Source organism: Paraburkholderia sp. D1E, assembly GCF_052682275.1.
Map to the genome: position 1 here is coordinate 9,357,640 of NZ_JBQYMB010000001.1, position 200,820 is coordinate 9,558,459.

General features: G+C 62.3%; 180 protein-coding genes, 1 tRNA gene, 3 pseudogenes and 4 riboswitches (1 of these 188 only partly in view). Of the genes and pseudogenes, 103 read left to right on the forward strand and 81 right to left on the reverse strand.

The window, feature by feature from the left end:
- From ACUN0E_RS41980 to ACUN0E_RS41995, 4 genes are all read left to right on the forward strand, one after another.
- Positions 1-826: the 3' portion of a DUF2156 domain-containing protein gene (locus tag ACUN0E_RS41980; protein ID WP_408225995.1), read on the forward strand. The gene continues 212 nt to the left of window position 1, outside the view; 826 of the gene's 1,038 nt are visible here — the last part of the coding sequence; the start codon falls outside the window, past its left edge; it ends in the stop codon at positions 824-826.
- An 11-nt stretch (positions 827-837) separates the two neighbouring features.
- Positions 838-2,154: an NAD(P)/FAD-dependent oxidoreductase gene (locus ACUN0E_RS41985; RefSeq protein WP_445570252.1), complete on the forward strand. Its 1,317-nt coding sequence runs from the start codon at positions 838-840 to the stop codon at positions 2,152-2,154.
- A gap of 16 nt (positions 2,155-2,170) precedes the next feature.
- Positions 2,171-3,328, forward strand: a complete 1,158-nt coding sequence (locus tag ACUN0E_RS41990) for an acyl-CoA dehydrogenase (protein WP_408226001.1) — start codon at positions 2,171-2,173, stop codon at positions 3,326-3,328.
- Positions 3,329-3,434: 106 nt separating this feature from the next.
- Complete coding sequence (locus ACUN0E_RS41995; RefSeq protein ID WP_408334849.1) at positions 3,435-3,815, forward strand: phosphopantetheine adenylyltransferase; 381 nt, start codon at positions 3,435-3,437, stop codon at positions 3,813-3,815.
- Positions 3,816-3,867: 52 nt separating this feature from the next.
- Here ACUN0E_RS41995 and ACUN0E_RS42000 read toward each other — a convergent pair whose 3' ends face one another.
- The 8 genes from ACUN0E_RS42000 to ACUN0E_RS42035 form a co-directional block, all read right to left on the reverse strand.
- Entirely contained in the window at positions 3,868-5,577 is a 1,710-nt protein-coding gene (locus tag ACUN0E_RS42000; RefSeq protein ID WP_445570253.1) for a thiamine pyrophosphate-binding protein, read from the reverse strand.
- 75 nt (positions 5,578-5,652) lie between these two features.
- Positions 5,653-7,041 carry an L-serine ammonia-lyase gene (locus ACUN0E_RS42005; protein WP_445570254.1) on the reverse strand — a complete coding sequence of 463 codons (1,389 nt, stop codon included), beginning with the start codon at positions 7,039-7,041 and terminating at the stop codon, positions 5,653-5,655.
- A 28-nt stretch (positions 7,042-7,069) separates the two neighbouring features.
- A complete protein-coding gene (locus tag ACUN0E_RS42010) occupies positions 7,070-8,200 on the reverse strand; it encodes an alginate lyase family protein (RefSeq protein WP_445570255.1) in 1,131 nt (376 codons plus the stop codon).
- 116 nt (positions 8,201-8,316) lie between these two features.
- Positions 8,317-11,253 carry an aminomethyl-transferring glycine dehydrogenase gene (gene gcvP / locus ACUN0E_RS42015; protein ID WP_445570256.1) on the reverse strand — a complete coding sequence of 979 codons (2,937 nt, stop codon included), beginning with the start codon at positions 11,251-11,253 and terminating at the stop codon, positions 8,317-8,319.
- 95 nt (positions 11,254-11,348) lie between these two features.
- Positions 11,349-11,729, reverse strand: a complete 381-nt coding sequence (gene gcvH / locus ACUN0E_RS42020) for a glycine cleavage system protein GcvH (RefSeq protein WP_408226019.1) — start codon at positions 11,727-11,729, stop codon at positions 11,349-11,351.
- 63 nt (positions 11,730-11,792) lie between these two features.
- Entirely contained in the window at positions 11,793-12,911 is a 1,119-nt protein-coding gene (gcvT, locus tag ACUN0E_RS42025) for a glycine cleavage system aminomethyltransferase GcvT (RefSeq protein ID WP_408226022.1), read from the reverse strand.
- Between the two features lie 81 nt (positions 12,912-12,992).
- Positions 12,993-13,164: riboswitch (glycine riboswitch) on the reverse strand.
- 34 nt (positions 13,165-13,198) lie between these two features.
- A riboswitch (glycine riboswitch) is annotated at positions 13,199-13,299 on the reverse strand.
- A 152-nt stretch (positions 13,300-13,451) separates the two neighbouring features.
- Complete coding sequence (locus tag ACUN0E_RS42030) at positions 13,452-13,805, reverse strand: hypothetical protein (protein WP_408226025.1); 354 nt, start codon at positions 13,803-13,805, stop codon at positions 13,452-13,454.
- Between the two features lie 195 nt (positions 13,806-14,000).
- Positions 14,001-15,050, reverse strand: coding sequence for an oxidoreductase (locus ACUN0E_RS42035; protein WP_445570257.1), 1,050 nt, complete (start codon positions 15,048-15,050; stop codon positions 14,001-14,003).
- Between the two features lie 420 nt (positions 15,051-15,470).
- On the opposite strand from ACUN0E_RS42035, the gene ACUN0E_RS42040 reads away from it, so the two are divergent.
- Positions 15,471-17,561, forward strand: a complete 2,091-nt coding sequence (locus ACUN0E_RS42040) for a UvrD-helicase domain-containing protein (RefSeq protein WP_408509270.1) — start codon at positions 15,471-15,473, stop codon at positions 17,559-17,561.
- 82 nt (positions 17,562-17,643) lie between these two features.
- On the opposite strand, the gene ACUN0E_RS42045 is transcribed toward ACUN0E_RS42040, so the two are convergent.
- The gene (locus tag ACUN0E_RS42045) at positions 17,644-18,543 is read right to left on the reverse strand and encodes a c-type cytochrome (protein WP_408390934.1); all 900 of its coding nucleotides are present in this window, start codon (positions 18,541-18,543) and stop codon (positions 17,644-17,646) included.
- Between the two features lie 286 nt (positions 18,544-18,829).
- On the opposite strand from ACUN0E_RS42045, the gene ACUN0E_RS42050 reads away from it, so the two are divergent.
- Positions 18,830-18,905 (forward strand) — tRNA-Arg (locus tag ACUN0E_RS42050).
- A gap of 65 nt (positions 18,906-18,970) precedes the next feature.
- Here ACUN0E_RS42050 and ACUN0E_RS42055 read toward each other — a convergent pair.
- The 3 genes and pseudogenes from ACUN0E_RS42055 to ACUN0E_RS42065 all read right to left on the reverse strand — a co-directional run.
- Positions 18,971-19,231, reverse strand: a pseudogene (locus ACUN0E_RS42055) (tyrosine-type recombinase/integrase); the annotation flags it as partial.
- A 55-nt stretch (positions 19,232-19,286) separates the two neighbouring features.
- A complete protein-coding gene (locus ACUN0E_RS42060) occupies positions 19,287-19,562 on the reverse strand; it encodes a BrnA antitoxin family protein (RefSeq protein ID WP_115781380.1) in 276 nt (91 codons plus the stop codon).
- Positions 19,534-19,815: a BrnT family toxin gene (locus ACUN0E_RS42065; RefSeq protein WP_445570258.1), complete on the reverse strand. Its 282-nt coding sequence runs from the start codon at positions 19,813-19,815 to the stop codon at positions 19,534-19,536. The genes ACUN0E_RS42060 and ACUN0E_RS42065 overlap by 29 nt, the downstream gene beginning before the upstream one ends.
- A gap of 399 nt (positions 19,816-20,214) precedes the next feature.
- Between ACUN0E_RS42065 and ACUN0E_RS42070 the strand changes: the two genes are divergently transcribed.
- Entirely contained in the window at positions 20,215-20,571 is a 357-nt protein-coding gene (locus ACUN0E_RS42070; protein WP_445570259.1) for a helix-turn-helix domain-containing protein, read from the forward strand.
- Between the two features lie 95 nt (positions 20,572-20,666).
- A complete protein-coding gene (locus tag ACUN0E_RS42075; RefSeq protein ID WP_445570260.1) occupies positions 20,667-20,969 on the forward strand; it encodes a hypothetical protein in 303 nt (100 codons plus the stop codon).
- A gap of 111 nt (positions 20,970-21,080) precedes the next feature.
- Here the strand turns inward: ACUN0E_RS42075 and ACUN0E_RS42080 are convergent, their stop codons facing one another.
- Complete coding sequence (locus ACUN0E_RS42080; protein WP_445570261.1) at positions 21,081-22,100, reverse strand: NADP-dependent oxidoreductase; 1,020 nt, start codon at positions 22,098-22,100, stop codon at positions 21,081-21,083.
- 162 nt (positions 22,101-22,262) lie between these two features.
- Positions 22,263-22,434: riboswitch (yybP-ykoY riboswitch) on the forward strand.
- Between the two features lie 100 nt (positions 22,435-22,534).
- Between ACUN0E_RS42080 and ACUN0E_RS42085 the strand changes: the two genes are divergently transcribed.
- Positions 22,535-23,545: a sodium:calcium antiporter gene (locus ACUN0E_RS42085; protein ID WP_445570262.1), complete on the forward strand. Its 1,011-nt coding sequence runs from the start codon at positions 22,535-22,537 to the stop codon at positions 23,543-23,545.
- A 92-nt stretch (positions 23,546-23,637) separates the two neighbouring features.
- Here the strand turns inward: ACUN0E_RS42085 and ACUN0E_RS42090 are convergent, their stop codons facing one another.
- Positions 23,638-24,696 carry an HAD family hydrolase gene (locus ACUN0E_RS42090; protein WP_445570263.1) on the reverse strand — a complete coding sequence of 353 codons (1,059 nt, stop codon included), beginning with the start codon at positions 24,694-24,696 and terminating at the stop codon, positions 23,638-23,640.
- Between the two features lie 623 nt (positions 24,697-25,319).
- Here ACUN0E_RS42090 and ACUN0E_RS42095 point away from each other — a divergent pair.
- The 7 genes from ACUN0E_RS42095 to ACUN0E_RS42125 all read left to right on the forward strand — a co-directional run bounded on the left by ACUN0E_RS42095 (position 25,320) and on the right by ACUN0E_RS42125 (position 35,972).
- A complete protein-coding gene (locus ACUN0E_RS42095) occupies positions 25,320-26,114 on the forward strand; it encodes a hypothetical protein (RefSeq protein WP_408226075.1) in 795 nt (264 codons plus the stop codon).
- Between the two features lie 24 nt (positions 26,115-26,138).
- Complete coding sequence (locus ACUN0E_RS42100) at positions 26,139-27,554, forward strand: DUF1254 domain-containing protein (RefSeq protein ID WP_445570264.1); 1,416 nt, start codon at positions 26,139-26,141, stop codon at positions 27,552-27,554.
- 28 nt (positions 27,555-27,582) lie between these two features.
- Complete coding sequence (locus tag ACUN0E_RS42105; RefSeq protein ID WP_445570265.1) at positions 27,583-29,070, forward strand: DUF1254 domain-containing protein; 1,488 nt, start codon at positions 27,583-27,585, stop codon at positions 29,068-29,070.
- A 100-nt stretch (positions 29,071-29,170) separates the two neighbouring features.
- A complete protein-coding gene (locus tag ACUN0E_RS42110) occupies positions 29,171-30,139 on the forward strand; it encodes a SphA family protein (protein ID WP_445570266.1) in 969 nt (322 codons plus the stop codon).
- 15 nt (positions 30,140-30,154) lie between these two features.
- The gene (locus ACUN0E_RS42115; protein WP_445570267.1) at positions 30,155-31,351 is read left to right on the forward strand and encodes a BamA/TamA family outer membrane protein; all 1,197 of its coding nucleotides are present in this window, start codon (positions 30,155-30,157) and stop codon (positions 31,349-31,351) included.
- A gap of 152 nt (positions 31,352-31,503) precedes the next feature.
- Positions 31,504-33,486 carry an alkyl/aryl-sulfatase gene (locus tag ACUN0E_RS42120; protein ID WP_408226090.1) on the forward strand — a complete coding sequence of 661 codons (1,983 nt, stop codon included), beginning with the start codon at positions 31,504-31,506 and terminating at the stop codon, positions 33,484-33,486.
- Positions 33,487-33,593: 107 nt separating this feature from the next.
- Entirely contained in the window at positions 33,594-35,972 is a 2,379-nt protein-coding gene (locus tag ACUN0E_RS42125) for a carbohydrate-binding family V/XII (RefSeq protein ID WP_445570268.1), read from the forward strand.
- Between the two features lie 103 nt (positions 35,973-36,075).
- Here the strand turns inward: ACUN0E_RS42125 and ACUN0E_RS42130 are convergent, their stop codons facing one another.
- The 6 genes from ACUN0E_RS42130 to ACUN0E_RS42155 form a co-directional block, all read right to left on the reverse strand.
- Positions 36,076-36,738 (reverse strand): acetyltransferase, encoded by a 663-nt coding sequence (locus tag ACUN0E_RS42130; protein ID WP_408390909.1) that lies wholly within the window; start codon positions 36,736-36,738, stop codon positions 36,076-36,078.
- Between the two features lie 32 nt (positions 36,739-36,770).
- Complete coding sequence (vioA, locus tag ACUN0E_RS42135; RefSeq protein WP_408390908.1) at positions 36,771-37,919, reverse strand: dTDP-4-amino-4,6-dideoxy-D-glucose aminotransferase VioA; 1,149 nt, start codon at positions 37,917-37,919, stop codon at positions 36,771-36,773.
- Positions 37,920-37,964: 45 nt separating this feature from the next.
- On the reverse strand, positions 37,965-40,325 hold the full coding sequence (locus tag ACUN0E_RS42140; protein ID WP_445570269.1) for an O-linked N-acetylglucosamine transferase family protein: 2,361 nt from the start codon (positions 40,323-40,325) through the stop codon (positions 37,965-37,967).
- A 253-nt stretch (positions 40,326-40,578) separates the two neighbouring features.
- Entirely contained in the window at positions 40,579-40,893 is a 315-nt protein-coding gene (gene fliT, locus ACUN0E_RS42145; RefSeq protein WP_445570270.1) for a flagellar protein FliT, read from the reverse strand.
- Between the two features lie 4 nt (positions 40,894-40,897).
- Complete coding sequence (gene fliD / locus ACUN0E_RS42150) at positions 40,898-42,415, reverse strand: flagellar filament capping protein FliD (RefSeq protein WP_408520550.1); 1,518 nt, start codon at positions 42,413-42,415, stop codon at positions 40,898-40,900.
- 157 nt (positions 42,416-42,572) lie between these two features.
- On the reverse strand, positions 42,573-43,721 hold the full coding sequence (locus ACUN0E_RS42155) for a flagellin (RefSeq protein WP_408390904.1): 1,149 nt from the start codon (positions 43,719-43,721) through the stop codon (positions 42,573-42,575).
- A gap of 269 nt (positions 43,722-43,990) precedes the next feature.
- On the opposite strand from ACUN0E_RS42155, the gene ACUN0E_RS42160 reads away from it, so the two are divergent.
- Entirely contained in the window at positions 43,991-44,932 is a 942-nt protein-coding gene (locus tag ACUN0E_RS42160; protein WP_445570271.1) for an aldo/keto reductase, read from the forward strand.
- Positions 44,933-45,291: 359 nt separating this feature from the next.
- Complete coding sequence (rpsU, locus tag ACUN0E_RS42165; protein ID WP_006050883.1) at positions 45,292-45,504, forward strand: 30S ribosomal protein S21; 213 nt, start codon at positions 45,292-45,294, stop codon at positions 45,502-45,504.
- A gap of 156 nt (positions 45,505-45,660) precedes the next feature.
- Here rpsU and ACUN0E_RS42170 read toward each other — a convergent pair whose 3' ends face one another.
- Together ACUN0E_RS42170 and ACUN0E_RS42175 are read right to left on the reverse strand one after the other, a co-directional pair.
- On the reverse strand, positions 45,661-46,086 hold the full coding sequence (locus ACUN0E_RS42170) for a hypothetical protein (protein WP_408226126.1): 426 nt from the start codon (positions 46,084-46,086) through the stop codon (positions 45,661-45,663).
- A gap of 308 nt (positions 46,087-46,394) precedes the next feature.
- A complete protein-coding gene (locus tag ACUN0E_RS42175; protein WP_445570272.1) occupies positions 46,395-46,991 on the reverse strand; it encodes a DNA-3-methyladenine glycosylase I in 597 nt (198 codons plus the stop codon).
- Between the two features lie 140 nt (positions 46,992-47,131).
- On the opposite strand from ACUN0E_RS42175, the gene ACUN0E_RS42180 reads away from it, so the two are divergent.
- Both ACUN0E_RS42180 and ACUN0E_RS42185 read left to right on the forward strand, forming a co-directional pair.
- Entirely contained in the window at positions 47,132-48,013 is an 882-nt protein-coding gene (locus ACUN0E_RS42180) for a BadF/BadG/BcrA/BcrD ATPase family protein (RefSeq protein WP_445570273.1), read from the forward strand.
- An 87-nt stretch (positions 48,014-48,100) separates the two neighbouring features.
- Positions 48,101-48,922 (forward strand): Cof-type HAD-IIB family hydrolase, encoded by an 822-nt coding sequence (locus tag ACUN0E_RS42185; RefSeq protein ID WP_445570274.1) that lies wholly within the window; start codon positions 48,101-48,103, stop codon positions 48,920-48,922.
- 69 nt (positions 48,923-48,991) lie between these two features.
- Here ACUN0E_RS42185 and ACUN0E_RS42190 read toward each other — a convergent pair whose 3' ends face one another.
- From ACUN0E_RS42190 to aqpZ, 3 genes are all read right to left on the reverse strand, one after another.
- Positions 48,992-49,294 (reverse strand): PXPV repeat protein, encoded by a 303-nt coding sequence (locus tag ACUN0E_RS42190; protein ID WP_408226137.1) that lies wholly within the window; start codon positions 49,292-49,294, stop codon positions 48,992-48,994.
- A 285-nt stretch (positions 49,295-49,579) separates the two neighbouring features.
- Positions 49,580-50,275 (reverse strand): histidine phosphatase family protein, encoded by a 696-nt coding sequence (locus ACUN0E_RS42195; protein WP_445570275.1) that lies wholly within the window; start codon positions 50,273-50,275, stop codon positions 49,580-49,582.
- Positions 50,276-50,418: 143 nt separating this feature from the next.
- On the reverse strand, positions 50,419-51,159 hold the full coding sequence (gene aqpZ, locus ACUN0E_RS42200) for an aquaporin Z (RefSeq protein ID WP_408334698.1): 741 nt from the start codon (positions 51,157-51,159) through the stop codon (positions 50,419-50,421).
- 290 nt (positions 51,160-51,449) lie between these two features.
- On the opposite strand from aqpZ, the gene ACUN0E_RS42205 reads away from it, so the two are divergent.
- Positions 51,450-51,752, forward strand: a complete 303-nt coding sequence (locus tag ACUN0E_RS42205; RefSeq protein ID WP_408226146.1) for an H-NS histone family protein — start codon at positions 51,450-51,452, stop codon at positions 51,750-51,752.
- A gap of 293 nt (positions 51,753-52,045) precedes the next feature.
- On the opposite strand, the gene ACUN0E_RS42210 is transcribed toward ACUN0E_RS42205, so the two are convergent.
- Positions 52,046-53,110 (reverse strand): glycosyltransferase family 4 protein, encoded by a 1,065-nt coding sequence (locus tag ACUN0E_RS42210; protein WP_445570276.1) that lies wholly within the window; start codon positions 53,108-53,110, stop codon positions 52,046-52,048.
- 705 nt (positions 53,111-53,815) lie between these two features.
- Here ACUN0E_RS42210 and flhD point away from each other — a divergent pair.
- The 20 genes from flhD (at position 53,816) to ACUN0E_RS42310 (ending at position 76,247) form a co-directional block, all read left to right on the forward strand.
- Positions 53,816-54,136 (forward strand): flagellar transcriptional regulator FlhD, encoded by a 321-nt coding sequence (gene flhD / locus ACUN0E_RS42215; protein ID WP_408226149.1) that lies wholly within the window; start codon positions 53,816-53,818, stop codon positions 54,134-54,136.
- Between the two features lie 51 nt (positions 54,137-54,187).
- A complete protein-coding gene (flhC, locus tag ACUN0E_RS42220) occupies positions 54,188-54,748 on the forward strand; it encodes a flagellar transcriptional regulator FlhC (protein WP_408226152.1) in 561 nt (186 codons plus the stop codon).
- A gap of 237 nt (positions 54,749-54,985) precedes the next feature.
- Positions 54,986-55,846 carry a flagellar motor stator protein MotA gene (motA, locus tag ACUN0E_RS42225; RefSeq protein ID WP_408226155.1) on the forward strand — a complete coding sequence of 287 codons (861 nt, stop codon included), beginning with the start codon at positions 54,986-54,988 and terminating at the stop codon, positions 55,844-55,846.
- 21 nt (positions 55,847-55,867) lie between these two features.
- Positions 55,868-56,875, forward strand: a complete 1,008-nt coding sequence (gene motB, locus ACUN0E_RS42230) for a flagellar motor protein MotB (protein ID WP_445570277.1) — start codon at positions 55,868-55,870, stop codon at positions 56,873-56,875.
- Positions 56,876-56,959: 84 nt separating this feature from the next.
- A complete protein-coding gene (locus ACUN0E_RS42235; protein WP_408226161.1) occupies positions 56,960-57,337 on the forward strand; it encodes a response regulator in 378 nt (125 codons plus the stop codon).
- Between the two features lie 99 nt (positions 57,338-57,436).
- Positions 57,437-59,752, forward strand: coding sequence for a chemotaxis protein CheA (gene cheA / locus ACUN0E_RS42240; RefSeq protein WP_445570278.1), 2,316 nt, complete (start codon positions 57,437-57,439; stop codon positions 59,750-59,752).
- A gap of 81 nt (positions 59,753-59,833) precedes the next feature.
- Positions 59,834-60,370, forward strand: a complete 537-nt coding sequence (gene cheW, locus ACUN0E_RS42245) for a chemotaxis protein CheW (RefSeq protein WP_408218826.1) — start codon at positions 59,834-59,836, stop codon at positions 60,368-60,370.
- A gap of 77 nt (positions 60,371-60,447) precedes the next feature.
- Entirely contained in the window at positions 60,448-62,313 is a 1,866-nt protein-coding gene (locus ACUN0E_RS42250; RefSeq protein ID WP_445570279.1) for a methyl-accepting chemotaxis protein, read from the forward strand.
- Positions 62,314-62,517: 204 nt separating this feature from the next.
- Entirely contained in the window at positions 62,518-63,528 is a 1,011-nt protein-coding gene (locus ACUN0E_RS42255; RefSeq protein ID WP_445570280.1) for a CheR family methyltransferase, read from the forward strand.
- Positions 63,525-64,292, forward strand: coding sequence for a chemoreceptor glutamine deamidase CheD (cheD, locus tag ACUN0E_RS42260; RefSeq protein ID WP_408226174.1), 768 nt, complete (start codon positions 63,525-63,527; stop codon positions 64,290-64,292). Before ACUN0E_RS42255 ends, cheD begins: the two co-directional genes overlap by 4 nt.
- 5 nt (positions 64,293-64,297) lie before the next feature.
- The gene (locus ACUN0E_RS42265; protein WP_408226177.1) at positions 64,298-65,386 is read left to right on the forward strand and encodes a protein-glutamate methylesterase/protein-glutamine glutaminase; all 1,089 of its coding nucleotides are present in this window, start codon (positions 64,298-64,300) and stop codon (positions 65,384-65,386) included.
- A 167-nt stretch (positions 65,387-65,553) separates the two neighbouring features.
- Positions 65,554-65,949, forward strand: coding sequence for a chemotaxis response regulator CheY (cheY, locus tag ACUN0E_RS42270; protein WP_408226180.1), 396 nt, complete (start codon positions 65,554-65,556; stop codon positions 65,947-65,949).
- Positions 65,950-65,986: 37 nt separating this feature from the next.
- Positions 65,987-66,661 carry a protein phosphatase CheZ gene (gene cheZ / locus ACUN0E_RS42275; RefSeq protein ID WP_408390953.1) on the forward strand — a complete coding sequence of 225 codons (675 nt, stop codon included), beginning with the start codon at positions 65,987-65,989 and terminating at the stop codon, positions 66,659-66,661.
- Between the two features lie 271 nt (positions 66,662-66,932).
- Positions 66,933-67,478: a DUF2844 domain-containing protein gene (locus ACUN0E_RS42280; protein WP_445570281.1), complete on the forward strand. Its 546-nt coding sequence runs from the start codon at positions 66,933-66,935 to the stop codon at positions 67,476-67,478.
- A 15-nt stretch (positions 67,479-67,493) separates the two neighbouring features.
- Positions 67,494-68,792, forward strand: a complete 1,299-nt coding sequence (locus ACUN0E_RS42285; protein WP_445570282.1) for a DUF3443 domain-containing protein — start codon at positions 67,494-67,496, stop codon at positions 68,790-68,792.
- 192 nt (positions 68,793-68,984) lie between these two features.
- The gene (gene flhB, locus ACUN0E_RS42290; protein ID WP_445570283.1) at positions 68,985-70,196 is read left to right on the forward strand and encodes a flagellar biosynthesis protein FlhB; all 1,212 of its coding nucleotides are present in this window, start codon (positions 68,985-68,987) and stop codon (positions 70,194-70,196) included.
- Positions 70,193-72,295, forward strand: coding sequence for a flagellar biosynthesis protein FlhA (gene flhA / locus ACUN0E_RS42295; RefSeq protein WP_408334686.1), 2,103 nt, complete (start codon positions 70,193-70,195; stop codon positions 72,293-72,295). Before flhB ends, flhA begins: the two co-directional genes overlap by 4 nt.
- Positions 72,296-72,639: 344 nt before the next feature.
- Positions 72,640-74,622: a flagellar biosynthesis protein FlhF gene (gene flhF / locus ACUN0E_RS42300; RefSeq protein ID WP_445570284.1), complete on the forward strand. Its 1,983-nt coding sequence runs from the start codon at positions 72,640-72,642 to the stop codon at positions 74,620-74,622.
- Positions 74,615-75,484, forward strand: coding sequence for a nucleotide-binding protein (locus tag ACUN0E_RS42305; protein ID WP_408226198.1), 870 nt, complete (start codon positions 74,615-74,617; stop codon positions 75,482-75,484). Before flhF ends, ACUN0E_RS42305 begins: the two co-directional genes overlap by 8 nt.
- Before the next feature lie 28 nt (positions 75,485-75,512).
- A complete protein-coding gene (locus tag ACUN0E_RS42310; protein ID WP_408226201.1) occupies positions 75,513-76,247 on the forward strand; it encodes an RNA polymerase sigma factor FliA in 735 nt (244 codons plus the stop codon).
- Positions 76,248-76,297: 50 nt separating this feature from the next.
- Here ACUN0E_RS42310 and ACUN0E_RS42315 read toward each other — a convergent pair whose 3' ends face one another.
- The 5 genes from ACUN0E_RS42315 to flgA form a co-directional block, all read right to left on the reverse strand.
- Positions 76,298-76,708 (reverse strand): type II toxin-antitoxin system HicB family antitoxin, encoded by a 411-nt coding sequence (locus ACUN0E_RS42315; protein ID WP_408226204.1) that lies wholly within the window; start codon positions 76,706-76,708, stop codon positions 76,298-76,300.
- Positions 76,705-76,887, reverse strand: coding sequence for a type II toxin-antitoxin system HicA family toxin (locus tag ACUN0E_RS42320; protein WP_408226207.1), 183 nt, complete (start codon positions 76,885-76,887; stop codon positions 76,705-76,707). The genes ACUN0E_RS42315 and ACUN0E_RS42320 overlap by 4 nt, the downstream gene beginning before the upstream one ends.
- Positions 76,888-77,195: 308 nt before the next feature.
- Entirely contained in the window at positions 77,196-77,642 is a 447-nt protein-coding gene (locus tag ACUN0E_RS42325) for a flagella synthesis protein FlgN (protein ID WP_408226210.1), read from the reverse strand.
- Positions 77,643-77,736: 94 nt separating this feature from the next.
- Entirely contained in the window at positions 77,737-78,090 is a 354-nt protein-coding gene (gene flgM / locus ACUN0E_RS42330) for a flagellar biosynthesis anti-sigma factor FlgM (RefSeq protein WP_408334675.1), read from the reverse strand.
- 198 nt (positions 78,091-78,288) lie between these two features.
- On the reverse strand, positions 78,289-79,836 hold the full coding sequence (flgA, locus tag ACUN0E_RS42335; protein WP_445570285.1) for a flagellar basal body P-ring formation chaperone FlgA: 1,548 nt from the start codon (positions 79,834-79,836) through the stop codon (positions 78,289-78,291).
- Positions 79,837-80,054: 218 nt separating this feature from the next.
- Between flgA and flgB the strand changes: the two genes are divergently transcribed.
- The 12 genes from flgB to flgL all read left to right on the forward strand — a co-directional run bounded on the left by flgB (position 80,055) and on the right by flgL (position 92,619).
- Entirely contained in the window at positions 80,055-80,549 is a 495-nt protein-coding gene (flgB, locus tag ACUN0E_RS42340) for a flagellar basal body rod protein FlgB (RefSeq protein WP_445570286.1), read from the forward strand.
- 95 nt (positions 80,550-80,644) lie between these two features.
- Positions 80,645-81,070, forward strand: a complete 426-nt coding sequence (flgC, locus tag ACUN0E_RS42345) for a flagellar basal body rod protein FlgC (RefSeq protein WP_408218876.1) — start codon at positions 80,645-80,647, stop codon at positions 81,068-81,070.
- Positions 81,071-81,080: 10 nt separating this feature from the next.
- Positions 81,081-81,812, forward strand: a complete 732-nt coding sequence (locus tag ACUN0E_RS42350; protein WP_408226221.1) for a flagellar hook assembly protein FlgD — start codon at positions 81,081-81,083, stop codon at positions 81,810-81,812.
- Positions 81,813-81,855: 43 nt separating this feature from the next.
- The gene (locus tag ACUN0E_RS42355) at positions 81,856-83,367 is read left to right on the forward strand and encodes a flagellar hook protein FlgE (RefSeq protein WP_445570287.1); all 1,512 of its coding nucleotides are present in this window, start codon (positions 81,856-81,858) and stop codon (positions 83,365-83,367) included.
- Between the two features lie 19 nt (positions 83,368-83,386).
- Positions 83,387-84,145 (forward strand): flagellar basal-body rod protein FlgF, encoded by a 759-nt coding sequence (gene flgF / locus ACUN0E_RS42360; protein ID WP_408226227.1) that lies wholly within the window; start codon positions 83,387-83,389, stop codon positions 84,143-84,145.
- A gap of 30 nt (positions 84,146-84,175) precedes the next feature.
- Positions 84,176-84,964, forward strand: coding sequence for a flagellar basal-body rod protein FlgG (gene flgG / locus ACUN0E_RS42365; RefSeq protein ID WP_408226230.1), 789 nt, complete (start codon positions 84,176-84,178; stop codon positions 84,962-84,964).
- 117 nt (positions 84,965-85,081) lie between these two features.
- Positions 85,082-85,780: a flagellar basal body L-ring protein FlgH gene (gene flgH / locus ACUN0E_RS42370; protein WP_445570288.1), complete on the forward strand. Its 699-nt coding sequence runs from the start codon at positions 85,082-85,084 to the stop codon at positions 85,778-85,780.
- 2 nt (positions 85,781-85,782) lie between these two features.
- Positions 85,783-86,988, forward strand: coding sequence for a flagellar basal body P-ring protein FlgI (locus ACUN0E_RS42375; protein WP_445570289.1), 1,206 nt, complete (start codon positions 85,783-85,785; stop codon positions 86,986-86,988).
- A gap of 12 nt (positions 86,989-87,000) precedes the next feature.
- On the forward strand, positions 87,001-87,999 hold the full coding sequence (gene flgJ, locus ACUN0E_RS42380; protein ID WP_408226238.1) for a flagellar assembly peptidoglycan hydrolase FlgJ: 999 nt from the start codon (positions 87,001-87,003) through the stop codon (positions 87,997-87,999).
- Between the two features lie 413 nt (positions 88,000-88,412).
- On the forward strand, positions 88,413-89,186 hold the full coding sequence (locus ACUN0E_RS42385) for a flagellar brake protein (protein ID WP_408226241.1): 774 nt from the start codon (positions 88,413-88,415) through the stop codon (positions 89,184-89,186).
- 222 nt (positions 89,187-89,408) lie between these two features.
- Positions 89,409-91,385, forward strand: coding sequence for a flagellar hook-associated protein FlgK (flgK, locus tag ACUN0E_RS42390; protein ID WP_445570290.1), 1,977 nt, complete (start codon positions 89,409-89,411; stop codon positions 91,383-91,385).
- Between the two features lie 10 nt (positions 91,386-91,395).
- Positions 91,396-92,619, forward strand: a complete 1,224-nt coding sequence (gene flgL, locus ACUN0E_RS42395; protein WP_408226247.1) for a flagellar hook-associated protein FlgL — start codon at positions 91,396-91,398, stop codon at positions 92,617-92,619.
- Positions 92,620-92,774: 155 nt separating this feature from the next.
- Here flgL and fliR read toward each other — a convergent pair whose 3' ends face one another.
- Genes fliR through fliL form a run of 7 tightly spaced genes read right to left on the reverse strand, consistent with a single transcriptional unit; the run spans position 92,775 to position 97,444 of the window.
- On the reverse strand, positions 92,775-93,557 hold the full coding sequence (gene fliR, locus ACUN0E_RS42400; RefSeq protein WP_408226250.1) for a flagellar biosynthetic protein FliR: 783 nt from the start codon (positions 93,555-93,557) through the stop codon (positions 92,775-92,777).
- Positions 93,558-93,603: 46 nt separating this feature from the next.
- Positions 93,604-93,873: a flagellar biosynthesis protein FliQ gene (gene fliQ, locus ACUN0E_RS42405; protein WP_028198519.1), complete on the reverse strand. Its 270-nt coding sequence runs from the start codon at positions 93,871-93,873 to the stop codon at positions 93,604-93,606.
- A gap of 51 nt (positions 93,874-93,924) precedes the next feature.
- On the reverse strand, positions 93,925-94,758 hold the full coding sequence (fliP, locus tag ACUN0E_RS42410) for a flagellar type III secretion system pore protein FliP (RefSeq protein WP_408334663.1): 834 nt from the start codon (positions 94,756-94,758) through the stop codon (positions 93,925-93,927).
- Positions 94,758-95,435, reverse strand: coding sequence for a flagellar biosynthetic protein FliO (gene fliO, locus ACUN0E_RS42415; RefSeq protein ID WP_445570291.1), 678 nt, complete (start codon positions 95,433-95,435; stop codon positions 94,758-94,760). The genes fliP and fliO overlap by 1 nt, the downstream gene beginning before the upstream one ends.
- Positions 95,432-95,896, reverse strand: a complete 465-nt coding sequence (fliN, locus tag ACUN0E_RS42420) for a flagellar motor switch protein FliN (protein ID WP_445570292.1) — start codon at positions 95,894-95,896, stop codon at positions 95,432-95,434. Before fliN ends, fliO begins: the two co-directional genes overlap by 4 nt.
- Positions 95,889-96,887: a flagellar motor switch protein FliM gene (gene fliM, locus ACUN0E_RS42425; RefSeq protein WP_408221464.1), complete on the reverse strand. Its 999-nt coding sequence runs from the start codon at positions 96,885-96,887 to the stop codon at positions 95,889-95,891. Before fliM ends, fliN begins: the two co-directional genes overlap by 8 nt.
- Before the next feature lie 50 nt (positions 96,888-96,937).
- Positions 96,938-97,444 carry a flagellar basal body-associated protein FliL gene (gene fliL / locus ACUN0E_RS42430; RefSeq protein ID WP_408484799.1) on the reverse strand — a complete coding sequence of 169 codons (507 nt, stop codon included), beginning with the start codon at positions 97,442-97,444 and terminating at the stop codon, positions 96,938-96,940.
- Between the two features lie 365 nt (positions 97,445-97,809).
- Between fliL and ACUN0E_RS42435 the strand changes: the two are divergent.
- A pseudogene (locus ACUN0E_RS42435) lies at positions 97,810-99,359 on the forward strand (IS3 family transposase).
- A 719-nt stretch (positions 99,360-100,078) separates the two neighbouring features.
- Here the strand turns inward: ACUN0E_RS42435 and ACUN0E_RS42440 are convergent.
- The 7 genes from ACUN0E_RS42440 to fliF all read right to left on the reverse strand — a co-directional run bounded on the left by ACUN0E_RS42440 (position 100,079) and on the right by fliF (position 109,062).
- Positions 100,079-101,628 (reverse strand): IS3 family transposase gene (locus tag ACUN0E_RS42440; protein WP_445565976.1). Its coding sequence is split into 2 segments (ribosomal slippage): positions 100,079-101,154 and positions 101,154-101,628, totalling 1,551 coding nucleotides; the frame shifts between segments, so codons are not numbered across the junction.
- A 284-nt stretch (positions 101,629-101,912) separates the two neighbouring features.
- Positions 101,913-103,418, reverse strand: coding sequence for a flagellar hook-length control protein FliK (locus ACUN0E_RS42445; protein WP_445570293.1), 1,506 nt, complete (start codon positions 103,416-103,418; stop codon positions 101,913-101,915).
- A gap of 61 nt (positions 103,419-103,479) precedes the next feature.
- A complete protein-coding gene (gene fliJ, locus ACUN0E_RS42450) occupies positions 103,480-103,929 on the reverse strand; it encodes a flagellar export protein FliJ (RefSeq protein ID WP_445570294.1) in 450 nt (149 codons plus the stop codon).
- A 2-nt stretch (positions 103,930-103,931) separates the two neighbouring features.
- Positions 103,932-105,623, reverse strand: a complete 1,692-nt coding sequence (gene fliI / locus ACUN0E_RS42455; RefSeq protein WP_445570295.1) for a flagellar protein export ATPase FliI — start codon at positions 105,621-105,623, stop codon at positions 103,932-103,934.
- Complete coding sequence (fliH, locus tag ACUN0E_RS42460) at positions 105,617-106,294, reverse strand: flagellar assembly protein FliH (RefSeq protein WP_445570296.1); 678 nt, start codon at positions 106,292-106,294, stop codon at positions 105,617-105,619. The genes fliI and fliH overlap by 7 nt, the downstream gene beginning before the upstream one ends.
- The gene (gene fliG / locus ACUN0E_RS42465; RefSeq protein WP_408226274.1) at positions 106,287-107,282 is read right to left on the reverse strand and encodes a flagellar motor switch protein FliG; all 996 of its coding nucleotides are present in this window, start codon (positions 107,280-107,282) and stop codon (positions 106,287-106,289) included. The genes fliH and fliG overlap by 8 nt, the downstream gene beginning before the upstream one ends.
- Positions 107,272-109,062, reverse strand: a complete 1,791-nt coding sequence (gene fliF / locus ACUN0E_RS42470) for a flagellar basal-body MS-ring/collar protein FliF (protein WP_445570297.1) — start codon at positions 109,060-109,062, stop codon at positions 107,272-107,274. The genes fliG and fliF overlap by 11 nt, the downstream gene beginning before the upstream one ends.
- Positions 109,063-109,300: 238 nt before the next feature.
- On the opposite strand from fliF, the gene fliE reads away from it, so the two are divergent.
- The 5 genes from fliE (at position 109,301) to ACUN0E_RS42495 (ending at position 112,542) form a co-directional block, all read left to right on the forward strand.
- Positions 109,301-109,636: a flagellar hook-basal body complex protein FliE gene (gene fliE / locus ACUN0E_RS42475; RefSeq protein ID WP_408226280.1), complete on the forward strand. Its 336-nt coding sequence runs from the start codon at positions 109,301-109,303 to the stop codon at positions 109,634-109,636.
- A gap of 295 nt (positions 109,637-109,931) precedes the next feature.
- Complete coding sequence (fliS, locus tag ACUN0E_RS42480) at positions 109,932-110,366, forward strand: flagellar export chaperone FliS (protein ID WP_408226283.1); 435 nt, start codon at positions 109,932-109,934, stop codon at positions 110,364-110,366.
- Positions 110,363-110,689, forward strand: a complete 327-nt coding sequence (locus ACUN0E_RS42485; RefSeq protein WP_408226286.1) for a flagellar protein FliT — start codon at positions 110,363-110,365, stop codon at positions 110,687-110,689. The genes fliS and ACUN0E_RS42485 overlap by 4 nt, the downstream gene beginning before the upstream one ends.
- A gap of 81 nt (positions 110,690-110,770) precedes the next feature.
- Entirely contained in the window at positions 110,771-112,180 is a 1,410-nt protein-coding gene (gene fliK, locus ACUN0E_RS42490) for a flagellar hook-length control protein FliK (RefSeq protein WP_445570298.1), read from the forward strand.
- The gene (locus ACUN0E_RS42495; protein ID WP_408226292.1) at positions 112,177-112,542 is read left to right on the forward strand and encodes an EscU/YscU/HrcU family type III secretion system export apparatus switch protein; all 366 of its coding nucleotides are present in this window, start codon (positions 112,177-112,179) and stop codon (positions 112,540-112,542) included. Before fliK ends, ACUN0E_RS42495 begins: the two co-directional genes overlap by 4 nt.
- Before the next feature lie 118 nt (positions 112,543-112,660).
- Here the strand turns inward: ACUN0E_RS42495 and ACUN0E_RS42500 are convergent, their stop codons facing one another.
- Together ACUN0E_RS42500 and ACUN0E_RS42505 are read right to left on the reverse strand one after the other, a co-directional pair.
- A complete protein-coding gene (locus ACUN0E_RS42500) occupies positions 112,661-114,079 on the reverse strand; it encodes a coniferyl aldehyde dehydrogenase (protein WP_445570299.1) in 1,419 nt (472 codons plus the stop codon).
- A gap of 91 nt (positions 114,080-114,170) precedes the next feature.
- Positions 114,171-115,856: an isovaleryl-CoA dehydrogenase gene (locus ACUN0E_RS42505; protein ID WP_445570300.1), complete on the reverse strand. Its 1,686-nt coding sequence runs from the start codon at positions 115,854-115,856 to the stop codon at positions 114,171-114,173.
- A gap of 465 nt (positions 115,857-116,321) precedes the next feature.
- Here ACUN0E_RS42505 and ACUN0E_RS42510 point away from each other — a divergent pair, with 465 nt between their 5' ends.
- On the forward strand, positions 116,322-117,971 hold the full coding sequence (locus ACUN0E_RS42510) for a GMC family oxidoreductase (protein WP_408226301.1): 1,650 nt from the start codon (positions 116,322-116,324) through the stop codon (positions 117,969-117,971).
- A 172-nt stretch (positions 117,972-118,143) separates the two neighbouring features.
- Positions 118,144-119,862, forward strand: a complete 1,719-nt coding sequence (locus tag ACUN0E_RS42515) for an OmpA family protein (protein WP_408226304.1) — start codon at positions 118,144-118,146, stop codon at positions 119,860-119,862.
- A 184-nt stretch (positions 119,863-120,046) separates the two neighbouring features.
- Here ACUN0E_RS42515 and ACUN0E_RS42520 read toward each other — a convergent pair whose 3' ends face one another.
- Complete coding sequence (locus ACUN0E_RS42520; RefSeq protein ID WP_408520562.1) at positions 120,047-121,006, reverse strand: LysR family transcriptional regulator; 960 nt, start codon at positions 121,004-121,006, stop codon at positions 120,047-120,049.
- Positions 121,007-121,076: 70 nt separating this feature from the next.
- Between ACUN0E_RS42520 and ACUN0E_RS42525 the strand changes: the two are divergent.
- The 12 genes and pseudogenes from ACUN0E_RS42525 to ACUN0E_RS42580 form a co-directional block, all read left to right on the forward strand.
- Positions 121,077-121,184 (forward strand): annotated as a pseudogene (locus ACUN0E_RS42525) (LrgB family protein); the annotation flags it as partial.
- A gap of 115 nt (positions 121,185-121,299) precedes the next feature.
- The gene (locus tag ACUN0E_RS42530) at positions 121,300-122,097 is read left to right on the forward strand and encodes a glycosyltransferase family 2 protein (protein WP_445570301.1); all 798 of its coding nucleotides are present in this window, start codon (positions 121,300-121,302) and stop codon (positions 122,095-122,097) included.
- A gap of 113 nt (positions 122,098-122,210) precedes the next feature.
- A riboswitch (S-adenosyl-L-homocysteine riboswitch) is annotated at positions 122,211-122,346 on the forward strand.
- Between the two features lie 33 nt (positions 122,347-122,379).
- Positions 122,380-123,801, forward strand: coding sequence for an adenosylhomocysteinase (gene ahcY, locus ACUN0E_RS42535; protein WP_325047491.1), 1,422 nt, complete (start codon positions 122,380-122,382; stop codon positions 123,799-123,801).
- A gap of 152 nt (positions 123,802-123,953) precedes the next feature.
- Positions 123,954-124,307, forward strand: a complete 354-nt coding sequence (locus tag ACUN0E_RS42540; RefSeq protein WP_028198543.1) for a phage holin family protein — start codon at positions 123,954-123,956, stop codon at positions 124,305-124,307.
- An 11-nt stretch (positions 124,308-124,318) separates the two neighbouring features.
- Positions 124,319-125,149, forward strand: a complete 831-nt coding sequence (gene metF, locus ACUN0E_RS42545; RefSeq protein WP_445570302.1) for a methylenetetrahydrofolate reductase [NAD(P)H] — start codon at positions 124,319-124,321, stop codon at positions 125,147-125,149.
- 218 nt (positions 125,150-125,367) lie between these two features.
- Positions 125,368-127,011 (forward strand): ABC transporter substrate-binding protein, encoded by a 1,644-nt coding sequence (locus tag ACUN0E_RS42550; RefSeq protein ID WP_445570303.1) that lies wholly within the window; start codon positions 125,368-125,370, stop codon positions 127,009-127,011.
- A gap of 204 nt (positions 127,012-127,215) precedes the next feature.
- Positions 127,216-128,844 carry an ABC transporter substrate-binding protein gene (locus ACUN0E_RS42555; protein ID WP_408390852.1) on the forward strand — a complete coding sequence of 543 codons (1,629 nt, stop codon included), beginning with the start codon at positions 127,216-127,218 and terminating at the stop codon, positions 128,842-128,844.
- A gap of 132 nt (positions 128,845-128,976) precedes the next feature.
- Positions 128,977-129,987, forward strand: a complete 1,011-nt coding sequence (locus ACUN0E_RS42560) for an ABC transporter permease subunit (RefSeq protein WP_445570304.1) — start codon at positions 128,977-128,979, stop codon at positions 129,985-129,987.
- 90 nt (positions 129,988-130,077) lie between these two features.
- Positions 130,078-130,995 (forward strand): ABC transporter permease subunit, encoded by a 918-nt coding sequence (locus ACUN0E_RS42565; RefSeq protein WP_408226322.1) that lies wholly within the window; start codon positions 130,078-130,080, stop codon positions 130,993-130,995.
- A gap of 93 nt (positions 130,996-131,088) precedes the next feature.
- A complete protein-coding gene (locus ACUN0E_RS42570; RefSeq protein ID WP_408226504.1) occupies positions 131,089-132,081 on the forward strand; it encodes an ABC transporter ATP-binding protein in 993 nt (330 codons plus the stop codon).
- Positions 132,078-133,097: a peptide ABC transporter ATP-binding protein gene (locus tag ACUN0E_RS42575; RefSeq protein ID WP_408226325.1), complete on the forward strand. Its 1,020-nt coding sequence runs from the start codon at positions 132,078-132,080 to the stop codon at positions 133,095-133,097. The genes ACUN0E_RS42570 and ACUN0E_RS42575 overlap by 4 nt, the downstream gene beginning before the upstream one ends.
- Positions 133,090-134,241: a TraB/GumN family protein gene (locus ACUN0E_RS42580; RefSeq protein WP_408334618.1), complete on the forward strand. Its 1,152-nt coding sequence runs from the start codon at positions 133,090-133,092 to the stop codon at positions 134,239-134,241. The genes ACUN0E_RS42575 and ACUN0E_RS42580 overlap by 8 nt, the downstream gene beginning before the upstream one ends.
- Before the next feature lie 2 nt (positions 134,242-134,243).
- On the opposite strand, the gene ACUN0E_RS42585 is transcribed toward ACUN0E_RS42580, so the two are convergent.
- From ACUN0E_RS42585 to pxpB, 6 genes are all read right to left on the reverse strand, one after another.
- The gene (locus ACUN0E_RS42585) at positions 134,244-136,043 is read right to left on the reverse strand and encodes a tetratricopeptide repeat protein (protein ID WP_445570305.1); all 1,800 of its coding nucleotides are present in this window, start codon (positions 136,041-136,043) and stop codon (positions 134,244-134,246) included.
- A 245-nt stretch (positions 136,044-136,288) separates the two neighbouring features.
- On the reverse strand, positions 136,289-137,245 hold the full coding sequence (locus ACUN0E_RS42590) for a DUF979 domain-containing protein (protein ID WP_408334612.1): 957 nt from the start codon (positions 137,243-137,245) through the stop codon (positions 136,289-136,291).
- Positions 137,242-137,991 (reverse strand): DUF969 domain-containing protein, encoded by a 750-nt coding sequence (locus ACUN0E_RS42595; RefSeq protein ID WP_408220998.1) that lies wholly within the window; start codon positions 137,989-137,991, stop codon positions 137,242-137,244. Before ACUN0E_RS42595 ends, ACUN0E_RS42590 begins: the two co-directional genes overlap by 4 nt.
- 264 nt (positions 137,992-138,255) lie before the next feature.
- The gene (gene pxpA, locus ACUN0E_RS42600) at positions 138,256-139,008 is read right to left on the reverse strand and encodes a 5-oxoprolinase subunit PxpA (RefSeq protein WP_408509231.1); all 753 of its coding nucleotides are present in this window, start codon (positions 139,006-139,008) and stop codon (positions 138,256-138,258) included.
- 19 nt (positions 139,009-139,027) lie between these two features.
- Complete coding sequence (locus ACUN0E_RS42605) at positions 139,028-140,080, reverse strand: 5-oxoprolinase subunit C family protein (protein WP_408226343.1); 1,053 nt, start codon at positions 140,078-140,080, stop codon at positions 139,028-139,030.
- On the reverse strand, positions 140,077-140,730 hold the full coding sequence (pxpB, locus tag ACUN0E_RS42610; protein WP_408520564.1) for a 5-oxoprolinase subunit PxpB: 654 nt from the start codon (positions 140,728-140,730) through the stop codon (positions 140,077-140,079). Before pxpB ends, ACUN0E_RS42605 begins: the two co-directional genes overlap by 4 nt.
- 207 nt (positions 140,731-140,937) lie before the next feature.
- Between pxpB and ACUN0E_RS42615 the strand changes: the two genes are divergently transcribed.
- Positions 140,938-141,450, forward strand: a complete 513-nt coding sequence (locus ACUN0E_RS42615) for a winged helix DNA-binding protein (RefSeq protein ID WP_054040851.1) — start codon at positions 140,938-140,940, stop codon at positions 141,448-141,450.
- Between the two features lie 56 nt (positions 141,451-141,506).
- On the opposite strand, the gene ACUN0E_RS42620 is transcribed toward ACUN0E_RS42615, so the two are convergent.
- Entirely contained in the window at positions 141,507-142,049 is a 543-nt protein-coding gene (locus tag ACUN0E_RS42620; RefSeq protein ID WP_445570306.1) for a 5-formyltetrahydrofolate cyclo-ligase, read from the reverse strand.
- Positions 142,050-142,126: 77 nt separating this feature from the next.
- On the opposite strand from ACUN0E_RS42620, the gene ACUN0E_RS42625 reads away from it, so the two are divergent.
- The 4 genes from ACUN0E_RS42625 to ACUN0E_RS42640 all read left to right on the forward strand — a co-directional run bounded on the left by ACUN0E_RS42625 (position 142,127) and on the right by ACUN0E_RS42640 (position 147,044).
- Complete coding sequence (locus tag ACUN0E_RS42625; RefSeq protein ID WP_408226352.1) at positions 142,127-144,094, forward strand: lytic transglycosylase domain-containing protein; 1,968 nt, start codon at positions 142,127-142,129, stop codon at positions 144,092-144,094.
- Positions 144,095-144,177: 83 nt separating this feature from the next.
- Positions 144,178-145,131: a complex I NDUFA9 subunit family protein gene (locus tag ACUN0E_RS42630; RefSeq protein WP_408509230.1), complete on the forward strand. Its 954-nt coding sequence runs from the start codon at positions 144,178-144,180 to the stop codon at positions 145,129-145,131.
- A 30-nt stretch (positions 145,132-145,161) separates the two neighbouring features.
- Positions 145,162-145,815, forward strand: coding sequence for a glutathione S-transferase family protein (locus ACUN0E_RS42635; RefSeq protein WP_445570307.1), 654 nt, complete (start codon positions 145,162-145,164; stop codon positions 145,813-145,815).
- Entirely contained in the window at positions 145,812-147,044 is a 1,233-nt protein-coding gene (locus ACUN0E_RS42640; protein ID WP_445570308.1) for a multifunctional CCA addition/repair protein, read from the forward strand. The genes ACUN0E_RS42635 and ACUN0E_RS42640 overlap by 4 nt, the downstream gene beginning before the upstream one ends.
- Before the next feature lie 790 nt (positions 147,045-147,834).
- Here ACUN0E_RS42640 and ACUN0E_RS42645 read toward each other — a convergent pair.
- Complete coding sequence (locus tag ACUN0E_RS42645) at positions 147,835-148,029, reverse strand: DUF2905 domain-containing protein (protein WP_179734906.1); 195 nt, start codon at positions 148,027-148,029, stop codon at positions 147,835-147,837.
- Positions 148,030-148,051: 22 nt separating this feature from the next.
- Positions 148,052-149,242, reverse strand: a complete 1,191-nt coding sequence (locus ACUN0E_RS42650; RefSeq protein ID WP_445570309.1) for a class I SAM-dependent methyltransferase — start codon at positions 149,240-149,242, stop codon at positions 148,052-148,054.
- Positions 149,243-149,255: 13 nt separating this feature from the next.
- On the opposite strand from ACUN0E_RS42650, the gene ACUN0E_RS42655 reads away from it, so the two are divergent.
- From ACUN0E_RS42655 to glmS, 5 genes are all read left to right on the forward strand, one after another.
- Complete coding sequence (locus ACUN0E_RS42655) at positions 149,256-150,074, forward strand: SDR family oxidoreductase (protein ID WP_408226367.1); 819 nt, start codon at positions 149,256-149,258, stop codon at positions 150,072-150,074.
- 97 nt (positions 150,075-150,171) lie between these two features.
- Positions 150,172-150,567: a dihydroneopterin aldolase gene (locus tag ACUN0E_RS42660; RefSeq protein ID WP_063497570.1), complete on the forward strand. Its 396-nt coding sequence runs from the start codon at positions 150,172-150,174 to the stop codon at positions 150,565-150,567.
- 3 nt (positions 150,568-150,570) lie between these two features.
- Positions 150,571-151,569, forward strand: a complete 999-nt coding sequence (gene ttcA / locus ACUN0E_RS42665) for a tRNA 2-thiocytidine(32) synthetase TtcA (protein WP_445570310.1) — start codon at positions 150,571-150,573, stop codon at positions 151,567-151,569.
- A gap of 143 nt (positions 151,570-151,712) precedes the next feature.
- Positions 151,713-153,074: a bifunctional UDP-N-acetylglucosamine diphosphorylase/glucosamine-1-phosphate N-acetyltransferase GlmU gene (gene glmU, locus ACUN0E_RS42670; RefSeq protein WP_445570311.1), complete on the forward strand. Its 1,362-nt coding sequence runs from the start codon at positions 151,713-151,715 to the stop codon at positions 153,072-153,074.
- A gap of 60 nt (positions 153,075-153,134) precedes the next feature.
- Positions 153,135-154,952: a glutamine--fructose-6-phosphate transaminase (isomerizing) gene (gene glmS, locus ACUN0E_RS42675; protein ID WP_445570312.1), complete on the forward strand. Its 1,818-nt coding sequence runs from the start codon at positions 153,135-153,137 to the stop codon at positions 154,950-154,952.
- A 91-nt stretch (positions 154,953-155,043) separates the two neighbouring features.
- Here glmS and ACUN0E_RS42680 read toward each other — a convergent pair whose 3' ends face one another.
- The 3 genes from ACUN0E_RS42680 to ACUN0E_RS42690 form a co-directional block, all read right to left on the reverse strand.
- On the reverse strand, positions 155,044-155,634 hold the full coding sequence (locus tag ACUN0E_RS42680; protein ID WP_445570313.1) for a hypothetical protein: 591 nt from the start codon (positions 155,632-155,634) through the stop codon (positions 155,044-155,046).
- 95 nt (positions 155,635-155,729) lie between these two features.
- Entirely contained in the window at positions 155,730-155,990 is a 261-nt protein-coding gene (locus ACUN0E_RS42685; protein ID WP_408226486.1) for a DUF6723 family protein, read from the reverse strand.
- Between the two features lie 262 nt (positions 155,991-156,252).
- Entirely contained in the window at positions 156,253-156,903 is a 651-nt protein-coding gene (locus ACUN0E_RS42690) for a glutathione S-transferase family protein (RefSeq protein WP_445570314.1), read from the reverse strand.
- Between the two features lie 100 nt (positions 156,904-157,003).
- Between ACUN0E_RS42690 and ACUN0E_RS42695 the strand changes: the two genes are divergently transcribed.
- The 6 genes from ACUN0E_RS42695 (at position 157,004) to ACUN0E_RS42720 (ending at position 163,307) form a co-directional block, all read left to right on the forward strand.
- A complete protein-coding gene (locus ACUN0E_RS42695; protein ID WP_445570315.1) occupies positions 157,004-157,987 on the forward strand; it encodes a helix-turn-helix transcriptional regulator in 984 nt (327 codons plus the stop codon).
- Between the two features lie 194 nt (positions 157,988-158,181).
- Positions 158,182-159,378 carry an alkaline phosphatase family protein gene (locus tag ACUN0E_RS42700; RefSeq protein WP_445570608.1) on the forward strand — a complete coding sequence of 399 codons (1,197 nt, stop codon included), beginning with the start codon at positions 158,182-158,184 and terminating at the stop codon, positions 159,376-159,378.
- 8 nt (positions 159,379-159,386) lie between these two features.
- Positions 159,387-160,658 (forward strand): cytochrome-c peroxidase, encoded by a 1,272-nt coding sequence (locus tag ACUN0E_RS42705; RefSeq protein WP_445570316.1) that lies wholly within the window; start codon positions 159,387-159,389, stop codon positions 160,656-160,658.
- 114 nt (positions 160,659-160,772) lie between these two features.
- Positions 160,773-161,414, forward strand: coding sequence for a lytic transglycosylase domain-containing protein (locus tag ACUN0E_RS42710; RefSeq protein WP_445570317.1), 642 nt, complete (start codon positions 160,773-160,775; stop codon positions 161,412-161,414).
- A gap of 175 nt (positions 161,415-161,589) precedes the next feature.
- Positions 161,590-162,276 carry a DUF2242 domain-containing protein gene (locus ACUN0E_RS42715; RefSeq protein ID WP_445570318.1) on the forward strand — a complete coding sequence of 229 codons (687 nt, stop codon included), beginning with the start codon at positions 161,590-161,592 and terminating at the stop codon, positions 162,274-162,276.
- A gap of 779 nt (positions 162,277-163,055) precedes the next feature.
- Positions 163,056-163,307 (forward strand): hypothetical protein, encoded by a 252-nt coding sequence (locus ACUN0E_RS42720; protein ID WP_408241133.1) that lies wholly within the window; start codon positions 163,056-163,058, stop codon positions 163,305-163,307.
- Between the two features lie 40 nt (positions 163,308-163,347).
- Here ACUN0E_RS42720 and ACUN0E_RS42725 read toward each other — a convergent pair whose 3' ends face one another.
- Together ACUN0E_RS42725 and ACUN0E_RS42730 are read right to left on the reverse strand one after the other, a co-directional pair.
- Positions 163,348-164,283, reverse strand: a complete 936-nt coding sequence (locus tag ACUN0E_RS42725; protein ID WP_445570319.1) for a DMT family transporter — start codon at positions 164,281-164,283, stop codon at positions 163,348-163,350.
- Positions 164,284-164,326: 43 nt separating this feature from the next.
- Positions 164,327-164,494 (reverse strand): hypothetical protein, encoded by a 168-nt coding sequence (locus ACUN0E_RS42730; protein ID WP_445570320.1) that lies wholly within the window; start codon positions 164,492-164,494, stop codon positions 164,327-164,329.
- A gap of 158 nt (positions 164,495-164,652) precedes the next feature.
- On the opposite strand from ACUN0E_RS42730, the gene ACUN0E_RS42735 reads away from it, so the two are divergent.
- The 4 genes from ACUN0E_RS42735 to ACUN0E_RS42750 all read left to right on the forward strand — a co-directional run bounded on the left by ACUN0E_RS42735 (position 164,653) and on the right by ACUN0E_RS42750 (position 167,889).
- Positions 164,653-165,345 (forward strand): MipA/OmpV family protein, encoded by a 693-nt coding sequence (locus ACUN0E_RS42735; RefSeq protein ID WP_445570321.1) that lies wholly within the window; start codon positions 164,653-164,655, stop codon positions 165,343-165,345.
- Between the two features lie 66 nt (positions 165,346-165,411).
- Positions 165,412-166,590, forward strand: a complete 1,179-nt coding sequence (locus ACUN0E_RS42740) for an SDR family oxidoreductase (RefSeq protein WP_445570322.1) — start codon at positions 165,412-165,414, stop codon at positions 166,588-166,590.
- A gap of 107 nt (positions 166,591-166,697) precedes the next feature.
- Positions 166,698-167,450, forward strand: a complete 753-nt coding sequence (locus tag ACUN0E_RS42745) for an IclR family transcriptional regulator domain-containing protein (RefSeq protein ID WP_408241145.1) — start codon at positions 166,698-166,700, stop codon at positions 167,448-167,450.
- Between the two features lie 226 nt (positions 167,451-167,676).
- Positions 167,677-167,889, forward strand: coding sequence for a hypothetical protein (locus ACUN0E_RS42750; RefSeq protein WP_408241148.1), 213 nt, complete (start codon positions 167,677-167,679; stop codon positions 167,887-167,889).
- 155 nt (positions 167,890-168,044) lie between these two features.
- On the opposite strand, the gene ACUN0E_RS42755 is transcribed toward ACUN0E_RS42750, so the two are convergent.
- Complete coding sequence (locus tag ACUN0E_RS42755) at positions 168,045-168,323, reverse strand: hypothetical protein (RefSeq protein WP_408241151.1); 279 nt, start codon at positions 168,321-168,323, stop codon at positions 168,045-168,047.
- A gap of 125 nt (positions 168,324-168,448) precedes the next feature.
- Positions 168,449-169,204, reverse strand: a complete 756-nt coding sequence (locus ACUN0E_RS42760) for a Mut7-C RNAse domain-containing protein (protein ID WP_408509216.1) — start codon at positions 169,202-169,204, stop codon at positions 168,449-168,451.
- A 94-nt stretch (positions 169,205-169,298) separates the two neighbouring features.
- On the opposite strand from ACUN0E_RS42760, the gene ACUN0E_RS42765 reads away from it, so the two are divergent.
- Together ACUN0E_RS42765 and ACUN0E_RS42770 are read left to right on the forward strand one after the other, a co-directional pair.
- Positions 169,299-170,168 carry an NAD(P)-dependent oxidoreductase gene (locus ACUN0E_RS42765; RefSeq protein WP_408241157.1) on the forward strand — a complete coding sequence of 290 codons (870 nt, stop codon included), beginning with the start codon at positions 169,299-169,301 and terminating at the stop codon, positions 170,166-170,168.
- 81 nt (positions 170,169-170,249) lie between these two features.
- On the forward strand, positions 170,250-170,885 hold the full coding sequence (locus ACUN0E_RS42770; protein WP_408509215.1) for a LysE family translocator: 636 nt from the start codon (positions 170,250-170,252) through the stop codon (positions 170,883-170,885).
- 286 nt (positions 170,886-171,171) lie between these two features.
- On the opposite strand, the gene ACUN0E_RS42775 is transcribed toward ACUN0E_RS42770, so the two are convergent.
- The 3 genes from ACUN0E_RS42775 to ACUN0E_RS42785 form a co-directional block, all read right to left on the reverse strand.
- A complete protein-coding gene (locus ACUN0E_RS42775) occupies positions 171,172-171,996 on the reverse strand; it encodes an OmpW/AlkL family protein (protein ID WP_445570323.1) in 825 nt (274 codons plus the stop codon).
- Between the two features lie 172 nt (positions 171,997-172,168).
- Positions 172,169-173,416, reverse strand: coding sequence for a DUF2957 domain-containing protein (locus tag ACUN0E_RS42780; RefSeq protein WP_445570324.1), 1,248 nt, complete (start codon positions 173,414-173,416; stop codon positions 172,169-172,171).
- A 107-nt stretch (positions 173,417-173,523) separates the two neighbouring features.
- Complete coding sequence (locus ACUN0E_RS42785) at positions 173,524-174,879, reverse strand: DUF2957 domain-containing protein (protein WP_445570325.1); 1,356 nt, start codon at positions 174,877-174,879, stop codon at positions 173,524-173,526.
- Between the two features lie 66 nt (positions 174,880-174,945).
- Between ACUN0E_RS42785 and ACUN0E_RS42790 the strand changes: the two genes are divergently transcribed.
- Entirely contained in the window at positions 174,946-175,173 is a 228-nt protein-coding gene (locus ACUN0E_RS42790) for a hypothetical protein (protein ID WP_445570326.1), read from the forward strand.
- 198 nt (positions 175,174-175,371) lie between these two features.
- On the opposite strand, the gene argC is transcribed toward ACUN0E_RS42790, so the two are convergent.
- From argC to ACUN0E_RS42805, 3 genes are all read right to left on the reverse strand, one after another.
- A complete protein-coding gene (argC, locus tag ACUN0E_RS42795; protein WP_445570327.1) occupies positions 175,372-176,319 on the reverse strand; it encodes an N-acetyl-gamma-glutamyl-phosphate reductase in 948 nt (315 codons plus the stop codon).
- Between the two features lie 276 nt (positions 176,320-176,595).
- The gene (locus tag ACUN0E_RS42800; protein WP_408509213.1) at positions 176,596-177,168 is read right to left on the reverse strand and encodes a flavodoxin family protein; all 573 of its coding nucleotides are present in this window, start codon (positions 177,166-177,168) and stop codon (positions 176,596-176,598) included.
- Positions 177,169-177,425: 257 nt separating this feature from the next.
- Entirely contained in the window at positions 177,426-178,028 is a 603-nt protein-coding gene (locus ACUN0E_RS42805) for a YbhB/YbcL family Raf kinase inhibitor-like protein (RefSeq protein WP_445570328.1), read from the reverse strand.
- A 266-nt stretch (positions 178,029-178,294) separates the two neighbouring features.
- Between ACUN0E_RS42805 and ACUN0E_RS42810 the strand changes: the two genes are divergently transcribed.
- The gene (locus ACUN0E_RS42810) at positions 178,295-178,984 is read left to right on the forward strand and encodes a response regulator (RefSeq protein WP_408241184.1); all 690 of its coding nucleotides are present in this window, start codon (positions 178,295-178,297) and stop codon (positions 178,982-178,984) included.
- 113 nt (positions 178,985-179,097) lie between these two features.
- On the opposite strand, the gene ACUN0E_RS42815 is transcribed toward ACUN0E_RS42810, so the two are convergent.
- Positions 179,098-179,784, reverse strand: coding sequence for an orotate phosphoribosyltransferase (locus tag ACUN0E_RS42815; protein ID WP_074281967.1), 687 nt, complete (start codon positions 179,782-179,784; stop codon positions 179,098-179,100).
- Positions 179,785-180,173: 389 nt separating this feature from the next.
- Between ACUN0E_RS42815 and ACUN0E_RS42820 the strand changes: the two genes are divergently transcribed.
- Together ACUN0E_RS42820 and ACUN0E_RS42825 are read left to right on the forward strand one after the other, a co-directional pair.
- Positions 180,174-181,406: an MFS transporter gene (locus ACUN0E_RS42820; RefSeq protein ID WP_445570329.1), complete on the forward strand. Its 1,233-nt coding sequence runs from the start codon at positions 180,174-180,176 to the stop codon at positions 181,404-181,406.
- A 303-nt stretch (positions 181,407-181,709) separates the two neighbouring features.
- Complete coding sequence (locus ACUN0E_RS42825; RefSeq protein ID WP_408485553.1) at positions 181,710-183,992, forward strand: NADP-dependent malic enzyme; 2,283 nt, start codon at positions 181,710-181,712, stop codon at positions 183,990-183,992.
- A 728-nt stretch (positions 183,993-184,720) separates the two neighbouring features.
- On the opposite strand, the gene ACUN0E_RS42830 is transcribed toward ACUN0E_RS42825, so the two are convergent.
- The gene (locus ACUN0E_RS42830) at positions 184,721-188,320 is read right to left on the reverse strand and encodes an indolepyruvate ferredoxin oxidoreductase family protein (protein ID WP_445570330.1); all 3,600 of its coding nucleotides are present in this window, start codon (positions 188,318-188,320) and stop codon (positions 184,721-184,723) included.
- A gap of 348 nt (positions 188,321-188,668) precedes the next feature.
- On the opposite strand from ACUN0E_RS42830, the gene ACUN0E_RS42835 reads away from it, so the two are divergent.
- The gene (locus tag ACUN0E_RS42835) at positions 188,669-188,875 is read left to right on the forward strand and encodes a hypothetical protein (protein WP_408241196.1); all 207 of its coding nucleotides are present in this window, start codon (positions 188,669-188,671) and stop codon (positions 188,873-188,875) included.
- Between the two features lie 136 nt (positions 188,876-189,011).
- On the opposite strand, the gene hppD is transcribed toward ACUN0E_RS42835, so the two are convergent.
- Entirely contained in the window at positions 189,012-190,109 is a 1,098-nt protein-coding gene (gene hppD, locus ACUN0E_RS42840) for a 4-hydroxyphenylpyruvate dioxygenase (protein WP_408509210.1), read from the reverse strand.
- Positions 190,110-190,355: 246 nt separating this feature from the next.
- On the opposite strand from hppD, the gene ACUN0E_RS42845 reads away from it, so the two are divergent.
- Positions 190,356-190,853, forward strand: coding sequence for an Lrp/AsnC family transcriptional regulator (locus tag ACUN0E_RS42845; RefSeq protein WP_408241202.1), 498 nt, complete (start codon positions 190,356-190,358; stop codon positions 190,851-190,853).
- 81 nt (positions 190,854-190,934) lie between these two features.
- Here ACUN0E_RS42845 and ACUN0E_RS42850 read toward each other — a convergent pair whose 3' ends face one another.
- The 8 genes from ACUN0E_RS42850 to paaA all read right to left on the reverse strand — a co-directional run bounded on the left by ACUN0E_RS42850 (position 190,935) and on the right by paaA (position 197,231).
- Positions 190,935-191,603, reverse strand: a complete 669-nt coding sequence (locus tag ACUN0E_RS42850; protein ID WP_408241230.1) for a GNAT family N-acetyltransferase — start codon at positions 191,601-191,603, stop codon at positions 190,935-190,937.
- 243 nt (positions 191,604-191,846) lie between these two features.
- Positions 191,847-192,455, reverse strand: coding sequence for a TetR/AcrR family transcriptional regulator (locus ACUN0E_RS42855; RefSeq protein WP_408241205.1), 609 nt, complete (start codon positions 192,453-192,455; stop codon positions 191,847-191,849).
- Between the two features lie 14 nt (positions 192,456-192,469).
- The gene (locus ACUN0E_RS42860) at positions 192,470-193,282 is read right to left on the reverse strand and encodes a DUF1835 domain-containing protein (protein WP_445570331.1); all 813 of its coding nucleotides are present in this window, start codon (positions 193,280-193,282) and stop codon (positions 192,470-192,472) included.
- 154 nt (positions 193,283-193,436) lie between these two features.
- A complete protein-coding gene (paaE, locus tag ACUN0E_RS42865) occupies positions 193,437-194,525 on the reverse strand; it encodes a 1,2-phenylacetyl-CoA epoxidase subunit PaaE (protein WP_445570332.1) in 1,089 nt (362 codons plus the stop codon).
- A 1-nt stretch (position 194,526) separates the two neighbouring features.
- Positions 194,527-195,069, reverse strand: a complete 543-nt coding sequence (gene paaD, locus ACUN0E_RS42870) for a 1,2-phenylacetyl-CoA epoxidase subunit PaaD (protein WP_408241214.1) — start codon at positions 195,067-195,069, stop codon at positions 194,527-194,529.
- A gap of 27 nt (positions 195,070-195,096) precedes the next feature.
- The gene (gene paaC, locus ACUN0E_RS42875) at positions 195,097-195,900 is read right to left on the reverse strand and encodes a 1,2-phenylacetyl-CoA epoxidase subunit PaaC (RefSeq protein ID WP_445570333.1); all 804 of its coding nucleotides are present in this window, start codon (positions 195,898-195,900) and stop codon (positions 195,097-195,099) included.
- An 8-nt stretch (positions 195,901-195,908) separates the two neighbouring features.
- Positions 195,909-196,193 (reverse strand): 1,2-phenylacetyl-CoA epoxidase subunit PaaB, encoded by a 285-nt coding sequence (gene paaB / locus ACUN0E_RS42880; protein ID WP_007179854.1) that lies wholly within the window; start codon positions 196,191-196,193, stop codon positions 195,909-195,911.
- Between the two features lie 39 nt (positions 196,194-196,232).
- Positions 196,233-197,231 carry a 1,2-phenylacetyl-CoA epoxidase subunit PaaA gene (gene paaA, locus ACUN0E_RS42885; RefSeq protein WP_445570334.1) on the reverse strand — a complete coding sequence of 333 codons (999 nt, stop codon included), beginning with the start codon at positions 197,229-197,231 and terminating at the stop codon, positions 196,233-196,235.
- A gap of 215 nt (positions 197,232-197,446) precedes the next feature.
- On the opposite strand from paaA, the gene ACUN0E_RS42890 reads away from it, so the two are divergent.
- Entirely contained in the window at positions 197,447-199,066 is a 1,620-nt protein-coding gene (locus tag ACUN0E_RS42890) for an NAD(P)/FAD-dependent oxidoreductase (RefSeq protein ID WP_445570335.1), read from the forward strand.
- 318 nt (positions 199,067-199,384) lie between these two features.
- Positions 199,385-200,653, forward strand: coding sequence for an SGNH/GDSL hydrolase family protein (locus ACUN0E_RS42895; RefSeq protein ID WP_445570336.1), 1,269 nt, complete (start codon positions 199,385-199,387; stop codon positions 200,651-200,653).
- Positions 200,654-200,820: the final 167 nt, after the last annotated feature.

Consider the following 200,820-nt stretch of genomic DNA (forward strand, 5'->3'; position numbering starts at 1 on the left):
CGATCAGCGCGCGGCGTTGCTCGACACCTTCTTGCTCTGGGCGCACCGCGAGGGTCGCAAGGTCGTAGCTGTGCAGATGCTGCACGAGGATGCTGAACTTTTCGCGAGCCGTGGTTTCAGTGTCAATCAGATCGGCGCCTCCTACAGTGTGCGGCTCGATCGGTTCAAAATCTCGGGTACACCGTTCATCAAACTGCGCAACAAGATTTCGCGCGCGCGGCGCAGCGGCGTCGCCGTGCTCGAACTCGGCGTCGACTTGCCGGCAAGCGGCGACGTATGGGACGCCGTCGCCGCTATAGACCGGGCATGGATCAAGGATAAGGGCACCAAGGAGTTGGCCTTTCTCATTGGCGAATTGGGTGCCCCCGAGGCGTTCGACCGTGCGATCAAGCGTCTTTTTATCGCCATGGCCGACGATGTGCCAGTGGCATACATCCTGTACACCGCGAGCTTCGGCCAACACGCCGGCTGGATGCACGACCTGAGCCGGCGCAACCCGGACACGGCGGCCGGCGTCATGGAGCTCGTCAACATTACCGCCATCGAACGCTTCAAGGCCGAAGGCGCGCCGATGCTGAACTTCGGCTTCACACCGCTTACCTCGCTTGCAGACAGCAACGAGTTGCCGGGCGCATACAGCCGCGCCACGGCGTGGGTTTTTCGCCAACTGGCGCAGCACGGCAGTGTTATCTATCCGGCTCAAGCGCAGTTGCAATACAAGCTGAAATGGGCGCCCGATCTGATTCAGCCCGAGTACATTGCGTTTCAAAAGGGCGCGACCGCGGGTGGACTGTGGCAGTTCCTCCGTCTCACGGGGGCAATCTAGTGACATTGAATATGTCCGCTTCCCTGGCATCTCGCCAGCCGTATTCGACGGTCTGGCTCCCGTTCCCGCTCGACGAGCTTGCGCCCGCGCCAAGCGGCCACCTGCGCTGCGACGTCGCGGTGGTCGGCGGCGGCCTGTCGGGCTTGTCGACCGCGCTGCATCTCAAGTTGGCCGCGCCCCAACTCGACGTCCTACTGCTCGAGGCGGGACGCATCGGTTACGGCGCGAGCGGCCTGAATTCAGGTCAATGCGCGCCGCGCATCGGACCGGCCATCGAAAACCAGGTGCGGTCACTGGGCGAAGAATTCGCGCGTGCGGCGTATGACTATTCGCTTGGCGCAGTTGAATTCGCAGCCAGGTTCGCGAAAGACCTGGCGATAGATTGCGAACTCCGCTGTGCCGGGCAATGGCAAGTCGCCCTCCGAGACGCCGATGCGCTCAAGCTCGAAAGGCGGGCGGCGGTGTATCGATCGCTTGGGCTCGACGTGCCATTGCTCGGTGCCGATGCGGTACATGCATCGTTGCCGGACGCATACCGCATACGCAACGCGCTCGTCTTTCCGGCCTGGTTGCTCAATCCGGGCCGATTATGTGTGGGGATGAAGCGAGCGGCTCTCGCCCAGGGCGTGCGCATTTTCGAACATGCACGAGTGGAGCGGTTGGAGCGCGACATCGGCACGCTGCACGTCGGCTCCAGCTCGATCCGGGCGTCGCGAATGGTGCTTGCAGTCGACGGTGCCATTGGCGGGCTGATCGCGTTTCGACGGAGTGTGCTGCCGGTCACAGCGTTCGCCGCCGTGACGCGCGCCCTTTCCTGCGCGGAGCGTTCAGCGATCGGCTGGACGCAGGGCCAGGGTCTCTACGATGCGCGCCCCATGTTCAATTTTTTGCGACCGATGGCCGATGGCCGCCTGCTGATTGGTGGCGACTATCGTTACGCGCGCGACACACAAGCCGGCGTCGCTCAGAAGCCGCAAGACGCGTCGCATTTGCTTGCACAGTTGTCCCTGTTCTTTCCATCAGTGCGTTCGATCACTGCGGACGTCGTCTGGCACGGACTGCTCGGCTGCACTCTAAATGAATGGCCGATTGTCGCCCCACTCGATCGCGACGGCCGCCACTGGCATATCGGCGCGTGGAATGGGCACGGCGTCGCACTTGCCCTTCGCGCCGGCCACGATCTCGCCTATGCAATGACAGGGCAAACCGCGCTGCCAGGCATTCCATGGCACTGCCCGAGAGCGGCGAATTTGCCACATAACCTGATTGCCATGCTGGTTCCCCTGTACCTCGAATGGCTTCGCCATTCGAGCCGAATGACCATTTGAAACGAGGTAACACTTCATGTTCTTGCAGGAATCACGCGCCGTATTGGCGCGCTACGCACCGGGGCTGGACGCCGAACTGACCCACCGTGGCCTGTCGGCCCTGGAGTCGATGGAGCCTCAGGCAATCAAGGCGCTGATCCACCAATACCGGCTGCCGCGCTTGTGGGTACCGTCCTCACTGGGCGGCGCCGCGATTTCACCGTACGACGGCATTCGTATGCAGCGCGCCATTGGCGCGAGCGCACCTTCAATGGCGCTCATGCTCACCATGCACAACTTCACGGTCAGCTTCTGCAATGCGCTCGCCGATCATGTACCTTCGTGCGCGCACATGCTGCACGACGTTGCTCACGACAATCTTCTGGTCGCGTCCGCTTTCGCGGAGGGCCGCCGCGGTGCCGGCATCCTGGACTCAACCGTTTTCATGACCCCCGACGGAGACGACTTCCGGATTAGCGGCAGCAAAAAGCCCTGTACGATGGCGAATTGCATGGACATCATCACGGTCGGCGTCGCGCTGCAGGGCGCGGACGGCGCCAAACATACCGGCATGGCAATTCTGCCTGCGGATGCAGCAGGTGTGACGCGGCGTGCGTTCTGGAACGTTCCGCTACTCGCTGCCGCGGACAATCATGAACTGTGCTTCGACAACGTGAAGGTGTCGGCTGATCAGTTGCTGCTTGCAACCGAAGACGACGCCGAGACCGCGCAGATAGTGGCCGTTGCCGAAGTGCTGGGCCTCTGCTGGTTCGAGATCGTCGCATCAGCCAGCTACCTTGGCGTGGTGAGCGGCATGGCTGCGCGGGTCGTGGCGGATCGCGGCGTGGAGGAGTCAGAGCGCGTGCTGCTTGGCAGCGAACTGGAGTCTGCGCAAGCAGCGCTCGATGGTGCAGTTCATCTGATGCAAACGTGCCCACCCGACGAGGCGTTGCTTGCCCGCGTCCTGATGATACGTTTTGGCGTTCAGCGCGCTATCGAGCGGTGCGCCATGCACGCGGCGGAGCTCGGCGGAGGTCTCGCATTCATCCGCGATGGTGAAATGATGACGCTGCTTATGGCAAGCCGATGTCTCGCTTTTCACCCAATCAGCCGAAAAGCGGCGCGCCCCATGATCGCAGCGTGGCTCGAAGCGGACGCTGGCGACGCACCCGACTTGCAACGGGCCGCGAACTGACACCAGTACGATTCGGCAAGCTGTGGCGCAGGCCGCTGCTTGCCGCATGACGGGCATGCGCTCCCGTATGCGCATGCCCGTCATGCTGACCTACCAGAGGCGAACCATGAAGTATCTCATTGTCGTATCGCTAGTGTTTGCCGGCGTCATTCATCTTTTGCCGCTCAGTGGGGCGCTCGGCGCGAGCCGCCTTGCGAGTCTTTACGGTATCGCGGTCGAGGAACCCAATCTTGCCGTCCTCATGCGCCACCGTGCGGTGTTGTTTGGGTTACTCGGCGCGTTTCTGATCTATTCGGCGTTCAACGCGGCGATGCAGCCGGTGGGGTTCGCCGCGGGCGCCATCAGCATTTGCGCGTTTTTGTGGCTGGCATGGTCGACGGGGCATTTGAATATGCATCTCGGGCGCGTTGTGATCGTCGACGTGGTGGCGCTGATGCTACTGATTCTTGGAGCGTGTGGGCGTTGGTGGTTGGTGAAGTCTGCTTGATCGCGGCGTTCGTGCGATCAAGCAGATCCTCGCACGCACCACGCTGCACGGCTCATTCCCCTCGCAGCTTCCGCCCCTGCTCCCGAATCTGCTCCAACGTCGCGCCTGGCGTGCTCGCCTCCTGCGGCATCCGGATCTCGATGAGCGCCGCGCACGGTGCTTCCATGGCGCGCCGCAAAGCCGGCAGGAAATCTTCTGTGTGCTCGACCGTCTCGCCGTGCGCGCCGAACGACCTCGCGAACGCGGCGAAGTCCGGATTCGTGAGACCGGTACCGTGCACGCGATTCGGATAGTGCCGTTCCTGATGCATGCGGATCGTGCCGAAGTGGTTGTTGTTCACGACGATAAAGATCACATGCAGGTCGTACTGCATCGCCGTCGCGAGTTCTTGTGCGGACATCATGAAACAGCCGTCGCCGGCTAATGCGACCACTGCACGTTGCGGATACATCGACTTCGCCGCGATCGCCGCTGGTACGCCATAACCCATCGCACCACTGGTCGGCGCAAGTTGCGAGCGGAAATGCCGATACGAGAAATGCCGATGCAGCCACGTCGCGTAATTGCCCGCACCGTTGGTGAGGATCGCGTCTTCCGGTAGATGTGCGCGCAACTGCTGGATCACTTCGCCCATTTGCACGTCGCCAGGAATCTGGCGAGGTTTGCGCCAGTCAAGATAGGCGCTATGTGCGTCTTGCGCCGTGCCCGCCCATGCGGGCTTGTCAGAAGAAGGCTTTAGTTGGGCAAGCAGCGCTGCCAGTTCCGGCATGCCGGACACGATCGGCAAATCGGCTGCGTACACGCGGCCTAGTTCTTCCGCGCCTTGATGGACGTGCACCAACGTTTGCTTCGTTTTCGGAATGTCGAGCAGCGTGTAGCCGTTCGTCGTGGCTTCGCCCAGACGCGGTCCAAGTGTCAGCAGCAGGTCCGCATCGCGGATACGTTGAGCAAGCGCGGGATTGATGCCGAGTCCGACATCGCCGGCATAGTTTGGATGCTCATTGTCGAGTGTGTCCTGGAAGCGGAACGCGAGGCCGACCGGCAATTGCCAGTTCTCCACGAAGCGCTGGAAGTCCGCGCATGCAGCGGGTGTCCAGCCACTGCCGCCGGCGATCACCATCGGACGTTGTGCGCCTTCGAGCAACTGGCGCAGCTGCTCGATCTGCCCAGCAGACGGCGACGCCGCGACTCGCTTGAATGCAGGCGCGCCGGCAACAAGGTCGCACGCATCGCTCAACACATCTTCCGGCAACGACAACACGACCGGCCCTGGCCGCCCCGACGTCGCCGTGTGAAACGCATGGCTCAGATATTCGGGAATGCGCTTCGGATCGTCGATTTGCGCGACCCACTTGGCCATCTGCCCGAACATGCGCCGGTAGTCGATTTCCTGGAAGGCCTCGCGGTCGAGATGCTCGCGCGCGCATTGACCGATTAGCAGGATCATCGGCGTGGAGTCCTGAAACGCGGTGTGCACGCCGATCGATGCATGCGTCGCGCCCGGTCCGCGCGTGACGATGGCGACGCCCGGACGCCCGGTCAATTTGCCGACTGCTTCGGCCATGTTCGCGGCCGCCGCTTCATGCCGGCAGACCACGGTCTGGATGCGGTCGGTTTCGTCGTGTAGCGAATCGAGCACGGCGAGAAAACTCTCGCCGGGTACACAGAAAACACGCTCGACGCCGTGTGTCAGCAAGGCATCGACGACGAGGCGCGCGCCCGTGGTTTGGGCGGCGGGAGAAGATTCAGAAGCGAGCGGCATTGCGATGAAGCCTCCATGCGTTGCGATGGGTACGACCGGTACAGTTGAGTCGTTGCCGCATCGGGTTTGCGTTTCTCAACATTCCACAATATTCACCGCTAGTCCACCGCGCGACGTTTCCTTGTACTTCGTCTTCATATCCGCGCCGGTCTGCATCATCGTCTTGATTACAGAGTCCAGCGACACGTAGTGGGTGCCGTCACCGCGTAGGGCCATTCGCGCGGCATTCACGGCTTTTACCGAGCCCATCGCGTTGCGTTCGATACACGGAATCTGCACCATCCCGCCGACCGGATCGCATGTCAGCCCGAGGTTATGTTCCATGCCGATCTCAGCAGCGTTCTCGACTTGAGCAGGCGTGCCGCCCATCACCGCCGCGAGCGCGGCCGCGGCCATCGAACAGGCCACGCCGACTTCGCCCTGGCACCCCACTTCCGCGCCTGAAATCGACGCATTCAGCTTGTACAGAATGCCGATCGCCGCTGCCGTCAACAGGAAGTCGATCACGCCTTGCTCGTTCGAACCCGGCATGAAGCGCGTGTAATAATGCAGCACGGCGGGGATGATGCCGGCCGCGCCATTGGTCGGCGCGGTGACCACGCGCCCGCCCGCGGCGTTTTCTTCATTCACGGCAATGGCGTAGAGATTGATCCAGTCGACCATCGACAACGGATCGCGTAGCGCCAGCTCAGGATTACCCGACAACGCGCGGTACAACTGCGGCGCACGGCGCTTCACCTGGAACGGGCCGGGCAAGTTACCGTCTGCACCCGGATTGTTGATGCCGCAACCGCGTGACACGCAGGACTGCATCACGTTCCAGATCTTCAGCAAGCCGGAACGTATCTCCTCTTCCGTACGCCAGACGCGTTCGTTTTCCCACATCAGTTGCGCGATGCTCTTGCCGGTCGAATCGCACAGTTCGAGCAATTCGTTGCCGCTGCGAAACGAATGCGGCAATTGTTCGACGGCGCTTAGCACCTTCGTGTTCGGCGCGCCCGCCGTCACCACAAAACCGCCGCCCACCGACAGATACGTCGACTCGCGCAGCGTCTCGCCCTGCGCATCGAACGCACGCAGTATCAGGCCGTTCGGATGCTCGGACAGCGCCTGGCGATAAAACGAAATGTGATCTTTCTGGACGACCGGTACGTCGTGCGTGCCGAGCAAGGCGAGCTTGCGCGACGCCTTAACTGCTTCAAGCCGTTGCACGATCGTGTCGGGATCGACCGTGTCGGGCGCATCGCCCATCAAACCGAGCATCACGCCGCGATCGGTGCCGTGCCCCTTGCCGGTCGCGCCGAGCGAACCGTACAGATCCACTTTCACCGACGCCGTCGCCTTAAGCAGCCCGTCGCGGTCGAGCCCTTGCGCGAACATCAGTGCCGCGCGCATCGGCCCAACCGTATGCGAACTGGACGGACCAATGCCGATTTTGAAGAGATCGAACACGCTGACTGCCATTTACTGCTCCCTGCTGATAAAAGTTAGTTTAGCGCGCCGGCAGCGGCAAACACACGGCGAGCCACGCGGGTGGCGTCGGTGCGAGCTGCAGCGCGATCGGCGTATAGCGTCCGTCGAGACGCGCCGCCAGGTGAAACAGTTCCGTCGCGTTTTTCGGGTCCCATTGACCCGAATAGCCAGGCAAACCGGCCTCGCGACGTCTGGCATCGAACGGAACGTTCGAATGCACGAATTCTTCATGCGTCTTGCTGCCGTCCGCGTACGGCGTGAGCCAGTTCAGTGCGACTGCCAGCGAGGCGCCGTTCGTCCCCTTCTCCGGCAACCAGTTGCGGTTGTGGCGGCGCGCGGCGAGCGCAGCGATCACGAGCGGCTGCAGGTCGTAGGTGACGTAGTGCAGCGCGTCGCGTTCGCCGAAGTCGAATGTCGAGCCGTCCGGCGCGATGTTGTCGCCGATATGCTCGTCGAACAGGCGCTGCGCCGCATTGATCATCTTGCGGTTATCTAGCGTGAACGCGGCCATCGAGATCAGTTTGATCCGGTGGCTTTGCCAGTTGTTCTTAAACGTGCCCTTGAGCGGGCGCGGCTGTGCATCGATCTGCCCGATGTAGCCGTTCGCGAGCTTCGTCAGGAACGCCATCGATGCATTGCGTGTCTTCACCGGTAACGCGCTCGCGGTCATGTCGTAGGCGAGGATGAGGCCTTCGAAATGGGTTTCGTCGATCGGATTGAAACTGGGTTGATAAGTCGTGACCCACGCATACAGCAAGCGGTCGACCAGCTTCAGATAACGGTCGTCGCTCGTTGCGCGCCATGCGAGCGCGGCGTCACGCAGCAGATCGAGATCCTTCTCCGCCTCGACGCTTTGATCGTAAATGCCTTCGTGCGGCAGCGTGCCTTCGGTATGCAGTTTCGCCAGCGCATGCGGCGGGTCGTTCAGATGTGCCTGCACATTGCTCACCAGTGCTTTGACCCCTGGATCGGCATTCGTGCGCTCGCTGGTTTGCAGCGCGGGCGCTGCACAAAAATTCATTGCGGCGTGCGCCTGCCGCAGCGGCAGCAGCACGGCTGCGCCTGCTAACAACAGTGTGCAAGTCTGCTGCCACGTCTGGACTCGCCTTGCTCCGGTCCGGCTTTGCATCAATCGCACCTTTCGCGCCATGCGAAACTCCTCGTTAGGCTGATTCGGTGTGTGATGTTAGCCGTTTGCGGACACAAGCGACAGAACCGCGCAACGCCTGCTTACAACCTTCAGGCGATGCGCGGTCAAGGCCATGCTTACTCGTAATCGGCTATCGGCACGCAGGAGCAGAACAGATTGCGGTCGCCGTACACATTGTCCGCTCGGCCGACCGGCGGCCAGTACTTCTTCGCGATCAGCGTGGGCAGCGGATACGCGGCGGTTTCGCGCGCATACGCATGCTTCCAGTCGTTCGCGATGACTACCGCTGCCGTATGCGGTGCGTGTTTCAGCGGATTGTCTTCGCGGTCCGAGCGACCTTCTTCCACAGCGCGAATTTCCTCGCGGATCGCGATCATCGCTTCGATGAAGCGGTCGAGTTCTTCCTTCGACTCCGATTCGGTCGGCTCGACCATCAGCGTGCCCGGCACCGGGAAGCTCATGGTCGGTGCGTGGAAGCCGTAGTCGGCGAGGCGCTTGGCGACGTCGTCGACAGTAATGCCACTGGTTTCCTTGATCGGGCGCAGGTCGAGAATGCATTCGTGCGCAACCAGTCCGCCCGGGCCCGAGTACAGCACCGGATAATGCGGCGCGAGTTTGTTCGCGACGTAGTTCGCGTTGAGGATCGCGGTTTCGGTGGCAGCCGTGAGGTTCTTCGCGCCCATCATCGCGATGTACATCCACGAAATCGGCAGGATCGACGCGGAACCGTACGGTGCGCCCGACACGGCGCCGATACCGTTCGGCGCGCGCTCATAGCCCGACGAAATCTGATTTGGCAGGAATTGCGCGAGATGCGCGCCGACTGCGACCGGACCGACGCCCGGTCCGCCGCCGCCGTGCGGAATACAGAAGGTCTTGTGCAGGTTCAGGTGCGAGACATCGCCGCCGAACTGGCCCGGCGCGCACAGGCCGACCATTGCGTTCATGTTCGCGCCGTCCACGTAGACCTGACCGCCGTGCGCATGCACGATCTCGCAGATTTCGCGGACGTTCGCCTCGAACACGCCGTGCGTGGACGGGTACGTGATCATGATTGCCGCGAGCTTGTCGGCGTGCTGATCCGCCTTCTTCTTCAGGTCTTCGATATCGACGTTGCCTTGCGTGTCGCAAGCCACGACGACCACCTGCATGCCGGCCATTTGCGCCGACGCCGGGTTCGTGCCGTGCGCCGAAGCGGGGATCAGGCAGACGTTGCGATGTGCTTCGCCGCGCGACGCGTGGTAAGCGTGGATGATCAACAGACCGGCGTACTCGCCCTGCGAGCCGGCGTTCGGTTGCAGCGATACCGCTGCATAGCCAGTTGCCGCGACCAGCATCTCTTCGAGCTGATCGATCATTTCGCGGTAGCCGAGGGTTTGCTCAGCCGGCGCGAACGGATGGATCTGGCCGAATTCGGGCCACGTGACCGGCAACATTTCCGACGTCGCGTTCAGCTTCATCGTGCACGAGCCGAGCGGGATCATCGAGCGATCGAGCGCGAGGTCCTTGTCGGACAGGCTGCGCAGATAGCGCAGCATTTCCGTTTCAGAATGGTGACGATTGAACACGTGGTGCGTGAGGTACGCGCTGGTGCGTTCAAGCGCGGCGGGTACCGACGCGGTGTTCGACGCGGCAAGGGCTGCGTCGAGTGCGTCGACTTGCGGCACGTCTTTGGCGCCTGCTGCTTCTGCGAAGAGGGCGAGCAGATCGGCGAGGTCACGGCGCGTCGTGGTTTCGTCGATCGACAGGCCGACTTGCGTGTCGCTGACACGGCGCAGGTTGATGCGCTTCGCCTTCGCGGCGTCATGCAGCGCTTGTGTGCGCGCGCCGGCTTCGAAAGTGAGCGTATCGAAGAAGGTTTCGTTGACGAGCGTATAGCCGAGTTGCTTCGCGCCTTCAGCCAGCAACGCCGCGATGCGGTTCACACGCAGCGCGATCGTCTTCAGGCCGTGTGGGCCGTGATAGACCGCGTACATGCTGGCCATGATCGCGAGCAGCGCTTGCGCGGTGCACACGTTCGAGGTCGCCTTCTCGCGGCGGATATGTTGCTCACGTGTTTGCAGCGCGAGACGCAGCGCCGGATTGCCTTGCGCGTCGACGGTGACGCCGACGAGACGGCCCGGCATCTGACGCTTGAATTCGTCGCGCACGGCGAGGTAAGCCGCGTGCGGGCCGCCGAAACCAACCGGCACGCCGAAACGCTGCGTATTGCCGACGGCCACGTCCGCGCCCCATTCGCCCGGCGGCGTGAGCACGGTCAGCGCGAGCAGGTCGGCGGCGACCACCACGTGGCCGCCCGCTGCGTGGATCGCATCGGCAAGTGCGCGGTAGTCGCGCACATCGCCGTTCACGCCCGGGTATTGCAGCAGCACGCCGAACGCATTCGCGGTCGCGGCGTCCGCAGCCGGGCCTACTTTAACTTCGATGCCGACCGGCGTGGCGCGTGTCTTCACCACTTCGATGGTTTGCGGCAGCACGTCGTCGGCGACGTAAAACACGTTCGATTTCGGTTTACCGACGCGTTGCAGCAGCGTCATCGCTTCGGCGGCGGCGGTGGCTTCGTCGAGCAGCGATGCGTTCGAGATCGCCAGACCGGTGAGGTCGACGATCATCTGCTGGAAGTTCAGCAGCGCTTCCAGACGGCCCTGCGAGATTTCCGGCTGATACGGCGTGTACGCGGTGTACCACGCCGGATTTTCCAGCACGTTACGCAGGATCACCGCCGGGGTGTGCGCGTTGTAATAGCCCTGCCCGATGTACGAGCGGAACACCTGGTTCTTGTCCGCCAGCTCACGCAACGCGGCGAGCGCTTCCGCTTCGCTCTTCGGCTGGGCGAAGGGGCCGAGCGGCAGCGTTTCGGTGCGGCGGATCGTCTTCGGAATGACGGCGTCGATCAGCGCGGCGCGCGACGCGAAGCCGAGGGCTTCGAGCATCGCATGCTGGTCGGCCGAATCCGGGCCGATGTGCCGTTCAGCGAAGGCGTCATGCACTTCGAGCGCGGCGAGCGAGAGAGGAGTGCGGTTCATCAGACGATCCGGGTGTTCGAGCTTCATGAGGTTGTTCCTGCCGGTGCGGGCGTCCGTTCGACGATTGAATCGGACGCGCCGCGCCTGTCGGGTTTAAACGTAATGGTGCAACTTGCGATGAATCAGGCGCCGATCGCTTTCGAATATGCGTCCGCGTCGATCAGGCGGTCCAGCGATGCGTCCGCGGCCGGCTTGATCTTGAAGAGCCAGTTGTCGTACGGCGCGCTGTTGACGCCATCCGGCGTATCGGTGACGGCCGGATTCGCTTCGATGATTTCGCCCGAAACCGGCGCGTAGATATCGGAAGCGGCCTTCACCGATTCGATCACGGCGACGGTGTCCCCAGCGTTGACGGTCTTGCCCAGTTCCTGGACTTCGAAGAAGACGATGTCGCCGAGCGCTTCTTGCGCATGGTCGGTGATGCCGACCGTCAGCGTGCCGTCCGCTTCGGTGCGGACCCACTCGTGCGATTCGGTGTATTTCAGATCGGCCGGGATGCTCATCGGATGCTCCTATGCGGTGTGATTCGGTAGTGACTTAAAAAGTTAGACGCGCGCGCCGGCTGCTTAAACTGCGAGCACCTTGCCGTTGCGCACGAACGGCAGTTTTACCACGCTTGCGGGAACGTTTTTGTCACGAATCTGGACATGAACGGTGTCGCCCGGCTGCACGCCTTTCGGCACGCGCGCAAAGGCGATCGATTCCTGCATCGTGGGTGAAAAAGTGCCGCTGGTGATTTCGCCAACGCCCTGCGGCGTGACGACTTTCTGGTGAGCGCGCAGCACGCCCGCTGCCTTGCCGTTTTCCTTCAGCAGGATCAGACCGACGAACGCGGCCTGCGAGCCGTCGGCTTCGAGCTTGCCCTTACCGACGAATTCGCGTGGCGAGGTCAGATCGACGGTCCAGGCGAGGCCGGCGTCGAGCGGCGAGACGTTGTCGTCCATATCCTGGCCGTACAGGTTCATGCCGGCTTCGAGACGCAGCGTATCGCGCGCGCCGAGACCGGCGGGCCGCACGCCTTGTGCTTGCAGCGCGTTCCACAGCGCTTCGACGTGATCCGCCGGAACGATGATTTCGAAGCCGTCTTCACCGGTGTAGCCGGTGCGGGCAACGGTGAGTTCGCCGAACGGCGTGTCGTCGACGCGCGCTGCATTGAACGGCTTCAATGCTTCAGTGGCGGCGCGCGCGGCCGGCACGGTTTGCCAGACTTTTTCGCGGGCGTTCGGGCCTTGCACGGCGACGATCGCGTAATCGCGGCGCGGCGTGATGGTCAGGCCGAAGCTGCCTTCGGCGTTGAGCTGGCCGAACCAGGCGATATCTTTATCGGCGGTGCCGGCGTTGACGACCACGCGGAAGTGATCTTCGCCGAAGTAATAGACGATCAGATCGTCGATCACGCCGCCATTCGGGTTCAGCAGACAGGAGTAGAGCGCACGGCCCGGCGTTTGCAGCTTGGCGACGTTATTCGCCAGCGCGTATTCGAAGAAGGCGCGCACGCGCTCGCCGGTAAAATCGACGACGCACATGTGCGAGACGTCGAACATGCCGGCGTCGGTGCGCACGGCGCGGTGTTCGTCGATCTGCGAGCCGTAGTTGACGGGCATGTCCCAGCCGCCAAAATCGACCATGCGGGCGTTGAACGCACGATGGGTGGCGTTGAGCGGGGTGTGTTTGAGTTCGGTCATGGGGCCTCGGGCATCTCGCGAAACAAAAAAGGCCACGCGGCGCTACGCCTCGCGGCCTGCTGGCTGCGAGCGATTGCGTTGCATGGCCCCTCTGTCCTCGATACCTGAGAGATTGCGCCGCCGTGCGATGGTGAAGCCGTGATCGCTACGGTGAAACGCGCGCCCCTTCGGTGGGCAGCTTGCCGGAATCTGCTCGACGTACGTTCGATGTACGCGGCGCAGATGGCTACTGCCGCTCTCCAGAGTGCGAAAAACCGGTGCCTTGATGTTGCCTGGGCGCGGGTTTTTCGACGCGGTCGGTCCTTTTGCCTGAGAGTTTGCGGGTGTGCCCCTTCGGCGGCGCGGCCTGCGATTTTCTGCTGCCAGCACGCTCTCCCGACGCGTGCGGCGAATGTACGCGAGGGTCGGGGGCTTGTCAAATAAAGGCCCGTAAGGGGCATGGGGGTGCCGCTGGGGGATCGCGAATGTCAAAAAAAGCGCGGGACGTGATGCCCGCGCTTCTTTGCTTCAGTGCCTGAACCGGCGCGATTGTTCGCCGATTTATTCGCCGATGGCGTGCGCCGCGTTGTCCAGTTCCTGATTCAGCACGCGCTGTTCGTCGCCGGACAGGCCGCCGCCGTGTTGCGCCGCCATGTCATGAGCTTCCTGACGGATCACGTCGAGGCGGTGATGCAGCGCGCCGCCTTGTGGGGGCGGGTAGTAGCCTTGGTTGACGCGAACGTCGATGCGGCGGCTCAGGTTGTCGATACGGCCGTTAACCTGGTTCAGGCGCTGGTCCGCGATCTGCTGCGGGTTCGGGCGCGGTGCCGGCGCGGGTTGCTGGGGGGCCACCACGCAGGCGGCCAGGGAGCTGAGCAATGCGCATGCTGCTACTGCGCGGACGATACGTGGCATGGACTCTCCGGAAGTCGTTGTCGTTTTGTGGTGCTACTGGGGTAGCAACGGATTGCCGGGGATTCGCGCTGACCGCGAACACGGGGTTATTTGTAACGTTATGTTCCTTTCGGGGTTGTCAGGCTTTTTGCCTTGGGCGGTGGCATTGCCAGTGTGCCGCCGCCAGATAGCGAGAAAGCGCCCCTTAGGCAAAATTTAGCGAATACGCTCAAACGGTAGCCGGGTGCCTTCTTCCGAACTCCTGGCGGCCAGCTCGATAATCGTCATCACGTCGACCGCGTCCTGAGCGCTGACCGGAAATTTCACGCCGTTCTGAATGGCGTCGGCCAAGGCAATATAAAAGCCGACGTATTCTCCGTTGCGCGTAGGCACTTCCCGCTCCACTTCCTGATCGCCTTGGATCACACGCAGTACCCCCGCCGCATTGCCGGCGCCGAACCCGTCATCGCCAGGCCGCAAGCCGGCTTTCAACTGATCTTCCTGCGTATCGAGCCCGTGTTTCACATAGCTGCCCTGCGTGCCGTGGATCGCAAACCTCGGTGCGACAAGCGCAGTCAACGCGCTTGCATGCAACACCACTTCGAACTCACCGTACCCCAGTTGAATGTGCACGTAGTCCGGCGCGCTGGCCTGGTCGCGATGCGTCCGAACGGTCGCGGACACGGTCTGCGGTTCGCCGAACAACGCCAATGCCTGATCGATCAGGTGCGGTCCAAGGTCGAATAGCAAACCGCCACCGCGCGAAGCCTCCTCGCGCCAACGCTGCCGAACCTCCGGCCGGAAACGGTCGAAATGCGATTCGTATTGCGTGACGCGCCCCAACTCTCTGCCGGCGAGCAGGTCCCGCACGGTCAGAAAATCACCGTCCCAGCGGCGGTTGTGAAAGGGGACGAACCGCTTGCTGCGAGCCAGTGCAATGTTGGCGAGCGTGTGGGCGTCGGCGGCGGTGAGCGTGACCGGTTTGTCGACCACCACGTGCTTGCCCGCTTCCAGCGCGCGGCGCGCCAGGTCGAAGTGCGTGTCGTTGGGCGTCGCGATGACGACGCAGTCGATTTCGTCGAGCGCCAGCAGGGCGTCGAGATCGGCCACCACCTTTGCGTGCGGGTAATCGGCCAGCGCGTGCTCGGGCTGGCTCGTCGCGATGGCTGCGATGCTGGCTCGCCCGCAGTGCTCGATCACCGGCGCATGAAAGGTCGCACCAGCAAAACCGTAACCCATCAATCCAATCTTCAGCGATGCGGACATGCGTGTCTTCCTGCAAAAACGGCGCGCCGCTTTGCCACCGCGGCGACGGCGCGCAACAGCGTAATTGTGGCATGTCCCGAAGGCGGACTGTCAGCATCGTCGCAGGCGTTTGTCGGCGGCGCCTGTTTGGCGGCGCTCGGACGGCAGTTGCGGCCACGACCGGGGCAACCGCGTTTTTGTCGTCGGGCGAGCCGCCCTTGCGGCCCCCTTTCCTGGCCGTCCGACAGCGGCGTCTGTCACGGCATCCGCTTCGGGCATCCGTGTTAACATCGCTCCTCTCGCGCGGATCGTAGCGTGCCGGAACGCCCCTCAGACTGAGGCACGCGCGCCAGCCGCCCGCCCCGTGCAGCATGCCCCCGGGCCTTCGGTCTCGCGATTCCGCACCCAAGCGCCCTCAACCGCATTACCCATCCACTGACGATGTCCGCAGGCCTGAACCCCGCTCAAAATGAAGCGGTCCGTTATCTTGACGGTCCGTGTCTCGTGCTCGCCGGCGCAGGCAGCGGCAAGACGCGCGTGATCACGCAGAAAATCGCCCACCTGATCGAGGCCAAAGGCTTCGAGCCGCGCCACATCGCCGCCGTCACGTTCACGAACAAGGCCGCGTTGGAAATGCGCGAGCGCGTGGGCAAGCTGCTCGAAGGCAAGACGCTCACGACGCCCGGCAAGGAAGGCCGCAAAGTGCCCGTCAACCAGTTGACGGTCTGCACCTTCCACTCGCTCGGCGTGCAGATTCTGCGACAGGAAGCGGAACACGTCGGCCTCAAGCCGCAGTTCTCGATCATGGATTCGGACGACTGCTTCGGCATGATCCAGGAACAGGTCGGCTCGACGGACAAGGGCTTCATCCGCAAGATCCAGTCGATCATCTCGCTGTGGAAGAACGGCATGATCATGCCGGAAGAGGCGATCTCGATTGCCGCGAACGAAGATGAACATCAGGCCGCGATCGTCTATCGCAACTACGTGGCGACGCTGCATGCCTATCAGGCTGTCGATTTCGACGACCTGATCCGTCTGCCCGCCGAACTGTTCGCGAAGAACGAGCCGGTGCGCGACCGCTGGCAGAACAAGCTGCGCTATCTGCTGATCGACGAGTATCAGGACACCAACGCGTGCCAGTACGAGCTGCTCAAGCAACTCGCCGGCCCGCGCGCCGCGTTCACCGCGGTGGGTGACGACGACCAGGCGATCTACGGCTGGCGCGGCGCGACACTGGAAAATCTCGCGCAGCTCGGCAAGGATTTCCCCAAGCTTCATCTGGTGAAGCTCGAGCAGAATTACCGTTCGACGGTGCGCATTCTCACCGCCGCGAACAACGTCATCGCGAACAATCCGAAGCTGTTCGAAAAGAAGCTGTGGTCCGAACACGGCATGGGCGACACGATCACCGTCACGCCTTGCAACGATGAAGAGCACGAGGCCGAGTCCGTCGTGTTCCGCCTGTCCGCGCACAAGTTCGAGCGGCGTGCGAATTTCCGCGACTACGCGATCCTGTATCGCGGCAACTTCCAGGCGCGCATTTTCGAGCAGGTTCTGCGTCGTGAACGGATCCCGTATGTGCTGTCGGGCGGCCAGTCGTTCTTCGACAAAGCCGAGATCAAGGATATCTGCGCGTATCTGCGCCTGATCGCCAACGCGAATGACGACCCCGCGTTCATCCGCGCGATCACCACGCCGCGCCGCGGCGTCGGCAATACGACGCTCGAAGCGCTCGGCTCGTTCGCGGGCCAGGCGAAGGTGTCGCTCTTCGAAGCAGTCTACATGGGCGGCATCGAGGCGCGCCTGTCGCCGCGCCAGATCGAACCGATGCGCGTGTTCTGCGACTTCATGCAGCGTCTCACCGACCGCGCCGAGAAGGATGCCGCCGGCCCGCTGCTCGACGAGTTGATGGACGCGATTCACTACGAAGCCTATCTGTACGATGCCTTCGACGAACGTCAGGCGCAGTCCAAGTGGCAGAACGTGCTCGAATTCATGGAATGGTTGAAGCGCAAGGGCACCAAGGCTGAGCCCGAGGGCTCAGGGAATAGCGAAGCAACCGGCTACGATACCGCCGACGGCCTCGGCGACACCGGCAAGAATCTGCTCGGCCTGATCCAGACTGTGGCGCTGATGTCGATGCTCGAAGGCCGCGAAGAAGATCCTGACGCGGTACGGCTCTCGACCGTGCACGCGTCGAAGGGGCTGGAGTATCCGCACGTGTTTCTGGTGGGCGTCGAAGAAGGCATCATGCCGCACCGTGGCGGCCCCGACGACGAGCCGATCGACGACGAGCGCATCGAGGAAGAGCGCCGTCTGATGTACGTTGCGATCACGCGTGCGCAGCGCAGCCTGCATCTGAACTGGTGCAAGAAGCGCAAGCGGGCGCGTGAAACGGTGGTGTGCGAGCCGTCGCGCTTCATCCCCGAGATGCTGCTCGACGACGCTCCGCCGCCGACGCCCGAAGAAGCGCCGATGTCGCCGAAAGACCGGCTTGCGAGTTTGAAGGCGCTGTTGCAGAAGCCTTGAATGAAAAAATCCCTGCCCGTGCTGTGACGGTGCAGGGATTTTGCGTTTTGCGACAACTGCCGGAGGCGATCCCGGAAGCGGCTTATTTCGCCGCGCTCACCATGTAATCGACGGCGGCCTTTACGTCTGCGTCGGAAGCAGTGGAACCGCCTTTGGGCGGCATCGCGCCCTTGCCATGCAGTGCGTAGTTGTAGACCGTGTCGATTGGGTCTTTCAGACGCGCTGCCCAGGCTTCCTTGTCGCCGAACTTCGGCGCGTTCAGCACGCCGGCCGCGTGACACGCCTGGCAAACCTGCTGATACAGCGCCTTGCCGGCTTGCGAGGCGTCCGCGCTTTGCGTGCCGCCTGCTGCCGGTGCGGCCGCTTGCGGCACGCTTGCCATGGCCGCCATCGCGGCGGCAGCCTGTGCGGCTCCTGCGTCCGAAGCGCCTGCTGGCGCCGCAGCGGCAGCGCCCGAGGCTGCTGCTGCCGCACCCGCTGCCGGTTGCGCCGGTTCAGGGAAACTCGCGCCGGCATTGTTCGCCATGTAAACCACCGCACGGGCGATTTCGAAGTCGCTGTAGTCGTCCGGGCTGGTGCCGCCGCGCGGGGGCATCGCACCCTTGCCGGCGAGGGCCGTGTGCCACAGCGTGTCGAAGCCTTGCGAAATGCGCGGCGCCCAGTCGGCGGTATTGGTGAATTTCGGCGCACCTGCCGCACCGGTCGCGTGACACGCCGAGCAAACGGCCTTGTAGACCTCTTCGCCGGTCTTGTAGACGCGCGGCGCATTAGCGTCGCGAATGTCGACCTGGGCGAACGGCTTGATGCGCGCGTTGACCTCGGCTTCGGAGAGACTATCTGTGCCGGCGCCAGTGCGTGTCGAATTATCGACGTAGATCACGAGCAGAACGATGATGACGATCGGTACCGCAAAACTGGCAATGATCGCGGCGATGAGCTGCCCGGGGGTTTTGATTGGGGCTTCGTGTGGTGCTTCGCTCATGCTTGTCTCGTCTCCGTGGGTATGTGAGCGGTACAGCGTGACGGCAACTTCTTTTTCTTAATTCAGGCACGGACGATTATAGACGCAAGGTTTCGATGGCGGCGAGGGGCGGCGGCGAGGTGTTCAGCAGGCGTTTACCCGCATCGCGGGGTGCGGCCGGCGCCGTCTGGGGAGCACCTAATCCCGCCATGCAGGCCGTCCGGTGGACGGTTTGGCCGAAACCGGGTATCCTTTCGGTCTCGCTTTGGCGTCGGTCCTGTTCAGGTTGCCGCGCTTTCGTGTTGAAGCGCCCGTAGCTCAATGGATAGAGTACTGCCCTCCGAAGGCAGGGGTTGCTGGTTCGATCCCAGCCGGGCGCACCAATAGCCGTAAGGCTTTCAGCGGTTTCTCTGCTTCATCGTTTACTCCCAGTACAGTGAAAATACAGTCAGCCGGCGGTCGTCTGTAGGTCGACGACCTGCGTGTGCGGCTGAACCCAGCGTGCCAAGTGATCGGCCGACAGGTGCGCGTAGCGTTGCACCATTTCCAGCGTTTCCCATCCTCCCAGTTCCTTGAGCACCTGTAACGGCGTGCCACGCTGCACATGCCAGCTTGCCCGAGTGTGGCGCAGATCGTGGCACCGGAAATTGCGAATACCGGCGCGCTTCAGCGCTTCTGTCCATTCAACAGTCACCCTCTGGTAGACCGGCTTGCTCATGCTTATCGTTTCCTGATGCTCGCTATCGGCACATCAGGATCACGCATCATGCGTGGTGTGTCTTGAGCCAGTCGCGCAGCGCGTCGTTCATGCGCGTTTGCCAGCCTTCGCCGCTTGCTCTGAAACGCTCGACTATCTCAGCGTCGTATCGAACCGTTACCGCGACTTTCGGGTGCGCGAGCTTCGGCCGGCCGCCGCGCGGCTTCATCTGTGCGAACTGTTCATCGGTCGGCTCAAACGTGTCAGGGTCGGCCGCGATGCCGCGAGCAATTGCGGCTTCTTCTTCGGGCGTGTTACGGATCAATTTGGGTTGCTTTTTCATAGCGGTCTATCTCCCGGTTGTTCGCCTTTCGCAGACTGATAACCCGAAAGGTTTCGCTGCGCTGCGTGAACACGACGCAATAGAGGCGGGCGTCGATCACGGCATAGCCAATTTCGCGCAACTCGCCGTAATCCTTGCGGTCGTCGGGTGCGCACCATACGGACGACCAATCAATCGCTTCAGCGTTGGACAGAGATACGCCGTGCTTCTGTTCGTTGGCGTCGCTCTTGGCTTGGTCGTGAGTCGTTTTCATACGGTTATTGTAGTTACAAAAACAAAGAGCCGCAACAGGTTTTTGTAACTACGTTTACTTGCTTGGCTTGCGAAAATGGTTTCGGTGTCGGTCACTCGTCGGGTCGTCGCGCGTTTCGAGGCACACGGCAACGACGCCTCGCAGACCTCGTGCGCTCACCCGTCAAGGTCGCGCAAGCCTGCCTCAGGGCAGCCACGCCAATGGCCCCTCGCGTCTGATGCGTTTCCGCTTCCTCCTGCGGGATGCCTGACATGAATTGGCCGTTCGGCTACAGACCTATCAGAAGGTTCAGAATTTGAATGACTTCGCATTTAAAAACTCCATTTCAGAGTAAGGCAGCCCACGAACCACCAAATCAGCGCTATCATCATGGCTGGACTTTCACCGCTGAACTTAGTCATGAATCCGAAGGATGAACAGTTTTTCAAGGCGTTGGGCTCGCGTATCGCCAGCGCCCGCAAGGCCCACAAGTTCACTCAGCAGCAACTTGCCGAGCAGCTTGGCATTGCCCAGCAGACCCTCGCCCACTACGAAGGCGCGCGGCTGCGGCCGCCCGTCTCACTGCTACCGGAGTTGACCAAAACGCTTGGGCTTTCATCCGATGAACTGTTGGGGCAGGACGTGACTCGAGATAGGAAACGCGGGCGGCCCTCTAAGCTTCAACAGCAGCTCGAGGCGATCAGCCGGCTACCGAAAGCGCGGCAACGCTTCGTATCCGAGATGCTTGATATGGTGCTGGCACAGACCCAGCAGTGAGGAAGGAAATTTGACGTAGTAGAAGAAGCGCGGGCCGCATGGGCGGCAACCCATACGGCCCGCTGACCACCACCAACTCACCGAAGGAGTTGACCATGGCTAACGCCAATCTTAAACCACGTCGCGCACGCGACGAACAAGTCACACGCATTTCCGTTGCGCTTGAAGCAGACCGCACGCACGAACACGGCAGGCGTACTGCCTTTCCCTGGATGCAGGTTACCGATGCCATGCTCGAACACGCCGGCTTTCTGCCGGGACACCAGGTCCTGTTCAGCATCGACTACCGGCTCGGACAGATCACCATTACCGCGGACTATGACTACAGGGTCGCCAGCAGGTACATGACGGCGCCGGAGACTGAGGCCATGCTGCAAAGACGCAGCAAACGGACATAAACAATCCACAAAAAGCAAACCCGGCCTCGGCCGGGTTTGCTTTTATTCGATCTCTAACGCGTTCAACTTTAACGTTATTAACATTGTCGGTTTTGACTCGGCCTCACACCTTCACACCCTTACCAGCAGCTTCCCAAGATTCTTCCCTTCGAACAGGCTATTAAGCGCGTTCGGCAACGCATCGAAACCATCGATGTACGTCTCCTGATAAACGATTTCACCGTTCTTCACCCACGGCGCGACGGTCTGCAGCATCTCGTCCATCCGATGCACGAAGTCGCGCGCCAGAATCCCCTGGATCGTCGCGCGCTGAAACAGCATGTGCTGCAGGAAGCGCGGTGCGAGGTCCGGCGTGTCCAGCCCCCCATCGTATTGGGCGATCGCACCGCAGATCACGATCCGTGCGCGGCGCTTGATGAGCGGAATCACCGCGTCGGTGATCATGCCGCCCACATTGTCGAAATAGACATCGACGCCGCCGGTTGCCGCTTGCAGCGCCGACTGCAAGCCTTCGAGCGTGGGATGCGCCCGATAGTCGACCGCGCCATCGAGCTTCAGTGTATCGGTCAAAAACGCGCACTTGTCCGGGCCGCCCGCGATCCCGATGACGCGGCATCCGGCGCGCTTGCCGAACTGTGCGACTAGCGAGCCGACCGCGCCCGCCGCACCGGACACGACCAGCGTGTCGCCCGGACGCGGCCTGCCCGCTTCCATCAAACCGAACCACGCGGTGCGTCCCGGCATCCCGAGCACGCCGAGCGCGGTCGAAACGGGCGCTGCGTCCGGGTCCAGTTTGGTCAGCTCGCTGTGATGGCACTTGGCGTATAACTGCCAGCCGCTATAGGCCGACACCCAGTCACCCTCCTTGAACAGCGGGCTTGCCGACGCCACCACTTCACCAACCACGCCCGCTCGCTGCACGATGCCAAGCGGATGCGGCACATCGTAAGTATTGCGTTCGTGCTGCTGGATTCGGATGTACGGATCGACGCTAATAATGCGCGCCCGAATCAGCACCTCATTCGATGACAAACTGCCGTCGAGCTCGCTTTCGCGCAACTCGTAATGCTCATCGTTAACGCGTCCCTCGGGGCGCTTGACGTAAAACCACTGGCGATTTTGATAACTCATGTGAGGACTCACTGCTGTCGTAGACGGTGATCGATCTTACCAGCGGGGCTGTCGCACGCGTGCGCACCTGACGTCGCATCCGGATGGACGTCGTCAGGCCGGGAGCCGACGGAACATGTGCCTGATCCCAAGCTTGTTGAAAGCCGCGCATCCCGTTAGAATCGCCCGGTCACTGGGGAGTAGCCTTCCTTCATCCATTGAAGGAGAGCGCGTCAACATACTTGGCCTGCGGGTCATGGCGCGTTCGACCGGGTCGGTTTGGCGAGACCATTGGCGTACTGCTTCGTTCTGGTCGGACGGGTCGCGGTGCGTCATTGGTTCGTCATCTACGTCCGACCGCGGAGTTGCCCTGTGAAACGTCGTAGTGCCCTGCCAGTCTCCCCGCTTGGCCATCCGTTGTGCCGCGTTCCCTTTGGATTTGCTGGGAGCCAAGCATGACCGGTCTCCTGTTCGAACTTGCCCTCATGCTGGTCGTCATTCTGGTGGCGGCCGAGCTCTTCACTAACGCACTCGAACATCTCGGCGAGCGCCTGAAAATCTCCGAAGGTGTGACGGGCTCGCTGTTCGCGGCGGTCGGTACCGCCTTGCCCGAGACGCTCGTCCCGTTGCTCGCGATTGCCGGTGGCACAGCTGACAGCGCGGTCAATCAGGAGATTGGCGTCGGCGCGATTCTAGGCGCGCCGCTCATGCTCTCTACCCTCTCCACCTTCCTGATGACGCTCGCGATTCTTGGCTCGCGCGGTATGGGCGGCTGGGTTACGCCGGAGCGCACGGGTTTCACGCGCGATCTGAACTATTTCCTGTGCGCCTTCGTGCTGGCGGCCGCGGCGATGTACGTGCCGCACGAACAGATGATCGTGCGGGCGCTGTTCAGCGCGGCGCTGGTCGGTGTGTACATCACCTATGTGGTGCTGACGTTCCGCGCATCGAACAAACTGGTCGACGCCGGCCACGGCACTGAAGCGCCGGGCAAGATGCTGCTGTCGCGTCTCGGCTTGCCCACCAATCTCGTGACCATCGTGGTGCAACTCGCGCTGGCGGTTGGATTGCTGGTGTGGGGCGCGGAAGGCTTCATCCACGGTGTGCGGGGTGTGTCCCAGGTGCTCGGCGTCTCACCGCTGCTGCTCTCGCTGCTGATTATTCCGATCGCCACCGAGTTGCCGGAGAAGGTCAACAGCATCCTGTGGATTCGCCGTGGCAAGGACACGCTGGCGTTCGGCAACATCACCGGCGCGATGGTGTTTCAGGGAACCTTGCTGCCGGCAATCGGCATTCTGCTGACGCCATGGACGCCGCGCATCGAAGTGGTGACCGGCATCGTGATTACGCTCGCCGCCGCCGCATGGCTGCGGATCAACGTGCGCGAACGCGGCGTGCCGGTGTGGGCGCTGCTGGTGTGCGGCGTGCTGTACGCCGGCTATCTGGTGATCACCCTGACCCGCTAGGCGAGTGATGAAAGGCCCGGGAGGCCGCGCAGAAACCGCAGCAAAGACTGCAGCGAACGCGGCCTAAGCGCGGCCTTCCCAACAAGCCGCCCTTAATTCGACGGTGCCGCAGTCGTTGCCGCGCTATCCGGCTTGAACACCGTGTTCCAGTCATCCTTCATATCGACGACGAGCCAGCCTTTCGCGCCGGCTTCGTCGAGGCCCTTGTCGAGCTTGCCGCTTTTCGCCGTGCGATCGTACGCATACTCCCGTTCGCCGTCAGTGTGGTGCAGCAGCGCCGCGAAGCGCGGCCCGTCGCCGGCCGAGGTCCATTCGAGCATCGGCACGTCGCCGTCCGCGTTGCCGAACGCGATTACCGGACGCCTGCCGATCACGCGGGCGATGGCGAGCGGTTTGGCTGCGCCGTCGACAAGCGTGTCGACCTGCGCAAGCCGGGTCAACGCGACGGCGCCATTCGTCTGGCTGTACTTGTATTTGACGGTGCTGCCAATCACCTGCTCGGGCGGAATGCCGTACACGCGCTGCGCCATGTCGCGGACGAACTCGACATCGCTGCCCGTCACCAGATAGGTCCTGAAGCCGTTGGCGCGCAGGTAGGCGAGCAACTCGAGCATTGGCTGATAAGCGAGGTCGGCGTACGGGCGGTTAAAGCGCGGGTCACTCGCGGAGTCGAACCATTCGTGCACGAGCGCGGCGAATTGATCGCTGGTCATGCCGGCATGCGCCGCCGCCAGCAGCCTCATCGAGCCGGCGTCGCCGCTCGCCGCGACACTTTTAAGATTGCCTCTCAGAATTGAGCGAAACGGTTCCTGCCGCTTCCATTCCGGATGCCGCCCGGCCACCGTCTTCACCCGTTGCAGCGCAAACACCAGTTGTACCGAGGCGGGCTGCTCCGGCCACAACGTGCCGTCATTGTCGAACACGGCGATCCGGTCGGCGTGCGCGATGAAATCCTTCGACTCGGGCGTGGTGACCAGCGTGACGAAGTCGACAATCGAGCGCTTGGTCGCGGTGTCGTTCCACGATGGGAGGGCGGCGGCGGTCGACGCGCCGGCCGGCGACTCGCTCGTATCGTGGCGCGGCGTAACGGTGCAAGCTGAAAGAACCACGACGGTCAAAGCAATGCAGTACCGGTGCATCGTGCGAATCATGAAAGCCTCATCAAAAGCGGTGGGTCAAACTTTGAGCGAGCGCCAGTCTAATGGGCCTAGGTGATTGTTGCAGCCCATTCTGTTGTTTTTTTTGAGCGGCCGCGTCAATGCCGGTGATTCGCAACGGCACATTCCGCCATGCGGTTACTTAAGCATTGAGCGAATAAATATTCAAAGCTACGGAGAAACTATGCAATGCGAATGGCTATAAAAATCTAATGCAGGCGGAAATTGACGAGCTTTCGATCGTGTTACAAATTTATCTCTGTAATTATCGGGAACGTTTGCTAGTATTCCGCAACGACGTCCCACGTTGTGCACTTTCTACTTTCCGCATGCCGCGGTTGGCGCGGCGTCTCTTTGGTTTGAAGGAGCGTCCATGCAAGCCCTGTATCCGGTCGTACCGTCTGTCCAGCTTGTTCGAGAGACTTAGCGCGATTTAATCGTGTGCCTCATCTGTCTCGCATATTTTCCCGGCTGCGCGTGGCTGCCGGGTGGGCTAACACGCGTCTGCGATTAGTTCGATTTAATTCGAAAATACGAATGCTGTTTCCTTGGTTTTATTTGCGTCGGGCAAAGGAATGCGTTCGCCTATAAGAAATGCCCATAGACGAGGTGTGGGAATGGGTTGTAAATGCGTGGTTTGGTCGGCAGCGTTATACGCCGCCTCGGTGATGTTGTCGCCGGCGTTCGCTCAGGCATCGGCCGACGAAGCCAATAAGAGTAATAATCCGCTCAATCTGGCCGCGTCATTCAACATCCAGAATTACTACACGCCGAGCGTGTTCGGCGCGAGCGCGCACACCAACGATCTGCTCTTGCGCCCCACCGTGCCGATCGGCCCGAACAGCCTGATCGGCGTGCCGGAAATTTTCCGCGCCACGCTGCCGGTCAGCACGCGGCCCGATCCGAGCGGTGGTTATAACACCGGCCTCGGCGACCTGAATCTATTCGACATCTTCCTGCTCTCCCAAGGCGACGTGCAGATCGGTGTCGGCCCGCTCGTGACCATGCCGACGGCCACTGACCCGAGTCTAGGTACCGGCAAGTGGCAGGCTGGCCTTGCCGCTGTCGCCGTAAGCGCGACCAAGGCGCGATTGCTCGGTGCGCTGGTGCAATGGCAACACTCGTTCGCGGGGCAAAGCAGCCGGCCGACTACGCAGTCGCTCACTGCGCAGCCGTTTGGCATCTTCAACCTGCCGGGCGGCTGGTACATCCGCTCGACCGGCACCTGGACTTTCGACCTGCAGCACGGCAGCTATTACATTCCGGTCGGCCTTGGCGCCGGCAAGGCGTGGAAGGGTGGCTCGACCATCTACAACGCGTTCATCGAACCGCAGTACTCCGTTGCCCATTCCGGCGCAGGGGTGCCGAAGTTCACGATCTTCGCGGGCTTGAATATGACGTTCGGCAAATAGACCAGAACCTGAGAGAAAGCAGTCATGACATTGCTTAAACGCCTGCAAATCGGCGCAGTCGTCGCCGGACTGTCGCTGACGATGTTGCCAATCACGCAAGCTGGCGCCCAGGCCGCGGCTTCGTCCGCGACCGTTACAGCCTCACCGGACGAAGCGCGCGCGATCGCCAAGGATGCGTTCCTCTACGCGTATCCCATGCTGTTCAACTACAAGACTCTGTACCAGCAGGCGCTCGATTCCAGCTCGAAGTCTTACGTGGGTGGTTTCGGCAAATTCCGGAATTACTCGCAGCCGTACGGTCCCGAGAACAAGGAAATCGTCACGCCGAATAACGACACGCCGTACTCGTGGGCATGGCTCGATCTGCGTCGCGAACCGTGGGTGCTGACGGTGCCCGCGGTGCCGAACGAGCGTTACTACGTGTTCCAGTGGATCGACCTGTTCACGTACAACTTCGCGTACGTCGGTTCGCGCACCACGGGCAACGGCGCGGGCCACTATCTGTTCGCCGGACCGAACTGGCAAGGCGACACGCCCAAGGGAATCGACAAGGTGTTCCGCTCGGAGACGGACCTGATCCTGACGCTCGGCCGCACGGCGCTCAACGGTGCGAGCGATGTGAAAAACGTTCAGGCGATTCAGAAGCAATACAAGCTCACGCCGTTGTCCGCCTTTGAGCACACGGCTGCACCGCCTCCCGCGGCGAAGCTGACGTTTCCGAAATGGGATGAAGCAAAGGCGACTTCGGTCGATTTCATCGCGTACCTGAACTTCCTGCTGCAGTTCACGCAACCGCCTGCACCCTCCGAGAAGGAATTGATGGCGCGTTTCGCGAAGATCGGCATTGCGCCGGGCGTCCCGTTCGATCCGGCCGCGTTGCCACCGGAAACCCGCGCCGCGCTCGAAGCGGGCGTCGCCGACGGCAAAGCCGCGTTGGCCGATGCGGAAAAACACACCACCGGCTCGTTCAACCTGTTCGGCAGCCGCGCGGATCTGAAAGGCGACTACACCACGCGCGCCGTCGCCGCGGCGATGGGTATTTACGGCAACACCAAGGAAGAAGCGGTGTATGTCGGCACCCACGTCAATGCGGAACACCAGCCGCTGCTCGGCTCGCAGCCTTACGTGCTGCATTTCGACAAAAAGGACCTGCCGCCCGCGAAGTTCTTCTGGTCGATGACGCTGTACGACCTGCCCGCCCGCCATCTGGTCGCGAATTCGATCAACCGTTACTCGATCGGCGATCGCACCAAGGGTCTGAAATACGGCGCGGACGGCTCGCTCGATATCTACGTGCAGCACACGTCGCCCGGTGCGGACAAAGCGTCGAACTGGCTACCGGCGCCGCCGGGCGCGTACGACCTTGTCATGCGTATCTATGGGCCCGATCAGACGGTGCTCGACGGCACCTGGAAATTTCCCGAGCCGCAAAAGCGCTAAACCGTGCATGGACGAACCTGAGAGCAATATGAACAAGAAAACCGCGACATGGGTCACGGCTGCCGTGCTGGCGGCGGTCGCCGCCCCCATTCTGGCGAAGACGCAACAGGGCCAGCCGAGCCATGCGACAGCCACCGTGCCGTCCGTGCCAGGCCCAGTAGCCGGCTACGCGATCTCTGAAGAATACGCACGGCTGGTGGCGCGCCAGACCTACTTCTGGGCGTGGCCGATGGTGAACGTCTATGGCCGTCTGCTGGCGATGAAGCAGGTGCCGCAACCGGGTCTGAACGGCGGCATCGTACCGGTCGCGCCGCCCAACCACCTGTCGATGCTGCGCGACTATATCCAGCCGCAGGAGCGATTTGTCGCGTGTCCGAATCAGGATGTGGTCTACGGCTCCGCGATCCTCGATCTGAACCAGACGCCGGTGGTCGTGCAGGTGCCTGATTTTGGCAAACGCTTCTGGGTCTATCAGGCCGTCGATCTGCGTACCGACGGTTTCGCGAGTCTGGGCAAGATGTACGGCACGCGTCCGGGCTTCTATCTGTTAGCGGGGCCTGACTGGCACGGCCAGGTGCCGAAGGGCATCCGCCAGGTGTTCCGCTCGCCGACCGGCGTCGGCAGCTTCATCCCGCGCGTTTTCATGGACGACACACCTGAAGATCGGGTGGCCGTGCAATCGGTGATCGCGAAGGTTGGCCTGTATCCGCTTGCCGCGTACGACGGCACGATCAAGGAGACCGACTGGTCGAAACTGCCGAGTTTCGGTCCGACCGGTGGTGCCGCGGGCGGCAACGCCGAAGAGATCAAGTGGGTCGATCCAAACCGGTTCTGGGACGAACTGCCCACGGTGCTCGACCAGACGCCGCCGCAACGCGGCGAAGAAGCGCTCTACGCGCAGGCGCGAGCGCTGATCGCGGCGGCGCAGAAAGATCCGGCGATCAAGACCGCGATCGTCGACGAAGCGGCCAAGGCCGATGCGGATCTGGTCACGCCACTGTTCAACTTCAACACCTTCGGCAAGCGGCTGCCCGCTAACTGGAACACCATCAGCAACGGCGCGGCATTCGGCACGGACTACTTCACGCGCACGGCGGTGGCGAAATCGAACATCTTCGTCAACAAGCCTAACGAGACCAAGTATTTCTACGGCGATGCCGACGCATCCGGTCAGCGTCTCGACGGCAACGCGCACTACACGGTGACGTTTGCTAAAGATAGTTTGCCGCCGGTCAAAGGGTTCTGGTCGCTGACCCTATACAACTCGCATCACTTCTTTTCGCCGAATGCGCAGAACCGCTACTCGCTCGGCACCAAGAATCGGGATCTGAAGTTCAATGCCGACGGCTCGTTGACACTCTACGTGCAGAACACGAGCCCCGGCGACGACAAACTCGCCAACTGGCTGCCGGCGCCGGCCAACGAAGCGTTCTCGCTATATGTGCGCGCGTATTGGCCGCAGCAACCGGCGCTCGACGGCAGCTGGACGCCGCCGCCGGTTGTGCGCCAGCCATGAGAACCACATTGTCGTCCACCCGTGCGGCTTGCCGCTGCACGTCGTCCATACCCTGGTCCGCGGAGTGAGAATGCGGAAATCTATTTTCATGAGGATGACTATGAGTCGCCCTAACCGTTTGTTCGCAAGCCGGTCACTCGCCAGGTTGTGCACGGGTGCGCTTCTCACTACCGCTGGCCTGGGTGTCTCCCAGCAAGGGTGGGCGACTGAAGGTGGCATCGGCAGGCCGATTACCGGCATGCAGGTTACGCCGTACGCCGGTGTCGTGCCGCCTACCGACGACTGGATCGTGTCAGCCACCACCATCTATTACGAAGGTTCGTTAGGCGCGAGCAAGACGATTCCGATCGCCGGGCAGATTACTGCGGGCGTTAACGTGACGGCGGTGTACACCATCGTCAATGCGGTCAAGACGTGGGGCATTACCGCGGGTGGCTGGAACTTTGCGTCCGCGTTCGGGGTGCCGTTCCAGTACACCGACATCTCGTCGTTTCACGGCCATTTGCCGAATGATCACAACACACAGTTCGCCGACTTGTTCTTCACGCCGGTGGTGGCCGGATATCACCTGACCAAGACCGACCACATCGCGTTCAGCGTGCAGATTTACGCGCCGACCGGTGGTTACAGCTCGAGCCGGCTGGCCAATGCCGGCCAGAATACGTGGACCTTCACGCCGACCGTCGCCTATACGAAGCTGTTCCCGAAAGAAGAGATCGAGTTGTCCGTGAACTACGGCATTGGGTTTTACACGGCCAACAGTGACACTCACTATCACAACGCGCCCGTCAGCGTGCTCGACCTCCTGGCGCTCAAGCGCTTCGGTGGCTGGGGCGTGGGCGTCGTGGGCGGCTATATCCAGCAGATCGGTCATGACAGCGGCGGCCTGGCCGATGTCACCGGCGGCAATCAGGGGCATTCGGTGGGCATCGGGCCGATGGTCACGTGGTCGGGCAAGGTTCAGAAAACGCCGGTGTCGGCGTCGCTGCGTTGGGTCAACGAGTTCAATGTCAGCAACCGGCCTAAGGGGAATGCGGTGGAGCTGTCGGTCAGTGCGACCTTCCAGTAACGGAGCATGCATCTGGTGATCCGTCGTTCCTTGCCTGTGCCGTGTCGTGTGCCGCGTCCCGTCGACGCCGCTTCGTCCATCAAGGTCGATGGACGCCGCCGCAGCGGCAGATTGCGCGCCTCGGCGGTGGCCGCGGCGGTGCTGCTCGTGTCGGTCCATGGCCACGCGGAATCGAAATTCACCGATCCCGAAGACGGCGCATTCGACCTGAGCAATCTGCTGCTGACGCATCGCGGCGTATTGCCTGTGCCGACGCTAATCACCGAGCCTGCGGTCGGCTACGGGCTGGGACTCGGCCTGCTCTATTTCTCGCTGCCGAAGAAAAGTGCCGACGCGCCCGACGATTCCAAGGCGCCGCCGAACATCACCGGCCTCGGCGGTTTTGCGACTGGTACCCATAGCTGGGGTGCCGCCCTGATGCACTTCCACACTTGGGACGACGACCACATCCGCTATCTCGGCGTGATCGGCAAGGTGGGGCTGCATCTGAACTACTACGGCATCCAGAATCAACCGCGCGCCTACCAGCTCGACGGTATCGCGCTCGTGCAGCAGGTGTTGTTCAGGCTCGGCAACAGCCACTGGTATGTCGGCCCGCGCTACACCTTCTTCGACGCGAGCACGCGCTTCGGTCCGATCATTCCGGAGGGGATTCGCCAGTTCGAGAAGGATCAGCGTGTCGCCAAGGGCGGTGTGGTGGTCGACTACGACACGCGCGACAACATGTTCTATCCGTCGAGCGGCACTTATGCGGAACTCGAAGCGGACCTCGCGCGGGGCGGTCTCGGCAGTTCCACCAACTTTCAGGAGCAGACGGCACGCGGCTACCAGTGGATTCCGCTCTCGAAGAGCTGGGTGCTCGGCCTGCGTGCCGACACCGGTTTCTCGCAAGGAAACATTCCGTTTTTTGCGCAGCCGTATGTGTCGTTGCGCGGTGTGTCCGATGCGAAGTTCCAGGACAACAACCAGCTCACCGCGGAAGCCGAAATCCGCTGGAACGTCACGCCGCGCTGGTCCGTGCTCGGCTTCGGCGGCGTGGGCAAAGCCTATGGCCATCTGCATTCGTTTTCGGATGCGCCCACCGCGTTCGGCTTCGGCACAGGTTTTCGCTATCTGATTGCTCGCAAGCTCGGCGTGACGATGGGGATCGACGTCGCGCATGGGCCGGGGCAGAACGCGTTTTACGTGCAGGTGGGCAGCGCGTGGCGCTGACCCGAACGATCGGCGTTGCCCGATCGAGGTTCACAAAGGAGACGGCTTATCCGCCCGGCAACCGCAGGCACGCCGGGTCGAAACAAGCCGCGATTCAGAGTTGTTTGGTTCGGCATGTTGTGCCGATGTTTTGTTGATTCGAGGAAATGACGATGGAAAAACAAAAACGCTATCAGCGGCTCACCGCTGTCACAGTCGCTGTCGCTACGCTTTGCTTCTCACACGCAGCAGTCTCGCAAACCGCCGCGCCTAACAAGGACGCAACGGTCATTACGAAGCAGGAAAACGCCGAGGTCTATAAGCAACTGCCGTTCGACGATAAGCAGGACTTCGAAGACGCGCAACGAGGGTTCATCGCGACGATCCCGAACGGCGTCATCAAGACCGACGACGGCGGCACCAGCTGGGATCTGAACAAGTACAAATTCCTGCAAGGCCAGGCGCCCGATACGGTGAATCCGAGCTTGTGGCGCAACGCGCAACTCAACATGTTCAATGGTCTGTTCAAGGTCACCGATCACGTCTATCAGGTGCGCGGCCTCGATCTGGCGAACATGACGATCGTCGAGGGCGACAACGGCATCATCATTATCGACGTGCTGGTCACGAAAGAGGCGGCGCGCGCCGCGCTCGATCTGTACTACCAGCATCGCCCGAAGAAGCCGGTGCTGGCCGTGATCTATACACATAGTCATGCGGACCACTACGGCGGCGTGAAGGGCGTGGTCGACGAAGCAGACGTGAAGAGCGGCAAGGTGAAGATCATCGCACCGGAAGGCTTCCTCGCCGAAGCCGTCAGCGAAAACGTGTTCGCCGGCAACGCGATGGGCCGCCGCACGCTCTATCAATACGGTGCGTTCCTGCCGGCCAGCCCGCGCGGTCAGGTCGATGCCGGCCTCGGCAAGACCACCTCGTTCGGCACGCTCGGGCTGATTGCGCCGACCGACACGATCAGCAAGACGGGCGAGACACGCACCATCGCTGGCGTCCAGTTCGAATTCCAGATGGCGCCGGGCACGGAAGCGCCGTCCGAAATGCTGATCTACATGCCCCAATTCAAGCTGCTCGATACCGCCGAAGACACGACCCACACGCTGCACAACCTGTATACCCTGCGCGGTGCCCAGGTGCGCGATGCGGCGAACTGGTGGAAGGTGCTGAACGAGGCGATCGTGCGTTACGGCGACAAGACCGACGTCGTTATCTCGCAGCATCAGTGGCCGACGTGGGGGCAGGAGCGTGCGGTCAGCTATATCGCCGGAACGCGTGACATGTTCAAGTACATCCACGATCAATCGCTGCGCCTCGCGAACGAGGGCTACACGATGACGGAGATCGGCGAGCAGATCCAGGTGCCGGATACAACCGGCAAGAAGTGGTACAACCGCGGCTACTACGGCTCGGTAAATCACGATTCGAAGGCGGTGTACCAGCGCTATCTCGGCTGGTACGACTCGAACCCGGCGAACTTGCATCCGTTGCCGCCGGAAGAAGAGTCGAAGGAATTCGTGCGTTACATGGGTGGCGCGGATGCGGTGATGGCGAAGGCGAAACAGGACTTCGACAAGGGTAACTACCGCTGGGTCGCCACCGCGATGAACAAGGTGGTGTTCGCCGATCCGGACAACAAGGCGGCGCGCAATCTCGAAGCGGACGCGCTGGAACAGCTTGGCTACCAGACCGAGAATCCGACGTGGCGTAACGAGTATCTGATGGGCGCGTACGAGTTGCGCAACGGCGTGCCGAAGGTGCCAGGCGTCAATACGGTGACGCCGGATGCGGTTGCCGCGATGAGTCCGTCGTTGCTGCTCGACTACATGGGCATCCGCCTGAACGGTCCGAAGGCGAACGGCAAGCATACGACCATCAACTGGGATCTCGGCAACGGCGAAAAGTATGCGATCGAGTTGCGCAATTCCGTGCTGGTCTACACGCAGAACGCGACGCTGCCGAATGCGGACGCCACGCTGACCATGAGCAAGGATGGGTTCGCATCCCTGCTGATGGGCGGCCAGACGCTCGACAAGGAAACGCAGTCGGGTAAGGCCAAGGTGGCCGGCGATTCGCAGAAAGTGACGGAACTGTTCAGCATGCTGGACAGCTTTAATCCGATGTTCAACATTGTGACGCCGTAACAGTCTGCATTGCAGATGGCGCGGGAGGCTTATAGCGAGCCGCCCGCGCTGACGTTTTCCGATTCACCGATGTCTATGCTGAAGGACCGTGCGCTATGAAAACCCCGATGAAGCGATCCGTACTGTTGCTCGCTGGCGTCTGCACGTCGCTGGCGGTGACGCTTGCCACGCCGGCTCAAGCGCTCGCCGCAGCCGCAGTGCAGTCCGCGATACAGCCCGCATTGCAGCCTCTGCCGACCGCATGGCCGCGCGATTTCGACAGCGCAGAACAGCGCATCGAGCTGTACCAGCCGCAGGTGGAAGTGTGGCAGGGCAACCGGATCGAAGGGCGTGCCGCCTTCGCGGTCGGGGCGAAGAGCGCGACACCGAACTACGGCGTCGCGCATTTCACGGCACGTGCTGAAATCGACAAGACCAGATCGACGGTGCAACTGCTTGATATCGTATTCGACCAGGTCGACATGCCGGCTACACCCGATGCCGCCGCCGGAGTGAAAGCGGCTTTGCAGGCGCGGGTTCCCGAAGGCGGCCTCACCACCTCGCTCGAACAACTACAGGCCAGTTATGCCAGCACTCACGAAGGAGCCGAACCCGGCCTCGCAGTGCAGAACAACGTACCCAACATCATCTTTGCCGAACGCCCCACGTTGCTCGTCCTGGTCGACGGCGACGCGAACTGGCGTGCGCTCGGTGACACGCACTATCAACGCCTGATCAATACGCGAGCGATGCTGCTCAAGGACGCGAGCGGCACGCTGCATCTGAACGCGGCGGGCTACTGGTACGACGCGACATCGCTCGACGGTCCGTGGCATCTGAACACAGCGCCGCCGCATGAGCTGGTCGCCGCGGCGAGCAAAGCGCAAACGAATCTGAAGTCCGACCCGATGTTGCCCGCCGACGGCAAGAAGCCTGCGCACGCGCCGGATGTGGTGGTCGCCGCGCAACCGGCCGAGCTGGTGGTGACGAACGGCAAGCCTTCATTGCAACCGGTGAAGGGGGTGAATCTGCTCTCTGTCACCAACGCCGACCACGCGCTCTTCGTCGAGCCGCGCGACAACCATTACTACCTGCTGCTGTCGGGCCGCTGGTTCAGCGCAGCGAGCCTTGCCGGACCCTGGACCTTCGTCGACGGCAAGAGCTTGCCCGCCGACTTCTCGAAGATCGCTGCCGACGATCCCCATGCGAACGCGCTTGTCTCGGTGCCGGGCACGCCGCAGGCGAAAGAAGCGGCGATCGCCGCAACCATCCCGCAGACGGCGACCGTGTCGCGCAAGACCACGACATTGACGGTCGCCTATGACGGTGCGCCGAAGTTTGTCGGCATCGCGGACACGTCGTTGTCGTATGCGGTGAACACGGCGACCCCGGTGATCCAGACGGCGCCTTCGCAATTCTTCGCGGTTGCCAACGGGATCTGGTTCACGGCGAGCGCGGCGAGTGGCCCATGGCATGTCGCCGATACCGTGCCGCCCGCGATCTATACGATTCCGGCGGCTTCGCCCGTGCATTATGTGACCTACGTGCACGTCTATTCGGCGACGCCGGATACGGTGGTGGTCGGCTATACGCCGGGCTACCTGGGCGTGGTCGTCAATGCGGACGGCACCGTTGTGTACGGCACCGGCTATGTGTACGCGCCATATGTCGGCGACGTTTATTACGGTTATCCGGCCACCTATGGCTATGGCGCGGGCTTCGCGCTCGGCACCACCGTGGGCTTCGCCTTCGGCTTTGCGATCGGCGCCACGTGGGGCGCGGCGTCGCCGTACTGGGGTCCGTATTGGGGCGGCGGTCCGTGGAGCTGGCAATACGCGAACGTCAACCAGGCCAATATCTACGGCCGCTGGGGACAGGGCACCGTGACCCACGCGAGCGGCTGGAACGGCTGGACCGGCAACAGTTGGGCGGGGTCGGCCGCGTCAGGTTTCAATCCCTACACCGGCGGCCACTTCCAGGCGAGCCGCGGTGCGGTCGAGAACGCGTACAACGGTAACTTCGCGGCCGGACGGCAAGGCTCGTTCAGCAATCCGTCGACGGGGCGCAGCGGCGCGGCCCGCGGCGGCGTGGCGGGCAACGAAGGTACCGGCGATTATGCGGCCGGCCGCCAGCGCGCGAGCTACAACGCACAGACGGGACGTTACGGCGCGGCTGAAGCCGGCGTGACCGGCAACGCGTATTCGGGCGATCACCAGGCGGGCACGAAAGGCATTGTGGGCAACAAGGACACGGGGCGCGCTGTCGCGTGGAATAACGGCAATGTCTATGCGGGCAGCGACGGCAACGTCTACCGGCATGATCAGGGCGGCGGTTGGGAGCAGCACGGCGCCGACGGTTGGCAGCCCGTGCAGCCGAACGCGAATCAGACCCAGCGGCTCGATTCGCTCAAGCAGGGTCATGACCTGGGGAATGCGCGGGCGAGCGGGCAGTTTCAGCCGCAGATGCAGCGGCGGTTTGGCGGCGGGGGCGGGCGGTTCAGGCGGTAAGGTGCGAGCGGTTGATCCGGGCGAGCGTCGCGCCGGATTCCGGCTTGCTGGATGTGCCTCGCCCGATGGGGCGTCTGCGGATTAAAAAACGTTCAGGCCCGGGCTAAAGATATTTGTCGCCCTGCTGGCGGTCCCGAATCTTTTTCGCGGGGTTTCCGTATGACACCGAAAAAGCCTCGACCGCCTTCAGGACGATTGATCCGGCGCCCACCACGCTGTGCTCGCCAACCGTGATTCCATGACGCAACACGGCGCCGATGCTCACGGCGGCGTGGCTGCCGATGCGGCAATTGCCGCCGGTCGTCACGCCCGGCGCGAGGCTCGAAAAATCTTCCATGATGCAATCGTGATCGAGCGACGCCTTCGTGTTCACGATGCAGAACTGGCCCACGCGGCAGTCAGCATTGATAACGGCTCCCGCCATGACGACCGTGCCGGCGCCGATATTTGCCCCTTTGCCGATGCTGGCTGACGGGTGGACGGCGCTGACGAACGGCAATTGCGGGCAGACATCGGCCACCTTGGCGGCCACATTCGCGCGAACGCTGTTATCCCCGATCGCAATGATCACGCCCTGCAGATCGTGTTCGGCGGTCAACCTCGTCAGATCGGATTCGCCGCCAAGAACCGGATAGCCGAGCGTCGCTTCGCCAACCGTTCGAAAGGCGTCGATCAGCCCAGCGATCCGGTAGCGCCCCTGCTTTTCAACAATGTCGATGATGACTTTTGCGTGGCCGGAAGACCCGACAAGCAAGATGTTTTGCATGGCATACGTCCGGCTTTTAGGGCCGGCTCAATTCATTGAATACCGGCGACGATGCTGACGATGCGTTCGACCTGCACCGGGTTCAGATCGGGAAAGATTGGCAGGCACAGGATCCGTTTTGAAGCCGCGCTCGCGGCGCTCAGATTGTCCTTGTGCGAGGACGGCAGGCCGCGATACATCGGGAATTCGGAAATCAACGGGTAGAAGTAGCGGCGCGCATAGATTTCGTGTTCCTTCAGGCGCTCATACAGTGCGTCACGGCTGATCGGAAAATTGTCTTCGACCTGAACGGGAAAGTACGCGTAGTTCGCGACTTTCTCGCCCGCGTCTGACAGGCAGCGAATGCCGGGCACGTCGGCCAGCAACTTGCGATACTGCGCGTCGATCGCCTTGCGTTTCGCCAATGCATTATCGACGTGCTGCAGTTGCAGCAGCCCGAAGGCTGCATTGATTTCGCTCATCTTGCCATTGATGCCGGCTGCCACCACCGTCACTTCGTCCACGAAACCGAAGTTCTTCAGATGGTCGATGCGCTGCTTGGTTTTCGCATCAGGACAGATGATGGCGCCGCCCTCAAACGTATTGAAGACCTTGGTGGCGTGGAAACTGACAATCGACAGATCGCCATGCTTGAGCACGCTGCCATCTTCAGTTTGCACACCGAACGCGTGCGCGGCGTCGTAGATGACTTTGAGGTTGTAGTTATCGGCGATCTTCTGGATGGCTTTCACATCGCAGGGATGGCCATAGCAGTGCACCGGCATGATCGCGGTCGTTTGCGGCGTGATCGCCGCTTCGATCTTCACCGGATCGAGATTGAGCGTGTCCGGATCGACGTCCACGAAGACCGGCTTGATGCCGTTCCAGAGGAGCGAATGCGCGGTGGCTGCAAACGAGTACGGTGTCGTAATGACTTCGCCATTGATGCGCAGAGCCTGCAGCGCGGTCACGAGGGCCAGTGTGCCGTTCGCGAACAGCGCGAGATGCTCGACGCCCAGATATTCGCAGAGCGCCTTTTCGAGTTGCTGATGGAACGGCCCACCATTGGTGAGGATTTTGCTGTTCCAGATCTTTTCGAGGTACGGCATGAACTCGGCCAGCGGCGGCAGATGCGGCTGGGTCACATAGATGCGTTCGTCGTCCAGCGACGTGATCGCACGAAGAGGCGCGCTAGAGCCCATGGTTTCCTCGCTGCTGTTTTTTAGTCCGGGTCACGGATGAATGCTTTATGCCGTGTGAGCCAGGTCGCTGCCTGTTGTTTGCGAATCGTCCGCGCTGAAGGCAGCCGGAGCGAGACCTTCGCGCCAGCGCTGCCACATGAGATGGAGTGCTTGTGAAAGGCTCGCCGCCACGACGTCAGGCTGAAACACGGCCGACGCTCTGCAGCGCTCGCGTAACCCTGTGCGCAGCGCGGCGAGTGCGGGGATGTTCGAGGCCAGCGCGACGCCCTTGGCGACGAACTCGTCCGTATCGGCGGCCACGAAGTCTTCAAGGCCGGTGTGGCTCAGCCACGCGGCGGCTGCACGACTGGCCATTGTCTTACCGGCGATCGTCAAGGTAGGCACACCCATCCACAGCGAATTCAGGACCGTTGTCGAACCGGTGTACGGAAACGTGTCGAGACAGATGTCCACCTGGAAGTGCTGCTGCAGGTAGACGGGCAGGGTCGAACGCGGACGGAAGCTAAGCCGGTCGCGCGAAATGCCTTCCTGCACGAACCAGTTGATCAACGTTTCGTCACCTTCGTCACCGGACATCGAGCCGAGCACCATCCGCGAAGTGGGGAGTTCGCGAAGCAGCTTCGCCCACACAGCGATCACGTCGGCACGCAACTTGTTCAGACGGTTGAAACTGCCGAACGTGATGTAGCCGTTGTGCATGGCCGGCAGGATGTTGACCGGCGGCGCGGTCTTTTCTGGCTGGAATGGTCCGATGGCGGCAAGGTGCACGAGTTTCTCGGAGAACTGGCGCTCGATATCGCCGAACGGCGTGAAGAAGCGATCGCTGAGGTAATAGTCCATCGCGTCGAGCCCGGTGGTCGCCGGGTAGCCGATCCAGCTGACCTGAATCGGCGCAGGTTTGCGCGCGAATGTCTGGAGCCGGTTGCGGCCGGTGTGTCCGGTCATGTCGATCAGGATATCGATCTTGTCGGCGCGAACCTTGGCGGCGAATTGCTCGTCGGTCATGCCGGCGATCATGTTCCACTGATCCGCGTGGCTGCGGAATCGCTGCGTATAGTCGTCCTCGACCACATGGTTGTAGTAGACGTGGAGCGTCAGGCTCCCGTCTTTCGCGAGCGGCTCCATGACCGGCATCAGATATGAGGAGACGGCATGCCGGAACAAGTCGCCGGAGACGATGCCGACCTGCAAGCGGCGGCCCGGCGTGCGGTTATTGGTGTGCTTTGGCCAGGTGGCGCGCATCGGCGCTTCGTGAATTCGGGCAAATTTGCGATGCTCGGCGTAGATCTGTTCAGTATCGACGTCGGGATCGTGCGCGAGACAGAAAAGCAGATTGCTGCGAGTGAGCGAGTTTTTCGGCTCCAGTTCGAGCGCGCGACGAAACGAGGGGCTCGCTTCCTGCGAAGCGCCGAGATCCAGCAATACCACGCCCAACGTACCGTGCGACTCGGGGTGCTCGGGCGTCAATGCGACCGCGCGCTTACACGAGGCGATTGCCTCGCGGTGCCGTCCGCGGGCGGCGAGCACGAGCCCCAACACGCGATGGCCTTCCGAGTAGCTGGGGTTCAGCTCAAGCAGGGTTCTGCACTCGACTTCCGCGGCGGCGTGGTTGCCGGTTAAGCGTAGCAAGTCAGCGAGCGCGTTGCGTGCTTCGGAGTCGTCGCTGCCCAACGAGATCGCTGTCCTGAGCGGTTCGATTGCCTCTACGTAATGCCCCGCGCGGTGAAAGGCAATGCCAAGGGAGCGCCACGCGATGCCGTGCGCGGGAAACCGTTCGGCCAGCTCGCGCGCGAGTTTGATGGCCTGTGACAAATGGCCTTTATTGAACAACGCGTTGAAGCGATTTATTTCCTGCGGGCTCGGGCGGCGCGTATCGATGACTGCGCGTTTGCCGTCGTCTGACCCGGCATCGGCGGTTTCAATAGTTTCGGCGCTATCCACGACAACGGAAGGCACCACGGCCGGCGCCACCGCGGTGGTTGGGAGTGCGGCGCCGTCGTACGCCATGCGTGTGATCAAACCATTGACGGCCGGTCCACTCAAGCCTCTTTGCTGACCCATCTCGAGTGCGAGCCATGCCGCCGGGATTTGCTCCGCGTCGATCAATGCGTTGATGTAGGCGACCCAGAACTGACCGTTATCCGGCGCGCCGCCCAAAGCGGCTTCAAGATAGGGCAGGGCGTCGACAGGCTGCTTGCGCTGCACGTGCAGCACACCGAGGTTGTATTGCACGTCCGTGTGATTGGGCCGCGCTTCGAGGATGGCCTGATACAGCGCTTGCGCGTCGTCCAGTTCTCCCTTGTGGTGGTGATCCAGCGCGCTTTGCAAAACGAGCAGAATGTCTTGCTCGAGCTGCTGTTCGGGCGTCAAGGGCTCAGCGGTCGGCTGCTCGTGAAGGAGAGTCATGGTCTCAGCGCAGAATGGTCTATGGCTGAAATTGTGCGGCGAGGCGGTTGTTTCCGATGCTCGGAGATGACGGGAAAAAGGCCGCCTGTTTGGCGCATGGCCCGCTAGCCTGGAAGACGGAATGGCCAGAAAAAGCCAGAAAAAAGCCCGCACGAGGCGGGCCGAGGGAACGAGCGCGCCTCATTTCAGCGCGTAGTTCTTATTATCTGGTTGAGCCGTTCAGCCGGTCGCGGCCTCTGGCAGGGTTCGTCAGTTACAGCCGGGCCATTCGCTGATATTCGCCGGCAGCCTTGGTGCGGCCCATCGCGGCTTCGAACTCGGTGTGCAGTTCGTTCTGGGTGGTTTCCGCATCGGCGAGCAGCGCTGCGTCGATGGCCTGGATCCGGCGGATCATGTCCAGTGCGGCTGGTTCCTGCTCCGCCGACAGCGACATCAGCAGCGGCGAGCGCGCTTCGGTCAGGCGCGCCGCTTCCGGCCAGTCGGCGAGTGAGGCGGCGTGTTCGATTTCCCGGGTCATCGACAGCAGCCGTTCGATCAGTTCGGTCTGGTTCATTTCGATCGGATCCATGGACTTAGGAGTTGTTGGCGGACGCCAGCGCGCCGGCACTGTTGGCGCCGCCGAACAGGGCGGTCAGGTATTGCGAATTGTTGTTCATCGTCGCCATCAGCGTGTCGAGCGCGGTGAACTGCGCCTGATACTGGCTCGTCAGTTGGGCCGTGTAGTCGGCGAGCGCGCTTTGCTGCGTGGTGATGCTTTTCAGATCGGTGTTGAGCGCGGTGTTGCGCGTATCGATGAGGCCGCCGGTCTGCGTGAAGTTGGTGATGCTGGTGTTCAACTGCTCGGCAATGCCGTTGGTCGGGTTGAAGAGTGCGGCGACGGTTGCCGGGCTGCTCGTCAGCGCGGTGCTCAGCTTCGTGCTGTCGACCACCATCGTGCCGTCCGCCGGGTCGTCCTTCAGCGTAATGCCGATCGCCGCCAGCGTGGTGCCCGTGGTGCCCGAGCCGACCGCGCCGCCGACGATATTGGCCAGCGAGTTCTGAATCGTCATCAGCGTCGAGTCGCCCAGCAGCGGGCCTTGCGACGAGGACGAGGAGTTGTATGACGTGAGCGTCGACATCGTCGTAACGACGGTGTTGTAGAGGCTGACGAAATTGTTGATCGCGGTGCTTTCCGCCGAGGTGTCCTGCGAAATGGTCAGCGTCTGCGTAGTGCCGGCAGACGCAGTGGCCAGATTCAGTGTGACGCCGGAAATGGCGCTCGTCACCGAGTTACTTGCGCTGCTGGCTGCGATGCCGCCGACCGTGAATTCCGCGTCCTGGGCAAAGCCGCTTTGCGACCACGCGCTGCTCGAATTCGCCGATGTGATCGACGATTGGCCGCCCGTGGTGCTGGCGGTCGAGGTCACGCCGAGGCTCGACAGGCCGGTGTCGGAGGTGATGTTGCTGGTCGAAACGTTGATGACGTTAGCTGCGCCGGAATTCGCCGCGCGCAGCACGAGGTGGGCACCATCCGTACCCGTCACGATAGTCGCCGTCACGCCGGGATTGCCGGTACCGGAATTGATCGCGGCGGCAATGCCGGAGAGCGTGTTGTTGGTGCTGTCGACATTGATGTTCATCGACTGGCCGCCGAGCGAGACCGTCAGCGTGCCCGTGCCCAGTTGCGTCGTGGCGCCGAAGGCTGCCGATGACAGGGCCTGCGAGCTGGCGACCTGCGTCACCGCCACCGAGTAGGTTCCGGCCACCGCGCCCGCACCTGCCGTCGCCGTCAGACCGGTGCCGCTGGCGGTTGCCGCGAAAGTCGACAGCGTGGTGCCGTTGGCGAGATTCGCGACGCTCGCCTGCAGCGCGCTCAGCGCGGAGCTCAGGGCGCCGTATGCGGACAGCGTGGTGTTGTCCGTGGTTTGTTGTGCCGTCAGCGCTGCGGCTTGTCCTGCGGTCTTCGCGTTCACGAGGGCCGTCACGAGCGTTCCCACATCCATCGACGTATTGCCGGTCGAGCCGCTGATGATCGACTGCGCGGCCGATTGCAGCGCGGCATTGGCGGCGGCGGTCGACGCCGCGGAGGACGTGTTTGAGATCGAGGACATGCGGAAGCTCCAGGCGTCTAGAAATCGGTGTTGGGTGCTGCGCGATCCTACATCACTTCTTGATCGGAATGCACAGCGGGAGGCATGCCTCCCGTTGTTCGAAACCCGGCGATGCGCCGCACTTGCGCGCGGCGCATCTCCGTTACTACGTCAGCTCTTATTGCAGGAGCTTCAGAACTTGCTGCGGGTTCGAGTTAGCTTGCGCCAACACCGAGATACCAGCTTGTTGCAGCACTTGCGCCTTGCTCAGGTTTGCCGTTTCTTGTGCGAAGTTGGCATCCGTGATTTGCGATTGTGCCGACGACAGGTCGGTCGACTCAGCTTGCTGCGACGTTGCGATTGCGGTGAAACGGTTTTGTGCGGCACCCAGCGAAGCTTGCAGGTTGTTGACCGTTGCCAGCGCGTTGTCGATCGAGACCATCGCTTCGTTTGCACCCGTGACCGTGCTGATGTTCAGGCCCGAAACGGTCGGCGGGGCGTTGATCGCGTCGATCTGCGCAACTGCTGCCGTTGCGGCGTTTCCTGCCGTTGCACCCATAGAAGTTGCGAGTGCCGCCGTCAGTGTCAGGTTCGTGATTGCGGTGCCGGTGCCTGCGCCCGTGCCTGCGCTGAAGATCGCGCCGACTGCCGTCGAGCTCAGAGCCTGGTTGTTCTGGTCCGTGAACGTGAAGCCGCCCTTGCCGTCCGACAGAACGTTGACCGACGTGATCGCCGCGCCCGTTGCCGTGTACGCACCGCTTGCGTCCGTCGACACAGCGACGGTGCCGACGGTTTGACCCGTTTGCACCAGGCCGCCGCCGATCTTCGCAGCCGACATCGACTGGCTCAGGTTCAGGCTGATCGTCTGACCGACGTTTGCGCCGACCTGGAACGACACGTTGCCTGCCGAGCCGTCCAGAATGTTCGTGCCGTTGTACGTCGTTTGCGACGCGATACGGTTCACTTCCGAGATCTGTGCTGCAACTTCCTGCTGCAGGGCTGCCTGGTCGCTCGACGACAGCGAACCGGTCGATGCTTGCACAGCCAGCTGGCGGATACGTTGCAGGCTCGAGGTCAGCGACGACAGTGCGCTCGATGCGGTTTGAATCATCGACACGCCGTCATTCGCATTCGACACGCCCTGATTCAGGCCGTTGATCTGCGTTTGCATACGCGTCGAGATTGCCAGGCCTGCTGCATCGTCAGCCGCGCTGTTGATGCGCTTGCCCGACGACAGGCGGGTGATGGCTTGCGAAAGGGCGCTTTGCGAGCCATTAAGGTTTTGCTGTGCAACCAGCGAGTTGATGTTGCTATTGATTCCGAGCATGGAAAATCTCCTAAATAAGCCTTGAGCCCAATACGCCACGTTGGCATCGGCGGAAAGCACTCGTTCATTGCTGGCCGCCTCAGTGAAGGTTGACGGCGCATCTAAAAAAAACTTGAGGAACTTTGTGCAATAGCGACCCAATTGTCTTTCGGGCCGGTTCAGCCGCCGCTTGCCTGTAAGCCGCTTGCAGCCTTGCTCGGGCGTTCCAATGCAGGTATTGAAAAGACGGCGTATTCTCTTTTTCTCTTGTGACAAACCCTGGAGAAATCATGCAAAAGCGCCGGATTGGACGTTCCGAATTAGAGGTCGCGCCGCTTATGTTTGGCGGCAATGTATTTGGCTGGACCGCTGATGAAGCCACCTCGTTTTCGATCCTGGATGCATTTGTCGATGCGGGGCTCAACTTTATCGATACCGCCGATGTCTATTCCGCATGGGCGCCGGGCAACCAGGGCGGCGAATCGGAAACCATCATCGGGAAGTGGTTCAAGCAGAGCGGCAAGCGCGACAGGATCGTGCTCGCCACCAAGGTTTCCAAGCATCCGCAGCGTAAGGGCTTGTCGGCGGCGAACATTCAGGCGGCAGTCGAAGATTCGCTACGGCGCTTGCAGACCGATTACATCGATGTGTATTTTTCTCACGACGACGACACCGAAACGCCTCTCGTTGAAACGCTCGGCGCCTACCAGAAGCTGATCGAGGCCGGCAAGGTGCGGGTGATCGGCGCGTCGAACTACAGCGGCGCTCGCGTCGAGGAAGCGCTCGCCGTGTCCCGCCAACATGGGCTGCCCGAGTACCAATTGCTGCAGCCTGAATACAACCTGTACGACCGAGCGGAGTACGAGCGTGAGACCGAACCGGTTGCGCTCGCCAATCAGCTCAGCGTGGTGGTGTACTGGAGTCTTGCAAGCGGCTTTCTGTCCGGGAAGTACCGTTCGCAGGCTGATCTGGCCAACAAGGCGCGCGGCAGCCGGGTTGAGAAATATCTGAACGAGCGTGGCTTGCGGATTCTGGACGCGCTCGACCGGGTCGCCGAGCGGCACGGCAGTACGCCGGCGACCGTCGCACTGGCATGGCTGATCGCCCGTCCGAGTGTAACGGCCCCAATTGCGAGCGCGACCTCGGTCGACCAGCTCAAAAGCCTTGCCGCCGCCGTTCACCTGATGCTGACTGGCGCCGACATCCGCGAACTGGACGAGGCGAGCGCGTGATTGCGCAAGGGACCTGGCGCGATCGCTAAACCCCTGGTAGGATGGGGAGTTTCCTGATATCATCGGGAGTGAATTGAGATCTTTGCCTGTTTTGTCAATGTTTTTCATTGATGAAAGGTTGGCGAAACAGCAGCAGGCGTGGGCTTTGGCATTACGTCTGTCCGCGTTCCGCGGTGAACTCCCCACCTCTCTTTTCCGGCTTCCGTGGCCGCTTTGCCTTTCGTTTCATTCGTGGTTTGGCCGGGTTCTACCCGCGTTTGCCTGTTACTGGCCATGAATCGGAACGACCGGAGGGCCGGCGCGTGAGCGGTATCCCGCCACGCAATTTACCCCTATCAAGTGATTGAGTTAGGAATTACATGACGACGATTCTTCTGAAAGAAAACGAGCCGTTCGAAGTGGCGATTCGCCGCTTTCGTCGCGCAATCGAAAAGAATGGCCTGATCGCTGAACTGCGTGAGCGTCAATCGTACGAAAAGCCGACTACGGCACGTAAGCGCAAGAAGGCTGCTGCTGTGAAGCGCCTGCACAAGCGCCTGCGTAGCCAGATGCTGCCGAAAAAGCTGCACTAAGTACGCTTTTCCGCGCTGCATTACGCGCATTTCGCATGCTGAACGGCGGTGTGAGCTTCGAAAGAAGCCACATCGCCGTTTTGCTTTTGGGCGTTGGTTTGCGTCGGGTTTTTGCGATGGGTTTTTTGCGGTTGGGTTGCCGGTTTGCTTTGGGCGTCAGGCAGCGCTCTTCAGGCGCTCGGCAGACAGGCCGAATTGCCGGGCGATCGAACTCAGACGCTCATGCCATTCCCACGTGCCGAACACATCGTGCACGTTTTGCAGACAACTGAGCAGAGTGATGGTGGCTGGGTCGTACACATTGAGACGGGCGCGCAACAGCGCCTTCTTAAGCGCAGATATGCCGGCATCCATATAAGCGGGCACCTCAACGGGCGCTTTGCCGATGTAGCGTACCGGAACGCCTTCCATCGCGGTCATGTAGTCGCGCGGCTTGATGAAGTTGCCGACCGGACAGCCGCCGCAGTAGCCGCGGTAAGCGCCGCCGCCGCGTGGCAGCAAGGCGGCGCGCTTCTGGCCGAGCAGATGGTCCACGGCCTGATCGAAAATCTCCTGATGTGTCAGGAAGCTAAGGGTTTTCATGGTTGGTCTCCCATGCGTTACGTAGCGGCTATTCGTTGTTTGAGCGCATGAATGGCAGTATCGGGCACGCGTCGATTAGCGAAGCCCGGACTAGCATGGCGAAAAGCCCTCAATTCCCGGGTTTGGCTCGTCAGCCGTTTATGCCGGCCTGGTGACACCGACCGCCCCCGCGGCAGCCAGCACTCATACCTCTCTAACGGCCGGGCGCGCGAAAAGCGTAGACGGGCTTTACCGGATACCCGAGGGTCGCTTGCGGTGAGAGCGGCGTCTCAGACGCGCTGGGCCACGCGGTGGCCACCGCTACAACCTCAGCCGGCTTTGCGATTGCGTCCCTTCTTGCCGAGCGCCGCGCATCGTGCGCGGCACATGCAGATCGCCTCATGGTCGTTCACCATGCCGACCGCCTGCATGAACGCATAGCAGATCGTCGAGCCGACGAACTTGCAGCCGTAGCGCTTCAGCCCCTTGCTGAGCGCGTCAGAAATTTCGGTCGATGCAGGCGCCTGTTTATACGACGCCCAATCGTTCTGGATCGGCGTCTGATCGACGAACGACCATACGAAGTTGGCGAGCGAGCCGTGTTCGGCCTGAATTTGCTGCACGGCGCGCGCATTGGTAATGGCCGACTCGATCTTGCCGCGATGGCGCACGATACTTTCGTCCAGCACCAGTGCATCGACGTGTTTGGGCGTAAAGCGCGCTACCTTGTCGATATCGAAGCCGGCGAATGCACGGCGATAGCCGGTTCGTTTGTTGAGAATCGTCGACCATGACAAACCCGCCTGCGCGCCTTCCAGCACAAGCAGTTCGAACAAATGCTGATCGTCGCGCGAGGGCACGCCCCATTCGGTGTCGTGGTAGTGTGCGAGCGCTTCGCTCGATACCCAGTTGCATCGCTGTGTCACTTTCGCGCTCCTCCGGTGTCATGTCGCCCGTCAGCATAGCGGAAGCCAGGCGCGCTGCAAGCTGGCCATTCGGCCGATTGCGGGATTGAAACTGACCTGCCACGCTATGCGTTATTCACCACTTGAACTCACTCGATTCGATGAATAAAGACCTCTTTCTGATCGGCATTGACGGCGGCGGCAGCGGTACGCGCGTTGTACTCGGCGACGCGCAGGGCCGCGAACTGGCGCAGGCGGCGAGCGGGCCGTCGGGTCTGGGCCTCGGCGTGGAACGCGCGTGGCAGGCCATCGGGGCCGGCTGTGCCGACGCGTTTGCACGCGCCGGCGTGCCGCTGGACTGGGCGCGCTGCGTACTCGGTTGCGGGTTGGCAGGGGTCAATAATCGCGACTGGCTGGCCGCGTTTTGCGCGCAGGCGCCGGCGGTAGCAGGGCTCGCGGTGGAAAGCGATGCCTACACTACCTTGCTCGGTGCGCACGGCGGCGCGCACGGCGTGGTCGTCGCGCTTGGCACGGGCAGCGTGGCAGCCGCGCTCGACGGCGAAGGCGAATGCCGAATCGCCAGCGGCTACGGTTACCCGTCCGGTGACGAAGCAAGTGGCGCGTGGCTTGGGCTACGAGCCATCGTGTATGCCCAGCAGTCTCTCGACGGGCGCGTGCCCAAAGACGATCTGGCGCAGGCGCTGCTTGCCCGCACCGGTGCGCATGACCGCGACGGCCTCGTGGTCTGGCTGTGCGAAGCCAATCAGACGGCTTATGCAAGGCTCGCGCCGATCGTCATCGCGCATCGCACGCATCCGTTCGCGGCGCGTTTGCTCGGCGAGGCCGGTGTGGAAGTGAGCAAGATGATTGCCGCGCTCGACCCTTCTGCGACTTTGCCGGTCGCGCTGTGCGGCGGTCTCGGCACACCCTTGCGCGAGTATGTGCCACAGATTTATCAGGCCCGTTTGCGCGAGCCGTTGGCGGACTCCGCACACGGCGGTTTGCAGTTGGCGCAGCGTGAAGCCGTTCGCCTCGCGGGTTGAGAATCGTCCCGCGCGCCGCGTACGATCTCACCGAGACGGCGCGCAACGGTAAAATGCGATCTTTGACGCTGCCCGGCTGCTCACACTATGTACAAAGTCATCGCCACGGATCTCGACGGCACGCTGCTCAACGCCGACCACCAGGTGGACCCGTTCACGGTTGCCACCGTGCGCAAACTGGAAACCGATGGGCTGCACTTCGTAATCGCGACGGGGCGCCACTACTGCGACGTCGCGGGCATTCGTGACCTGCTGGGCATCAGCGCGTATCTGATCACGTCGAACGGCGCACGCATTCACGCGCCGGACAACACGGTGATCCACGCTGATGACCTGCCTCCGGCCATCGTGCAGCGGCTGGTGCAGCCGGACATCGTCGGTGCGCATGGCCGCGTGATCGTCAATCTGTTTGCAGATCAGGCGTGGTTGATCGACCGGGATGCACCAGATCTGCTGAAATTCCATCAGGACTCCGGCTTCGCCTACGAGGTCACCGATCTGCTGAAGCACGACGGCGTCGATATCGCCAAAGTCCTTTACATCGGTGAGCCCGCCGATCTCGCGCACATCGCGGCCAACCTCGCGCGCGAATTCGGCGACGCGCTGTACGTCACCTATTCGCTGCCGGACTGTCTGGAGGTGATGACTTCGAATGTATCGAAGGGGCGTGCTTTGCAGATCGTGCTCGAGCGCCTTGGCGTCGATGCCTCGCAATGCGTGGCGTTTGGCGACAACATGAACGACATCGACCTGCTGGAGACAGCCGGCCATCCGTTCATGATGAACAATGCCAATCCCGATCTCATCACGCGTCTGCCGAACGTGCCGCGCATCGGCAATAATTTCGAAGCGGGCGTCGCGCACCATCTGCGCAAACTTTTCTCGCTCGACGACGAACTGATGTCCTGAAAACGGGACGGCCCGCATCCTCTTTCGTGGATGCGGGCCGGTTCTTCGAGACCCTACGCTGCGCTACGTTTAGCCGTGCCACCCGCCACGGCGATCGCCGCGGTCATCGTGACCCCAGTGGCGGTCGTTATGATTCCAGCCGCGGTTATACCCGTGGTCGCCGCGATAGTAGTCGCCGCGGTCGTAGCGATGGTCCCAGCCGCCGTTGCCGTAGTACACCGGCTGCGGCGCTGCGTAGACAGGTGCCGGCTGGGCATAAACCGGCGCGCCGAGCGAGAGGCCGATATTCAGATCCGTATGCGCTTGCGCGACGCCGCATGCGCCCGCCGCGAGTCCAGCAGCAACCAGCAAATGAGTGACGATGCGTTTCATGTTGTTCTCCTGTGAGGCGACGTATGTTTGTCGCACAGGACCAATCTACGCACTCCGGGCCTTCTCTACTGCGACGAGATGTTACGGACTGCAAGTATCGTCGCAGGCTTTGAAAGGCTATAGAAGGAACATTCGAACGTAGCACGTGGGGTGCGTTTTCCGCTCGAAGCCCCGCTACATAAGGCTCCTCGCCTCATCAGGACGAGCCGGCGCCCAGCTGCCGCCGCCCGCTGCAAAAATCGGTCAGCCGCGCTCGTAATCACGGCTTACATCTGTATTACCCGATTAATCAGCTGAGCTCGCGGAAGCGCCTGCCGCGGCCGCAGAAGGGGCGTTCGGCAGCGCCGCGCATGGGCAATCCGTCGCGCGGCCGTTCAGTCCCTGGCGGTCAAGCTTGAAACTGGCGTGGGCCGTGCCGTTTTGCCAGTCGAGGCGAACGATGTAAATACTGTCGAAGTCGTTGCTTTGCCAGTTGGGAACGTCGGCGGCATTACCGCCATGCGTGCTCATCATCTGACGCAACAACTTCACGATCAGCTTGTGCTCCCACGCGACGACAATCAGCTTGTTGCGATTGGCCGGACTGACGAGCGCTGTGCCGAGCTGGTCGATCTGGGCGAAACCGTACGGCGTTTGCACCGGCATCTGGAATTGGATGGCAGTCGGCTCGATGGTCGCAAGCGGCCGAATATAGTAATAGGGGTGACCGCTGTCGTCCTTTTGCTGGCCAGGATCGGGGGCGTAGATCGCATCCGGTTTGCCGAACTTGGCGGCGATCACTGCCGGCAATGCCAGCGCGCGGTTGAGTCCCTGACAATTGAGCTGGCCGTAACCCTTCGCGGGTTTCTCGCCGTGGCGCACGAATACGAGCGTTTCAGTGTTGCCGTCCGCCGCGTGGGCCGCGGGTAACGCCAATACGCCGGCGCACAGACCGCCGATGGAGAGTGCGACGCCATGCAGGAATCCGCGGAAACGGGTCATCGGTAGCACCTGTGCGAGCTTGGGAAGTCGCACGATTCTAGCAGCGGGCTATTGGCAGGCCATTGGCTGTCTGCATCGTGCGGACAAAACAAAACGGGCGCCGTAGCGCCCGTTTTGACTGCCAGGATACGCGCACTCGCCGATCAGTCGAGCGCCATTTCCTGCGAATTGCCGCGACGGCTTTCGGCGATGAGCGGGTACAGCACGCCGGCGATCACGGCGCCGATAATCGGTGCGACCCAGAACATCCACAGTTGATCCACCGCTGCGCCGCCGACGAACAGTGCCGGGCCGGTCGAGCGCGCCGGGTTGACCGACGTGTTGGTGACCGGAATCGAGATCAGGTGAATCAGCGTCAGGCACAGGCCGATGGCGATTGGCGCGAAACCGGCCGGCGCGCGTTTGTCGGTCGCGCCGAGGATGACGAACAGGAAGAAGCCGGTCATCACCACTTCACAAATGAAGGCGGCAGCGAGCGAGTAATGGCCTGGTGAGCGCTCACCATAGCCGTTGCTGGCGAAACCGCTGGCGACGAGGTCAAAGCCCGGCTTGCCCGATGCGATCAACGACAACACCAGCGCGCCCAGCACCGCGCCGACCACTTGCGCGACGATGTACGGCAGCAGGTCGCGAGCCGGAAAGCGGCCGGCGACGGTCAGGCCGACGCTGACCGCCGGATTCAGGTGGCAGCCAGAGATATGGCCGATCGCATAGGCCATTGTCAGGACAGTGAGACCGAATGCGAGCGAGACGCCCACGAAGCCGATGCCCAGACCGTGGACCGGGCCGGCGAAGTTAGCGGCGAGGACGGCGCTGCCGCAGCCCCCGAGCACGAGCCAGAAGGTGCCGAAAAGCTCGGCAGCAAGGCGCTTTGACAACTGCATGATTGGTAATCCTAAAATGTTTGACGCTTGGAGTGGCATGAATGCTAAGCGCAAGTGCATGCCATTGAGCGCGCAATTCTAGGGAAAGACGGCCAGATTAGGTGTCAAGAATTGTCAATGTGGAGTCGCCTTTACCTATTATTACCTGATAAAGATCTCGTTTTACAATTCATCGACGCTTAATAATTATCAGAGGATATCTTCCTAAATCGGTATTATTGTCCATTGCGAATTTTTATAATTACAGCTAGTCTGCGAGCGAATGAGTTCTAAAAAAGGGGAGAACCGAAATGTCTCAATATGCAGACCTCAAGGTACAGATCGCCAAATTGCAGGCACAGGCAGATGAAGCGCGTCGTACTGAAGTCGACAACGTGGTCGCCGACATCCGCCAAAAGATCGCTGAATACGGTCTAACAGCGCAGGACCTCGGCTTTGCGGTTGCCGCCAGACGTGGACGCCCACCGAAGAAGGCGCCGCTGCCGGCCAAGTACCAGGATCCGAAATCGGGCAATACCTGGAGCGGGCGTGGCAAACCACCCAAGTGGATTGTCGGCAAGAATCGGGAACGCTTTCTGATTGGCGCGGCTTGAATGCCCCGTTAGTCCGGGCGCAAGCTAACTGAAGGTTGATCGTTGCCTGGTTGTTTATTCGCGCAGCGCTAATCCAGGATGGAAGCGCATCCATTCCTGTATTAAAAAAGCCGCCTCTGAGAGGCGGCTTTTCCGGAGTAGAAGCAGGTTAACTCCCGCTAACCGCTCGCGCAAACGATTCACCAGGCAAATTTACTCATGATTGGCGTGCAAAGCGGAAAGCGACGGTAAGCGGGAGAGGCACGATTTAAGCGGCTGAGCGCATAAAAACATCAGCCGCTTAAGCGCGTCGCTCAGCCCACCGCTACCTGGCGCAACACCGGGCGGCGTGTTGCTTCGATCAGTGCTGAATAACCGTCAACGTAATTCTGAGCCATCGTTTTCGAACTGAAACGGCGTTCGAACTGCGCGCGAATTTCCGTGCGCGACAATTCGTCCAGGCGTTGCAGCGCGGCCACGGCACCTTGAACGTCCTCGACAATGTAGCCGGTCACGCCGTGGTCGATCACTTCCGGCACCGAGCCGCGGTTGAACGCGATCACCGGCGTGCCGCACGCCATTGATTCGATCATCACGAGACCGAACGGCTCCGACCAGTCGATCGGGAACAGCAGCGCCTTGGCGCCCGACAGGAACTCAGGCTTCTGCGCCTCGTTGATTTCGCCGACGAACTCCACGTGCGCCATGGAGAGCAGCGGTTCGATTTCCTTCCTGAAGTATTCCTGGTCGACCTTGTCCACCTTGGCGGCGATCTTCAGCGGCAAACCGCTTTGTGCAGCGATCTTGATAGCTGTATCGACGCGCTTCTCAGGACAGATACGGCCGAGGAACGCCAGGTATTCCGGCTTCTTGTGCGTCTGCGGCGTGAGCAACTGCTCAGGGAGGCCGTGGTAAATCGTGTTCAGCCAGTTGGCCTGCGGCAGCGGCGCGCGCTGGGAATCCGAAATCGACACCACCGGCACATTCGAGAATGCGTCGAACACCGGTTGCAGTTCCGGCAAGTCCAGACGGCCGTGAAGCGTGGTCACGAACGGCGTGTCCATGGTGGTAAAGAGCGGGAACGGCATGTAGTCGAGGTGAAAGTGCAGCACGTCGAACTCATGAGCGACCTTGCGCACCTTTTCCATCATCAGGACATGCGGAGCCAGTGCATCGCGGATCGTCGGGTCGAGGCGCAGCGCCCGAGGCCAGCAGGCGTCGAGGTTCGCGGAGGTGACCGAGTCGCCGCTCGCAAACAGCGTGACGTCGTGGCCGAGGTCGACCAGTGCTTCGGTCAGATATGACACGACGCGTTCGGTGCCACCATAGAGTTTCGGCGGGACAGCTTCGTACAGCGGCGCAATTTGTGCGATTCGCATGCGTTTCTCCTGTTCAAAACGGCTTCGCACAGCGGCGCTCGAGTAGAGCGAGGAGCGAATGCCTGACGGACGGTTGGGCGCGGTAAGCCGCCGCCCGGGGGTGCTCCGAACCTGCATCGGGTAATCCCTTAGCTTCATTATCGGGATTGGCGGCGCTAATTCGAGTTATTTTTCAAACGCTTAATGTTGTTACAGCGCGAAACATGATGCGTAACAGGTCGGCAGGAGCGCGGTCCCGATAGTCGGCAAGCACGACTGGGGGGCATTCAAACGCAGAGAAAACATGAACAAGGGGTGGTCCCGGGACTGGAGCGCGGCCCCTACAGCACGCGCGTTGCGCAGAAGTGAAAACGTCTTATAATTGTTTTTCACTGATGCAGGGTGCGAATCGCGAGCCACTCAGGACTCACCATCCGGTTCACATTTCCGCTGAATAATTATCCGAAGCGCATCGCGAATCCCAAGCTGCGCGCCGTTTCACCTATTTCACCTTCTTTCTGACCCACGCCGTGTAGGAAAAATTCCTACACGAATGACGGATTAATCCGTCAGGTTGGCAGGGTGTCTGTCCGATTTTCGTCCGCTCCCCCTTTAGACACAATGCTTGCAAGACCAGAAGCGAGCCGATTCGTGCGGTTTAAGTGCGCGCGTTCGAGCAAACGTTTCCGTAACGGCCTGACCAGCCAGATATACCCCGGGGGAATCATGAGCGCGACAAGCGAAATGCTCAATGAGATCAGAGAAGTCAACCTGTCTTATCTCCTGCTCGCGCAGCGCCTGCTGCGTGAGGACAAGCCGATGGGCATGTTTCGCATGGGGATTTCGGACCAGTTAGCCGACGTGCTCGCCAATCTGTCTTTGGCGCAGACCGTGAAGCTGGCGGCGTCCAACCAGGTGTTGTGCCGTTTCCGTTTCGATGACCATGCCGTGCTGTCCGCCCTTGCGGACAAAGGCAAATCCAGCGCCGTGGTTCAGGCGCATTCCGCGATCCTGATGGCAAGCCAGCCGGTCGAGCAACTCGGCTGATGGCAACGTGTAGTTCAAATAAAGCGATCAGGACGGGGGAAATGCACGCGGATGGCATATAAAAGTGTTGTGCAGGAAGTCAGGGAAATTACCCTGGCCATCGAGCTGATCGAGCTCGGCGCGCGGTTGCAATTGCTGGAGGCTGAGACCAGTTTGTCGCGCGACCGGCTTATCAAGCTCTACAAGGAACTGAAAGGGGTGTCGCCGCCCAAGGGCATGTTGCCGTTTTCGACCGACTGGTTCATGACCTGGCAGCCGAACTTTCACTCATCGCTGTTCTATAACATTTACCGTTTCATGGCCGACCACGGTGGCTGTGTGACGATCCAGTCGATCGTGAAGAGCTACCGGCTCTACCAGGAACATGTCCAGTTGCACGACGACGAGCCTGTGCTCAGTCTTACGCGCGCCTGGACATTGGTGCGCTTCTTCGACTCCGGAATGCTGCAAATGACCGCCTGTTGCCGCTGCGGTGGACATTTTGTCGCGCACGCGCACGATCCGCAGCACGCCTTCGTCTGCGGGCTGTGCCAGCCGCCTTCGCGCGCCGGTAAGACAAAGAAATTTGCCGACGCCCGGGCCCGCGAAAGCCTCGCTGCGCTGGAGATTTGAGCCGCGGGGCGGCGCCGGCCAGCCGCCCGCAACCCGGTGCACGCGCGCACACCCCCATTCGGCGGCCCCTGCGGCCCGACTGGCCGGTGCCGGGCCTTGCTGGGCCTCATCGAACCGGTTTAACCCGCCTGTGGTTTACACAGGAGTGACGCGCCGCTTTTCCGCCAAAGTTTTCTGCTCCGTTGCCGTAAACCAGATTAACGACGGTCACCGTCGCTTCTTTGTGAGGGCTCGGCAGTGCTGATTTTCGTGGGAACACTCGTGACGCTTTTGTCCGTTTTCGGCGGTTACGCGCTGGAAGGCGGTCATCTTGGCGCGCTGCTGCAGCCCGTCGAAGTGCTGATGATCGTCGGCGCCGGCGTCGGCGCGTTCATTCTCGGTAACGGGATGAAGACGATCAAGGCGACACTGCGCGTCATTCCAACCCTGTTCAAGGGCGCGAAATACGACAAGGACGTCTATATGGAGCTGATGGCGCTCCTTTACGTCCTGCTGGCCAAGGCACGCAAGGAAGGCACGCTGACGCTCGAAGCCGACATCGACGATCCGTCGAAGAGTCCGATCTTCACGCAGTATCCGAAGATCCTGGCCGACAAGCACATCATCGAATTCCTGACCGATTACCTGCGGTTGATGGTCGGCGGCAACATGAACGCGTTCGAGATCGAAAGCCTGATGGACGAGGAGATCGAGACGCATCACCAGGAAGGCGAAGCCCCGGCGCACGCGCTGACCAAGGTCGGCGACGCCATGCCGGCGTTCGGGATCGTGGCCGCGGTGATGGGTGTGGTGCACACCATGGCCTCGGCCGACAAGCCGCCGGCGGTGCTCGGCGAGATGATCGCCCAGGCGCTGGTTGGCACCTTCCTCGGGATTCTGCTTTCGTACGGCCTGATCAGCCCGCTCGCGAGCGTCGCCGAACAGCGCGTGACCGAGTCGACCAAGATGTTCCAGTGCATCAAGGTAACGATTCTCGCCAGCCTGAATGGCTATGCGCCGGCTATTGCCGTCGAATTCGGCCGCAAGGTGCTCTTCTCCACTGAACGTCCGTCGTTCGCCGAGCTGGAAGAGCACGTGCGCCGCGTCAAAGCCAAGTAACGGGCGCCGGGAACCGACTCGATGAACAAGGACAAAGACCGCGCCATTGTCGTCAAGCGTTCCGCGCCGGCCCGCAAGGGCCATCACGGCGGCGCGTGGAAGCTCGCGTACGCGGACTTCATGACTGCGATGATGGCGTTCTTCCTGCTGATGTGGCTGCTGAGTTCGGCCTCCACCGTGCAGTTGAAGGGCATCGCCGATTACTTCAACCAGCCGTTGAAGGTCACGCTGTGGGGCGGTGATCGCAGCGCCGAGGACTCGAGCATTCTGAAGGGCGGCGGTCGCGACATTTCGACCGACGCGCAAGGCGTCACGCGCGCGACTGACGGCACCAATAACCGCGCCGAGCGCAGCGTTTCGCATAACAACGAGGACTCGGTCAAACAGATGCAAGGCGAGCTGGAGCGTCGCGAACAGGTTCGCCTGCACGATCTGCAGGTCAAGCTGATGGCCGCGATCGAAGCGAACCCGGTGCTGCGCCAGTTCAAGCAGCAGATCCGCATCGACTCGACGCTGACCGGCCTGCGCATCGAAATCGTCGACTCGCAGAAGCGGCCGATGTTCGCGACCGCGAGAGACGTGGTTGAACCGTACATGCGCGACATCCTGCGCGAAATCGGCCACACGCTGAACGACGTGCCGAACCGCATCATCGTGCAAGGGCATACGGACGCCGCGCAGTACGCCGGCGGCGAGAAGGGCTACAGCAACTGGGAATTGTCCGCGGACCGCGCCAACGCGTCGCGTCGCGAGCTGATCGGCGGCGGCATGGACGAAGCGAAGGTGATGCGCGTGCTCGGTCTCGCGTCGACGCAGAACCTGAACAAGGCGGATCCGATGGACCCGGAAAACCGCCGCATCAGCATCATCGTGCTGAACAAGAGGTCGGAGGAGGCGCTTGACCACGACGACTCCACCACGACCACCTTGTCGGACGACGCAGCCGGCTCCAAGCCGCTGCTGCAAAGGCTTGCGCAACCGGCGACGGTTGCACCGAAGGTGCCGGCGGTAGCGCCGGCAGCCCAGTAACAGACAGCGATCGGCTGACTGGTCCATGCGCCGGGATGGCATGGGCGGCTAGCTGGTTCATAGCGTAAATGCAGCGAGGTTTTCATGATCAGGAACATCCTGGCAATCGACGACTCGGCATCGATGCGGCAAATCCTCGCCGCAACGCTGACGACGGCTGGCTACGAAGTGACGCTCGCGGCGGACGGCAATGAAGGGCTCGAAAACGCCCTCGCCATGTCGTTCGACCTCGTGCTGACAGACCAGCACATGCCAGGCAAGACCGGCCTCGATCTGATTACGGCGCTGCGCTGCAACCCGGCTTACCAGGCGACGCCCATCCTCGTCCTCACGACGGAATCGAGCGAGCCGTTCAAGGCAGCGGCGCGGGCCGCGGGGGCAACCGGCTGGATCGAAAAGCCGCTCGACCCCGACATGCTGACCGAACTGGTGGCGGCGTTAGCGGAACCGGACCACGCATGAGCGCGCCTATAAGCGCGACCTTTAGACAAGTTATAGAAGCTTTCGACGCGGCGGCCCAGCAGCCCAAGCCTAGACAGGAACTCTCGCGGTGACCCAGGCATGACACTCGACATCACTCAGTTCTATCAGACGTTCTTCGACGAAGCGGACGAACTGCTCGCGCAGATGGAGCAATTGCTGCTCAATCTGGATATCGCCAACCCGGACCCCGAAGACCTCGCGGCGATTTTCCGCGCGGCGCATTCGATCAAGGGCGGCGCGGCGACGTTCGGTTTTACCGCGCTGACGGAAACGACTCACATTCTCGAATCGCTGCTCGACCGCGCGCGCAATAACGAACTCGTGTTGCGCAAGGACATGATCGACACGTTCCTCGAAACCAAGGACGTGTTGTCGGGTCAGCTCGCCGATTACCGCGCGAGCGCCGAGCCGGATGCGGCGACCGCGAAGGCGATCTGCGCGAAGCTCGAGCAGTTGCACCACGAAAGCCGCTTCGGCGCCGAGCCGGCCACGGAGCCGGTGGCCGCCGCGCCGGTGGCAGCCACAGTACCAGTAGAAGCACAACAAACCGCAGTACAAGGCAGCACCCCGCCCGAGCACGTCGTCGAACAGGCGGTGCAGGCGGCGGGTGAATGGATTGACGGCGAACCGGCACAGACCGGTCAAGCCGGGGGCGCCGGTGAAGAAACCGGCTCTCATCTGGAAATTACGCTACGGGGCGTAGGTGAGAAGGACCAGGAACTGCTGGCCGAAGAGCTCGGCAACCTGGGCAACATCGTCGGGCAGGTCAAAAGCGGCGGCGATCTGACGCTGTGGCTCCAGACCGATGTGACCGCCGACGACATCATCGCCGTGTGCTGTTTCGTGATCGACGAAAGTCAGATCACGATCGGCCGCGGCACCGCACCGGCGGACGAGACGCAGCAAGGCGAACCTGGAACGCCGGACGCTGCCGATTCGACCCCGGTGCAAGCAGCACAAACAGCAGAGGCAGTACAGGCGGAGCACGCAGCATCGTCGGCACGAGTGGCCGACACCGCTGCCCCCGCTCAAGCTGCCGCTGCACACGGACTGTTCGACGCCTCGGCGTCGCAAGCGAATACGCCGGCGCCTGCCGCGGTGAGCGGTGCACCGTCAGCAAGCGCGGCAACAGGCGCGACGGCGAACAACGCACCGGCCGATCAGGACCGCAAGGCGGCGCGTCCGGCCGCGGCAGCGGGTGGCGCGGAAGGCAGCTCGATTCGCGTGGGCGTCGAGAAGGTCGATCAGCTGATCAACCTGGTCGGCGAACTGGTGATTACGCAGGCGATGTTGGCCGAGACCACCAGCACGTTCGATCCGGCTTTGCACGACCGGCTCTTCAACGGCATGGCGCAGCTCGAGCGCAACGCGCGCGATCTGCAGGAAGCCGTGATGTCGATCCGCATGATGCCGATGGATTACGTGTTCAGCCGCTTCCCGCGTCTGGTGCGCGATCTGGCCGCGAAACTCGGTAAGGAAGTGGAACTCGTCACCTTCGGTCAGGCGACCGAACTCGACAAGAGCCTCATCGAACGGATCATCGATCCGTTGACCCATCTCGTGCGCAACAGTCTCGACCACGGCATCGAAACCGTGGCGGCACGGCGCGCGGCGGGCAAGGATGCAACCGGCCAGCTGGTGCTGTCGGCCGCGCATCACGGCGGCAACATCGTGATCGAAGTGAGCGACGACGGCGCCGGTTTGCGCCGCGACAAGATTCTCGCGAAGGCCGCGAAGCAGGGCATGCAGGTCAGCGAAACGATGTCCGACGAAGAAGTCTGGAACCTGATTTTCCTGCCGGGCTTCTCGACGGCGGAGCAGGTCACGGACGTTTCGGGCCGCGGCGTCGGCATGGACGTGGTGAAGCGGAACATCCAGTCGATGGGTGGCCACGTGGAAATCACCTCGCATGCGGGCAAGGGCAGCACCACGCGAATCGTTCTGCCGCTCACGCTGGCGATTCTCGACGGCATGTCGGTCAAGGTCGGCAACGAGATCTTCATTCTGCCGCTGAACTTCGTGATGGAGTCGCTGCAACCGCGTGCCGAAGACATCTACACGGTGACCAATGGCGAACGCGTGGTACGCGTGCGCGGTGAATACCTGCCGCTCGTCGCGCTGCACGAAATATTCAACGTCGAAGACGCCAAGCGGGAACCGACGCAGGGCATCGTCACCATCATGCAAACCGAAGGGCGCCGCTTTGCGATGCTGATCGACGAGCTGGTGGGACAACAGCAGGTGGTCGTGAAGAATCTGGAAACGAATTATCGCAAGGTGCACGGCATTTCCGCCGCAACCATTCTCGGCGACGGCAGTGTCGCGCTGATCGTGGACGTGGCGGCGCTGAATCGCGAAACGCGCCATGCACATGGCGCGATGAGTCTCGCGTGACATCCGTAATGACATCCGTGAGGCACGCGGTTTTCGCAACACTCACTCAATTTATTTCATCCCAACCGTTTGGGGGCTAACGTGGCAGAAGTCCAATCCATCAATTCGAGCGTTTCGAACGCAAGCGGTACGAATGGCCGCCGCGACGCGCAGCAGGCAGACGCCGGCGGTCAGGAATTCCTCGTTTTCACGCTCGGCGCCGAAGAGTACGGCATCGACATTCTCAAGGTGCAGGAAATCCGCGGCTACGACAACGTGACGCGTATCGCGAATGCGCCTGAGTTCATCAAAGGCGTGATCAATCTGCGCGGCATCATCGTGCCGATCGTGGACATGCGCATCAAGTTTCACCTGGGGCGCGTCGAATACGACCACCAGACCGTAGTCATCATCCTGAACGTCGCGCATCGCGTGGTCGGGATGGTGGTGGACGGCGTGTCGGATGTGCTGACGCTCGCCGCCGACCAGATCATGCCGGCGCCGGAATTCGGCGCCACGCTGACGACCGAGTACCTCACGGGTCTGGGCACCGTCGACGGCCGCATGCTGATCCTGATGGACATCGAGAAGCTGATGACCAGCCGCGAAATGGCGCTGATCGAAACGCTTAGCGCCTAAGCGTCAACGCGCGTCGATACGTGTCGATACGTGTCGATACGCGCCGTACGAAAGATAGATCGAACAGGGAGCACGAGATGGTGAGCAGGTGGTCGATTCGCACATCGTTGACGATGGTGGGGATCATTCTGGTGGCGCTGACCGTTGTGGTCGGCGCGCTTGGTCTAACCGCACTGAACGGTGCGAGCCAGTCGCTCGACCGTATTACGCGCGGCGATCTGGTGGCCATTCACGCGCTCGACGATGCTTCGTCGTACCTGTTGCGTTCGCGTCTCGCGGTGGACCGCTTCAACACGCTGTCGGCCGCAGGCAATGCGGATGAAGCGAAGAAAGCGATCGATCGCGCGCAGGAGCTGCTGACCAAGGGCAATCAGAACTGGCAGATTTATCTCGATGCGCCGAAGAACGGCATCGATCAGGCGCTTCTCGACGACGTGGTCGCCAAGCGTACGGCGGTGATGCATGAAGGCGTCGATCCGGAGTTCGCAGCGCTCAACGCGAACGACATGGCCGCTTATCACGCGATTGCCGATACGAAGATCAGCCCGATGTTCATTGCCTACGACGGCGCCGCATCGGCGGTCATCAAGGCATTGCAGCAAGGCGCCGTGGATCAGCAGGCGAGCGCGCAATCGAACATTTCGCTGATGACCACGCTGATCATCGGCGTCACCGCAATCGCGCTACTGCTGGTGGTGGGCATTCGCTTCGCGCTGCGCGGCCTGATCGTGCAGCCGCTGAACGATGCAACGGCGTGCTTCGAACGGATCGCTTCGGGTGATCTGTCCGAAACAATCGAAGTATTCAGCCGCAACGAAATCGGCCGCCTCTTCGCCGGCATCAAGCGGATGCAGGACAGCTTGGCGACGATGGTGAGGGCAGTTCACAGCAGCACCGAATCGATCGACACCGGCGCGCGCGAAATCGCCATGGGCAACACCGATCTGTCGCAACGCACCGAACAGCAGGCTGCGTCGCTGCAGGAAACCGCATCGAGCATGGAGCAGCTGACCGGCACCGTGCGGCAGAACGCCGAGAACGCGCGTCAGGCGAGCCAACTGGCTGTCAACGCGTCCGATATCGCGACGCACGGTGGTGATGTGGTGAGCCAGGTCGTTACGACGATGCAGGGTATTGCGACCAGTTCGAACAAGGTCGTCGACATCATCGGCGTGATCGAAGGCATTGCATTCCAGACCAACATTCTTGCACTGAACGCGGCAGTCGAAGCCGCGCGGGCAGGCGAGCAGGGCCGCGGTTTCGCGGTGGTCGCAGGCGAAGTGCGCAGCCTCGCGCAGCGCAGCGCGAGCGCCGCGAAGGAAATCAAGGAACTGATCGGCGACTCGGTCGACAAGGTGCAAAGCGGCTCGGCACTGGTCGGCCGCGCGGGCAGCACGATGGAAGAGATCGTGCAGGCGGTGCGCCGCGTGACCGACATCATGGGCGAAATCAGCGCGGCTTCCGAAGAGCAATCGGGCGGCATCGAACAGGTGAATCGCGCGGTCGTGCAGATGGACGAAGTGACGCAGCAGAACGCCGCGCTGGTCGAACAGGCGGCAGCAGCGGCTGCGTCGCTCGAAGAGCAAACGCGTCAGTTGCAGGCGGTGGTGAACGGCTGGAAGGTGGCCGGAGGTCAGACGCGTAGCACGGCGGCTGCAGCCCTTCCGCACACTGCGGCACGCCCGAACGGCAGCAAGAGTGGCAGCCCGCACGTGCAGCCCGCCAAAGCGGCGCCGCAAACGCGCGCACACACGGCAACGCAACCCGCAGCAAACACAGCAACACGTGCAGCGCCGGCTGCGGCCACTCATGGTGCCGATGCCGCGCGTGTCGAACCGGCTCTCAAACCGAAAACGGCCCGCGCCGCTTCCGAATTCGCAGCACGTCCGGCCGCAGCAGGCGCGGCGACGGCAGGGTCGGACGCGGACTGGGAAACGTTCTAGAAAGCGGCACAACGACATGCGGTCATTCGACATCTCGCTCCTTGAGGGGCGAATCATCGAAGCACGCTTACAAAGCGTGTCGCGGGCCGACCGTGTGTTAGCAGAACTCGTGGGCAGGCGCGACCCCGCGAACATAATCCCTTTCGTCCAAGGCATTCCTTTGGGCGAAAAGCCGGATGGCTCGTATTGCAGGCAGGGACTTTCATGATGGCAACGCGCGCACAGCAACGTCCGCAACCGGCACGTCCGCAACCGGCAGGTCCGCAAGCGGCACCTCCGCAACCGGCACGTCCCGAGCGGATGGAACCGGCCAGATCCGGCGAGCAAGGTCGGGATTTCGAATTCACGTCGGCGGATTTCGCTCGCATTCGCGATCTGATTCATCGCGGTGCAGGCATTTCGCTGTCGGATCACAAGCGCGACATGGCGTACAGCCGTCTGGCGCGCCGGCTGCGCGCCCGCGGCCTCGAAACCTTCAAACAGTACCTCGATCTGCTCGAAGCGGAGAACGATCCGGCCGAGTGGGAAGCGTTCACCAATGCGCTGACCACCAACCTGACCGCGTTTTTCCGCGAAGCCCATCACTTCCCGATCCTTGCCGACTTCGTACCGCGCCGTGCGCAGCCGGTGTCGGTGTGGTGCTCGGCGGCTTCGACCGGTGAGGAGCCGTATTCGATCGCGATGACGCTGATCGAAGCGCTCGGCGACAGCGGCGCGCGTCAGGCCACCGTGCTCGCTACCGACATCGACACGCAGGTGTTGGCGAAAGCCGAAGCCGGCATGTATCAGTTCGATCAGGTGAAGCATCTCTCGCCTGAGCGGCTCAAGCGCTTCTTCCTGAAAGGCACCGGCGCGCACGCCGGGTTGGTCAAGGTGCGCCCGGAAGTGCGCGCGATGGTGCGCTTCGAACAACTGAATCTGACCGACCGCGATTACCAGTTGCGCTCGCAGTTCGACGCGATCTTCTGCCGCAACGTGATGATCTATTTCGACAAGCCGACGCAGGCGCAGGTGCTCGCGCGCTTCGAGCCGCTGATGAAATCGGGTGGCTTGCTGTTTGCCGGGCACTCGGAAAACTTCACGTATGTGACGCAGGCGTTCAAGCTGCGCAGCCAGACTGTCTACGAACTGACGCGCGACACGGGCGCTGCGCGCACGCCGGCGCGTGCCACGAGCCATGCCGGCAGCGCAACGACTAGCGGGGTGACAGTATGAGCAGCGCCTTGCCGATTGCCACCAATCTGTACTTCGACAACCACTTCAAACGCCCAGGCGTGAAGCTGTTGCCGAACGAGTTTTACACGACCGACCAAGACATGGTGCTGGTCACCGTACTCGGTTCGTGCGTCGCGGCCTGCCTCCAGGATCGTACGGCGGGCATCGGCGGCATGAACCATTTCATGCTGCCCGACGACGGCGCGGACGCCGGCCAGCCCGCGTCGGATTCAATGCGCTACGGGGCGTACGCGATGGAAGTGCTGATCAACGAGCTGATCAAGGCGGGCGGGCGGCGCGAGCGTTTCGAAGCCAAGGTGTTCGGCGGCGGTGCGGTGCTGGCCGGTATGACGACGATGAACATCGGCGACCGCAATTCCGAATTCGTGCGCCGGTATCTCGCGCTCGAAAAGATCCGCATCGTCGCGGAAGATTTGCAGGGCTCGCATCCGCGCAAGGTCGCGTTCATGCCGCGCACCGGTCAGGTGATGGTGAAGAAATTGCGCCTGCAGCAGGAAGCGGGTGTGGCCGAGCGCGAGCAGGCGCTCATGCGGCAGAGCGCCGAGGCGCGTGCCGAGCGGCTTGCTGCCGCGCGCAAGCGGGTCGAGTTGTTTTCGACGCCGGCAGCCGCACGGCCGAAGATCGAACTGTTCGGCGCGAATGCAGGCGGCGCGGCCGGCACAGCGAAGCCGCGCATCGAACTGTTCGGCGCAAGCTCGCGCCCGATTAATTCAAACAACGCCAGAACTACAGAGGAGGCGTGAGCGCTGTGCAAAAAATCAAAGTACTGTGCGTCGACGATTCGGCGCTGATCCGCAGCCTGATGACGGAAATCATCAACGGCCAGCCGGACATGACCGTCGTGGCGACCGCGCCCGACCCACTCGTCGCGCGTGAACTCATCAAGCAGCACAACCCGGACGTGCTGACGCTCGACGTCGAAATGCCGCGCATGGACGGCCTCGACTTCCTCGAGAAGCTGATGCGTCTGCGGCCGATGCCGGTCGTGATGGTGTCGTCGCTGACCGAGCGCGGCAATGAAATCACGCTGCGCGCGCTTGAATTGGGCGCAGTCGACTTCGTCACCAAGCCGAAGGTCGGCATTCGCGACGGCATGCTGGACTACTCAGAAAAGCTCGCCGACAAGATTCGCGCCGCCGCCCGCGCCCGCGTGCGCCAGACAGCACCGGTACATCACGCGGCGACGCACGCCGCGCATGCGCCTGCCGCTGCCACGCCGCTCTTCAACAACCCGCTGCTCAGTACCGAGAAGCTGATCATCGTCGGCGCGTCGACGGGTGGCACCGAAGCGATCCGCGAAGTGCTGGTGCCGCTGCCGCCGGATGCACCCGCCGTGCTGATCGCGCAGCATATGCCGCCGGGTTTCACAAAATCTTTTGCGCAACGCCTTAATGGTTTGTGCCGGATTACCGTTAAAGAGGCAGAGCACGGCGAACGCGTGCTGCCGGGACATGCGTATATCGCGCCCGGCCACGCTCACCTGTTGCTGGCCCGCAGCGGCGCGAACTATATCGCGCATCTGTCGGACGAGCCGCCGGTGAACCGGCACCGTCCGTCGGTGGATGTGCTGTTCCGTTCGGCCGCGCAGCATGCGGGCAAGAACGCGGTCGGCGTGATCCTGACCGGGATGGGGCGCGACGGCGCCGCCGGGCTGCTGGATATGAAAAAAGCGGGGGCGTACACCCTCGCGCAGGACGAAGCGAGCTGTATCGTGTTCGGCATGCCGCGCGAAGCGATTGCGCTTGGCGCGGCGGACGAAATTGCCTCGCTGCCGGAAATGAGCCGTCGTGTGATGGCGCGTCTGTCGTCGATGGGCGAGCGCGTACAGCGGGTATGATGCGCGCGCCTGACGGCGAGCGCCAGGCATGGGACCGGGGTAAGCAACTCCGGTCGACAGCCTTGCATGGGACCGGAGTAGCGCGCTAAAGCGCGAACTCCGGTCGACACGGATCGGATTGAACTGGCGGTCATGCGCCGCATCATGGATCAAGCAAAGGGAATGAAATGGATAAGGGAATGAAGATTCTGATAGTTGACGACTTTCCGACGATGCGCCGGATCGTTCGCAACCTGCTCAAAGAGCTTGGCTACTCCAACGTCGACGAGGCGGAAGACGGTCAGGCCGGTCTCTCGCGTTTGCGCGGCGGTACGTATGACTTCGTGATCTCCGACTGGAACATGCCGAATCTCGACGGTCTGGCCATGCTCAAGGAAATCCGCGCCGACGCCCACCTGACGCATCTGCCGGTGCTGATGGTCACGGCCGAGTCGAAGAAAGAGAACATTATCGCGGCGGCACAGGCCGGCGCGAGCGGTTATGTCGTCAAGCCGTTCACGGCCGCGACGCTCGACGAGAAGCTCAACAAGATTATCGAGAAGATGGCTAAAGCCGGGAGCTGATGTGAATCTGCCGACCAACGCGCAAGGCGCTGACGCGATGAGCGAGACCGGTGACTTCGCGTCCGACCGTATCCTCGCCCGTATCGGACAACTGACGCGCACGCTGCGCGACTCCATGCGCGAGCTTGGGCTCGACAAGCATGTCGAGCGCGCGGCGGAAGCCGTACCCGATGCTCGCGACCGTTTGAAGTACATCGCGACCATGACCGAGCAGGCAGCCGAGCGCGTGCTGTCCTCGATCGACGTCGCCAAGCCGATCCAGACGCAATTGCAGCAGGACGCGGGCGAGCTCGACGCGCGCTGGGAGCAGTGGTATGCGGCTCCGATCGAACGCGAAGAAGTGCGCGCGTTGATGAATGACACGCGGAGCTTTTTGCGCGGCGTGCCCGAGGCGACGGGCGCGACCAACGCGCAGCTCATGGAGATCATGCTGGCGCAGGACTTCCAGGATCTGACCGGTCAGGTCATCAAGAAGATTACGGATGTCGTGTACCTGATCGAGCAGCAGCTGCTCGGCGTGCTGGTCGAGAACATCGCGCTCGAGCGGCGCGAACAGTTCGCGGCGCATGCGGCGGCGCTGGCGGCCGAGCCCTCGTCCACCGGCAGCCCCGAACATCTGCTGAATGGTCCGCAGATCAATCCGGAAGGCAAGGCGGATGTGATGCAGGATCAGTCGCAGGTCGACGATCTGCTGGCGAGCCTCGGCTTCTGACCCGCCGGCCGCCCGCAAGGGCGCGAAGCCGGACCGGTATGTGCCGCAAGCCACGCTGCCGCGTGCGCTTGCTGCCTGCCGACACAAACCACAGGCATACTACGGGCTCAAGCAGCGGCACGGTGTGCCGGTGAGAAACATTCACCGGTCGGTGGCACGGTAAGGTATCCCCTCCTGAGTGCGACCGCAGCGGTGTCGTATGATCTGCATACATGCGGCCGGTTCGCACGAGGTGCGAGCCGAGCAGCAGCAGCTCGGGAGGAGCATTGTCATGTGGAGTCGTGTACGCCGCGCCGGTTTCGTTATGGCGCTTGCATTACCCTGTTCGCTGTCAGCCGTGCAGTCCGCTTATGCGGGACTGGGCGGCGCTCCGATGACACCCCCTGCGGATGCATCGGTTTCTTCCCGCACCGTGCAGCCCGGCACCAGCTCGGCAACGGCCGCTCAAAGCGTGATGCATTCTGCATCGGGCGCTGCGTCTTCCACCTCGGCTTCCGCGTCCTATACCGTGCGTGAAACCACGCTCGGCAACGGCACGGTGGTGCATGAATACCTCGCTGCGGATGGTTCGGTCTTCGGCATCGCCTGGCGTGGTCCGCAAATGCCGGATCTCAACGATCTGCTTGGCAGCTATTTCCCGCAGTACGTCGCCGGGGTAAAAGCCGCGCGTGCGGCGCGCGGAGGCGGTCATGGCCCCGTTGCGGTCGACCAGAGCAGCCTCGTGGTCCGCTCCGGCGGCCATATGGGCGCGTTCAACGGTCAGGCCTGGTTGCCGCCGGCGTTGCCCGCCGGCGTCAGCGGTTCCGACATCCAGTAAGGGCGAGGACGAACGATGCGAACCATGCAAAGTGCTGTGAAGCTCAGGGGCTGGATGCAGGCCGTCGTGGCCGTGGCGCTGCTGTCGGTGGTGGCCGCCTGCGGCGGCGGTGGCGGCAGCAGCTCCAGTTCCAATTCGCCGACCACGCTGAACGGCGGCTCGCTGCCGGCCAGCCCGACCCAGCAACCGATCGCCGCAACTGCGGCGAACACCGTGCCGATCACGGTCGCACAGGGTGTAAACGGCGTCATCAATATTCCGACGGTTAGCGTAACGGTATGCGCGCCGGGTTCGACGTCCAACTGTCAGACCATCAACAACATCCAGGTCGATACCGGTTCGTTCGGGCTGCGTGTGGTCAGCTCGGTGCTGAATGCGTCGTTGCTGCAAGCGTTGCCGGTCAGCACAGTGACCGGCAGCGGCGCGCAACTCGCCGAGTGCGCGACCTTTGCGGATGGCTACACGTGGGGCACGGTGCGCACGGCGACCGTGGCGATCGGCGGCGAGACGACAACCGCGGGCATCCCGGTGCAGATCATCGGCGACATGGCCTCAAGCACCGTGCCGTCGAAGGGCTGCAGCGGCTCGGCGGAAAACACCGTCAGCGATCTCGGCGCCAACGGCATTCTCGGCATTGGCACGGCGCTCATGGATTGCGGCGCAACCTGCGCGAATGCGACAACCGCCGCCACCTACAGTAATTATTTCGCGTGTCCGGGCGGCGCCTCCTGCGCCCGTACCGCGGTGCCGCTCACCCAGCAGGTCGCCAATCCGGTCGCCAACTTCGCAGCCGACAACAACGGCGTGATCGTGCAGATGCCGCCTGTGCCGAATACCGGCGCGCCATCGGCCACCGGCACGCTGGTGTTCGGCATCGGCACACAGTCGAACAATACGCTGGCGGCTACGCAGACCTTCACCACCGATGGCTACGGCGATCTGAACAACAGCGTCTATAACGGCACGACGGTGCAGGCGTTCTTCGATTCAGGTTCGAACGGCTACTTCTTCGCCGATAGCTCGCTCGCGCTGTGCAGCAGTAACTACGCCGGGTTCTATTGCCCGTCGACCGCGCAAACCCGGTCGATTACCCTGGCCGGCGCGAGCAGTACGACAGCCAGCGTCAGCATCGGCATCCTGAGCGCGGCCACGCTGTTCAGCACGAGCAGCAACTACGCGTTCAACGATCTGGCTGGGCAGATCGGCGGCAGCAGCAGCTTCGATCTCGGTTTGCCGTTCTTTTATGGCCGTCACATGTACTACGGCTTCGATCGGACGGCGAGCGGCGGTCAGGCGCCTTACGTCGGCTTCTAAGTCGGTCCGTCGCCCGGGCTGAGAATCGCCCGAACCCCACCGGCAAGCCGCGCCACGCGGCTTGCCGGCTGCTCGATCCCTCGAAATACCCCCCTTTCTCCGCCCTTATCCGCCGATCGTCGCTTGCGTCGACCGGGAATAATCGCTCTCACTGGAAAGAGGCGCCGTGCCTCAGCCGACTGGAGAGCGTTTGTGGCAGAGGATAGCGACCTCGAAAAAACCGAATCAGCCACTCCCCGGCGCCTGCAAAAGGCGCGCGAGGAAGGGCAGATCGTGCGTTCGCGGGAGCTGTCGACGTTTGCGCTGCTGGCAGCGGGATTCTTCGGCGTATGGGGCATGTCCACCAGCATCGGCGAGCATTTGCAGGGCATGCTGCGCTCGGCCTTCACGTTCGACCATGCCACCGCGTTCGAAACCCGCCGCATGATGATCGGGGCGGGCGCCGCGAGCCGCGAAGGCCTGTATGCGCTGCTGCCGGTTCTGGCCTTCACCGGCGCCGCCGCCCTGCTCGCGCCGATGGCGCTGGGCGGCTGGCAGTTGTCGTCGAAAGGACTCGAGCCCAAGTTCAACCGGCTCAATCCGATCGAAGGGCTGGGCAAGATTTTCTCGATCAACGGACCGATCCAGCTCGGCATGTCGCTGGCGAAGACGCTCGTGGTAGGCATCATCGGCGGCACGGCGATCTGGAATCGCCGCGAAGAAATTCTTGCGCTGGCCACCCAGCCGATCCAGCTTGCGCTCGCCAACACCGTGCATCTGATCGCAGTGTGCTGCGGCATGACAGTGGCGGGCATGTTCGTCGTGGCCGCGCTCGATGTGCCGTATCAACTCTGGCAGTTCCACAAGAAACTGCGCATGACGAAGGAAGAAGTGAAGCGCGAACATCGCGAAAGCGAAGGCGATCCGCACGTCAAAGGCCGGATTCGCCAGCAACAGCGCGCCATTGCCCGCCGTCGCATGATGACGCACGTGCCGAAGGCCGATGTGGTGGTGACCAACCCGACGCACTTCGCGGTCGCGCTGCAGTACACCGACGGCGAGATGCGCGCACCGAAGGTGGTCGCCAAGGGCGTGAATCTGGTGGCCGCGCGGATTCGCGAGATCGCCGCCGAGAACAACGTGCCGCTGCTGGAAGCGCCGCCGCTCGCGCGTGCGCTGTATCACAACGTCGAACTGAACCGCGAGATTCCGGGGCCGCTCTATGGCGCGGTCGCCGAAGTGCTCGCGTGGGTGTATCAGTTGCGGCGTTTCAACACCGAAGGCGGCGTCGCGCCGGTCGCACCGACCGACTTCGACGTGCCGGCGGACCTCGACAAGGGCGGCATATCGGACGATGAGGCCGAGCAGGAAGCCGCCGACACGCTTAACCCCGCTAACGACGACGCTCCAGGAGCCTCCGCATGAACGCTCGCGCCGGATTCCTGTCCCGACGGCCGGATGCCTTGAGCGGCACCAATTTGCGTGCCCTCGCCGGGCCGGTGCTGATCTGCATGATCCTCGGCATGATGATTTTGCCGTTGCCGCCGTTTCTGCTGGATCTGCTGTTCACCTTCAACATCGCGCTTTCCGTGATGGTGCTGCTCGTCAGCATGTACACGATGAAGCCGCTCGACTTCGCCGCTTTCCCAAGCGTGCTGCTGTTCTCGACCTTGCTGCGCCTGTCGCTGAACGTGGCGTCCACGCGGGTTGTGCTGCTCGAAGGCCATACCGGCCCGGACGCGGCGGGGCAGGTGATCGAGTCGTTCGGCCACTTCCTCGTGGGCGGCAACTTTGCGGTCGGTATCGTCGTCTTTATCATCTTGATGGTCATCAACTTCATGGTGATCACCAAGGGCGCGGGGCGGATCGCGGAAGTGTCCGCGCGCTTCACGCTCGATGCGATGCCCGGCAAGCAGATGGCGATCGACGCCGACCTGAACGCCGGCCTCATCAACGAAGAACAGGCCCGCAAGCGCCGTCTCGAGGTTTCCCAGGAAGCCGAGTTTTACGGTTCGATGGACGGCGCGAGCAAGTTCGTGCGCGGCGATGCGATCGCCGGTTTGCTGATCATGGTGATCAACATCATCGGCGGGCTGATCGTCGGGATGGTTCAGCACAACATGGACTTCGCGTCCGCGGGCAAGAACTACACGCTGCTGACCATTGGTGACGGCCTCGTCGCACAGATCCCGTCGCTCGTGATTTCGACGGCGGCCGGTGTGATCGTCTCGCGCGTCGCGACCAACGAAGACATCGGCACCCAGCTGACCGGCCAGCTCTTCACGAATCCGCGCGTGCTGGTGATCACGGGCTGCATTCTGGTGTTGATGGGCCTGATTCCGGGCATGCCGCATTTCGCGTTTCTGATTCTCGGCGGCGGTCTGATCCAGCTCGGTCGCACGATGAAAAAGCGCAGCGAGGCACGCAAGAACAGCGCGACGCTCGTCGACGTCGCACCGGCCGCAATGGCCCCGGTGGAAAACACCGAAGCGAGCTGGGACGACGTGACGATGATCGATACGCTCGGTCTCGAAGTGGGCTACCGCCTGATTCCGCTCGTCGACAAGAACTCGGACGGCGAACTGCTCAAGCGGATCAAGAGCATCCGCAAGAAGTTCGCGCAGGAAATCGGCTTCCTGCCGCCGGTGATTCACATCCGCGATAACCTCGAATTGCGGCCGAACGGCTACCGGATCGCGCTTAAGGGCGTCGAAGTGGGCGTCGGCGAAGCGTATCCGGGGCAGTGGCTGGCGATCAATCCGGGGCAGGTATCCGCCGCGCTGCCGGGCACGCCAACGCAAGACCCTGCGTTCGGTTTGCCGGCGATCTGGATCGATACGAATCTGCGCGAACAGGCGCAGGTGTATGGCTATACGGTGGTCGATTCGAGCACGGTGGTGGCCACCCACCTGAATCACCTGGTGGTCACGCATGCGTCCGAACTGCTCGGCCGCCGCGAAGTGCAGGCGCTGCTGGAGCGGATGCAGAAGGACACGCCGTCGCTGGTCGACGATCTGGTGCCGAAGTCGCTGCCGCTCACCACGCTGCAAAAGGTGCTGCAAAACCTGCTGGAAGAAGGCGTGCCGATCCGCGACATGCGCACGATTCTCGAAGCCCTGTCCGAACACACGCCGAAGATCACCGACGCGCACGATCTCACCGCCGCCGTGCGCCTCTCGCTGGGCCGCGCGATTACGCAGCAGTGGTTCCCCGGCGTGGGCGACATGCAGGTGATGGGCCTCGATTCGAATCTGGAGCGGGTATTGTCGCAGGCGCTTTCTACCGGCTCGAATCCGGGCCTCGAACCGGGCCTCGCGCACACGCTGCTGAACGAAACGCAGAAGGCTATGACGCGCCAGCAGAATCTGGGTCTGTCACCCGTGCTGCTGGTGCAGCACGCGCTGCGGCCGATGCTCGCGCGTTTCCTGCGCCGCAGCCTGCCGCAACTGAAGGTGCTGTCTTATGCGGAAGTGCCGGATACACGCAATATCAAGGTAGTGAATCTGATCGGCGCGCACGGTTAAATCCGGCCGGGCTGGACCCGACAGTCAGCCGCAGCTTTCCAGACCGATGGTTCCGCCGGCGCTCCCTGAGCGCCGGTTTTCATTTCGGCGTCTAACTTTTCGTGCCGCAAGCAGGCGGCGAAGGTCATGCTTCGCCCGCGGAAGCGCCGCCGGACGCGCACGGCGAGCCTGTTTAAAATTGCCATGCGCGTGACTTGCGGCGCGTTTCCATCGCCCGAATTACCCACCTTTAACGGTCTTTATCCATCGATCGTCACTCGACGGGTTTCGCAATAATGATCTCAATGGGAAGCGGTATGTTGCCGGTCCGTTAGTCAGTCCGTCTACCTCATCGGGGGTCCAGCTTGAACATTCGTAAATTTGTCGGCGCTACCAGTCGCGATGCTCTGCGTCTCGTGCGCGAAGCCTTGGGCCCGGATGCCGTCGTTTTGTCCAACCGCACGATGGACGACGGCCGCGTCGAGATCGTCGCAATGGCCAATAGCGACCTCGCCGCCATCACGCCGAAGGCGTCGCGCGGCAGCGCAGGCGCACCGCTGGCCGCGCCGATGAATGCGATGGCAGGACAACAGCCCGCGCCCGCCGCACAGCGCGCCAATCCGGTGATGCAAGCGAACCCGTATGCGAGCGGCATGCCCGATGTGTTCTCGTCGGTGTTCGGTGCAAGCCCGGAAGCGGGCGCCGAGAACATGACGTCGACCGCCGCTGGCGCTGCTTCAAACCCGGCTGCGAATTTCGTCGCAAGCGATGCGCCGCTTGCCGCCGCGAAGCCCGCCATTCCCGCCGCGCCGAAAGGCGCGCTGCCGAACGCTCCCAAAGCAGCGGTGGCACCCGCTGCAGCGCCGCTGTCGCAACCGATCAGCATCGAGCAACCCAGCGCCCGCGCTGCGGCGACGCGCCTCGCCGAAGACATCCGCGCCGACATGCTCAGAGCCGCCGGCGTGCCGGCAGCACCGGCGGCTGATGTGCCGCGCACGATGGCTGAATCGAATCCCTGGTTGATCGATCACGCCCGGCGCATCGCAGCCGAACAGCCGCAGCAAGGCGTGTACAGCGCGCGCGCCGCTGCGATGACGCCGGCTGCCGCGATGGCCAAAGGCCTCGGCGCCGCAGTCGGCCCCGCCGCAGCGCAACGCGCCACCCAACCGGCCTCGCGCGCCTCGCAACAGGCCGCGGGCCAACCGCTCATGCAGCAAGCCGCCGATAAGCCCGAGTGGGCCCGTGAAGCTGCGCAAATCGCCGCGCGCCGCGCCGCGCAGAAAGTGGCGCAATCACTGCCCGCCGGCGACGACGCCCGCGTGCCCAATTCAATCGCCGAAGCGATCAAGGCGCGCATGGAGCAGGTCGTCAACGACACCGTGATGAGCGAGCTGTCGTCGATGCGCGGGATGATGGAAGAACACTTCGCCGGCCTGATGTGGGGCGATCGCCAGCGTCGCACCCCGGCGCGCGCCGCGCTCACCAAGCACCTGTTCGCCGCCGGTTTCTCCGCGCAGCTCGTGCAGATGATGGTCGACAACCTGCCCGACGACGTCGAAAACTTGGACGGCGGCATGGAGTGGGTGCGTTCGGTGCTCGAATCGAACCTGCCGGTGATGGAAGACGAGGACGCGTTGATGGAGCGCGGCGGCGTGTTCGCGCTGATGGGCCCAACGGGTGTCGGCAAGACCACGACCACCGCCAAGCTCGCCGCGCGCTGCGTGATGCGCTTCGGCGCCAGCAAGGTGGCGCTCCTCACCACCGACAGCTACCGGATCGGCGGTCACGAACAACTGCGCATCTTCGGCAAGATTCTCGGCGTGTCGGTTCATGCTGTGAAAGACGGCGCCGATCTGCAACTCGCGCTCTCCGAGCTGCGTAATAAACACATCGTGCTGATCGACACGATCGGCATGAGCCAGCGTGACCGTCTGGTCTCCGACCAGATCGCGATGCTGTGCCGCGCCGGTCAGCCGGTGCAGCGTCTCTTGCTGCTCAACGCGACGAGCCACGGCGACACCTTGAACGAAGTCGTGCAGGCCTATCAGCGTGCGCCGGACCAACAGCCGCTCGCCGGCTGCATCCTGACCAAGCTCGACGAAGCCACCAATCTGGGCGGCGTGCTCGATACGGTGATCCGTTACAAGCTGCCGGTGCACTACGTGTCGACCGGTCAGAAGGTGCCGGAGAACCTGTACGTCGCGACGAAGAAATTCCTGATCAAGAGTGCGTTCTGCATTCCGCGCGACAACTCCCCGTTCGTGCCGCACGACGACGACATTCCGGCGTTGCTGTCCGCGCTGTCCGCGCGTTCGACGGCCGAACTGCACGAGGTCCGCTTTGGATAAGTTCATGTCCGATCAGGCAGAAGGACTGCGACGGCTGCTGGCGAGAAGCGGTTCGCGCGTGCTTGCGGTGACGGGCGGCTCGGCCGGCGTTGGCTGCACGACGACGGTGGTGAACCTCGCCGCGGCGCTCGCGCAGCAGGGCAAAGACGTGCTGGTGATCGACGAGTGTCCCGGCGAGAAATCGGTGAGCGCGATGCTTGGCGGCATGCGCAGCGCGGGCAATTTTGCGGCGGTGATGCGCGGCCAGATGACGCTCGACGAGGCCGCCACGCGGCACCCGCTCGGTTTCTCCGTGCTGACTGCCTCGCGCAATAACCGCGAAGGCCACGCGGTCGCGCAGTTCGGCGTGGTGTTGCGCGGTTCCGCCGACATCGTGCTGATCGATGCGCAACTCGACCAGCATGGCCACCTTTCGCCCCTCGCGATGCAGGCGCACGACGTGATGATCGTCACGCGGGTGGCCGCGCAAGCGATCACCGACGCGTACGCGTGCATGAAGCGTTTGCACTACGCACACGCCACCGGGCAGTTTCGCGTGCTGGTGAACCATGTACAGAGCGTGGACGACGCGCATACCGCCTTTGTCAACCTGGCCGGCGTGGCCGGACGCTACCTGACGGTGGCGCTGGAAGACGCCGGTTGTATTGCCGCCGATGCGCGGATGGCGCGAGCCCTGGAGTTGTCGCGGTGTGTCGTCGATGCTTTCCCATCGACACCGGCTGCGCGCGACTTCCGGCACCTTGCCGCCGAATTGCAGTACTGGCCGATGCGGCCAGCGATGTCGTCGCAAACGCCCTGGATGGCGCCTGCGACAGTTACAGCGGCGCAACACGCCGACCAACCGTCCGCGCAGCACGCCTGAGAGGCGGCACAAGGACAAGGGGAGCACGATGTATAACGCTCAGGGAAAGATTTCCCAAGCCGAAGTTCTGACGAAGTACGCACCGTTGGTGCGTCGCCTCGGCTTGCAGCTCGTAGCCAAGATGCCGGCGAGTGTCGATCTTGACGACCTGATCCAGGCCGGCATGATCGGACTGCTGGACGCGGCGAGCCGCTACAAGGAAGACCAGGGCGCGCAGTTCGAGACCTATGCCAGCCAGCGGATTCGCGGCGCCATGCTTGACGAGTTGCGCAGCAACGACTGGTTGCCACGCAGCTTGCGGCGCACTTCGCGCGAAGTCGAATCTGCCGTGCACAAGGTTGAACAGAATCTGGGCCGCTCAGCGAGCGAAACGGAGATCGCCGAGCATCTGCAAATGCCGCTCGACGAGTATCAGTCGATGCTCCAGGACCTGCACGGCAGCCAGCTGATCTATTACGAAGACTTCGACCGTTCCGCGGACGACGAGCCGTTTCTCGACCGTTACTGCGTCGATCATTCCGATCCGCTGTCGGCGCTGCTGGACGACAGCTTGCGCTCGGCGCTGATCGAGGCGATCGACCGCCTGCCGGAGCGCGAGAGGCTGCTGATGTCGCTGTACTACGAACGCGGCATGAACCTGCGCGAAATCGGCGCCGTGATGGAAGTCAGTGAATCGCGGGTGTGCCAGTTGCACAGCCAGGCCGTGGCGCGCCTGCGCACGCGCCTGCGCGAAATGGCCTGGGCGAACGCCGAGGCGACGTGAGTTTGACGGATTGATGTTTGACCGGCGGTGCGCAAAACGTCCGCCTTCTCTTACGCGTCCGCCATCTCATGCTCCGCGGCCAGCGCGAGAAACGCCGAGCGCGACATGCCGCGCGCCTGGGCATAAGCGTCGATATCGTGAACCAGCGCCTCGGGCAGCGAGATATTGATACGCACCGCTTTTTTCAGCGCCGGAATATTCCGCGTGGTGACAAAACCCCAAGTAAAACCCGCGTAGTCCGGATTGCGCCGATGTTCAGCCAGCGTCAGCCGGTCGGGAATCGGCAAGCCTTCGTCGAGCAGCGTGTCCAGATGCGCCTCAATCGCATCTTTCGCGTTCGCGTAGGCTTCCTCCAGCGAATCCCCCGCCGAATGACAACCCGGAATATCGGGAACGATCACGCCGAACGCATGGTGCGTGTCACCAGACTCGATCGCGATCGGGAAAATCAGGTTCTTCATTTCAGGCCTGCCTGTTTCAAGATGCTGTTCAGTGTGCCGGGCGGAAGATCTTTTTTCGGATGCGGGATGGTCACGAGACCGGTTTTTACCGCGTGCCGGAAATGATGGTGACTGCCCGATATTCGGATCAGCTGCCAGCCATCTGCTTGAATCACTTTGACGACTTCGGCACTGTTCATATTGCACTCCTCGAATCATACACACGATTACACAACCTCGCTAGTGGGTAACGCTCCGCCTGGCTCGTCTGACGCAGCGTCGAAACGCTGCTCATGACGGCGGAGAACCGCAGTGGGGGAACCCGTGATTTCAACGTGATGGAGGATTCCGCGCTACCTGGCCGGATGGCCAGCGCGCGTTGGAGGAGGGCTTAAGCGCCCTGTGCGGAAGGGGAAAAACAAAAGGGCTCGTCGACGACGAGCCCTTTCTGTTCAAAACAATCTATTCAATGCGTCAGCGCGTGAAACGCACTACGCGAGCCGAGTCTTCAAGCTGCCGGATGTGCCGGAATCCGCCCATCCGGTCCGTAGAAACCGGTCTTCTGCGGCACGGCCACCTGCAACGCCGTCAGCGCGCGCTGGTTGTAGTCCATTCGCACGCGGATCAGTTCACCGTTGCTCGTATTGAAGTGCCGCGCCCGGTCGGCTGCTTTTTGCAGCAGCGCCCATTGCTCGGCGACCCGCGTATCCGCGCCGGCCGCGAGTTCCATGCCGGGCCAGCCGGGTGGCAAGCCCATTTCCGCGAGCAGCGTATCGCGGGTGGTCTCGAGCGTGGCGAGCACACCGATCAGTTCGGTTTTCTTCTCGACGATCGGCGGCAGCAGTTCCAGCGGCGACAAGGCGGTCAGTGCCTTGGTCTCGAGCGCCAGAATCGAGGCGAACGCCTCGACGGCCGAATATTCTTCGATGAGGGTGGCAAGCAGGGCGTCTTTCATCTCAACAACTCGCTGAACACGACGGCTCGCGCATGATTCGCGAGCCGGGTTTGTCGAATGCCGCCCGGCAATTCACCGTACTTCGATGCGTCGATTAGTTGCCGGTCGACGAGGTTTTGCTTTGCAACAGTTCGCGCGCGGTATTCAGCACACCGTCGGCGATCTTGCTCGAATCCATCTGCAGCGAGCCGTCCTTGATGGCCGCTTTGATCGACTCGACGTGCGCCGTGTCGATATCGGCCGAACCGGACGCCGCGAGACTGCGCAGATGCTGCGACAGACCCGACAGGCTGACGCTGGCGTCGCCCGAACCGGTGGTGGTGGTCGGCGAGCTCGTGCCCGCATTCTGCGCGTTGCTGTTCGCAGTCGCCGCGTCGCTTTGCTGCGAGCGGGACAAGGCGTCTTTCAACGTCGGCAGATTCGAATTGGTTGTGGAATCGACTTTCACGATTGGCTTCCTGAACGATTTGATCCTGATAACGGCAGCTGGTGATCAAAACTTTAGCGCAATCGCTCCAGGTTTTGCCTTGTCTTTCAACACGATCCGGCCCCACGACGGGCTCGAAATCCACAGCACGGGCCGCTCCAGCCGTTGCGGCTGATTCCGCACCGGGGCGCCGGCTGCCAGACTGGTTGTCGCGCTGTGTCACAGTTGAATCTCCACCGTCGAACCATCCTTGACGATGCCGGAGATGATCTGGCCGTTAGCGGTCTTGACCCGCACCTGCTGCCCCGGCGACGCATTGTTCATCGCGCTCCCTTCGGCCGAAATCGCGAAACCTGCACCTGCTGCGACGACCCGCACCGTTTGTCCAATCGACACCGCCGACGCGCTTTTCAGCATGTCGCGGCGCAGCGGCATGCCGCCGGCGACGCGCACGAGCGACACCGAGCCAACGGCCTGCGACGGATCCGTGACGATTGCCTGCGGCAAACCGGTCAGGTCGCCGTCGCGCGCGACGAGGTCGGCGGCCGTGAGCACTTCGCCCGGCGCCATCGCGCGGGCGGCCAAATAGTAGGTGGCGTGCAGTGAAATGCGCGCTTGCAGATAGATCGTCCACGGCCGTTCGCCGGCGCAGCGCACGCCGACGGTCATGCGGCCCCACAGGCGCGCGCCGCTGGGCATGAAGGGTTCAAGCGTCGTGCAGACCGCGAGGCCGCGCGGAAACGCCGGCGCAACGGTGATTTCGACCTTGCCGGGCAAGCCCGCCGATTGCTGTTGCAGGAAGGCGAGGGCGGCACTGCGAATCGCTTCGGCGTCTTGCTGGCCAGCCGGCGGGGCGGGTTGCGCCACCGCTGCGGGGCGCAGATTCTGTTGCGCGACTGCTGGCGCCACCTGGCGGATCGACGGCGTGCGGGCGATCGTGGCGGGCGGCGTCGGCATCGGCGCGGGTGTCGGCGCAGGCTTTGGTGCGACTGCGGTGGTCACGACGGGTTTGCCGTTCGCGCCGAACTGAGGCGGCTCGCCACGCGACGCAAGATTGTCGAAGCCACCGGCCGTGGGTGTAGTGCCGATTGCGCTTTCGACACCGTTGCTGGGCGGATTGGCGGCCACCGGTTGCACGCCGGCACCTTGCCGCCCGGTGTTCAACGCTGGCGTCACCACGACCGGCACGACCTGACGCGAGCCTGGCACGACATTGACGCGTGTAATAACCCTGGCCGCGGGTTCGGCAGCAGCCACATTGGCGTTCCCCGGCGCGGGAATCGTCACGACCCCGTTCGCGTCGGGCCTGAAACTGGTGCGGATCATCTGCGGCGCGGCAGGCGGCTCGTCCGCGCCCGGAATGACGATCGAACCGCTTGCATTGGCGGCACGCGTGAATTGATCGGCGTCACGTGCCCCCGGCCCTGGCGTCAGCGACTGCGCGGTGGCGGCGGCAAGTGTCGCAGCGGACCCCGCGCGTTTCGCGGGCGTTGCCTGCATCTGCGCGGCGAGATCAGCGAGGGACGCCGGATTCTTTTCGCCCGGGCCCGGAATCACGATGGGGCCACTGGCATCCTGAGCCTGTTGAGCCTGCGTAGTGGCCGGCAGCAGCACGATGCCACCGGCAACCCATACCGCCAGGTTCACAACGAGGCGAGTCAGAAGACGGCATGACCCGCGCGAGGCGCGCCGGACCACGCCCACACCCACGCGATGCGCCGCCGCGCGGTTTGCGCGGTGCGTCAGGTCGAAGGTGGGCTGGTCCATCGGGTTTCTCCATCGAATGCATCGGTACGCCTTGCATTCTAGTGAGCGCCCCCATTGGGCAAACGTTGAATAGAAGCCCCCTTTCCCGGTTATTCGTCCGATTGCTACTTGCGTTCGGCCCATAAGATGCACTTCATGCAAAAAGGTCTTCCCGGCCGACGCAGGTCTTATGCGAGGCAAGCACGGGAAAACCTCGGGAACGTTCTCCGGAGATTTCTATGCTGGACAAACTCGATGCCGAATTCGCCTTTGGCCGCCAGGCGCTCGATGTGCGCGCTTACCGGCAGGAACTGCTGTCGTCGAATATCGCCAACGCCGATACCCCCGGGTACAAGGCACGCGATGTCGACTTCGCTTCGTCGCTGGCCGGCGCGCTGAAAAAGACTGACGGCGGGTCGGGCGCGGGCGCCTCGAACAATTCGACGCTCGCCATGACGCAACCCGCCGGGGTGACGAGCGGCATGTCGATGGTGTCGACCGCGCCAGGCCACATGTCCGGCAACGCGACGCTGACGCCGACCGGTGGCACCCCTGACGACTACGGCAATCTGCAATACCGCATTCCGACGCAACCCGCGCTCGACGGCAACACGGTCGATATCGATACCGAGCGGGTGCAGTTCGCGGACAACACGTTGCACTTCGAATCAGGCATGACGGTGCTGTCGAGCCAGATCAAAACGATGCTCGCGGCGATCACGTCGGGCTCGTAAATAACCGGCACCGCAAAAAAACACAGCAGTACGCAGAAACAATCGCTACGGGAATTAACTTGAAGCCGGGTCGAACCGGTCGGAGGTCAGGAAACATGCCATCCCTGATGAATATTTTTGGTGTTGCAGGCTCCGCGATGTCAGCGCAGTCGCAGCGGCTCAACGTGACGGCGTCGAATCTCGCCAACGCGGACAGCACGACCGGGCCGGACGGCCAGCCGTACAAGGCCAAGCAGGTCGTGTTCGCGGTCAGCCCGATCGGCGGTGCGCGCTCGGGCTCAGGCCAGCAGATCGGCGGCGTGCAGGTCACCGGCGTGGTCGACGACCCGACGCCGATGAAGACCGCCTACGACCCCGGCAACCCGGCGGCCAATTCGGACGGCTACGTCACGCTGCCCAACGTCGACCCGGTGCAGGAAATGGTCAACATGATCTCGGCCTCGCGCTCGTACCAGGCCAACGTCGAGACCCTGAATACCGCCAAGACACTGATGCTGAAAACGCTCACGATCGGAACCTGAGGAGAGCTCCTTGACCACCAACACCACCATCGGCAGCAGCGGCACGAACGTGTCGCAAACGCTGCTCGATACGATGAACGGCACGAGCAGTGCCTCGAGCGCGAGCAGTTCCACCAGCTCGACCGGCAGCACCTCGGGCACTTCGGCGACCGATCTGCAGAACACCTTTCTGCAACTGCTCGTCGCGCAGTTGAAGAACCAGGATCCGACCAACCCGATGGACAGCTCGCAGATGACGTCGCAGCTGGCGCAGATCAACACGGTGTCGGGCATCAGCCAGCTGAACACGACGTTGAGCTCGCTCGCCACGCAGATGTCGGCGGGCCAGCAGTCGCAAGCCGCGCTGCTGATCGGCTCGACCGTGCTCGCGCCGGGCAGCTCGGTGACGGTCGCGAGCGGCAAGGCCAGTTCGTTCGGCGTGCAGCTTGCCAACTCGGTGGGCGATCTGCAGGTGGTCGTGAAGAACTCGGCGGGCACGATCGTCAACACGATCGACCTCGGCAAGCAGTCGGCCGGCACGATTCCGGTGGGCTGGACGCCGACCGACACGGCCGGCAACACGCTGCCCGACGGCACCTACACGATCAGCGCGGTCGGCACGATCAACGGTCAGCAGGCTACAGCGACCACGCTCGCGGGCGCTACGGTGCAAAGCGTCGTCATGCAGAGCAACGGTACGCCGGGCCTCGTGCTGTCGAACGGTTCGACGGTGGGGTTGACCAGCGTCGCCGCCATCCTCTGATTCAGATTCAGTCAGTTACGACTTTCCAGATACGGAGACCGTCATGGGTTACCAACAAGGTTTGAGTGGTTTGTCAGCGTCGTCGAGCGACCTCGACGTGATCGGCAACAACATCGCCAACGCGAATACGGTTGGCTTCAAGAGCGGCGCGGCACAATTCGCCGACATGTACGCCAATTCGGTGGCGACCGCGGTGGGCAATCAGGTCGGCATCGGCACGAAGCTCTCCGAAGTGCAGCAGCAGTTTTCGCAAGGCACGATCACCAGCACCAATCAGGCGCTCGACGTCGCGATCAACGGCAACGGCTTCTTCCAGATGTCGAACAACGGCTCGCTGGTCTACTCGCGCAACGGCGTGTTCCAGCTCGACAAGAACGGCAACATCACCAACGCGCAAGGCCTGCAACTGATGGGCTACGCGGCGAATGGCGCGGGCGTCATCAACACCGCGCAGACCGTGCCGCTCAGCGTGCCGACCGCAAACATCGCGCCGCAAGCGACCACCAAGATCGTCGCCGGCCTGAACCTGAACGCGCAAGACCCGCTGATGCTCGGCACGCCGACCGTGACGCCGACCCTCGCCACGGGCAGCACGCTCACCACCACCGGCGCGACGATCACGAACACCGCTTCGGGCACGAACAACGACAGCTACACCGTCAACTTCACGAGCCCGACGACCTACACGGTCACCGACACCACGCTCGGCACGACAAGCGCGGCTGCTACGTACACGGCCGGCACGGCGATCCAGCTCGGCAACGGCCAGACCATCTCGTTCAGTGGCGCGCCGGCCAACGGCGACAGCGTCGCAATCGCGCCGACCCCGGTCGCGTTCAACCAGAACACCTCGTCGACGTACAACTACTCGACCAGCACGACGGTCTACGATTCGCTAGGCGGCTCGCAGACGGTCAACATGTACTTTGCCAAGACGTCGGCCGGTACGTGGAATGTGTACGCGGGTACGTCGACCGGCACGGCGAGCCTCGTCGGTCAGGCGAACTTCAATTCGTCGGGCACGCTGCTCGGCACGACCAACGCGGACGGCACCGCGACCACCACCCCGTTCGTGTTCAACTTCGGCATTCCGACCACGGATGGCTCGTCGACGCCGCAGAGCCTGACGCTGAACATCGCCGGCACGACGCAGTACGGCGGCAAGGACGGCGTGAATTCGCTGCAGCCCGACGGCTACGCAGCCGGCACGCTGACGAGCTTTACGATCGGCGCCGACGGTACGCTGACCGGCAACTACTCGAACCAGCAAACCGCGGCGCTCGGCCAGATCGTGCTCGCGAACTTCTCGAACCAGAACGGTCTCGTGAACCTCGGCAACAACGAGTTCCAGCAGACCGCCCAATCGGGCGTCGCGCAGATTGCGGTACCGGGCGCGACCAACCACGGCGTGCTGCAAGGCGGGGCGGTGGAAAACTCGAACGTCGATCTGACGAGCGAACTGGTGAATCTGATCACCGCGCAACGCAACTATCAGGCGAACGCGCAGACGATCAAGACGCAGCAGACCGTCGACCAGACCCTGATCAACCTGTAAGCGACCGGGACTTCCCATCATGGATCGGCTGATCTACACCGCGATGTCGGGCAGCACGCAAGCGCTCGAACAGCAGGCTATCGTTGCCAACAATCTGGCGAATGCGTCGACCACTGGCTTTCGCGCGCAGCTGGCGACGTTCCGCGCCGTGCCGATGGCGTTCGGCGACGGCAGCTCGATCGACGACAACACCACGCGAACCTTCGTGCTGTCGTCGACGCCGGGCGCCGACTATACGCCGGGGCCGATCCAGCAGACGGGCAATCCGCTCGACGTGGCGATTCAGGGTCCGGGCTGGCTGTCGGTGCAAACCGCCGACGGCAACGAGGCTTATACGCGAGCCGGCAATCTGCACGTCGACGAGAACGGTCAACTGGTGAACGCCACCAATCAGGTGGTGCTCGGCAACGGCGGCCCGGTATCGGTGCCGCCGGGTGCGGAAATCACAATCGGCAAGGACGGCACGGTGTCTGCGCTGACGCCAGGCGATCCGCCGACCGCAGTGGTGACGGTCGATCAGCTGAAGCTCGTGAATCCGGATCCGCAAACCATGACGCGCGGCGACGATGGCCTCTTTCGGACCGCCGACGGCAACGACGCCGACGCCGATCCCACCGTCACGCTGGCGCCGGCTTCGCTCGAAGGCAGCAACGTGAATCCGGTCAGCGCGATGGTCGCGATGATCACCAACGCGCGCCAGTTCCAGATGCAGACCAAGCTGCTGGAAAACGCCGACAAGAACGACCAGTCTGCCAACCAGCTGCTCAGTTTTAGCTAACGGGATGCTTAGGCACCCAGGAGAAGAATCGTGAATCGCTCACTCTACATCGCTGCTACCGGCATGAATGCGCAACAGGCGCAGATGGACGTGATTTCGAACAACCTCGCGAACGTCAGCACCAACGGCTTCAAGGGTTCGCGCGCGGTGTTCGAGGATCTGCTGTATCAGACCGTCCGTCAGCCGGGCGCGAACTCGACGCAAAACACCGAATTGCCGTCCGGCATCCAGCTTGGCACCGGTGTGCAACAGGTTGCGACCGAACGTCTGTACACGCAGGGCAACCTGCAGCAGACCGGCAACTCGAAAGACGTCGCGATCAACGGTCAGGGCTTTTTCCAGGTGCAGATGCCCGACGGCACGACCGCCTATACGCGTGACGGTTCGTTTCAGACCAACGCCCAGGGCCAGCTTGTTACGTCGAGCGGCTATCAGGTGATTCCGGCGATCACGATTCCGAATAACGCGACCTCGCTGACCATCGGCAGCGACGGTGTGGTGTCAATCACTGTCGCCGGCCAGGCCAACAGCCAGCAACTCGGCTCGATGCAGATCGCCACCTTCATCAATCCGGCCGGTCTGGATGCGAAGGGTGAAAACCTGTTCTCGGAAACCTCTTCGTCGGGTGCGCCGAACGTCGCGCAACCGGGCCTGAATGGCGCCGGTACGCTCAATCAGGGCTACGTGGAAGCATCGAACGTGAACGTGGTGCAGGAACTGGTGAACATGATCCAGACGCAGCGCGCTTACGAAATCAACAGCAAGGCCGTGACAACCTCGGACCAGATGCTGCAGACCCTCAGCCAGATGCAGGTTTAAGGCTTGGGGACTGGGAATTAAAAGCGCCCCCGAACCTGTCGCTTCGCGTCAGGCCCCCCAGGGGGGGACGAGAAGACTTGGGACGGCCCGGCGCTTTATCGAAAGGCAGTAATCAAGATGTCGCACTTCACTCGTAAGCCGGTTCATTCGCGCACCGCTCAGGCGCTCGTGCAGCTCACGCTGCTGGCGACGCTGGGCGGCTGCGGGCTCGTGCCGAAGCAGCCCATCACGCAGCAACCGATGACGGCGCTGCCGCCGATGCCGCCGCAGGCACAATCGCCGGGCTCGATCTACAACCCGGGTTACGCGGGCCGGCCGCTGTTCGAAGATCAGCGGCCGCGCAATGTCGGCGATATTTTGACTATCGTGATTCAGGAAAACGTCAACGCGACGAAGTCGTCGGGCGCGAATGCGAATCGCTCGGGCAGCACCAACTTCAACGTGCCGACCGCGGGCTTTCTCGGTGGACTGTTCGGTAAGACGAACCTGAGCGCCACCGGCGCGAATGTTTTCAACGGCACCGGCGGCGCCAATGCATCGAACACGTTTAACGGCACGATCACCGTCACGGTGACCGGCGTGCTGCCGAACGGCAACCTGATGGTGAGCGGCGAAAAGCAGATGCTGATCAATCAGGGTAACGAATTCGTGCGCTTTTCCGGGGTCGTGAATCCGAACACGATTTCGAGCCTCAACGCCGTGTACTCGACCCAGGTGGCCGACGCGAAAATCGAATACTCCGCGAAGGGCTATCTCGACGAAGCCGAGAATATGGGCTGGCTGCAGCGCTTCTTCCTCAACGTGTCGCCGTGGTGATCATGCGTACCGCCATCTCCCACCTTCGCCACGTCGTGCAACTCGACCGGTTCGGCCGCTTTGGCCACATCGGTCGTGCATTGGCCGTTGTCGCACTGGCCTGCGCGGCGCTGCCGGCAGCCACGCCCGCCCATGCCGAACGTCTGAAAGACCTTGTGCAGATCCAGGGCGTGCGCGACAACCCGCTGATCGGCTACGGCCTCGTCGTCGGTCTCGACGGCACGGGCGACCAGACCACGCAAACGCCGTTCACCACGCAGACGCTTGCCAACATGCTGGCGAACCTCGGCATCTCGATCAACAACCAGGCGGCGGGTTCGAGCAACTCGCAGTCGTCGCTGTCGAACATCCAGTTGAAGAACGTTGCCGCCGTCATGGTGACGGCGGTATTGCCGCCCTTCGCACGTCCTGGCGAAGCGATCGACGTGACGGTGTCCTCGCTCGGTAACGCGAAAAGCCTGCGCGGCGGCACGCTGCTGCTCACCCCGCTCAAGGGCGCCGATGGCCAGGTGTATGCGCTCGGCCAGGGCAACCTCGCGGTCGGCGGTGCCGGCGCAAGCGCGAACGGCAGCAAGGTGCAGGTGAATACGCTGGCCGCGGGCCGCATCACCGGCGGCGCGATCGTTGAACGCGCGGTGCCGACCTCGGTGTCGCAAGCGGGCACGATGCAGCTCGACCTGAACGATATGGACTACGACACCACGCAGCGCGTGGTGGCAGCGGTGAACAACGCGTTCGGCAGCGGCACGGCCATGGCGCTCGACGGCCGCACGATTCAGCTGCGCGCACCGTCCGATCCGGAGCAGCAGGTCGCCTTCATGGCGCAATTGCAGAACCTCGACGTCAAGCCGGCGCAAGCCGCCGCGAAGGTGATCCTGAACGCGCGCACCGGCTCGATCGTCATGAACCAGATGGTCACGCTGCAAAACTGCGCGGTGGCGCACGGCAATCTGTCGGTGGTGATCAATACGCAGCCGGTGGTGAGTCAGCCGGGTGCATTCTCGAACGGCCAGACGGTGGTGGCCAAGCAGTCGCAGATTCAGATGAAGCAGGACAACGGTGCACTGAAGCTGGTGACTGCCGGCGCCAACCTCGCCGAAGTGGTGAAGGCGCTCAACGCACTGGGTGCGACGCCCGCGGATCTGATGTCGATCCTGCAGGCCATGAAAGCGGCGGGCGCTCTGCGCGCCGACCTGGAAATCATCTAAGGAAGACGCAAGATGAATTCGGATACGACCAATTCCGCCAACGCGGCGAACGACCTGACCCAGCGCTTCGCGCTCGACGTGCAGGGCTTCGGCAAATTGAGTGCGCAGGCCAAGGCTTCGCCACAAGCCGGCATGAAGATGGCCGCACAGCAGTTCGACGCGGTGTTTACGCAGATGATGCTGAAGAGCATGCGCGAGGCGACGCCACAGGATGGTCCGTTCGATTCGCACGACAGCGCCACCTTCACGTCGATGATGGATCAGCAGTTGTCTCAGCAGCTATCGCAGAAGGGCATCGGCGTGGCTGACGCGATGCTCAAGCAGATGATGCGCAATCAGGGCCTGCAGGTGAGCGGCGCGAACGGCACAAGCGGCGGCCTGAGCGGCATGGCCGGGGCGTTGGGTAGCGGCAGTGGCGGCGACGAAGGCCAGACCGCGGCGCTGAACGCGCTCGCGAAGGCCTACGGTAATGCGCAGGCCAACGGTCAACTGGCAATGGGCAAAGGCTACTCGGCCAACAGCTCGCTGACGCCGCCGATCAAGGGCGACGGCACCTCGCCGAAGGTCGACGCTTTCGTCGACAAGCTCGCCCAGCCGGCGCAAGCCGCCAGCGCGGCAACCGGCATTCCGGCGCGCTTCATCATCGGCCAGGCCGCGCTCGAATCGGGCTGGGGTAAGAGCGAGATCAAAAAGGCCGACGGTTCGCCGAGCCACAACGTCTTCGGCATCAAGGCGACCAAGGATTGGACCGGCAAGACCGTTTCCACAGTCACGACCGAGTATGTGAACGGCAAGCCGCAGCGCACCGTCGAAAAATTCCGCGCGTACGACTCGTACCAGGACGCGATGACCGACTACGCGAGCCTGCTCAAGGGCAACCCGCGTTATGCGCAGGTAATCAATTCCGCGCATGACGTGAATGGTTTTGCCAACGGCATGCAGCGCGCGGGTTATGCAACCGATCCGCATTACGCGAAAAAGCTGATGTCCATTATGCAGAAAATGGGCTGAGCTGCCGTTAATAAGGGTGTGCGGTCGTAGTCGATCGCGCAATCGACCAGTTTGCAGTTTGATTTTCTCGAATAAAGAAGCATGCACGCGACGGGGCCAGGTGCATAACAAGACGGACGAGGCCGGCCGCCTGCGGGCAGCCGGTCCACCCGCATAACCAGTGTGATTGCCGCCTGCATTCGATGAGCCCGGATTTCACCGGCGGTATATCGGCGTTTTAACGTTTGCGGCAAATATTTCATTACATGCCCCTAAATTTTGGCTGAATGCTGCCGCTAATCAGTTAGACCCGATACCGGAAAGCGTTGTAATGTCCGGTTGAATGCGCGTGCTGCGGCTTCGATGAAGACCGCGCGAAAGCCCCGGCAGGAGCCTTGGCACGCGCCCGCAAGAACATGCATACCGGCAAGCCTATGGATACTACCCAGTCGCACGGCCAGGCCGAAGCACCCGGCCAGTCGCACGCCACGCTAGACGAAAGCGCACCTGATTTCGGCCGCCGCAATCCGCTGGAGATCGGCGTTCAGTTACGGAACCTCGTCAATCGAGGCGATTTCCTTACCGTTGAATACGCGGGCGGTCAGCTCGTCACGCGCCTGCTCGATGTCGACGTGCGCACGCGCACCTTCACTTTCGATTGGGGCGCGCTTTCGGAGCAGAACAAAGGTTTGTTGGGCGCATCGCGCTGTCAGTTTCATGCGTCGCCGGACGGCGTGCGCGCCGAGTTCGCGACCGGCACGCCGCGCGAAACCCGCTACGAAGGACTGCCTGCATTCGAGGCCGATTTTCCCGAAGTGCTGTTCTATGTCCAGCGCCGGGAGTATTTCCGCGTCGATGCACCGATTCTCGATCCGTATATGTGCGTCGGCCGTTTGCCTGAAGGCGATACGTTCCGCTTCGAAGTGCACGATCTGTCGCTCGGCGGCGTCGGTATGCGCACCACGGACGAGCGCGTGGCCGAATTGCCGATGGGCACGCGGCTGCAGGATTGCGAACTGTCGCTCGGCGCATTTGGCCGGCTTTCGCTCGATCTGCAACTGGTGTCGCACCGCTCCACCGCGTTGCCGAACGGTACGCAGCGCTATCAACTCGGTTTCCGTTTTCTGACGCTGCCGGGCAGCGCCGAAAACACGCTGCAACGTCTGATTACGCAACTGGAAATGAAGCGCCGTTCGCTGGTGCGTTGATGAAATGCCGCACGAGCGGCGCCTGAGGATGGCTCAATTTGCGCGCGGTTTTTGAGTTGCTGCGCATGAGGCAGAAAGCCCGGCAGCATAAGCCTCGCAAACGTTGAAACAAACGTCGAACAAGCATCGGAATGGCCCTCAATTTTTCCTTGTGAGAGCCGTTAAACAGGATGTTCAAGTAACGTGGTGGCATGTGGTCGGTGTCGCCCTTCAGGATGACGCATGTCGAGCAACCTCATCAATCTCGGACTCAGTGGACTGAACGCAGCCCAGTGGGGACTCACGACCACCGGCCAGAACATCAGCAACGCGTCGACGCCGGGCTATACGATCGAAACGCCGGTCTATGCGGAAAGCGGCGGGCAGTACACGGGTTCCGGCTATTTGCCGCAGGGCGTTTCGACCGTCACCGTGACGCGCCAGTACAGCCAGTATCTGACCACTGAGCTGAACAACGCGCAGAGCTCGGGCAGCTCGCTGTCGACGTACAACACCTTGATTTCGCAGCTGAACAATCTGATCGGCAGTCCGACTGCCGGCATTTCGAGCGCGATCACCAGCTATTTCACCGGTTTGCAGAATGTCTCGAACAACGCCTCCAGTCTGGCCACCCGCCAGACCGCGATGAGCGGCGCGCAGACGCTCGTGAACCAGATCAACGCCGCGGGTCAGCAATACGACGCCCTGCGCCAGAGCGTCAACACGCAGCTCACCAGCACCGTTTCTCAGATCAACAGCTACACGCAGCAGATCGCCCAGTTGAATGGCCAGATCTCCGCAGCCAGCACGCAAGGTCAGCCGCCGAACCAGTTGATGGATCAGCGCGATCTCGCTGTGTCGAACCTGTCGCAACTGATTGGCGTGAACGTTGTGAACACCAACGGCAGCTACAGCGTGTTCATGGCCAACGGCCAGCCGCTCGTCTCGTCCGGCAACAGCTACAACCTCGGCACGGCGCCTGCGACGGGCGACACGAGCGAACTGTCGGTGCAGTATCTTGGCCAAGCCGGCGCGAACCCGCCCGCCACGCCGCAAAATCTGCCCGACAGCAAAGTTACGGGTGGTGCGCTCGGCGGTCTCCTCGCATTTCGCAGCCAGACGCTCGATCCGGGCGAAGCACAGCTCGGCGCGATTGCGGTGAGCTTCGCTTCACAGGTCAACGCGCAGAACAGCCTCGGCGTTACGCTCTCGGGCGCCCAAGGCGGCGCGCTGTTCTCGGTGGGCAGCCCGACCGTCTATGCGAATACGCAGAACACCGGCAATGCCTCGCTGAACGTCTCGTTTGCGAATGCCGCGCAGCCGACCACCGGCGATTACACGCTGGCCTATAACGGCACCACCTACACACTGACCGACAATTCGACCGGCAGCGTGGTGGGTTCGGCGACCGACCTGAGCAAGCCGATCAACGGCCTGAATTTCTCGACCACCGGCACGATGAAGGCGGGCGATTCGTTCACGGTAGAACCGACCCGCGGCGCGCTGAACAGCTTCAACACCGCGACCACGGACCCGTCGGCGCTCGCCGCCGCGGCACCGGTGCTCGGCGCCGCAACGGCGAGCAATACCGGCACCGGTACGATCACGCAAGGCACGGTGACGGCCGGCTACACGATGCCGAATGCAACCACCACGCTGTCGTACAACGGCACCGGCCTGTCCGGCTTCCCCGCTGGATCGACGGTGACGGTGGCGGGTTCGCCCTCGACCACGTATCCGATCACCGACGCGACCACCGTGGTGCCGTATTCGTCGAGCACGGGTGCTGCGCTGACGATCAACAACACGACCGCCGGGCAGATGAACAACGTCTCGGTGACGATCAGCGGCGCACCGGCCGCCGGCGACACGTTCACCATCGGCCCGAACACCGGCGCGAGCAATGACGGGCGCAATGCGCTGGCACTGTCGAACCTGTCCGCGGCGAAGGCATTGGGCGGCGGCACGGTCACGCTGGCGGGCGCGTATGCGAACTACGTCAACCAGATCGGTAACCAGACCAATCAGATTCAGACTTCGAGCACGGCGCAGACCTCGCTGGTGACGCAGATCACCACCGCGCAGCAGTCGGTCTCGGGCGTAAACATTAACGAAGAAGCAGCCAACCTGCTTCAGTATCAGCAGCTCTATCAGGCGAACAGCAAGGTCATCCAGACCGCGCAGACCCTGTTCCAGACGATACTCGGCATCTTCCAGTGAGGCGTTGAACATGCGCATCTCAAGCATGCAGTACTTCAACATGAACGTGGCAACGATGAGCGATCAGCAAGCTCAGTTGTCGCAGTTGTATCAAGAGATCTCGAGCGGTGTCAGCCTCTCCACGCCGTCGGACAATCCGCTCGGCGCGGCGCAGGCGGTGCTGTTGAGCTCGACGGCGACGAGCCTGTCGCAGTACACGACCAACCAGACTTCCGCGCTCGCTTCGCTGCAACAGGAAGATTCGACGCTCGGCAGCGTCAATACGGTGCTGCAAAGCATTCACACGCTGGTGCTGAGCGCCGGCGACGGTTCACTGAACGACGGCGACCGCGGCTCGATCGCGACGCAATTGCAAAGCTTGCGCAGCCAGTTGATGACGCTCGCCAATGCGACCGATCCGCAAGGCAACGCCTTGTTCGGCGGTTATCAAAGCACGGCGCAGCCGTACACCACCAACTCGGCCGGTGTCGTGACCTATTCGGGCGACACCGGCACGCCTGCCATGCAAATCACCTCCTCGCACACCATTCAGACCGGCGACAACGGTATCGCGATCTTCGGCAGCGTTGCGTCAATCGGTACCAGCTCGGTGCCGGCCGCGACGACGGGCAACACGGGCACGGGCGTGATCAGCACCGTGAGCCTGACGAACCCGACCAATCCGGCCAATGCGGACACGTACAAGATCGCTTTCTCGTCGGGGACCACCTACACGGTGAGCCAGACCGATCCGGCCACCGGGGCGGTGACCACGAGCGCACCGCAAACGTTCACAGCCGGCTCGGCGATTACACTCGGTGGCCAGACGGTGAACATCACCGGCGCGCCGAACGCGGGCGACAGCTTCACCGTGACGCCGGCCACGCAAGGCAGCACGGATGTGTTCGCCAATCTGAACCAGTTGATCGCCACGTTGCAAACGCCGGTGTCGGGCGGCGCGTCGACGGCCAGTTTCCAGAGCGCGCTGACCACCAGCATGACCCAGCTCGAAAACACGATGAACAACGTCGTGACCGCGCAGGCCGCAGTGGGTGGCCGCGAGCAGGAAGTCCAGGCATTGCAGACCGTCACGCAGACCAACACCTTGCAGACGGCGAGCAACCTGGCGGATCTGACCCAAACCGATATGGCCAAGACGATCGGCCAGTACACGATGACGCAAAACGCGCTGCAAGCGGCGCAGCAGGCGTTTGTGAAGATTCAGAGCGTTTCGCTGTTCCAGTACCTGAATTAAGCAGACGAGCAGGTCGAAACAAAGAAGGGCGGAAGCCGGTGTGAGCCGGTTCCGCCCTTCTTTGTTCTGGGTGGCCGATGCGTGGCCAAAGTGCATGAGCGGCGCGCGTTGCTCGCATGGCTAGCGCGGCCAATCTCGCCGGTCCGGAAACGGTGCTACTTAAGCCCGGCCGCCACACGCCCCATCTGATCGATGCCGACGTCGAACAGGCGCATGAAGAACGGGATCATGTTCGGGATCATCAGTTGCAGGAGCAGCATGCCGATTAGCATCGTCAGCGGAAAGCCGATCTGGAACACGCCGATCTGCGGCGCGGCGCGGTTCAGGATGCCGAGCGCGAGGTTGGTGATCAGGAGCGCGACGACCACCGGCAGCGACAGCAGCAGGCCGGCGGAAAATACCGTGCTGCCGAAATTCGCCAGTGTGCGCCAGCCGGGCGCGCCCAGAATGTTCGCCGACACCGGCACCGACTGGAAGGTGGCCAGTAGTGCGCTGATCATCTGCAAATGGCCGTCGATCACCAGAAACACCAGCATCGCGATCGTGTTCATGTAGCTCGACAGCACCTGGCTCGAACTGCTTGCCTGCGCGTCGAAGAATGTCGCGAAACCGAGGCCCATGCCCAGACCGACGAAATCTCCCGTGGCGCTGATCGCCTGAAACACGATCTGCATTGTCACGCCGAGCGCGATGCCGATCAGGAACTGGTTGACGATGATCCATACGCCTTCGGCGGAAAACACCGTGACCTGCGGCAGTGCGCCGAGCGTGGGCGCGACGATGATCGTGATGAAGGCCGCGAGGCCGATTTTTACCCGCGTCGGCAGCGAACGGTTGCCGAGCACCGGCGCGGTCACCATCAGCGCGAGAATCCGCACGAACGGCCACAGGAACGCCGTGAGCCAGGCGTTCAGTTGTGCGTAGGTGACGGAGAACATGACGGTGGGAGAGCGCGGAAGCGCTGAGCGGAGGCCGGGGCCGCGCTCAGTTGACGAGCGACGGAATGTTGGTGAGCGTCTGACGCAGATAATCGAGCATGGTCGTCAACATCCACGGACCGGCGATCACCATGGTGATCGCGATCGCGAGCAGCTTCGGAATGAACGACAGTGTGGTTTCGTTGATCTGCGTAGCGGCCTGGAACAGGCTCACCACCAGACCGACGACCAGCGCGACCAGCAGCAACGGCGCGGCAAGCAGCAGGCCGACATACATGGCCTGGTGCGCGAGCGTCATGACGGATTCCTGATTCATGGCGTAGTACCGGAAGCGTGAAGGGTTGAGTGATGCAACTCAGTGACCCGGTTAAACAAAGCTCTGCGCGAGCGAGCCGAGCAGCAATTGCCAACCGTCGACCAGTACGAACAGCATCAGCTTGAACGGCAGCGAGATCGTGGCGGGCGACACCATCATCATCCCCATCGACATCAGCACACTCGCCACCACCATGTCGATGATGAGGAACGGGATGAAAATCGTGAAGCCGATCTGGAAGCCCGTTTTCAGTTCGCTCGTCACGAACGACGGCACCAGTAGCGACAGCGGCACGTCTTCCGGACCTTGCATCGGCGCGGCGTGCGAGATGCGGGCGAACAGCGCGAGATCGCTTTCGCGGGTCTGGCGCAGCATGAATGTCTTGAACGGGGCGAGGCCGCGGTTCACCGCCGTTTCCATCGGGATGGTGCCGTCGGAGAACGGTTTGTAGCCGTCGGTATAGGCCTTGTCCAGCACTGGCGACATCACGAACAGCGTGAGAAACAGCGCGAGACCGACCAGCACCTGGTTAGGCGGCGTCGTGGTCGTGCCGAGCGCCTGGCGCAGCAACGACAACACGATGATGATGCGCGTGAAGCTCGTCATCATCAGCACCATCGCCGGCAGGAACGACAGCATCGTGAGCAGCAGCATCGTCTGCACGCTCAACGAGTAGGTCGTGCCGCCGTTCGGGCCCGGACTCGTATTGAAGGCCGGCAAGCCGGCGGCTTGCGCGAACGACAGCGTCGGCAGCGCGAGCATCAGCGCCGGTAACACGACTGGCGCGACACGGCGCAAGACTGCAATGACTTTCGAGGTGGCGCAAGACATGCGAGTGGCGTGCGCGTGACGTACTGATTGCACTGATTGAAGACTGAACTGCATTACCGATCCCCGCTGCCTTGCCCATTGAAACGTTTGCCCACTTCGCCTTTTAAAGCATCGCGAAAGCGTTGGCCGAAGGTGCCGGGCAACGCTGCGCCTTTAACTGACGCATCCGATGCATCCGATACACCCGACGCGCCTGGTGTGACCGGTTGCGTGCCTGCGATCGGATCCGCGGCCGAACCGGCGGACATCGTATGCAGCAGACGCACATTGCCAGGCGCCGTGCCGAGCACAAGCCACGTATCGCCGATCTCGACCACGGCGACCCGCTCCTTGCCGCCGAGCGAGGCGCCGCCGATTGTCTTCACGAGGCCGCCGCGATTGGCCGGCTGCAAGCCGAAACGGCGCGCGAGCCATGCACAGGCGAACACCAGACCGATCACTACCAGCAGGCCGACGATGGTCTGCAACACCGCGCCGACGCCGAGCGCCGGAACGGCCGTGCCTGCGCCCACACCCGACGCGATTTTCGCGGCGTTGTTGACCGCGTTCATGTCGGCTGCGTGCGCGGCCGATGGGGCGAATGTCGCCACCGAGGTCAGTACGAACATCAGCGCCGACGTAGCCGCTGTCGTGGCTATAGTCGCCGCGAGTCCTGCGCGATGGCGAACATTGCGCGACGCATGTGACGCATGTGGCATATGCAATGCGGCGCGACCGGCAACACGTTTCATCGATTCAGCTTCCGGATGCGTTCGGACGGCGTGATGATGTCGGTCAGACGGATGCCGAACTTGTCGTTCACGACGACCACTTCGCCCTGGGCGATCAGGCAGCCGTTGACCAGCACGTCCATCGGTTCACCCGCGAGGCCATCCAGTTCCACGACCGAGCCCTGTGCGAGTTGCAGCAGGTTACGGATCGCGATCTTGGTGCGGCCGAGTTCGACGGTCATCTGGACGGGAATGTCCAGGATCATGTCGATGTCGTTGCGCGTCGAGGTCGATTCGACCTTCGAGAGCGGCTGGAACACGCCTGCGGTAGTCGGACTGACTTCCGTGTTGTCGTTCTGCTCGGCCAGCGCGCTGGCCCAGTCGGCCATCGCCGCGTCGTCTTCGGCGCCGGCTGCGTCGGCGGCCAACTGCGGCTCGCCGGTGGCCAGTTCGGCCTCAGTCTTTGCGTTCAGGTCACTCATATCCACCTTCCTTCATCGTGTCGGCTGCGCTGACCATTTTCTGGACCCGCAACGCATACTGACCATTGAAAATTCCGTAGCCACATTCCATCACCGGCACGCCATCGACTTTCGCCGTGATGTGTTCGGGGATGTTGATCGGCAGAACATCGCCCTTGCGCATGTTCAGGATCTGTTCGAACGTGACCGGCACCTGTGCGAGGTCGGCGGTCAGTTCCACTTCGGCTGCCTGCACCTGCTGCGACAACACGCGGACCCAGCGACGGTCGACCTCGAGCGCCTCGCCCTGGATCGGCGACGAGAGAATGTCGCGGATCGGTTCGATCATCGAATACGGCATGCAGATGTGCAGCGTGCCGCCCGTCGTGCCGAACTCGATCGAGAACTGCGTGACGATGACGATTTCGTTCGGCGTCGCCACGTTGGCGAACTGCGTGTGCATTTCCGAGCGCACGAATTCGAATTGCAGCGGGCGCACGCTTTTCCACGACGCCGCGTAGTGCTCGAACGTGAGATTGAGCAGCTTCATGATGATGCGCTGCTCGGTTGCCGTGAAATCGCGGCCTTCGACGCGGGTATGGAAACGCCCGTCGCCGCCGAACAGGTTATCGACCACGAAGAACACCAGGTTCGGGTCGAACACGAACAGCGACGTGCCGCGCAACGGCTTCACATGGACCAGGTTCAGGTTGGTCGGGATCGGCAGATTGCGGGTGAACTCGCTGTATTTCAGCACCTTCACCGGACCGACGGAGATTTCCGCCGAGCGCCGCATGAAGTTGAAGATACCGACGCGCAACAGACGCGCGAAGCGGTCGTTGATGATTTCGAGGCCGGGCATCCGGCCGCGGACGATGCGTTCCTGCGTCGCGATGTTGTACGGACGTACGCCTGAGCGGTCGGTCTGTTCGGCGACCGAGTCGGACTCGCCGGTGACGCCCTTGAGGAGGGCATCAACCTCCTCCTGGGACATGAACTCTTCGTGGCCCATTCCTTATTCCTCGTGCGTCCGGCGGTTAATGATGGCAGCGCGAAATGACTTCACTGCACGACGAATTCGGTGAACAGCACGTCCTGGACGTGGACCGGCGCGGCGCCCTTATCGGTCGGCTCTTCGATCAGTGTCTGGAGTTCGGTGGCCAGGGCGCGTTTGCCTTCGAGCGGTGCGAGTTCTTCCGGGTGTTTATTCGACAGTGCGAGGAGGATGCGGCTGCGCACTTCCGGCATATGGTCGGAGAGTTCCTGCTGGGTTTTCGGGTCGTTGAGCTTGAGCGTCAGGCCGATACGCAGGAAGTGTTGCTGACCGTCGTCCGATTGCAGGTTGACTGTCATCGATTCGAGCGGGAAGAAGAGCGGCACGGCTAATGGCGCCGGCGCGCTGGCGATTCCCGCTGACGCGGGAGCTGGGCCACGTTTGGACATGAAGAACCACACACCCGCGCCGGCAGCGCCTGCGGCGATGATCGCGATGAGGACGATCAGGATGATGCGCTTCAAGGGGCCCGGGGAAGCGGGCGCGGCTTGCTGGTTTGCGGTCGTGGCTGCCATGAGGTTTGCTTTACTTGCCTTTAGTGCTGGTGATGGTGATTGTTGTTTATTTGCCTGCGGCGCGATGGGTCGAAAAGAAGGGTTATTGAGGGCTATCTCTGGTTTTTGCCCCGTTCGGGGGTGGGGGCGGGGGTTTGGGGGTTTTTTGCCTTTGGCGGGGTTTGTTGATTTGTTTGCCTGCTTGGCGCGTCCTGTCTGACTGCCTGTGGCGTTGGCCTTTCCTTGAATTGTTATTGGTTGATTAGTGTCGCCCCTGTGCGGGGCAGGCACTTACTTCTCTTTGCCGCCGCCCCTCCATGTCAGGCTAGTTGTCGCCTCACCCGAACCGATTGATGTAAAGATGGGGGGCGGGCAGCGAATGGAAGATGAAACGCTATTCAGCGGAAACCCGGGAGTGGGTAATCCAGCAGATGATGCCGCCGTTCAATCGTGCGGTCATCGAGCTGGCGGGGGCGACGGGCATCACCACGGTGACGCTGCGGACCTGGCGGCAGCATGCAAGAGATACAGGGAAATTCATGCCGGGCAATGGCAAAACGGGCGATCAGTGGTCAAGCGCCGGGAAGTTCAGGGCGGTGCTGGAGACGGCGTCGCTCAACGAGATCGAGACCTCACAATACTGCCGCAGTAAAGGCATTTATCCGGAGCAGATCCGGCAGTGGCGCGAGGCGTGCGAGCAGGCCAACGCGGTGCCTGAAACGAAGCCCACGGCGGCCCGGCGCAACGAGGCGAAGGCTGCGCAAAAGCGCATCCGTGAACTGGAGCGCCAGCTCAAACGCGCTGACGCGGCCCGTGCGGAGGCGGCGGCATTGCTGAACCTGCGAAAAAAAGCCGAAGCGATCTGGGGCAAGGAAGAGGACGACTGATCAGCCGCCCGGATCGTGAAGAAGCCATGCAGCTGATCGATGAAGCCGTACAGCAGGGGGCACGCCGTGCGCGTGCATGCGAGCAGTTGGGACTCAGCGTGCGCAGCGTCCAGCGCTGGCGCCTGTCGCCGCAGGACGGGCGCGCTCAGGTGAAGCGTGCAGCGCCGCCCAACAGGCTGAGTGAGGCAGAACGTCAGGCCGTGCTCGATGCGGCCAACCGTCCGGGCTACGCGAGTCTGACGCCGCACCAGATCGTGCCGAAGCTGGCGGATGAAGGGATTTATCTGGCTTGCGAATCGACGTTCTACCGGATACTGAAAGCAGCAGGACAGGGCCAGCGCCGGGGCCGCGCGCGAGCCCCGCAACGACGCACGCTTACGACGCATTGTGCCGATGGTCCGAACCAGGTGTGGTGCTGGGATATCACGTGGATGCCGGGCACGGTCAGGGGCCGGTACTTTTACTGGTACATGATGAAGGACATCTACAGCCGCAAACTGGTGATGAACGAGGTGTGGGAGCAGGAGTCGGCTGAGCACGCGAGCGAGTTGCTGAACAAGGGATGTTTGCGTGAAGGTATCGCCGGGCGTCCGCTGGTGCTGCACTCGGATAACGGCAGTGCAATGAAAGGCGCCACGATGCGCGCGGCCATGATCGATCTGGGCGTGCAGCCTTCGTTCAGCCGGCCGCGTGTGAGCAACGACAACGCCTTTGCCGAGTCACTGTTCCGTACGGCCAAGTACTGCCCGTTATGGCCTGAGCAGCCGTTCGACACGCTGGAGGCGGCCCGCGCATGGGTGCAGCGCTTCGTCCAGTGGTACAACGAAGAGCACTGTCACAGCGGCCTGAAGTATGTCAGTCCGGGGCAACGGCATCGCGGCGAAGCCAACGATCTGCTGGCCCGCCGGTGTGCGCTGTACGAAGACGCGCGCAGGCAGAACCCCGCACGCTGGTCAGGTGCCATCCGCAACTGGCACCTGGCAGACTCGGTCTATCTGAACCCGGAGCGAACTCACGCGTCGGCCAAAATGTATAAGCACGCAGCGTAACGGTTCATGCGACAACTACCTTGACACACACCGCCGCAAAGAGAAGTAAGCAAGAGAAAGCGGCTCACACCGCTAATTCTTAAGCGGGTCCCCCGCGCAGCCACGGTAGTGGTGCATCTGGAATCCGTGTCCTCGCACATTCGACGCCAGTGACAAGGGCGTCATACTTCCGGCGGCGCTGCGCGCGCCGAAGCGCACTTCATAAAACCGATGGCTGCGTTTCGCGCTCGGGCTCCATTCGGCGTTCCGCCCAGGCGAAGCCGATGGCCCCCACTGTGCTTAAGCGAAGCCCCAGGTTTCTCACGCAACATCGTTGTCGCCGAGGCGGAGGCGATGGCTCCCTCGGTGCTCAAACGGAGCCCTAGGTTCTCGTGCAACTTCGCTGTCGCCGAGGCGAAGCCGATGGCTCCCTCGGTGCTGAAACGGAGCCCTAGGTTTCTCATGCAACTTCGCCGTCGCCGAGGCGAAGCCGACGGCCCCCACGGCGCCTCAACGAAGCCCCAGGTTTCCCAGGTAAACCCATCCGCGACGCACGCAGTGTGGAGTGGGAGCTAATGACTCCCTTGTCACTTACGCAGAATGTGCGCGGGCACGGATTCCAGATGCACCACTACCGTGGCTGTGCGGGGGACCCACTTAAGAATTAGCGGTGTGAGCCGCTTTCTCTTGCTTACTTCTCTTTGCGGCGGTGTGTGTCAAGGTAGTTGTCGCATGAACCGTTACGCTGCGTGCTTATACATTTTGGCCGACGCGTGAGTTCGCTCCGGGTTCAGATAGACCGAGTCTGCCAGGTGCCAGTTGCGGATGGCACCTGACCAGCGTGCGGGGTTCTGCCTGCGCGCGTCTTCGTACAGCGCACACCGGCGGGCCAGCAGATCGTTGGCTTCGCCGCGATGCCGTTGCCCCGGACTGACATACTTCAGGCCGCTGTGACAGTGCTCTTCGTTGTACCACTGGACGAAGCGCTGCACCCATGCGCGGGCCGCCTCCAGCGTGTCGAACGGCTGCTCAGGCCATAACGGGCAGTACTTGGCCGTACGGAACAGTGACTCGGCAAAGGCGTTGTCGTTGCTCACACGCGGCCGGCTGAACGAAGGCTGCACGCCCAGATCGATCATGGCCGCGCGCATCGTGGCGCCTTTCATTGCACTGCCGTTATCCGAGTGCAGCACCAGCGGACGCCCGGCGATACCTTCACGCAAACATCCCTTGTTCAGCAACTCGCTCGCGTGCTCAGCCGACTCCTGCTCCCACACCTCGTTCATCACCAGTTTGCGGCTGTAGATGTCCTTCATCATGTACCAGTAAAAGTACCGGCCCCTGACCGTGCCCGGCATCCACGTGATATCCCAGCACCACACCTGGTTCGGACCATCGGCACAATGCGTCGTAAGCGTGCGTCGTTGCGGGGCTCGCGCGCGGCCCCGGCGCTGGCCCTGTCCTGCTGCTTTCAGTATCCGGTAGAACGTCGATTCGCAAGCCAGATAAATCCCTTCATCCGCCAGCTTCGGCACGATCTGGTGCGGCGTCAGACTCGCGTAGCCCGGACGGTTGGCCGCATCGAGCACGGCCTGACGTTCTGCCTCACTCAGCCTGTTGGGCGGCGCTGCACGCTTCACCTGAGCGCGCCCGTCCTGCGGCGACAGGCGCCAGCGCTGGACGCTGCGCACGCTGAGTCCCAACTGCTCGCATGCACGCGCACGGCGTGCCCCCTGCTGTACGGCTTCATCGATCAGCTGCATGGCTTCTTCACGATCCGGGCGGCTGATCAGTCGTCCTCTTCCTTGCCCCAGATCGCTTCGGCTTTTTTTCGCAGGTTCAGCAATGCCGCCGCCTCCGCACGGGCCGCGTCAGCGCGTTTGAGCTGGCGCTCCAGTTCACGGATGCGCTTTTGCGCAGCCTTCGCCTCGTTGCGCCGGGCCGCCGTGGGCTTCGTTTCAGGCACCGCGTTGGCCTGCTCGCACGCCTCGCGCCACTGCCGGATCTGCTCCGGATAAATGCCTTTACTGCGGCAGTATTGTGAGGTCTCGATCTCGTTGAGCGACGCCGTCTCCAGCACCGCCCTGAACTTCCCGGCGCTTGACCACTGATCGCCCGTTTTGCCATTGCCCGGCATGAATTTCCCTGTATCTCTTGCATGCTGCCGCCAGGTCCGCAGCGTCACCGTGGTGATGCCCGTCGCCCCCGCCAGCTCGATGACCGCACGATTGAACGGCGGCATCATCTGCTGGATTACCCACTCCCGGGTTTCCGCTGAATAGCGTTTCATCTTCCATTCGCTGCCCGCCCCCCATCTTTACATCAATCGGTTCGGGTGAGGCGACAACTAGCCTGACATGGAGGGGCGGCGGCAAAGAGAAGTAAGTGCCCGCCCCGCACAGGGGCGACGCTAATCAACCAATAACAATTCAAGGAAAGGCCAACGCCACAGGCAGTCAGACAGGACGCGCCAAGCAGGCAAACAAATCAACAAACCCCCAACGCCGTAGGCAATCAAACAAACCCCGCCGAGCAGGCAAAACAAACACCAAGCGCCGCAAAGGCAAAAAAACATCAAGCAAAAGTATCGACCAACCCCACACTCCGCCGCACGGCAACATTAGCCACAACAGAATCAGAATCCGAACCAGCGCCGCTGCCAAAACCCCCCGCAGCCCCGCTGCTTCTCCCACCAGACCGCCCAGAATCAGCACGCTGCTGCTGCCCGCCCTGCCGGGCAAACCCATCGCTAACACTAGCGCTCCCCAACCCGATCCCGTTGGACTCCATCGCCTCACGAAGCTTCGGCAACGCTGCCTCGACAGCCTCCCGCACCTGCTGGTGCTGCGAAACAAACAACGCATGTGCATGGTTATCGGCAACCTGCAACACAACCTGTAGCGGCCCCAAATCCTTCGGATTCAAAGTTAGTTCGGCGCTCTGCGAATGCGCATTCGACAAAAACACCACCTTCTGACTCAACGCATCTTCCCAGTCGGTCGTGCCCACCTGCGGCGACAATGCATTCGCCACTTCCGCAGCACCGGCGTTACCCGTCGTTTGCACGGCCGCCGTCGTACTCGCGGCGCCCGCCGCGGCCTGACTGGCTGCCAGCGCAGCCGTCGCGGCATCGGTTGCACTCTTGAAGGTCGCCAGATCGTCAGCCTGCGTACCACCAGCAGCCGTCGCGCTCAGCGCGTCAGCCGCCGCCTTCGCCGCCGCTGAGGGATCCGCCACGGTCGTAGCCGCAGCCGTTAGCGCAGCCTTGCCGGCACTCGATCCCTTACCGTCGCCGAATAAACCGGCCGCAAGCGTCTTGCCGTCCGCCGATCCGTTCAGTCCGTTGCTCGCGCCCGTACCCATACCATTTGCCGCCGTCGCAGCGTTCGCAGCCGCGCCGCTTGCCAGGGCCTGTGCCGGCACCGCGCCCTGGCCGCTCGCCAGCGCGGCCAGGGCGGCTTGCAGGGCGTCCTGTAACGACTTCGGATCGGTCGCGCTAGTCTTTTTGCCCGTGGCGGTGCCCGTTGTGGTGTCCGTGCCGGGCGGTGTGGTCGCGGCGTCAGTCAGTGCCGTGGCGGGATCAGCGGTCGCCGGGTCGGTGGCATTGTTCGCGTTGGCCTGAGCTTGAGCCTGCGCAGCGGCGGCGGCCGCTGCCGCTGCCGTGTCCGCGTTGGTCTGCGTGGTCGTGTTGCCGGACTTCGGTGGCGTCGCGTTGCTCTTGTCGGTTGAGGCCTGTTGCGTGTTGGCCGACGAAGCCGACGCTGAAGCCGACGACGAACCGGATGAGGACGCGCCCGTCGAGTTGCTGTCGTCCGTGTTGCTGCTCGCGGCATCCGGGCTCTTCGTCGAAGGATCGGGCGGCGGTGGCGCGTCATGCACGCTCGACGACGAAGCAGACGAAGAGGAGGATGAAGCCGGCGGCTTGCTCGCACTTTGCGCGGCCGCGTTGTTTTGCAGATCGATGCTCTGCTGCAAGGTTTGCGAGAACGGCTTGGCGTTCGCCGCAGCGGCCATGGCCGCGTTGGTGGACGTGCTGCTGGCAGAGCCGAGCAGTGAACCGATCTGTGAAAGAAGCGACATAGGGAATCCTGTCAATCCGTCAAACGGGGTGTTCGGTCAATCGAGACAGCGCTCGGGCGGGTCAGACGCCCTCGGTGCGCATCCTCAGAATGCGGGCTGCGTGTTCGTCGGAATCGCGCTGATCGCGCCGCGCCACGACTTTCGCTTCGGCAGCGTCGCCGCGCGCCTGCAACACTTCATACGAGCCGAGCTTCTGTTTCTGGCGCTGCCAGTCGGGCTTGGCGGCCTCGACGCGCGCATTGGCCGTCACCAGCAGGTTGCGCTGCTGTTCGATGGCGGCGTCGAGCGTGTCGATAAATGCCTGGAAATTACGCATGTTGCCCGCGGGCATGCCCGTCTGGGCAGTCGCCGTGAAGCGCGCGTGATATTCGTCGCGGTATTGCACGAGTGCATTCAGCTGAGCCTCGACGTCGTTGCGCTCGCGCTGGGCGCGGCCCAGGCGTTGCGCGGCGGCGTCCACATCATCCTGGGCGAGGCCGATGAGGGTCTTGATCGGAAAGTGTTTCGCCATCGTCAGCCTCCTTGGGCAAACAGCGCGTCCAGCATCTCGAGACTTGGTTCAAAGTTCGCGCACTCGCGAAAACCTTGCTGCAAAAACGCTTCCATTCGCGGATACAGTGCAATCGCACGGTCGAGCAGCGCGTCGCGCCCGCTCGAATAGGCGCCGACATTGATCAGATCGCGGTTGCGCTGATAGCGCGACAGCATCTGCTTGAACATACGCGTCTTCTCGAGATGGTTATCGTCGATCAGCGCGGTCATTGCCCGGCTAATCGACGCTTCGATGTCGATCGCGGGATAGTGACCGGCCTCGGCGAGCGAGCGCGACAGCACGATGTGGCCGTCGAGAATCGCCCGCGCGGAGTCGGCGATGGGGTCCTGCTGGTCGTCGCCTTCGGTCAGCACGGTATAGAACGCGGTGATGGAACCGCCGCCCGCCGGGCCGTTGCCGGTCCGCTCGACGAGCGCCGGCAGTTTGGCGAACACCGAAGGCGGATAGCCTTTGGTGGCGGGCGGCTCGCCCACGGCCAGTGCGATCTCGCGCTGCGCCATCGCGTAACGGGTCAGCGAATCCATCAGCAACAGCACGTGCTTGCCCTGATCGCGGAAATATTCGGCGAGCGAGGTCGAATACGACGCCGCCTGCATCCGCAAGAGCGGCGAGACGTCGGCCGGCGCAGCGATGACGACTGAGCGTGCCAGGCCTTCCTCACCGAGAATCTGTTCGATGAACTCCTTCACTTCGCGGCCGCGTTCGCCGATCAGACCGATCACGATTACTTCGGCGCTGGTGTAGCGCGCCATCGTGCCGAGCAGCACGGATTTACCGACGCCCGAACCGGCGAACAGGCCCATGCGCTGGCCGCGGCCCACGGTCAGGAGCGCGTTGATCGCGCGCACGCCGACGTCGAGCACCTTGTGAATCGGCTCACGGTTCAGCGGGTTGATGACCGGTGAGGACAGCGGCGCATCGGCATGCGCGCCGAGCGGGCCGAGGCCGTCGAGCGGGCGGCCGGAGGCGTCCAGCACGCGGCCGAGCAGTTCCCAGCCGACCGGCAGGCGCTTCGCACCCGCCATCGGATCGGCGATGGGCGCGCTTTCGAGCGGGTACACGCGTGCACCAGGCAGCAGGCCGATCACTTCGGTGGTCGGCATCAGAAACAGTTTGTCGCCGGAGAAGCCGACCACTTCGGCTTCGGCCATCGCCAGCGAACTACCGAAGGGTAGTTCGATCATCACTTCGGCGCCCACCGACAGGCGCAGGCCGACCGCTTCGAGCACCAGACCGGCGGCGCGCGTCAAACGTCCGCAGGCACGCATCGGCTTGGCGATCGCATTACGCGCGCGCATCGCGTCGAGCCGGCCGCGCCAGGCTTGCATGTGGGGGTTGCTGTCGAGTGCGGGATCGTACGGAGCAAGGTCCGGAGGGGGTGCAGCGGGACCCGAAGAAACGGCGGACTCATGGTTTGCAGCGGTGGATTCGCGACTCGCCGCCGCGCCCTTCGCCGGGTGCCCGGCGGCGCCCGGATGTCCGTGAGCGGGATCCCGCAGCGCGGCGTCGATAGCTGCGACTGCGGCCGCAGCGGGTGTAATCGCAGCTGGCGCATCCGCCAGCGCCTCAGCGCCGAACGACGCCAGCGCCAGTTCGCGCTCGAGCGGCGTCAGATCGCTGGCGCGGATCTCTTCGAGCGTCGGCTTCACCATGTGCTCACCTTGCCGAGCGCGGCGGCGACGCGCTCCCAGCGCGTGTCGATGCCGGCGTCTACCTCGCCGGTGGCGGCTTGCGCCCGGCAGCCGCCGCGTTCGACCGACGGATCGGTACGCACGGTCCAGCCGCGCGTTTGCAGTTCTTCCATCAGATAGGCTTCGACGACCGGCAGGTCAGCGGGGCTGACGATCAACGCCGGCGCACCGAGCAGCGCCGGCTCGCTGGCCAGTACTTCGCGGGCGGCGGCAATCAGCGCGGCCGGATCGTGCTGCACATGCTGGCGTACCACCTGTTGGGCGATGTCCAGCGCCAAGGCCGCAAGTGTCTCGGAGATCGCACCTTGCGCGCCGTCGAGCGCTGCCTTGAAAGTCTCGGCCAGCACGGCAAGACGCGCCGCTTCTTCACGCGCTTCGCTCTGGCCCTGCTCGAAACCCTGTGCGTGACCTTGCTCGTAACCCGCCTGATAACCGAGCGCCTGCCCGGCCACGTGACCCGTCGCGACACCCTGCGCATGCGCGGTGTCGCGCAGACGTTCGAGTTCGGCTTCGAATGCGCCGTCGTCGACTTCGGGTTCGGGCGGTGCGGGTGGCACCGGGTCGAAGGAGGCCATCTCCCAGCGCTGGTAGGCCGAGAGGCTCTCCTTCGCTGCGGAGTTCTGATCAGACATATGCGTCTTCCGCCTTGCCGCCTAGAACGATCTGGCCGCTTTCCGCCAGATTGCGCACGATTTGCAGGATGCGGCGCTGCTGCGTCTCGACTTCGGAGACACGGACCGGGCCGCGCGCATCGAGGTCTTCGGCGAGCAGTTCGGCAGCACGCTGCGACATGTTCGACAGGAACTTCTGGCGCAGCGCGGGCGGCGCGCCCTTCAGCGAGATGATCAACGCCTCGGACTCGACTTCCTTCAGCAATAGCTGGATCGCGCGGTCTTCCAGATCGAGCAGGTTCTCGAACACAAACATCTGATCAATGATCTTCTGCGCAAGTTCCGCGTCGTATTGGCGAACGTTCTCGATAACGCCTTCTTCATGGTTGCTCGACATGAAGTTGAGGATTTCGGCCGCCGTGCGGATGCCGCCCATCGGGCTGCGCTTGAGGTTGTCGCTGCCGGACAGGAGGCCGGTCAGCACGTCGTCGAGTTCGCGCAGCGCGGCTGGCTGGATGCCGTCGAGTGTCGCGATTCGCAGCAGCACGTCGTTACGCAGACGCTCGCTAAAGCAGGCGACGATTTCCGACGCCTGATCGCGGTCCAGGTGAACGAGGATGGTCGCGATAATCTGCGGATGCTCGTTCTTGATCAGCTCGGCCACCGCGGCCGAGTCCATCCACTTGAGGCCTTCGATACCGCTGGTGTCGCTGCCCTGCAGAATCCGGTCGATGATCGCGCCGGCCTTGTCGCCGCCGAGCGCCTTGGTCAGCACCGAACGGATGTACTCGCTCGAATCGAGCGAAAGGGCGGTGTGCTGCTCGGCTTCACGCACGAATTCCTGCAACACCTCGTCGACCTGCTCGCGTGTCACGTTCTTCAGTGCGGCCATCGCGACGCCGATCTTCTGGACTTCGCGCGGCCCGAGGAATTTGAACACCTGCGCGGCTTCTTCCTCGCCGATCGACATCAGCAGGAGCGCGCTCTTCATTACGCCTTCAGCGCTCATCGGACACCCAATTTTTCACGACGGTTGCAACGATCTTTGGATCCTGGCGCGCGATATTGCGCGCGAACTCCAGATTCCGCTCGTATTTGTGTTTCTCGTTTTCGAACGCCAGCAGTTCGGTGTCGGTTTCCATTTCCGTGACCGCGCCCGCGCGCTCGGCGGCGGGGATGCCGTCCAGCAGGACCGGTTCGTCCGGCGACGGCAGCGCTGCGGCGACCTGCTCCGGCGGCGGGAAGGCGCGGCGCAGCGCCGGCTTCACCATCACGAAGTAGAGGAACAGGGCGACAAGGCCAATGCCGAGGTAGGTCGCGATCTGCTTGGCGAGCGCGATCATGTCCGGCGTGCGCCACCATGGCAGGTCGGCATCCGGGTCGACGTCGACGGTGAACGGGCTGTTGACTACGTTGACCGAGTCGCCGCGCGTGGCGTCGAAGCCCATCGCGTCCTTCACCAGCTGATTGACCTGCGCGAGCTTGTCGGCGGTGACCGGCTGCATCGTCGCGTGGCCCTTGGCGTCGACCACCCGCAGGTAGTTCACGACCACCGCCACCGACAGCCGTTTGATGCCGCCCATCGGTTGCTCCAGATGCTGCACGGTCTTGTTGAGTTCGTAGTTGGTGGTCGAGTCCTTACGGTCGCTGACCGGCGTCGTGGTCACGCCAGGCGTGCCGTTGCCCGCCGTGATCGGCGCGGAAGCCGGTTGCGGCGGCTGGTTCGACAGCGCACCCGGCACGCCGGAGGCACCGGCCTGCGACATTTCGGTGGAAGTGCTCGATTGCTGGCTGCGGATCGCCGCTTGCTGCGGGGTGCCGTTCGGGCTGTAGTTTTCCGAGGTCTGCTCGCTGCGCGAGAAGTCGATATCGGCGCTGACCTGCGAGTGCGCGTTGCCGGAACCGAACAGGGGCGACAGGATTGCGTCGATGCGTTGCTGGGTGTTGCGCTCGATCTGCTGACGATACTTGAGTTGTGAGGCGTCCAGGCCGCTGCCGGTGGACGGCTGCGTCAGCAGGTTGCCGTCCTGGTCGAGGATCGTCACGCCCTTCACCGGCATATCCGGCACCGCCGACGACACCATATGGGTGATCGCCAGCACCTGGCCTTCGTCGAGCGCGCGGCCCGGGTAGAGGTTCACCAGTACGGAGGCAGACGGCGCTTCCTTGTCGCGCACGAACACGGAAGGCTTCGGAATGGCCAGATGCACGCGCGCCGACTTTACCGATGAAATCGACTCGATCGTGCGCTCCAGTTCACCTTCCAGCGCGCGCTGGTAGTTGATCTGCTCGGCGAACTGGCTGATACCGAACTTCTGGTTGTCCATCAGTTCGAAGCCGACCGAGCCGCTTTTGGGCAGACCTTGCGAAGCCAGACGCAGACGCATTTCATGAACCTGCTCGGCCGGCACGAGGATCGCGCCACCGGCGTCGGTGAACTTATAGGGGATGTTGGCCGCCTGCAGCGCGGTGATGATGGCGCCGCCGTCGCGGTCCGACAGGTTGCTGTAGAGCACCTTGTAGTCCGGCGCGCGCGACCACATGAACAGACCCGCGATGATGGCGACCAGCAGCGCGACCGCGAAAATCAGCGGCGCGCGCGGGTTGCCGCGCATTTGCGCGAGACCGGACAGGCGCTGGCCGAAGTTGCCGCCCAGGTTGCTCCCCAGGCCGCCGAGGTCCGCGGCACCGCCGGCCTGGCCGGTGCCGGCAGCGCCTGCGCCCGGCTGTGCGCCGGCGAGGCCCATGCGGGCGTCGGGGTTGATCAAAGAGTTGGCTGACGAATCCATGCGTCGGGTATCTCCGGGATGCCTTTTGCGTTCTGCCGCTCAAACTCGCCGAGGGTCGGCGGGCGTGCGAACAGAGACTTTCACCATTGAAATTATCCGCAGCGCGGCTCAACCCGATTGCTTGAATAGAGCCGGGTTTCCCCCCTAGTTTCGGGGCTTTCCCGCATGGCCCACTGCTATGCTTTCGTTCAGATCGGTACGGTTTCTGGCATGCCGGTCGTCATTCCCTGGAGAGAACATGACTTTGCCCGTGAACGCGCTCTCGTCGGCGCTGCAACAGATGCAGTCGATGGCAGCGCAAGCGGCCGGCGCCAACAGCGCCGTAGCCGACCAGTCCGGTGCAGCAACCACCGGTGGTTTTGCCTCGGCGCTGAAGGCGTCGCTGGACAAGATCAGCGGCGATCAGACCAAGGCGGTCGGCGAATCTCAGGCGTTCGAACTCGGCGCGTCCAACGTCTCGCTGAACGACGTGATGGTCGATATGCAGAAGGCCAACGTCGGCTTCCAGTTCGGCCTGCAGGTGCGCAACAAACTGGTGTCGGCCTATAACGACATCATGCAGATGTCGGTGTGAGTGCGACTCGGGCGGCAGAGCTGTTCCGCCCGCCCGAACGCATGCGCCCAGATGCAACGCTGTGCGGCTGCACGGCAGGAAGTCCGCCCGGCGCGCCCTTGAGGCGCTTCGTGGCAGGCGGCCTTGCCGCGCTCAGCGCGATATTGCCCCCATCGGCCCCTTAATCCTCCTTACACCGGCCTAAAGCTTTCCCGCTGCCTATCCGATAACCAGGGTACAGGCAGAAATCCGAACGCGGCAACGTGTCCGGATGGGGTGCCACGACCAACCGCAGTGCAAGAGAGGAGGAGCGCCGATGTTTTCCCCAGGACACTCTGGAGCCAATGCGTACGCACGCGTCGGCGTCGAGACAGGGGTGATGGGCGCGAGTCCGCATCGTCTGATCGTGATGTTGTATCAGGGCGCCCGGCAAGCAATTGCGCAAGCACGCATGCATGTACAGCAAGGCAATGTGTCGGCGCGCGGCGAGGCGATCGGCAAGGCGATTCACATCGTCGAAAGCGGGCTGCAATTGTCGCTGAACGTTGAGGTGGGCGGCGAGATTGCAGAGCGGTTGGACGCGCTATATGCCTATATGTCGCGCCGGTTGCTCGAAGCCAACATAAAACAGAGCGAGGCGATGCTGGTCGAGGTCGATGGCCTGCTGGCGACGCTCGAAGAGGCATGGATCGGGATTGCCCCGGAGATCGCGCGGATGGCAACCCAGCCGGCCGCGGAAAGCATGAGATGACATCGAACGCAGAATATTTCGCCCGCTACGAGGCGATTGCAGCGATTTCCCGCCGCATGCTGATGGCTGCCCGGCGCGCCCTATGGAACGATCTGGTCCACTTGCAGGAGGAATACCGGAATCTGGTGGATGCGTTGAGAGACGCGGAATCCGCTGTCAGGCTGGACGATGCGGAGCGTCTGCGCAAATACGCGCTGATCCGTCAGATCCTGGCCGACGACGCCGCGATCCGCGATCTTGCGAATCCGCGCATGGCTAATCTGTCGGCGCTGTTTACCGGACGGCCGACTCGCGTGCTCAAGGAACTGTACGGGGCGCGCTGAGTTTGTCCGCGGGCAACACATTGCTCGAGACCGCCTGACTGGATTTGAACGTGCTGCCGCCAATGTGACTAAGGAATCGGTATGAACGGAATCGACACGGTCGTCACTTCGCTGCTCGCGAACCGGGTCGACAGTCTGCTCAATCTCGCGCCAGGCAGTGCGACTGCTTCGCAGACCGGCGCGGCGGGCGTCGATACCGCGCCCGTCACTGTCCCACCTGCCGCGTCCCCCGCGACACCGCAGGCTTCCGCACAAACCGCGCTGTCCGCCGTCGCGTTGACGCTCAACGCGATCGTGAGCTCGGGCGGCGAGGCGACGCCGGCGGTGCGCGGCCAGACGCCGATCTGGCCGGCGGCCCCGGCGCTCGACGTCGAGACCGGCGGCTTGCCGCTCTTCGATACGCCTGTCATTCCCGCTGCTTCATCCGCGAATCCAAATACCACCGGTACCGCGGCCACTGCCAATGTGGCGGCGGCTCAGGTGCCGGTCGCGGCGCTCGCGGCCGCGCTTGAACAGACGGTCAGCGACAGCGGCCTGTTTTACGAATCCCATCTCGCGCAATGGCTGGCGGGTCAGCGCTCGCCCGCCGCACTGGCCGGCGAGGCGCAAAACAAGCTGGTGGCCGCCGCGCAATTGCCGCTCGACTGGGCAAGCGACGCCGATCAGGCTGCCTCCTCTAACGCGACGCCCCGGCAGGGCATGGGCGCAACACCGAACGGTCCGGCCAACGGCACAGCGGACGGCAACGCGGCAACCCGCGCGATGCCGTCGATCCAGACCGCGCAAGCCGCGCGCTTTGTGGCCGGCGAGGTGCTGGCAAGTTCTCTGTCCGACCTGAACGGCCAGCCCGCGCACGCGAGCTTGCACAACGCCGCGGCGCAACTGGCCGACGGCGCAACGTCGCAAAACTCGCAATCGATGGCGGCCGCGGTTCATCCTGCGACCGTTCCTTTGGTGCGTCAGCAACTCGATATGCTCGCCACCGGGCAGTTTCGCTGGACCGGCGAAGCATGGCCAGGCGCCAGGCTCGACTGGACCATCGAGCAGGAGGGCGACGAATGGGACCGCAGCGGCGGCGGCACGGCGAGCGAGGACGATCAGCCGTGGCGTACGCGGCTGACGCTGTCGTTGCCGACGCTCGGCACCGTCGATGCGGACCTGACGCTGACTGGCACGCGGCTCGTCGCGCGGGTGCAGGCGAGTCCGGTGGGCGCGGCACGGCTGGCGATGCAGGGTGAGAGCTTTCGTCAGCGGCTTGCGGCAGCAGGCATCGAATTGAATGGACTGACGATTCGCGAGATCGGCGGCGGCGCGCCGATTACCGCGGCGGGTGCTGCCGCGACCGCGCAGGCGGCGTCGGCGTATGCGCGCTCGGCTTCGGCAGCCTCGGCGGCTGATAAGGCTGACAAGGCGTCGGCGGGGCGCCGCACCGCTGGCGGTGCACGCCCGGGAGCCGCACCGCTCGACGATTTCGATTGGGATATGGGATGAGCCGCAAAAATCGCCGCAGTGCGGCCGCGCTCGTCTACGACGCACAAGGGAGCGATCCCGCACCGCGCGTGGTCGCCAAAGGCTACGGCATGCTGGCCGAGATGATCGTGCAGCGCGCCAGGGAAGCCGGCCTGTATGTGCATGAGGCGCCGGAAATGGTCTCGTTGCTGATGCAGGTCGATCTGGATACGCGGATTCCGCCGCAGCTCTATCAGGCGGTGGCGGAGTTGCTCGCGTGGCTGCATCGGCTGGAAAGCGGCGCCGAGAATGAGCCGGAAAGCGGCGTGGCCGCCGCGCAGGATGTGACCGATGTGGTCGCGACGGACATTGCGGACGTTTCTGGTGGGGCGCCCGGGCGTTGAATGTTCGTCCCGCGGTTGCTTATCGAACGGTTCGGCCGCTCCGGGTTACCCGCCCCGTGGATGGCCGGCCCCCGGATGGCCGGATCCCGGATGGCCGGTCCCCGGATGGGCGGCCCCGTCAAAACCGCATCATCAACTTCAGCAGCGCATTCACCCGCTTGCCGTACGGCGGCGCGATCCAGCCGCGCGCGTTCAGGCGCGTCTGCGTCAGCACCGGCTTCATCTTCGAGAAAGTCACGAAGCCTTCGTAGCCGTGATACGCCCCCATCCCGCTCGCACCGACGCCGCCGAACGGCAGGCTTTCGCACGCCAGATGCATCAGCGTTTCGTTGATCGCCATGCCGCCCGCGATGGTTTCGTGCGTAACGCGCGCGATGGTCGCCGAATCGTCGGCGTAGAGATATAACGCGAGCGGACGGGGACGCGCGTTGATCCACGCGATTGCATCGTCGAGCGTGTCGTAGGGGATGATCGGCAGCAGCGGGCCGAAGATTTCCTCCTGCATCAGCGCGCTTTCATCCGGCGCATTCGTGACGGCGATTAGCGGGAAGCGGCGGCTTGCCTCATCCGGGGTGCTGTCGGTGAGCGTGTGCAGTTGCGCGCCGGTGGCCTGCGCTTCGTCGGCAAGACGGTGCAGCCGCGCAAAGTGCCGCTCCGAGATGATCGACGTGTAATCGAGGTTGTGCGCAAAGTCGGGATACATCTTCGCCATCCGCGCGCGCGCCCGTTCGATGAACGCCTGCTCCTTGCCGCGCGGCACCAGTACGTAGTCCGGCGCGACGCAGGTCTGGCCCGCGTTGAGCGTCTTGCCGGCGACGAGGTTATCCACTGCGTTGTCGAAGCGCGCATGCTGACCGATGATGGCCGGCGACTTGCCGCCAAGCTCGAGCGTGACCGGCGTCAGATGTTCGGCGGCGGCGCGCATCACTTCATGGCCGACCTTGGTCGAGCCGGTGAACAGCAGATGATCGAACGGTTGCGCGCTGAACGCGGCAGCCAATGCAGCATCGCCGTTCACCACCGCGACGTGGTCGCGCGCGAAGGTCTGGCCGATCAGCTGCTCGAATAGCGCCGAGGTGCGCGGCGTCAGCTCCGACATCTTGATGATGGCGCGGTTGCCGGCCGTCAGCGCGCTGATCAGCGGACCGACGGCGAGCAATACCGGGTAATTCCAAGGCACGATGATGCCGACCACACCGAGCGGCTGCGGCACGACTTTCGCACGCGCCGGCATTAGCCATTTGCTGGTGCTGCGGCGTTGCGCTTTCATCCAGCGTTTGCCGTGCCTCAGCGCGGCGTCGATCTCTTCCTTGACGAGCAGGAATTCGGCAAGCAGCACTTCCTGTTTCGCGCGATTGCCGAAGTCGGCGTTCATTGCGTCGGCGAGTGCGTCGCGGTTGTCGAGCATGACTTTGCGCAGTGCTTTCAGATGGCCGGCGCGGGCTTCCCACGACGGATACGGCGCGCGCAAATAAGCATGGCGTTGATCGCACAGCAGCGCTTCGAGCGCGGCGACCTCTGGCAGATCGTTCTTCATGTGTGTCCACTCCCTGATGGAAAACGGTACGCGTCGAGGCGCGCTTATTGGTGTGTTGTCACGTCGTGCGACGGTCTTGCGAAAGGATTTGTCACGCTGGGAATGCCCGCTCGATGATCGCCGCGTGGTCGATCGTCGCCGGCAGCGTGCCGTACACGCGGCCGCTTTCGCCGCAGCCATCGGCGAGACGCGTCGTGATGAAGGCATCGGCGATTTCCGGCGGTGCGTGCTTCACCAGCAAGGTGGCCTGCGCAATCAGCACGATCTGCTGCGCGATGCGTCGGGCGGATGCTTCGCGATGTTCGGCGGGTCCGTTGAGTGAGGCAGCGAGCTTGCCGAGTGCGGCGCTCAAAGCCGGATGCCCCTGCGCATCCGCTTGCCATTCAGCGAACAAGGCCTGCGCGGCTTCGGGCTCGCGCTCCATGGCGCGCAACACGTCGAGACACATCACGTTGCCCGAACCTTCCCAGATCGAATTCACCGGCGCTTCACGATAGAAGCGCGCCATCGGACCGGTTTCAACGTAACCATTGCCGCCCCAGACTTCCATCGCCTCGCCGGTGAATTCGAGCGTGCGCTTGCAGACCCAGTACTTCGCGGCTGGCGTGACGATCCGGCGCCACGCGCGCTCGGCGGGCGCGGCCGACGACGCGTCGGCTGACGCTTCGAAAGCGCGTGCGAGTCGCATGAACAGCACGGTCGCTGCCTCCGATTCCAACGCCAGGTCGGCGAGCACATTGCGCATCAGCGGTTGATCGGCCAGATGCCGGCCGAAAGCGCTGCGATGCCGTGCATGATGGATCGCCTGCACAAGCGCTGCGCGCATTAACGCCGCGCTGCCGATCACGCAATCGAGCCGCGTGTAGTTCGCCATTTCGATGATGGTCGGCACACCACGTCCTTCGTCGCCGATCATGATGCCGAACGCGTCGAAGAATTCGACCTCGCTGCTGGCATTCGAGCGGTTGCCGAGTTTGTCTTTCAGACGCTGGATCTGCACAGCGTTCTTGCTGCCGTCCGGCGCGAAACGCGGCACGAAGAAACATGAGAGGCCTTCGTGATCGTCGGTGCGGGCGAGCACCAGATGCGCGTCGCATTGTGGCGCGGAGAAAAACCATTTGTGGCCGACGAGGCGGTATTCCGCGCCGCGCCCGCTGCCGCGCGTGGCATACGCGTGGGTCTGGTTGCTGCGTACGTCCGAGCCGCCTTGTTTCTCGGTCATGCCCATGCCGATCATGGCCGAGGTTTTTTGCGTGAGCGGCACGTCGCGTGGATCGTGTTCGCGGGCGTAGAGCTTGTCGCGCAGCGTGGCGAACAATGCGGGTTCGCGTTGCAACACCGGGATGCTCGCGAAGGTCATTGTCAACGGGCAGAGGGAGCCGGATTCGAGTTGTGCGTGCAGAAAGTAGCCAGCGCAACGCGCGACCATCGCGCCGCGCTGCGGATCCGAAAACGGTAACGCGTGCAGGCCTTCGCGGCGCAACAGCGACAACAGCGTATGCCACGAAGGGTGAAACTCCAGCGCATCGATGCGTTCGCCGCGCGGGCTGTGCGTGACGAGTTCGGGCGTGTGGCGGTTGGCCAGTTCGGCAAGCGCGAGTGTCTCCGGCCTAGTGAGCGCCGCGCCGTGCCGCTGCAGCGCCTCGCGATGCCACGCGGCCCCTTCGCGTTGGAGGGCGGCGGATAGAGCCACATCGCTCGAAAACAGGTTGTAGTCCGCGAGCGGCGGCGGCTGATTGGTTACGTCGTGGGTGTGGCCGAAGCTGTGCCGTTCCATCTACTGTCTCCGTTCACCGGATGCGCGCCGCCGCCGATCGACGGTGTGCTGTTTTATCGCGGCGTGTCGTGCCGCACGCTCAGAGGACGGCGCACCGGGCGCCGTGTTTGAATGCCGTGCGCAGCGGCCTGGCGGGCGCATGCGCGTCTTTCATCATAGGGTCGCGGGAGGGCTTTCGTTTAGAGGGATCGCTCGGACATGAACCGGTCGTCGCGCCCGAACGCTCCTTACAATGCCGATAAAACATACGTAGACAAGTGTGCTGCAATCGCTTGCATGGGATCGGAGTAGCCAGCTTTGCATGGGATCGGAGTTCGCGCTTTAGCTGTCGGTCGGAGTTCGCGCTTTAGCGCGCTACTCCGATCCCATGCAAAGCTCGCTACTCCGATCGACAGCTAAAGCGCTAACTCCGACCGACAGAGACAGGGGCTGCGAGCAACGCGGCCTCCAATAGGAGGAGCGCGGATGCAATACGACTACATCATCGTCGGTGCGGGCTCAGGCGGCTGCTCGCTTGCGAGCCGTCTGGCGGATAGCTGCCCCGATGCAACGATCGCCCTGATCGAAGCCGGTCCGCATACGGACCGGAATCTATTCGTGAACATGCCGGTCGGCGTGGCGGCCGTCGTGCCGCACAAACTCAAGACCAACTACGGCTATCTGACGACGCCCCAGCCGGGGCTGGGCGGCCGTCAGGGCTATCAGCCGCGCGGGCGGGGCTTCGGCGGGTCGAGCGCGATCAACGCGATGATCTACACGCGGGGCCATCCGCTCGATTACGACGAATGGGCGCAACTTGGCTGTGACGGCTGGTCATGGGCCGAGGTGCTGCCGTATTTCCGCCGTGCCGAAGGCAACGAGCGCGGCGCCGACGCATGGCACGGCGCTGACGGCCCGCTAACGGTGTCCGATCTGCGTTATCGCAATCCGTTTTCGAAGCGTTTCGTGCAGGCCGCGACCGAAGCCGGTTACAAATCGAATGGCGACTTCAATGGCGCGGACCAGGAAGGCGTCGGTTTCTACCAGGTGACGCAACGTGATGGACGGCGCTGCAGCGTCGCGCGCGCCTATATCTACGATCGCGAACGGCCCAATCTGCATACGATCGCCGATGCGACGGTGCTGCGCGTGGCCTTCAACGGTAAGCATGCGAGCGGGGTCGAAATCGTGCGCGGCGGCCGTACTGAAACGCTGGAGGCGCGCGCTGAGGTTGTGCTGGCAGCGGGCGCGTTCAATTCGCCACAATTGCTGATGTGCTCAGGTATCGGGCCGGCGGCGCACTTGCAGTCGCTCGGCATTGCGGTGCTGCACGACGCGCCCGAAGTCGGCCAGAACCTGATCGATCACGTCGACTTCACGATCAACAAACGGGTGTCGTCGATCGAGCCGACCGGTTTTTCGATTCGCGGCATCGCGCGGATGCTACCGCAGTTTGTGACCTTCATGCGGCATGGGCAGGGCATGCTGTCGAGCAACGTCGCTGAAGCGGGCGGCTTTCTGAAGAGCCGGCCGACGCTCGAGCGCCCGGACCTGCAACTGCATTTCTGCGCGGCGATCGTCGACGACCACAACCGGCACATGCATTGGGGCCATGGTTATTCGCTGCACGTGTGTGTGTTGCGGCCGCATAGCCGCGGCACGGTGGCCCTCGCGAGCGCCGACGCGCGCACCGCGCCGGTGATCGATCCGCGGTTTTTCAGCGATTCGCGCGATCTCGACCTGCTGGTGGAAGGCGCGCAGATGGCGCGGCGCATTCTCGACGCGCCTTCGCTGGCGCTGCACGGCGGCAAGGAGCTGTACACGCACTCCGGTCAGACGGCGGAGGAACTGCGCCGGACCATCGCCGAGCATGCCGACACGATCTATCACCCGGTAGCGACCTGCCGGATGGGCGGCGATGCGCAATCCGTGGTCGACCCGCAATTGCGGGTGCGCGGCGTGACGGGGCTGCGGATCGTCGATGCATCGGTGATGCCGACGCTGATCGGCGGCAACACGAATTCGCCGACGGTGATGATCGGCGAGCGCGCGGCCGACCTGATCGCGGCGAGCCGGCGCGAGGGGCAAGCGGTGTCGGCGATGGCGTCGGCGGGAGTCACCGGCGTGGCGGCTTGACGATGCCCCAATCTTCCTAATCTGGGTGGTAAATATAAGAAAAATTAGGCGAACGTCTGTTAATTCGTCATAAATTGTGCCGTTTCGTTTATGAGATTTCCCCAAACTTATAATCGCGCCGCGAAAAAGAGCGCGTCAGGTGGCGCGTTCGGGAACTCAAGGAAGCGAAGCGATGAGTATCAATGTGATTCAGCTGATTCAGTCTGCGATGACGGACGGTGTCGTGCGACAGATGGCGGCCCGCTTCGGGCTGCCGCCGGACGCGACCCAGAAGGTGCTTGCAGCAACCGGCCCGGCGGTTGTCGCCGGCCTGATGCAGAAGGGCGCGACGCTCGACGGCGCGCGTTCGCTGTTTGCCGCGATCCTCTCGCCTGAGGTGAACGGGCACATCGCCGAGCAGTTGCCGCAACTGCTCGGCACCACCACCGGCGTGAGCCAGCTGGAAGGCGCGGGGCGTCAGTTGCTCGAGCGCGTGCTCGATCGCCGTGTCGATACGCTCAGCGACGAAGTCGCGACCCAAACCGGCGTGCCGGCGCATGCGACGCACGCCATGACGGGTATCGTCGGCGCAACGCTGTTGGGCCTGCTGAAACGGCATTTTCTCGAAGGTCAGGGCAACGTCGGCCAACTGCCGACGCTGCTGGGCCATCAACTGCCGGCCATTGCGCCGTACCTGAACGACCGTCTGATGGCAGGCCTCGGCCTGAGCGGACTCGGCGCGTTCACCGGCAATATCCTGTCGCAGTTAAAAGCGGTCTCGGCGCACATCGACCATCCGACGCCTGCTGCCAAGCCGGTGGCCGAAGCCCTGTCGAGCATCCGCGTGCCCGCCGACGCCGTGGTGCGCGAAGAGCGCCGTTCACGCACGTGGCTCTGGTGGTTGCTTGCGGCGATCGCTGCGGTGCTGGCCTTCCTGTTCCTGCGTGGCTGCCATAGCGAGCAGCAGAGTGGGCAGCAAGGCGAGCGCACTAGCGCGGAAGCCGCGGCAACTACGCAGCCCGCGTCCGCTCCGGCTGAAGCCTCGGCCGCAGTAGCACCGGCCAGCGCCGCAGCAGCAAGTGCCGCCAGCGAAGCGGAGCAACCCGCCGCCGCGCCCGCAGCGACCAAAGATAGCCAGATCAGCTTCACGGTCGACGCCGCTGGCAAGCCGACGCTCACGGCGACGGTCGGCAGCGAAGCCGAAAAGACTCAGCTGATCGACGCGCTGACAAAGCGTTTCGGCGCTGACCATTTCGTCGCGAACGTCACGGTCGATCAAGACACCAAGCCGGCCGAATGGCTCGCTCATCTGGACGGCCTGCTGCCGCTGATGGCATTGCCGGGCGCGGAAGTGAAAGTGGACGGCGCGCACATCGAACTGAGCGGCAGCGCGGCGAACGCGAAGCTCGGCTGGCTCGATAAACTGAAGTCGCTGTTCGGTGCGTCGTATCAGATCGGTTCGTTCAACGTCGAACAGGCGGTCGCCAACGCAACCGAAAACTTCCGGGGCGCGATCAAGGGCCTGCTCACGCCGGACAGCTCGTGCGCGGCAGCGGACGTGGTCAAGGTGCTGAACCTGCAGGTGATCAACTTCACGAGCGCCAGCGCCCGCGTGCCGGTTTCGGCGATTGATGATCTGAACCAGTCGGCACAAGTGCTGAACGCGTGCGCACGCAATGGCAAGCTTGCCAAGCTCGAAGTGGCCGGCTATTCGGACAATGTCGGCGGTGCTCAAGCCAACCTGCAACTGTCGAAGAAGCGCGCCGAAGCGGTCCGCGCGTATCTCGTCAAGACGGGCGTGCCGGCGGCTTCGCTGGTCGCGCAAGGTTACGGCGACGCGCGCCCGGTCGCGAGCAACGACACCGCGAGCGGCCGCTTTGCCAACCGCCGCATCGAGTTCGTCGCGCAGTAATCATGACGGCGATCACTGAGCGTTCGTTGATCGCTCAGTGATCGCTGATTGAACGTTCAAGGCAAGCCGTTGAGGTGAGCCCAAAAAACATGCCGCCCGGTTCGCGCCAGGCGGCATGTTGTCATTTGGCTGGCCGCATTTGCGGTGGCCGCATTTGCGGCGAGGGTGTCTACGACGACGGTGTCTACGGCGCCGGTGTCTGAACCGGCGCCGTGATACCGGTCATGCCGATACCCGGCACCAACATGAAATCGTCGCCTGCCTGGCCCGGCAGCGCCTCTCGAGCCACCTCCAGCCACGCGCGCGCCGCATGCGACAGATAGCCATTGCGGCGCCAGCCGATCGCCATCTCCCACGGAATCTCCGGTTCCACCACCGGGCGGCAGGTGAACTGCGCTGCGTCGAGCCGCCGGCAGTACGGCGCCGGCAGCAGTGCAATGCCGACGCCCGCCAGCACCAGAGCCGCCATGAAATCCCAGTGCCCGCTTCGCCCGACGATGGTCGGCGCAAAACCGGCCGTGCGGCACGCATTCAATACGACATCGTTGAGCGCGAGGCTTTCGCCGTAGAACACGAACGGCTCGTTGGCGAGATCGGCGAGCGGCACTTCCTGTAGATCGTCCCAGCGGGAGCCAGTGCGCGCGACCAGCCACAGCAATTGCCGTGTCATCGGCAACACCTCGATGTTGTCAGGGTCGACCGGTTGCAGCACGCCACCTAATTCCAGTTCACCATGGATCAGCGCGGCTTCGATCGCGCGTGAACCCTGCTCGAACAGCTTCAGTTCGATTTTCGGATAGCGCTGGCGGAAGGCGGCGATGGCCGGTGTGAACAGCGAGCCACCCATCGGCGGAATGCCGATGGTCAGCTCGCCGCGACCGAGCGTATCGAGATCGTTCAGCTCGGCCTGCAACTGGGCATGCGCGGCCAGCACGTCCTGACCGCGCTGATAGACGATCCGGCCGGCGTCAGTCAGTACCATCTGGCGTCCGTCGCGCAACAGCAGCGGCGAGCCGATTTCGTCTTCGAGAGACTTGACCATCTTGCTGATGGTCGGCTGCGTGACGAACATCTGCTCGGCGGCGACAGTGAAGCTCTGTTGACGGACTACTTCGACGAAATACCGCAGCGCACGTAGTTCCACGATCTCAGTCTCCAGGATTCCAGATTGGAATGATCTGAGTGATTGTAAGTCATTGTATTTATGCCGCGGACGCAACCCGATGACGCACTTCGTATCGGCGGCATTCGTACGTGCCGTCTTCGAAAAAATTCACGCGCCGAAGGACCTGACCGCATTGATGGTGATTGTGACGGGCGTGTGAGCGACGCTGTTCGGCGAACTCGCGCACACCGCTTTTCCAGGATGGACTCCGCCGGAAGCGGGATAACATCGACGGCTCCCTACCGTTCGGCCCGCAGCGCCCGTTTCAGTTCATGACACCCATCTCGATCATCATTCCCTGCTACAACGGCGCGGCGACGCTTGCCCGTGCGCTCCAAAGTTGCCTGATCCAGCCGGAAGCCGCGCAGATCATCGTGGTGGACGACGGCTCGACCGATGCCTCCACCGACCTCGTCGCGCATTACGGGCGTCGCGATCGGCGCGTGTGCCTGTTGCAGATGCCGTATAACGGCGGCCCGGCTCGGGCGCGCAACTGGGGTGCCCTGCATGCGGCTCACGGTCTGCTTGCCTTCCTCGATGCCGACGACGAATACGTGCCCGGCGCATTAGCCGCCGCGAGTGCGTTTCTCACGCAGAACCCGAAGGAAGTATCCGTGCGGCTCGACGTCGACTACACGGATTTTCCGGTCGACATCATCCGTCACCCCGGGTTCGACACGCATGCCGCAACGCTCAGCAATACCGTGCCGAGTAGCCTGATCATCCGTCGCGCGGTGTATACCGCGCTCGGCGGCTTCCCGATGGATGACGCGTTCCGCCGCATCGGCGGCGAAGACGGGGCGTTTTCGTGGACCCTGCGCGAGATCTTCGGCAACCGGCGTCTGGGCGACGCGAAGCGCGTGCGCATGCATTACCACGCGGGCATTCACGCCGAACGTTATTTCCGCATCGCACTTGGCTTGCAGACGCCGGATCCTGCCGACGTGGCCGATGCATTCCGGTTTTCGAGGCAATTCCTCGACGCAGCGCGCGCGGGCATCGAGCAATTGCGCACCGCAAGCGTCGTTGCCGACGCAGCCGCATCTGCCCTGCCGAATCACGCTGCCTAGATCCCAGACACCGAGGCGGCGCATTGCCACCCGCAGCCCAATTCCCAAGGGCCGCAACCCCACCAACCCGATCCGCGCCCCGAAGCCATCTCGATTTGCTACAATCGCCGTTCGTCTCCGAGGAGCGTTGCGACGGGTACCGCGAATCAGCTATTCGCCGGCCGCCCGCCAGGCTCGGAGGCTTCAATCGGAGGGCCAGGATGCGCATAGCGCTTTCCCATCCACCGCATCGAACCGCGCTCACGTCAAATTTCTAGTCAATTTTTTAGAAAGGAGGGCGTGATGAACGCCGCAGTTCTCGATTCAAATTCCAAGCAGGATTTCCTCGTCGCCGATATGTCGCTTGCAGCCTGGGGCCGCAAGGAACTGAACATCGCCGAAACCGAAATGCCCGGCCTCATGCAGACGCGCGAGGAGTACAAGAGCTCGCAGCCGCTGAAGGGCGCGCGCGTCGCGGGTTCGCTGCACATGACGATTCAAACCGGCGTGCTGATCGAAACCTTGACGGCACTCGGCGCGGACGTTCGCTGGGCATCGTGCAATATTTTCTCGACGCAGGATCATGCAGCTGCCGCGATTGCGGCAGGCGGCGTGCCGGTGTTCGCATTCAAGGGCGAATCGCTCGACGAATACTGGGAATTCTCGCACCGCATTTTCGAATGGCCGAATGGCGAATTCGCCAACATGATCCTCGACGACGGCGGCGACGCCACGTTGTTGCTGATCCTCGGCTCGAAGGCTGAGAAAGACCGTTCGGTGATCTCGAAGCCGGAAAACGAAGAAGAAGTGGCGCTGTACAAGTCGATCGCCAAGCATCTCGACGCGGATCCAGTGTGGTACTCCACGCGTCTCGCGCACATCAAGGGCGTGACCGAAGAAACCACGACCGGCGTGCACCGTCTGTATCAGATGGAAAAGGAAGGGCGCCTGCCGTTCCCGGCCATCAACGTGAACGATTCGGTCACGAAGTCGAAGTTCGACAATCTGTATGGCTGCCGCGAGTCGCTGGTCGACGGTATCAAGCGCGCAACCGACGTGATGATCGCGGGCAAGATCGCGGTCGTGGCCGGTTACGGCGACGTGGGCAAGGGCTGCGCGCAATCGCTGCGCGGTCTGGGCGCAACGGTGTGGGTCACGGAAATCGATCCGATCTGCGCATTGCAGGCAGCGATGGAAGGCTACCGCGTCGTGACGATGGAATACGCGGCGGACAAGGCCGACATCTTCGTGACGGCAACGGGCAACTTCCACGTGATCGGCCACGATCATATGGCTGCCATGCGCAACAACGCGATTGTCTGCAATATCGGTCACTTCGATTCGGAAATCGACGTTGCATCGACGCGCCAGTACACGTGGGAAAACATCAAGCCGCAAGTCGACCACATCATTTTCCCGGACGGCAAGCGTGTCATCCTGCTGGCTGAAGGCCGCCTGGTGAACCTGGGTTGCGCGACGGGCCATCCGTCGTTCGTGATGTCGGCATCGTTCACGAACCAGACGATCGCGCAGATCGAGCTGTTCGTTCACGGCGACAAGTACGAAAACAAGGTCTACGTGTTGCCGAAGCACCTTGATGAAAAGGTGGCGCGTCTGCATCTGGGCCGTATCGGCGCGGAACTGACGGTGCTGTCGGACTATCAGGCAGGCTATATCAGCGTCGACAAGAACGGCCCGTTCAAGCCGAATCATTACCGCTATTAAGTCACGCAAGTCACGTGACTAAGTAAGATTAAGCACGCGGGCGGTTTAAACGCATGACAGTTTGACGACAGGGCGGCGCGTAATGCGCCGCTTTGTTCGCCATGCCCGCCTCTTTCCGTTCAAACGGACATCCTGCCTCAAAGGAGCTCTACATGACCGTGCTGCTGACCTGGCTGATCAACGCGCTGGCGCTTCTGATCATCACCTACCTCGTACCGTCGATTCATATCCGCAGTTTCGGCACCGCCTTGATCGTCGCGGTGGTGCTCGGGTTGATCAATACGATCCTGCGACCGGTGCTGATTCTGTTGACGCTGCCCGTCACGATCGTCACGCTCGGACTCTTCATTCTGGTGGTCAATGCGCTGTGCTTCTGGTTGTGCGCGTCGCTGCTGAAGGGTTTCGAAGTGTCGGGTTTCTGGTCGGCGTTCTTCGGCTCGATTCTGTACAGCATCGTTTCGTGGCTGCTGTCCGCGCTTATTTTCGGCAACCGCAGTATCGGTTGATCTACTGAATCATGAACCCGATCGAACTTTCATTCGAATTCTTCCCGCCGAAAACGCAGGAAGGCGTCGACAAGCTGCGCGCCACCCGCGCGCAACTCGCGTCGCTCAAGCCCAAGTTCGTGTCCGTCACGTTCGGCGCCGGCGGCTCGACGCAGCAGGGCACGCTCGATACCGTCGTCGATATGGCGAAGGAAGGGCTCGAAGCGGCGCCGCACGTGTCGTGTATCGGCTCCTCGAAAGAGAGCCTGCGCGCGATCCTCAACGAGTACCGCGCGCATGGCATCCGCCATATCGTAGCGCTGCGCGGCGATCTGCCGTCCGGTATGGGCGAAGTCGGCGAGTTGCGTTATGCGTCCGAACTGGTGAGCTTTATCCGTGCCGAGTTCGGCGACTGGTTCTGGATCGAGGTGGCCGGCTATCCGGAGTACCACCCGCAGTCGCGCTCGCCGCGTCACGATCTGGAAAACTTCGCCCACAAGGTGAAGGCCGGCGCCAATTCGGCGATCACGCAGTATTTCTTCAACGCGGACGCATATTTCCGTTTCGTTGACGACGCGAGGAAGCTCGGCGTCGACGTGCCGATCGTGCCGGGCATCATGCCGATCACGAACTACTCGCAGCTGATGCGTTTCTCGGAGATGTGCGGCGCGGAAGTGCCGCGCTGGGTCGCGCGCCGACTGGAAAGTTTCGGCGACGACCGCGAGTCGATCCGCGCGTTCGGGCTGGATGTGGTGACGGACCTGTGCGGGCGTCTCATCGACGCGAAGGTGCCGGGCCTGCACTTCTACACGCTCAATGGCGCAGCGGCGACCAAGGCGATCTGCGAACGACTGGGCGTTTAAGTTCTGAGCAGCCTCTGTACAAGGCCGCGTGGCTCATCGAGTCGCGCGGCTTTTTTACGCAAGATCCAGCCTGAGAATTCCACCCTTAAACTACTGCTGCGGTGCAGCAAAAATGCGCCGCCGGGCGTGTCCTGCGGCGTATAAGCCCGCATTGAACCCGATTTTTGGGCTGTCTATGATCGAAGCGCAGCTGACTTGGCTGCTGTGCGGAGAACAAGATGACAGTATCCCGATTGCTGTTTGCAGTTCGCCATACCTGTCTGCCGGTCTTGAGTGCCTGCGCAGTCCTTGCTGCCGGACTCGCGCCCGCCGCAGCCGGCGCGGCCAGCTTGCCTGACAAAACCCTCGTGTTCTGCTCCGAAGGCAGTCCGGCTGGCTTCGATTCCGCGCAGTACACCACCAGCGTCGAATTCACCGCCGCCTCGTACACGGTCTATAACCGCCTTGTCGAGTTCGCCCGCGGCAGTACCGATATCGAGCCAGGCCTAGCCGAGAAGTGGGATGTGTCGCAGGACGGCCTGCAATACACGTTCTACCTGCGGCACGGTGTGAAGTTTCAGACCACCTCGTTCTTCAAGCCGACCCGCGAATTCAATGCCGACGACGTTGTCTTCACTTACCAGCGGATGCTGGATCCCGACCAGCCGTTCCGTAAGGCGTACCCGGTCCCGTTTCCCTACTTCGCCGATCTCGGACTGGCAAAGAACATCGCCAAGGTCGAGAAGCTGGATCCGTACACGGTGCGTTTCACGCTAAAAGAGGTTGATGCACCGTTCCTGCAGCAGATTGCGATGCCGTTCGCGTCGATTCTGTCGGCGGAGTACACGGATCAACTGCTGAAAGCCGGCAAGGCTTCCGACATCAACCAATACCCGGTCGGCACCGGGCCGTTCATTTTCCGCAGCTATACGAAGGACGACACGATCCGCTTCGACGGCAATCCCGACTACTGGAAACCGGGCGTCGTGAAGGTCGGCAAGCTCATCTTCGCGATCACCACGGATCCCGCGGTGCGGCTGCAGAAACTGAAACGCGGAGAATGCCAGGTGATGAGCTACCCGCGTCCGGCTGATATTCCGCAGATCAAGGCCGACTCGTCGCTCGCTCTGCCGAGTGAGGTCGGCTTCAATCTGGGCATCCTCGGGTACAACACGACGAAAAAACCGCTCGACAACGTGCTGGTGCGGCGTGCGCTGGATATGTCGGTCAATAAGAAAGCGATCATCGAGTCGGTATATCAGGGCGCGGGGCAAATCGCGACGAATCCCATGCCGCCGACCCAATGGGGCTACGACAAGAACCTGAAAGATGCGCCTTACGACGTTGATAAAGCCAAGGCCTTGCTGAGGGAGGCTGGCTACCCGGACGGCTTTGACCTTACCCTGTGGGCCATGCCGGTACAGCGACCCTACAACCCGAATGCCCGGCTGATGGCCGAAATGCTACAGGCCGACTGGGCGAAGATCGGCGTCAAGGTGACGATTGCCACATACGAGTGGGGCGAGTATATCCGCCGCGCCCATGCTGGCGAACACGAGGCGATCCTGATCGGCTGGACGGGGGACTACGGCGATCCTGACAATTGGCTTGGGGTGTTGCTCGGTTGCGATGCGGTGAAGGGCAGCAATTTTTCCAAATGGTGCTACAAACCGTTCGACGACCTGATCAGGAAAGGCCGCGGCACCACGGATCTCGCCGAGCGAACCAAGGCATATATGGAAGCGCAGGAAATCTTCAAGCAGCAGGTTCCGTTCACGCCGATTGCCCATTCCACCGTCTACCAGCCGATCAGCAAAGACGTCACGGGCTTCAAGATCGACCCGTTCGGTCCGACGCAATTCATGAACGTCGGGCTGAAATAGCCGCCAGCAACGACCTGTGGGCCGCTTTTTGCTAAGCCCACCTCCAACGTCGCACGTTCCGGCCAGCGCCGGCGTGCGACCGCCCTTATGCCCCATCTGTTTCCGATCGTCAACGGGGGTATTTTCCTCCGCTTGTTGGTGCGAGCCAAGCTCAAGTAAGATCGCGCTACGCTGGCGGAAGCCGGCCCCGATCCTGGAGGAAACATGAAGCAAAACAACCTGTTGCGCGCCGCGCGTGTTACGACGCTCGTCGCAGCTGCAGCGGCATCGATGCTGGGCGCTACGAGTGCCCATGCCGAGATTCCGAACAAAACACTCGTTTACTGCTCAGAAGGCAGCCCTGCGGGTTTCGATCCGGCCCAGTACACGACTGGTGTCGACTTCACGGCCAACACGTTCACCGTTTATAACCGCCTCGTCGAGTTCGAGCGCGGCGGCACGAAAGTTGAGCCGGGCCTGGCAGAAAAATGGGAAGTCTCGCCGGACGGCAAGACCTACACGTTCCATTTGCGGCACGGCGTGAAGTTCCAGACCACCTCGTTCTTCAAGCCGACGCGCGAATTCAACGCGGACGACGTCGTGTTCACGTTCCAGCGCATGCTCGACACGAACCAGCCGTTCCGTAAGGCGTACCCGGTCCAGTTTCCGTACTTCACGGACATGGGCCTCGACAAGCTGATCACCAGCGTCGAAAAGGTCGATCCGTACACGGTCAAGTTCACGCTGAAGGAAGTCAACGCGCCGTTCATCCAGAATCTGGCGATGGAGTACGCGTCGATCCTCTCGGGTGAATACGCGGACCAGTTGCTGAAGGCCGGCAAGGCTGCCGATATCAACCAGTACCCGGTCGGCACGGGCCCGTTCATCTTCCGCAGCTACACGAAGGACGCGACGATCCGCTTCGACGGCAATCCGGATTACTGGAAGCCGAACGCAGTGAAGATCTCGAAGCTGATCTTCTCGATCACGCCGGACGCCGGTGTACGCGTACAGAAGATCAAGCGCGACGAATGCCAGGTGATGAGCTATCCGCGTCCGGCCGACATCGCGCCGCTGAAGGCTGAAGCCAATATCGCGATGCCGTCGCAGCCGGGCTTCAACCTCGGCTACCTCGCGTACAACGTGACGCACAAGCCGGTCGACAAGGTCGAAGTGCGTGAGGCGCTCGACATGGCGATCAACAAGAAGGCGATCGTCGAATCGGTGTATCAGGGCGCGGGCCAGGCTGCAACGAACCCGATGCCGCCGACCCAATGGTCGTACGACAAGAACCTGAAGAGCGCGTCCTACGATACGGACAAGGCCAAGGCTCTGCTGGCGAAGGCCGGTTATCCGAACGGCTTCGACATCACCCTGTGGGCGATGCCGGTGCAACGCGCGTACAACCCAAACGCCCGTCTGATGGCGGAAATGATCCAGGCCGACTGGGCCAAGATCGGCGTGAAGGCGAAGATCGTCACGTATGAATGGGGCGAGTACATCAAGCGCGCGCACGCTGGTGAAGACGACACGATGCTGATCGGCTGGACCGGCGACAACGGCGATCCGGACAACTGGCTCGGCACGTTGCTGGGCTGCGAAGCGGTGAATGGCAACAACTTCTCGAAGTGGTGCTACAAGCCGTTCGACGATCTGATCCAGAAGGGTCGCGTGACGTCGGATCAGGGCGCGCGCACGACGGCGTACATGCAGGCGCAACAGATCTTCGCGCAGCAACTGCCGTTCTCGCCGATCGCTCACTCGACCGTGTACCAGCCTGTCAGCAAGAAGGTCGTCGACATGCGTATCGAGCCGCTCGGTTATGCGCGCTTCGACGGCGTCAGCGTCAAGTAAAGGTAATGCAGTCAAGCTTACGCAGTAGCTTTTCGTACCGTTAGAAAACTGGTCGAAATGGTCCGGCGACCGGGGTCACAAGCCCTCGTCGCCGGTTGCGTTTTTTCTTCATCAAGACCATAGGGACGAACCATGTTCCGCTTTGTTTTGCGCCGCATCGGCATGGTGATACCAACGTTCATCGGCATCACGATTCTCGCGTTTGCGCTGATTCACCTGATACCGGGCGACCCCATCGAAGTGATGATGGGCGAGCGCGGCGTCGATCCGGCCATGCATGCCGCCGCCTTGCATCGCCTCGGACTCGACGAGTCCTTGCCGATGCAGTACATCCACTATGTTGGCCGCGCCATGCACGGCGACCTCGGCACCTCGATCATCACCAATACCAGCGTGATGGGCGAATTCCTCGCACGTTTTCCCGCCACGGTTGAACTGGGGTTCTGCGCGATGCTGTTCGCGCTGATCGTCGGCTTGCCGGCGGGCGTGTTCGCGGCGCTCAGGCGCGGCACGGTGGTCGATCATGGCGTGATGGGCACGGCCCTGACCGGCTACTCGATGCCGATTTTCTGGTGGGGCTTGATCCTCATCATGTTCTTTTCCGTGGACCTCGGCTGGACACCGGTGTCGGGCCGCATCGCGGTCGAATACGACATTCCGCACGTGACCGGCTTCATGCTGATCGACGCGATGATGTCCACCGACGAAGGCGCGTTCAAATCCGCGCTCAGCCATCTGATTTTGCCGGCCATTGTGCTTGGCACGATTCCATTGGCCGTTGTCGCGCGGATGACGCGCTCGTCGATGCTCGAAGTGTTGCGCGAGGATTACATCCGCACTGCGCGTGCGAAGGGCTTGTCGCCCGCTCGCGTGATCATCGTGCATGCATTGCGGAATGCGCTGATTCCGGTCGTGACCGTGATCGGTTTGCAGGTCGGCACGCTGCTGGCTGGCGCGGTGCTGACCGAGACGCTGTTTTCGTGGCCGGGTATCGGCAAGTGGCTGATCGACGCGATCGGCCGGCGCGACTATCCGGTGGTGCAGGGCGGTATTCTGATGATCGCTACGCTGGTGATCGTTGTGAACCTCGTCGTCGATCTGTTGTACGGCGTGTTGAACCCGCGCATTCGCCATACGAGGTAAATATGAACCCCCACGCTCACTTGCGTTCGCTGCCCCCCGAGGGGGCGCATGCCTCCCTTGAGGCGGCTCTGCGGGAGGCATGAACAGATCATGGCAGACATACAAAATACAGTCCCCCAATCGGTGACGCCGCCAAGCGGCCGCGCCATCGCCGCCCGCGAATTCTGGGCGAATTTCTCGCGTAACCGTGGCGCGGTCGGCGCCGGCTTCATCGTGCTGGCGCTGATTTTCATCGCGATCTTTGCGCCGTTGATCGCACCGCACAGCCCGATCGAGCAGTATCGCGACTTCGTGAAGATCCCACCCGCCTGGCTCGACGGCGGCAACTGGAAGTTCATTCTCGGTACCGACGAAGCGGGCCGCGACATTCTCTCGCGCCTGATGTACGGCGCGCGGCTGTCGTTCTGGATCGGCTTCGTCTCGGTCGTGCTCGCGCTGCTTCCGGGCATCGTGCTCGGGCTGATCGCGGCGTTCTTCGAGAAGTGGGCCGATACGCCGATCATGCGCATCATGGACGTGCTGCTCGCGTTGCCCTCGCTGCTGCTCGCAGTCGCGGTGGTCGCGATCATCGGCCCGGGGCTGGTCAATACGATGCTCGCGATTGCGATCGTCGCGTTGCCGGGCTATGTGCGTTTGACGCGCGCCTCGGCTCAAGGCGAATTGCAGAAAGAGTATGTGACGGCTTCGCGGGTTGCAGGCGCGAGCACGCTGCGTTTGATGTTTTCGCAAGTGCTGCCGAACTGCACCGCACCGCTGATCGTGCAGGCAACCTTGGGCTTTTCGTCGGCGATTCTCGATGCGGCGGCACTCGGCTTCCTCGGGCTCGGCGTGCAGCCGCCGTCGGCGGAGTGGGGCGCGATGCTGGCCTCGGCGCGCGACTATATCGACAGCGCCTGGTGGATCGTCACGATGCCGGGTCTCTCCATTCTGATCTCGGTGCTCGCGATCAATCTGCTCGGCGACGGGCTGCGCGACGCACTCGATCCCAAACTGAAGCGGATGGCCTGAATGGAACAACCTCCACGTTCAACTCATTCACTTCCCCCCGAGGGACCGGGTCAGCCAGCTTCGGGCGGCCATGCGCGTACTGACAGTAACTTGTTGACCATCCGCAATCTGGCGGTGAACTTCAACGGCCTGCCCGCAGTCGATCGGATTAACCTCGATGTCGCGCCGGGCGAAGTCGTCGGCGTGGTCGGCGAATCGGGCTCGGGCAAGAGCGTGACGATGATGGCGCTGATGGGCCTGATCGACGCGCCGGGCAAAGTCACCGCGGATGAGATCACCTTCAACGGCAAGAATCTGGTGAAGGCAACGGCCCGGGAACGCCGCAAGATCATCGGCAAAGACATCGCGATGGTGTTCCAGGACGCGCTCACCAGTCTGAATCCGAGCTACACGGTCGGCTATCAGATCAAGGAAGTGCTCAAGCTGCACGAAGGCCTGCGCGGCAGCGCGCTGGACAAACGCGCGCTGGAGTTGCTCGACCAGGTCGGTATTCCGGACGCGAAGAGTCGCATCACGTCGTTCCCGCATCAGATGTCGGGCGGCATGAATCAGCGCGTGATGATTGCGATGGCGATCGCCTGCAATCCGAAGCTGCTGATCGCCGACGAACCGACCACCGCACTCGACGTGACGATCCAGGCGCAGATCATGGAGCTGCTGATCAAGCTGCAGAAGGAACGCGGCATGGCGCTCGTGCTGATCTCGCACGATCTGGCGGTGGTGTCCGAGGTCGCGCAGCGCGTCGCCGTCATGTACGCTGGCGAAGTGATCGAAACCAACCGCGTGCCGGACATCTTCGCGGCGCCGCATCATCCGTACACGGAAGCGTTGCTGGCGGCGATTCCCGAACACAATGTCGGCGCGGTGCGGCTTGCTGCATTGCCGGGCATGGTGCCGGGGCGTGATGACCGGCCGAAAGGTTGCCTCTTCGCACCGCGCTGCAAGTATGTGGTCGACGACTGCATGAAGGCGCGCCCCGCACTGGCACCAATGCAAGGTCACGCTGAAGTGGCGCGCGTGCGCTGCATCAAACCCCTGAACCTGAGCGGCGACGCCAATGTTCACACTCATGGAGGCGCACGATGAACGCAGTACTCGAACCGCGGCGCCAGTCGGACCATGCGGGTGATCACGTGCTGGTTGCCGACAAGCTTGCGCGTTACTACACGGTAAAGCGCAGCCTGTTCAGCCAGGGCACGGTAAAGGCTTTGAACGGCGTGTCGTTTGCGCTCGAACGCGGCAAGACCCTGGCGGTGGTGGGTGAATCCGGTTGCGGAAAATCCACCCTCGCGCGGCAACTGACCATGATCGAGGCGCCCACTGCAGGCCGCTTGTTGATCGACGGTGAAGACGTGGCCGGCGCCGATCACGCGAAGATCGCCGCGCTGCGGCGGCGCGTGCAGATGGTGTTTCAGAATCCGTTTGCCTCGCTGAATCCGCGCAAGACGGTCGAGCAGACGCTCGGTGAACCGCTCGCGATCAACACGCAATTGAGCGCTTCCGAACGCGCTGAACGGATCGCGCAGATGATGCGCACTGTCGGGCTGCGTCCGGAGCATGCAAAGCGCTATCCGCATATGTTCTCGGGCGGGCAGCGGCAGCGCGTGGCGATTGCGCGCGCGATGATCCTCGATCCGCAGATCGTGGTCGCCGATGAACCAGTGTCAGCGCTCGACGTGTCGATCCAGGCGCAGATTCTCAATCTGTTCATGGATCTGCAGGAGCAGTTCAAGACCAGCTACGTGTTCATCTCGCACAACCTTTCGGTGGTGGAGCATATTGCCGACGATGTGATGGTGATGTACTTCGGTGGCGTCGCGGAGCTCGGCGACAAGAAGCGGATTTTCTCGAATCCGCGGCATCCCTATACGCGTGCCCTGATGTCGGCCACGCCTTCGATCTTCGAAGCGGATCGCACCATCAAGATCAAGCTGCAGGGTGAAATGCCGTCGCCGCTGAATCCGCCGTCGGGCTGCACCTTCCATCAACGTTGCCCGTACGTGATCGACCGTTGCCGCAGCGAAGAGCCGAAGTTGCGCGAAGTGGATGGTCGTCAGGTGTCGTGTCACCGCGCCGAGGAGGTGGGGGACATGGATGCCTGATGCAGTGGCGGCGCGTCGTCTTACGCGCCGCTCGCGTGATGGCGGCCGCAACGCTGCTTTGACGCGGCGCTGGGGAGCGCGCGCACTGACCGGTGCCGCGCTCTTCGGCGTGTGTTCCGTTTTTCACCTGAGCGCGGGGCTGATCGGCGTCGCGCATGCGGCCGGCGCAGCCGCCAATGCACCTGCTCAGGCGGGGCGGCCGGCGATGCCGGTGCCCAATCTGCCTGCGCCGCCACGCGCCACCTTACCGGGCTTTAATCCGCCGCCCGCCGCGCCGGGCACGACGGCAAGCGGTCCGGTGCAAACGCAGCCGGCGCGCATGCCGTTCTATGTCGCGACGCGCGGCACCACGACCATCTACGTACTCGGCACGTTGCACGTCGGCGACCCCGCCGACTATCCTGCGAGGCAACCGTTCCGCGCGCCGATCCTCGGCGCACTGGCGGCCTCGCCGACGCTGGCGCTCGAACTCTCACCCGACGAACTGCTGGTCTCGCAAGACGATGTGTCGAAGTACGGCATATGCCGCCGGGATTGTCTGCCGGGCCTGCTGCCCGAGCCTTTGTGGCGCAAGCTGGCATTTCGCCTGCGCGGTAATCCCGCGGCGCTGGATGAAATCAAGAAGATGCGGCCGTGGCTCGCGTCGCTGGTGGTCGAAACCTACGATTCGTTGAGTGCGGGCTTGCAGACCGAGTACGGCACGGAAGCGCAATTGCAGAACGTGTATATCAGGACGCGCGGCAAGATCGTCGGTCTCGAGACGCTGCATCAGCAGATGCGCGCGTTCACCAGCCTCACACTTGCGCAGCAGCGTGAAATGCTCGCGCAGGACCTGGTGCAGACGCCTGCGGAAAACGTCGACGATGTGAAGACCTTGCATCGGCTGTGGCGAGTGGGGGATGCCGATGCGATTGCGGCCTGGCAGGCCGCGAAGTCCGAAAAGCTGGCACGCGACAAGCGCATCTCCGACTCGATCGATAACAAGATCGTGTACGAGCGCAACCGGCGCTTCGTGTCACGGATGCTGCTGATCGCCGGGCCGAACAAGCCGGTGTTCGTGGCGATCGGCGCGTTGCATCTGGGCGGCCGCAAGGGCGTGCTGCAGCTTTTGCGGCAGCACGGGTTCGTGGTGGATGCGTGGTGAGGTTATTGGTCCTCCAGCGCTTTGGCGACTTCGGCGACCACCGTTGGCCAATCGCCCAGCAACGTCTGCCGGAATAATTTCATCGCCGGATACCACGGCGAATCGCTACGCTCTTCGAGCCAGCGCCAGTCCGAATTGGCGGGCAGCAGCACCCACACCGGCTTGCCCAGTGCGGCCGCCAGATGCGCCACGCCGGTGTCCACGGCGATCACCAGATCGAGATTCATGATGAGTGCCGCGGTGTCGTCGAAGTTGTGCAGATCGGCGGTGAAATCGTGAGCGCGGAAAACCTCCGGCGCATCGATCAATTGTGCGTGTGCGGGGCCCTTTTGCAGCGGGTACCACGCGATGTTCTCCAGTTTGCTTAGCGCGCTCAGATCGGCAAGCGCCATCGACCGGTAGCGGTCGTTGCCAAACGTCGGACTGCCGGACCACACCAGACCCACTTTGCGTTTTGCTTTGCCGGCTGCGTCCACCCGCTTGCGCCATGCCTTGATCTTTGCCTTGTCCGCAAACACGTACGGCACATCCGCAGGAATGGTCGACAGTTCGGTGTCGACGCACGAAGGCACGCTCATCATCGGCACCCAGAAATCGTACTGACCTTCGGGCTTGCCGCTGAACGCGTGGTGCACGCCCGGGATGCGCTCAACCAGCGGCAGCAGCGGTTCGCGCACGCAAAGATCGACGGTCGCGCCGAGTTGCTCGAGCACACGCGCATAGCGCAGGAACTGGAAGTGGTCGCCGAAACCCTGTTCACCGACCAGCAACAGACGGCGCCCGTCGAGCGGCTCGCCATGCCACTCGGCAACACCCGGCACGGCGATCGTCTCGTAGTCGTTCTTGCGCCAGCGTTTCGCAAACTCCGCCCAACCCTGCTTGTAGTCGCCGCGTTTGAGCAACAGCCAGGCGAGGTTCTGATGCGCATCCGCATAGTTTGGCTCGAGCCCTAGCGCGTGGCGGTAGAAGCCTTCCTCTTCGTCGAGGCGGCCTTGTGCGCCGAGCGACCCGCCGAGGCAAACCAGATTCGTGGGATTCGGTTTGAGCGCGACCGCACGCCGATAGTGCGACTCAGCGCCAGCGTAATCGCCGAGCTTGCCGATCAGGCTGCCGAGGTTGACGTGTGCCTCGGCGTAGTCGCTGCGCAATCTCAGCGCCCGTTCGAAACTGGCGATGGCCGCAGCGTGATCGCCTTGCGCGTTGTGCGCATTGCCCGCGTTGAAGTGCGGTTCCGCCGATTGCGGATCGAGCGACAGCGCGTTCTGATAGCAGACCAGCGCTTCTTCGTAGCGGCCGAGCTTGCTCAGCGCCGTGCCGAGGTTCAGATGCGCGTCGACCAGCGAAGGATTCGCCGCCAACGCCAGCCGATACTGCCCGATGGCTTCTTCGAACGAGCCTTGCGCTTGTAGAGCGACCCCGAAGTTGTTGCGTGCGTCGGCGAAATCGGGCTGCAACTGCAACGCCTGGTCATAGCAGATCATTGCTTCGTTGGAATGGCCGAGCGCAGCAGCCACGAGGCCGCGGTTGCTCCAGCAGACGGCGTCGGTGCGATCGAGTTTGAGCGCTTCGCTCATCAATTCGGCGGCGAAGACGTGGTCGCCTCGCTGATGTTGCAGCACGCCGAAGTAGTGCAACGCTTTGGCGTGAGCAGGATCGAGCGCGAGCGCTTCGCGATAGAACGGTTCGGCGACATCGAACTGGCCGGCCTGGTGTGCTTCGAGCGCGGCGTCGATCAGCGAGGAGAGATAGGTTGAGGGCGGCGCATTGGGATGCGCGGTGTCAGGGTGGGATGGGTGTTCCATGAGGGACCTGCTGGAGAGCGCTGGCGGCGCGCGTTGCACGTGCCGCCAGCGTATGTGGATGGGGAGACCATCCACCAGCTTATGTTCCGGCCCCTTTCCTGACGATCGGACGCATCCTAAATCTGCGGCGTCTGTTTGCCGCGTGCGGATGTGTATGACCGGTTCATGAGCGCGCCGCACCGCTTCAGCCCGCATATTCGAACGCGTGGTTCGTCTATGTTCGCCGAAGCGGTGAGTCAAGATTCCTACAAGAACATCAGGAAATTCAGCAGGAAAATATTCACAACCAGCAAGGTCAGCGCGGTGGGCACCTGCACCTTGATCACCGCATTCTTATCGGGCAGTTCCAGCAGCGCGGCGGGCACCATGTTGAAGTTCGCGGCCATCGGCGTCATCAGCGTGCCGCAGTAGCCGGAGAACATGCCGATCGCGACCATCACCGCAGGATTGCCGTGAAATACGCCCACCAGAATCGGCACGCCGACACCGCCTGTCATCACCGGGAACGCGGCGAAGCCGTTGCCCATCACCATCGTGAACAGCGCCATGCCGATGCAGTACACGGCCACCGCGACAAACCGGTAGTCAAGGCTGATGTAGGCCGTGGTCACGTGCGCCACCGCCTTGCCGACACCGGCGTCCGAGAACACGAGGCCGAGCATGCCGAGCATCTGCGGCAGCACCGCGGCCCATGACAACGCATCGACCAGGCGGCGCGCCTCTTTCATCGACTGGCCGACGGTATCGCGTGTCATCACGCAGGCAATCGCCAGTGCGATCACGCAGCCGATCCCGAAGCCGATCAGCGTGACGTTAGCCTTCTCGATCAGCGGCATGCCGCCGAAGATCAGATGGCTGGCCGACAGCGTAATGATCACGGTGACGACCGGAATCGTCAGCGCGGGCACGAACAGCTTGTTGCGCAGACGCGCGGCGCTGGCCATACGCGCTTCGAGCGATAGCAGTTTCGGCTTGGCCGCGGTCACGCCGCCGAAGCCCGCAATCAACGCCATCACGATCACCAGCACGCCGACCACCGAGGGCGGCAGCTTGTCGCCGATCAGGAAGATCAGCGCGTAAAGGATCCAGAAACCGCCGGCGGTGAAACGGCGCGGGTGTTCCTTGTCCGTGACGATCATGCCGCCGATGATGAGCAGCACCACGCCCAGCAACCAGAACAGATAGGTAATCGTGAGCGTCATGCTTTGTCTCCTGCGGCGGATTGCGTCGGCGAAACAGCCGCGGCATTGGCAGTTGCATTGCCGCGCAATTCGCGTTCGAGCCTGCGGTCGAGCAGATACAGACGGAAGCCGTGAACGATGAATGCGCAGATCGCGGTCGGAATGCCCCAGACGGCCACGTGAATCGGCTCGACGACGATGCCGGCTTCTTTCAGGAAGGTCGTCATCAGCACGATCGCACCGAATGCGACGAAGATGTCTTCACCGAAGAACAGGCCGACGTTGTCGGTTGCCGCGGAGTAGGCGCGCAGCTTGAAGCGGACCGCGTCGCTGATCTTGCCGAAGCGGGTTTCAGTCGCGCCCTCGGCCATCGGCGCGATCAGCGGACGCACCATTTGCGGATGGCCGCCGAGACCGGTCAGGCCGACAGCGGCGGTCAGTTCCCGCACCAGCAGGTAGACGATCAGCAAACGCCCTGCGGTTGCGGCCTTGATGCCACCGATCCACGCTTGCGCACGCTCGCGCAGGCCATGCCGTTCCAGCAGGCCGATCACCGCCAGCGGCAGCAGGATGATCAGCGGGATATTGCGGGTCTTGATGAAGCCGGTGCCGATTTCAGCGAGGATCTTTTCGGGCGGGAAGTGCGCGGCCAGACCCGTGACGATCGCGGCAACCGCCACGATCAGCATCGGATTGAACCGTAATAAAAAGCCGACGATGATGACGGCCACGCCAATGAGCGGCCATAGACTGACTGTTGTCTGCATCTGGATCTCCAAACAGGGTTTCAACCTTGCCGCTTGTGGCGGCTAACGTGGGCCGGCGCCCGGTTACCCATGCGCCGTCTTTTTGCCGCGGCTCTTGATGGCCGCCTTGCTTCGACTACACCTGCATTTGCACTTACGTCTGCTCTACTCACTGCGGTATTGCAATACGTCCTGCACCTGGCAAACGCCCCGCATGAAGCGGGGCGTTCTGGGTTGGGCAACGGTTGATTCGCGCTGTCCGGCTCGCGTTGGTCGGCGCTTGGATCAGACGCTCGCGGCGCCGGCCGCGTGAACTTCAATGCCGGCATCCTGCAGTGCGCTGCGGATGCGTCGCGCGAATGCCAGCGCATGCGGCCCGTCGCCGTGCAGGCAGATGGTTTGCGCATTGAGCGGCACCCAGTGTCCGTCGACGGCTTGCACGCGGCGCTCGCGCACCATGGAGAGCGTGCGTTCCAGTACCACGTCTTCGTCGTCGAGCAGCGCACCCGGCTCCTTGCGCGGGACGAGCGACCCGTCGGCGCGATAGCCGCGGTCGGCGAATACTTCTTCGACGGCAGTCAGGCCCGCTTCGCGTGCGGCCGTCACGAGCCCGCTGTTGGCGAGCGCGAACACCGCCACCGACGGGTCGAAATCGTGGACCGCCGAGACGATCGCGTCGGCGATCTTCGCGTCGCGCGCAGCCTGGTTGTAGAGCGCACCGTGCGGCTTGACGTGCGCGATGCGGCCGCCCTCGGCCTGCGCAATCGCCGACAGTGCGCCGAGCTGATACAGCACGCCCGCGTAGATGTCGTTGACCGGCAGGTCCATTTCCTTGCGGCCAAAATTCTCAGGATCGTTAAAGCTTGGATGCGCGCCGATCGACACACCTTTTTGCACCGCCCAGCGCACGCAGTCGCGCATGGCGTTGGCGCCGCCCGCGTGCCAGCCGCACGCGATGTTGGCCGAGCTGACGAGGTCGAGCAGCGCCTCGTCTGAGCCACAGCCTTCGCCGAGGTCGGCGTTCAAATCGATTTCCATGGTGTTCTCCTACTTAGTGTCACAGCGCTGCGGCCGCCGGCTGGCGCGCGCAGCGTTCTTCGTGCATGGCAATCGCGGCGTCGATCTGCCGCAAATACGTGCGTTCTTCCAGTAAAGCCTGGCGAGCCTCATAGGGCGTCGTCGGGATGAAGCGAATGGCGGCGTTGAGTCGAACCTGCGCGAGTTTCCATAGATCGGCCTGGATCACGGCGCCGATCTTCGGATAGCCGCCGGTGGTCTGTGCATCGCTCATCAGCACGATCGGCTGGCCGTTCGGCGGGACCTGAATCGTGCCGGGCAACACCGCGTGCGAGAGCAGATCGCTTTTCTGGGTGCGCTTCAGCTCAGCACCGGCGAGGCGGTAACCCATGCGATTGCTGTTCGGTGTGACCAACCATTCATCGGACCAGAACGATTCGTGCGTTTTTTCGGTGAAGCTGTTGTATTCGGGGCCTTGCAGCACGCGGATCGGCACGGCCCACGGCACGCCGGACGGATGCCGGCCGCGCCGCAGCGGTTCGTGAACCAGCACGAACTTGCACCAGGCGGGCGCCTTCACGCCGAACTCGGGCGCGTCTGGAGTAAAGCCGATGTGGCCGCGTTGCAGCGGCGCGCCGACCGGCAGGCGATCGCCGTCGCGCAGCGCCCGGCCGCCGAGTCCACCGAAATGGCCCGCGAGATCGGTGCTGCGCGAGCCGAGCATCGGCAAAACGTCGATGCCGCCGGCGATGCAGACATAGCCGCGCATACCGCGTTTGGCCGCGTTCAGCACCAGCTCCTGGCCGGCCTGCACCGGCAGGCTCCACCACGAGTAGACCGGTTTGCCGTCGAGGGTCGCGCCGAATTCGGTGCCGGTGATGGCCACGCGTGTAGCGCGCAAAAAGCGCAGCACGGTCGGGCCGAAGGTAATTTCAAGGCCGGCCGCATCGGGCCGGTTGCCGACCAGCCGGTTGCCGACCTCGAGCGACAGACGGTCGAGCGCGCCACCCATCGCAACGCCGAGGTGCCGGTAGCCGTGACGGCCAAGATCCTGAATCGTGGTCAGCAGGCCCGCGCGAATCACATCGATCATGCGTGTATCCCCGCGACGGTGAAGCGCACCCGGTCGCCCGGTTGCAACAGCGTGGGCGGACGGCGAGCCGGATCGAACAGCGGCAGTTCGGTGCGGCCGATCAATTGCCAGCCGCCAGGGGAGGTTGCCGGATAAATGCCGGTCTGCTCACCACCGATACCGACCGAACCGGCCGGCACTTCCAGGCGCGGCGACGAACGGCGCGGCGTATGCAGGGCTTCATTGAGCCCGCCCATATAGGCGAAGCCCGGCTGGAAGCCGAGGAAAAACACCACGTACTCGCCGTCCGCATGACGTTGCACCACTTCACGCACGCTCAGGCCGGTGTGATTGGCGACCACTTGCAGGTCCGGGCCGAACTCGCCGCCGTATTGCACCGGGATTTCGACTTCGCGGCCGGGTGCGGGAACGTCGCTCACCCTGTTCCAGGCCGCTTGCAGATGGCTCATCAGCGTTTCGCGGTCGGCCTCGAGCGGATCGAACACGAGCGTCAGATTGTTCATGCCCGGCACGACCTCCAGCACATGCGGCCAGTCGCGCGCAACTTCGGCGGCCGCCCACACGCGCCGCTGGCAGTCCAGCGTGGCAGGCGCAGGCGCCTCGCAGACTAGCGCGGTGTCGCCGAGCGGAAAGATTCTTGGTTGGCTCATCGCTTAATGGCCCAGATCGAGTCGGAAATGTCGAGCATATCGGACCCGATGGATAGTTATCGGCATCGGGTACGCGAAGTTTGAAGCGTACATTATCAATAAAATATCAACAATTTATATATAAGCGTTTTCGCCAGGCTCCCGGGAATGGGCCGCTCGTCGTACACTCCCGACACCTTCCCATCCTGTTTCTCGAGAATCTTCACCATGTCGCGCCATCCCACCAAGATTGTGTCCTCGGAACATCTCGTGTCTGACACAAGCGCGGAGCTATCCGAACTGGAGTACGCGCTCATCATGGCGGGCAATGCATTCAACCGCTGGATGGTGCGTTGCATGTCGGCCGCCGGCGAAAAGGACATGACCGCGATCGAAGTCTCGCTGCTGCACCACGTCAGCCATCGCGAGCGGCGCAAGAAGCTGGCGGACATCTGCTTCGTGCTGAACATCGAAGACACGCACGTCGCCACTTACGCGTTGAAGAAGCTCGTAGCTAGAGGGTATGTAAAAAGCGAAAAGACCGGCAAGGAAGTGTTCTTCTCGGCCACCGATGCGGGCCGCGAGCTTTGTCTGAAGTACCGCGAGGTGCGCGAGAGCTGCCTGATTTCGACGCTGAAGGAAAGCGGCCTGACCAATGAGCAGATCGGCGAGGCGGCGCAACTGATGCGCAATGCGTCCGGACTGTACGACACGGCCGCTCGCGCGGCGGCGTCTTTATAACAGGGGCAGGTCTCGGCGGCCGATGAGGGATGCCCCCCACGGCGCCGTTCGAACGCTTAATCCGCCGGGTGTGGATAGAGGCTGGCTTCCGTCACGATCAGATCGAGCGGGATGTCGTGAGCTTCACGCTGCAACGCGTCCGTGCGGCATGCTTCATAGGCGATACCAACCGTGACCGGTTTCTTCCCACCCGGCCATGCAGCCAGCGTGCGGTCGTAGTAGCCGCCGCCGTAGCCCAGGCGGAAGCCGTCGGCGTCGAAGCCGACGCACGGCACGAATAGCAGGTCGGGAACCACTACGCGCCCTGAGGCGGGCTCGGCGATCTTGTGATGGCCGATCTTCATCGGCGTATCCGGCGCCCACGCGTGGAATTCGAGTGGCACGCCACGTTCCTTGACAATCGGCAGGCTCGCTTCGCGTTGCGCCTCGGCCGCGAGCCAGATCGCAATCGCGGCGCGCGCATCGAATTCGCCCGCCAGCGGCCAATAGAACCCCACGCTGCTCACGCCATAGTGCGTCAACGCATCGAGAATGCGACGGTTGAGCGCAGCGCTGTGCGCCGGCTCGGAAGCCGCTTGTAGCCTTGCTTCCAATAGCATTCGACGCAGTGCCTTTTTCGATTCTGCGACGGGGTTGCATGCTATGCTTGGGTTCAATTCGCGCTCCAGAAACAACGATGTCAAAACGCCTCTATCGAGTATATCGCGCGGCCGGCCTGGCGCTTGCCGCTGCGGCACTCGTCGCGTGCAGCACGGCCTCGGCCGTCAAGCCCATTCCCCTTTCGCAACTCACGAACGACGACCAGACCTTCGTCCAGCTTCGCGAAGCCGCCCGCACTAATGACGCGGCACGCGCAGCGCAACTGGCGAGCATGATCCCCAGCTACCCGGCACCTTCGTATCTGGAGTACTTCCAGATCAAGCCGCAGTTGTTCGATTCCAGCGGCCATGCGCGCATCGACGCGCCGGATGCGCCGGTGCTGGCGTTCCTGCAGAAGTACGACGGGCAGGCGATCGCCGACCGCATGCGCAACGACTACCTCACCGTACTCGGTGCGCGTCACGATTGGCGCAACTTCGATCAGCAATACGCGCGTTTCGTGTTGAATGACGATACGCAGGTGAAGTGCTACGCGCTCGAATCGCGCGCCGCGCGTGGTGAAAACGTCGCGGCGGAGGCGCGTGCACTGCTGGTCGATCCGAAGTGGTACGGCGACGGTTGTGTCGATCTGATCACCTCGCTGGCGGTCAACCAGCAATTCAGTTCCGACGACGTGTGGCAACAGATCCGTCTCGCGTACGAACAGAACTACACCAGCACGGGCAGCAAGCTCGTCGATGCACTCAGCAATCAGCCGCCCGACCCGGTGCTGTTCAACCAGGCCACGAGTACGCCGCCTTTGCTGCTGGCGCGTGGCGTCGGTCCGGATACGCAGTCGCACCAACTCGCGTTGCTCGCGATCACGCGCATGGCGCGCAACGATCCGGCCATGGCCGCGGCCACGTTTGCTTCGGTGGCGCCGTCGCTGAGCTCGCCCGAGCGTGCAATTGGCTGGGGCACGATCGCCTATCAGGCCGCCGCCAAGCAGATGCCGAGCGCGGTGGACTGGTACCGGCTCTCGGTCAATGCGCCGTTGTCTAACCCGGCGTACGAATGGCGCACCCGCACTGCGCTGCTCGCGGGCGATTGGACAATGGTGCGCTGGTCGATCGAACAGATGCCCGCGGCGCTGCGCAATCAGCCGTCGTGGGTGTACTGGCATGCCCGTGCGCTCAAGCAAGCCGGCGACACGGCCACGGCCAACCAGGAATTCGAGTCGATCTCGCAGGGCTTCAACTTCTACGGCCAACTGGCTTCGGAAGAGCTCGGCCAGAAGATTACCGTGCCGCCGAAAACGACGGTGAGCGACGCCGAAGTCCAGCAGGCCGGCAACACACCGGGCTTCGATCTGGCGCAACGGTTCTACGCACTGAATCTGCGGCTCGAAGGCAATCGCGAATGGAACTGGCCGCTGCGCAATATGAGCGACCGGCAACTGATCGCCGCAGCCGAATACGCGCGCCGTATCCAGTTGTATGACCGCACCGTCAACACGGCGGACCGCACGAAGACCGAGCACGACTTCTCGCTGCGCTATCTGTCGCCGTTCAAGGATATCGTTGAGCGCGATGCGCAGTCGAATGGGCTGGATGTGGAATGGGCGTACGGGCTGATTCGCCAGGAGTCGCGCTTCATCATGAACGCGCGCTCGGAAGTCGGCGCGAGCGGTTTGATGCAGCTGATGCCGGGCACCGCGCAACTGGTGGCGAAGAAGATCGGGCTCGGCCCGATCTCGCGCGAGCAGATGAACGACATCAACACCAACATCCTGCTTGGCACGAATTATCTGTCGATGATCTACAATCAGTTCGACGGATCGGCCGTGCTGGCCACCGCCGGTTACAACGCCGGTCCCGGCCGTCCGCGCAACTGGCGGCAATCGTTGCAGCGCCCGGTTGAAGGCGCGATCTTCGCTGAGTCGATTCCGTTCCAGGAAACGCGCGATTACGTCAAGAATGTGTTGTCCAATACGGTCTACTACGCGGCGTTGTTCGAAGGCCGTCCGCAATCGCTGAAGGCGCGTCTGGGTTACATCGCACCGTAAGCGCCGTGCCGCCGTCGCGTCATTCATGATGCGGCGGTGTGCCACGCCAGCCGTTGCCGCGGCTTCCACCAGGGAGTCGAAAAATGCGACATAAAGCCGTTGCGATCATCGGCGGTTCCGGTTTTATCGGCAGCCATCTCGTCAACGCCCTCGTTGAAATGGGTAAAGACGTGCGCATCGCCACCCGGCGCCGCTACAACGCCCGCCATCTCACCCTGTTGCCCATCGATGTGATCGAAGCCGACGTGTTCGATCCGGTGCAGCTCGCGCGTTTCGTGGAAGGCGCAGATTGCGTGATCAACCTCGTTGCCACGCTGCATGGCAAACGTGGCACACCCTATGGTCCGGAATTCGCGCGCGCGCACGTCGAATTGCCGACCAGAATTGTTGCGGCTTGCGAAGGCAAGGGCGTGCATCGGCTGATTCATATCAGCGCGCTCGGCGCCGACTCGAACGGGCCGAGCATGTATTCGCGCTCGAAGGGTGACGGCGAAAAAGCCGTGCATGCGGCGAACCTGGCGTGGACGATTTTCCGGCCGTCCGTGGTGTTCGGGCCCGAAGACCAGTTCCTCAACAAGTTTGCGTTCCTGCAGCGGATGTTTCCGGTGATTCCACTTGCCATGCCGGATGCGAAATTCCAGCCGGTGTATGTCGGCGACGTGGCAAAAGCAATCTGTAACGTGCTCGATCTCGATGCGGCCAGCGGCCATACCTACGAACTCGGTGGCCCGACCGTCTATACACTCGAAGACCTCGTGAAGTATTGCGGCGATGTAATTGGCCGGCATGCGCGGATCATTCGGCTGCCGGAAGCATTGGCGCGCCTGCAAGCGCTGACGTTTGAAATGGCGCCGGGCGAACCGGTGATCTCGCGCGACAATCTCGATTCGATGAAAGTCGACAACGTGTTGAGCGGACCGCTTGCGCCTGAACTCGGCATCGAACCCGCCAGCATCGAAGCGATCGCGTCCGTATATCTGACCGGCGCATCGGCGCGCTCACGCTTCGACACGTTTCGCGCCAACGCGGGGCGCTGAACCTTTTTTCAACTTCCCTTTATACGAAGCATGAAGCTGCTTATCGGTGACAAAAACTATTCGTCATGGTCGATGCGTCCGTGGCTGCTATTCAAACATTTCGGCATTCCGTTCGAAGAGGTGCTGATTCACCTGTATGTACCCAGCACGAAACCAGCGATCCTGGCGCACGCGCCGACGGGTCCGGGCAAAGTGCCCTGTTTGATTAGCGAAGACAGATCGGCCACCTGGGATTCACTGGCGATTGCCGAGACGCTGGCCGAGCGTTTCCCGCAACATGCGCTTTGGCCGCGCGACCCGATGGCGCGCAGCCACGCGCGCAGCGTGAGTGCCGAGATGCATTCGGGTTTCGGCGACCTGCGCTCGAACATGTGGATGAACATTCGCGCATCGTTTCCTGGCAAGAACGCCACGCCGGGGGCGCTGGCCGATATCGCGCGTATTGAGGCGATCTGGTGCAACTGTCTCGACACATATGGCGGCCCCTTCCTGTTCGGCGAGTTCAGCATTGCCGACGCGATGTATGCGCCGGTTGTGATGCGCTTCAAAACGTGGCGGCCCGCGCTATCGGAAGCCTCTGCGGCCTACATGGATCGCGTGACGGCGCTGCCGGCGGTGAAGGCGTGGATCGACGACGCGCTTCGGGAAACGCACACGATTCCCTATCAAGACGTATGCCCATGAATATCTACGCGGTAGGCGGAGCCATCCGCGACGAGTTACTGGGCGTCCCGGTGCAGGACCGTGATTACGTGGTGGTTGGCGCGACTCCTGAACAGATGGTGGCGCAGGGTTATCGTCCGGTGGGCAAGGATTTCCCGGTGTTCCTGCACCCGCAGACTCACGAGGAATACGCGCTCGCGCGCACCGAGCGCAAGACGGCAGCGGGTTATCACGGCTTCCAGTTCTTCTACGCACCGGACGTGACGCTCGAAGAGGACCTCGCTCGCCGCGACCTGACGATCAACGCGATGGCGCGCGAGGTGTGCCCGGACGGCGAACTGACCGGCCCGGTGATCGATCCGTTCAATGGTCAGGGTGATTTGCAGGCACGACTCTTCCGTCACGTTAGCGATGCGTTTCTCGAAGACCCTGTGCGGATTTTGCGAATTGCGCGGTTCGCGGCACGCTTCGTCGATTTCGCCGTTGCGCCGGAGACGATGACGTTGATGCGCAAGATGGTGGCCGACGGTGAAGTGGATGCGCTGGTGGCTGAGCGGGTATGGCAGGAAGTGTCACGCGGATTGATGGAGAAGAAGCCGTCCCGCATGTTCGAGGTGCTGCGGGAATGCGGCGCGTTGGTGCGAATCCTGCCGGAAATCGACGCATTGTTCGGCGTGCCGCAGCGGGCTGATTACCATCCCGAAGTGGATACGGGCGTACATGTGATGATGGTGCTCGACCATGCTGCGCAACAGGGGTACGCGTTGCCGGTTCGGTTCGCGGCTTTGACGCATGACTTGGGCAAAGCGACGACACCGGATGATGTGTTGCCGCGGCATATCGGGCATGAGGGGCGCAGCGTGGATTTGCTGAAGCCGTTATGCGAGCGGTTGCGCGTGCCGAATGAGTGCCGCGACCTTGCGCTGCTGGTGGCGCGGGAGCATGGGAATATTCATCGCGTGATGGAGATGGGCGCTGCCGCGTTGGTGAGGCTGCTTGAGCGCAGCGATGCTATCCGGAAACCGGCGCGGTTTGCTGAAGCCTTGCAGGCTTGCGAGGCGGATGCTCGTGGGCGGCTTGGGTTTGAGATGCGGGAGTATCCGCAGGCTGAGCGGTTGAGGGTTGCGCTGATCGCTGCGCGAGGTGTCGATGCTGGGGCTGTGGCTAAGCGGCTCGCTGACTCGCCTGCGGGGATTAAGGATGCAGTGCATCAGGAGCGCGTTCGCGCTGTGGAAGTGGTTCTTGTGTGAGGGTTTGGGTTTGTCTGTGTGCCTACGGTGTCGGCCTTTCCTTGTTTTCTTATTGGTTTATTAGCGTTGCCCCTGTGCGGGGCGGGCACTTACTTCTCTTTGCCGGCCGCAAAGAGAAGTAAGCAAGAGAAAGCGGCTCAAACCGCTAATTCTTAAGCGGGTCCCCCGCACAGTTGCGGTAGTGGTGCATCTGGAATCTGTGCCCTCGCGGCTTCAGCCGTAGCGACAAAGGAGTCATCAGCTCCCACTCCGCACTGCGCGCGTCGCGGATGGGTCTGCCAAGGAAATCGGGGGCTTCGTTTGGGTGCGGGGGGGCATCGGCTTCGACTCGGCGAGGCGCTCCCGCGCTCATTGGCGAACCCCTACTTCGAGTGAAATATCGACGCGGCGCATTCGCTGCGCGGTCACCGCAGCAGTTGCAGTTGCGCCTGCTGCGGAGATGCCCTAACGAGTCAGGAGCTATGCACGCTGCGTCAATGAAAGCGTAACCAGCAGTTTTATGAAGGACCCTTCGGCGCGCGCAGCGCCGCCGGAAGTATGACGGCCTTATCACCAAGGTCGAAGGTGCGAGGGCACAGATTCCAGATGCACCACTACCGCGACTGTGCGGGGGACCCGCTTAAGAATTAGCGGTTTGAGCCGCTTTCTCTTGCTTACTTCTCTTTGCGGCCGGCAAAGAGAAGTAAGTGCCGCCCCGCACAGGGGCAACGCTAATAGACCAATAAGAATTCAAGGAAAGGCCAACACCGCAGGCAACCAGACAAAAGCGCCGCGCTGGCAAAAACCCCACCTACAAAACCCTGGCAACAATCGACAACACCATAGAAAGCACAAGCGTCGACATGAACGGAAACGGATACTCCCGCCCGAAGAGGCGCAATGTCACATCACCGGGCATCCGCCCAATTCCGATCTTCCTGAGCCACGGCCAGCAGGCCGACAACACCGCCACCGCAACAAACGTAGTCAACAGCCAGCGGATCATCGCAAATCCTTAAGGCAGGAAATCACAGCGTATGTGACCGGTCGCCGCTGGAAAACGCCTGCAGCGTGTCATCCAGCCCGCGCGAAAACGCGATCACCTTGAACAGCTCGCCCATCTCCGCCTCGGACAACAACTTCTGCACCGCATTCGCCGCGGGCAAAAACCTCGCCGTGTCCGTTGGATCGAGCGCCGACAACGCCTCGGTAATGCCCGCATTCAAGAAGAACCGCGCTTGCGAAGTGAAGCCCAATAAATCCGCGCCAGTCTCGACTCCGGCTTCGGCAATGCCGGTAAATTCCACGTGTGCAGTAATGTCCTGCAAACCCGGATAAACAAACGGATCGCCATGCGCCCGGTGCCGGTAATGGCACATCAACGTGCCCTGCGCGCGCTGCTCATGGTAGTACTCGTGACGCGGAAAACCATAATCGATGAAGAACGCCGCCCCACGCGTGAGCATCGTGCAGATGGTCTGCGTAAACGCTTTGGCGGCGTCGTGCGTCTCGGTCACGTAGTCTTCGCCGGCAGTTTCGATCTCAGCCAGAAACGCATTGTCCGCAGCCGCTGACACCAGACGGTCGTCGAACGCAAAAGTCTCATCGCGCCACACCACGCCGCGTTCGTGCCAGGCGCCGCCAGTAAAGGCGAAAAGCCGCACGGGCATCGCGTCCAGCACCTCGTTGCCGATCACCACACCGTCGAATCGCTCAGGCAATGCGTCCAGCCAGCGCACCTTCGTGGCCAGTTCCGGTGCGGCGGCTTCGATCGTCTCGCGTTGGCGCTCACGTAATTCACCCGACAAGTCCACGATCGAGTAGCTGTCGAATTCGACGCCCAGCGCGTCGAGGGCGTTCAGCAAACCCGCAGCCAGTTTGCCCGTCCCGGCGCCGAATTCCATCACGTCGCGCGTGCCGCTCGCCTGCAAGGCTTCGGCGAGCGGGCGCGCCAGCGTCGTGGCGAACAGCGGCGACATTTCAGGCGCTGTCACGAAATCGCTGCCGTCGTCGCCGCGCAGGCCGAATTTGCGGGCGCCACCGCTGTAATAGCCGAGTCCCGGCGCGTAAAGCGCGCGTTCCATGTAGCGGTCGAACGGCAGCCAGCCGCCTGCCGTTTCGAGCTCCGAGCGGATCTGCGCGACCAGCGCTTCGGACTGCGCAAGCGCGCTCGGGCCGGGAGCAGGTAAACTGTCGGGTTGGTGAGCTTTCGGATTCATCCCCGCATTGTAAATGACCGCCTCTCTGGACACCGCCGCCGCCCGCGCGCCTGAAACGCCGCGCATCGTGCTGATTACCGGCGCCGCCCGCCGCATTGGGCGGGCGCTCGCGCTCGGCTTCGCCGCGCGCGGCTGGGACGTAGCGGTCCATTACGGCGCGTCGCGGGAGGAGGCGGACGAAGTGGTCGCCGAAATCCTCGCTTTGGGCCGCCGGGCGGTGGCTTTACACGCGGAATTGGGCGACGAGGCCCAGGTTAAGCGGCTCATGGCTGCCTGCATTGCCGCGCTGGGCCGCCCGGCGTGTATCGTCAACAATGCGTCGCGCTTCGAAGAAGACACGGCGCTCAACGTCGGTTATGACCTTTTGCTGAAGCTGACCGCGATGAATCTCGGCGCACCGCTCGTGCTGGCGCGTATGCTGTTCGAGGCCACGCCTGAGGCGGCGCGCACCGACGAGAGCCTGCGCGGAGTCGTGATCAATGTGCTGGACCAGAAGCTGTACAACATGAATCCGGACTACCTGTCCTACACGCTGTCGAAGGCCGCGTTGCAGACGGCGACGGTCGCATTAGCGCAGGCTTTGGCGCCGAAAGTGCGCGTGGTGGGGCTCGCGCCCGGCCTGACGATGCAATCCGCCGATCAGACGCCGGCAGGTTTTGAAGAAGCTCACCGAGCTACGCCTTTGGGCCGCGCGTCGCGGCCGGAGGATATTGTCGCCGCCGCGCTGTATCTCGCCGATGCAGCGGGCGTCACCGGAACGACGCTGGTGGTCGACGGCGGGCAGCACCTGGTGCCCCTGCCGCGCGACGTAATGTTTTTGACGGGCGCCTGAACAGCGCGCGTGCTTGTTGCCGGCTCGAACCGGCGGCTGCCCACGCGTTGAAGTGCCCCTTTGCGTGCTCCGCACGCTTTTTTCGACTGGAACGAACATGTTTGCCGCTCTTTCGCATCCCCGGCTCGCCGATTGCCGCCGGCTCTTTCTGCGCAATTACGAAGTGCACATCAACATTGGCGTGCACGACTTCGAAAAGCGCGGCGAACAGCGCGTCGTGATCAACGTCGAACTGTTCGTGCCGCTCGCGCTGTCCACGCCGGTTCAGGACAAATTGAACGAAGTCGTCGACTACGATTTCATGCGTTCGACCATCGCGCGTCGTGTCGAGCAAGGTCATATCCACTTGCAGGAAACGCTCTGCGACGACCTCGTCAAGGCACTCCTCGATCATCCGCAGGTGCGCGCCGTGTGTGTGTCGACCGAAAAACCGGACGTTTATCCCGACTGCGACGCGGTGGGCGTCGAAGTCTTCCGTATCAAAGAGGATTGAGCCATGAATGCTCAGGAAATCCTGAACGACGCCGCGACTCCTGGCGCGGCGCCCGCCGCGCACGCCTCGGCGGGCAAAGCGCCGCTCACGCGCCGCGAGCAGAAAGAAGCCTACGAGAACAACAAGCTGTTCAAGCGGCTCGCGCGCCAGGTCGGTGAGGCGATCGTCGACTTCAACATGATCGAGGAAGGTGACAAGGTGATGGTCTGCCTGTCGGGCGGCAAGGATAGCTACGCGATGCTCGAAATCCTGATGCGGCTGCGCGAACGCGCGCCGATCAACTTCGACATCGTCGCGGTGAACCTCGACCAGAAGCAGCCGGGTTTTCCGGAGCATGTGCTGCCCGAGTACCTGAAACAACTCGACATTCCGTTTCACATCGAGAATCAGGACACGTACAGCATCGTCAAGCGGCTGGTGCCGGAGGGCAAGACGACCTGCTCGCTGTGCTCGCGGCTGCGTCGCGGCATTCTGTACCGTGTGGCGGGCGAACTCGGCGCGACCAAGATCGCGCTCGGCCATCATCGCGACGACATCCTGCAAACGCTGTTGCTGAACATGTTCTACGGCGGCAAGCTGAAGGGCATGCCGCCCAAGCTGCAATCGGACGACGGCAAGAACATCGTGATCCGCCCGCTCGCGTACGTGAAGGAAACCGATCTGGAAAAATACGCGGCACTGCGTGAATTTCCAATCATTCCGTGCAATCTGTGCGGTAGCCAGCCGAATCTGAAACGCGCTGAAATGAAGGCGCTGATCCGTGATTGGGAGAAGCGCTTTCCTGGCCGCGTCGAGAATATGTTCAATGCGTTGTCGAACATCGTGCCGTCACACCTGATGGATCACAAGCTGTTCCCGTTTGCCGGTCTGCGCGCCACGGGTGAGGTCGATCCGCAAGGCGACATTGCCTTCGACGAAGAGCCGTGTTCGACCGATATCGGCGAGGGCGCGCCACTCAACGGAGCGAAATCGATCTCGATCGTCCAGTTCGACGACATGTAAGAGGCGTGGAAACCCGCAGAAAACGCGTGGAAAATGTGCGATTTCGCGCATTTTTGCCCGCTGGAAGGCCGCGCGAGCGGCCTTTGTCGTCATAGGCTGCATGATAGAATCGTCGGCTCCAAACTCGTCTGATTGTCGACGCCATGAACATTGTGATTTTGGCGGCAGGCACCGGTAAGCGTATGCGGTCCGCGCTTCCCAAGGTGCTCCATCCCCTGGCTGGCCGGCCACTCCTCGCTCATGTTATCGACACCGCCCGCGCGCTCAACCCCACGCGCCTGGTCGTGGTGGTCGGTCATGGCGCCGAAGCTGTGCGGCAAGCGGTAGCGGCACCCGACGTCCAGTTCGCCGCGCAGGAGCAGCAACTCGGCACAGGCCACGCAGTGCAGCAGGCGCTGCCACTGCTCGATCCGTCCCAACCCACGCTGGTGCTATACGGCGACGTGCCGCTCACGCGCGCCAGCACGCTGCAGGCGCTGACCGATCGCGCGGGCCAGGGCGGCTACGGCGTGCTCACCGTCACGCTCGAGGACCCCAGTGGCTATGGCCGCATCGTGCGCGATCAGCACGGCAAGGTGTCGCGCATCGTCGAACAGAAAGACGCGACGCCCGAGCAGCTCAAGATCGCCGAGATCAACACGGGCATCATCGTCGCGCCGACCGAGCGCCTCGCCGGTTGGCTTGCGGCATTGAAGAACGACAACGCGCAAGGCGAGTTCTACCTGACCGACGCTGTCGAGATGGCGATTGAGGCAGGGCTCGAAGTCGTCACTACCCAGCCTGACGAAGAATGGGAAACGCTCGGCGTGAACAGCAAGCAGCAGCTTGCCGAGCTCGAACGGATTCATCAGCACAATGTCGCCGAAGCGCTGTTGGTGGCCGGCGTGACGCTTGCCGATCCGGCTCGCCTCGACGTGCGTGGCACGCTCGAATGCGGCCGTGACGTTTCGATCGACGTGAACTGCGTGTTTGAAGGCCGCGTCACGTTGGCCGATAACGTCACAGTCGGGCCGAATTGCGTGATCCGCGATGCGACGATCGGCGCCGGTACGCGCGTCGACGCATTCACGCATATCGAAGGCGCCGAAGTCGGTGCGAACGTCGTGCTCGGCCCCTATGCACGGCTGCGCCCGGGTGCGTCATTGCAGGACGAGTCGCACGTCGGCAACTTCGTCGAGGTGAAGAACGCGGTGCTCGGTCGTGGCTCGAAGGCGAACCATCTTACCTATATCGGCGACGCGGATATCGGGGCGCGAGTGAATATCGGCGCGGGTACCATCACCTGTAACTACGACGGCGCGAACAAATTCCGCACGATCATCGAAGACGACGTGTTCGTCGGCTCGGACACGCAACTCGTGGCGCCAGTGCGCGTGAAGCGTGGCGTGACGATCGCGGCGGGCACAACGGTCTGGAAGGATGTCGAAGAAGACATGCTCGTCCTGAACGATAAGACTCAAACAAGCAAGTCGGGCTATGCACGCCCGACGAAGAAGAAAAGTTGATGGGCGTGACGCGCGCGCGGAGCGCGCTCCCTGAAACCCGGCACTGAAAAGGAATAAGCCATGTGTGGCATTGTCGGCGCGGTTGCGCAACGTAATATCGTCCCCGTCCTGATCGAAGGACTGCGTCGCCTCGAGTATCGCGGCTACGATTCGTGCGGCGTCGCGGTACTCGGTAATGAAGGGCCGCGTCGCGCTCGCAGCGTCGCGCGCGTCGCCGATCTGGACGAGCAGGTGCGTGAGAACCATCTCGAAGGCATCACGGGCATTGCGCATACGCGCTGGGCGACACACGGCGCGCCGGTGACCGATAACGCGCACCCGATCTTCTCGAAAGACACGCTCGCATTGGTACACAACGGCATCATCGAGAACTATGAGTCGCTGCGTGAAATGCTGCGGGGAAAGGGCTACACGTTTGTCTCGCAGACCGATACAGAGGTTATCGCACATCTGATTCACAGCCTGTATCGCGGCGATCTGTTTGCCTCGGTGCGTGAAGCAGTTACGCAATTACACGGCGCGTATGCAATCGCGGTGCTGCATAAGGATCAGCCGCATACGGTGGTCGGTGCGCGGCAAGGTTCGCCGCTCGTGGTGGGGCTCGGCAACGGTGAGAACTTCCTCGCTTCGGATGCGCTGGCGCTGGCCGGCAGCACCGAACGCTTCATCTTCCTGGAAGAGGGTGACGTCTGCGAACTGTCGCTCGAAGGCGTGCGGATCGCCGATCGCGATGGCTACGACGCACAGCGCGAAGTTCGCCAGGTCGCGGCGTATGGCGGCGCGGTCGAACTCGGCCCGTATCGTCACTTCATGCAGAAGGAAATTTTCGAGCAGCCGCGAGCGATTACCGACACGATCCCGCAAGGCGATTCCTTTGACGCAACGCTATTCGGCGAGGGCGCCGATAAGGTGTTCGCGGATATCGACAGCGTGCTGATTCTGGCGTGTGGCACGAGCTACTACTCGGGACTGACCGCGAAGTACTGGCTTGAATCGGTTGCCAAGATCCCGACTCAGGTCGAGATTGCCAGCGAATATCGCTATCGCGAGTCGGTGCCGAATCCGAAGTCGCTGGTAGTGGTGATCTCGCAGTCGGGCGAAACGGCCGATACGCTGGCGGCGCTCAAGCACGCGCAGTCGCTGGGGCATAAACATACGTTGGCGGTGTGCAATGTCGGCACGAGCGCGATGGTGCGCCAGACGGAATTGTCGTTTCTGACGCACGCGGGTCGCGAGATCGGTGTGGCCTCGACCAAAGCGTTCACGACGCAGCTGGTTGCGCTGTTCGTGCTGGCCGCGACGCTCGGAAAGCTGCGCGGGCAGGTCAGCAAGGAGCAGGAAGCCGAATACCTGAAACTGCTGCGCCACTTGCCGGCAGCGTTGAATAGCGTGCTGGCGCTGGAGCCGCAGATCATCGCGTGGTCGGAAGAGTTTTCGCGCAAGGAACATGCGTTGTTCCTCGGGCGTGGCCTGCATTACCCGATCGCGCTCGAGGGCGCGTTAAAGCTCAAGGAGATTTCCTATATTCACGCGGAAGCGTATCCGGCTGGTGAGTTGAAGCACGGGCCGCTGGCGCTGGTGACTGAAGCGATGCCGGTGGTGACGGTGGCGCCGAATGACGCGCTGCTGGAGAAGCTGAAATCGAATATTCAGGAAGTGCGCGCGCGGGGCGGGGAGCTTTATGTATTCGCGGACGCGGATACGAAGATCGTCAATGATGAAGGCCTGCATGTGATCCGGATGCCGGAGCACTACGGCTTACTGTCGCCGATTCTGCATGTGGTGCCGTTGCAGTTACTGGCCTATCACACGGCGTGTGCGCGAGGCACGGATGTGGATAAGCCGCGGAACCTGGCCAAGTCGGTCACGGTGGAGTGACGGAGATACACAGCTATTGCCAGTTTCACGCTGAGAAAGGGTCGCCCGTGGGCGGCCGTTTTTTTGCCTCTTTCTGGCTCGGTAGCGCATTTCACTCTCTCACCACCTCCACCGCAGCCGCCGAAACAAACTCCGCCCGTACACTGTCTCCGACTCTCAACTCATTGAGCGGAATGCTCCCAGCCGCCCTCAGCACCTGCTGATGCTTCGGCCCACGTAGCGTCACCACCCGGCTCTTGCGGTCTATCTTCAGCACCGTCGCGACAATCTGGACTCTATGCGCCGAGGATGCGTATCCCGCTGAAGCCGGTATCGCCACCGTCGTCTCGATGCGTTCACGAACACCTTTGGTCCTCACCTTGTCGACTTGAAGCAATAGCGCCTGCTGATACGCGACGTTCAGCTTGTCGCCGACCCGCAGTTTCCTGACATCGGCCAACTGAGGATTCACATCGACATCCGCCAGATTGCCGTGCGGGCCACGCAGCGTGACGCTGTTGGTGGCCGGGTAGATCGCCGCCACACGGACCTGAGCGTGAACGACCTCGGCTTTGCCGAGCGCCCGATGACCGGCATCGGCGTCAGTGTCCTGAGCGAAGCCGGATTGAGAGCACGCCGCCATCAGCGCAACCGTAGCCCATGTGACCGCGGCCGATGAACCCACTTTGCGTAGACGAGTCATCTGTTGCTCCCGAAGTGACCACCTCAAATGACAAACCTGAGTGACGAATCCAGGCGATCAACCTAAGCAACCAGATGCCAGCCAAGCTCCCACGCTTACAACTCCGGACGCGCAAGGTCGCTGGTCACAATGTGCTCGCCATACACCTGCGCCGCCGCAACGGCTTCCAGCTTGGTCGCGTAAGGTCCGAGTTCCGGCGCGCCGTCGAACGGGAATAGCACACGGCCATCGGTGGTTCGAACCACTTTCAGCACGCCGAAAAAACGGCGGTACCCAGCCAGTTTCGACGTCGCCGAGACGTTAAAGTCGTCTTCCGACGTCGCGGGGACGCTGGGAATAAATGCGGTCTTGCTCATACCTGAAAACATCTCTTGTTCAATGGGCCGGCGCCTGCTCGGCAGGCCAGGGCCGCGCCCGGTTGTCCCGGGAAGAGATTCACCGGCGGCCCTCATTGTCTCAAATCCCCGCGCATTGAACCGGATGCCCGATCGGCCAGCAGGCTGGCGTCCGCATACCGCGTTTCTGGATCACCGGAGCAGGCCGGCCGCCTGAGTCACCGGAGCAGGCCGACGCTTGCATACTGCGTCCCTGATCACCGTAGCAGGCCGCCCGCCAGCATCATCCGGCGGCTTTGACAGCCGCCTCATGTTCGGCCGCCAGCGCAACATCCCGCTCGCTCACCTGCACGAAACTCGGCCGCGAGCAGATGCGCCGGGTGTACTCGAGCACGACCGGCGTCTCCGGCACCAGCTTGAACATCATCCCCCAATGCAACGCGATGCCCCACAAGATATCCGCAGCGGACATCTTGTCCCCGAGCAAATAGGGCGACGCCTGCAACTGGCTTGTCACTGTCCCGAGCATCGAATCGAAATCGCCGTACGGCGAGGTGGCGTGCGGCGCCGGTTCGCGCTTCATCGCCTTGTCGACGAGTGCCGGTTCGTAGCATGCCGCGTAGTACACGAGCCAGCGCAGATACGGCCCGCGCGTCGGATCGTCGAGCGCCGGCGCGAGGCCCGCTTCAGGAAACAGGTCGGCCAGATAGATGAAGATGGCGACCTGTTCGGTGACCAGCGCGTCGCCGTGAAGGATCGCCGGTACTTTGCCGAGCGGATTGATCGCGAGATACGGCGCTTTGCGCTGCTCGCCGGCCTTTATGTTGAGCACCTTCAGCTGATACGGGGCGCCGAGTTCCTCGAGTAGCGTGAGCGCGCTGACAGAGCGGCATTGCGGCGAGTGGAACAGCGTGATCGTGCGGTCAGTGGTCATGGCGGGGCCTTCTGGGTGAGCGTCTCATGGGAAAAGCCAGCGTCCATCTGGCGCCGGGTGTTCTATCCTAAGCGCCTATACCTGTCAGTTTGTGTCAGGTATGGCTACACTTATCCGTATGAGAGCCAGCCGCCTCCTTTCCATCCTGATGACCTTGCAAGCGCGTGGACGAGTGACCGCGCAGTCGCTCGCCGACGAATGCGCGGTGTCCCTGCGCACGATCTATCGCGACATCGACGCCTTGAGCGCTGCGGGCGTCCCCGTCCAGAGCGAACGTGGCGCGGAAGGCGGCTATCGTCTCCTCGACGGATACCGCACGCGTCTGAACGGTCTGTCGTCACAGGAAGCGGAGGCCCTGTTCCTCGCCGGCTTGCCGGGACCGATGCAGGCACTGGGTCTCGGCGCCGTGATGGCCGGGGCGCAAACCAAGTTGCTCGCCGCGCTGCCAGTCGAATTGCGCTCGACCGCGGAGCGCATGCGCTCGCGGTTTCACCTCGACGCCCCGGCCTGGTTCTCCGATGCGGACCAACCCGAGAATCTGCCCTTGATCGCCAGTGCGGTGTGGGAGCAGCATCCACTGCAGATTCGCTATCAGAGCTGGAAAGCCGAAAAATTTCGCCGGATCGAACCGCTCGGCATTGTGCTGAAAAGCGGGGCCTGGTATGTGGTTGGACGGGTCGGCGCGGATATTCGCATTTATCGTATTTCGCGCATTCTCGAATTGAGCATGCTCGATGAAACTTTCGAGCGGCCGCCGGCCTTCGATCTGGCGGCTTACTGGCAAGACAGCACACAGCGTCTGTCCGAAGAGATGCATGCGAGCGAGGCAACGCTGCGCCTGTCGCCGTGGGGCATGCAGATGCTCGAAGCCTTTACCTCACCGTTCGCGCGCGCAGCGGCGAAAATCGGCGAGCCGGATCCGGCCGACGGCTGGCGCACGGTCACGCTGCCGGTCGGTTCGGTAAGGCAGGCATGTGCGGAATTGCTGCGTTTCGGCACCGAGGCCGACGTGCTGGCGCCGCCAGAGTTGCGCGCGCGTTTCGCCGAGGTGGCGGCAGCTTTGCATCGCCGTTACGCGCAATGAGGACGATGGTTCGCAGCTGACGTAACCCCCCTTATAAGCTGTGTTGGATGACCGATATATTGCAGGGATGTGGCGTGATTCACGCCAACGTCATACGTGCTGCATAGAGTTTGCCCGCGAATAAAACTCTAATTCCCCAAGGGCAAAACATGTCACAGCGCATCTCACAGCGCAGTTGGTTGCGTGCTTTCTTCATGGTCGTTTGCGCGGCCCTGGTTGGCGCTATCGTCGCCGCGTGCGGCTCGTCGTCCTCGTCGCTCAATGTGACCGGGCAGCAGCAGATCCGGCACGTCTTCGTTATCACGCTCGAAAACGAGAACTATGCGACTACCTTCGGCGCGAACAGCAAGGCGCCCTATCTGTCGCAGACGCTGGCTTCGCAAGGCGCGATGGTGCAGCAGTACTACGGCACGGGGCACGTGAGCCTCGACAACTACATCTCGATGATCAGCGGTCAGGCGCCGACGCCGGAAACGGACAACGATTGCATCACCTATCAGGACTACAAGCTGACTGGCACGACGTCGGACGGTCAAGCGATCGGCTCGGGCTGCGTGTATCCGACCAGCATCAAGACGCTGCCGGACCAGCTGAAGGCCGCTGGCTACACCTGGAAGGGCTATGAAGGTGATATGGGCAACGACCCGACGCGCGAAGCCGCCACATGCGGCCACCCGACGCTCAACACGACCGACCTGACTCAATCAGCGGAAGCGCCGAGCGCGGCCGTGCCGCTGGGCGACCAATACGCAACGCGTCACAACCCGTTCATGTATTTCCACTCGATCATCGATTCGCCGGACTGCGGCCAGAACGTCGTGAACCTGAACAAACTCACAACCGACCTGCAATCGATCTCGACTACCGCCAACTTCAACCTGATTACGCCGAACCTGTGCGACGACGGCCACGACGCGCCGTGCGTGAATGGCCAGCCCGGCAGCCTGACGAGCGCGAACACATTCCTGCAGAAGTGGGTGCCGATTATCACCGCCTCGCCGGCGTTCCAGCAGGACGGTCTGCTGATCATCAACTTTGACGAGAGCAGTTACGCGACGGTGACGCAGTCGGCATCCGGCGAGGATCTGATCTTCTCCGGCGCGACATGCTGCAGTCAGCAGCCGGGTCCGAATCTGCCGGCGTTCCCGCAGACTTCGTCGTTGGCCTACAAGGGCTTGACGATCAACCTGACCAAACAGAGCTTTGGCGGCGACCAGACCGGTGCGGTGATGATCTCGAAGTTCATCAAACCGGGCACGGTGTCGACAGTGCTGTACAACCATTACTCGATGCTCAGGAGCATTGAAGACATTTTCCAGCTGGGTTATCTCGGCTACGCGGGGCAGGCTGGCCTGGTTGGGTTCGGCAACGACATCTTCACGAACCTTTAAGCGATCAGATGCCGTTTTTTGCAACGCGACTCACCGGGCGCACGGCTGCGCGATTGGCAGCGCTCGCTGCGCTGGTCAGTGCCGCACTGTTGCCGTTCATGGCAACGGCGGCAGCCGGAGTGGCTGCCGATGCGAAGCCCGTCTACAGCGATGCCGCTGCGCTCGGCAAGCTGATGTTCTTCGATCCGTCGTTGTCGGCCTCGGGCAAGATGTCGTGCGCGAGCTGTCATAGCCCCTCGCACGCATACGGGCCGCCCAACGGGCTGGCCGCGCAACTGGGTGGGCCCGACATGCGCTCGCAAGGCACGCGCGCCGTGCCGAGCCTGCGCTACGTGCTGAACCGCACTCCGATGTGGAGTCATGCGCAGGCGGCCAGCCTGTCCGAGCGCCTGAGCGAGACGGACAACGCGCCGGTTGGCGGCTTCGGCTGGGATGGGCGTTTTAACCGTCTGCACGATCAGGCGAGTTTCCCGTTGTTCAATCCGGACGAGATGGCCAACCGGGATCCGGCGGCGGTGCTCGCGAAACTGGAGCACGCGCCGTACGCGGCGCGCTTCAGCGAAGTGTTTGGCCAGAACATTTTCACCGACCCCAGCAAGGCATTCACCCAGGCGATGTATGCCATCGAGCGCTTCGAGCTCGAAGACCCGAGTTTTCATCCGTACACCAGCAAGTTCGATTACTATCTCGATGGAAAATTGCAACTAACGGCACAGGAGTTGAGAGGCAAAAAACTGTTCGACAATCCGGCGGGCGGCAATTGCGCCTCATGCCACATCGATCAATCGGGTGTCGATGGCTCTCATCCGCTTTTCACCGACTTCAACTTCCAGGCGCTCGGCGTGCCACGCAATCCAGCGTTGCGTGCGAACGCGGACCCGAAGTACTTCGATATGGGTTTGTGTGGACCGCTGCGTACCGATCAGTCTAGCGACAGAAGCAACTGCGGACTCTTCAAATCTGTGTCCCTGCGCAACACGGCGACGCGGCATGTGTTCTTCCACAACGGCCGCTTCCATACGCTGAAGGACGCGCTGCGTTTCTACGTTCAGCGCGATACGAATCCGGCGAAGTGGTACCCGACAGATGCGCATGGCAAGGTCGATAAATTCAACGACTTGCCGGTGGCGCTGCGCGTGAATGTGGATACGACCGACGAACCGCTCACGCGCAAGGTGGGCGAGCGCCCCGTGTGGTCGGAGCAGGATATCGACGACGTCGCCGCTTTCCTCACCACGCTGAACGACGATTACGTGCTGAAACCGACGCAAACGAAGTAGCGCGCGCAGACACGGCAGCCGACTGTCTTTCCTAAGACGAATTTAGACCGTTTAGTGCCTCTTTTTCGGGCAGGGATATAATGCGCGAATTCCTCTTCTTTCCCGTCTTCCGTTATGAGCCGGTTACTTTGCCTGATCGTGCTTTCGCTCGGCCTGATGCAAACCGCAACGGCCGACGAAAACAATGACCGCATGTCCGCGTATCTGACGCAGAAATTCGGTCTGGCAAAGGAAAAGGCTCAAAAGATTTCGGCCGCGGTGCAATCCGCCGCTTCGAAATATTCACTACCGCCGGCACTGCTGCTGGCAATCATTTCGATCGAATCCCGCTTCAAGGAAAAGGCCAAGGGCGCCAACGGCGCGACCGGGCTGATGCAGGTGGTGCCGGCAGCCCATCGCGGGCTGCTGAGGAACGTCAAGGACCTCACTGAGCCGACCACCAACATCGAAGTGGGCTCGGCGATCCTGTACGGCTACATGCGCTCGGCAAACGGCGACCTGAACGCGGCGCTCAAGAGTTACGGCGGATCGCAGGCATACGCGAAGAAGGTGAACTTGCGCGTCGAAGATTTCGCCGACGTCGCCGGGTCGCAAGACGTTGCGTCGCGTTCGGACGCACAAGCCAGTATGTGTGAAGCTGACCGCTGTGAGGCGTCGGACAACTGGGCCAATGCCTTTACGATACCCGCCGTCAATGCCGCCGGCCTTAACGGCGCCGCTGGGCTGTCGAGCGGATTGCCCGTAACGTCGCACTGAGCGCCAGTTTTTCCCGTTTTTCCCTTTTGTGTTGCCACCGCTCCAAGCCGCGGGGATCGCTCGTGAGGCCGTGTAACGCGGCGCCAGGCGTGTGCTGCACGCTTTTTACGCACGCACGGCAACCGCTCTACAATGCATTCCCATTCGAGCTTACGCCGCGCCTCTTCTGATCGCCATGTCCACCTCGTTTTCCAAAACCACTGCCGCTGCGCTTCTCGGCCTACTGGCACTTGCGGCTTGCAGCAGCACCCCGCAGCCTAAATTCCAGCAGGAATTGTTCGAATCGGGCGCGAGCCCTTACGCCCGAAATTTCAACTCAAGCACCACAGATACCTGTGAGGCCGCTCGCCGCGCTTTGCTGAGTCAGGGTTATCTGACGACGATGACGCGTACCGATACCGTCGACGGAACGAAAAATTTCCAGCCGACCGGCGATACCCACATCGTCGTCGAGTTTCATGTGGTGTGTACGCCGGGGGAAGAGGCGAGCGATACGAGCATCGTTTACGTCAACGCTGTACAGAACGGCTTTGCGCTGAAGAAAAGCGATACGTCGGCGAGCGTTGGGCTAAGTGTGCTGGGTTCGTTGTCGCTGCCGATCCGCTCGAACAGCGACGCAATGGTCAAAATTTCGAGTGAGACCATCCCGTCAGGCAAGTTCTACGATCGTTTCTTCGGCCTCGTCGATCACTATCTGCAAACGGTGGTGCGCACACAGCCGGTTGCGAACAGTCGCATCGAGATACGCATGTTGCCGGTGCCGGTGGAAGCGGCGATTCCAGCGCCTCTACCCGAGATGCCTGATGTGATCGACAAAGCCGCTTCGGTGCAACCCGCAAGTGAGGCCAGCGTAGTGCCTTGATGCATCTGCCGAGGCTTGTGCGTTTTGGGGCTGATCAAGGCGCGATCAGCCTTTGATGTCATCACGCTGCGGTACTTATCCTATGTCTTTTACTTCATACGTATATATATGTAGTAATAGTTAACAAGGGTTAACCCCTCCTGTGGATAACTCTCAAATTCCCCGTCACATCAACGTCATGCAGAAACCATAACCCTGCGGAACACGTCTGTAGAAAAACTACAAAGCCAGGATAACTTTGATGGGGCTTGCCTCCCGTCACGTCTTATCAAGATTCCGCACACAGGCTGTCCGACGCCCTATCCCGAAGTTATTCATAGGCAATTGTGGATAACTTGCGCATCCGGTCATATGTTGCCGGCCAGCGGCTCGTTTTTTTCGACGACGCCAGCGCTCGTCACCGAACAGACCGCGACCCCTCCGGACGCGTATATTGAAGCTGGAAGGTACAAAGATTGCGTCTATGCTTTTGCAAGCGCAACTGTTGCTATTTAGTCAAAACCATTTCAGCAACGCCCTATCCGGCATAGAGTTAAAGTGTTTTCTGAAGTTATTGGTGCAGTGCGGGGGTGTGTAATGAAACGCAGAACAGCACGACAGCTAGTCCGTCTTCTCTCGGATATCAGACATGCCAGCCATTGCAGCACGCTGCGGGCGGCAGCCACCAATCGGGCTATCTCCCTCGCGTCCGCCGAGCCGGACGAGGATGTCGCCGATGGCGACGACAGTACCGACGCCGCACGCGAGGCGCATCAGGACAAGCCAGCCCGGAGCGGATCATGAGAACCACAAGCGAACAATCGCTGCGTTTCCTGGTCGAGAAATGGCTGGCGCCGGGACCTTCGGTTTCGATTCACGTTACAGAATTCAGCCGCACCCGTCTGGGCGGCAGGCGTTATGTGCGTGTCGAGACTTCTCTGGACGCAGGATCGCGTGGCCTCTTTTTCTTTCGTCATGACGATGGTTGCTGGTGTGTGTTTCCACCCACGGCTGATACACGGAAGCTCTTTGCGTATCCGCGCGCCGCTTGATTAACGGCGGACGCGGTCAAGCGGTCAACTGGCCAAGCCCTTACGAAGCGTGAGGCAAGCGATCACGTTCACTTCCGCGTCGCCGGGTGGGCATCACCTGGCACACGATCAAACCGGTGAGCATCAGCGCGCATCCGAATAGCGCGCGCGCCGACAGTGTTTCGCCGAGCACGAGCCATCCGGCGAATGCGGCGAAAACGCCCTCCATACTGAAGATCACCGCTGCATGCGAAGGCGCCGCGTACTTTTGCGCGACCACCTGGATCGTATAAGCGATGCCCACCGATAGCGCACCGCCGTACAGAATCGTTGGCGCGGCGCGCTCGATCACTGCAAGACTGACCGGCTCGATCATGAGGCCGACGACCAGACATGCGAGCCCGCAAATCACGAACTGCACGAGCGCCAGCATGAGTGTGTCGTGCCGCAACGCAAAGCGGCCGACCAGCATCATCTGTACGGAAATCACCAAGGCGCCGGCAAGCTGATACCAGTCGCCGAACAGAATCGAGAAGTGCTCGTTGACACTGAGAAAGTACATGCCGAGTGCCGCGAGCGTCGCGCCGAGCCATGTGCCGAATCCCGTTCGATGACGAAACAGCACGCCAAGCAGGGGCACGATCACCACATACAACGAGCTGATGAAGCCGGCGTTGGCGACCTTCGTGTATTGCAGGCCGATCTGTTGCAACGAAATCGACACGGACAGCACGACGCCGAGCAGCACCCCGGCACCGAGTAGCTCGCGTGCGCCGCCGGGTTCACGCTTCGACAATTCTGTAAGCGCGGACCGCCGAACGCAGACAATCATTGTCAGCACGACCAGCGCGCCGAGGAGGAAACGCAATCCGGTAAACAGAAACGGCCCGATCGCATCGAGGCTCAGGCGCTGCGCGACGAATGCGGAGCCCCAGATCATGGCCGCGATCAGCATCAGCAGATTGGCGCGCAGGTGTTGGCGTGTGTCGGGTTTCAAAGGCAGTTTTCGAATTCGGTTGTTCTGACAAGGCGCTTAGCGCTTATACACGATGCACGGCGTCTTGCGGCATCGGCGTCTTCAACGGCCACGGCATCGGCCACGGCATCTGCAAAGCAGGCAAGGTGATCACAAAGCGCGCGCCACCCGATGCCGCTTCCTCGAGCCGCACGTCGTCGCCGCGAACACTTGAACACAATTGCGCACACATTCCCCCAACTTCAGGACAGACGCGGCGAGGCGGCGTCCCTAGACTGCGGCTTCTATCTCAAATAAAAAGTCCTGATCGTGCGCAAACGCCTCTTGTATCTGTGTGCTCCGCTGTTTGGCCTGACCTGCTCGTCGATGGCATACGCCGAGAATTTTTATATGTTTTCGCTGGCCGGCGGCGTGGCGCCGCGCTATCAGGGCAGTCGTGACTACCGCCCGTTCGTCGCTCCGCTGATCTCCGCGGAGTTCAGCAACGGGATCTTTCTGAGCCCGATGGACGGCCTTGGTTACAAGCACACCTTCGCCAATGGGCTGTTCGCATCGGCGGCGCTGAGCTACGACTTCGGCCGAACCGACAGCAATCGTGCTGATTTGCCGGGCTCGGACTACCTGAAGGGCATGGGCCGGATTCCTGGTTCCGTGATGATGTCGGTGCAGGTCGGCGCGCATCTGTTCGGTCCGTCGACCATCAGCATCACGCTGGACCAGCCGCTTACGCATACGAGTCACGGTACTAGCGGGCATGTCGATCTGACTGTGCCGGTACTGCAAACCGTCGACAACGACATCAGCATTACCGGCAGCGTGCATGCCGGCAGCGGGCGCTATACGCAGACCTTTTTCGGTGTCACCGACGCGCAGGCGGCCGCAAGCCGCTTCCAGCCGTATGCGGTGAAAGGCGGTTTCGACAGCGCGAAGGTGTCGGTCGGATGGACGTACATGTTTTCGCCGCGCTGGTCGGTGCATACCGAAGGCGGCGTGACGCGGTTGCTCGGCGCGTCGGCGAACAGCCCGATCGTGCAGTCGAAGAACAACTACTTCGCGATCACGGCGCTGACGTATCGCTATTGATGCGCTTATTGAATGGTTGCACGGATCGACGTTTCGACGATCTGACGTCCCTGCAAGGAGATCGCGATGTTTGCATGGCAAACCCCTCTATCCAACGCCTGGCAGGACAGCCTGGTATCGTCGGCGCGTGCGCAGGCGATCGGCGTCGACAGCATGCTGCTGACCGGTGCGACCGGTTTTATCGGCGGCAATCTGCTGGTGGCCCTGATCAACGCCGGTCTGGTCGAACGCATGGTGTGTCTGGTGCGCGGCGTCAGCGTGGCCGATGCGCTCGCGCGGCTGCGCGCGTCAGCGGTGCGTTGCGGGCTGCCGCATTCTCGAGCCCAACGAATCACTGACGCAAACGTGATGGTCGGCGAGCTCGGCAGCGCGTTTTCAGAGATCGATCTGGCGCGGCTCGCCAAGGCGTCGCACGTGATCAACTGTGCCGCGCGCGCGTCGTTTTCGACGCATCGGCAATTACTCGATACAAATGTGCACGATACCTTGCGCTTTGCGTCGCGTTTTGTCGGCAGCAAAACGCTGCGGCGCTTTCTGCACGTGAGCACGGCAATGGCGTGCGGCACGCAATGCGGCGCGAACGTGCAGGAATCTCCGTTCGGCTATGGCGAGACACATCATCTCGTACCGTACACGCAAAGCAAACGCGAAGTCGAACGTCTGTTGCGCGGCACGTATCCGCGCTTGCCGCTGGTGGTGGTGCGGCCGTCGAGCGTGGTCGGCCACACCGTGCTCGGCACGTTGCCGTCGGCGAGTCTGTTCTGGGTGTTTCGCGTGGTGCACGGCGCGCGGCGCTTCACGGCGCGGGCGATGAATCGCATCGACGTGGTGTCCGCGGACGACTGCGCCCGCGCGCTCGCGCTGCTGGCAGTGAAGCCGTCGCTGGCTTTCGATACGTATCACGTGTCGGCGGGTTCGGAAGCGCCGACCGTCGGTCAGATCATTAGCGCCATGGACGAAGCCACCGGCACCTCGGGACGCCGCTATTCGATGTGCCGCGTGCACGACTTCGGCAAGATTGCACGCGAGGTAGTGGGGCACGACCGTTGCGGCAGTGGCCGTCTGATCGAATACGCACTGCGTTTGTATGCCGGCTTCGCGGAACTGGACTACGCGTTCGACAACCGCCGTCTGCGTGACGAGATCGGTTTCGAGCCGCTGCCCTTCACGGACTACGTGAGCGAATGTGTGCGGACTTCGCGCGGGGTAGGCATCGTCGAACAGATGCGCTGGGACTTCAAATAGACCTTCAGCCAGACGCACAGCACGCGACTCGCGCGATAATCGCGCAACGGCCAGACGGCTCACGACACGACTGACCCATCGGGCCGACCGACTTTCAGGCAGACGCAATGGACGAGAAAGACTGGATCGCCGGCGCCGCGAAGGCACTGGCGATCATCGAAGCATTCGACGAAGAGCACGCGCGTATGACACCGACCATGGTGGCCGCCCGCGCCGGGCTCTCGCGTACGGCGGCGCGCCGCTATTTGCTGACGCTACGCGAACTCGGCTACGTGGATACCGACGGCAAGCTGTTCTGGCTCGCGCCGCGGGTATTGCGGCTCGGTCAATCGTATCTGGATTCAGCGCGCTTGCCGCGCACCGTGCAGCCGTTTCTTCAGCGCATCACCGCGACCGTGCAGGAAACCGCGCTGGTCGCGATTCTCGACGAACACGACGTGGTCTACGTCGCGCGCAACGGCGTCAACCGGGCGATGGCGGTCGGTTTCGTGCTCGGCTCGCGGGCGAGCGCGCCGTTGTCGTCCGCAGGTTTGATCCTGTTGGCTTTCCAGGCGCCGGAAAGCATCGAACAGTGGCTGGGGTCCTATCCGATCAAAGTATTCACGCCGCATACGTATTCGACCGTCGAGCGCCTGCGCGAAGTGCTGGGCGAAATTCGCCGCGATGGGTATGTTGTCACCGATCAGCAACTGGAATTGGGCATGCGCGGTGTCGCGGTGCCGTTGCGCGACCGGCATGGCTCAGTCGTGGCGGCGATCAGCGTGAGCATGCCGATCGGGCAGGAATCGGCGAATGCCGCGTTGCATCGGGTGCTGCCAACCCTTCAGGAAACCGCCAGTTTGCTGCGAAACCTGATCTGAAAGCGGAGCTAGGTAATTTCCCTGATACGGTGTGCTTAGTAAATGAAAGCATATCGAAAGCAAGCTGTCTCCCGGAAAATACATATCGAGTTTTGGGCATGACAAACCGCCTACGCTGCGTAATACTCTCCCGCGGGGAGCGGTAAGGCGCCTCAAGCCCTGTCTGCTTCACCGTGCAGCTATTTCATTCACATTGACTCAGTCGTCCAGGTTTGGGGAACAACACATGAAAAAACTTATCGTCTCGCTCGCAGCCGCTTCGATCGCGCTGGTCTCCGTTCAAGCTTTCGCACAGGCATCGGACGCAGCAGCGCCGGCCGCTGCAGCTAGCACGCCGAAGAAGCACCACATCAAGAAGCTGAAGACGCACGGTAAGCGCGCTCCGGTTTCGTCGGCTGCTTCGGCTGCTGGCACGAACGACAAGGGCACGGCAAACTAAGCTCACGCTTGGGTTTTGTCGGGCGAACCCTGCCGGTTCTCTTCTGCGCGCTGCTAGTCGGCGAGTGCAGCGCAGTTCCGGTTAAACGTCGCCAGCAAAAAGGCCAGAGCTTCTGCTCTGGCCTTTTTGTATTGTGCGGCGGGTTTGAGCGGCGTTTAGCCTGCGAGGCCGCGCTTGACGACCTCGTTCAGCAATCCGGTCATGCCTTCCGGATGCGTGGCAGCGCGCTCTTTCAGTTCAGTGACCAGGTCGCCATTCAGCTTGCAGGCGAACGCGACAAGGCCTTGTGCCTGGTCGAGCTTGCGCTGTTCGCGGCGATCGAGCTTCGGATCGGCGGCAGCGGCTTTGCCAAAGCGGTCGGCGGTCGACAGTTTCATTGCGTTGTTCAGCTTGAGTGCCTTGTTCTTTTCAATGTCGGTTTTTTTCATCGCCATACGGAAGGCCTCTGCCAGATAAGTAAGCCCGCATTGTACGCGTCGAGTAAGCGGCGGCGATTCCGCACCCGGGCGGCGTTGGTGCGGTGCTCAGGCCGCGCGGAGTCTGAGCCATCGAGCGGTGCTCAAACGGGCCGTTCCGGCGCCCCAGCCACGCTGTCCATCAGCGCACGCATTCGTTGCCAGTGCGTGCCTTCCCAGAACACGCGCCGGCACACGTCGCAGGTGACGAACTGGTTATGCCGTTCCAGCACGCCGTCGGGCGCCCGATCCCCGACTTCATCTTTGGCGATACGCCGCAGTGGCGCATTGCACATCAGACACAAACGGAATGGCTGCGCGCTGCCGGCCAGGTCGAGCCGTTCAAACACTTCGCGCAATTGCTCGCGTGGCCGCAGCGTACGCACGTAGCAGCCATGTGTGATGGCGCTGCGTTTCAATAGCTCGCGGTCACGTGTCAATACGATGCGCTGTTGTGCGGCGGCGAGGGCTTCGATATCGGCGTCGGGATAGTGGTTGTCGTAGAGCGTATCGAAGCCGGCCAGCCGTAGCAGCGGGGCGAGACCGCCCAGGTGCGCATCGGCAATGAAACGCACCACACGCAGCGGATGTTCGCGCACGCGCAATAGCGGCTGGACGTCGAGCGCTTCAAACTTCGGATAAACGGCGATGCGATCGCCGTCGGACAGCAGATGATTGAAACCGACCGACTCGCCGTTCACCAGAATCAGTTCGACCTCGGTATGTGGCACGCCGAGCACTTCGATCATATGTTTCGCGGTGGCGCCGCGCGCGCAGGCGTAACTGAACGCACGCCGACGCAGGGGCCGGGCGAGAAAATCGTTCAGCTCCTCATAGAAGCGGAATGTCGCGGTGACCATCACAGCAGTATCGCACCGGGTTTAATTGCGCGCTGTCCTGCACTTGTCGCATGGGTGTGCTTTACTTCCAGTTCTTTAGAAGACGGAGCGACAGATGGACATCGGTTTTATCGGTCTCGGCGAGATGGGCGCCGCGATGGTTGCAAACATTTTGAAAGCCGGGCATCAGGTGCGCGTGTGGAACCGCTCGCCCGAACGCGCGCAGCCGCTCGCCGAGGCAGGTGCGCGGATTGTCGCGACGCCGGCTGAAGCGTTTGCGGGCGACGCCGTGTTCTCAATGCTCGCCGACGATGCCGCGCTGCGCGAAGTCATCACCGCGTCGCTGCTGGAACACGCCCCGCGCGGCTTGATCCACGTGAACATGGCGACGATCTCGGTGGCGCTGGCCGAGGAGCTGGCGACGGCGCATGCCTCGCGGGGTGTCCATTACGTTGCCGCGCCGGTGTTGGGGCGGCCAGACGTCGCGGCGGCGGGCAAGCTGACGATCGTGGCGGGCGGCCCGGCCGAGTCGATCGACCGCGTGCAGCCGATTTTCGACGCCATCGGCCAGAAAACCTGGCGCATCGGTTCGCTGCCGCAGCAGGCGAACGTGATGAAGCTTGCGGCTAACTTCATGTTGGGCGCGGCCGTTGAGACGCTCGGCGAGGCTGCCACGCTCGTGACCGGCCACGGTCTCGCGATGCAGGATTTCCTCGACGTCATCACGAGCGGCCTGTTCCCGGGTCCGGTCTATTCGGGCTACGGCAAGATGATCGCGGAGCAGCGCTACGAGCCTGCGCTGTTCAAGGCGCGCCTCGGATTGAAGGACTTGCGTCTTGCACTGGCGGCCGCCGATGCGGTCAACACACCGTTGCCGATCGCGAGCGTGGTGCGCGACAGCCTGCTCGAAGCCGTGGCGCATGGCGACGGCGAGAAAGACTTCGCGGTGCTGGGGCAGGTGGCGGCGCGGCGGGCAGGGCGCTGAGCAGGAGCGGGTGCTGCGGGTGCGCGCTTAAAAGTACGGGCGGGCATAATAGCCGCCCGATCCCTTTCTGCGTCGATCTCAATGAGTCTGCATACCTGGTGGCTGTTCGCCGCCACTGTTTTCGTCGTTTCCGCGATTCCCGGTCCGAACATGCTGCTGGTAATGACGCATGGCGCCCAGCATGGGCTGCGCCGTTCCAGTGCGACCATGGCCGGCTGCCTGTCGGCGCTGGTGTTGATGCTGGCGGTGTCGGCGGCGGGCCTCGGCGTCTTTCTTGACGCCTGGCCGGCGATGTTCAACGCACTGCGGATGATCGGCGCGGCTTACCTCGTCTATCTGGGCATCAAGGCGTGGCGGGCGCCGGCTGACGAAGGCGCTGCCGGCGCAGTCGACGAACTCGCCGCAAAGCCCGCACGCTCGCGCTTCGCACTGTTTCGTAACGGTTTCCTGGTGGCGGGCAGCAATCCGAAAGCGATCTTGTTCGCCGCAGCGTTGCTGCCACAGTTCATCGACGCCGCGCAGCCCAAGCTGCCGCAGTTCGGTGTGCTCGTCGCGACTTTCGCGGTTATCGAGGTGAGCTGGTACCTGGTGTATGCGGGTTTCGGCACGCGGATTGGCGCGCGGTTGAAGAGTCGCAGCGTCGCCAGGATGTTCAATCGTCTGACAGGCGGCGTGTTCGTCGGCTTCGGCGCGATGATGGCGCTGGTGCGCCATTAGGCGAACGGCGGGCTCGCCGCACGAACCAGCCACCGCCGCCCACAAAGCGTTGCAAGGATCGTTGCGCCGATACAACGCTGAGGGTCAACCCTAATTTGAATGTTGCGACGCACCAAACCATTTGCTATAGTTCGTCTTGTCTCCTCCATGTCTCCTCTGATATGGATTCAGCCCGCCCAATTAGGCGGGCTTTTTTTTGCCCTGAATTTCCAGCCTTCTCCAGAAAAGACAAAGCCGGCTGGCCCCCTATGCGGGGCCGCCGGCCTTGTCGCATCCGCGCCTGAACTCAGAACTTATACGAGACAGCCAGGAACGAAATGATCGGATCGGCTTTCAGCTCCGCCTTCGAGACACCCAGTTCCGTGCCGTCCGCGGCCTTGATGATGACCGAGGAGGTGGTCTTCAGCGGAATGTACGTGACCGATGCGACGAGACCCCAGTGGTCGGTGAGGGCGTACGTGAGACCCGCATTGAACACCGGCTGCCAGGACGACGACGCTTTCGCTGACACCTGCGTCTGCCCGGGCTTGCCTGCGCCCGCGGCCAGCACTGCACCGAGATTGTTCTGCGTCGACTGTACGAAGTTCTGGCTCAACTGGACGTCGGAGAACCAGTTGTACGACACACCTATGCCGACGAACGGCCTGAATTTCGCGGTAGGCGCGTTGAAGTAGTACTGGAATAGCAGCGCCGGGCTCCACTGGCGCACGCTTTTTACGATCGGGTTGGCCTGCGGATCGCCCAGATCCTGCTGACCGAGTGCGCCTGCCGGTCCTGGCGGCTTGATAATGCCGTGCCCGTATATCTTGAATACCGGTGGCACGCCTGCGACCGTCGTCACCGCGATGTGATCGGTGAGGTAATGGCTGACTGTGAGACCAACGGTATTGGCGCTATTGGTCGACAACCCCGTACCGGATGAGGTGAACGAGCTTGGCAGACGCAGCGGCGTATTGATCGGGGTCGGCGCGACATTGGTGGTCAGCGGCGAGCTCGAATCCTGCGGCATGATGTGGAACCAGCCGAGCACGGCGACGTTGTCGCCCGCGTGTTGTGCGTGCGCACTGGCTGACAGGCAGGCGGCCAGTATCGCGAAGTAGATTTTTTTCATGTTGTTCCTCCTGAGGCGCGCGTTGCGTTGATCGCGCGCGGCGAGCGACGGCGGGTTGGCTGCCCGGCCGGTGCGCTGGATACCCGGTGGACGCCGGCTGCTGCGCTATGACTGTGCGCAGCAGCCGGGACGCGAACGCCTCGTTGCGTGTCGGCGGCGCGTGCTGCGTCCATTACTGGACGAAGGCTCCGATCGTGAAGTACGGCGAGGCCGCGTTGGTCAGATCGAGGTAGCCGAACACGCCACCTGTGAAGATCATCTTTCCAGTCGGCGTGGTACCCGTGGATGCACCCACTTGCGTCGTCGTCACCACACCCGGCACGGCTTGCGTGAAGTCCAGATTCAGCGCTGTCGCAAGCGATGCCTGCGATGCATTGAACGGATCCAGCAGCGTGGCCTGCGCGCCTTCGAGTGCGGTGGTGCGATAGTCGAACTGGCTATCCACGCCAATGTACTCACCGTTTTGCGAGTTCACCGCGATCGAAGTTTGCGGCGACAGAATCGAGATGCCCGATTCATCGTCAGCATACGGTCCGAGTTCGCCATTCACCGGCGTCGTCACCGACGAGTTCGCCGCACCGGTTCGCACCAGGATCGGCACCAACTGGTTGCGCAGCTTGCCGACGATCATGTAGCCGCGAGCCTTGGGCGTCGTGGCGAGCGTCGGTTTGGCCTGGCCCAGGAACTTGTCGGTTTCGAACGCGCCGCTGCCGTCAGCCGACGATACGAAGTTCGTACCCGGCTGTTCGCACTTGCCCGCGTTGACACCGGAGTTGTCACACTCGCTCCACGTGCCGTCGGCATTGATCGTGATCTTCGAATCGACCGCGACCGGTGCGAAGTTCTGCGACGGAACCTGGTGATAGCCGAGCTGGTTGTAGGTGCCGGCCACGTTCGCGAGATTCGTTTCAATCGACGAGAAGCCGATGAACGGGTAGTACGGGAACGTGGTATCAGGCACTGCGCCCACGCCGAGAATCCCCGCGAAGGAGATTTCCGCCCCCGGAATCGTGCCGCCCGCCACGCCTTCGCCGACAAAAATCCGCGCCGGACGATTCGGGTCGAGGCTCGCGCCGTTCAGGCGGTAGGCGCACTGGTTGAGCTTGTTGGTCGGCAGCAGCGTTTCCTGGGTCAGCGTGCCGTTTGCGCTCTGACCGGCGCGCGTCGGCGCAACGGTGCCGACGGTCGCCGGAATCGGCGATTCGATGTAGCTGATTTGCCAGGTCATCTTGGTCGTGTCCATCTGCAGCTTGACCAGTTCGCCGTCACCGCCGCCGCCCGTGAACACCGTGCCGTAGTCGAGCGACGCAGGACACAGGCGAACTTCCGTCACCGGTCCATCGCCGTTGCCGCCACCACCACCGCACGCCCCCAGCAACGGTGCTGCAAGAGCGAGCACCGAAAGGATTCTCCATTTCATACCGCCTCCAGAATTTTCTCGTTGTGTGTGGCCGGCTCCCAGTCCGGCCACCTTTTGCTATTTATGTCTCGTACTGCGAACTGCCGGTCCTTCGTTCTCTTCGTTCGTTACTTGCTGATCTGTGCGCCGATGCCGAAGTAGGGGGTGCTTGGCGTGTCTGCATTCGCCGACGTCGACGTAATGCCGCTGTTCTCCGTGCCCTGGATTGCGATGGCGTAGAGGCCGCCGGATGCAATCGCAAAGCCGGTCTTGCCGTTGGTGTCCTGCACGCCGACCAGACCGGGGCTCGGCAGCCCGTAGCCCAGACCGAAGCCGCTTTCCGCCGACGATGTGCTCGGATTGATGAACGTGCCGACCGCGCCCTGGATCAACGTTGCGGTGTACTTGAAGTTCGAGTCAGCACCGACGTAGCCGCCGTCAAAGCCACCGGATGCAAGCGGCGTGGCCGCCGCGAGCATCGCGATGCCGGATTCGTCGTCGACTGACAATGCTGAGAGGTTGACGTTGCCGGTGCGGACCACGAGCGGCACCGTCGCGCCGTTGATCTGACCGATGATCATGTGAGCCTTGCCGGATTGGTCGGTGCGAAACGGCGCGGGGCTGCCGCCATTGACGATCTGCGGTGGTTTCGCGCTGTCGAAATAGCCGTTGCTGTTCAGGGTGAGTGCGCCACCGGTGCTCAGACAGCCGCTAGAACTCGATGAAGTGCAATTGCCGCTTGCGTCGAAAGTCTCCACCGAATTGGTTGCGACGGTCTCGTAGTTGGCAGTCGGTGAAAGGTGGTAGAGCAGACCGTTGTAGGTGCCAACCAGCTTGGTGATGTCGGTCGTTGTGCTGGCGAAGCCGAGGAACGGGTAGAAGTCGAAATGCCGGTTGGGTACAGCGCCCAGGCCCAGGATTCCGGCGAATTGCACCGTCGCGCCCGGGATCCCGCCACCGGCCACACCCAGGCCGACGAGGATCATCGGCGGATTCGGATTGTTGACGAAGTCGGGTGTCGTATAAGGCTGACCGTCACCAACGCCGGTGCCGGTACCTGCACCGAGAATGAAGGCGCAGCGGATTTGTTCGGCGGTGGGCAGTGCGCCGGTCGGCGGGTGGATCACGGCGCCCGTGATCTGTGTACCCGCGCGCGTCGGCGAAACTTGGCCTGTGCGCAACGGAATCGGCGACTCAAGCCACTTCAGCGAGTACGTCATCGCGGTTGCGTCGATGTTCAACTGCACGATTTCGCCACTACCCGCACCACCGAGATACGTCGCTTTAACGATGTCGGCGGTAGCAGGACATAGCGCGGCCGCACCCGCGCCCGAAGCCGGCGCACCTTGCGCGCCGCAGCTCGAGCCTGAGCACTGCGGCGAATTGATCGGGCCGGGATTATCGGCCTTGCCGCCGCCGCAAGCGATGAGGAATGGGGTCGTGGCGATGGCCATGGCCAGACCTCGAATAATGGCGTGCGACATGCTGCTGTCTCCCTTCATGTAATTGTGCGAACTAATTTCGCTGCGCGCTTAATGCCTGTCAATTGAATGAGCCGTCTAAAAAGACCGATTCAAACGGAAATTTTTTTGCCGGACGCGCGCGGTGTGGGGCTTGGCAGCCCTTTTAAACAAAAAAGGATTTTTGAGTTCGACAGCGGCACCGTTGCTTCGCCGCACACCCTTGTCAGGCAAGCGTTGCAGCAAAATGGCTCTATCATCTTCGAACGGTCGTTCGAAAAAAAGTCCGTAATTTCCCTATGCGGAAAACTATGCTGAGCGGATCAATTTTAGGAATGAGTTACCGGCGGTTGATGAGCAGTCCGATTTTTCTTTTCAAAGTAATGCGGGCTACTACTGATTAACTGCGAAAGAGGAAATTCGGATGGCGGCCTTCTTAAAACAAAAAAGCCGATCTTTGCAGACCGGCTTTCTGGCAGATTGACAGTGAATTGCCCTCTGTAACTCGATACGTGCTCAGCGTTTCAAGCCGGTTTCTTCGGCGGTGCCGATTGCGAGGTTCATGCACTGGATTGCTGCGCCCGATGCGCCCTTGCCCAGGTTATCGAGGCGCGCGACGGTCACGAAGCGCTCTTCGTTGCCGAACACGAACAGGTCGACACGGTTGGTGTCGTTGTTCGCTTGTACGTCGAAGAAGCCGCTGTCGAGATTCGCATCTGCGTCGAACGGCGCAACGTGCACGAAGGCCTCGCCTGCGTAGTATTCGGAGAACAGTGCCTGCACGTCTTGCGGCGTGGCCTTCTTGGCCAACTGGTTCGGCGAGAAGAAGGTGGTGACCGCGAGACCCTTGTAGAAGTCGCCGACGATCGGCGTGAACACCGGCGCCGACTTCAGGCCCGTGTGCGCCGCCATTTCCGGCAGATGCTTGTGCGTGAGGCCGAGCGCGTACGGACGCGGACTCTTGAGCTTGTCGTTGCCGCCGGCTTCGTAGTCGGCAATCATTTTCTTGCCACCGCCGCTGTAACCGGTGATCGAGTACGCCTGCGCGGCGAATTCCGGCGCCACGACGCCTGCTTCGACGAGCGGACGCATGGCCAGCACGAAGGCCGACGCATGGCAGCCCGGCACGGCGATGCGTTTTGCGGTGCGCAGACGCTCGCGTTGCGAGCGGGCCAGCTCGGGCAGGCCATAGGCCCAGTCGGCGGATGTGCGGAAAGCTGTGCTGGCATCGATCAGTACGGTGCGGTCGTTTTCGACCAGCGAGGCCGACTCGCGCGAGGCGACGTCCGGCAGGCACAGGAACGTGACATCCGATGTGTTGATGAGACGGCGGCGTTCTTCGAGGTCCTTGCGTTTCGCTTCTTCGATACGCAGGATCTCCACGTCGGCGCGTTGCGACAGGTATTCGAAAATCTTCAGGCCGGTCGTGCCTTCCTGTCCGTCGACAAAAACTTTCGTGCTCATCTCGATCTCACTGGCTTGCTGGAAACGGGGCGCGACACCGCGCCGGAACGCTATTTTAAGACCTGATCGCGGCGGGCGTGCAAAACGAGGTGAAAAAACGACGATGCGCGCCGAAAGTGACATCGGCGTGACCGGTTACGGGATAGATGCAAGCCGATGCAAGTGGGTTCCGGGCAGATCGGCGGCGCTTGCCCGAGGCCGCGCCGCGCGCTGTGAAGAGCGCGGCATCCGTCTCGAGCGCGCACGGCTTCATGACGCAAGCCTTCGGACAATGCGTTATCGAGCCGTCGCGTTCCACCGCGCCGTCACGCCGGCGATGCGCGCGCCGAACATCCGGGCCGTTTCCAGATCGCCCGCGGGCGGCGCTTCTTCCGGCGATGCATCCGCCGGGGACTGCGCCAGCAGGCCGGTAAAGCCGCCCACATAGTTCAAGTCGTTGCGGGTCGCCGCTTTGGTGTTCGACGGCATCATGCCGGTGCCTGCCCAGATCATGCTGTGTTGCATCGCGAGTGTGACGAAGTACTGGATCGTCGAGAACTTGTCGCCGTTCATGGTCGCCGAGTTGGTGAAGCCGGCCGCGATCTTGTCTTTCCACGTCTGGCCGAACCAGGGTTTCGAACTCGCGTCGGCGAATTTCTTGAAGTCGGCGGACGGGCCTCCCATGTAGGTTGGCGCGCCGAAAATGATGGCGTCGGCGGCCGCCAGTTCTGCCCACGCCGCGTCGTCGATTTCGCCGACCGGCATGAGTTTGGCGTCCGCGCCGGCCTCGAGCGTGCCGGCCAGCACGGCCTCGGCGACTTTCTTCGTGTGGCCGTAGCCGCTGTGATAAACGATGACGATCTTCGACATGGCAATCTCCGGCAAGATGAAAAAGCAGGGGTAAACAAGGCAAACATGCGCGCATGTAGCGACGCGACATCGGTAAGCATCGCTCACGCCGCTCCGTTGCACATTAGCGTACGTGGATGACAGAAATTCCGCAGCGGTGGCAATGTGAAGTACGCCGTGCGTCAATTGGCGCGTCGAGCCGGCGCGCGGCACGCGGCGCGTTGTCAGTGGCGCAGCTCGCAGTCGATGCTGTTCGAAGTCAGAGTTGACGGGTGCCGCTACCGTCCGTAGTTGACCACTATTCGAGCACTGTCGAGCGTGGCAGTGCCGATCTCGTGATCGAACATGAGCGCCGGGCGTCCCTGCGCGAGGCGCAGGTCTGCGGTGTTCAGCGCATAAACGGTGATGATGTAGCGATGGGGTTTGCCGGGTGGCGGGCAGGGGCCGCCGTAGCCGTCGGTATCGAAGTCGTTGCGAGCTTCGACTGCGCCGAGTTTCTTCAGGAAGCCCGAAGAGCTGGCGTTCTCCGGCAAACTGTTGACGGTGGCCGGAATTGCCGCAACGGCCCAGTGCCACCAACCGCGGCCAGGCGCATCCGGATCGAACACCGTGACCGCGAAGCTGCGCGTGCCGGCCGGCGCATCGTGCCACGTCAACTGTGGCGAGCGATTGCCGCCTTTGCAGTCGTCCTGATTGAAAACCTGAGCCGCATCTACGGTGCCGCCCGCATGGACGCTGGCGCTGGTCAGCGTGAGCGGACCCTCCGCGAATGCGTAAGTGCCATGCGTCGCCAATAGCGCGAGACCAAGCATGGCGCAGGTGAAAGACGGCATACGGCGGAACGGCGAAGCAAGCGAAACAACCAGGCAACGCGAGCGCATGTGCCGGTTCTCCTGTCAGGGCGCGAGGCGGTTGTCCTCGCGAGGATTATTGTCCCTATTTTGTGCCCCAACGTCGAATCAAGTCTAACATTAGGTTTTCGACGGGTCATTGTGGCCAGCCAGCAGGCTGGGCGGACGTGAAATCGGCTATAGTCGGAGGAATTGTCCGCGCGAATACAGACCGCGTACCCAATCAGTTCAAGTACCAAGAATAGAAAGGCATGTCAGAAGTTTTGGAGAGTGGTTTATCTGTCGAGGGGAGGGCAATGCAAGATCCAGTCAGGGTCGTGGTCGCCGACGACCATCCGGTGATTCTGTTCGGTGCCGAACAAGCTTTGCTCAAGTTTCCAGGTCTGCAAGTCGTCGCGCGTGCGCGGCAGTCAACCGAACTGGTCAAGGTGCTGCAGACCATTGCGTGCGATGTGCTCGTGACGGATCTGGCGATGCCAGGCGGCCAATACGGCGATGGTTTGCCGCTGATCGGCTATCTGCGCCGCAATTTTCCCGACCTTCCCATCGTTGTGCTGACGATGCTGGAGAACGCCGCGTTGCTCAAACGGCTGAGCGAACTCGGGGTGACCTCGGTCGTTAACAAGTCGGACGATCTGAGCCATATTGGGCTTGCAGTGCAGCACGTCAGTCGCAACCTGGAATACATGAGCCCGTCCGTCAAGGCGTCGCTCGATACGCTGCGCATGAATGCCGGCGGTAAGAACGAAGAAGTAATGCTGTCGCGGCGCGAGCTCGAGGTTGTGCGCCTGTTCGTGTCGGGCATGACGATCAAGGAGATCTCGGAGCAGCTCAATCGCAGCATCAAGACGATCAGTACGCAGAAGAATACGGCGATGCGCAAGCTCGGCATCGATCGCGATTCCGAGTTGTTCCAGTACGCGCAGAGCAACGGTTTGCTGAATCTGTCGTCGCATTCGGTTGGCGATTCCGGCAGCACACCCTAGCCGCAGCGGTACCGCGGTCGCAGTTTCGTCCGGCCGGACGTGTTCAACAAAAAAAGCCGGCTGTCTGATCGACAGGCGGCCTTTTTTATGCCAACCGCGTTGAGCGGTTGTGTTTATTGCGGCGTTGCGTTGGCGCCGCCGTGTGCCGCGGACCATTCGGCCGGCGCGTGCAGGAATTTTTCCACTTCATCGAGCGTCTTGGTGTCGAAGTAGTTGTTCGCCTTGGCAACGCGCAACACGTCCCACCACGTGGCAAGCGCGTGCAGATCGACGTCGATGTCTTTCAGCACCGACACGCTTTCCTTGAAGATGTTGTAGTGGAACAGCACGAAGCAGTGGTTCACCGTCGCGCCGGCGGTGCGCAGCGCGTTGATGAAGTTGATCTTGCTGCGGCTGTCCGTGGTCAGATCCTCAACCAGCAGCACGCGTTGCCCTTCGGTCAGCAGACCTTCGATCTGCGCGTTACGGCCGAAACCCTTCGGCTTCTTGCGCACGTATTGCATCGGCACCATCAGGCGATCGGAGAGCCATGCCGCGAACGGGATGCCGGCGGTTTCGCCACCGGCCACCGCGTCGATCTGCTCGTAGCCGACGTCGCGCAGAATGGTGGCTTCGGCCATTTCCATCAGGCCACGGCGCACGCGCGGATACGAGATCAGCTTGCGGCAGTCGATATAAACCGGGCTCGCCCAGCCGGACGTGAAAATGTACGGTTTCTCCGCGTTGAAGTGCACTGCTTGCACTTCCAGCAGCATCTTGGCGGTGGTGTCGGAGATCGTCTGGCGATCGAAGCCTGTCATGGGCGGATCCTTGGGTGTGAGCGAGGAGAAGCGGGCGCGGGGCCCGGTGGCGCAGCAAGCCGGGTATGCCGCGCCATGATGGGCGGAATACGTAGCCGGTCAGTGGAGTGCAGGCCGGTTTTTGCTGCGCGCGTAGGCCGACATTTTACCCGAAATGGGCCCTCCCGAGGGGGCCGTCGTGCGTGCCGGCGGCGAATGACGGTCATAACGGCTGCGCTGAACGGGGCTTGCGAGGTTCGTCGGACGCTGCATTGTTGCTGCTTCCGGGGCTGTTTGGGGGCCCGTTTTTTGGCTTGCTTGTGAGTCGCCTGGCGCGCCTTTACACTCACGCGAATTTCTTGGGGCGGCCTTGCATGATTGCCGCCTTCGTGTATTACGGAATACTTTCAATGACTCCCGCTTCTTCCGCCACCGAAACCCGTGAACCCGCCAGAAGCGGCTATGCCGGCCGTGCACTGATCGCTTCCGTGCTTGGTTATGCGATGGACGGCTTCGACCTGCTGATCCTCGGCTTCATGCTGCCGGTGATTGCCATGGATCTGCATCTGAGCTCCGCGCAGGCAGGCTCGCTCGTCACGTGGACGCTGATTGGCGCTGTCGCTGGCGGCCTGATTTTCGGCGTATTGAGCGACTATTTCGGCCGCGTGCGGATGCTGACGTGGACGATTCTGATCTTCGCCGTCTTCACCGGACTGTGCGCGCTGGCGCAGGGTTATACGGACCTGCTGGTCTATCGGACCATTGCAGGCATTGGTCTCGGCGGCGAGTTCGGCATCGGCATGACGCTGGTGGCTGAGGCGTGGCCGGCGGCGCAGCGGGCGCGCGTGTCGTCCTATGTCGGGCTGGGATGGCAACTTGGCGTGCTCGCGGCCGCGTTGCTGACGCCGCTGCTGCTACCGGTGATCGGCTGGCGCGGCATGTTTGCGCTTGGATTGCTGCCCGCCGTTGTGTCGTTTTTCGTGCGGCGTCGCGTCGAGGAGCCGGCGCTTTTCACCGAGCGTGTCGCACGCGGGATGCGCAAGCTGCCGCTCAAATTGCTGGTGGCCGATGGACGCACCGCGCGCGCCAGCATCGGTGTCGCGATTCTCTGTTCAGTCCAGAACTTCGGCTATTACGGTCTGATGATCTGGCTTCCGAGCTATTTGTCGAAGACGTTCGGCTATTCGCTGACCAGGTCCGGGGTGTGGACCGCCGCGACGGTTCTCGGCATGGCGTGCGGCATCTGGCTGTTCGGCATGGCCGCCGACCGTTTCGGCCGCAAGCCGACGTTCCTGTTCTATCAGGTGGGCGCAGTGGTGATGGTATTCGTCTACGCCCATCTGACAACGCCGATGACGCTGCTGATCGGCGGCGCGGCCATGGGCGTGTTCGTCAACGGGATGATCGGCGGCTATGGCGCGCTGATCTCCGAGCTTTATCCGACCGATGCGCGCGCCACTGCGCAGAACGTGCTGTTCAACGTCGGCCGGGCGGTCGGTGGTTTCGGACCGGTGGTTGTGGGCGCGTTGGCCGCACGCTATTCGTTCGGCGCCGCACTCGCTTTGCTCGCGTCGATCTATCTGCTCGACATCTTCGCGACGCTCTTTCTGATCCCCGAAAGACGCGGCGCCGAACTCGAATGACGCGCTCGTGACACGCACGCGGCCGTAAGCGAAACGGCTGTCCGATGCGGCGTTGCAGCATTGCCCGCCGATGTTTCGCCGATGGTGAGCCGTGTTAACCACTCAGTGCATCGATACGTTCGCGGTGTACACTAACCGACCCGCGTAGCACTCCGCACCGTCTTGCCTTCCGCTGAGGTTCGACGCCGCGCTCAACCGGCGCATGCGAAATCCGCCGCAGTCGATTATCCATTCGATAGACGCGAAGCGCCGCCTACGGTGCAGTGTGCCGGGCCCGATTACTTACGTCTCGCAGGCCAAAAAATGGACGAACAACTTAAGCAAAGCGCTCTCGCATACCACCAGTTTCCGAAACCCGGCAAGATTTCGGTCACTCCCACCAAGCCATTGTCGAACCAGCTCGATTTGTCGCTCGCCTACTCGCCCGGCGTTGCCGCGGCCTGCATGGCGATCTACGAAGACCCGCTCGACGCGCAGAAGTACACTTCGCGCGGCAACCTCGTCGGCGTGATCACGAACGGTACGGCCGTGCTCGGTCTCGGCAACATCGGCCCGCTGGCCGCGAAGCCGGTGATGGAGGGCAAGGGGTGCCTGTTCAAGAAGTTCGCCGGCATCGACGTGTTCGACATTGAACTGAGCGAATCCGACCCAGACAAGCTGGTTGAGGCGATTGCGATGCTCGAGCCCACGCTGGGCGGCATCAACCTTGAAGACATCAAGGCGCCTGAGTGCTTCTACATTGAGAAGAAGCTACGCGAGCGCATGAAGATTCCGGTCTTCCACGACGATCAGCATGGCACGGCGATCATCGCTTCGGCGGCGATCCTGAACGGTCTGAAGGTGGTCGGTAAAAAGCTCGACGAAGTGAAGCTGGTGTGTTCGGGCGCGGGCGCGGCGGCAATCGCGTGTCTGGATCTGCTGGTGAACCTCGGCTTGTCGAAGAAGAACGTGCTGGTCACAGACTCGAAGGGCGTGATCTACGAAGGTCGCGGCAACCTGGATCCGTCGAAGGAACGTTACGCGGCGAACACCGAAGCACGCACGCTGGCTGATGCGATCCGCGGCGCCGATGTGTTCCTCGGCTGCTCGAGCGCCGGCGTGCTGAAGCCGGAAATGGTTGCCGAAATGGGCACGCAGCCGTTGATTCTGGCGCTGGCGAATCCGGAACCGGAAATCCGCCCGGAAGAAGCGAAGAAGGTGCGCCCGGACTGCATTATCGCGACGGGCCGTTCGGACTACCCGAACCAGGTCAACAACGTGCTGTGCTTCCCGTTCATCTTCCGCGGTGCGCTGGATGTCGGCGCAACCACGATCACGGAAGAAATGAAGCTCGCGTGCGTGCGCGCGATTGCGGAACTGGCAGAAGAAACCGACCAGGGCGATGAAGTCGCCAAGGCGTACGAAGGCCACTCGCTCGAATTCGGCCCGGAATACCTGATTCCGAAGCCGTTCGATCCGCGCCTGATCATCAAGATCGCGCCGGCTGTCGCGCAAGCCGCGATGGACTCGGGCGTCGCGACCCGTCCGATCAAGGATATGGACGCGTACCGCGAAGAACTCGGCACAACCGTGTACCGCACCGGCATGGTGATGCGTCCGGTGTTCGCTGCCGCGAAATCGGAACCGGCGCGCATCGTGTTCGCCGAAGGTGAGGACGAGCGCGTGCTGCGCGCCGCGCAATTCGTGCTGCTGGAAAAGATCGCCAAGCCGATTCTGGTCGGCCGTCCGTCGGTGATCGAGATGCGTCTGAAGAAGATGGGCTCGAAGCTGAAGTGCGGTGAAGACTTCGAAGTCGTCGATCCGGAAGACGATCCGCGCTATCAGCAATGCTGGCAGGCGTATCACGAACTCGGCGCGCGCGAAGGTGTGACGCCCGACGTCGCGAAGGCCGCGATGCGCAAGTTCAATACGCTGATCGGCGCGATCCTCGTGCGCCTTGGCGAGGCCGACGGCATGATCTGCGGGATGATTGGGCAGTACCACACGCATCTGAAGTTCATCGAGCAAGTGCTGGGCAAGGCGGATAACGTGCAGAATTTCGCGGCAATGAACCTGCTGATGCTGCCGGGCCGCAATCTGTTCATCTGCGATACGTACGTGAATGAAACGCCGACCGCCGAACAGCTCGCCGATATGACGATGCTGGCTTCGCGCGAAATCGAAAAGTTCGGCATCACGCCGAAGGTTGCATTGCTGTCGAATTCGAACTTTGGCAGTGCACCGTCTTCGTCGTCGCAACGTATGGCCGCGGCTCGCAAGCTAATCGCTGAACGTGCGCCTTCGCTTGAGATCGACGGTGAGATGCACGGCGACGCGGCGTTGTCTGAAGCGGTCCGCAAGGCTGCGTTCCCGGGCACGACGCTGACCGGCGAAGCCAATCTGCTGATCATGCCGAACGTGGAAGCGGCAAACATCACGTACAACCTGCTGAAGATGATTGGCGGCGAGGGCGTGACGGTTGGTCCGTTCCTGCTGGGCGCTGAGAAACCGGTTCACATTCTGACGCCGGCTGCGACCGTACGACGGATCATCAACATGACGGCGGTGGCTTCGGCAAACGCACGCAAGCGGGTGAACGCGCAGTAACGCGGATGAGTTGATGGTTGAAGTGCCGCAGCATTGCGGCAGTTGCTGGGAAGCCAGGAGAACGCCACGGAAGTTGATTCCGTGGCGTTTTTTTATGTGTGCGCTCTTATTCTGCAGGCCGGTGGTCCGAGAAATTCTTATGGAGCAATGCGGTCTTTAAGAATGCTCCTATTCGATTCGCCGTGACACTTTTGTAAAGTTACTTCTGAAGCGCGGCACAACGCGACGGCAACGGAACAGTCGGCTGGTCAATCCTTGCTTCGCATCAGGCGCCGCGCTTCTTCTGGTGTTGGAATTTGATGGCAGCAGCAGTAGTCGCAATAGAAGTCGAAGTTGAAGTTTTGATGGTGAAGACAAGCAGTACCAATGGGTTGCAGTACTTGCAGTAAATGTGTGTCGTGTAGTTGGTAGTTGGTAGTTGGTAGTTGGTAGTTGGTAGTTGGTAGTTGGTAGTTGGTAGTTGGTAGTTGGTAGTTGAGTTTGAAGTTTGCAATCGAAGTGGAAGTTCGCAGTGAAAGTAGCAGTCCGCAGTTGAAGTTGAAGTTCGTAGTTGTTGTCTGGCAGTTGTTTGTTTTTGGTTGGTTGTTGTTGTGTTGTTGGAAGGAGCTGTACCGCTTGTTCTTGTACACACGCATCACGTGGCGAAACAGGCAAAAAAAAGGCGACTGTCCGCGAGGACAGCCGCCTTTTCCATTTCAGGCCAATGCTGGCCCGTCAAGCCAGTAAGATCACGCCGCGTGTTGCGTCTTTCCCGTTTCCGGCGAGCGCCAGCGCGTCAGCAAGTCGTTCCACTTGACCCGCACGCCCTTCAGATTATTTTCTTTCACGTGCCCGTAACCGCGGATGCCGTCTGGCAGATTCGCCAGTTCAACGGCCAGCTCACGCTTCTGCACAGTCAGGCCGCCGATTAGTTCGTGCACCAGCGCCTCGTATTCGACGATCAGCGCACGCTCCGTGCGACGCTCCTCCGTCTTGCCGAACACGTCGAGCGCTGTCCCGCGCAGGAACTTGAGTTTGGCGAGTACGTGCATGGCGCTGAACACCCAGGGTCCGTACTTCTTCTTCACCAGATGACCTTGTGCGTCTTTCTTCGAGAACGTCGGCGGCGCGAGGTGAATGTGCAGCTTCCAGTCGCCTTCGAAATTCGCCTTCAGTTTTTCGATGAACGCAGGGTCGCTGTAGAGCCGGGCGACTTCGTATTCGTCCTTGTAAGCCATCAGCTTGTGCAGATTCTTCGCGACAGCCTCGGTCAACGGCAACTGGCCGTCGATCGAATCCAGCGCCGATTCCGCCACACGCACTTGGGACACCAAGGCGCGATAACGGTCGGCGTACGCGTCGTTTTGCCACGCCGCAAGGTAGTCGGCACGCTTGTCGATCAGCGTGTCGAGCGCCTTGGGCGTGTGCAGCGAGATGATCTTGCTGCTCGCCGTTTCCGCCGCGGCACCGCGTCCTTGCGACTGCGCGAGGTTACGTACCGCAGCCAGATCATGCGCAGCACGGCGCCCCCATTCGAATGCAGCACGATTCTTCTCGATCTGCACGTTGTTCAGCTCGATCGCGCGCATCAGCGACTGGTAGGTCAGCGGCACCCAGCCGCGCTGCCATGCGTAGCCGAGCACGAACGGATTCGTATAGATCGCATCGCCGAGCAGCGCGACGGCGAAGTGATTCGCGTCGACCATATCGACGCTGTCGTCGCCCGCACCGGCACGTACGTCCGCTTCAGTGCTGCTGCCCGGGAAGCGCCAGTTCGGGTTCTTGATGAGTTCGGCGGTCGGCGTGTGCGCGCTATTGAGCACGACACGAGTGCGGCCCACCTGCATCCGCGAGACGCATTCGTCGCTGGCGGTGACGATCGCGTCGCAGCCGATCACGAGACTTGCTTCGCCCATTGCGATGCGGGTCGCGTGAATGTCGGCCGGGTTCTGGGCGATCTGCACATGGCTCATCACAGCGCCGCCCTTTTGCGCGAGGCCGGTGACGTCGAGTACCGTGACGCCCTTGTTTTCCAGGTGCGCGGCCATCCCGAGCAAGGCACCGATCGTCACGACACCTGTGCCGCCGACGCCCGTCACCAGCACGCCATAAGGGCGCGCGATCGACGGTAGTTCGGGTTCCGGCACCGGTGGCATTGCGTCACCGACGATGCCCGAAGCCGCCTTCGGCTTGCGCAACTGACCTCCTTCGACGGATACGAAGCTCGGGCAGAACCCGTTCACGCACGAGAAGTCTTTGTTGCAGGTGGACTGATTGATCTGGCGTTTGGTGCCGTACTCGGTATCGAGCGGTTCCACGGACAGGCAATTCGACTTCACCGAGCAATCGCCGCAGCCTTCGCATACCGCTTCGTTGATTACCACACGCCGCGCCGGATCCGGATACGTGCCGCGCTTCCTGCGACGGCGCTTCTCGGTCGCACAGGTCTGGTCATAGATCAGAATCGTGGTGCCGGAAATCTCGCGAAGCTGACGCTGAACTTCGTCGAGCTTGTCGCGATGGTGAATGTCGATGCCGGGCGCGAGGCCGACGTTGGCGGCGTACTTTTCCGGTTCGTCAGTGACGATCACGATCTTCGTCGCGCCTTCGGCAGCGAGTTGATGCGTGATCTGCGGCACGGTCAGCACGCCGTCGACCGGCTGGCCGCCCGTCATCGCGACCGCGTCGTTATAGAGAATCTTGTAGGTGATATTCGCCTTCGACGCGATCGCCGCGCGAATCGCGAGCAGGCCCGAGTGGAAGTAGGTGCCATCACCGAGATTGGCAAACACGTGTTTGTCATTGGTGAACGGCGCCTGGCCGATCCACGCCACACCTTCGCCGCCCATCTGGCTGAAGGTGCTGGTGCTGCGGTCCATCCACACGGTCATGTAATGACAGCCGATACCGGCCATCGCGCGCGAACCTTCCGGCACGTTCGTCGACGTGTTGTGCGGACAGCCTGAGCAGAACCATGGCTTGCGCTCGGCTTCGACGCGCGGACGCGCCAGGGCCTTTTCCTTTGCTTCGATCACGGCGATGCGCGAAGCAATGCGCGCACGCACATCGGACGGCAGATCGAACTTGTCGAGACGCGTGGCAATTGCCTTGGCGATGATCGCCGGCGAGAGTTCGTAGTGGGCCGGCAGCAGCCAGTTGCCCATCGGCACCGACCACTCGCCACCCGCGCCATCCTTTTCATCGAACTTGCCGAACACACGCGGACGCTGTGCGTCCGGCCAGTTGTACAGTTCTTCCTTGATCGCGTATTCGAGAATCTGGCGCTTTTCTTCGACCACCAGAATTTCCTCGAGACCGCGCGCGAAGGCTTGTGCACCTTGTGCTTCGAGCGGCCATACACATCCGACCTTGTAGAGACGGATGCCAATGCGCGAACAGGTTTCGTCGTCGAGACCGAGATCGGTCAGCGCCTGGCGCACGTCGAGATACGCTTTGCCGCCGGTCATGATGCCGAAACGTGCATGCGGCGAATCGATTTCGACGCGATCCAGTTTGTTCGCGCGCACGTAGGCGAGCGCCGCGTACCACTTGTAATCAAGCAGGCGCGCTTCCTGCACCAGCGGCGGATCAGGCCAGCGAATATTCAAGCCGCCTTCCGGCATTGCGAAATCGTCCGGCAGAATGATTTTCGTGCGGTGCGGATCGATATCGACTGAAGCCGACGATTCGACCACGTCAGTCACGCACTTCATCGCAACCCACAAACCGGAATAACGGCTCATCGCCCAGCCGTGCAGGCCGAAGTCCAGATATTCCTGCACGTTCGACGGAAACAGCACCGGCAGGCCACATGCCTTGAAGATATGTTCTGACTGGTGCGCGAGGGTTGATGATTTTGCCGCGTGGTCGTCGCCGGCGAGTACGAGAACACCGCCGTGTTGCGCCGAGCCGGCCGAATTACCGTGCTTGAAGACGTCACCGGAACGGTCGACGCCTGGGCCCTTGCCGTACCACATCGAGAACACGCCATCGTATTTGGCGCTCGGGTACAGGTTGACCTGCTGTGAACCCCATACGGCGGTCGCCGCAAGGTCTTCGTTGACGCCGGGCTGGAACACGACCTGGTGCGATGCGAGATGCTGCTTCGCCTTCCACAAGGATTGGTCGAGCCCGCCGAGTGGCGAACCGCGATAACCGGAGATGAAGCCGGCGGTATTGAGCCCGGCGGCCCGGTCACGTTCCTGCTGCAGCATGGGCAGTCGGACCAGCGCCTGGATGCCGCTCATGTACGCGCGGCCGCGTTCGAGGGTGTATTTGTCGTCGAGCGTGACGGAAGATAGCGCGGCTTCGAGCGAAGCTCGCTGACCTGCGTCTAGCGGGGCATTCATTATGTGTACTCCTCCACCTAGTTTGGGATCACCAAAACTTTTTTTGGGCCGTGGCATCTTGTGAATGCTTGGGGCCGGGGTCGCCATATTGACGGGTTTTAAGTGATGGTAGCACTGGTGAAAACCCGCCGCAGCACACCTAAAATGCTGCTTTGCAGCGTAATTTCCTTGATGCGCTTAGCGCTATTTTCAGAACTGCCGTGGCACTGTAACAAGCTGTAAAAACTACAAATCTGCGGAACCGCAGTTGAAATGTCTGTCTAATACCCCACCTGCGAGCAATGTCTGCGCAACGCTCTGCATTCGGTGGAGCTTCAGGACAGCGGGGCAGTTAGAAAAGGAGTACGCATGAACACTAGAAATATCCAGACCTTCCTGATGGTTTCGGCCGCATTCTTCGCAATGAGCGCGCCGGTGCGCTCGGGTGCAAGTTCGAGCAGCGCAGGGACGCTGTCGAACGCGATCACCAGCACGGCGCAAGTCGCGCCCGCACGCATTGCAGTAGAGCGCGTTGCTCGATCCACGAAGGCCGATGAGAAAGACCAGAATTCGTGATGCGTCGCTGATGCGACGCATCGGTTGAAAATCTGTCATTGTCCGGCTACGGGCAACGTCAAAAACGACAAAGGGCGAGGATCGCAAGATCCTCGCCCTTTTTTATATCCCTCGAATTCCGCGCCGGCCTTTGTCGTTAGGCTTTGTCCTGAACTACGCCGCGGCGAATCTGGTCCAGCTCGATCGATTCGAACAGCGCCTTGAAGTTGCCCTCGCCGAAGCCCTGATTGCCTTTGCGCTGGATGATCTCGAAGAAGATCGGTCCGATCTGGTTTTCGGTGAAGATCTGCAGCAGCAAGTCGTCGGGTGCGCCGTCGATCAGGATCTTGCGCTTACGCAATTCGTCCAGCGGCTCGCCGTGGTTCGGTACGCGACGATTGACCAGTTCATAGTACGTGTCGATCGTATCGAGCAGCGAGATGTTCGCCGCGCGCAAACCGTCCACCGTACGGTAGATGTCGTTGCTGCCTAGCGCGATGTGCTGGATGCCTTCGCCGTGGTACGCGTCCAGATATTCCTGGATCTGACCGGCTACGTCCGAACCTTCCTCATTGATCGGAATGCGGATCTTGCCGCACGGCGAGGTCATCGCCTTCGACTTCACACCCGTCACCTTGCCTTCGATGTCGAAGTACCGCACTTCCCGGAAGTTGAACAGGCGCTCGTAGAACTCCGCCCATTCCTGCATACGGCCGCGATGGACGTTGTGGGTCAGGTGGTCGATGTAGGTCAGACCGTGGCCGACTGGATTCGGATTCGCGCCGGGAATCGGTTCGAAGTCGACGTCATAGATATCGATGTTGCCAATGCTGCCCGGCTCAGCACCGTTCTTGCCGCGCCAGCGGTCGACGAAATAGATCAACGAATCGCCGATACCCTTGATCGCCGGAATGTTCAGTTCCATCGGGCCGGTCTTGTTGTCGAAGCCCCAGGCGCCTTTTTCCAGGGCCTGCTGGTACGCCTTCGCCGCGTCCTGCACGCGGAACGCGATCGCGCAGATCGACGGGCCATGCAGGCGCGTGAAACGTTGCGCGAACGAGTCTTGTTCCCCATTGACGATGAAGTTGATGTCGCCCTGGCGATACAGCGTCACGTCTTTATGGCGATGCCGGGCGACGGCGGTAAAGCCCATCTGTTCGAACAGCTTGCCGAGCGCCTTCGGATCCGGTGCGGTGTATTCGATGAATTCGAAGCCGTCGGTGCCGACCGGGTTTTCCCAAGTTGAAACCTGCATTGTCTGTCTCCTGTGTCGACCCGAGTTAGCGCTTTAGCGCTTACTCGGGTCCCATACAAAGTAGTCGACCGGAGTTAGCGCTTTAGCGCCTACTCCGGTCCCATGCAAAGCTAAGGGGCGCACGCATTTGCGCGACTGAATGACGCAAGTGTAAAGGGCGGCTAGCGACGAAAACTTGCGAACTTAATCGCGTGCCGATACGCTGGCGCTAATTTCTAGCTCAAATTTTTATCTGGACGGCAGAAAATGGCCAAAATAGAAATAGACGCCATCGACAGACGCATTCTGGCGATCCTTCAGGAGAATGGCAGGTTGTCGAATCAGGAGATTGCCGAGCGCATCAACCTGTCGCCAAGCCCGTGTCTACGGCGTATCCGTCGGCTGGAAGAGAGCGGGGTGATTCGCGGCTATGTCGCGCTTCTCGATGCGCAAAAGCTTGGGCTCGATCTGCTGGCCTATGTCAACGTGCGGCTGGAAAAGCGCAGCGGTCCGGCGCTCAGTCCGCGTGGCGACACCACACATGCCGATCTGTTCCGCGCAGCGGTGCAGACGTGGCCGGAAGTGGTCGCCTGTCACGCGATGACGGGCGACATGGATTATCTGCTGCGCGTGCAGGTCGAGGATATGGCGCACTTTTCACGTTTCGTGCAGGAGCAGTTGCTGCATCACCCGTCTGTAATCGACGTGAAGACGAGTTTTTCGCTCGAGAAGTTCAAGGAGACGACGGCGCTACCCATTTTGTAGGCGCCGGGTGCGGTTACGCGACGGACAAACAAAAAAGGGCAGCCACAAGGCCGCCCTTTTTTTCACCGAAGCGTAGACCGGTTAGGCTGCCGCAGCTGTCGGCAAGAACGATTCGAACAACTTCGACGTCTGACGCGCCTGGCGCTTGAGTGCGTAGTCGAACACCGCGGCTTGCTCCTGCAGCATTTCAGTAATGATGCTCGATTGATCCGCTGGCGGCAGCGACAGATAGGCGTCTGCTTCGCCGTACGCGTATTCGATCTTCATGCCGGCCTTCTTCGCGATGTGCATCATGGTTGAGTTGCGCGACAGGCAGTGCATGTAAAGCGTGGTCACATGCGTATTGCGGCTGCGAATGGCGGCGCGCTCAAAGAGCTTGGAGCCGATGCCTTGCCCACGTACGCTTTCCAGCACAGACACGCCGAACTCGGCGGTGCGCTTGTCGCCTTCGACCGGCAGATACGCCAGGTGGCCGACGCCGGTGAGTTGCAGTTGACTATTAAACACGCCGAAGACCGTGTCGCGCGTGAAATCGATCGCGCGGACATAGTTTTCAATGACGTGGTCCGGCACGATCTGGCCGAAACGCAGAAGGCGATCGTCTTCGTCGAGCGAGAGGAAGTGGGTTAGCAGCCGTTCGCGATCAATGGCAGTGAGTTCACGGACCAGAGCAGGTGCATGACCGGCTGGCTGCAACAGACGATCGTGCGTGACGATCGGCTCGGCGGCGCGGGGTGTAAGCATGTTCATAGTCAGGTTCTCCTTTTGATCGAACGGCGTGGTGCACCGCAAAAACGATTTTAGCGGAAACTCCGATTCATCACTAGGGAAAACCCGTATTAAAAATTGAAGAGAACGCCTAAAGGATTGGCGCCCTATTTTTAGTCTATTGATTATTAAGAAATAAATAAATTGAACGAGCGTTCGTGACAAGTTGTCGCGTCTCGGCAACTCCCGGCAATTGTTCCCGTTGAACAATGCTGCTGTGCGCAATCAACGCTCGGCGGAACTCAATCCATGCTCGAGCATGCTGACCACTTGCTCGGCAAATTCCCGGTAGCCCATCCGGCCGTCCGGCTTGAGCCAGGTGAACGTCCAGTTGATCATGCCGAACACCATCATCGTGAGGGCGGTCTGGTTTTCACGCGTGGCGCGTTCTGGATAGGCGCGTGCTAACTGCCGCGCGAAAGCCGCGACTACGTCGCGCTGGCGGTTCAGGATGATCTCGCGCTGGGTGTCGACCAGGTACTTCACGTCGTTCAGAAGCGCAACGTGCCGGCTGTGCGATGTCTCGTACTCGGACAGAAAAGCCCGGATCAGTTCCGCGAAGGTTTCCCGCTCCGTCAGTCCTCGACGTTGGCTCGCGCCTTCCACCTCGGCAATGATCAGCATCAGCCGCTTCGTGTAACGATCCAGCAGATCGAAGAGGATCGCTTCCTTGCTCGCGTAGTAGTGGTACAGGCGCGCCTTCGAGGTGCCGCTCGCAGCGGCGAGGTCGGCCATTGAGGTGCTCGGGTAGCTGGTCTGGGCGAATTTCGTCGCAGCTAGTTCAAGAATCTGATCGCGCTGGGTGTCGTGGTCGGGGGCTCGGGTGCGGGCCATGGTCGTCTGTTTTATTAGTGTGGACAGGGGGCAAGCGCCGTGCACAATTCCAATGTGCGCCATGCGTTCGTATCGCCGCGCAGCTTGATGCGCCGGCTGGCGGCCAGTTCGCGGAAGCGCCACAGCACAATGCTGTCGCTCACCAGATACCAGAGTTCTGCGGTCATCAGTTCGGCGGCAACACGCGCGGCGGGCTGCCAGTCGCCAGTGACGTGCTCGAGAATCAGCGTGTCCAGATCACCGAAGCTGCCGCTCGTGAAAGTATTGTCGCGCCAGCGCCGCGTCTCGCCGTTCGCGTGTTTGGCTTCCTGCCATTCGAGCGCGAGGCGGCTAATGCGCAGAACCGAAATCGGCGCCGCGTCCGGCAGACGTCCTTGCAGGACAGCCGGTGCGAACATGCCAACGGACGTCGCGCGATCTTTCCGGCTGTGCGCCCATGCGCCGGGATCGGTGAGGTCGCTAATCGACAGACGCACTTCGTTTAGCCGCTGCGGACTATTGCGCAGGTGGTAGCAGATCCGGCGCAGCATCAATTGATCGGCTGCGCTTTCGCCGTGCCAGACCACCAGATTCGCGTCGCCGCGGGCGAGGTTCTCCAGGGCCGCCGCCTGCTCGCGGAATTCCCGAAGAAAATCTCGCCTGGTGTCCGCGCTAACGCGATCCCAGAAGGTCGCTCGCACGTCAGGTCCATCGTCGATACCGCGCAGCGGACCGACCGCCAGATCGTCACGCAGCGCGTGCACACGATCGTCGCGGCCTGCCTCGGCTAGCGCGGCGCGCAGTGACTCGGCGGCGACGTCGCCGTTGGTGAGGTGGATGGTGCTCATCGGCAGTGGCTTGGGCTGGCAAAAAAAACAAATGACAAAAGGGGCCGCTCATTGATCGGGATAGGTGTCCGATCGATGAGCGGCCCCTAGTGTAAGCGGATCGCGGACCTGCTGAAAGCGTTGCGGGCGTCGCATGGCCGCCCGTCGCGCCAGATTAGCGTTCGTCGTAACTCACCACCACGCGATCGCTGATCGGATGGCACTGGCAGGTCAGCACGAAACCGTCGCGGATTTCGTGCTCTTCCAGGGTGTAGTTCTTTTCCATCTTCACCTCGCCTTCGAGCACCTTCGCACGGCAGGTGCAGCAGACACCGCCCTTGCACGCATACGGCAGCGCGAGGCCGGCACGCAAGCCGACGTCGAGCACGCTAACGCCCTGATATGGCAGGCGCAGCTTGCGCCTTTTCCCGTCGAGGACGATTTCGAGGTCGGCGGCCGGGGTGTCGTCGGTGATTTCGAGCGGCGGTACGCCCGCTTGCGGCAGCGGCGAACCGAAGCGCTCCACGTGCACTTTTGCCGAAGGCACACCCGCGGCTTTCAATGCGGCTTCGGCGGCATCCATCATTGGGCCGGGGCCGCAGATGAAGGCTTCATCGATTGCATCGGCCGGAAGCAGGTTTTCGATGAAGGCCGCGCACTTTTGCTGGTCGAGCACGCCGTTGAACAGCTCGACGTCCTGCAAGTCGTCCGACAGCACGTGATAGAGCACGAAGCGGTTCATGAAGCGGTTCTTCAGATCTTCGAGCTCTTCCGCGAACATGATCTGATCGACGCTGCGGTTGCCGTACACCAGCGTGAAGGTGCTGCGGGGCTCGATTTCCAGCGTGGTTTTGATGATCGCGAGCACGGGCGTGATGCCCGAACCGCCGGAAAACGCGAGGTACTGCTGGCCCAGATCCGCGTTGAGATGGGTGAAGAAGCGGCCGTCCGGCGTCATCACGTCGATGGTGTGGCCGGGTTGCAGCGTGTCGAACGCGAAGTTCGAAAAACGTCCGCCGCGCACACGCTTGATGCCAATGCGCAGTTCGCCGTCGCGATCGTAATCAGTGACGCCAACGCAGATCGAATACGAACGGCGCGTTTCCTCACCGTCGATGTGTGTTTTCAACGTGACGAACTGGCCCTGCGTGAAGCGATAGAGGTCGCGCAGTTCGACAGGGACTTCGAAGGCGACCGAGACCGCGTCAGCGGTTTCGGGCCGCACTTCGCGGATACGCAGCGGATGAAATTGCGGGGTGGCCATATCAGTATGGTTTGAAGTAGTCGAAGGGTTCACGGCAGTCGAGGCAGCGGTACAGTGCTTTGCAGGCTGTCGAACCGAATTGCGCGAGACGCTCGGTATGGGCCGAGCCGCAACGGGGGCACGACGGTGCCGGCAGCGTGCGCGGCACGAAGCGCATCACTTTTTCCTGTGCTGGCACGGCGGAACCGCAATTGCCGGTGGGCGGCGCGATGCCGTAGGCGCGGAGCTTTTCGCGTGCGTCGGCGGTCATCCAGTCGGTGGTCCAGGCCGGCGCGAGGACCGTGGCGATCCGATACGGCTTCAGCTCAGCCACGTCGAGCGCATGGGCAACGTCTTCGGCGATCTGCGACATCGCCGGGCAACCGGAATAGGTCGGCGTGATAACGACTTCGAGCGTGCCGTCGGTGGCGCGTCTCACGTCGCGCAGAATGCCGAGTTCACGAATCGACACCACCGGGATTTCCGGATCGGGCACCGTTTCGAGCACGGCCCAGGCGCGTTCGAGTGTGGCGTCAGCGATGGGCATGGCAGTCGAGGTCGTCATCGTGAAGTTCCGTCTCCGGTTCAGCGCTTACCAGGTGGCGCCGGGATGCTGGCGTGCGAGGCTTTGCATTTCCGCCAGCACGAAGCCCATGTGCTCTGAGTGCTCGCCGTGTTTGCCAGTTGTGATGTGCTTGACCGCTTCGGGCAGCTTGAGCGTGGCTGAGTTGAGCGTGGCCTGTACGTCTTCGAGCCATGCGGCTTCGAGGTCAGACGTCAGCGGCCCGATGCCGGCGGCGGCGATGCTCTCCTCCACGGCGTCAGCACTGAAAAACTCGTGCGTGTACGGCATCAGATAGTCGAGTGCGGCCTGCGCGCGGCGATGCGATTCGTCCGTGCCGTCGCCGAAACGCACCAGCCATTCGCTCGCGTGGTGCACGTGATAGCTGGTTTCCTTGATCGACTTCGAGGCGATTGCTGCAAGCTGCTCATCCTTCGACGTAGTGAGCGCCGCCCACAGATGCGCCATCAGCGTCGAATACAGGAAGTTGCGCACGATCGTGACCGCATAGTCTTTCTCGGCTTGCGCAGTGCCGGCGAGCGGGCCGTAATGCGGCAGCTCGGCCAATGTGTAATTGGCGAACTCGCGTTCGGCGCGGAAGTACGCGTAGTCGTCTTCCGTGCGGCTTTTGCCGGTGAGTTGCTGATCCAGCGAGGCGGCGTGCGTGTACAGCAGGCGCGCCTGGCCGATCAGATCCAGACTCATGTTCGACAGCGCGATGTCCTCTTCGAGGATCGGGCCGTGACCGCACCACTCGGCATTGCGCTGACCGAGGATCAGCGCGGTATCCGCGAGGCGTAGCACGTACTGCAGATGTTGGGGCGTGAGGTTCATGGCCGCGCTTACATGTGGTTGACTTCGTCGGGGAGCGTGTAGAACGTCGGGTGGCGGTAAATCTTGTCGCCAGCCGGTTCGAACAGCTCCGCCTTGTCTTCCGGCGCAGACGCCGTGATCGCCGACGACGGCACCACCCAGATGCTCACGCCTTCCTGGCGGCGCGTGTAGACGTCGCGCGCCATGCGCAGCGCCATTGGCGCGTCAGCAGCATGGAGGCTGCCGCAGTGTTTGTGGTCGAGTCCCTGCTTGCTGCGCACGAAGACTTCCCAAATCGGCCATTCCTTGTTCATCGCTGATCTCCTGATACTTTGTCTGGCTTGTCGCCGTGGTTAGGCCGCTTGCTGTTGCGCGCGCTGACGCTGCTTCTCGGCGTGGGCGAGGGCGGCCTCACGCACCCAGGTGCCTTCGTTGTGCGCTTTCACGCGGGTCGCGAGACGTTCGCGGTTGCACGGGCCGTCGCCATTCACGACGCGCCAGAATTCTTCCCAGTCGATCTCGCCGTAGTCGTGGTGGCCGCGGGCCTCGTTCCACTTCAGGTCCGGGTCCGGCAGCGTGACGCCGAGCACCTTGGCCTGGTCGACGGTGGCGTCGACGAATTTCTGGCGCAGATCGTCGTTCGAGATGCGCTTGATGCCCCATTTCGACGACTGGTTGCTGTGGATCGAGTCTTTGTCGCTCGGACCGAACATCATCAACACCGGCCACCACCAGCGGTTCACGGCCTGCTGGACTAATTCGCGTTGCGCTTCGGTGCCGCTCATCATCGACATCAACGCGTCGAAACCTTGACGCTGATGGAACGACTCTTCCTTGCAGATACGGATCATTGCGCGTGCGTACGGGCCATAAGTGCAGCGGCACAGCGGAATCTGATTCATGATCGCCGCGCCGTCCACCAGCCAGCCGATTACGCCGACGTCTGCCCACGTGGGCGTCGGGTAATTGAAGATGCTCGAATATTTGGCTTTGCCCGAGTGCAATGCGGCGATCAACTGATCGCGCGACACGCCGAGCGTTTCTGCCGAGCTATATAGATAGAGGCCGTGGCCAGCTTCGTCCTGCACTTTGGCCAGCAGGATCGCCTTGCGTTTCAAGCTGGGCGCGCGCGAGATCCAGTTGCCTTCCGGCAGCATGCCGACGATTTCCGAATGCGCGTGCTGCGAAATCTGCCGCACCAGAGTCTTGCGGTAGGCTTCAGGCATCCAGTCCTGCGCCTCGATCTTGCCGTCGGCCGTCATGACCGCGTCGAATTGCGCCTGTTCTGGCGAACTCACTGCCGCATCGAGCGGCGCGACGTTGCCGGGGATATCCAGGGATTGCGTGTACATGGGGACACTCTCAGCGGAATTTGTCTGTGTTTGCGCAGTATAAATCAACCGACCGGTCGGTTAATAAATTTTTTGAGAAGAACGACTCTTACCGATAGGGAGACCTCGGGTTCGTCGCCGGGCCGTTTCGCTAGCACCGCTGCCCCGCACCGACACTTAACCTATAAAATTGCGAATTGGCCACGATTTGCGGCCTCCCTGCATCCCCGGTACTCATGTTACGTCTAAGCGAAATCAAACTCCCGCTCGATCATCCCGAGAGCGTTCTCGAAACCGCCGTCCGCGCGCGTCTCGCTGAACTCGGCGTGGACGAGAGCGGGCTCATCCGGTACACCGTGTTTCGCCGCGCGCACGACGCACGCAAGCGCACCGACATCAAGCTCACTTACATCGTCGACGTCGAGGTGAAGGATGAAGCGGCCGCGCTCAAGCGGCTTGCCGACGTGCCCCACTGCGCTGTGACGCCGGACATGACGTACCGTTTTGTCGCTAAAGCACCGGCGCAGCTGACTTCCCCGCGCCCCGTCGTGATCGGCATGGGGCCGTGCGGCCTGTTTGCCGGGCTGATCCTCGCCCAGATGGGCTTTCGTCCGATCATTCTCGAGCGCGGCAAGGCCGTGCGCGAGCGCACCAAGGATACTTTCGGGCTATGGCGCAAGTCGGTGCTCAATCCTGAATCGAACGTGCAGTTCGGCGAAGGCGGCGCGGGTACTTTCTCGGACGGCAAGCTTTACAGTCAGATCAAGGACCCGAAGCACTACGGCCGCAAGGTGCTTGATGAATTCGTCCGCGCGGGTGCACCGGAAGACATTCTTTATCTGAGCCGGCCCCATATCGGTACGTTTCGCCTCGTCAGCATGGTCGAAAAGATGCGCGCGACCATTCACGAGTTGGGCGGCGAGGTGCGTTTCGAGACTCGGGTCGACGATATCGAAATCGAGCAGGGCAAGGTGCGCGGGCTAAAGCTGTCGACGGGCGAGAATTTGCGCTGCGACCATGTGGTGCTGGCGGTTGGCCATAGCGCGCGCGATACGTTCCAGATGCTGAGTGAGCGCGGCGTCTATCTCGAATCGAAGCCGTTTTCGCTCGGTTTCCGGATTGAGCATCCGCAAGGGCTGATCGATCGCAGCCGTTTCGGCAAGTTCGCGGGCCACAAGCAATTGGGCGCCGCCGACTATAAGGTGGTGCATCACTGCAGCAACGGGCGCGCGGTTTATAGCTTCTGCATGTGCCCGGGCGGCACGGTGGTCGCGGCGACTTCCGAGCCGGGCCGCGTGGTGACCAACGGCATGAGCCAGTACTCACGGGCCGAGCGCAATGCCAACGCTGGGATTGTCGTCGGCATCACGCCGGACGATTATCCGGGCGGTCCGCTCGCTGGTATCGCCTTCCAGCGCAAATGGGAAGAGCGGGCGTTTGAACTCGGCGGCGGCAACTATATGGCGCCGGGGCAGCTGGTCGGCGACTTCATCGCCGGGCGGCCGTCTACATCGCTGGGTTCAGTGGTGCCGTCATATAAGCCGGGCGTGCATCCGACCGATCTCAGCACCGCGCTGCCCGACTACGTGATCGAAGCGATCCGCGAAGCGTTGCCGCAGATGGATGAGAAGATCGCCGGTTTTGCCATGCATGACGCTGTGCTGACAGGCGTCGAGACGAGAACGTCGTCGCCGATTCGCGTGCGGCGCCGGGATGACTATCAAAGCATGAATGTCGAAGGCCTGTATCCTGCCGGAGAGGGCGCCGGATATGCCGGTGGAATCTACTCGGCAGCCATCGACGGGATCGAAGTGGCCGAAGCAGTTGCATTGAAGATGGCCGGAGTGGCGGCCTGATTTGTAACGCGTCTGTGCTCGCGTCGAATGGCTGCGGGGCAGGCGGGCTGATCTGCGTGGGGCGTTATGCGTCCTCAGCCAATTGGCTGCGTCGCAGACGTTGCGCCTGTGGTTCCGGGTGAGCTTTTCTAGTGCGGGGCGAGCCGAACAAGCCCGGTTCCGCCAGGTCGGCGGAATGCGCATGCTGTCTCGAGGCCCGTTCGCCGTCGCAGCCCTGATACCAGGTGCGGGTGACGACACAATACCGTTCGCACGGTCAGCCGCGATGACCATGGCGATCGGGCACAATGCATGTTTCGCCTCGAACCGACCCCCCGAATGACCATTCGCACCCTGGCCGCCGCATGTGGCGCGGCGCTGCTTTGCCAATTTGCTGTTTCCTCGACCGTGTTTGCCGCCGCCGCCCCGACGCACTGGGTCACCGCATGGGCGACGGCGCTGCAACCCATCCCGCAACGGTCGGATTTACCGCCGTTATACCGCGCCCCTGAAGTAGCTGGCCGCACAGTTCGCCAGATTGTTTATCCGACGCTCTCCGGTAAATCCGCGCGAATCCATCTCAGCAACGAGTATGGCAAGACGGCACTCGTCATCGAGGAACTGCGCATCGCGCGCTCGGGCGGCGGCGCGGCAGCGCTGGGCAATGGCGAGGCGCGCGTGACGTTTGGCGGCAAGAGCTCCGTGAGCATACCGGCAGGCGCGGAGTTGGACAGCGACCCGGTCGCTATCGACATCGCGGAAGGTTCACCTTATGCGATCAGTGCGTTTACGGGGCCGGAACAGCGAATCGTGGCGTGGCACCGGGTCTCGAATCAGTTGAATTATGTTTCCGCTCCGGGTAATCACACTGCCGACACCTCCGCTGATTCGTTTCGTGGCCGGTTCACGCAATATGTATGGGTGACGGGTTTGTTGGTGGACGCGCCGTCATCGGCCGCCGTCGCCGCGATCGGCGACTCGATCACCGACGGCATGCGCTCCAGTCTGAATCAGAATCGGCGCTGGCCGGATGCGCTGGCTCGTCGGTTCGCCGGCACCGGCGACCATTCGACGGCGATCGTTAATCTTGGCATCAGCGGCAATCGCTTACTGAGCGACTCACTCTGCTACGGCGACGCGCTCATCCGACGTTTCGACCGGGATGTGCTGGAACGCCCCGGGGTCAAGACGGCCATTCTGCTAATCGGAATCAACGACATCAACTTTGCGGCGATGCCGGCGCGTGGCGGGCTTGACTGCGACTCCCCGCATACCTCGGTAACAGCCACCGACCTGATTGCCGGCTATCAGCGGGTGATTGCGGATGCGCGACACCGGGGTGTGAAGGTGTTCGGCGCGACGTTGACGCCGGCATCGCTACCGGCGCCGCGGGAGGCTATCCGGCTTGCGGTCAACCAATGGATTCGGACCAGCCGCGCTTTCGACGGCGTTGTAGATTTTGATGCCGCACTACGCGACCCGGCGCAACCGAATCGCCTGCAGCGCGCCTTTGACAGTGGCGACCATATCCATCCCAGCGACGCCGGATACAGCGCAATGGCCGAAGCGGTTCCAGTGGCTGGTTTAGTGAATTCAACCCGGAAGTGAACCGCCAAAAAAAGATTTTCATCAAACCCTTGTCATATGGCCGATGTTCGCCTAAGATTCGCTTCCTCGTTTGCGAACGGGGGCCGCTGTAGAAACAGGCGGCCGTAGCGTCAACAAGGTTTTAAGCGAAAGCGGAAAATGTTGTTGACGAAACGAAAAAGATTCTC

Excerpts from the sequence above, each read along its gene's own strand:
- ACUN0E_RS41985 (WP_445570252.1), top strand. The coding sequence starts at position 838 with ATGTCCGCTTCCCTGGCATCTCGCCAGCCGTATTCGACGGTCTGGCTC.
- ACUN0E_RS41990 (WP_408226001.1), top strand. The coding sequence starts at position 2,171 with ATGTTCTTGCAGGAATCACGCGCCGTATTGGCGCGCTACGCACCGGGG.
- ACUN0E_RS41995 (WP_408334849.1), top strand. The coding sequence starts at position 3,435 with ATGAAGTATCTCATTGTCGTATCGCTAGTGTTTGCCGGCGTCATTCAT.
- ACUN0E_RS42000 (WP_445570253.1), bottom strand. The coding sequence starts at position 5,577 with ATGCCGCTCGCTTCTGAATCTTCTCCCGCCGCCCAAACCACGGGCGCG.
- ACUN0E_RS42005 (WP_445570254.1), bottom strand. The coding sequence starts at position 7,041 with ATGGCAGTCAGCGTGTTCGATCTCTTCAAAATCGGCATTGGTCCGTCC.
- ACUN0E_RS42010 (WP_445570255.1), bottom strand. The coding sequence starts at position 8,200 with ATGGCGCGAAAGGTGCGATTGATGCAAAGCCGGACCGGAGCAAGGCGA.
- gcvP (WP_445570256.1), bottom strand. The coding sequence starts at position 11,253 with ATGAAGCTCGAACACCCGGATCGTCTGATGAACCGCACTCCTCTCTCG.
- gcvH (WP_408226019.1), bottom strand. The coding sequence starts at position 11,729 with ATGAGCATCCCGGCCGATCTGAAATACACCGAATCGCACGAGTGGGTC.
- gcvT (WP_408226022.1), bottom strand. The coding sequence starts at position 12,911 with ATGACCGAACTCAAACACACCCCGCTCAACGCCACCCATCGTGCGTTC.
- ACUN0E_RS42030 (WP_408226025.1), bottom strand. The coding sequence starts at position 13,805 with ATGCCACGTATCGTCCGCGCAGTAGCAGCATGCGCATTGCTCAGCTCC.
- ACUN0E_RS42035 (WP_445570257.1), bottom strand. The coding sequence starts at position 15,050 with ATGTCCGCATCGCTGAAGATTGGATTGATGGGTTACGGTTTTGCTGGT.
- ACUN0E_RS42040 (WP_408509270.1), top strand. The coding sequence starts at position 15,471 with ATGTCCGCAGGCCTGAACCCCGCTCAAAATGAAGCGGTCCGTTATCTT.
- ACUN0E_RS42045 (WP_408390934.1), bottom strand. The coding sequence starts at position 18,543 with ATGAGCGAAGCACCACACGAAGCCCCAATCAAAACCCCCGGGCAGCTC.
- ACUN0E_RS42060 (WP_115781380.1), bottom strand. The coding sequence starts at position 19,562 with ATGAAAAAGCAACCCAAATTGATCCGTAACACGCCCGAAGAAGAAGCC.
- ACUN0E_RS42065 (WP_445570258.1), bottom strand. The coding sequence starts at position 19,815 with ATGAAAACGACTCACGACCAAGCCAAGAGCGACGCCAACGAACAGAAG.
- ACUN0E_RS42070 (WP_445570259.1), top strand. The coding sequence starts at position 20,215 with ATGAATCCGAAGGATGAACAGTTTTTCAAGGCGTTGGGCTCGCGTATC.
- ACUN0E_RS42075 (WP_445570260.1), top strand. The coding sequence starts at position 20,667 with ATGGCTAACGCCAATCTTAAACCACGTCGCGCACGCGACGAACAAGTC.
- ACUN0E_RS42080 (WP_445570261.1), bottom strand. The coding sequence starts at position 22,100 with ATGAGTTATCAAAATCGCCAGTGGTTTTACGTCAAGCGCCCCGAGGGA.
- ACUN0E_RS42085 (WP_445570262.1), top strand. The coding sequence starts at position 22,535 with ATGACCGGTCTCCTGTTCGAACTTGCCCTCATGCTGGTCGTCATTCTG.
- ACUN0E_RS42090 (WP_445570263.1), bottom strand. The coding sequence starts at position 24,696 with ATGATTCGCACGATGCACCGGTACTGCATTGCTTTGACCGTCGTGGTT.
- ACUN0E_RS42095 (WP_408226075.1), top strand. The coding sequence starts at position 25,320 with ATGGGTTGTAAATGCGTGGTTTGGTCGGCAGCGTTATACGCCGCCTCG.
- ACUN0E_RS42100 (WP_445570264.1), top strand. The coding sequence starts at position 26,139 with ATGACATTGCTTAAACGCCTGCAAATCGGCGCAGTCGTCGCCGGACTG.
- ACUN0E_RS42105 (WP_445570265.1), top strand. The coding sequence starts at position 27,583 with ATGAACAAGAAAACCGCGACATGGGTCACGGCTGCCGTGCTGGCGGCG.
- ACUN0E_RS42110 (WP_445570266.1), top strand. The coding sequence starts at position 29,171 with ATGAGTCGCCCTAACCGTTTGTTCGCAAGCCGGTCACTCGCCAGGTTG.
- ACUN0E_RS42120 (WP_408226090.1), top strand. The coding sequence starts at position 31,504 with ATGGAAAAACAAAAACGCTATCAGCGGCTCACCGCTGTCACAGTCGCT.
- ACUN0E_RS42125 (WP_445570268.1), top strand. The coding sequence starts at position 33,594 with ATGAAGCGATCCGTACTGTTGCTCGCTGGCGTCTGCACGTCGCTGGCG.
- ACUN0E_RS42130 (WP_408390909.1), bottom strand. The coding sequence starts at position 36,738 with ATGCAAAACATCTTGCTTGTCGGGTCTTCCGGCCACGCAAAAGTCATC.
- vioA (WP_408390908.1), bottom strand. The coding sequence starts at position 37,919 with ATGGGCTCTAGCGCGCCTCTTCGTGCGATCACGTCGCTGGACGACGAA.
- ACUN0E_RS42140 (WP_445570269.1), bottom strand. The coding sequence starts at position 40,325 with ATGACTCTCCTTCACGAGCAGCCGACCGCTGAGCCCTTGACGCCCGAA.
- fliT (WP_445570270.1), bottom strand. The coding sequence starts at position 40,893 with ATGGATCCGATCGAAATGAACCAGACCGAACTGATCGAACGGCTGCTG.
- fliD (WP_408520550.1), bottom strand. The coding sequence starts at position 42,415 with ATGTCCTCGATCTCAAACACGTCCTCCGCGGCGTCGACCGCCGCCGCC.
- ACUN0E_RS42155 (WP_408390904.1), bottom strand. The coding sequence starts at position 43,721 with ATGCTCGGAATCAATAGCAACATCAACTCGCTGGTTGCACAGCAAAAC.
- ACUN0E_RS42160 (WP_445570271.1), top strand. The coding sequence starts at position 43,991 with ATGCAAAAGCGCCGGATTGGACGTTCCGAATTAGAGGTCGCGCCGCTT.
- rpsU (WP_006050883.1), top strand. The coding sequence starts at position 45,292 with ATGACGACGATTCTTCTGAAAGAAAACGAGCCGTTCGAAGTGGCGATT.
- ACUN0E_RS42170 (WP_408226126.1), bottom strand. The coding sequence starts at position 46,086 with ATGAAAACCCTTAGCTTCCTGACACATCAGGAGATTTTCGATCAGGCC.
- ACUN0E_RS42180 (WP_445570273.1), top strand. The coding sequence starts at position 47,132 with ATGAATAAAGACCTCTTTCTGATCGGCATTGACGGCGGCGGCAGCGGT.
- ACUN0E_RS42185 (WP_445570274.1), top strand. The coding sequence starts at position 48,101 with ATGTACAAAGTCATCGCCACGGATCTCGACGGCACGCTGCTCAACGCC.
- ACUN0E_RS42190 (WP_408226137.1), bottom strand. The coding sequence starts at position 49,294 with ATGAAACGCATCGTCACTCATTTGCTGGTTGCTGCTGGACTCGCGGCG.
- ACUN0E_RS42195 (WP_445570275.1), bottom strand. The coding sequence starts at position 50,275 with ATGACCCGTTTCCGCGGATTCCTGCATGGCGTCGCACTCTCCATCGGC.
- aqpZ (WP_408334698.1), bottom strand. The coding sequence starts at position 51,159 with ATGCAGTTGTCAAAGCGCCTTGCTGCCGAGCTTTTCGGCACCTTCTGG.
- ACUN0E_RS42205 (WP_408226146.1), top strand. The coding sequence starts at position 51,450 with ATGTCTCAATATGCAGACCTCAAGGTACAGATCGCCAAATTGCAGGCA.
- ACUN0E_RS42210 (WP_445570276.1), bottom strand. The coding sequence starts at position 53,110 with ATGCGAATCGCACAAATTGCGCCGCTGTACGAAGCTGTCCCGCCGAAA.
- flhD (WP_408226149.1), top strand. The coding sequence starts at position 53,816 with ATGAGCGCGACAAGCGAAATGCTCAATGAGATCAGAGAAGTCAACCTG.
- flhC (WP_408226152.1), top strand. The coding sequence starts at position 54,188 with ATGGCATATAAAAGTGTTGTGCAGGAAGTCAGGGAAATTACCCTGGCC.
- motB (WP_445570277.1), top strand. The coding sequence starts at position 55,868 with ATGAACAAGGACAAAGACCGCGCCATTGTCGTCAAGCGTTCCGCGCCG.
- ACUN0E_RS42235 (WP_408226161.1), top strand. The coding sequence starts at position 56,960 with ATGATCAGGAACATCCTGGCAATCGACGACTCGGCATCGATGCGGCAA.
- cheA (WP_445570278.1), top strand. The coding sequence starts at position 57,437 with ATGACACTCGACATCACTCAGTTCTATCAGACGTTCTTCGACGAAGCG.
- ACUN0E_RS42250 (WP_445570279.1), top strand. The coding sequence starts at position 60,448 with ATGGTGAGCAGGTGGTCGATTCGCACATCGTTGACGATGGTGGGGATC.
- ACUN0E_RS42255 (WP_445570280.1), top strand. The coding sequence starts at position 62,518 with ATGATGGCAACGCGCGCACAGCAACGTCCGCAACCGGCACGTCCGCAA.
- cheD (WP_408226174.1), top strand. The coding sequence starts at position 63,525 with ATGAGCAGCGCCTTGCCGATTGCCACCAATCTGTACTTCGACAACCAC.
- cheY (WP_408226180.1), top strand. The coding sequence starts at position 65,554 with ATGGATAAGGGAATGAAGATTCTGATAGTTGACGACTTTCCGACGATG.
- cheZ (WP_408390953.1), top strand. The coding sequence starts at position 65,987 with ATGAGCGAGACCGGTGACTTCGCGTCCGACCGTATCCTCGCCCGTATC.
- ACUN0E_RS42280 (WP_445570281.1), top strand. The coding sequence starts at position 66,933 with ATGTGGAGTCGTGTACGCCGCGCCGGTTTCGTTATGGCGCTTGCATTA.
- ACUN0E_RS42285 (WP_445570282.1), top strand. The coding sequence starts at position 67,494 with ATGCGAACCATGCAAAGTGCTGTGAAGCTCAGGGGCTGGATGCAGGCC.
- flhA (WP_408334686.1), top strand. The coding sequence starts at position 70,193 with ATGAACGCTCGCGCCGGATTCCTGTCCCGACGGCCGGATGCCTTGAGC.
- ACUN0E_RS42310 (WP_408226201.1), top strand. The coding sequence starts at position 75,513 with ATGTATAACGCTCAGGGAAAGATTTCCCAAGCCGAAGTTCTGACGAAG.
- ACUN0E_RS42315 (WP_408226204.1), bottom strand. The coding sequence starts at position 76,708 with ATGAAGAACCTGATTTTCCCGATCGCGATCGAGTCTGGTGACACGCAC.
- ACUN0E_RS42320 (WP_408226207.1), bottom strand. The coding sequence starts at position 76,887 with ATGAACAGTGCCGAAGTCGTCAAAGTGATTCAAGCAGATGGCTGGCAG.
- ACUN0E_RS42325 (WP_408226210.1), bottom strand. The coding sequence starts at position 77,642 with ATGAAAGACGCCCTGCTTGCCACCCTCATCGAAGAATATTCGGCCGTC.
- flgA (WP_445570285.1), bottom strand. The coding sequence starts at position 79,836 with ATGGACCAGCCCACCTTCGACCTGACGCACCGCGCAAACCGCGCGGCG.
- flgB (WP_445570286.1), top strand. The coding sequence starts at position 80,055 with ATGCTGGACAAACTCGATGCCGAATTCGCCTTTGGCCGCCAGGCGCTC.
- flgC (WP_408218876.1), top strand. The coding sequence starts at position 80,645 with ATGCCATCCCTGATGAATATTTTTGGTGTTGCAGGCTCCGCGATGTCA.
- ACUN0E_RS42355 (WP_445570287.1), top strand. The coding sequence starts at position 81,856 with ATGGGTTACCAACAAGGTTTGAGTGGTTTGTCAGCGTCGTCGAGCGAC.
- flgF (WP_408226227.1), top strand. The coding sequence starts at position 83,387 with ATGGATCGGCTGATCTACACCGCGATGTCGGGCAGCACGCAAGCGCTC.
- flgH (WP_445570288.1), top strand. The coding sequence starts at position 85,082 with ATGTCGCACTTCACTCGTAAGCCGGTTCATTCGCGCACCGCTCAGGCG.
- ACUN0E_RS42375 (WP_445570289.1), top strand. The coding sequence starts at position 85,783 with ATGCGTACCGCCATCTCCCACCTTCGCCACGTCGTGCAACTCGACCGG.
- flgJ (WP_408226238.1), top strand. The coding sequence starts at position 87,001 with ATGAATTCGGATACGACCAATTCCGCCAACGCGGCGAACGACCTGACC.
- ACUN0E_RS42385 (WP_408226241.1), top strand. The coding sequence starts at position 88,413 with ATGGATACTACCCAGTCGCACGGCCAGGCCGAAGCACCCGGCCAGTCG.
- flgK (WP_445570290.1), top strand. The coding sequence starts at position 89,409 with ATGTCGAGCAACCTCATCAATCTCGGACTCAGTGGACTGAACGCAGCC.
- flgL (WP_408226247.1), top strand. The coding sequence starts at position 91,396 with ATGCGCATCTCAAGCATGCAGTACTTCAACATGAACGTGGCAACGATG.
- fliR (WP_408226250.1), bottom strand. The coding sequence starts at position 93,557 with ATGTTCTCCGTCACCTACGCACAACTGAACGCCTGGCTCACGGCGTTC.
- fliQ (WP_028198519.1), bottom strand. The coding sequence starts at position 93,873 with ATGAATCAGGAATCCGTCATGACGCTCGCGCACCAGGCCATGTATGTC.
- fliP (WP_408334663.1), bottom strand. The coding sequence starts at position 94,758 with ATGCAGTTCAGTCTTCAATCAGTGCAATCAGTACGTCACGCGCACGCC.
- fliO (WP_445570291.1), bottom strand. The coding sequence starts at position 95,435 with ATGAAACGTGTTGCCGGTCGCGCCGCATTGCATATGCCACATGCGTCA.
- fliN (WP_445570292.1), bottom strand. The coding sequence starts at position 95,896 with ATGAGTGACCTGAACGCAAAGACTGAGGCCGAACTGGCCACCGGCGAG.
- fliM (WP_408221464.1), bottom strand. The coding sequence starts at position 96,887 with ATGGGCCACGAAGAGTTCATGTCCCAGGAGGAGGTTGATGCCCTCCTC.
- fliL (WP_408484799.1), bottom strand. The coding sequence starts at position 97,444 with ATGGCAGCCACGACCGCAAACCAGCAAGCCGCGCCCGCTTCCCCGGGC.
- ACUN0E_RS42445 (WP_445570293.1), bottom strand. The coding sequence starts at position 103,418 with ATGTCGCTTCTTTCACAGATCGGTTCACTGCTCGGCTCTGCCAGCAGC.
- fliJ (WP_445570294.1), bottom strand. The coding sequence starts at position 103,929 with ATGGCGAAACACTTTCCGATCAAGACCCTCATCGGCCTCGCCCAGGAT.
- fliI (WP_445570295.1), bottom strand. The coding sequence starts at position 105,623 with ATGGTGAAGCCGACGCTCGAAGAGATCCGCGCCAGCGATCTGACGCCG.
- fliH (WP_445570296.1), bottom strand. The coding sequence starts at position 106,294 with ATGTCTGATCAGAACTCCGCAGCGAAGGAGAGCCTCTCGGCCTACCAG.
- fliG (WP_408226274.1), bottom strand. The coding sequence starts at position 107,282 with ATGAGCGCTGAAGGCGTAATGAAGAGCGCGCTCCTGCTGATGTCGATC.
- fliF (WP_445570297.1), bottom strand. The coding sequence starts at position 109,062 with ATGGATTCGTCAGCCAACTCTTTGATCAACCCCGACGCCCGCATGGGC.
- fliE (WP_408226280.1), top strand. The coding sequence starts at position 109,301 with ATGACTTTGCCCGTGAACGCGCTCTCGTCGGCGCTGCAACAGATGCAG.
- fliS (WP_408226283.1), top strand. The coding sequence starts at position 109,932 with ATGTTTTCCCCAGGACACTCTGGAGCCAATGCGTACGCACGCGTCGGC.
- ACUN0E_RS42485 (WP_408226286.1), top strand. The coding sequence starts at position 110,363 with ATGACATCGAACGCAGAATATTTCGCCCGCTACGAGGCGATTGCAGCG.
- fliK (WP_445570298.1), top strand. The coding sequence starts at position 110,771 with ATGAACGGAATCGACACGGTCGTCACTTCGCTGCTCGCGAACCGGGTC.
- ACUN0E_RS42495 (WP_408226292.1), top strand. The coding sequence starts at position 112,177 with ATGAGCCGCAAAAATCGCCGCAGTGCGGCCGCGCTCGTCTACGACGCA.
- ACUN0E_RS42500 (WP_445570299.1), bottom strand. The coding sequence starts at position 114,079 with ATGAAGAACGATCTGCCAGAGGTCGCCGCGCTCGAAGCGCTGCTGTGC.
- ACUN0E_RS42505 (WP_445570300.1), bottom strand. The coding sequence starts at position 115,856 with ATGGAACGGCACAGCTTCGGCCACACCCACGACGTAACCAATCAGCCG.
- ACUN0E_RS42510 (WP_408226301.1), top strand. The coding sequence starts at position 116,322 with ATGCAATACGACTACATCATCGTCGGTGCGGGCTCAGGCGGCTGCTCG.
- ACUN0E_RS42515 (WP_408226304.1), top strand. The coding sequence starts at position 118,144 with ATGAGTATCAATGTGATTCAGCTGATTCAGTCTGCGATGACGGACGGT.
- ACUN0E_RS42530 (WP_445570301.1), top strand. The coding sequence starts at position 121,300 with ATGACACCCATCTCGATCATCATTCCCTGCTACAACGGCGCGGCGACG.
- ahcY (WP_325047491.1), top strand. The coding sequence starts at position 122,380 with ATGAACGCCGCAGTTCTCGATTCAAATTCCAAGCAGGATTTCCTCGTC.
- ACUN0E_RS42540 (WP_028198543.1), top strand. The coding sequence starts at position 123,954 with ATGACCGTGCTGCTGACCTGGCTGATCAACGCGCTGGCGCTTCTGATC.
- metF (WP_445570302.1), top strand. The coding sequence starts at position 124,319 with ATGAACCCGATCGAACTTTCATTCGAATTCTTCCCGCCGAAAACGCAG.
- ACUN0E_RS42550 (WP_445570303.1), top strand. The coding sequence starts at position 125,368 with ATGACAGTATCCCGATTGCTGTTTGCAGTTCGCCATACCTGTCTGCCG.
- ACUN0E_RS42555 (WP_408390852.1), top strand. The coding sequence starts at position 127,216 with ATGAAGCAAAACAACCTGTTGCGCGCCGCGCGTGTTACGACGCTCGTC.
- ACUN0E_RS42560 (WP_445570304.1), top strand. The coding sequence starts at position 128,977 with ATGTTCCGCTTTGTTTTGCGCCGCATCGGCATGGTGATACCAACGTTC.
- ACUN0E_RS42565 (WP_408226322.1), top strand. The coding sequence starts at position 130,078 with ATGGCAGACATACAAAATACAGTCCCCCAATCGGTGACGCCGCCAAGC.
- ACUN0E_RS42575 (WP_408226325.1), top strand. The coding sequence starts at position 132,078 with ATGAACGCAGTACTCGAACCGCGGCGCCAGTCGGACCATGCGGGTGAT.
- ACUN0E_RS42580 (WP_408334618.1), top strand. The coding sequence starts at position 133,090 with ATGCCTGATGCAGTGGCGGCGCGTCGTCTTACGCGCCGCTCGCGTGAT.
- ACUN0E_RS42585 (WP_445570305.1), bottom strand. The coding sequence starts at position 136,043 with ATGGAACACCCATCCCACCCTGACACCGCGCATCCCAATGCGCCGCCC.
- ACUN0E_RS42590 (WP_408334612.1), bottom strand. The coding sequence starts at position 137,245 with ATGACGCTCACGATTACCTATCTGTTCTGGTTGCTGGGCGTGGTGCTG.
- ACUN0E_RS42595 (WP_408220998.1), bottom strand. The coding sequence starts at position 137,991 with ATGCAGACAACAGTCAGTCTATGGCCGCTCATTGGCGTGGCCGTCATC.
- pxpA (WP_408509231.1), bottom strand. The coding sequence starts at position 139,008 with ATGGAAATCGATTTGAACGCCGACCTCGGCGAAGGCTGTGGCTCAGAC.
- ACUN0E_RS42605 (WP_408226343.1), bottom strand. The coding sequence starts at position 140,080 with ATGATCGATGTGATTCGCGCGGGCCTGCTGACCACGATTCAGGATCTT.
- pxpB (WP_408520564.1), bottom strand. The coding sequence starts at position 140,730 with ATGAGCCAACCAAGAATCTTTCCGCTCGGCGACACCGCGCTAGTCTGC.
- ACUN0E_RS42615 (WP_054040851.1), top strand. The coding sequence starts at position 140,938 with ATGTCGCGCCATCCCACCAAGATTGTGTCCTCGGAACATCTCGTGTCT.
- ACUN0E_RS42620 (WP_445570306.1), bottom strand. The coding sequence starts at position 142,049 with ATGCTATTGGAAGCAAGGCTACAAGCGGCTTCCGAGCCGGCGCACAGC.
- ACUN0E_RS42625 (WP_408226352.1), top strand. The coding sequence starts at position 142,127 with ATGTCAAAACGCCTCTATCGAGTATATCGCGCGGCCGGCCTGGCGCTT.
- ACUN0E_RS42630 (WP_408509230.1), top strand. The coding sequence starts at position 144,178 with ATGCGACATAAAGCCGTTGCGATCATCGGCGGTTCCGGTTTTATCGGC.
- ACUN0E_RS42635 (WP_445570307.1), top strand. The coding sequence starts at position 145,162 with ATGAAGCTGCTTATCGGTGACAAAAACTATTCGTCATGGTCGATGCGT.
- ACUN0E_RS42640 (WP_445570308.1), top strand. The coding sequence starts at position 145,812 with ATGAATATCTACGCGGTAGGCGGAGCCATCCGCGACGAGTTACTGGGC.
- ACUN0E_RS42645 (WP_179734906.1), bottom strand. The coding sequence starts at position 148,029 with ATGATCCGCTGGCTGTTGACTACGTTTGTTGCGGTGGCGGTGTTGTCG.
- ACUN0E_RS42650 (WP_445570309.1), bottom strand. The coding sequence starts at position 149,242 with ATGAATCCGAAAGCTCACCAACCCGACAGTTTACCTGCTCCCGGCCCG.
- ACUN0E_RS42655 (WP_408226367.1), top strand. The coding sequence starts at position 149,256 with ATGACCGCCTCTCTGGACACCGCCGCCGCCCGCGCGCCTGAAACGCCG.
- ACUN0E_RS42660 (WP_063497570.1), top strand. The coding sequence starts at position 150,172 with ATGTTTGCCGCTCTTTCGCATCCCCGGCTCGCCGATTGCCGCCGGCTC.
- ttcA (WP_445570310.1), top strand. The coding sequence starts at position 150,571 with ATGAATGCTCAGGAAATCCTGAACGACGCCGCGACTCCTGGCGCGGCG.
- glmU (WP_445570311.1), top strand. The coding sequence starts at position 151,713 with ATGAACATTGTGATTTTGGCGGCAGGCACCGGTAAGCGTATGCGGTCC.
- glmS (WP_445570312.1), top strand. The coding sequence starts at position 153,135 with ATGTGTGGCATTGTCGGCGCGGTTGCGCAACGTAATATCGTCCCCGTC.
- ACUN0E_RS42680 (WP_445570313.1), bottom strand. The coding sequence starts at position 155,634 with ATGACTCGTCTACGCAAAGTGGGTTCATCGGCCGCGGTCACATGGGCT.
- ACUN0E_RS42685 (WP_408226486.1), bottom strand. The coding sequence starts at position 155,990 with ATGAGCAAGACCGCATTTATTCCCAGCGTCCCCGCGACGTCGGAAGAC.
- ACUN0E_RS42690 (WP_445570314.1), bottom strand. The coding sequence starts at position 156,903 with ATGACCACTGACCGCACGATCACGCTGTTCCACTCGCCGCAATGCCGC.
- ACUN0E_RS42695 (WP_445570315.1), top strand. The coding sequence starts at position 157,004 with ATGGCTACACTTATCCGTATGAGAGCCAGCCGCCTCCTTTCCATCCTG.
- ACUN0E_RS42700 (WP_445570608.1), top strand. The coding sequence starts at position 158,182 with ATGGTCGTTTGCGCGGCCCTGGTTGGCGCTATCGTCGCCGCGTGCGGC.
- ACUN0E_RS42705 (WP_445570316.1), top strand. The coding sequence starts at position 159,387 with ATGCCGTTTTTTGCAACGCGACTCACCGGGCGCACGGCTGCGCGATTG.
- ACUN0E_RS42710 (WP_445570317.1), top strand. The coding sequence starts at position 160,773 with ATGAGCCGGTTACTTTGCCTGATCGTGCTTTCGCTCGGCCTGATGCAA.
- ACUN0E_RS42715 (WP_445570318.1), top strand. The coding sequence starts at position 161,590 with ATGTCCACCTCGTTTTCCAAAACCACTGCCGCTGCGCTTCTCGGCCTA.
- ACUN0E_RS42720 (WP_408241133.1), top strand. The coding sequence starts at position 163,056 with ATGAGAACCACAAGCGAACAATCGCTGCGTTTCCTGGTCGAGAAATGG.
- ACUN0E_RS42730 (WP_445570320.1), bottom strand. The coding sequence starts at position 164,494 with ATGTGTGCGCAATTGTGTTCAAGTGTTCGCGGCGACGACGTGCGGCTC.
- ACUN0E_RS42735 (WP_445570321.1), top strand. The coding sequence starts at position 164,653 with ATGTTTTCGCTGGCCGGCGGCGTGGCGCCGCGCTATCAGGGCAGTCGT.
- ACUN0E_RS42740 (WP_445570322.1), top strand. The coding sequence starts at position 165,412 with ATGTTTGCATGGCAAACCCCTCTATCCAACGCCTGGCAGGACAGCCTG.
- ACUN0E_RS42745 (WP_408241145.1), top strand. The coding sequence starts at position 166,698 with ATGGACGAGAAAGACTGGATCGCCGGCGCCGCGAAGGCACTGGCGATC.
- ACUN0E_RS42750 (WP_408241148.1), top strand. The coding sequence starts at position 167,677 with ATGAAAAAACTTATCGTCTCGCTCGCAGCCGCTTCGATCGCGCTGGTC.
- ACUN0E_RS42755 (WP_408241151.1), bottom strand. The coding sequence starts at position 168,323 with ATGGCGATGAAAAAAACCGACATTGAAAAGAACAAGGCACTCAAGCTG.
- ACUN0E_RS42760 (WP_408509216.1), bottom strand. The coding sequence starts at position 169,204 with ATGGTCACCGCGACATTCCGCTTCTATGAGGAGCTGAACGATTTTCTC.
- ACUN0E_RS42765 (WP_408241157.1), top strand. The coding sequence starts at position 169,299 with ATGGACATCGGTTTTATCGGTCTCGGCGAGATGGGCGCCGCGATGGTT.
- ACUN0E_RS42770 (WP_408509215.1), top strand. The coding sequence starts at position 170,250 with ATGAGTCTGCATACCTGGTGGCTGTTCGCCGCCACTGTTTTCGTCGTT.
- ACUN0E_RS42775 (WP_445570323.1), bottom strand. The coding sequence starts at position 171,996 with ATGAAAAAAATCTACTTCGCGATACTGGCCGCCTGCCTGTCAGCCAGT.
- ACUN0E_RS42780 (WP_445570324.1), bottom strand. The coding sequence starts at position 173,416 with ATGAAATGGAGAATCCTTTCGGTGCTCGCTCTTGCAGCACCGTTGCTG.
- ACUN0E_RS42785 (WP_445570325.1), bottom strand. The coding sequence starts at position 174,879 with ATGTCGCACGCCATTATTCGAGGTCTGGCCATGGCCATCGCCACGACC.
- ACUN0E_RS42790 (WP_445570326.1), top strand. The coding sequence starts at position 174,946 with ATGAGCCGTCTAAAAAGACCGATTCAAACGGAAATTTTTTTGCCGGAC.
- argC (WP_445570327.1), bottom strand. The coding sequence starts at position 176,319 with ATGAGCACGAAAGTTTTTGTCGACGGACAGGAAGGCACGACCGGCCTG.
- ACUN0E_RS42800 (WP_408509213.1), bottom strand. The coding sequence starts at position 177,168 with ATGTCGAAGATCGTCATCGTTTATCACAGCGGCTACGGCCACACGAAG.
- ACUN0E_RS42805 (WP_445570328.1), bottom strand. The coding sequence starts at position 178,028 with ATGCGCTCGCGTTGCCTGGTTGTTTCGCTTGCTTCGCCGTTCCGCCGT.
- ACUN0E_RS42810 (WP_408241184.1), top strand. The coding sequence starts at position 178,295 with ATGCAAGATCCAGTCAGGGTCGTGGTCGCCGACGACCATCCGGTGATT.
- ACUN0E_RS42815 (WP_074281967.1), bottom strand. The coding sequence starts at position 179,784 with ATGACAGGCTTCGATCGCCAGACGATCTCCGACACCACCGCCAAGATG.
- ACUN0E_RS42820 (WP_445570329.1), top strand. The coding sequence starts at position 180,174 with ATGACTCCCGCTTCTTCCGCCACCGAAACCCGTGAACCCGCCAGAAGC.
- ACUN0E_RS42825 (WP_408485553.1), top strand. The coding sequence starts at position 181,710 with ATGGACGAACAACTTAAGCAAAGCGCTCTCGCATACCACCAGTTTCCG.
- ACUN0E_RS42830 (WP_445570330.1), bottom strand. The coding sequence starts at position 188,320 with ATGAATGCCCCGCTAGACGCAGGTCAGCGAGCTTCGCTCGAAGCCGCG.
- ACUN0E_RS42835 (WP_408241196.1), top strand. The coding sequence starts at position 188,669 with ATGAACACTAGAAATATCCAGACCTTCCTGATGGTTTCGGCCGCATTC.
- hppD (WP_408509210.1), bottom strand. The coding sequence starts at position 190,109 with ATGCAGGTTTCAACTTGGGAAAACCCGGTCGGCACCGACGGCTTCGAA.
- ACUN0E_RS42845 (WP_408241202.1), top strand. The coding sequence starts at position 190,356 with ATGGCCAAAATAGAAATAGACGCCATCGACAGACGCATTCTGGCGATC.
- ACUN0E_RS42850 (WP_408241230.1), bottom strand. The coding sequence starts at position 191,603 with ATGAACATGCTTACACCCCGCGCCGCCGAGCCGATCGTCACGCACGAT.
- ACUN0E_RS42855 (WP_408241205.1), bottom strand. The coding sequence starts at position 192,455 with ATGGCCCGCACCCGAGCCCCCGACCACGACACCCAGCGCGATCAGATT.
- ACUN0E_RS42860 (WP_445570331.1), bottom strand. The coding sequence starts at position 193,282 with ATGAGCACCATCCACCTCACCAACGGCGACGTCGCCGCCGAGTCACTG.
- paaE (WP_445570332.1), bottom strand. The coding sequence starts at position 194,525 with ATGGCCACCCCGCAATTTCATCCGCTGCGTATCCGCGAAGTGCGGCCC.
- paaD (WP_408241214.1), bottom strand. The coding sequence starts at position 195,069 with ATGACGACCTCGACTGCCATGCCCATCGCTGACGCCACACTCGAACGC.
- paaC (WP_445570333.1), bottom strand. The coding sequence starts at position 195,900 with ATGAACCTCACGCCCCAACATCTGCAGTACGTGCTACGCCTCGCGGAT.
- paaB (WP_007179854.1), bottom strand. The coding sequence starts at position 196,193 with ATGAACAAGGAATGGCCGATTTGGGAAGTCTTCGTGCGCAGCAAGCAG.
- paaA (WP_445570334.1), bottom strand. The coding sequence starts at position 197,231 with ATGTACACGCAATCCCTGGATATCCCCGGCAACGTCGCGCCGCTCGAT.
- ACUN0E_RS42890 (WP_445570335.1), top strand. The coding sequence starts at position 197,447 with ATGTTACGTCTAAGCGAAATCAAACTCCCGCTCGATCATCCCGAGAGC.
- ACUN0E_RS42895 (WP_445570336.1), top strand. The coding sequence starts at position 199,385 with ATGACCATTCGCACCCTGGCCGCCGCATGTGGCGCGGCGCTGCTTTGC.